The following is a 230,686-nucleotide window of genomic DNA, read 5'->3' as shown; positions in this document are numbered from 1 at the left end:
CTGGTGACTGCCGACATGTGTGAGTGTGTGCCGTCGGTGGACGTCGTATCGATCAGTGGTGTGGGCGCGGGGGACAGCATGGTTGCGGGCATGGTGTACTCGCTCATCCATCAGCGTTCGCTGATGGATGCGGTTCGGTTCGGTGTTGCAGCCGGGGCCGCGATGTTGAAGACCCCAGGGACGGCACCGTGTTTACCAGCCGACGTGGAGGTCTTCTATGAACGGATTCGTGCAGGAGCAGATCGGGGAGTGATCCGACCCGACTAGGTTCCGATGCTCAGTCAAGCCAGCGACTCGGATTTCGGCGTCCACCCGAACGAGCTCGGGCGAGGAGGATGCGTCGTTCAGCGACCGCGATTGCATGGCGAGCGGTGTCAACTGCGTCTGGGGTCACGGAAACCGACGTGATGCCTTGCCTCACGAGGTGTTCGGCCAGAGCAGGATTGGTTGACACTGCCTGTCCGCACAGTGAGGTCGTCATGCCCGCGAGGGTGGCACGCTCGATGATGGTGTCGATGGTTTCGAGAACGGCAGGATCCATGGTGTCGAAGAGTTCTTGGCAAATCTCCGAATCCCGGTCGACTCCCAGCACCAGTTGAGTGAGATCGTTGGTGCCGATCGACACTCCGTCGATGCCCATTGCCGCGTACCTGGGAATCCAATAGGCAACCGAGGGTATCTCAGCCATCACCCATCGAAGCATCCGGTGATCCGCCCCGAGAGGGTGGGCATCCAATTGTGCCAAACAGCGCGCGAGCTCCCATTCGGTCCGAACGAACGGAATCATCAAATGCACGTTCGGATAGTTCTTTCGCGTTTCGGCGATGACATCGAGATCGAGCGCGAACAATTCCGGTTCCCGCACGTAGCGAAAACAGCCCCGGTAGCCGATCATGGGATTGTCTTCGTGGGGTTCGATGTCACCACCTTCAAGATGTGCAAACTCGTTGGTGCGGAGGTCTATTGCGCGATAGATGACCGGTCGGGCTCCGAAAGCGGCGGCAATACGTGACAGGGCAGAAGACATTTTGGCCACGTACTCTCCGTGGAGACTTCGGGCGATCATCGTGTGGGGATGCAGCCCTTCGAGAGCGTCCATGATCAGGAATTCAGCTCGCAAGAGCCCTACTCCGTCGACGTCTGTGTCGGCTGTCCGTTCTGCAGCTTCAGGAGTCGCCAGGTTCACGTAGACGGATGTCGCGGTTGTCGGACGGGGTGTCGACATTGTCCTCGGCATGGTGGTGGTCGCATTTTTCGAGGAGTCGGCAGTTGCGGAATCTGCAGCAATGACCGTTCCTGCAGTTCCGTCGACTGTGATCAAAGTCCCGTCTGCAAGATCCTTTGTTGCCGTGCGTGTTCCGACGATAACCGGTCGGCCGAGTTCGCGGCCCACGATAGCTGCGTGGCAGGTAATGCCGCCGCCGTCGGTGACGATGGCTGCGGCTCGTCGGAGAACCGGTAACCAATCCGGTCGCGTCATCGGGGCCACCAGTATTTCGCCGTCGACCAAATCACGACCGTCGGCCACTGAACGCAGGACTCGGACGCGTCCGGTAGCAGTTCCCGGCCCGGCGCCCAATCCCTGGGCGAGGACACGTGCTTTTTCGCCGGCGTCGTGTTGGGCTTCGGCCAGTGCTTCCGGTTGCTCGGAAAGGGTGGTGATCGGGCGTGTCTGGACCAGCCACAGTTGTCCTCCGCTGTAGGCGAATTCGAGGTCTTGTGGTCGCCGGTAGTGTTCTTCCACGGCTGCGGCCAATGCTGCGAGCTGGTGGATCTGGTCGTCGGTAAGGATCTGGTGTTCGCGTTGTGAGAGAGGTATTTCCGACGCCTTTTCAGTCCCTTCGGACAGCGAGATCGCGAATGCCTGTGAACCGATATGTACATCGATGATGTCGAAGTCAGGTTTCGACACTACGTAAGTGTCTGGTTCCACCTGTCCACCCACTACGACTTCCCCCAAGCCAGTGGCAGCTTCGATGACCATGCGGTCCCGCGCACCGGTGCGCGGGTCGGCAGTGAATACGACTCCCGATTGGTCCGAGTCGACCATCAGTTGGACGACGACTGCCAGCGACGGCTCGTCCGCAACGCCTTGGAGGTTGCGGTACGACAATGCTCGATCCGACCATAACGATGCCCAACACTGCCGTACGGCATCGATCAAGCCTTCGTCACCGGCGACATTTGTGAAACTTTCGTGAATGCCTGCGTACGAGGTATCGGACGCGTCTTCTGCGGGAGCGGACGAACGGACCGCTACTCGCGTACCTGAAGGCCCCAGCGCGCGATAGGCGTCGATGATCTGCTCTTGCAGTGCTTTGGGCACGAGTGATGCTGTGACTGCCTCCTCGGCGCTGCGGGTAGACGGTAGTTCCCCTGATTTCAGGTCGTCTCTCAACCCGGAAGCTTCCATGGCGTCGAGATAGCCGCAGGTGGTGATTACGAACCCCGGCGGAACCGGAAAGTTCGATCGCCTCAGTTCGCCGAGATTCGCGGCTTTGCCGCCGACGGTCGGTGCGTCTTCGGGTCCGACGGCGTCGATCGGTACTACCCACCGACGTCTGGCATCTATGGAACTCGCTTTCATGAGCTCTCCCGTCCGAGTGCTATGCGCGTGGGTTAGCTAGCGACAGTGTTCAGCAAACCCTTTCCCGCAGCAGGTCTACAGAGGCGGAAGTCACTCCGCTCGGGGCCGATTTCCGGTGCGCAGGATGCCGAAGACACTTCCGGTTCACGGTCGATGTTTGTCACGCTGGGGACATCGGTTCGTCGCATTCCTGCGTTCGCGAGATCGGACGTCCAGCGGGATAACCAGAGGAGAATTGTCATGCGTGCACGAGACATCATGAGTAGCCCTGTGACGACAATCGATCAGGCGCGAAGTGTAGGTGACTGTCTACGAGAGATTGCGCGGTCAGGTTTTTCGGCACTCCCAGTAGTCGACGAGCAGAAGCGACTGGTCGGGATCGTGTCCGAAGGCGATCTTCTCAGAAGTGGGTTCGAACGACTGTCACAGGAACACGCGACCGAGTCGACCGAACAATCCGTCGCTGACGTGATGACGCAACCCGTGGTGGCAATGACCGAAGATGTCGTGGTCAATGACATCGCATCCGAGATGCTGCGTTCTGGGCTGCGCGCGGTTCCGATCGTTCGTGAGAGGGACGTGATCGGAGTGGTGACCCGCCAGGATTTGATCGGACTGCTGGCCCTGGACCCCGATCGGATCGCTGACGAAGTGCGCCATCGACTTGACGTCTATGGCGGGCCCGACCGATGGGCAGTGGGTTATGTCGACGGAATACTGACAGTCAGTGGGATTTCCGACGATGATCCCGAGCGAGGTGTCGTGACTGCACTTGCTTCGACCGTTCCAGGCGTTGACGAGGTTCGATTGAGGCCTTGAGAATCGCCAATCCTTGAAGGATTACGCCGACGAGTGAATCGAGTGGCCATGAGCGGCGCAAACGAGCGATCGATGACGCAGACCGACCTGATGTCTTGGCGGATGGAGGCCGATCCGGTCCTCCGCTCGACAATCGTCTCGATCATCGTGCTGGACAGGCTCCCGGATCACGAACGATTGACCGCCGCGATGAACCACGCCATCGACGTAGTTCCGATCTTCAGGTGTAAAGCGGTTGCGCGACAATTTCCGTGGAGTCCACCACGTTGGGTGGATGACGCGGACTTCGACCTGAGTTGGCACCTTCGAAGGTCTTCCGTGCCACCACCAGGTGGGTGGAAAGGCGTCCTGGATTTTGCCCGCATGAGCGGGATGGCAGCCTTCGACAAGGATCGTCCGTTATGGGAGCTCACCGTGCTCGATGGGCTAGGCGGCGGTGCAACAGCGCTGGTAGTCAAAGTTCATCATTCCTTGACCGACGGGGTCGGGGGTATGCAACTGACACGCGAAATTACCGATGACACGCGGACTGGCGGATCAAGTCAGGACGGCCACGAATTCAGGCCACCTGTTGTTCGTTCCACACCAGGAGACTCACGTGCGGCGATGACCGAAGCGGTGGCCCGAAGTGCCGCGCACGCAGTGCGCCATCCCGCCGCTACGATGCACGACGTCGTACGAATCTTCGGATCGACGGCGCGTATGACGCGACCGGCGACCAGAACGATGTCGCCAGTGATGACTGCTCGGAGTACGCGCCGTGGTTTCGGTGTGATCGAATTTCCGGTGGCGTCACTGACCACTGCCGCGGCGGGCACACAATGCTCAGTAAACGACGCGTTCTTGTCTGCACTTCTACTGGGCATGGCCGGCTACCACAGAGGCCACGGTGACGTACCGAATCAACTGATGGTGACGTTGCCGATCAGTCTGCGTGACAGTCGTGATCCGCTGGGAGGCAACCGAATCACGCTTGCAAGGTTTGCTCTTCCGGTCGATATTGCAGATCCGGAGAAATTGATCCGTCGTGTTCACGTCATCGTAGAAAGTTGGCGGAACGAGCCGGCGATTCCGCTATCTCCTCACTTGGCCAGAATGCTGAACTTGCTGCCGGTCGCGGTCACAGGCGACATGCTCAAGCACATGGATTTTGTTGCATCCAACGTCGTTGGTTCTTCGACACCGTTGTACCTCGCCGGTGCGCGGATAATTCGCCAATTCGCATTCAGTCCTACCCTCGGATCGGCTTTCAACGCGACTTTGATGTCTTACGACTCGCACATGTGTGTCGGGATCAACGTCGACGTGAGAGCAGTTCCGGACCAACCCGCGCTGATGACAGCTATCGCGGAAGGGTTTCGCGCCGTGCTGGCGCTTGGGCCTCGGCACGCAAACGCCACCGTGACAACGACGTGCTGACAACGCAACGCAGGTCCCGACGGCCGAACGCGAGCAGGCCCGCCGCTGTCAATGCTGCCGCGATTCAGGGCCAACCACAGGAGCGGCGCAGGTTCGAAGTGCGCACCGGGAAGCTTGGGGGCGTGTGTAGATGGTTCTAGATCCAGTACGAGATTTCGTTCCTTTGCTCGTCGAACGTATGGCGAAAGAGAGTCTTTCTGCCTGGTTCGTGTCATAACGAGCGTGCAGGCCGCCGACAGGATAGGTGTAGCCGCTCGATCACATCTACGTTTCGGACGGGTGGACTCATCTCGTTCGTTTGGCCCGATCCGCTCCAGCCTATTGCGTCAAGCGATCCGCGTCCTCGCAGAGCGAGTGTGCTTTGACCCGCCGTGCTCGCAGTGCGAAGGCTGAGAGCCGTGTCAGGTGGCGCTTCTACGTCGGCTTGCTGGTCATAGTCCGGTCAGATCGTCGAATGTGGGGTTTCGAATCAGTGTCGCATCGGCAATCGCGGAGGCGGATGTTCATCTCCGATTTGTTGCGCGTTGATTCGAAAACTGTCAATATCGAAGTATGTCGAATCAAGTTGTGGTGGAGACCGGCGCTTGCTGCTCCCCGCTGGTGCGTGAGCCGTTGACCGAGGATTGGGCCGGTGACCTGTCTCGGATGTTCAAGGCCCTCGGCGATCCGGTTCGCCTCCGTCTGTTGAGCTTGGTGGCCAGCCATGAGGGTGGGGAGGCCTGCGTCTGCGACATCTCGGATACGTTCGACCTGTCCCAGCCGACGATTTCGCATCATCTCAAGGTGTTGCGTCAGGCCGGTTTGCTCGACTGTGAACGTCGCGGCACCTGGGTGTACTACTGGGTGATTCCTGCTGCACTGCAGCAGCTCTCGGCTGTGCTCCTGGTTGAAGGCTCGATCGTGACCGCAGTGGACGCGTGCGCGGAGGTCACCGCATGAGCAACACCGCTGCGACCACCGAACACCGCGCAGTGGTCGGAAAACTCTCCACCCTCGATCGCTATCTGGCGGTCTGGATCGGGGTGGCCATGGTCGTCGGCCTGCTGGTCGGGCGCTGGATTCCCGGTGTGAACACTGCCCTGGAGAAGGTGCAGATCGACGGCATCTCACTGCCGATCGCCCTCGGTCTGCTGATCATGATGTACCCGGTGTTGGCGAAGGTCCGCTACGACCGCCTCGACACGGTCACCGGGGACAAGAAACTCCTCGCGGGCTCGCTGTTCCTGAACTGGGTTCTGGGCCCGGCGTTGATGTTCGCCCTCGCCTGGTTGTTTCTGTCTGACCTGCCGGAATACCGAACCGGTTTGATCATCGTCGGTCTCGCTCGCTGCATCGCGATGGTGATCATCTGGAACGACCTGGCCTGCGGAGATCGCGAAGCCGCCGCGGTGCTGGTCGCCATCAACTCGGTGTTCCAGGTGATCATGTTCGCGGTGCTCGGTTGGTTCTACCTCTCGGTCCTGCCCGGGTGGCTCGGCCTCGAACAGACCACTATCGACACTTCGCCTTGGCAGATCGCGAAATCGGTCCTGATCTTCCTCGGTATCCCGTTGCTGGCAGGTTTTTTGTCCCGTTTCTTCGGTGAACGCGTCAAAGGCCGCGACTGGTACGACACCACGTTCATCCCCACGATCAGTCCCTGGGCGCTCTACGGTCTGCTGTTCACCATCGTCGTGCTCTTCTCGATGCAGGGCGAACAGATCACCTCGCAGCCTTGGGATGTCGTCCGGATCGCGTTGCCGCTGCTGGTGTACTTCGCACTGATGTGGGGCGGTGGCTACATCCTCGGTGCCGCAATCGGATTGGGCTACGAACGCACCACCACGCTCGCGTTCACCGCTGCGGGTAACAACTTCGAACTCGCGATCGCCGTAGCCATCGCTACTTACGGCGCCACCTCGGGGCAAGCCTTGGCTGGTGTTGTCGGCCCGTTGATCGAGGTGCCGGTGCTGATCGGTCTGGTGTATGTCTCCCTTGCTCTGCGTAAACGCTTTGCCGTCAAAGACGTTTCATCCAGTCGAGAAAGAGCGGGTTCATGAGCAAATCATCGGTGTTGTTCGTCTGCGTCCACAATGCCGGCCGATCTCAGATGGCTGCCGGTTTCCTGAGTCATCTCGCGGGTGACGCCATCGAGGTCCGTTCCGCTGGGTCTGCACCCGCCGAGATCGTCAATTCCGCTGCAGTTGAAGCGATGGCAGAGCTCGGAATCGACATCTCGGCTCAGTCTCCGAAGATTCTCACCGTCGACGTTGTCCAGGATTCGGATGTCGTGATCACGATGGGCTGCGGTGACACGTGCCCGATTTTTCCCGGCAAGAGCTACCGAGACTGGGTTCTCGACGATCCCGCTGGCCAGGGCATCGATGCGGTCCGCCCGATCCGCGACGAAATCGAGCGACGAGTCCAAGCCTTGATCGCTGAACTCGCTACTGCCGCGAAGTCTCCCTGACCGATCGCCCTGCCCGTATTCGATCCTGCGAAAGAGGCACTATGACCACCCAGCTGGAAAACACGCCCGCGGTCCATGACGTCATCATTGTCGGTTCCGGACCGGCCGGTTACACCGCTGGTGTCTACACCGCGCGCGCTGAGCTTCAGCCCGTGCTCTTCGAGGGAACCCAGTTCGGTGGCGCCCTCATGACCACCACCGAGGTCGAGAACTTCCCCGGTTTCCGTGAGGGCATCATGGGCCCCGATCTGATGGAACAGATGCGTGAGCAGGCACTGCGCTTCGACACCGACATCCGCACCGAGGACGTCGAGGAAATCGATCTGAGCGGCCCGATCAAGACGGTCGTCGCGAACGGCGAAACCTACGCCGCGCACGCGATCATCCTCGCGATGGGCGCGGCAGCGCGTTACCTGGGGATCCCCGGTGAAGAGCGTCTCCTCGGCCGCGGCGTCAGCGCCTGCGCCACCTGCGACGGGTTCTTCTTCCGCGACCAGGACATCGTCGTGGTCGGCGGCGGCGACTCCGCGATGGAAGAGGCAACCTTCCTGACCCGTTTCGCTCGCTCGGTCACCCTGGTGCACCGCCGCGAGGAGTTCCGCGCCTCACGGATCATGCTCGAGCGCGCCAAGGCGAACGAGAAGATCCGCTTTCTGACCAATGCGGAGCCCGTCGAGGTGCTCGGTGAGAACAGTGTCACCGGGCTCGTCGTGCGCGACACCGTCACCGGTGAAACCTCCACCCTCGAGATCACCGGCATGTTCGTCGCCATCGGCCACGACCCGCGCAGTGAGCTCGTCAAGGGCCAGGTAGACCTCGACGACGCCGGCTACGTCCGCGTCGCACCCGGTTCTACCGCGACCTCCGTCGACGGCGTCTTCGCTGCCGGTGACCTGGTCGATCACACGTACCGTCAGGCGATCACCGCTGCCGGCACCGGATGCTCCGCAGCAATCGACGCCGAACGCTGGCTGGCCGACCGCGGCGACATCACCGCCAACACGCTCGACGCAGCCGGCCATATCGTCGACGCCGTCTGACTCCCATACCCAGCGAAAGGAACTTCGATGAGCAAGCCTTCAGTGCTGTTCGTGTGCGTCAAGAACGGCGGCAAATCCCAGATGGCCGCCGGCCTCATGCGCAAAGCCGCCGGTGACCAGGTGGACGTGTACTCGGCCGGCACCAAACCAGGATCGGCGGTCAACGCCCTGTCCGCCGAAACCCTCCTCGAAGTCGGTGTGGACATCTCGGGACAGGCTCCGACGCTGATCGATCCGCAACTGGTGCGCGAGGTCGAAATCGTCGTCACCCTGGGCAGCGAAGCGAAGGTCGAACCGGTCGACGGCACCGACTTCGAGAACTGGGACACCGACGAGCCGTCCGAACGAGGCATCGACGGAATCGAACGAATGCGCCTGGTCCGCGACGACATCGCCGCCCGCGTCGACGCTCTAGCCGCCCGTCTGGCGACCCGCTGACACCGGATCGGTAGAACCCGCACCATCGAAGACCCGAGAAGCAAGAAAGAGAACATCACCATGAGCACCATCGAAGTATTCGAACCCGCACTGTGCTGCAACACCGGCGTCTGCGGCGACGACGTCGACCAAGCGCTGATCACCTTCACCGCCGACCTCGACTGGGTCGCAAGCAACGGCGGCACCATCGCCCGCCACAACCTCGCCAACGACCCACTGGCCTTCGCCGGTAACGACACCGTCGCAGCATTCCTCGAGATATCCGGCTCCGAAGGACTCCCGCTGGCGCTCGTCGACGGAGTCACCGCCCTGACCGGTACATATCCGACCCGCAGCCAACTCGCGAAATGGGCAGGCATCACCGAACCTGGAACGGCTGAGGCGCCGGCCGGGATCGCCATGCTCGGACTCTCCGACGCCTCGGCATGCTGCTCCACCGACGACGCCGATTCCACCACCTGCTGCTGAAAGCGCCGACACCGCAATGAAGTTCCTGAACAACGCGCCCCGATTCCTGTTCTTCACCGGCAAAGGCGGTGTCGGTAAAACCTCCATCGCCTGCGCGAGCGCGATGACCCTCGCTCGCGCCGGCAAGAAAGTGCTGCTCGTGAGCACCGATCCAGCCTCCAACGTCGGGCAGGTCTTCGGTGTGAGCATCGGCAACACCATCACCCCGATCCCCGCCGCTCCCGGATTGTCTGCGCTCGAGATCGATCCAGAACAAGCCGCCACCGACTATCGCGAGCGGATCATCGGTCCCGTCCGCGGGCTGCTCCCCGAGAAGGAGATCGTGGCGATCGCCGAACAACTCTCCGGGTCCTGCACCACCGAAATAGCGTCGTTCAACGAATTCACCGGACTGCTCTCCGGGCACGACGACATCACCGCGGACTTCGACCACGTCCTCTTCGACACCGCCCCGACCGGGCACACCATCCGGCTGCTCCAACTCCCCGGATCGTGGACCGAGTTCCTCGACGGCGGCAAGGGCGACGCATCGTGCCTCGGGCCGCTGTCCGGACTCGACAAGCAGCGCACCATCTACGCCGACGCCGTTGCCGCCCTCGCAGATCCGCACCGGACCCGCCTCGTCCTGGTCTCGCGCGCCCAGCGTTCGACGCTCACCGAAATCACCCGCACCCACCGCGAACTCGCCGACATCGGACTGGCCCACCAACACGTCGTCATCAACGGCGTCCTCCCTGAACCGGCCGACGACACGGATCCACTCGAATCCGCGATCCGCCGACGAGAGCAAGCCGCGATCGCCGCTCTGCCAACCGAATTGGCGCAGCTGCCCACCGATCAGGTCCCGCTCAAAGCGACGAACATCGTCGGTATCGACGCACTCGAAAGCCTCTTCACCACCGACCCCCGTCCGGTATCTGCCGCCTCAGCGGACCCGGCCCAGCAGCTGCCCAGTGCTCCGCTCGTATCCCTGATCGACGAACTCGATACAGACGATCACGGCCTGATCATGTGCATGGGAAAAGGCGGAGTCGGCAAGACCACCATCGCCGCCGCGATCGCTGTCGCCCTCGCCGAACGCGGCCACCAGGTGCACCTGACAACCACGGACCCGGCCGCACACCTGACCGAGACCTTGAACGGGGAACTCGACAACCTCCAGGTCTCCCGCATCGATCCCGCCGAAGCCACCGAGCAGTACCGAACCCGCGTCTTGACCACCAAAGGCAAGAACCTCGACGAACGCGGCCGCGCCAACCTCGCCGAAGACCTTCGATCACCCTGCACCGAGGAAGTGGCCGTCTTCCAAGCATTTTCGCGGGTCATCCACGAATCGAGCCGCAAATTCGTCGTCGTCGACACCGCCCCAACCGGTCACACCTTGTTGCTCCTCGACGCCACCGGCTCCTACCACCGGGAAATCGCCCGCCAAATGGGCGGCAACACGAACTTCACCACCCCACTCATGCGACTCCAGGACCCAAACGCCACGAAAGTCCTACTCGTGACCCTCGCCGAAACCACACCCGTCCTCGAAGCCGCCGGTCTGCAAGCTGATCTACAACGCGCAGGAATTCGCCCTTGGGCGTGGGTGGTCAACAACTCCCTCGCCGCAGCCGAACCTACCTCGCCGCTCCTGCAGCAGCGCGCAGCCGGAGAAATCGCCGAAATCGACAGCATCACAAACAAATACAGCCAGCGAACCGCCATCGTCCCGATGCTCGCCGAAGAACCCATCGGCGAAGCCGCCCTGGCAACCCTGAGCAAGGCATAGCGACTCCGCACCCACATTTTCGCAAACAACGGCAACAATGATGCATCCTTCCTGGCCTACCGGCACGCGAAGAGACGCCTTCGCTCCGTTTGGCGCCCCGGCGATGGGAATGTCATCGGACGGGTCTAACGGGTTCGTGCTGGTCACCGCATCCCGCTCACGGGCCGGCTTGCGGGAAGAATCGGGCGTTGATACTGCTCAGCCAGCCCTCTGCGGAGTAAAATTTGATTCACGGTGGTGGTGGGCTCACCACCGAATGCGGCAGCCGTGTCGCCAACGGTTCCTGACTTCGAATCGAGCAGAAAGGCGCTGGATAGTCTGCTGACCGATCTCGTCACAGAGGTGTGAATCAGAGATCCCTCGGTGGCGGCGGTAGCGCGAGGACTTCGTGTCTGAATTCATGGGCGAGATTCGCAGGTACAAAGTCAGAGGTGGTGGCCGACCGTGAATACACATCAGCGCATAGGTGTGGATCGCTTTCTGGAGGTTCCTTCGCGGATCGCCCTTGCCGGAGATTGGCACGCGGACACTCGTCATGGTGTCGCCGCGATCGAGCACGCAGCCAGACGGAACGCGACTGTGCTCATTCATCTCGGGGACTTCGGTTACCGCTTCACCGACATGTATCTCGATACCCTCGACGACACCCTGCGCCGGTGTGGCCTCGTTCTCGGGTTCGTCGACGGTAATCACGAAGACTTCGACCGACTCCTGGCGTACCCGCTCGCTGATAGCGGTTTGCGGTACCTGCGCGAGCGGATCGTCCACCTTCCCCGTGGATGGAGGTGGTCGTGGGGGTCGACGCAGTGTTTGGCGCTGGGCGGCGCATATTCGATCGATCGGATCCTGCGGGTCGAGGGAACCTCGTGGTGGCCGCAGGAAGCCATCACCGTCGAGGAGGCGGAAACGGCGGTCGCCGGGGGCACTGCGGATGCGATGTTCTGCCATGACTGCCCGGCCGGTGTCGTCGTGCCGGGCAGGCCGCGTGAGCGTTACGGGTTCCCGCCTTCGGAAGTGGCGGCCTCGCAGGCGAATCGGGATCGGCTCCGCCGCGTCGTCGATCAGGTGCGCCCGGCGAGGTTGTGGCACGGGCATTTCCATCAGCGTCATCAAGCGCTGCTCGAAGGTGCCGGGTATCGGACAGTAGTCGATGGTCTCGGGAAGAACAACGATCCCCTCGACAACAATCTGGTGGTCGTCAACCTCCCCGATCTCGGACATCATCGGTGGAGTTCACGTGCAGAGCACACTGTGGCCGAGACGGGCAGCGCCGCGGCGGCCCCTCCTGTTACCGCCTGAGTGATCGACGAGCGAGACCGTACGGCAGGCGTGTGGTGGTGCTTGCGGCGATCTCCACTAATTCGTTGTATTTCGCGACCTGCTCTCCTGCACCGGCACCCGGATTCGACTGCCTACATCCGGGCGACGACTATTCGCCGAACTCCGGCACGCCGTAGGTACGAAACCATGCATCGGAGCGAAGGTCACCGATACCGCCCAGACGCTATATTCAGGCAGAACAGGCGATCAATTCGTTATCGAGAGCATCGTAGAGACACCGAACTGCGCTCTCCGCCACAAGACGCTCTCCCGTCTGTGCGTGTTACCGGGCGGGTGTCTGCGCTCGGTTGTCCCTCACGTCATCGTGTGTGCTGAACGAGTGGGAGGGCGTAGGCGGATCCGTTCTACGGTGCCTTGGAGTTCGAGTCGACGGGTGAGGACCGGGTTGTCGCGGGCTTGGCTTTCGTGACACTTGATTGCGGCTCGCTGTACGGCGCGGTCGACGGCAATGTCGACGGTTCCGTCGCCTTCGAGCGCAACGAAAGCTGTGCCGTACTCGGTGTTGAGTTGCGCGGCGACGGTGGGGGTGACGCCCCATTCGAGCACTGCCAATTGGTGACGGTCAGCGACGCGATGCGCTGCGGCGGTCGCGGCCTGGTGATCGGGGTGGCCGGTGACACCGCTTGGTTCGAACACGACGAGCGTGGCCGCATCACCAAGGTCGTTTTGCACGACTTCGTCGACAGCGGCGGGGGCGATCTCGCCCAGATGGCCGTCGGGAAAGTTGTGGAGCACGATGGCGCTGACGCCCAGGCGTTCGGCGGCGGTGGTCAGCTCGTCACGGCGCACGGTCGCAAGGTCCGCGACGGAACCGAGGGTGCTCGCCTCACCATAGGTCAGGCACACCACCCGCACGTCGGTCCCCGCTGTGGTCAGCGCGGCGAGTACGGCGCCCAACCCGAAGCTCTCGTCATCGGGATGGGCCAGCACCGCCAACGCCGGACCGCGGCCGGCGACAACATCGAGCACCGACGCACCCCCGCCGCCAGACACCTCGCCCGCTTCGGTGGTGACGTCGGCGCCCAGATGTTCGGCGGTCGCCTTACGGTGTTCGGCCATCGTGGTCCTCTCGTGGGGGAGAGATCGCGGGGACGTCTCCACGGCATCGACCGCGGAGTGGGGCAGTTACGGTCCGGGTGCGTCGTTCTCACTGTTGGAGGGCTGTGCAGCGTGGAATTCATTGAACGCGGCGAAAGCCCGGGGCCCGTACACGGTGCCCGGCCCACCGGCCATCATGAGCGCGACGCCGATGGCCTCGGCCGCTTCCTGCGGTGTGCTGCCCTGTGCGGCCGCGCCGCGCGCATGTGTGGCGGTGCAGCCATCGCATTGGGTGGTCACGGCTATCGCCAAGCCGATCAGTTCCTTGGTCTTGGCATCGAGCGCTCCGGGAGCCAGGGACGCTGAGTAGAGCTGTCCGAAGCTCTCGTAGACCTGCGGGATCGCCTGGCGCAACGCCCGGGCGGGCGCGCGAAGTTCCTGTTGGACGTCCTTGCCGTAGCCCATGTTGTGCCTCCCACTGTTCGTTGTAGTGGCCTGGTGGTGGTCAATGCGGGGTGCCGTCGGTGCCGGGGTTCTCCTGGGTGGAGGTCAAGCACTGTGGGGGCAGGGGGAACCAGCGCAGCACTTCGAAGTGCGCGGGGAGGCGGGTCGGGCCGTCGGGGACCTTCTCGGGGCGGGCCTCGAGAAGCGTGCGGGCCTCGCGCAGGTGGTCGGCCAGCGCGGCCTCGTCGAGGGTTTCGCGTTCCGTCGGGTAGTGCAGGATGCCGGCTGTGTCGTAGAACAGGTCGGTCAGGCGCAAGGGGGGCTGGCGGGTTTTTCCACGATGGTGCCACAGGCCGGTATCCGGACTGAAGGTGTAGTCAGTGAGGAGACGGTGGCCGTACCGGGCCAGCAATTCCACGGCCTCGATCAGGTAGTCCCGCACAGCGTCGGAAATGAAGTAGTTGAAGTTGATGCGGGTCCAGCCGGGTTTGATTCCCTCGCAACCCAACGCGATCTCGTCTCGGAAGGCACGCGAATGTTGCGGGTCGATACCCAGGAGCCGATGCCCGTAGGGACCGGCACAGGAACAGCCACCGCGGGCCTGGACCCCGAACAAATCGTTGAGCAGGGCCACAACGAAGTTGTGGTGCAGGTAGCGATCCGCGCCTGATCTGAGACGGAAAGACACGATGGACAGCCGTCGAGCATCCGGGTGGCCGAGAATCTCGATACTCGGGTGGCGGTGCCACCGGTCCAAGGCATGGCACCACAGATGTCGTTCTCGCTGTTCGATGAGGTCGGTCCCCACTGCATCTTTGAGTGCGAAGACCAGGCCGGCACGGATCGACTCGATGATCGCGGGGGTGCCTCCCTCTTCCCGGGCCACGGGATCATCGAGGTAGCGGTGGCCGGTCGGATCCACGAACGCCACCGTGCCACCACCCGGCACGGTGGGTACGGCGTTGCGGACCAGCTCACGACGGACCATCAGCACCCCAGGGGTTTGGGGCCCGCCGACGAACTTGTGTGGCGAGAGGAAGATCGCATCCTTGTAGTCACCGCCCCCGGGAGCGCTCTCCCGCACCCGGATCGGGACATAGGGTCCGGCGGCCGCATAGTCCCAGAAGGACAACGCGCCGTGCTCGTGGAGCAAGGTGGCAATCCGGTCGGTGTCCGACAAGACGCCGGTGACGTTGGAGGCGGCCGAGAAGCTACCGATGCGCAGTGGCCGGTCCGAGTACTCGATCAGTCGCCGCTCGAGTTGCTCCACGTCGATGTGACCGTCAGCGTCTTCGTCGATCACCACCAGGTCGGCGATCGACTCACGCCACGGTAGCTCGTTGGAATGGTGTTCGTAGGGGCCTACGAACACCACGGGTCGGTCCGACTCTGCGATCTGTTCGTCCCAGCCGTAGCGTGTGGCCAGCCCGGACGGGACACGGAGTTCGAGGATTCCGACCAGCTTGTTCACCGCCGCCGTTGCCCCGGACCCGCAGAAAATCACCAGATCGTTGTCTGTGCCGCCGACGGCGTCGTGGATGAGTTGGCGTGCGTCCTGCCGCAGCAGTGAGGTCTGCAGTCCGGTGCCGGAGCTTTCGGTGTGAGTGTTGGCGTAGCGCGGGAGCACTTGTTGGCGGATGAAGTCTTCGAGGAAATCCAGTGACCGTCCCGAGGCGGTGTAGTCGGCATAGGTGATCCGTCGCCGACCGTAGGGTCCGTCCAAGATCTCTCCCTCGCCGATGACTCCCCGTCGGATCCGTTCGATCAGTGGTGAGGTGGGGGCTGATTCTGCTGAGGTATCGGTGCTTCCGGTCACTGCCGTCATGCGGTCTCTTCCTCCTACGGCAAGGCGCTCGTACCTTCTCTTTTGCCAGGGTGCGCTTGGAGTCGTGGGCCGCACTAGGGCCGTTAGACCTGGGCGTGTGAGTTGGAAGGGCGGCCGGGTTTCCACCGTATCGCCGATCCGGAGCGCCAGTCGGCGGCGATCAGTTGTTCCGATCTCTCCTCTCGATGTTCCTGGCCTGCACCCGCGTATACCCCCTGGGGTACTTGACATACCCCAGGGGGTATATGGCACCCTGTGTGCATACCATCCTCCAGATTCAGGAAAGGTTGTTCGATGATCCTCGAGCAGTACTACATCGAGTGCCTCTCGCATGCGTCGTACCTGATCGGTGACGAAAGCACCGGCCGTGCCATCGTGGTCGACCCGCGCCGCGACATCACCGAATACCTCGAGGACGCAGCCCGCTACGGTCTGACCATCGAGGGTGTCGTCAACACGCACTTTCATGCGGACTTCGTCTCCGGCCACCTCGAGTTGCTCGAGGCGACCGGTGCGTGGATCGGCTTCGGTGAAACCGCGGACACCGACTACCCGATCCGCCGACTGCGCCATGGCGAACACCTGACGCTGGGGGAGGTGGACATCGAGATCCTCTCCACCCCAGGTCACACATGGGAGTCGATCAGTCTGCTGGTGCGGGAGAATTCAAATGCCGCGCCTTCCGCTGTGCTGACCGGGGATTCGCTGTTCATCGGCGATGTCGGTCGCCCCGACCTTGCAAACCTCGGCGACGGCACCAACACCGACCTGGCTCGGGCGATGTACCGCACAGTCCACGAGACGCTGCTGACCTTGCCCGATGAGGTGACCGTGATGCCGGCCCACGGCGCAGGGTCGTCCTGCGGCAAGAACCTCTCCTCCGAGCTGACCTCCACCATCGGCGAGCAGCGCCGCACGAACCCGTCGGTGCAGCCGATGAGCGAAGATACGTTCGTTGCTCTGATCACCGACGGTCAGCCTGCGGTGCCGCGGTATTTTTCTACCGATGTGACCCTGAACAGGTCGAATCGCGCTCTCCTCGAACAAGATCGGCGCATACCCGAGCTGACACCCGAGGAGCTCCGGACGGAAATGGCCATCGGAACTCGCATTCTCGACGCCCGCACTCCGGACGACTTCGCCGGCGGGCATCTGCGCGGCTCGATCAACGTCGGATTCGACGGCAGGTTCGCTGAAACCGGTGGCATGGTCGCCGATATCGGCGAGCGCATCGTACTCATCACCTATCCGGGTGAGGAACAAGATGCGGCGATGCGTTTGGCGCGCATCGGATCCGACAACGCAGCCGGGTACCTCACTGTCGACGTCGACGGGATCTTTCCGAACTCGCTCACCGACCTTGTCCGTACCGCGCCGCGTACTGCTGTGGTCGAACTGGAGGGGCTCCTGGATTCGGATGCAGTGACCTTGATCGACATCCGAAATCCCGGCGAGCGCGACTTCGGGGTCATCGACGGTGCGCAATCGATTCCGCTCGCCCAGCTCCGCTCCCAGATCGAGGACCTGCCACGAAGCCGGCCCATCGTCGTGCACTGCGCCGGCGGTTGGCGCTCGTCCGTCGCTGCATCACTGTTGCGGGCCGACGGCATCGAGAACGTCAGCGACCTGGTCGGCGGATACACGGCCTGGGTCGAGCGTTCGTCCGAATAGTGCCTGATCACTGAAACTCTCGTGCCCCATAGGCGGCACGGCGTCTGACAAGGAGAAACCAGATGTGTTACCCCACGGCATGTTCTTCCTGCTCCAAGACCACCTGGGCAGGGTGCGGCCAGCATTCCGAGCAGGTCATGGCAGGTGTCCCGAAAGCGCGGCGCTGCACCTGCACTCCTGCTCCTGATCCGGGTTCCGGGTTCTTCCGGTCCCTTTTCGGCCGCTGACCGGTGCGCCGGACACTGCTGCGCACGTCACTCCCATTCACCCCATCTTCAGGAGTCAATCAATGACTGGCAAATCTACTGTCGAGGAACGCGTTACGTCGGCGTCTCGATCCTCCGGCGGAGTGCTCGGGCGTATGGGCGCGGCCATGGCAGGCAATGCGAAATGGGTGATCGGTGTCTGGCTGATCGTCCTCGTCGCCCTCGGTGCGGCCGCACCATCGGTGTTCAGTTCCCTCGCGGGCGCCGGGTGGCAAGCCAACGGGTCCGAATCGGTCCAGGTTCGCGAACTGGCACAGGAACACTTCGGCGGTAACTCCTCGGCCGCGGTCCAGGTCGTGGTCCATTCCGACGACCGCACCGTCGACAGTCCCGAAGTGCAGCGCACCCTCACCGCGGTCGCGGATGTCTTCGCCGGGGACACCCGTTTCGGTGCGATCATCGCACCGCAACCGGGAATGTCCATCAGCCCGGACGGGCACACCGGAATTCTCATCGCGGGCGCGAACGCGTCCACCGACGAGATGGTCAAGGCCGTCGACGATCTCAAGGGGCAGTTGACCGCTCTGTCCGGTGACGGCATCGAGGTCTACCCGACCGGTGCTTCGGCACTGTGGAGTGATTTCAACAAAGCGAACCACGACGCGATGATTCAGGCCGAACTGTTCTCCTGGCCGGTCACCCTCGCGATCATGGTGCTCGCGTTCGGGTCCCTCGTCGCCGCAGGGCTGCCGTTGCTGTTGACTCTGGCCGGCCTCGTCGCCTCCGCAGGTGGCCTGGTCCTGCTCAACCAGGTCACTCCGATCTCGGTGTGGGCGATGAACTTCGCGATGATGTTCGCTCTCGCCCTCGGTATCGACTACGCCTTGTTCATCGTCGCCCGCTTTCGCGACGCGATCGCGCACGCCACCTCCAAGCAGGCAGCTGTGGCGGAAACCATGGACACCGCAGGCAAAGCCGTTGTCCTGTCCGGAATCACAGTGCTGGTCAGTTTGTCTGCCGTCCTTCTCGTTCCGGCCCCCGCGGTGCGGACGATGGCGATCGGCATCATGCTCGCCGTCTTCTTCGTCCTTCTCGCCTCGATGACTCTGTTGCCAGCAGTGCTCGGGAAACTCGGCACCAAGGTCAATGGTGGATCCCTGCCCTACGCCAAGCGGCAAGAACACCGCTCGCCGAAGTTCGCCGCATGGGGTGAACTGCTGCACAAGCACCCGTGGCCGTTCGCTATCGGTTCTGTCCTGGTACTGATCGCGCTGTCGATCCCGGTGCTCGGTCTCAAGGTAGCGATGCCTTCCATCGAAGTCGTCCCCGCCGACGCCCCGGTCCGCCAAGGATACGAACTCGTCCAGGCTCAGATGGGTGAGGGTGCACCGGGCATGTTGCAGATCATCGCTCCCGCCGCCGAAGCCTCGCAGACGGCGCAGACCGCTTCCTCGGTCGACGGCATCGCCATGGTCACTCCGCCGCAGCCCGCCCCAGACGGCAGTGACTATGTGATGCTGCAGGCCATGCCGACCGTCGACCCATCGGATGCACAGATGGGCACTATCCTCGACACCTTGCGTGCAGACCTCCCCTCGGGTGCACTCGTGGGCGGCGCACCAGCGGAGAACCTCGATCTGCAGCAAGCGCTGAACGACTACTTCCCACTCATCGTCGGCATCATCCTGGTACTCGGGTTCGTGTTGCTTCTGGTGGCGCTGCAGGCGCCGTTGATCGCCATCCTGGGCACCGTGGTCAGCCTGCTCTCCACCGCAGCCGCATTCGGGGTCGCGAAGTTGATCTTCCAGGACGGGCACGGTGCATCCCTGCTCGGCTTCACTCCGCAAGGCTTCCTCGACGGCTGGGGGCCGGTGTTCTTCTTCGCAATGATCTTCGCGATCGCCATGGACTACACCGTGTTCCTCCTCGCCACGGCAAAAGAACACTACGAACGATCCGGGGACCCGAAGGTCGCCCACATCGCAGGTCTGGCTCATTCCGGACGAGTGATCTTCGCCGCCGCCGCGGTGATGGTGGCAGTGTTCTTCACCTTCGCGCTCGCTGACCCGCTACCGCCGAAGGAAATGGGCATCATTCTCGGTGTTGCTGTCCTACTCGACGCAGTCCTGATCCGGCTCATCCTGTTGCCGGTGCTCCTGCGGTTGACCGGACATGCCGCGTGGTGGTCCCCGGCGTGGCTGCGAAAGGTATTGCCCAACATAAGTTTTTCGCACTGACAGGGTCCGGGGGTGGTTCGGCAGCTGTGACGCACAGATCTCCCGAACCACCCACCTGGATATACCCATAGGGGTATATTTGAGGTTGCTGATTCACCTTCGGAAGGAAATCCCATGGTCGGCGACGACGACAGCATCGCATTGGTACTCAACCGGCTCCGCCGTGCTCACGGCCAGCTTGCCGGGGTGATCTCGATGATCGAACAGGGCCGCGACTGCAAGGACGTGGTCACCCAACTCGCTGCGGTGTCGAGTGCATTGGATCGCGCAGGCTTCAAGATTGTCGCTACCGGTCTGCGTGAATGTATGACCGGTGATACTGCGAACGGCAAGGAACCGATGACCGAAGCCGAACTCGAAAAGCTCTTCCTCGCGCTCGCCTGAGGCCGAGGCGACGATCGGGGACAACGAACGGAAAGGACGACACAGATCATGACAGCTCTCCCTCGGCACCACGGCTGGACCATCGAACGGATCGTTCCCCTGCTGGGCGGGGTGGTCGTCCTGCTCAGTGTGGCGCTTACCCTCATCTTCTCCATCTGGTGGCTGCTTCTCACCGCGTTCGTCGCCGCGAATCTCCTGCTCTACAGCGCAGTGGGGTGGTGCCCGATGAGCCTGATACTTCAACGCCTCGGCATCCCACGTCTCGGCACCCGGTGACCGATCCCAGACCCCCAATCCCGGAAAAAGGACGTAGATCATGCAACTCGCTCTCACGACCACCCTGAACACCACCTTCGACGACGCCGTCGAACGCACCCGCAAAGCCCTGGCCGATCAGGGCTTCGGGATACTCACCGAGATCGACATGAAAGCGACCCTCAAAGCCAAACTCGACGAAGACATCGAGGATTACCTCATCCTCGGCGCCTGCAACCCGCCATTGGCGCATCGCGCCGTCGACGTCATGCGTCAGATCGGACTACTGCTGCCGTGCAACGTCGTCGTGCGCGCCGACCGCACCGCAACGAACAGCGTCATCGTCGACGCGATGAACCCCGCCCTCATGGCCGAGGTCACCGGCGAGCCGGCGCTGCAGGCAGTCGCCGACCAAGCGAGCACCAGACTGCAAGCTGCGCTCGATTCACTTACCACGCATCCACACTGACTCGTGACAACGTAGAAAATCCCCGACCGCCGATGAACGGAAACGGATTCCGATGACCCTCGCAATCGCGCTCGCGGCCGGCGCTGTCATCGGCATCCTTCTCGGACTCCTCGGCGGCGGCGGATCCATCCTCGCCGTACCGGTGCTGGTGTTCGGCCTCGGCCTCGACATCGACCAGGCGATCCCGATCTCACTGATCGTGGTCGGCGTCGCTTCTGCCGTCGGAGCCATCCCGAAAGTGCGTGCCCACCTGGTGCAGTGGCGGCTGGCCGCCGTGTTCGCCGCTGCAGGTATCCCCGCAACCTTCCTTGGTAGTGCCCTCGGGCGACTGCTCCCGCAGTCCGTTGTGATGATCGGGTTCGCCGCGGTCATGATCGTCGCCGGTGCTCGTATGCTTGCCGACCGCGGCGATATTGGGACCGCCTGCCGCATAGGTGATTCCGGTATCAATTGGCGTCGCTGCGCACCTCGTGCGATCCCAGCCGGATTCGCCGTCGGCGTTCTGACCGGACTCTTCGGCGTCGGCGGTGGATTCCTCATCATCCCCGCCCTTGTCCTGATGTTGGGAATAGACATGCAGATCGCGATCGGAACCTCGCTTCTGATCATCGTCGCGAACTCCGCCGCCGGGTTGATCTCACATCTCGGAAGTGGCGTCGCCATCGATCCGGCCATCACGATCAGTTTCACCGGAGCTGCGATCGTTGCCTCCTTGGTCGCCGGACGATTCGGCAACCGCGTCAACACCGGCACACTCCAGCGCTGGTTCGCATACCTGGTCTTCGCCGTTGCCGCCTACATTCTGCTCGACACACTCGCACTGAGCCGCTGAGGTGCTGGATTCGAAACCGGCGGGGCCGCCCCCCGTTCCGGGTGTGCAGCCAGTCGTGGGTGAGTGTCATGACCAGTTCGCCGAGGATGACCTGGTGTTTGGGGTGACGACGCTCGATGAGCAGGGTGCCGGCTGCGCGGTCGATGTCGTCGAGTCGGAGGTCACGTATCCCGGTGATACCAAGTGCATGGACTGCGACGATAGGCCGTTCACGTGGCGCGTGTGGTCGAGCAAACCGTGGAGACGGTCGGGAAGTGGGCGGGGACCTTTCACTCTGCTTGCACCGGTGAAGGGCTAGGCTTCCACCGAGAACTCTCCAAGAATCGGTCGATACGTTGAATCAGAACCGTGTGACACACGGTTGATTGCCTCGTCGGTGCATGAAATCGGAGATCATCTATGGGGTTGACCACGATCGGCGGCCTACCCGCACACCCACTTCTCGTCCACCTCGTCGTTGTCCTCGTGCCGATCTCGGCGCTCCTGCTCGTTCTCGCGGTGTGTTGGCCTGCTGCAAGAATCCGATTGGGACTGGCACCAGCAGTGATTGCGTTAATCACGCTCATAGCGGTGCCGGTCACCACCGATGCCGGTGAATGGCTCGAAAAACAAATCCCCGAAGATCCCTTGGTGCAGGCACACGCCGAATTGGGTGATCAGATGCTGTTCTGGTCGATCGGAGTGTTCGTCCTCGCGGCCACATGGTGGATCCTTCATTCGACACGATTCGCGGCGTGGCGAGCCGACCCTCCCGATACCTCGACCTCGCCGAAGGTGTGGCGGGTTGTCGTCATCGCGGTCGCTGCCCTATCCGTTCTCGTCGCTGCCGGCTCGGTTGTGCAGGTATATCGGATCGGCGAGAGCGGAGCCAAGGCCGTGTGGAGTGACCAACTCGGATAGACCCGCCGAGAACAAACAACGAAAAGAGCTCTGCCCGTGACAACCTCGGCATCACAGACGTCAACCAACCGCGGAGGGTCGCGGTTCGATCCGCTCGCACCCTACCCTTCGAAGGGTGCAGTCTTCAGTAACTCGTGGCCTGTTCGTACCGGAGACATCCATCCGGACCGAACCCTACGACTCGACGCCGTAGCCCGCTACCTGCAAGATCTGGGTTTCGACAACCTCGAAGCAAACGGCGCAGCCCAGACTCACCCCCTGTGGGTGGTGCGGCGAACGGTCATCGACGTCATCAGACCAATCACGTGGCCCGATACCGTGCGATTACATCGATGGTGTTCCGCACTGTCGAGCCGCTGGTGCACCATGCGAGTGCGCATCGAGTCAGATGGCGGCGGGCTGATCGAAACCGAAGGATTTTGGATCAACATCAATCCCCGAAACGGGATGCCGTCTCGAATCAGCGATGACTTCCTGGTGCCGCTCGCGACGACAACCGACGAGCATCGGCTGACCTGGCGTCGGTGGATCACCGACGTAGCGCCGGACACTGCAGGTCGCGAATTCTGTTTACGGTCCAGTGATATCGATCCATTCGATCACGTCAATAACGCCGTCTACTGGCAGCCGGCCGAGACGTCGTGGATGACGCATCCGTCCCTGCCGCAGGCGCCGTATCGAGCTGTTCTCGAATACATGAAACCCATCACCATCGACGAGACAGTCGAGATCCGAACCACCCATCACGCAGAAACGAGTACCGCCTGGTTCGTGTGCGACGGTGATGCCCGTGCCGCTGCGCAGTTCATGAAACTCGCACGCTCATGACAGATTCGCTTGACTCCTCGAACCCCGACGGAGCCGACAACACCGGTGAGAACCGTCAACCGTCTCACGACGAACCACATACCGGTGACGTCTCCTCGCGGCTGAACTGGCTGCGCGCCGGCGTACTCGGGGCCAACGACGGCATCGTCTCCGTCGCCGGCCTCGTCGTCGGAGTCGCAGCTCTCTCGCCCGACCGCGGCCCGATCCTGACCGCCGGAGTCGCGGGACTCGTCGCCGGTGCTGTTTCGATGGCCCTCGGCGAATACGTCTCGGTGAGCACTCAGCGTGACACCGAACGCGCCCTGTTGGAGAAAGAACGCCGCGAACTCGAGCAGACACCCGGAGCGGAACTCGACGAATTGACCGCCATGTATCAGGCCAGGGGATTGAGCGAAGAAACAGCCCACAAGGTCGCGGAGGAATTGACCGCGCACGACGCCTTCGCTGCACACGTCGACATCGAACTCGGGATCGACCCCGACGCGTTGACGAATCCGATTTCGGCAGCCCTCTCATCTGCACTGTCGTTCACGGTGGGTGCGCTGCTTCCTCTGATCGCGATACTCGCTCCACCAGCGGGGGCCCGAATTCCTGTCACGTTCGTCGCGGTCCTGCTTGCGTTGGCTCTGACCGGGGCGGTGAGTGCGCGTCTGGGCGGAGCGAATTCCCGTCGCGCGGTGGTTCGTGTGGTTCTGGGCGGGGCCCTGGCGATGATCATCACGTATGCCGTAGGGCAACTGCTCGGTGTCGCGGGGATCTGACGGGGGCGACTTGTTCGGGATGGCGCATCTGCGCAGTCCGTGGCGCAGATGCATCTAGACCCGGCGAGTCAGCTGGTGTTCGAGCGGACGCCGGGCCGATCAAAGCGTGTCTTTCTGTGTCACGTCGGCATATTCATCCGTGGCATCATGCCCATGAGATGTAGACACATCATCATCATGCGCAACCTGTCCATCGGGTTCATTCCCATTGATCTCACCTCCTCGGGTGATCGAGATCCGGCGCAGACGGGCTGAAGGTAGGGGCACACGTCAGCGACTGCATGTGGCGTCGCCCCGGCCGGTCAGCTGACGTAGTCCAGACGTGTCATCATTCCGGATCTTGGTGATAGCCGTTGTGGCAGTGAAACATCCAACTTCCCGGGTTATCTGCCACCAGATCGACGGCGACTGATTCCATCGGCTTGACGATGGCAGTGTCCTTCCGCGGTCCGGGTGTGCCGCCGGCGTTGTTATAGGCCGGGCGCCGTTGATGGTGAAACTCGCCCTCGAACCCACCATCGGAAGCGGCCAGGCATCGGCGACCCGGCGAGAAAACGTCGACCTCTTGACCTGTATCGAAGACACAGTCACAGCACACCTGAATTCCATCGCCGCATAAGACAGCGAGAGCGCCTGAAAGTGATCCGGCCGACGTCGGGCGACAGATATTCGCTGGCGATGTCATCGAAACTTCTTGTCAATCAATGTCTATGCAGCGTCTTGGCAGAGTCAGACGAGCAGACTGACGGAGAACAACACGAGGGTGAGTGCCGCAGTTGCCTCGGCGGCGCGGAAGAATAGTCGGTTCTCGTCGTGGCCGTGGAATGTCAGCGAGGTGATCTGTAGTGACAGGGATAGCATTCCGCTGCCGACAGCGCTGAGTGCGAGAATCTGAGAAAGCGATATCAATGACATCCAACTTTGTTGACATTCAACGTAACTGAGAATCATTCGTGTTGTCCGCGAGGAGATTTCGCACCTGCGCTACTGAAACTGCCTACATCGGCGTCTCTCCAAGGAAGTGATTCTTGCCTTCGGAACTCACTCGTTGAGTAAGGGCGTTTCTCCGGCGCCTCCTGTTCGTCACGACCTCCCTATTTGATGTGGCACATATGGAGAGAGGCGGTGCGATGGCGCCGGAAATGGTGGTCAGTGCTGCGTATTCAGTGTGGGGGTGTTGGGGTCGGCAAGTAGGGGAAGCGAGATGACGATTCATCAATGTTGCGGCGTGGCCGTAGTAGTCGAATGCGATGAGTAGATCGGCGTGTCGGTCAATTTTGTGACAGTTGCGCACTGCGGCAACGCTTTCGGAAAATCGTGGACCGTTGAACAGTGTCGCCCGGGCCTCCGTGCTGGTGTGGGTCCGGTGCAGGTCGTACACGATTTCCTGCTTTCGTTCCAAAGTCGGACTCCCGGCCGTCCTGCGAGTGAAATGGATTCGCCTGCAACCGCGGTGTTCACGCAGACGCGGTCTGGTGGCGCGTTGCCGGCACGGCGCCAACGCGGGTGAGGTCTTCGTCCAAAGCTCGGAAGCAACTCCCGTCATGGTCGGGGATGCCGAGTGGTCGTGGTCACTGATCGTCACTACGAACCCTTCCTTGATGCTCGGAGGCGCAGATAGCTGAAGACTAACTACAATTTAGGTGAAATGCGCTGAAAATCCAAAATATCACTTCCGGCAACAGGGCGTTGACGCCCTTACGTGTTCTGATATCTATGCATTCCCAGATGGTGGGTAGTTTTTCAAGGACAGGACCTTTAGCACTGTTCGATGTCTGCGAAATGTGCAACTTGAACAAGAGTTCGCTGAGGTATAACTTGCACGTCATGTGGCTGCGCTGCTGTCGGAGAATGAGAGTGTGCGTCGCATCTGCGGATCAAAGGCGGGGTTGAGTGGTAGGGCATACGTTGTGTGCTTGTCGTCAACTGCTACTCCGTCGAGGCTGGCGAAGCAGTCGCACTCACCTTCCGCTGACATCAGCTCCTGTCAGCGGAACGCTGACTGGCCTAACGCACAATATGATCTGCGGTACAACATATTTCGGCTTTATCCCCTAATGTCTTCCGGAACAGTAGGGGCGGCGATGTTCGTGTGAGAGTTGCACGGGGGAGAAGCCGGCACGTGATTGGCCAGCTGTCGTGAATGAATCGCAACCAATTGAGTGTTTCGCGGAGATCGCCACATTCTGCTCTGCGTACGTTTTGATGTACCTCGAAAGGATGTGTACCGGCATGTATTCGTCGCGTAACGCGGTCGTTCCGGGATCTTGTTCGGCGATCGGGGTTCCGGGTCCGTGTGCGAAGGCGGCCGAGCGATGAGTGAGGTGCGGGTGAGATTCGACGGCGCCCACGCCGATATGGGTGACCTTGCTCGTAGAGCTCTGCATCCATTCCTCGACAGCGTGTATCGCAGTCACTGCTGGAAACCGCTACCGGAAGTGGAGGAAATCCTCAGACGGGCGTGCCGCGGTGCGTTCGTGAGGGACAATATCGACATGTTCGCCCGATACATCGCCGCAGGAGACCGCCCCGTGCTCACAGGTTAAGGGAATAGTGAAGTTCAGTATCGTCAGACGATATTCGTCATGGCGGTGAATTTTGCGGTGATGACCATCCTTCATGTTTCGTGCGGACAAACGAGATCTCGCGGGTGTTGTCAAGTTGACGACGCCACGGGATCATTCCAGACCAGTGGATTTCAACTACTTGACAGCGCCGTCAGCGGGGTCGCCGCCTGCGTTCTTCATCATTTCGCGGTCCATTCTGGCGAGCGCTTCTCGATGAAAGCGGTGATGCCCTCTACTGCGTCCGCTGTCGCAGCGAGGAGATCGAGCTCTCTCTTGTTTCTCTCCCAGGATTCGTACTCGTGAGTCATGACCCCGTCTGTAATGCCGCGAGCCATTCGCTTCGATGCTCGTACCGCCAGGGGAGCGCCGGATGCACACAGTTCCGCGAGTTCCATTGCGGTACTCAGTACCTCGGCGGGTTGCACCACTCGATTGACCAGACCCCATCGTGCTGCATCCTGTGCAGTCAGCATCTGCCCAGTGAGGAGGAGCTCGAGGGCGATATGTTCGGGTAACGCGGAAGCAAGCCGGAATGCCCCACCCGCGCCGGCGATGAGTCCCCGGTGAATTTCCGGCAGGCCGAATGCCGCCTTGCTTGATGCCACGATGAGATCTGAGGCAAGGGCCAGCTCGGTGCCACCGCCGAAAGCCGAACCGTTCACTGCTGAGATGATCGGCACCGAGATCGGGTGCCGCACAATTCCAGCGAATCCCCAGTCTGCTGTCTCCGGCGGTGTGACGGCGTCCGGCCCACCGGTGGCGAGCGCTTTCAGGTCGGCACCGCCGCAGAACGTGGATTCGCCTGCTCCGGTCAGAACGATGGCACGTATTTCCCGATCCAATTCGGCGAGGTCCCAGGACTCGCCCGCGTTCGAGCGGGTATCCTGAGTCGCCTTCTACTCCCGTAAGGGGGGCGCGCGGGGTCGGAAAATTTTGCTGCGGGTATCAGGCAAGCGATTGCACAGCCGTGACGGCCAATTCGGAGACCTGCGTTCCAAATATCTGTTCCAGCTGCTACCGGCACAGCCAGGATCGCGCCCCCGAGTAGTGCGCGCAGACTCTGTTTGTTTGACTGCGGATGGGCGGACTCAACCCGTAGGTTCGCGATGATGTCCTCAACCTCATCGGCATTGGCGAGGCTTTCCGTGATGTACTTTTCGAGCGCGTCGGTCACTGCAAAGATGTCGTCGGCCTGCTCTCCAGCCGAGATAGTCTGAGAGAAATCGGCACTGTCCACAGCATTGTTCGAAGGCCCGTGGTTATTGAACGTGTAGGTGTTCGTACTCCGGTGGTGTTCGCTTCCTTCTGCGTCCGGAGGCGAAGCGGGAGGATGATTCGCCCGTCGACCATCACGTTTCGTCCGGCGGGCTGGTGTTCGTGTGTGAAAGTTGTTGACTTTGCGGTCAGCTGGTCGATGCCTGCGCGCTATCGTGTTCGATGGTCGATGAAGTTCCTGCGCCGATTTTGGCCGGGACGGCGCGATAGACGACGCTGATCGCACGAACGTGATGTGCCCTTCGCGGCGCGCAAGCGGTGGGTGGTCCCCGAGCCTGGAGTGTGCAAAACGATCTTCAATCGATGGAGCACGAGACGATGCTGAAAGCCGGCGTGTACACGGTGGTTGTCGTCGGACGCCCGGTGGAGCGGAGGGCAATCATGCCGACCTCGCATCCCTGGATACAGCGGATTGTATTCGGGTTGTTCCGGTGCACATCGGTGTCGGCGGGGAGGAAGTAAAGCAGTACTCGCTTTTGCGGAGCTATTCACGAACGCAAGCGTTGGCAGATCTTGTTCTGCGCGTGTGTAGTGGACGGGTAGGTCTTGTCGGGCACCTGCTCGGTTTGCGAAAGAGATGTACTCGACGAATTCCACCGCACCGCCACCCGGTGCGGACGGGCGATGAGGGGCCCCACGGGAACTCGATGATGGTGTGTGTCTTGAGTGCCACTTCGGCATTTGTCCTGTATGGACCTCTGATGCATCGTTCGGTTCGTAGCGCGGGTCGGCTTGGACTTGGGTTCGGGGTTGCCCGTCGCGTGATCCAGTGCAACGCGCGAATCACCGACAGTGCGACCGGGCGTTCCGTTTTTGGTCGGTGCGCCGGGCGGGGTGCTACCGATGCCTCCGCACGAGCCCGAAGACCGACATTGTTCGATACCTTCTGACGAATCAGGGAATGTGATGTTCAAGAGGATTGCAGTAGTCAACAGGGGTGAGGCGGCAGTACGCCTGATCAGGGCAGTCAACGAACTTAACGCCGAGCACGGCTACGGCATTCGGACGGTCGCCCTGCATACCGAGGTGGAGCGACGCGCAATGTTCGTCAGGAAGGCCGACGAGGCAGTGACCCTGCGCGAACCCCAGGTGGGGTCCGCTTACCTCGACCACAGTGAACTCGAGCGTGCGCTCGTCGAGTCCAGCGCGGACGCGGTGTGGGTCGGCTGGGGATTCGTTGCGGAGGACCCCGCGTTCGCGGATATCTGCGCGCGTCTGAACATCACCTTCATCGGGCCGTCGGGCGACGCCATGCGCCTGCTCGGCGACAAGGTCGCGGCCAAACTCCTCGCCGAACGTGTCGGGGTTCCGGTGGCACCGTGGAGCGGTGGACCGGTCGAGACCCGTGCGGATGCGCGTCGGCACGCACAGGCCATCGGTTATCCCCTCATCATCAAGGCTCGTAGCGGCGGCGGCGGCCGCGGCATCCGCAAGGTCTTCGAAGAGAGCGAACTCGAACTCGCACTCGAACGCACCCAAGGTGAGGCCAAACGGTCGTTCGGCGACCCGGTCGTGTTTATCGAGCGCCTGGTGACCGATGCCCGCCACGTCGAGGTCCAGATCATCGCCGACAACCACGGCAACGTGTGGGCCCCCGGCGTACGCGACTGCTCGATCCAGCGCCGCAACCAGAAGGTCATCGAGGAATCCAGCTCGCCGCTACTGACCCAGGAACAGGCCGATCATCTGCGCGCCGTGTCGAGTGCACTCATCCGAGCTGCGGGCTATGCGGGCGCCGGTACCGTCGAATACCTGTACCAGCCCGAACAGAAGAACTTCACCTTCCTCGAAGTCAACACTCGGCTACAGGTCGAGCACCCCATCACCGAGTTCACCACCGGCATCGACCTGGTCAAGCTGCAGATCCTCGTTGCAGACGGGGACCAGCTCGAGGGCCCGTGTCCGGCCGAGTTCGGTCACGCCGTCGAGGCCCGACTCAACGCCGAAGATGCCGACAACGGCTTCGCGCCCGCACCGGGCAGCGTCGAACTCCTCGAGTTCCCTCTCGGCAGTGGCTTGCGCGTCGATACCGGTATCGCGCAGGGCGACGTCATCCCTCCCGACTACGACTCGATGGTTGCCAAGGTCATCGCCTGGGGACGCGATCGCAACGAGGCCCTCGCCCGACTGCGCAACGCACTACGTGAGACGACAGTCGTCATCGAAGGCGGCACCACCACCAAATCCTTTCTGCTGAACCTGCTCGACCGCGAAGAAGTCATCTCCGCCTCCGCCGATACCGGCTGGCTCGACCGCATCGACGCCGGCACCCCGACGGGCCCCACCGCCCTTGCTGACATCGCACTGATTGCAGCAACGATCGACGCGTACGATGCGGAGGAGGCTCGCGAACGCGCCGGCTTCCTGTCTTCCGCGCGTGGCGGACGACCTCGCGCGAGCCACACCATCGGCCGGACCGTCGAACTGAACTACCAGGGCCATGCCTACAAGTTCGGTGTCGGCCAGATTGCGCCACACCGGTACTGCGTCGACGGTGACAGCGGCGAGTTACAAGTCGATGTCGAGCGCCTCGGCGATTTCAAGAGTCGTCTGGTTCTGGGCAACCGTCGATATCAGATCGTCACCGTCGCCGGAGCCGCCCACTTCATTGTCGAGGTCGACGGCATCAGTCATCAGATCAGCCAGGACGAAGCCGGCCTCGTGCGTGCACCTGCACCCGCCGTCGTCGTTGCAGTGCAGGTCGCTGTCGGTGACGACGTCGAAGCCGGTCAGACGCTGGTCGTCCTCGAATCCATGAAGATGGAAACTGCCGTGCGGTCGCCGTACGCGGGACGTGTCCGCGAAGTACTCGCCTCGGTCAACGGTCAGGTCGACTCGGGAGCTGCACTACTTCGCGTCGACCAGGCGGGTGAGCAGAAAGCGTCGCACCTGACTGCTCGTGTTCAGTTTCGCGCGGTGGACGGACCCGAGGGTGAGACACCCCGGTGCAAGGCCCTCGCACAGCTCGACGAGCTGGCTGCACTGATCACCGGCTTCGACGTCAGCGCCTCGCGCGCACAGACATTGCTTTCCGAGTACGAGACTCTGCGCAGTGAGGTTCCCCGCAACGACACCCAGGTCGTCGAGGCAGAGTTGGCCCTGCTCAACACCTTCGCCGACATCTGTGAACTGTCTCGCAATCGCCCGACGATGGACGAGGAGCGTACCGATGAGCGGGTGCACAGCCCACGCGAGCACTTTCACTCGTTCCTGCACTCGCTCGACGTGGACATTCAGGGCTTGCCGGATTCGTTTCGGACCAGGCTCTCCCGGGTCCTCGAGCACTACGACGCCGATGCTGTCGACGGCCGGACATCGGAGCTCGAGGAAGCGGTGTACCGCGTCTTCCTCGCACTCCAGCGCATGGAGAACCATGTCCCGGTCATCGCCGCACTGCTCGACCACCGGCTCACTGATCCTTCGACGCCACCCGAGGCCACCGCTGCCTTGGCCGAGGTACTCGAACGCCTCATCATCGCCACCCAGGCCCGCTACCCTGTCATCGGCGACTTCGCGCGTAACCTACGTTTCCGCGTCTTCGACGAGCCGCAGATCCGCACTGCCAGGGAAAAGACCTACGACCACGTCCGCGGCAGCCTGAAATATCTTGCCGACAACCCCGACGCCATGGACTACTCGTCCCGAATCGACGCACTCGTCGCAACCCCGCAGCCGCTGATCGGCCTACTCGCACAACGCATTTTCGATCCCGGTGCGCTGCTCGAGGTCATCACTCGCCAATACTACGAGATCCGGACGCTCGAAGATATCAAGTCCTTCGACCGCGATGGCAAGTTCTTTGTCACCGGCAACTTCGACCTTGCTGGCGAACGTATTCAATTAATCACAGCTGCAACCCATTTCGGTAATCTGTCGTCAACCTTGGATGTCGTCGACGATATTGCCGGACCGGACCCTGCGCATCTCGCGGTTGATCTGTACCTGGCATGGCCGGATGCGCCGGCCGATGGGGACGACATCTCGTCAACCATTCATGCCGTGCTGAGTGAGCACCCACGAACGCGAGGCTGGCGTCGTATCACCGTCATTGTCTGCGGAGGCAAAATTCGGTATGTGACACTCCGCCGCACGGGAACCGACGGATCGGAGCCGCTGTCCGAGGACCTGATCATCCGCGACATGCACCCGCTCACCGGGCAGCGCCTGGACCTGTGGCGACTGAAGAACTTCGACGGGGAGCGGCTCCCCACCGCCGCCGGCACCTACCTGTTCCGGCTCACGGCGAAAGCGAACCCGTCGGACGAGCGACTAATGGCACTCGCCGAGGTACGCAGCGTCACAACGCAACTCGACGAACATGGCAACGTGGTCGCGGTACCGGAGATCGAGCGCACCGTTGCCGCCTGCCTCGACGGCATCCGCCGCACCCAGGCTCAACGCGGTAAGAAGCGGCTCGACGCCAACCGCGTCACTCTCTACGTCTGGCCGGTGCTCGACGTTCCGGAGGACCGCCTGGCGTCGATCGCGCGTCACATCGCCCCGTCGACGGTCGGTGCGGGGCTAGAGGAGATCACCCTGATCGCCCGACTCGAGGACGGGGCACGGTCGACACCTCGCGACGTGGCCATCCGGTTCTCGTACCGTTCCGGCGCAGGAATCGTCGCCAAGGTGACGGCCAAGCCGACCGAACCGATGCGTCCGCTCGACGAGTACACGCAGAAGGTTCTGCGTTCGCAAGCACGCGGAACGGTGTACCCCTACGAACTCATTCCGCTGCTCACCGGATCGGGTGGCACGTTCACCGAATACGACTTCGACGTCGCGGGCACCCTCAACCCTGTCGACCGTCCGTACGGCCACAACCCGGCCGGCATCATCACCGGCGTCGTGACCACTCCGAGCGCGCGGTACCCCGAAGGAGTCACCCGCGTCGCGCTCTTCGGTGACCCCACCAAGGCGCTGGGCACCGTCGCGGAGGCCGAATGCTCACGCATCGTCGCCGCGGTCGACCTGGCCGAGAAGATCGGCGCTCCGGTCGAGTGGTTCGCACTGTCTTCCGGTGCCACCATCTCGATGTCGACCGGAACCGAGAACATGGACTGGGTGGCCCGCGGGCTGCGCCGCATCATCACCTTCACCCAGGGCGGCGGCGAGATCAACATCGTCGTCGCCGGAATCAACGTCGGCGCTCAGCCCTACTGGAACGCCGAAGCCACCATGTTGATGCACACCAAGGGCATTCTGGTGATGACTCCGGACAGCGCAATGGTGCTGACCGGCAAGCAGTCTCTCGACTACTCCGGCGGTGTGTCGGCCGAAGACAACTTCGGTATCGGTGGTTACGACCGCGTCATGGGCCCCAACGGCCAGGCTCAGTACTGGGCCCCCGACCTCACCGCGGCGTGCGAGATCCTGTTCCGCCACTACGCACACTCGTACCTCGCTCCCGGCGAACGGTTCCCGAGGCGCGCGGCGACCACGGACCCCGTCGATCGCGACGTGCGTAGCTTCCCGCACACCCACCCGTCAAGCGACTTCACCACCGTCGGCGAAGTCTTCTCGTCGGTCACCAATCCGGATCGCAAGAAGCCTTTCGATATTCGCACCGTGATGCGGGCCGTCGTCGATCAGGATCACTGCGTTCTCGAGCGCTGGGCCGACATGGCCGACGCCGACACCTCCGTCGTGTTCGACGCCCACCTGGCGGGAATCCCGGTCAGCGTGATCGGCATCGAGTCCAGGGCCATCCCCCGTAAGGGCTTGCTCCCCGCCGATGGACCCGACCAATGGACATCAGGAACTTTGTTTCCCAGTTCGTCGAAGAAGACGGCCCGCGCGATCAACGCGGCCAGCGGAAGTCGGCCGCTGGTGGTCCTCGCCAACCTGTCCGGGTTCGACGGCTCGCCCGAGTCGTTACGTACTTTGCAGCTGGAGTACGGCGCTGAAATCGGCCGCGCGATAGTCAACTTCGACGGACCGATCGTCTTCTGCGTCGTCTCGCGGTACCACGGCGGTGCATTCGTCGTGTTCTCCGGAGCTCTCAACGACAACATGGAAGTGCTGGCAGTCGAAGGGTCGTTCGCCTCCGTCTTGGGTGGCGCACCCGCTGCGGCGGTGGTGTTCACTCGCGACGTCAATGCCCGAACCGCAGCGGACCCAGCAGTGAAGGATCTCGAAGCCGAGCTGACCGCGGCGGAGACCGACGCTGACCGTGCTCACCTGCGCGTGGAGCTCGCGTCGACCAGAGTCGATGTGCGCAATGCCAAGCTGGGTGAAGTGGCGGCGGAATTCGAGGCCATCCACAACATCGAGCGTGCGCAGCAGGTCGGCTCGGTGGACCGCATCGTCCCCGCAGCCGAACTGCGACCGCAGATCATAGCGGCCGTCGAACGAGGAATGGCGCGCATTTCATATGTACCTGAGAAGGCGAATGACGTTCTGAAACAATACCTTCCGAATCGGACACCTTCGGGAACTACTCCCGACGCGATGCCGCGGTAATATATCCTGATGGCAAAGCCATTTTCTATCAACTGATTTCGATTGTCGGGTGCTTGAAATTTTCGAGACGTCGGTGGCGTCCGTACAGCGGAGGGGGGCCGTTCGGTGCGGGTTGCTTTTAGACCATCGGAGCTGTCGAGGTTGGACGAAGGGAGCCGCACTGAAATGAGACGGCTTGGAGTGGGGCCGGTATCCGATCTTCGTGGCGAGCCTGAAATGTTGAGAGCGGGGCCGATCGACATCCCGAATGCGATCGGCGTCAGCGATTCCGATCTGGCCGACGTGAGGGGTACGTTGCTGACTGACGGGCCGAATGACTGCGTGTGATCCTCACCTGGGCCGAACAAACTCTTCGGCAGTAGTCTCGTGCAATCGGTGTCCCCAGCCGCGGTCCGCCAACGCTGAACGCGATCGCGAAACCTTCAGCTGACACCGCGGCGGCACCGCACGGTTTCGCTCTGTTTACGTGCAGTTATTTCCCCTCGATAGTGTCATTCCCACGAACTAACTGGGGGAGCACCATGGAGTTCAGGCACCTGATGGCTTTCATCACCATCGCTGAGGAGTTGCATTTCGGGCGAGCTGCGGCTCGGCTTCATATGACGCAACCGTCTCTGAGTGCCCAACTGCAGAAATTGGAGAAGTCTCTGGACGTGATGTTGGTCGCCCGGAACTCGCATGAGGTCAAGTTGACCTCGGCGGGCAAAGAGTTCGTGACCCAAGCACGATTGATCGTTCAACAGGTGGACAAGGCTGCGAGTATCGCGAAGTCGACGGCAGCTGGGCGATCGGGATCGCTCAATGTGGGCTACAACTTCCCGGCCAGCAGGCACATCCTGCCGTACGCATTGGCGAAGATGAGCAAGGAACACCCCGACTTGGTGGTCTCTTTGTGGGAAAAGCGAACCGGCCCGCAGCTCTCGGCGTTGGCGGACGGAGTTCTCGACGTCGCTCTTGTCTACGGTCATCCGCACACTGCCGAGTTTCGTCATCGTCGGGTCCTGCATCGGGTTCCCCTTGTCGCGGTGGTGGGCAAAGGGCATGCGTGGGCGGGTCGGCCTGGCGTTCCGTTTGCCGAATTGGCCAACCAGTCGTGCGTGTTGTTCGAACGCGAGCAGTGCCCGGCGATGTACGACTCGATCCTGTCCGCGGCTGCGGACAACAAGATCGCGCTGAAGATCGCCCAGACCGCCGACGATCCGGGTGCAACGGCACACGTCGTGTCGGTCAAACCGCTCGTCGGGTTCGCATCCCTTCCGCGGGCCACCTCGGTGGGAATGGGAGCGGTCGGGGCGAACTCGGTTGCCGTGAAGCTGTTCGACCCAGTTCCGGTCATCGACCTGTACGCCGTCTGGCGCGCCGGTGAAGTGAATCCAGCTGTCGATTCCTTCCTGGATTGCATCGAGCCTCCGGAGAGCGTGAAATGTCCGTCGGAAGTGGGGCTCGCAGTCTGACGTCGTGGATAGGAATATCCATTGGCGCGCAAGTCTTTTGGTCATTGCCGCCCAAGAATTGCACGTGTTGAATCGGTATTCATGAATCCTCAGTCGTTCTCCGGGCCCGGCGTCGAGTTGGCCGAGAAGTCGGGCCTCTCCTCCATCATTTTCGACGCCGCAGACCGGACACCGGGTCGACCGTCCCTACGAGAGCGCGGGCAATCCGAATCGCTGACGTGCCTCGAGGTCGCGGACCGCGTCCGGAGTCTTGCTTCGGCCCTCGTGGAGGCCGGAGTGGGCGCGGGCGAACGCGTCGCCGTGCTCGGCCGCACGAGCCTGGACTGGGTCGTCCTCGACCTGGCGGTGCTGGCTGTCGGTGGTGTCGTGGTGCCCGTGTATCCGACATCCTCCCCAGATCAGATCCGCCACATCGTGGCAGACTCCGGATCCACCCACTTCGCCGCCGAGAGCGAGTTCGATGCCGAACGGCTGAGCGACGCCGGTGCGGCAACGGTGTGGTCGTTCGAGACGGTGTCACAGTGGTCGCGTTCGACCAGTCGGACCGCCCCCGATGATCGCATCGCCGCAGTCCATCGTGACGATCTCGCGATGATCGTGTACACCAGCGGTACCACCGGGCCGGCCAAGGGCTGCATGCTCAGTCACCGCAACATGTTTGCGGCCGCGGCCAACACAGTTGTTCGGGCCGGTGACATGTTCGGCGGCACCGCGGACGACCAGGCGGTGACCGCGCTGGGACTGCCGCTGGCCCACGTGTTCGGACAGACCATTCTGTTCGCAACGCTGTACGGCGGCACGGACACGCACCTCTTGCCAGGTATTCCCGATACGGTTGCGGCGCTGCCGCAGATCAAGCCGACTTTCCTTGCTCTCGTTCCGTACGCCCTCGAGAAGATCCGCAAGGCCGCCCGTCCACACCTCGAAGGCGGTGCGGAGGAAGCTGCGGTGTCGGACGGATTGACAGTGCTCGGGTCCGGAAAACAGGCATCGGCCGCTTTTCCCTCGCGGCCAGTGCTCGGCATGCTGGGCGGGCGCCTGCGCTCCGTGATCTCCGGGGGCGCATCGTTGGACGACTCCACCGCCGGGTTCTATGCAGGATTCGGTGTCGATATCCTCAATTGCTACGGAATGACCGAATCCGCAACGGCGGTCACCGTGAACGAGCCGAAGACCAATCGCATCGGAACGGTCGGACGGCCGATACCGGGGACGACCGTGGCCATAGCTCCCGACGGCGAAGTCCTGGTCCGCGGCGCCAACGTCACACGGGGCTACTGGGGTGCCGCAGCGGATCGGTCTCCGGTCGACGCCGACGGCTGGTTGCATACCGGGGACATCGGCGAGCTCGACGATGGCTATCTTCGAATCACGGGGCGTAAGAAAGAGATTCTGGTCACCTCGGGTGGGAAGAACGTGGCGCCCACCCCGCTGGAAGACCGAATTCGGTTGCATCCGTTCGTGAGCAATGCAGTCGTGATCGGAGATGGGCGTTCGTACGTGGTCGCGTTGATCACCCTCGACCCGGCAGCGGTCGGTCTCGACGACGCCCTGGTACGCGCCGAGCTGCAAGCGGCCGTCGACGACGCGAACTCATTGATCTCGCGTGCCGAGTCGATTCGTCAATTCCGTGTGTTATCAGTCGATTTTACGGTCGATTCCGGATTGCTGACGGCGTCACTGAAATTGAAGCGGGCTGCTATCGAAGCGACGTTCGCCGCCGAGATCGCCGACATCTACGACATGGCCACCCCGCAAACACTTCGATAACACACCTACTGATCCCAGGTCGGCTATAGGGCAGACCGATCGCCCGATGCCGAACCATTCTTCGGACACGCATCGGGTCCCTACGACAGAAACACTGAGATTCGAGAGCACGAGACTCAAAACCGATCGAACAGGAGCGGATTCACTATGTACGACGTCATCGTTGTCGGCGCCAGGGTGTCAGGATCTTCGGTAGCAATGTTGCTCGCACGGAAAGGATATCGAGTACTCGCGGTCGATCGGACGACGTTCCCGAGCGACACGGTCTCGACTCACTACATTCACCAGGCAGGGCTCTCGCGGCTGCAGGACTGGGGACTGTTGGACAAGGTGATCGAGTCCGGCTGCCCGCCGATTCGACACCTGAACTTCTCCTACACCGACATCTCCCTCGACGGGTTCGCAGACCCGATCGACGGCCTCGACGCCGTCTACTGCCCGAGACGCACCGTCCTGGACTCGATTTTGGTCGACGGCGCCCGCGAAGCGGGAGTCGAGGTGATCGAGAACTTCACCGTCGACGAACTCGTGATCAGTGACGGTGTCGTGCGGGGAATTCGTGGACACGAGGGTGATGGTCCGGAGCAGGAGTTCCGCAGCTCGATCGTGATCGGCGCGGATGGTGCCAACTCGACCGTCGCGAGCAAAGTCGGCGCGGACATCTACAAGACGTCGCCCGGTGGCTGCTTCATCTACTACTCGTACTATTCCGGGATCGACTGGGGGATGCAGCACCGCACCGGTTTCGGCGAGCAGCAGTTCGCGTCGTGGCCCACCAACGACGGTCTCAGCCTCGTGGCCGTCATGCGCAAGCGCGACCGGTTCCGCGACTTCCGTGCGGACCCCGATGGCGGCATGCAGGAGATCGTCGACGCAGTCGACCCGAAGTACGGTGAAGAATTGCGCGACAGCGCCGTTCGTGAAGAGCCGTTCCGTCCGATGCTCTACCCGGACAACTTCTACCGACGCTCCTTCGGTCCCGGCTGGGCATTGGTCGGCGACGCGGGCTACCACAAGGATCCGTTCACCGGCTGGGGGATTACCGACTCGTTCAAGTACGCAGAGCTGCTCTCCGAGCGCGTACACGAAGGTCTGGCTGGTTCGCGGCCGATGAGCGATGCGCTCGAGGACTACCAGAATACTCGTGACGAACAGAGCGCAGGCACGTACGAATTGACCACCAGTATCTCCGACCTGAAGTTGACGCCGTACTACGACTCGGTCTTCCGTGCAGCGAGCAAGAGTCCGGAGTACACGAAGAAGTTCTTCGGGCTCATCGCCGGAGGTATCCCGGGTGAGGAGTTCTTCTCTCCCGCCAATCTCGCCGATCTGTACGCGGAAGTTGACCTTCCGCACGGCGACCGACATCTGACGTCGGCGTGAGCACCGCGACTCTGACCGTCGTCGGCGACAGCTTCGTCGAAGGCCGGGGCGACCCGGTCGAGGGCGGCGGCTTCCGCGGCTGGGTCCCGCGGTTCGCAGGACAATTAGGGCTGCGCGGCAACAAGGTTCGCAACTTCGGCACACACGGCGCCACGACGACACATGTCCTCGATGTGCAGCTTCCCGGTGCGCTTGCGACCCGTTCCTCGCTCTACGGTGTCGTCGTGGGAGTCAACGATCTGGTGAGTGACTACGAACGGCCCCGGTTCGAGGACAACCTGCACGCGATCTTCGACAAGCTGCGTACCGGCGGCGCAACAGTATTCACCGCCACGTACCCGGACATCCCAGCGAGGCTGCCGGTGCCGGACCGGTTCCGGGAACTGCTGCGCGAGCGCTTCACCGAAGCGAACTCCGCACTCGTCGAGGTCACCCGCACCACGGGAACGCTTCTTCTCGACATCGCCGCGTCCCCCCAGTGGGCGGAGGGCGAGATGTGGACCTCCGACGGCCTTCACCCGAGCTCGACCGGCCATCGTGAGTTCGCCGCCTCCGCAGTGGAACTCGTCTACCAGACGACTGCCACCACCCTCGCAGCCTGATATTCGCTCGCCGCACGTCACTTCGCATGAAACCCGAGAGGACCATCGTGACCGCCGAATCCACTACCGGATCCGACATCTTCGAAGACCGTCGACTCGCTCGCAACCCTATTGCGATCGTCGGAATGTCCGGATTGTTCCCGAAAGCCACGAGCCACCGGGAGTACTGGCAGAACATCGTCGACGGTGTCGATTGCACCGAGGAGGTTCCGGCGTCTCGGTGGAGCCTCGACGACTATTTCGACGCCGACAGGACTGCCCCCGACAAGACCTACTCCCGCCGCGGAGCGTTTCTCCCCGATGTCGATTTCGATCCCCTCGAATTCGGATTGCCGCCCAACCAGCTCGAAGTGACGTCGACGATGCAGACGCTCAGTTTGGGCGTTGCTCGTGATCTCCTGATCGACGCCGGCGCGACGGGATCGTCCTGGTACGACCCTGTTCGCACCGGTGTCGTCCTCGGCACGACCGGACCGGTTCCACTGATGCATCCGCTCGCCGCTCGGTTGTCCACGCCAATCCTGAAAGAAGCGGCGCGCAGCTGTGGTCTGTCGACCGAGGACGTCAACGCGATCGCAGACAAGTTCACTGCAGCGTTTGCGCCGTGGGAAGAGAATTCGTTCCCCGGTCTGCTCGCCAACGTGGTCGCGGGTCGCGTCGCCAACCGGTTCGGACTGGGCGGTATCAACTGCACGGTGGATGCGGCGTGTGCCGCCTCGCTCGCAGCGTTGCGGACCGCTGTCGCAGAACTGCTGGACGGTCGAGCCGACACGATGATCACCGGTGGTGTGGACACCGAGAACTCAATTTTCATCTACCTGTGCTTCAGCAAGGTCGGCGCGCTGTCTCCGACCGGGCAGATCAGCCCTTTCTCTGCACAAGCGGACGGCACGCTGCTCGGCGAGGGCATCAGCATGGTTGCGCTCCGCCGTCTGTCGGACGCTCAGCGCGACGGCAACCGTATCTACGCAGTGATCCGTGGCCTCGGCTCATCGAGCGACGGGCGGTCCAAGAGCATCTACGCCCCCCGTGCGGAAGGCCAGCGGATCGCGCTCGACCGCGCCTACGCCGACGCCGAGTGCTCACCTGCCTCGGTCGAATTGTTCGAAGCGCACGCGACCGGTACCGCTGTCGGCGACCGAACGGAAATCGAAGCGCTCGGTGGTTTGTTGCGCGACGCCGGTGACGAGACGTCGTATGCCGCTGTCGGAAGTGTGAAGTCGCAGATCGGCCATACCAAGGGCGCTGCGGGAACCGCGAGTCTCATGAAGCTCGCACTCGGCCTGTACCACAAAGTTCTGCCCGGCACTATCAACGTCGATGCGCCGAACGCCGGAATCGATTCGGACGCAGCGCTGTACGTGAACACCGCGACGCGTCCGTGGATTCGTGACCCGCAGCGACCGGTGCGCCGCGCTGCGGTGTCGGCGATGGGATTCGGTGGCACCAACTTCCATGTCGTACTCGAGGAGAGCAACGCGCCCCGCGCGGACGTACGCCCGCTGCACTGCGTGCCCCGTGTTCACGTGTGGCATGCCGCCGATGTCGACTCGCTGATCGAGGCTGTCCGCTCCGGTGAGTCGGTCGACGGCGGCGAGATTCCGAGCGATCATGCGCGACTCGGCTTCGTCGCAGTCGATGACGAGGACGAGGCGCAGCTGCGCGAGCTGGGCGTTGCACAACTGATCCGCAATCGAGAGTCCGAGCAGTGGAGTCATCCGGAGGGTCTGTTCTTCCGCGCGGCTGCACTGCCCCGGATCAAGGTTGGTGCGCTGTTCTCCGGCCAGGGTAGCCAGTACGTCGACATGGGGACCGACGCTCTTCTCAACACGCCGCCGGTTGCCGAGGCGTTCGACCTCGCGAACGTAGCGTTCGCGGACGCTACCGAACGGCTGGGCCGAATCGTGTTCCCACCGCCGGTCTTCGACAACGAGACTCGCGAGCGACACGACGCCACTTTGCGTCGAACGGAATTCGCGCAGCCGGCGATCGGCGCGCTATCGGTTGGGCAGTACCAGTTCTTCCGGGAACTCGGTTTCGAAGCAGATGCTCTGGCCGGCCACAGCTTCGGCGAGCTGACCGCGCTGTGGGCGTCGGGCGCACTCGAGACCGGCGACTACTTCACTCTGGCGCGTGCCCGCGGTGCTGCGATGGCACCGACGTCCGACGAAGACAACGGAACGATGCTCGCAGTCGCTGCCGACCGCGATGTCGTGGACTCGATCGTCCAGGACATCGACGACGTCTGGATCTGCAACCACAATGCGCCCGATCAGGTGGTTGTCGGCGGTGGGCGCGTTGCGATCGACGCGGTGATCGCGTCCGCGGCCGAGCGTGCGGTCGCCACTCGTGAGCTCCCGGTGTCGGCCGCGTTCCACACCCCGTACGTCGCGCACGCGGTCGATGCGTTTGCACCTGCAGTCGACGCTGTCGGTGTCGGAGCACCGTCCATTCCCGTCTACGCGAATTCGCCGGATCGCCAGTACGGATCCGACGCGGCCGAGAACGCCGCGATGCTTGTCGAGCAATTGCTGAAGCCAGTCGAATTCGTCGCGTCGCTCGAAGCGATGCACGCCGACGGGTGCACCGTGTTCGTCGAGTTCGGCCCGAAGAAGGTCCTGACTTCGTTGGTTCATCGCACTCTGGGCGACGACGTGGTTGCCATCGCTACGGATATCGGTCCGCTCGGAAACAGTGACCTCTCGCTCAAGCGTGCGGCCGCTCAATTGATCGTGCTGGGTGTCACGTTGAACCAGGTCAACCGCTACGCCTCTACACCGCCGCCGCCGCGCACCGGGAGCGGTATGACGGTCGCGCTGTCCGCTCCCGAGTACGTGCCGCCGACCCGCCGTGCGGCCTACGCCGATGCACTCGCCGATGGATACCGAGTGTCCGCGCTCACCCCGGCGCACACTCCAGCCGCTGCGTCGACGCCGTCGACTGCTCCCGCTCCGGCTCCTGTCCAGCCCACGCCCGCCCCTCAGGCAACTCGACCCTCGGAGACGACCGTGCCTTCCAACGATCCACGTCCAGCGACAAACGAGTCCTCTCCCCTTGCCGCGCACCTCGACACCCATGACCGATACCTCGACGGCCAGCTCGAACTCGCGCGCCACCTCGCCGAGGCTCTGAGTACCGACCGGATCGACGACGGATTGATCCGAGCGATCGAAGCGGTCAAAGACCACGGTGTGGCGATCAGTCATAGCCACACCCGTGCGACCGAGGTCCTGGGGCGGATCGCCGAACTGGAGATCGCGGGCGGAATCTCCGACCCCGCTCCGTTCCGGCCTGCGACTTCGACCGCATCGATACCGGTTGCGGCGCAGCAGAACACACAGGAAGCTGCACCCGCTGCGATCGCGCCTGCTTCGCCTGCAGTCCCGGTACCGACCGTATCGATCGCTGCGGCCCGGGAGCCGGCTGCCCAGATCCCGACCGTCGTGTCGGTGTCCGAGGAGGCCGCGGGTGTCAGCGCCGACCAACTGCGCAGTGCCCTGCTCGAAGTGGTCGCCGACAAGACCGGTTACCCGGTCGAGATGGTGGATCCGTCGATGGATCTCGAAGCCGATCTCGGTGTCGATTCGATCAAGCGAGTACAGGTGCTGGGCGCTGTGCAGGAGAGGTTCCCGTCGCTGCCCAGTCTTGGGCCCGAGCAGCTCGGAACGTTGCGCACTCTCGATCAGATCGTCGACTTGCTGGCGCAGTCGGCACCGAATCCCCCCACACCGGAACCTTCCGCGCCCGAATCCGCTGCGCTACCTAGTCCACCGGAACCTTCGCCGTCGGGCATATCCGCCGACGCTGTGCGCAGTGCCCTGCTCGAAGTAGTTGCCGACAAGACCGGTTACCCGGTCGAGATGGTGGATCCGTCGATGGATCTCGAAGCCGATCTCGGTGTCGATTCGATCAAGCGGGTGCAGGTGTTGGGCGCTGTGCAGGAGAGGTTCCCGTCGCTGCCCAGTCTCGGGCCCGAGCAGCTCGGAACGTTGCGCACTCTCGATCAGATCGTCGAGCTCCTTGCCGCGGGGAGTGATGTCCACCCAAAAGCTGAAGCCGCGGCGACCTCGCCGCGGCACACCGTCGAACTCGCTGCGCTTCCACCAGTGGACAGAATCGAAGGATTGTTCGTAACCGGCGCTACCGCAGTGGTTCTGGACCTCACAGACGATGGCGCCGATTCTGCCAGCCTCACGAGCGGGCTCAGCGAACGCGGCTGGTCCGTCGAGCATGTGCCCTTGACCGGCACCGCGAACGACATCGAGAGAACCGTTGCGGGAGTGTTCGACGCCGACGTGACGCTCGCTCTCGTCGTGGTAGGCACGTCGACTGAGTGGTCTGTCGCAAGCCATCGGCTCTCGGCGGCTCTGCTCGCCGCCAAGTACGCCTACGCTTCCCTCGAACGTTCCGGCGGGCTCCGGTCGGCATTGGTGACCTTGACTCGTCTCGACGGTGCGCTCGGTTTCGCCGGCACAGTCGACCCGGTGCGCGCGTTGATCGGTGGTGTCGGTGGTGTCGTGAAAACGGTTGCTGCCGAGCGGCTTGGCCTGTTCTGCCGGAACATAGACGTTCATCCAGCCGTCGGTGCCGACACTCTCGTAGAAACACTGCTGATCGAAATATCGGACGCAGCGGCAGACACGCTGGAAGTGGCGATCGACGACAACGGTGACCGGTGGACGATCGTGCCCAGCCTGCACGGCGCGTCGTCGTCGCAAACGGTTGTCGACCGCACCGCGACCATGAGCGTCACCGAATTGACCGAGTCCGACGTGGTTCTCGTGACCGGAGGCGCGCGGGGTGTGACGGCGCTGTGCGCACGCGAACTCGGCCGACACACGGCCGCACGGTTCGTTCTCCTCGGGCGCACCGACCCGGACCCCGAACCCGACTGGGCACACGGTGTGAACGACGCCGGTCTGCAGTCGGCAGCACTCACGGCGATGGCCGGATCGGGGGCGACACCCCGCGACGTCGGGCGGGCCTGCGCAGCGGTCCGGGCCGGCCGCGAAATCGCCGAGAACCTCGGCGACCTCGGCGATCGCGCACAGTACATCGCGGTCGACGTCACCGACGCCGCTGCGGTGCGAGCCGTCCTGAGCCCGCTGGCATCCAAGATCACCGTCGTGGTGCACGGTGCGGGTGTGCTCGCCGATTCGGCGATCGGCGCCAAGACGGTCGCCGAAATCTCCCGAGTTCTCGACCCCAAGATCACCGGACTCGGTGCCGTGTTGGTTGCGCTCGAGACGAACGACGAGCCATCACCGCTACGTAGGATCGTGCTGTTCACGTCGGTCGCTGGGCTGTACGGAAATTCCGGGCAATCGGACTACGCGGCTGCGAACGAGGCGCTCACTCGGTTCGCTGCAGCTCATGTGTCCTCCCGGCCCGATCTTCACGTGACGGCGATCGATTGGGGCGCCTGGGACGGCGGGATGGTCACGGCCGAGTTGCGCGAGCACTTCATCGCACGCGGTGTTACCTTGCTCGATCCCGTTGTCGGCGCTCGCGCCTTCGCCGAGCAGTTCACACCTGACCGCCGCGACGACGTCGTGGTGTTGGTGGGAGAAGCCGCGTCGCTGACCGAAGGATCACCGACGCTGGGAGAACCGTTCGTCGCTACCCGGCGGCTCGTGCAGCTGGAGACGAATCCGCTGGTTCAGGCGCACCGAATCGGCGCGCATCCGGTGCTTCCCGCGACCTTCGGTCTCGGCGCAATGATCAACGTCGTCGAGCGGGCATACCCGGGCCGGACCGTCACAGGAGTCCGAGATTTCCACGTGCACAAGGGAATAGTCTTCGACCACCCGATCGAATCCATCGATATCCGGGTCGCCCCCGACGATGACCGTACCGTTCGGGTGTTCGTCACCGGCGGCGACAAAGCCAAGACGGTCTCTCACTACGTTGCGACGATGGATCTCGATGGGCATCCTGCGCAGGCTCCTCGGCACCATGCACCTCGTTTCGGTGCCGGAGTGCCCGCCGGCGAGTTGTATCGCGACGCCAGGCAATTCCACGCGCCGTTGCTGCACGGGATGCGCCGAGTTCTGACGGACTCGGACACCGAACTGGTGCTCGAATGCGAACTCGGAGGTGAGCCGCTCGAACTCGGAGCGTATGCCGGAGTCCTGCACAATCCCGTACTCGCGGACGTCATTCTGCAGGGGCCTCCGGTACTCGGTCATCGCCTGCTGAACTCGGCGTGCCTACCCCTCGGCATCGGCCGAATCGACTACTACGCAGCGCTTCCGTTGGGCGAGCCCTGGGCGGTGGTGGTCGACAACCCGCGCGCGGGCTCTACCGACGTAACAATCGACGCCACCGCAATCGGGGCTGACGGCGTGGTTCTTCAGAAGTTTTCCGACGTGACAGTGGTCACGACACCTGATCTGTCCGACATGTTCCGCGAATCAGTAAGGCAGTGGTCCCAATCATGAACGACGGCTCTACACGAGACCTCGGCGAGGGCGTGCTCGCCTTCGACGGCGAGGCGTTCGACCCGGTCGGCGCCACATCTATCCCCACTTCATCCACTCCCGCGTCATCCGCACCGGCGGCCTTCGTCCCGAAGGCGTTTCTACCGGCTGCCGGACGGCCGAACCCGCTACGCGAGATCAGGGCTGCGGTCACAGGTGCGCACCGCGCGCACCTCGATGCCTACACGCGCGTCCAGCACGCGATCCTCCGGTCCGCTCGTACCGCGCCCGCACCGCTGCGAGCGCTCACGGTCGCACCCGTCGCGGTGGCGCCTGAGGGAGCATTCAAACCACTTGCCCGTACCGATCGCTGCACACTCGACCGAGCTGCGCTGGAGTCGCTCTCGCGCGGCGACATCGATGCCGTGTTCGGAACGGACTACAACCAAGCCGAAGCCAACCCCGATGTCCGCATCGCTGCGGCGGAGCCTCTGGCGCTGACCGCGATCACCGACATCGATCTGCGTGGCGGTGCGCTCGGTCGGGGTCGCCTGCGCGCCCGATTCGACGGTGACGCCACGACAGCGGCCGTGCAGGCAGTCGAGACCTTTGCGGTGTTCGCCGGGCTGCATCTATGCCTGGCCGACGCATTGTTGACCGCCACCCCACCGACACAGCTCGAGACCCGTTCGACCGAACTCGACGTCGTCGTCACTCAGATAGACCTCGTTCCTCGGCCGCATGTCATCGCTGAAGTGATCGCGGGCGACGGCCGGAGCGTCAGTGTCACGATGACCGTCACCGACAAGCCGGGTTCCGCGATCGGACCCGGCACCGGGGGCACGCTCGATCACTGGACCGGCAGGATCGGCCACGGTGGAGAGAGGTTCTTGCTCAACGAGTTCCACATGGCGCATCTCGCACGCGGGGACCAGGGGACCGCACTCGGACCCGAATTCGCGCACTACACCGGACACCGGGCGACACGGCTGCCGACCGGTGGTTTGCTGCTGGTCGATCGCGTCAGTCGATTCGACGGCACGCGGGGGGTCCTCGACCGGTTGGCGTCGTACGACAGTGAATACGACTCGCCCGCCGACTCGTGGTACTACGCCGACAGCGCGAACTACTCGGTGCCGCACTTCGTGTACATGGAGACGTCCCTGCAGGCGGCGCTGTTGATGGGGTTGTACGTCGGCCCCACGCTCACCGCCCCGAACCAAACCCTCAGTCTGCGTAACCTCGGGGGCACGGCGACCGTGCTTCGTCAAGTGGACCTGCGCGACAAGACCATTGCGCAGTCGTCGCGGTTGCTGTCGACGACCATGTTGCCTGGTTCGTCGCTTCAGACATTCGACTACACCCTGTCGGTCGACGGCGAGGCGTTCTACCGTGGTGAGACGATGTTCGGCTATTTCAGCGACGAGGCACTGGGCAACCAGACCGGTCTCGACGCTGGACGGAACAAGCCGACATGGCGAGAAACGAACGTGCCGAGCAGTGTTCGCACGATCGACATCGCTGCGCGTCGCAACACTTCGGGTGCGCGCCTGTGTTCGCAGGGTACGTTGGCGCTGCTCGATCAGGTCGACGTCGTCGACGGTGGCGGTGATCACGGCGAGGGCTACCTGCACGCAGTGCGCCGAATCGATCCGAATGACTGGTTCTTCGCACGACACTTCTACCTCGACCCGGTGATCCCCGGATCGCTCGGTGTGGAGACGGCGATCCAGGCCGTTCAGGAATGGATGCTCGACTCCGGGTTCGATTCGGGCATGGCAGATCCGCAGTTCCTGATCCCCGCCGACATCGACTTCACGTGGAAATACCGCGGCCAGTTCCTGCCCACAGATCGGCAGTGCGAACTCGAGGTGCACATCAAGGCTGTCGAGCGCAGGAACGGCTCGGTGATCGTGACCGTCGACGCGTCGTTGTGGAAGCCAGGTCTGCGCATCTACGAGCTCATCGACCTTGCTGTCGAGCTTTCGGACATCTCGATTCGCCGCGGAGCCCTCGGATGACCGCCGCGGTGGCACGGGCCGTCAGCGACGTGCGTTCGGTTCTGCTCGACCTCGACTCGCCGTGCTGGATCGTCGCCGATGCAGACGGAGTCGGCGCAACGTCGGATCCGGCGATGACGGCGAACGCCCGGGTGCTCAGCGCCGTCGGCCCCCTCTCGCCACAATCTCTGGGAGACAGCACGTTCCGCAGGTTCCATGGTGTGCGATACTCGTACGCCGCCGGAGCGATGGCCAACGGTATCGCGTCACCGGACATGGTGATCGCGCTCGCGCGGGCAGGCTACCTCGCGTCCTACGGCGCCGCAGGGGTGATTCCCGCCCGCATCGATGCGGCGCTGAACACTATTCGGCAGGCACTCGGCAACACCCCGTTCGCATGCAATCTCATCCATAGTCCCACCGAACCCGCGCTCGAGAAGGCCATCGTCGACGCGTGCCTCAGGAATGCGGTGACGTGTATCGAAGCGTCGGCTTTCATGGATCTGACGCCGCAACTCGTGCGCTACCGAGTCAGCGGCTTGGCGCTCGGCCGTGATGGCCGCGTCGAGCCGCGGCATCGGGTGATCGCGAAGGTGTCCAGAGCGGAAGTAGCCGAGCATTTCCTCCGGCCGGCGCCCTCGAAGCTGCTTCGGGCATTGCTCGACTCCGGCGAGATCACCGCCGAACAGGCACAGTGGGCGGAACACATTCCGATGGCCGATGACATTACCGCCGAGGCCGATTCGGGCGGTCACACCGACCGGCGTCCACTGACAGTTCTGCTTCCGGACCTGATCATGCTGCGAGACCGACTCGCTCGCGAACGACCCGGTCGATCGGAGGTCCGGATCGGCGCAGCGGGTGGCATCGGCACTCCTCAGGCGGTGGCCGCAGCGTTCGCGATGGGCGCCGCGTACGTCGTGACCGGCTCGATTAACCAGTCGTCGGTGGAAGCCGATCAGTCGGACACGACGAAGGCGCTCCTGGCCTCGTCCGGGGTCGCGGACTGCACGATGGCACCGTCGTCGGACATGTTCGAGCTCGGTGTGCAGGTGCAGGTGCTGCGCCGCGGAACGATGTTCGCGGCGCGCGCACACCGGCTGTACGAGACCTACCGCGAATACGACGGCATCGAGTCGATCCCAGCCGTCCGCCGAGCCGATCTCGAGAAGTCGATCTTCGCGCGACCGCTCGACGACGTGTGGGCGGGTTGCGTGGACTACTTCACCGAACGCGACCCTGGTCAACTCGCCGGCGCCGAACGCGACCCGAAGCGCAAGATGGCGCTGATCTTTCGGTGGTACCTAGGGTTGTCGTCGGGGTGGAGCATCCGCGGAGAATCCGATCGCACGGCCGACTATCAGATTTGGTGCGGGCCTGCGATGGGCGCGTTCAACAGTTGGGTCGCCGGTACGCATCTCGCTGCGCCGACGAATCGTCGGGTCGCGGACATCGCGCACCACATGATGTTCGGAGGTGCGCACGCCACTCGCGTGGCGTCTCTGCGGAGCGCGGGGGTTCGCTTGCCTGCCGCTGCGGCACACTACGTGCCGGAGCCGCAGCGATGACTGCGCCGGACCGGACGGCGAGTCTGCTGACGACCGTCGCGCGCTACAGCGAACGGTACGTCCGGGAGGGCCGTGCCGACAGTACTCGGGTCGAGGCAGACCGGGACCGATTGCGAGCGGACTTCGTTCGGCCCTTGCCGAGGCGCGGTGAGGAACCGCACGACGTGGTGTCCGAACTCGTCTCGCGCGGCGAACCGGGACTGCTGCACTCGGGAGCGCCTACCTTCCTCGGGTTCGTCATGGGCGGTGCGTATCCCGTTGCGGTCGCCACCGAGTGGCTGACGTCGATATGGGATCAATGCGGCGCGCTGTACGCGACAAGTCCCGTTGCGTCGGTGGTCGAAGAGACGGTTGCGCGGTGGTTGATCGACCTGTTCGGGCTGCCGTCGGGCGTGTCGGTCGGTGTCACTACCGGCTGTGCGACGGCGAACCTGACGGGGCTCGCCGCGGCCCGTCACTCCGTGCTCGCCGACGCGGGCTGGAACGTCGACGACGACGGTCTGATCGGTGCGCCGGCACCGCGCATTCTGGTCAGCAAAGGCTGCCACGTCACGGTGTCGCGAGCGATTCGTCTGCTGGGCATGGCAGGACAGGTGTACCCCGTCGATGTCGACGAACAGGGCCGGATGTCGTTGCCCGCGTTCATCGATCGTCTGGACTCGACGACGGGTCCGCTGATCGTGTGCGCTCAGGTCGGCAATGTCGACTCCGGTTCCGTCGACCCACTGACCGAGATCTGCCGGCTCACGCATGAGCGTGGGGGATGGGTGCACGTCGATGCAGCATTCGGTATGTGGGCCGCCGCAGGACCCACCGTGCGCCGTCACGTTTCTGGACTCGCCGCCGCGGATTCGTGGGCGACCGACGCGCACAAGTGGCTGAACGTTCCCTATGACTGCGGTATCGCTCTGTGCGCTCACCCCGACGCGCACCGCGCGGCGCTACGGACCAGCGCAGAGTATCTGACCGTCGCCACCGGCGGGGACCGAGATCCCGTCGACTATTCACCGGACATGTCCCGACGCGCGCGCAGCCTTGTTCTGTGGGCGACCCTGCGACATCTGGGCCGGGACGGTGTCGCCGACCTGATCGACCGATGCTGTCGCCTCGCACGAGAACTCGCGTCGAGCCTCGACGACGAGCCGGGCATCACAGTCGTCAACGACGTCGTGCTCAATCAGGTGCTGGTTCGATTCGACGCTCCGGACGGTGACGCCGCGGGCCACCTCGGCCGCATCGTCGACACCGTGCAGCGGTGCGGGACAGGCTGGGCCAGCCCCACCACGTGGTTCGGTCACCCCACGCTGCGGCTGTCGGTCTGCAACTGGCAGACCGACAGCGCGGACATCGAACGGTGCATAGACGCGCTGGTCGGCGCCCATCGACAGGCCACTTCAGTGCACAGCTCCGCCGTCGCTCCCTTGGAGGAATTCGTATGACCACCGCCCACATGAGACCCGAACCGATCGTAACCGGTGAACCCGACCTCGACGCCGTCGTTGCGACGCTCACGGCGTCCTTCGCACAGGACCCGATCATCGAATGGGCAATACCCACCGACACGCCTGAACGTAGCCGCTACCTGGACTCATTTTTCGCGATCGTCACCGAAGACATTCTCGATCGCGGCGGAATGGTTGCTACTTCGAGCGACTACGACGCGGTCGTCGTCTGGTCGACGCCCACCGACGCGGTGCCGACCGTCGACGAGAGTGCAGTTCTGCTGGACCGACTCGAGTCCGCGACCGGGCCGACCGGCCACCGCGTCCGCGTCCTGATGGAACTGCTCGACGAGCATCACCCGACCGACCTTCCGCCGCACTGCCATGTCATGTTCGCCGCTGTCCGCGAACACTCGCGGGGGACCGGCGCGCGGGCTGCTGTGACCGGCGCGCTGCGCGAACTGCGGCTCGCCGACGGTGTCGGTGTCTATGCAGAAGCGTCGAGCGAGCGCAGCTCGAGGCTCTGGGAGCGTCTGGGACTGTCTCGAGTCGGTTCGGAGATCGTACTCCCCGACGGCGGACCGAAGCTGTTCCCGCTCTTCGCTGCACCGTAGGTTCGCGCTGGACATCGAACGTGCGACGAATCCGCCCCCCGCCGGCGCCCCCCCCCCCCCCCGCCCCTGATTCGGTTCCTACTTGAGACCGGAGCGGACGAACGCGTTGACGATATGACGTTGCAGCACGATATAGAGGAGGAAGACCGGTAGGCACGCCATCCCTGCCACCGCCATCATCGGGCCCCAGTCGTTGCCCTCGGTGCCCATGAAGCTACGCAAACCGAGCTGCAGGACGGAATTGCTGCGCTGCAATACCACTGCCGGCCAGAAGTACTCGTTCCACGAGTTGATGAACAACAGGATGGACAGCGCGGCGAGGGCCGGACGCAGATTGGGTACCACGACGGTCCACAGGATCGACCACGACGACCGGCCGTCCATTCGCGCAGCCGCTACCAGTTCCTTCGGGAAGCTGGTCATGTGTTGACGCAGCATCAACACGCCGAGAGCTGAACACAGCGTCGGCACCACCACTCCGGCGAGCGTGTTGATCAGACCCATTTGGTACAGCAGAACGTAGTTGGGCAGCATGGTGACCTGGAACGGTACCAACCACGTCCCGATGAATGCCAGGTAGAGGAAGTTCTGGAAACGGAACGTGTACATCGCGAACGCGTAGGACGCGAGCAATGCGATCAACAGCTGCGACGCGGCGGACACGAATGCGACACCGAACGTGTTCAACAGGAGGCCGACTATGTCGACCTTCGATGCGGCGTCCGTGTAGTTCTCGATCGACAGTGGCCACGGAAACGGTGAGAGGGACCCGACGTCGTCCGGCCGACGCAACGATGTCGCGAACAGCCAATAAATCGGGAACGCACACACCACCGCGATGACGATCAGGATGGCGTGCCCGCGAACTCGGCGCAGAAGATCGCCGCTACCCTCGACGCTGTCGGGCGCGCCGGTGTTGCGCATGTCAGTTGTCATGAAACGTTATCCGTTCGGAGAGCCAGACAAGGATACCTGCGACAGCACCGAATCCCACGAAGAGCACGATGCCCGCGGCCGCGCTGAGTCCGGCGTCGAAGCTGTGGAAACCGTAGTCCCACAACAGGTAGTAGATATTAGTCGTCGATTGCGACGGCCCGCCCTGCGTCAGGGTGTCGATCAGCGGGAATGTCCACTGTGCACTGAGCAGGACGGTCATGAGCGTGAGGAACACCAGGGTGGGGGAGAGCAGCGGCAGTGTGATCCAGCGATCGATCTGCCACCGCGACGCCCCATCCATCTGTGCGGCCTCGGAGTAGTCGCTGTTCACACTCGCCATGCCGGCGGACACCACCAGCACCGCGAACCCGAGAAAGTGCCACCCCGTGATGATGATGATCACCCACTGAGCGGTAGCTGTGTCCTGGATCCAATTGCGGTCCGAACCGAGAATCCGATTGACGATTCCGGCGCTCGGATCGAGCAGCCATTGCCATACCGCCGCGCCCGCTACCGGTGCGATCAGGAACGGAGCGAAGATGATGCTCTGGTACATCACCCGTGCTCGCCCGTGTACGCCCCGTGTTGCGAACGAGATCACCACGGGCAGAACGATCGAGAAGGGGAGCAGGGCGAGAATCAGAACGACCGTGCGCCAGATGGAGTCACCGACGGCCGGCAACTCGAGCAGACGACGGTAGTTGTCCGCCCCCACCGCTTGCATCGGTGTCGTGGGCAACAAATTCCACGAATACGTCGACAACTGAGCAGCTTGGACGAGTGGGCGATAGGTCCACACGACGAGCAGTGCGATGGCCGGTGTCAGATACAGATACGGCTGCGCGACGCGCAGTACACGCGCGATCGATGAATCCCGGATGGTTCGAGCGGGTTCGGAGGCCGTCTCCTTGGCGGGTACAGGGCGGTCGAGAACGCTGACGAACACGTCTCACCCAGCCTGGAGCGAAAGCGCCGCGAGCTTGTCGAGAATGTCCTGCATCGACTCGTCGTACACCGTCGCAGACGGCGTGGCCTCCACCGCGGTAGCGACGAAGGACGATCCGAACACATCGATGCGGGAGAAGCCGAACCCGACGACACCGCGATGTCGGCCGACGGGCGGTATCGGGTCGACGCGGTACGACATCGCGGGGCCCACCCACACCGGAATCCCAGCGATCGAACCCGAACTCGTGTGGTGGGCGTGACCGCACAGGATCATGCCTACATCAGATCCAGCGAGAACGGCCTCGAGATGCTCTGAGTGCTGCAGCCGAAGAGAATTGACCGAAGTGACCGGTGACGGGATCGGTGGGTGATGCAGCACCAGGATCGTGCCGCCGGGTGCCGGCTCGGCAAGAACGTCGGTCAGCCACGACAGCTGGCTCGGCTCGAGCCGGCCGTCGTGTCTCCCGGCCGTCGTGCTGTCCAGAACGACGATTCGGACTCCACCGATGTCGAAGACGGAATCCACGGAATCCACGGAATTGACGGGGCCGTCGGGCGACGGCGGCGCGATCAATTCGTGTACGAACGCTTCGCGATCGTCGTGATTGCCCATTGCATAGATCACGACGGCACCGAGAGCGTCGGCGGCGGGAACGACCGCCTCGCGCAACCGGCGGTATGCCTCCGGGTCACCATCGTCGGTGAGATCTCCCGAGAGAACCAGGGCGTCGATGCGCTGCCCCGAGTTCACCAGTCGGTCGAGGACCGTGTGCAGGTTGGCGAGCGTGTCGACGACACCGTGCACCGTCTCACCCTCTCTGCGAATGTGTGTGTCCGTCAACTGAATGACGGTGAAATCAGGTCCAGCCATCTCGTGTCCTTTTCTTGGGCGGCTTCGGCAGGTGGGCGACGGTCTACTGAGCAGGGAGAAGAGCTGTGCCCTGATCGCGGGCGGCCTCCAGCGTCGGACCCGGATCCGCACCCTGATAGACGATCGACTCGACGGCGTCCATCATTCCGTCACGGATCTGCAGATAGTTGTTGCCGGGCATGGAGACCCACGGCTCCATCGACTCCAGCTGCTTCAGGTTCGGCCCGATCAGCGGGCTCTTCGATGCCCAATCCTGAAGTCCCTCGGGATCGTCGACGAGCCCGGTGCGCAGCGGAAGGTAGCCGATGCCCTGCGAAATTGTGGTGTAGGACTCCTCGCTGGTCAAGAACTTCATGAGTTCCCAGGACGCACGCTGCTTAGCGGGGTCGGATGCGAACGTGAACAGCGACGCACCCGAGTTGGTGGGAACGACAGGCTTGTCACCGAAGGACGGCATCGTGGTCGCACGCAGATCCCATTTGTCCTTGGCGCCCTTGGTGAACGTCCCTTGTATAGCGCTGGTTTCGAGAATCATCCCCATGTCGCCGCGAGCGAAGGCCTCGTATCCCTGCTGCTGACTCAATACCGGCGTCGCTCCGTCGGCGACCAGTTTCCGCGCCATCGTCGTAGCTTCGACGGCCGCCTCGTCGGCGAATTCGAGAGACGTCCGATCCTCCGAGATGACGCGTCCGCCGTTCGATCGGATCAAACTCTGGTAGCACCAGTCCTTCGCGGACTTGGTGAGGCAGTCGAGGTACACCCCGCCCTTGCCGGTCCGGTCGGCAATGGTCTTCGCCGCCTCGCCAACCTCGTCCCAGGTCGAGGGCGGATCGGCAGGATCGAGACCGGCCTGCTCGAAGAGTGTTGCGTTGTAGTAGAAGACGGGCGTGGAGAACACGAACGGGATGCCGTACGTGGTCCCGTCCCAGTCTGCGAGCGTGCGTGCGGTGGGTGCGTAGGCGTGCTTCGTTCCGTCGAAGTTCTTCTGAACCTCGTCCTTGCCGAAGAGTTCGTCGAGGGATCGCGCTCCCAGCTGGTTGATGGTGAAGTCCAGGTCGCTGAACCCGAGCTGTGCAATGTCCGGGGGTGCGCCCGCGACGGTCTGGTTCTGAATGCTCGACACAGTGTCCGTTGCGGGGTTGGGGCTGTTGCCTTGCGGCTTCTGCGCTGTGACGGTGATGTTCGGATGCTGCTTTTCGAATTCGCCGATCAGGGTGTTGAACGTGTCGGTCCACGCACCTGCCAGACCGTAGTTGTAGCTCTCGAAGACAATCGAGACCTGTTGGTCGTCGGTCAGTTCGGGCACCGGTTGGGAAGCAGATGTGGTCTCCGTCGTCGTCGTGCTGCCGAGACCGCCACACGCAGTCAGTACGAGTGCGCTCGTCATGAGCGCACCCATGCCGAGAAGGGTTCTTTTCATTGTTGCTCCTGGTGAGAGTGGGTACGGAAGGAATCGGGATCTAGGAAGTGAAGACTGGGATACCCGTCTGCCGGGCGGTGACATCGGTGTCTGCAACTGCGGTGTCGGCAACCGCGTCCTCGGGCTGCCAGACCAACCGGCGCCCGGTGTCGCGGTCGAACAGATGAAGGTCGAACTTGTCCAGGCCGAGGTGGACCGTATCGCCGGGTCGTACGCCGGCAGGCCGGGACACTCTGGCGCACAGGGCATTAGGCCCCACACGTACATGAACGAGTTCTTCGCTCCCGAGGTTCTCCACGGTAGCGACCGTGGCCGGGGTGCCGACGCCGTCGTGGCGGAGAACGATACGTTCTGGGCGAACGCCGATGGTCACGCTGCGAGCAGCGACTTCGTCGGCCGAGATGCCCAGTGGCACCGAAAGATCGGCTGCCTCCGCGTATAGTTCGCCGCCTCGGCTCACCACGTCGGCCGCCAGGAGATTCATCGGCGGCGCTCCGAGGAAGCCTGCCACGAACGTGGACCGAGGGGTGTCGTAGAACTCGGTCGGAGTGCCCACTTGCTCGACGCGCCCGTCGTTCATCAACGCGATCCGAGACGCCATCGTCATGGCTTCGACCTGGTCGTGGGTGACATACAGGAAGGTGGTGCCGATCCTTCTGTGCAGTTCGATGAGTTCGGTACGCGTCGCGCTCCGCAGTTGTGCGTCCAGATTGGACAGGGGTTCGTCCATCAGGAATGCGCCCGGTTCGCGAACCATCGCTCGCGCCAATGCAACTCGCTGCCGTTGCCCGCCGGACAATTCGGCCGGACGCCGCGCGAGTAGTGGGGTCAGATCGAGGATCGACGCCACCTTCGCCACGCTGTCAGCGATGGATTGTCGCGATAGCTTGCGGGTGCGCAACGGAAATCCGATGTTCTTGGCGACGGTCAGATGGGGGTACAGCGCGTAACTCTGGAAGACCATCGCAAGATCTCGTCCACGTGGGGGTGCCGAGGTGATGTCGTTGTCGTCGAGCAAAATCTGCCCCGACGTCGGTTGGGTCAGGCCGGCCACCATTCGCAGGAGGGTGGACTTGCCGCACCCGCTCGGCCCTAGAAGGACCATGAATTCGCCGTCCGCGATGTCGAGACTGACGTCGTGAATCGCATGGGTGGTACCGAACTTCTTCGATATCGATTGGAGTTGGATTCGACTCACTGTGTGTCTCCTTGCTGTGCACGTGATCCGTGGGAACATGCCAACACGCCGTTGTGTACTCGAGGTGAACACCGGCCGCCGCGGTCCTGTGCCGGGAGCAATGACGATGCGTGGACCTGGGCCGATAGAATCTTCGGGTGCGTGCGATCGCCGTCACCCAATCGCCGAGAAGTTGATTCCGGCGGTGGCCAGCCAGGATAGGCGTATTTTATCGCCGGCGACCGAAAGTGTCTTCGCTCGACAGCAATTCGTATTCTGAGCATACGATCTTCGAGTGACTTCGGATAGTGACATCTCCCGAACCGATATTCCCGCCAACCGGCCCGAACTCCGCCGGCGGGCCCTCCTGCGGGGCATCTGCGCGGTGACGTTCATCGTCTACCTCGACACCAGCATCGCTCCGGTAGCGATTCCGACCATCGCAGACCGCCTGGATGGCGGAGACACTGCGGCGCAATGGATTCTGGACGCGTACACATTGGCATTCGCGTGCCTGCTGTTGTCGGGCGGGCTGCTCGGCGACCGATTCGGCACTCGGCGCATGTTGCTCGGTGGCACCGGCGCGTTCGGGCTCGCATCGATCGTCTGCGCCCTCGCGCCGACCATGAGCGTGCTGATCACGGGTCGCGCCTTGCAGGGCGTGTGCGCGGCGGTCATCGTTCCCTTGTCCGTCGCGGCGTTGACCACGCACTTTCCCCGCCCTACGGCCCGGGCGAAGGCCATCGGTCTGTGGGGTGGCACCGCGGGGGTTGCGCTTGCACTGGGACCGCTGGTCGGTGGGGTGCTGGTGTCGTCGGCGGGATGGCAGTCGTTGTTCTGGATCAATGTTCCCATCGCGGTGTTCGCGTGGGGTGCCTTGCGGATTTCTCTGCGCCACAAGGAAAAGCCGCGTAGCGGTGGTATCGACGTCCTCGGCCAGGCCTTCTTCGTAGCGGCAGGTGTCGGCGCCACACTCGCGCTGGTCGAGGGCCCGCATCGCGGCTGGGCGGATCCGTTCGTGCTGGTGACCTTCGGGGTTGCGGCGCTCTCTGCGGCGGCGTTCGTGGTGTGGGAGCGCCGCACCGAGTTGCCGATGTTGCCGCCGGGACTGCTCCGCATCCCCGAAGTTCTCGCTGCATGTGCAGTCAATTTCCTCGGATTGTTCGGCCTCTACGGCGTGCTGTTCATCCTGACGCTGTACTTGCAGGGGGAGCGAGGCCTCAGTCCGATCGCGACGGGCCTGCAATTCCTCCCGCTCTTCGGCGCAATGGGAATCGGATCGCTGAGTGCGTCGTACATTGTCGGTCGGCTCGGTACCCGTCCGACGATGTTGCTCGGGCTCGGCTCGATCTGCGCCGGGATGCTGGGTCTGTTGTCGATCCCGGCGGGCGCACCGTTCGCCGTCTACGGAGTCGCTCTCGCCTTGCTCGGGATCGGCATACCGCTCTCCGGCGGTGTCGTCGCGATTGCCGCGATGATGAACGCGGTTCCGGCGGAGTCGGTGGGTGCCGCATCAGGCGCAATGAATACGTTCCGGCAGTTCGGCGCCGTGTTCGGCGTTGCCGCTGCGGCCATCGCGTCGCCGCGCGTGGGGGACGAGGTCACGTCGATGTCGACGACGTTCGTCATCGCTGCGGTGGGAGCCCTGGCGGGTGCGGTCCTGACGGCCGTCGTGCTGCGGCTGTCAGGACCGCGCGAATGAAAGATCAGGAAGCGGTTGTCGCGACACCCGCCCGAATCCACTCGGACGCGACCCGAGCGATCACCGGTGAATCCTTGATCCACTCGAAGTGATCGCGGTGGGTGACCGGGGAATCACCGTCGATGTGCCACCGGGACACCGCGGCCGCCTTCATCTTCGATTCCAGGAAGTCGACATTCGATTTGGGACCCAGATGGTCGTCGGCGAGCGAGATGGCCAGGACCCGGGTAGTCATCTCCGCAAGCAAGCGGTCGTAGTCACGGGACGTTCCGGTGGGTCGGTAGTGACTGGTCAGGGAGTGCCGCGACCAATCGACCATGACGCGCCCGGCCATGGCCCCCGGAATCAGGACGCCGCCCGGCCAGTGTCCTTTGACCCGTGCGACCAAGCCGATCCACTGGATGTCGCGCAGCGCCTCGAACCACCGTCGGATACCGAATGCGCGCCAGTAGACCGTCCCGGTGCCGATGACCGTGACACTGTCGACCACTCCCGGTTCGGCCGCCGCGTAGAGCAACGACAACTGACCGCCGAGACTGTGTCCGAACAGGTGCAGCTCACTGTCCGGAAACTGTTCTTTCACCGCCGCGGTCACGGCGGGAAGATCGGTTTCGAGCATCTCGCGGTAGCCGAAGTTCGGCTGATCGAGCAGTGCCGGTGTGCTTTCACCCTGTCCACGAAGATCGCACAGGGCGACCGACACTCCCTGTGCATTCAGGGCTTTGGCGAGATGCATGTAGTGCTTGGCCTTCATGACCATGGCCGGGAGGATGAGAACCACCGGAGCCGACGGGTCTGCTGCCGGCACCAATCGAACCGTGAACGTGATTCCGCCCGCGACCTCGACGGGCAGAGATTCGAGCAATGAGTATTCGGAGGGGCGCCGGGCCGGCGTCTCCTTCTCGGCACCCTGGGGGCCGCTCGGTGTTCCCGAGGTTGTGGACATCGGTTAGACCTGCCCGTCGGAGACGACGACGTCGCACACGTAGTCGAAGGTGAACTTGGCGACGGTGACGTCGTCGTCGTTCACCATCAGCGCTTTGCCGGTGAGCTCGAAGCGTGCGTCGGACTGGGCGGCGAGGATGGCTCGCATCTCCCGCTCGTCGACGGTTGCGATCGCACGGATATTTCCCGAGGCGGGCTTGCGATACGTCGAGCTCGCCGAGCGCACGACGAGACTCTCGACGACGTACAGCCTCGTTGCGGCGGCACCGACGAACGCTACAGCTCCAGCGATATCTGCTGCGGTGAACAGCGCGCCCGCGTGGACGGTGTTCATGTGGTTGACCACGTGGGGTTCGCGCGGAATCTCGACGACGGCTCGATCGGGGCCGATCTCGGTGACAATGGTCCCTACGTGTTTTCCGAACGGCACGAGGGAGTTGGACACCGATCGAAGGTGCTCGAAATCGGGTGCACAGCCGTCGATGTCACCGAACGCTGCTGCGAAAAGTCCGACCCGATGGCCTGTGGTGGACGTGGAAGTCGAAGTGTACACGATGAGCTCCGTTCTGTTGTGTGTGAAGAAGTGGGTCAGCGGAAGGGGCGCAGCACTCGGCGGGCTATGGACCACCGCAGGACCTCCGACGGGCCCTCGTAGATGCGAAACGCGCGTGCCTCGACGAGGAACCGGGCGACAAGGTGGTCCTCGCAGACGCCGAGGCCTCCGTGGAGCTGGACCGACCGATCGAGAATTCGCCACACGGCCTCCGAAACGAAAGTCTTTGCGATGGAGGCGCTGTGGCGGGCGCTGGAGGAATCGGCACCCTCGGTGTCGATGATCTCCGCAGCTCGGCGAATCAGACCGCGTGACGCTTCGATGTCGATCTCGCTGTCGGCGACATGGGCCTGTGCCATTCCATGGTCGGCGATGGGGACGCCGAACGATGAGCGACCGACGATGTGGCGGGCGGCCATTTCGTGGGCACGCACGGCCAGGCCGAGCCAGTTCATGCAGAAGACCAAGCGGGACGGTGCGAGCCGGACCCCGGCGTAGAGCATGCCTTTCCCTTCTTCGCCGAGTACGGCGTCGGCGGGGACCTCGCATTCGGTGAACTGCATCTCGCAGTGCCCACCCGGAATGCTGTGGTCGAGCGTCGGCATGCGCCGTCCGACGTGCAGACCCGGGTTGTTCTGGTCGACCATGAACATCGTGGGACCGTTCGGGGTGACTGCCATGACGATGGTGAAGGCCGCGCCGTCGGCTCCCGTGGTGAAGTGTTTGGCACCGTCGATCACCCAGCCCGAATCGGAGCGGCGCGCCGTGGTCCGCAACATCGATGGATCAGAGCCGGTCCCGGGGGCGGGTTCGGTCATCGCGATGGACGAGCGGACGTCTCCGGACGCCAGAGGGGCCAAATAGCGTGCGTGCTGTTCTGGCGTGCCGGCGTGCTTCAACAAGTGGATATTGCCGTCGTCGGGCGCCGACGCATTGACCGACAACGGCCCCAGTAGGCTCGCGCCCGACGCCTCGAGGACGCGGGCCTGAGCACGCGTGGACAGCTGCAGGCCGCCGTACTCGGTATCCGACAGGGGGCCGAAGACACCGGCGTCCTTCGCCTTACGCTGTAATTCAAGACGCATCTCGTCGTCGACTACGCGGCCCTCGACGATGACCTCTCGCTCGACGGGCAGAACGTGTTCCTGCACGAAGGCCGCGGTCCTGGCGACCAGCAGGTCGACTGTCTCGGGGGTATCGAATCTTTGGATGCGATCGATGTCTCGTTCGACGGTTGTCATGGCGTCAAGTGTCGGGCGGCGGGTCGTGCGAGCGGGGCCGCGATAGGCGACGCCGATCGCACGACATCAATGGGGCCCACGGCGTGCGAGGGTCACGATGTTCGCCCAGCCTGGGGTGTGCGAGACGTCCACGACCGAAGGAGCAAGAGTGTTGGAAGCCGGTATGTTCACAGTGGTCGTCGTCGGACGTTCGGATGTCGCTGCGGACGTGATCGCACTCGAACTCGCGTTACCCGACGACGGTGACCTGCCCGGGTGGAATGCAGGCGCGCACGTGGATATCGGTGTCGGCGGTGATGACGTCCGGCAGTACTCCCTGTGTGGCTCGACAACGGAGAGGACTCGGTGGCGCATCGGGGTGCTGCGCGAGCCGAACGGGCGTGGTGGGTCGGCCTACCTCCACGACCGTGCACAGATCGGATGCACCCTCCAAGTCTCGTTGCCGCGCAACAATTTTCCCCTCGTCGACGCTTCAGCGTACGTGTTCGTAGCGGGAGGGATCGGAATCACCCCGATACTCCCGATGATCGCCGCCGCCGAGTGTGCAGGTGCGCAGTGGCAGCTGTACTACGGGGGGCGCACCCGCGCCTCCATGGCGTTCGTCGACGAACTCGCCGCGCATGGAGACAAAGTTGCGATACTCCCGCAGGACGAAGCAGGGCTGCTGCCGCTCGCCGACATCGCTCGGACCGCCGGTGCCGAGACCTGCGTCTACTGCTGCGGACCGGAGCCGTTGCTCGCGGCGGCAGAACAACACGGTAAGGGTGCCCTGCACGTGGAACGGTTCGCACCGCGTCCCATTGTCGTCGAGGAGCCGGACTCAGCATTCGATGTACGTATCGTCAGCACGGGCGACGTCATCCGAGTCGGCCCGGACCAGGCGCTGGTGGACGCACTCGAACGCGCAGGCGTCTCGGTCGTTACCTCCTGCCGAGAAGGGACCTGCTCGAGTTGCGAGACAAAGGTGCTGGGCGGGAGCCCGATTCACCGCGACTCCGTTCTGAGCGACGACGAACGTGAGCGGAGCGAATCGATGATGGTGTGCGTCTCGAGGGCCGCTGTGTCACCGGTCCTCGAGCTGGATCTCTAGACGAACTCGCCCCGCAGGTAGCGGGCCTTGGCGTTGGCTCGCATTAACTTGCCGTTGCTGGTCTTCTGCAGTCGCTTGTCCGTCATCACCAGCTCACCCACCGTGAGTCCTTGCTCGCGAGTCACTGCCTCCCTCACCGCAGACGGACTCACGTCGTGATCAGCGGTGGTCTCCGCAGCAATCACTAACTTTTCGATCCCGTGGGAGTCGGCAATCGCGAATGCCGCGCATGTCAGGGACTTCGGCCCCTCGACGTGGATCCGCACGGTGTTCTCGATGTCATGCGGGTAATAGTTCTTCCCTCGAACGATGATGTCGTCCCTGATGCGTCCGACCACCTACAGTTCACCATCGACGACCGCGCCGAGGTCACTTGTACACAGTTCCTTCCCGATCTCGCTGCGGCCCCAGTAACCGGGGCTCAGTCGTGGACCGGAAACACGTATCTCGCCGATCATGTTGTCCGCAAGCGACTCGGCTGAGTTGGGATCCGCTATTCGGACGTATCCGTCGGTGGCTTGCGCGGACAGCAAGGCTCGCGGGAAGAAACGCTCCCACGGTCGTGGGCGGATACGAAATATGGTCTCGATCGATCTTCGAGGAGCTGCGGCAAACGATCGTAGTGAGCCCGGGCACCTGGAGGGTGACCTCGTGTTCGGAATCCGCCCGTCAGCGGTCGCGAGGCTGGTGGATCGGCAATCACGCGTCACTCATGTGGTGGCATTGCCGGGCGGGTACCGGGCCGAGACGGTAGAGGACGCTTTGATCACTTACCTGAGCAGGTTGGCTGCGCACCTACGTCGTTCGCTGACCTGGGATCGGGGACGAGAAATGGCCGAACACGAGCGCATCACCGCAACCCTCGACATGCCCGTCTACTTCTGCGCCCCGCACCTTCCGTGGCAACGCGGGACGAACGAAAACGCGAACGGATTGCTGCGGCAGTACCTGCGCAAGAACGCTGACCTGCGCAGTTTCAGCCAAGATGACCTGAATATGATCGCGGCCAAACTCAACGATCGACCTCGGCGAGTGCTCGACTGGGACAGCCCACGCCGGCGAGAGGAACGGGTACTCGGTTCCTGCGCAACCGGATAGCGAAGCCGGCCGCCGATGACGGTTGGCATGATGGGGCATGGCTGCCACCGGACTTCCCGAACTCGATGTCGCGCGGGTCGTGAAGTATTGCGCGAGTAGGGTTCCCGATCGTCTGCGTCATGAGATTCGGGTCGAATGCGACATCGCACCCCGTCATCTGACGATCTGCGAATGCCGGCCGCCGTGGCGGGAGGACCTCGGCCCTGAGTGGACGCGTTTCCCGATCGCCCGGCTGCATTTCAGCGGGGCCGAGTGGTGCGGACTGCCGAAAGACCCTGTCACTGCGAGTAGGTGCCCACGGTCTGGGCGAAGGTCATCATCAGTTCGTGAGCCCAGAGCTCACGAGTGCTGTGTGGGCGCTCGACATCCGCATCCGTAAAAGAACTGCCCCGCAGGTACAAAGACTCTACGCACTGGATCGGCCGTCCCCGACACTGATGACGGGTAGTCGATCGGCTACCCGGCGCCCCGATATCGCACCGCGTCCACATCGTGCGTTTGTACAGAACGGAATGTCGACTATGCAGGAACAGGGAAATTCAGTAAACGGATCCATGGGCGCCGCTCCTCCTACGAACAGTTTCCAGGTTCAGGGAGCTGAGGTAACTGATGCGGTGAAAAAGCTGCTACATGATGGCAACGTCCGACGAATTGTGGTGAAAAACGACCATGACCAAACCATTTTCGAGATTCCGGTCACGGTTGGCGTCGTGGTAGCCATAGCGGCACCTGTTCTGGTCGCAGTTGCTGCCGTCGCCGCTGTGGTGAAGGACTGTCGAATCGAGGTTCATCGCGAGACCGAAGAGATACCGGTCTCCTGACAGTGTTGCCGATTACCACAGACCCTGTCCGCTCCCTCAGTTCATTCCGCCGACGAAGGAACCCATATGCGTAGGCTTGCAGCAACTGCGGGAGCCGAGGGGATGCGCGATCGCAGTCCGCAATTTCACGTGAGTGCCGGAGATGGGGAACGCGAGGCCGTGGCCTGTGTGATCGATACATGGCCCGGAGCGATCTGCGCCGCTCCGACAGCGCCTGCGCAACCGAATTCTGGTAGGTCATGATGAGCCACACGATCGAAGTTCGAGAGCTCAGCAAGAGTTACGGCGACAAGCTTGTGATCGACAACCTGTCTTTCGACGTCGAATCCGGTTCAGTGACAGGGTTTCTCGGGCCGAACGGGTCGGGCAAGTCCACCACGATGCGATTGATCGTCGGGCTCGACCACCCAAGTCATGGACATGCCCACATCAACGGCGTGAACTATACCCAGCTCCGTCAGCCCTTACGTGAAGTTGGCGCACTCCTGGATTCCGAGGCTGTTCACCCAGGTCGATCGGCGTACAATCATCTGCTCTATCTCGCTCAAACACAGTCCATTTCGAGGCACCGTATCGATGAGGTCCTCGATCTCGTCGGCCTCCGTGACGTCAAGGGAGAACGTGCGGGTTCCTTTTCGCTCGGTATGCGCAAGCGTTTGGGAATCGCAGCAGCACTCTTGGGGGATCCGACGACCTTCATCATGGATGAACCGATCAACGGATTGGATCCAGACGGCATCTTCTGGATGCGATCCATGATGAGGCACCTCGCAAGCGAGGGAAGAACTGTGTTCGTCTCCAGCCATCTCATGGGCGAAATGGCGCAAACCGCTGACAACCTCGTCGTGATCGATCACGGAAAACTGATAGCACAGTGCACCACCAAGGAATTGGTCGCTCGAAGCCGCCACACCTCCGTGCTGGTGAGGTCATCCGATTCGCCGGCACTCGCCGAACGTATCGCCTCGGCCGGGGGGCATACCGGCGCGCGTGATGACGGCGCACTCACCGTGCGTGATATTTCCGCTCAGCGTGTCGGCGAACTCGCCAATCAGCATCACATCGCGATCTACGAGCTGACACCGGAAGTGGCTACGTTGGAGGAAGCGTTCATGAACCTCACCCACCCTGCAATGACGCCCAACGAGCGGTCGCTGGTGCCTCTCGCCACAGGAAGCGCCGCGAGATGAGTATCTCCGCGTTTCATGACGAACCCGCTGCGCCTGCGCAGCACCTCAGCGGCCTGAATCTTGTGGGATTGCTGAAATCGGAGTGGACCAAACTCGTATCGCTCCGGTCGGCGATCTGGTCCCTGTCGCTGCTGGTTGTCGTCACTGTCGGTTTCACTGCGCTGTTCACGTGGTTTACCGTGTCGTACTGGGACAGAGTCGATCCGCTTGCCCAAATGCAGATTGTGGCCGACCCTACTCGCCAGATTCTCGGCGCCGGTTTTCAGCTCGGACAGCTGGCGGTGTGTGTTCTCGGCGTTCTGGTCATGACCAGCGAGTATGCCAGCGGAACGATCAGAGCGAGCCTGCTGGCGGTTCCTGCGCGGATACCTGTATTGGCCGCCAAGTCCGGACTGTTCATGGTTGTGGTCTTCGTGGTCGGCGAGCTCGCGGCCTTTCCGGCGTTCTTTGTCGGATCGGCGGTGATGGGGTCGCGCGTATCGGTGTCGTTGGGTGATCCGGGTGTCCTGCGAGCCGTAGTCGGTGCGGGTCTGTACCTTTCGGTGCTGGGAGTAATGGCGATCGCGATCGGTGCACTCGTCCGCCACACTGCGGGAGCCGTCACCGGCATCATCGGTTTCGTTCTCGTTTTGGCGCCCCTGGCTCAGCTGCTGCCCGGCAGTATCGGGCAGCACATCCACGCCTATTTACCCTCTCAGGCCGGGAGCTTGATCGCCTCACCGAAGCAAGCCCCGGGGGACCTGCTCTCGCCATGGCAAGGTTTCGGCGTCGCGGTGATCTGGACAGTACTCTTGATCGGCTTCGCCGGTTACATGCTCAGACGTCGAGACGCGTAGGCCGCACCTAAAACGGGTGTCGAACCGATTCGAAGACAAAACAATTGAGGCTTCCGTGACGACCATCGACCACAGTCCTGCACATATGCTGCCAATCGTTGTGACTACTGTATTCGCCGCCGACCCAGAAGTGCTCCACCCGCTGGTCTGGTCGAGTGCTGCTTTCGCGGTAATCGGTGCAGTCGCGGATCCGACTACCACCTATGCAGAGGCGCGGCCGAAAGTCGCGTCGACGACAGCGGGGTGCACAGGCGAGTTAAGTGCCCGAGGGGCCTGTAGCGAAACCAGCCGCGTCTCGGCTGGGCAGCACGAGGATGTGGGCGCGGAATGAACGAGGCTGTGGAATCGATCGGCGGTGCTGGTCTCATTGCTTTTCACATACTTGCATCGAGGCCGTTGCGTCGGTGGAGAACTGGCTGGGGTGCGACGGCATCGGAGATCGCAGAGACGCTTCCCGGCGATGAGTTCGTCCCGAACGCGGCATGGTCGTACACACACGCGATCACTGTCGATTCCGCGGCAGATCAGTTGTGGCCGTGGATGATTCAAATAGGCCAACAACGTGCGGGTTTCTACAGCTATCGCGGACTGGAGAACATGGTGGGATGTAACATCACGAGTGCGGCAGGTATCAATCCCGACTTCCAACTCCTCGAAGTGGGTGACAAGGTAGTTCTGCACCCGAAATCACCCCCTCTGACCGTGACGATGATCAAGCGCGGCACGACAATGGTTCTTCTCGGCGAAGGCCCAGACATATCCGACCATGCTCTGTGGTCGTTCCATCTACGTCCCATAACCTCGGACAGAACACGACTGATCGAGCGGGGGAGATACTCACATGGACAGTCATTGACCAGCCGCCTTGCTTTCGGATGCTCGATCATCGAACCGGTAGGTTTCGTGATGAGCAGGAAAATGTTGCACACACTCCGCGCGAACGCCGAAGCGATGGCACGCTAGATCGAGCCCGCTGCTCAGCTGGCGCGGCCCTCGAACCTGTCGACGAGACGACATAGCAGGCAGGGCGCCGTCAGAGAGAGTGCCCTGCAGACTTGTCGCTGGCCTGACACCATCTATGGCAAGTGACCGGCCAGTGGCGGTGTCGACGGCTTTCCGGTTGCGAATCATGCGACGGTGGTTACCCGCGGAAGCGGGCAGCGATCACCTCGCGTGGGAACTGCGTCGGGCTCGGATACGCGATGACGATTCTGATTCCGTCCGGGTCGCGTCCGTCGAGGAGCGTCAGTCCGTCGGACGTCGAGACCGATGCCGACGGGTCGTGCACGCGCATTCGTTCCGCTATCTGTGTGAACTCGTCTTCGGTGTCGGTGGACCACATGATGTAGAGGACTCCGGTGACGCCGGCATCGACTGGACGAAATGCAGACTTCGCGTGCATGTAGATCTGAAATCCGTCAGGGGTCAGGAGCAACGCCGAGTCCGGCGTGCGCAGGCCCGTAGTGCAGGAGAACACATCACGATAGAACTGCACAGAACGATCCAAGTCGCGTACATGCATCATCGACGACGACACCTTCATCTCGGTCCCCTTCCTCGGACGTGATTCACCAGCGGCAACTGTGGGCCACTGTCCTGTGTGAACCTTCCCTCGCTCTCGCGCCCGAGGATGTGAACACAGATTCTTTGCTCCGCCAACGGTGACCTAAAAAATTGTGGCTCAATGTTTTTCGGAACGGCACCAAATGGACTGTCGCGCTTCCGCTCCGCGACGGCTCTCACCGCAACCCAGCGATAGCGCGATCGTAGACACCGGTGGACGCCTTCGTGAGGTGGGTCAGTGCGTGGGTAAACGGATTGTGTTGCATGGCAAGGACGCTCGCACGCCAACGTGAGTGTGAAAGATGCCCATCCGGGATTCCTCATCGCCGTTCTGTCGTTCATCGCGTGACCGCCGTGTTCTTTCAGTGTGCTCGGTTGCTGCCCGAGCCGAGTAGGGCCGAAAGACCGCCATGGACACATAGGCCCGGAATTGCACTGCGGCCCGGCGAAACACCGGTGACGGCACCGCCACACCAGTGGCAACATGCATGGCCGCACCGCCGAAGCGGTAGCGGACCTCATCGCTCTTACGGTGATGCCAGTGCTCTCCTGCGGTGATTCCAGTGAGAGATTCGATGATAGGCGGTGCGGAAATGGGAATCATCGGTAAATGGGCGGCCATGAGTGCAGGAAATCAGGGGCCCGAACCTTTCGGGGTGTTTAGCATTCGGGGTCCTTCGACCTGCCGGGGTGACCTCTGACCCTACTTGAGCTGTGCTTGGTCGCGGGAGCATCAGTAGGTGCGGCGCCGAGATCGGCTGTCGGCTTTTCGAGTCCACCCCAATCCGAGGATGATCGCGATGAAGGCAGCAGTAGTGACAGAGTTCGGAGCACCCCTGGTCGTCCAGGATATTGCGATCCCAACGCCTGGACCGGACCAAGTTCTGATCAAGATCCAAGCCTGCGGACTGTGCCACACCGATATTCACGCGGCGAAGGGCGACTGGCCCGCCAAACCCACTGTCCCATTCGTGCCCGGTCACGAAGGTATCGGAGTGATCGAAGCGGCAGGAGTGAATGTTTCCCACGATCGTGTCGGTCAACGTGTCGCAATCGCATGGCTCGGTTCCGCGTGCGGTGAGTGCGACCACTGTGTCTCCGGATGGGAGACACTGTGCGAGAAGCAGCAGAACAGCGGATACTCCATCGACGGGGCTTACGCCGAATATGCTGTGGCACAAGCACAGTACGCGGTTCGTGTTCCCGATTCGATCTCGTCGTTCGATGCTGCCCCGCTCACCTGCGCGGGTGTGACCACGTACAAGGCGGTCAAGGTCGGTGGGGTGAGGCCGGCGCAACGTGTCGCGATCTTCGGTGTCGGCGGGTTGGGGCATATGGCAGTTCAATACGCCAGGATCGCCGGAGGTTTTGTCACCGCGATCGACATCGAGGACGACAAGCTCGAGCTCGCCGCGACATTGGGGGCGGACCACACTGTCAACTCACTGACCGAAGACCCTGTCGAAGCGATCCAGAAGCTTGGCGGTGCGGATGTCGCGATCGTGTTGGCGGTCGTTCCGAGCGTCTTCGACCAAGCGTTCCGCTCACTTCGGCGCGGGGGCCGACTGGTCTGTGTTTCGATGCCTGCGCATGGTGTGTTTCCGATCCCGATCTTCGACACCGTAGTCGGGGGTATCTCCGTTCTGGGATCGATAGTCGGCACACGTGAGGATCTGCGTGAGGTGTTCGAGCTTCATGCCGCCGGAAAAACCACCGTATCTGCAGTTTCGCGCAAACTCGACGATGTTAACGAATGCTTCGACGACATTCTTGCTGGCCGTGTCACTGCGCGCTTGGTGTTCGAATTCTAGTGACGGTGAAACGATTCGGACGATTCACCTTGCTGACTAGCAGCAGGGAGCTATGAATGAGCGCCGTACCGGGAGCGATTGCCAGGTTGGCACGAGTAGCAACATGATTCCGGTAGAAGGGCACTGTCACGGTGCTGAACGCGACAAACTGGGAGGATGTAGAATGACCACTGCGGTTTTGTCGTACAAGAAGGTCACCGCTTCGCGGTCGAGGTCATCAACGACTGTGTGTGGCTGTACTTCCGGTTCCCACTCAGTTTCCGTGAGGTCGAGGAACTGCTGCTCGAAGGCGGTGTGGTGGTCAGCTACGAGACGATTCGGCGGTGGTGCGCCAAGTTCGGGCAGGCCTACGCCGACCAGCTGCGCCGACGGCGTGCCCGGACCGGTGACAAGTGGTATCTCGACGAGGTCTTCATCCGGATCAATGGCCGGCAACACTATCTCTGGCGCGCGGTCGACCAGCACGGCAACGTACTCGACGTGTTGATCCAGTCGCGGCGAAACGGGAACGCCGCCAAGCGATTCTTCCGCCGACTACTCAAAAGTTTGGAGTATGTGCCGCGTGTGATCGTCACCGACAATCTCGCCGGCTACCAGGTGGCGCACCCGAGATGCTGGCCTCGATCGAGCATCGCCGGTCGAAGTACTTGAACAATCGAGCCCAGAACTCGCGTCAACCCGCCAGGCAGCGAGAACATGCGATGGAACGCTTCACATCGCCCGGGCACGCGCAACGATTCCTGTCTGCCTTCGACGGCATCTCACCTCATCTCCGACCCCACCGGCACAGAATCCCGGCACCCGAGTGGCGTACCGAGATGGCCGGCCGCTTCGCGGTCCGGCGGGAAGTCACCACGACCGATATTGCTGCATGAAAGGAGAACTACCCGAGGGTGTTCCGTAGCAACATCTCAACAATCAACTGTGCCGCTAAACTTTTCAATCAACGTGACACTGCCGGTCGGGCATGGAGGGGGGTCGTCAGGCAAGAACTGCTTGACCGCGATCCATGCGTAGAGGCACGCGTCGAAGCCGGGGACGGATCGTGGCTGCATCTCGTGTCGGGCCGTTCGGCTCTAGCGGCACCGGCCGGCCAGCTCGACACTGGAGATCGCCAGGACGAACCAGCAGAGGAGTCCCCCATGCACGTCGATGATCCCGTCGTTGTCGGAGTCGACGGTTCGAAATCGGGCCTCGATGCGGTTCGATGGGCGGCACGCGAGGCTGCACTCCGTGCCGTCCCGCTGTTGGTGGCAACGTCGGTCATCGCGCGCTCGGGCACTTTCGGTGATGCGATCAATCTGTCTGCGGGGGCTTTCACAGATCTTGAAGCGATGGGTAAGCAGCGGCTCGAGCTCGCGGCTGAGATCGCCTCGAAAGTCGCCGACGGCGCTCCTCTGATGGTCCGTACGACGCTACTCACAGGGACACCGGCCGCGGTATTGCTCGAGTTGGCGAAGACAGCTCGCATGCTCGTCGTCGGGTCTCGCGGACTCGGCGAGTTCACCGGTGGCCTCATCGGCTCGGTGAGCACGGCCGTGGCTGCCCATGCACAGTGTCCGGTCGTGGTGGTCCGGGGAATGCCGGATTCGTTCGACGCCGATCTCGGCGGACCTGTCGTTGTGGGAGTCGATGGTTCCCCGCGAAGCGAAGCGGCGCTCGGCACAGCGTTCGAAGAAGCTCGGATCCGGCACACGGATCTCGTTGCGGTGCATGCATGGAGCGATTCCGACCTCACCACGGTCTTCGCAACCGATGTGAGCGACCGCGATCTCGGTTGGGCCGAAATCGCTACCGCGGAAGAAGCGGTGCTGTCCGAGTGTTTGGCCGGCTGGCACGAAACATATCCCGACGTGCCGGTGAGGAAAGTCGTTGTTCGTGATCGTCCGGTGCACCACCTCGCTGAGCTGTCACATCATGCGCAGCTGGTGGTCACCGGCAGCCGAGGCCGAGGAGGATTCACTGCGCTCCTGCTCGGGTCGACAAGCCGTGCTCTGCTCCACGCGTCGCACTGTCCACTGATGATTGTCCGCAGTTGATACGCCCTCCCCGAACGACGACAGCGACCGTGCTCATCGTGCGCTGGGGGTGCGCCACCCGGTGCCTTGAACCCGCAAGCGGGGATGGGACGGAACGAATATTCGAATGTCTGTCGTCCACATGCAGCATCAAGCTATGAAGGAGGGATTGCCATGTCGGTGAGCGCGATTGTGGGATATGACGGTTCGCTGAGGGCGAGCGCAGCGATCGATGCCGGGGCGGCGCTGTTTCCCGCAGCGCACGGGTGGATCACACATCTGTGGACCCCACCGTTCGCGAACGCCACGATTCGGCGGCGGCTCCTCGCCCGCGCCCGTAACACCGACGAGTTGACCGCGATGGTGGAGCGAGAGGGCCGACGCGAAGCCGAACGGCTCGTGGCGATGGGGGTCACGCTCGCTCGCGCGGCCGGTTGGGACGCCGAACCGCTGCTGAAACAGACCTGGGGTACGGAAGGCATGTCGATCGCCAAGAGCGCCGAGGAACTCCATGCGGACCTCGTCCTCGTCGGATCTCGCGGGCTCGGTGGCACCCACGCCGTCCTCGGCAGCGTCTCCGACATGGTGGTGCACTACTCCGCCCGGCCTGTCGTTGTTGTCCCTTACCCGGTGCTGGCCTTCGAGCATGATGCGTTAAAGGGTGGGCCCGTAGTTGTGGGTTGGGACGGGTCTGCCGGCGCCGAAACAGCCATCGCAGCAACCACACATCTGTTCCCAGACCGTGAAGTGCTGCCGGTCTGTATCGATGAGGGTGCCACGACGCCGGCAACCCCGATGAGCGTGGATGGCCGAAAAGTCTTACGCGGCGATAGCGAACGTGGTCCTGCGCTCCACGGGCGGGGCGTCGCCGATGCCCTTGTTGCTGTAGCGAATGCCCATGACGCTGCCGTCGTTGTCGTCGGGTCCCGCGGACGCTCCGCCATCCGAGAAATTCTGCTCGGCAGTGTCGCTATGGCTACCTTGCACCGTTGCCATCGGCCGGTCATGGTGGTTCCGAGCACATGGGAGACCCCCATCGGCCGATGAGCGTGCGGGATCGGCATGCCAAACGGGAAACACTCGCGAGGGCGATGCCGCGGCAGGGTTCGAGCTATTCGCTGCATATGCGTGGCGGGCGCACTCACATAGAAATATGAGCGACTGGTGTCTCCGCCTACCTCCTGGCTCCCGAGCCAGGAGGCGATGGTCGGCGTGGTTGTTTGGGGCTTGCCACGGTCGATGTTGACCACGTCGAATCCTCGGGTCAGGCATACGGTTCCTACGAAACGGTGGCCGGTTTCCTGCTGTCATGGCGATATATGAGTTCATTGCGGATCCTGGTCCGGGCGCTCAGACTCTCCTAGGGTCGCGAAGTGGCGAAGCACGCGTAAGGCGCGCAGGGTAACCCCGCGGTTCGGCGTCCCAGCGCGTGGATAGGTGATGTGTGTCTTGCCTGGGTACTGGGCAGAACCTACCCAGCGGCCATCGGCCCGACGTCGCTTCCGAACGATATCGAGTGCGTCGGTGAGTCGTGGGTCGTGAGTGACACCCGCACTGTGGAGCACGTCAAGACCGCGGAGCACGTCGAAGTGCCATCGAGGAGGTACGTGGAAACGCGTGAACTCCGCACGAATTGGCTCACCATCCGTGCGCCGCTGGTACAGGCGTCTGTCAAGCATCACTTCTGCCGCCATGTCAATCGCAGCACGGACATCTTCGTTTCGATACGAGAAACCACGGAGAAGGTACTCGGCGAATCCGTCGATGACGCTTGTCGTGCTGTGGACGGATGCCGTTTTCGCACCCGATCGGTTGAATCGGCAGTTGAAGCCGCCGGGGCTCAGTTGCTGGTTCAGCAAGAAATCCACCACGCTGTGCAACGCGAGGGCGTCGGCTCCTAAGTAGCTTGCGTATGCGAGAAACATCCCGTTCATACAGACGTCGGATTCCTTGACCGAGTCCGCGGGGTTGAACCCACCATCCTCACCTATGTGCGCCCTCAGCGCAGTTGCCACAGCGTCGGTGCACATCGGCTCACCCTGGCAAATGGCGAGGTCGCGCAGCTCCAACAACGAGTAGTGAGTGCAGGTCCACTTCGGCTCGTAGAAACCACGCCCCCAACCTCCACGATCTCCGGCCAGGAGAATCATTGCACCGGCGCCCTCCGTTGCGATTCGGGACTGCAAGTCGGGACGAGCTTCGTCCAGTAGATCGCGATAGGTCTGAAACTGTACTGAGACGTCTCCGTCCAGAAGCCACCGCACGACGTCGGCGCTCTGATTTTCCGCGTCTGTGCCCACGCAACCAGCCTAGGGGTTGCATGCAAGGGCGATCGGCCGCGAGGAAGGACACTCCAGGCAGTGGGTACCGGGGACCAGAAGTACTCGTCATCGGTGAGACCGTCGAGCCGAGCCTTGACCTGATGGTTTCAGTGGAATTCCCACTGCTGGCACAGGGTGCGATTCCAATCGAAATCACTTGTGTCCATGTACTCACTCTGCCCAGCATTCGCTCCTTGTGTCAGGACCTTGGGACAGGGTCGAGTGAGTTGTTGTGCCTGAATTGGGTCGTCGCCGACGCGTCCTGTCGGCCCCAATCTCGCGAAAACCCGTAGTAGTTAGAGGCGAAAGACCTCGAAAAGTCGGCGCTAGGGGGCTGATTTCGGTGAAAGATCCGTAGGCTGATGAGAGGCGGGGAAGAGGAGAACAGTTGTGATCTCAGTGTTTCTCGTCGACGACCACGAAGTGGTCAGGCGTGGCCTTGTCGATTTGCTCGACAACGATCCGGATCTGACCGTGATCGGTGAGGCAGGGACGTGTTCACACGCTCTCGCTCGTATCCCGGCGTTGAGGCCGAACGTGGCGGTGCTGGATGTGCGGTTACCAGACGGTGACGGTATCGAGTTGTGCAAGAAGCTGAATGCGACGCTGCCGGAAGTCAAGTGTCTGATTCTCACCTCGTTCACCGAAGACAAAGCGATGCTGGATGCGATTCATGCCGGCGCGCACGGCTACATCGTCAAAGACATCACGGGCATGGCGCTGGCGAAGGCTGTCAAGGACGTCGGCAACGGTAAGTCGTTGTTGGACAATCGCGCTGCCGCTGCTCTGATGAGCAAACTCCGGGCCGCCGATGAAGTGGGTGGTGAGTTGAATGCACTGACTGATCAGGAATGCACACTCCTCGCGCTGTTGGGCGAAGGTCTGACCAATCGTCAGATCGCGGGGCGGATGTTTCTGGCCGAAAAGACGGTCAAGAATTACGTGTCGCGGTTGCTGGCCAAGTTGGGTTTGGAGCGTCGAACCCAAGCAGCGGTGTTCGCATCGAAACACGAACTCGAGTTGGAGCGCCGATGATCGCGCCCGACGCGTCAGCGGATGCGGAAGACCCCGCGTCTCGACCGTGCTCTGAGCCTGTCGATGACCGGATCGAACGTAGAAGCGCCGAGACGAGAGGGGGGACCAGCGGGCTCCTGAAGGCGATGCTGGTCGTCGGCTCCGGTCTGGATCTGGAACAGACGCTGCGCTCGATCGTGCATGCCGCCATCGACCTTGTCGGTGCCAGCTACGGCGCGTTGGGGGTCCGCGGGCATGACGGGCAGCTCACCCAGTTCGTCTACGAGGGCATCGACGAACTCACTCGGGCCCGCATCGGCCCGCTGCCGACCGGTCGTGGGCTTCTCGGATCCATCGTGACCGGTTCGCAGCCCTTGCGACTGACGACGCTGTCTTCGCATCCTTCCTCCGTGGGGTTCCCGCCGCATCATCCGCCGATGAACTCCTTTCTCGGCGTGGCTGTCCGGGTGGGGGAGACCGTGTTCGGGAACCTCTACCTCACCGAAAAACATGGGGGAGGCTCTTTCTCGGAGGATGATCAGGCTGTGGTCGAAGTGCTGGCCTCGGCTGCCGGAGTCGCGATCGAGAACGCGCGACTGTTCGAGGAATCTCGTTCGCGGCAACTCTGGCTCGAGGCTATCCGTGAAATAGGTGAAGCCCTGCTCTCGGGAGTTGCCGTCGAGGACGTGCTACACCTGATCGCGTGGCAAACTCGTCAACTCACCGGTGCTGACCGCACGTTCATTGCCGAACCGGTCGATGCGCTGCGGCCTGACTCCGACTTGGTCGTCACCGTCGCGGACGGCAATTCGCCGGAGGAAATCGTCGGGCTCCTGATACCGGTGGTCGGCTCGGCGATCGGCACATCCTTCCGTACGCGTACGTCCACCCGCGGTGAGCACCTCGAGTTCGACGTCAATCGAGGCTCTCGTGTGCGTTACGGGCCGGCGCTGGTGTCTCCGCTGCGGACACCGGACTCCGTCTCGGGTGTGCTGGTGGCGCTGCGTGAGCACGACACCGAACCGTTCAGCGAACATCAACTTGCTTTCCTGACCACTTTCGCCGATCAGGCAGCTGTCGCGCTTCAGTTGGCACACGCGGCACGGAAGCTACGTGAACTCGATGTGCTCAAAGACCGTGACCGGATCGCACGAGACCTGCACGACAGTGTGATTCAACGTATCTTCGCCGCCGGTCTCTCACTGCAGGTGACAGCGCAGCAGCAAACTTCAGTGGTCACGAAGGCCCGTCTGGCGGCCACAATCGACGATCTTCAAGATGTTGTCCAAGATGTTCGCAACGCCATCTTCGATCTGCAGGGCGGTACTCTCTCGGAGTCGGCGTTGCGAGCGAGAATCCACGATGCCGTCGACGAAATCTCCGCCGATTCGTCCGTACGTACCACCATTCGTGTGCACGGTCCGCTGTCGGTCATCGACCAAAGTCTGGCCGATCATGCTGTGGCCGTCATCCGGGAAGGCGTGAGCAACGCCGTTCGCCATGCATACGCACAGACCGTGCAAATCGCACTCTCTATCGCCGATGACATTCGTATCGACATCAGCGACGACGGCATCGGCATCGCCGACTCGGTCGCCTCGAGCGGACTCGACAACCTCCGTAGTCGCGCCCTCGAATGCGGAGGTTCCCTGACTGTGGGAAAGGCCCCCACAGGCGGCACTTCGTTGGTGTGGACTGTTCCTCTGCCGTAACAACGACAGCGAAAACGACGCTCACCCAAAATCGGCCCCGTTCCGATACCGCGAACTGTGCGTGGGTGGCCTCGGCCCGCGTGCAGTGAGTTGTGCGGCTATGTGGGCATGTTCCCCTGTGCGTCAGGGGCAGGTGTCGGGTGGGGGTGTTCAGAGGCGGATGGTGATCTGGTTGTTGACCTCGGTCACGTGCGGTGATCCCCATGCTGCCAGCTCGGCTTGATGCTTTTCCGCCCACGAGCGCACGGTGCCGGTGAGTGTGACCGTGTTTCCGGAGACGGTGGCCTCGATGGCTGTCGCGTCCAGTTGTGCGTTGCGGACCAGTGCCTGCGTGATGCGATGTTCGGCATCGGGGGCGGACGGTCGTGCGGTGATGGTGATGGTGTTGGCGACGGAGTTGACGCCGCGCAGATGTTCGACGGCCCGCTTGGCGGCTTGGCGTTGAAAGTCCCAGATCACTTCACCTTGCAGGGTGACATTGTGGTTGTCGATCTTCGCTTTGACGGTGTTGGGGATGTTGGAGGCCCATGTCAGGGCGTGTTCGACGGCTTTGGCGATGTCGGTTTCGGAGACGGACTGTGTGGCGTTCGGATGTATCGAGAGGTCGTCGACCACTGCGGTGACTCCGCGAACTCGTAGTGCGGCGCGTGTGGCGGCCAGGCGTGTGGAGTATTTGTCGACTTCACCGGAGAGGGAAACGGTGCCGTCGTCGACTGCCACGCCGATGCCGGCGGAGTCCACCTCTGGGGTCCAGGAGAGCTCGTCTTGGACGGCGGCCTGGATGTTGTGGTCGCTGCTGATCGATGGTGCGGGGCTCATCGCGATTTGTCCTTCCATCGAAGTGATCGGATTCGTGCTTCCTTCACAGTGACGACGTCGGGAGATATCGCGTAGAGGCATTCGGCCTCTATCGCGAAACCTTCAGGGGCTCAGGCGTGCGAGAAGACCCCGGTAGATGTGGGTGCGATAACAGTTACCCGCAAAACAGGTTTCCAGCTTTCCATTTGATCGTATCGGTGAGGAACCGCGTCGCTGCACGCGCTGCGAGCTCTTGGAGCTGTTCGCGTGCTCGGCGTTCGACAAGCACGGGTATGTAGTCTCTGATCGGTGCGTCGTCGAAACGTGCGTATGCGTATGCCACCGAACTGTCGATTGCTTCAGTGGGCGCATGCGGGAACCTCATGCGCAGTCGCTCAGTGATCCGAACCAGGTGACGTTCTTCGTCGGCGGGGGTCATCTCTTTGACTCTCCACCGAATACCGTTAAATATCTATCGATTTCGCCAGAGGCGGCTATGCGGGAATCAGTACGCAATCTCGGCGTGGTTCCCTCTGTTCAACCACCCTTCGCTTGCGGTCATCTCGAGGAGTCGACTCCGCACGGCTATCGGGGCCCTCGTCTTGTGTGCTCAACGGGAACGGCGTTCGACTACCGGTAGTCGAATTAGTGAATTTGACTGTCCGACAGTGCTTTCGTTTACAAGTATGGGAGCTGGGTGCACGCTAGACAAAGTTCGTGCCGGTGTGTGTTGTGTGTCAGGTGGTGGGAATCGGGAGTGGTGTTCCGTTGTTCGCGAGGGACGCTGGTGCGGGCGGCGTGGGGTGGGGAGCGGGTGTTTGCGTGGTGCGGCCGAGGTCGGTGGTGGCTCGGGTTTCCTGGGCGAGGAAGTTGCCGAGTTCTCCGATTGCGCTCATCAGGGGTGCAGGGAAGACGATGGTGGTGTTTTTCTCGACTCCGAGTTCGACGAGGGTTTGCAGATTGCGGAGCTGTAGCGCCAGGGGGTGCGCCATCATCGTGTCGGATGCGTCTCCGAGGGCTGCTGCTGCCAGGGATTCACCTTCTGCGGCAATAATTTTCGCTCTCTTTTCGCGTTCAGATTCCGCTTCGCGGGCCATGGCGCGTTTCATGCTGTCGGGTAGTTGGATGTCTTTGAGCTCGACGAGTGTTACTTCGACGCCCCATTCGAGTGTTGCGACGTCGAGGATCTTGCGGATGTCGGCGTTGATGGTGTCGGTTTCGGAGAGCGCTTGGTCGAGGCTGTGTTGGCCGACGATGTTGCGAAGGGTGGTTTGTGCGATCTGGTTGATCGCTGTATCGACATTTTCGATGGCGACAACGGATTTCACGGCGTCGACAACTCGGAAGTAGGCGACGGCGGCGATGTCGACGCTGACGTTGTCACGGGTGATGATTCCCTGGGATTGGATCCATTGTCACGATGCGCAGTGATACGCGAGTGAGGCGGTCGACGAGGGGGATGATCACGGTCAGGCCGGGCGTCCGAACATTTTGGACTTTGCCGAACCGCAGCAGCACCCCGCGTTCGTATTGGGTGACGACGCGAATGGACATTGCGAGAGCGCCGAGGACCACGACGACGATCGACGCGATGATGACCACGGCGGTCATGACCGCACCGTCGCCGATACTTTCGACGGTACTCCTCACTGTGCTCACAACGGTGGCGACAGATGTGAACGTAGCAGTCTTTCGGCCCTACTCGACACCGGCAGCAGCCGAGCACACTGGAACGATCACACCCGTTCATCGCCCGGATAGCCATCGCCGTGGTGTCCATGCGTGAAGAACGACGATATGCCAGCGATGAGGAAAACCCATGACCACCACCCATACTCCGAGTCATCGCGCGAGCGGTCATGGCATGCAGCCGGATCCGTACGCAGAGACGTTAGCGCGCTTGACGGTGGAGTTCGCGGGAAGGTTCTCGGAGCGTGGGACTGAAATCGTCCTCGACGGCTGTATTGCCGACTTGTCGGGGGGTGTCGTTCGCGTCGATGCCGGAGATGAGTGAACGCCTCGCGCAGGAGCGGATTGCCAGCTACTGCCGCAGCAGAGATCGGGATTTCACCGGATTGTGGTGAATCAATTGAGGCTCGGAACCGGGAAACACAGAGGGCCCGAAATGCGCGCGAGTCCGCGACGTCTCGGTGACGAATAGGGGTGCCTGTTGCACGGGAGTGCTTCTCTTTTCCTGTGTCGCAGTGTTATTCGGTGTAGTGCGATTCCTCTCGGTATTCGTGCGGCGTTCAGTGTGCGGGGGTTGGTGGTGTCGCCAGGGAGTGCGGCCGGCTGGTGGTTCCGGCGGCGTCGGTAGCGGGCGATGGGTGTGGTGAATCAGGTGGGTAGCGACGGAGTTTCGGGAGAGGCGTTCGAAGATCGAAGTGAGTCCTCGGTGCGGTGTTCCGATGACGATCATCATGGCGTCGCAGGCGTTGGCGATAGTGGCCAGTAGTTGTGTGTGGGGTCTTCGCCGGTGAGGTCGTAGGACCAGGACCAGGACCCGGTGAATGGTGCGAGTGCGGCGCGGGTTCGGTGCACTCGGATTCGAGTGTGTCGGCGAATTCCTGTTCGTGGTGCGGGGAGTCCGGTTCGATCGGGTAGTCGGCGGGGTCGATGCTGTGGACGACGTGCAGTCCGGCGTCGAGTTGTCGGGCGAACGCGATCGCGTACGGCAGTGCGGGATGTATCCCGGGGTGTGCGTCGAGTCCGACGACCAGTTCGCAGCGCGGCGGGTGTGGACTTGCCGGTCCGTCGATGTGGATCGGCTCGAATGTTCTCCATGCGCTGCGACAGCGACCGTTCTCGTGGTCGGTCATGTCATCGGTCGCTGTTGACGATCATGACGGGGCAGTGAGCGGTGTGCAGGACTTCGCAGCAGGTGTTCCCGAGGAGCATGCCGCTGAAGCCGCCGCGGCCTCGACGGCCGAGCACCACCAACTGTGCGCGTCGGGAGTACTCGGTGAGATGTTTTCCAGGTTGATCCTTCGCCAGGACGGGATGCACTGTGACGTCGGGGTATCGGTCGTGGAAGTCCCGGAGACTGTCGGCCAGATGATCACGTTGATCGTCTTGCCGTTCGTTCCAGTCGGAGTTGCGGAAGGCGGAGAAGACGACGGCGAGGGCGATGTCCTACCAAGCGTGCACCGCGACGAGGTCGACCCCGCGCAGGGATGCTTCCTCGAACGCTGCTTCGGTGGCGAGGCGGCTGTGCTCGGTTCCGTCGACTCCGACCAGGATCGGGCGGTGGGTGTGGGTTTGAGAGTTCTCGCCCGACTCCCCGGCGACGATCACCGGGCACTGTGAGTGGACTGCGAGAGCGGAACTCACCGAGCCTTCGATGCTGCCGGTGAATTCTCCGTGCCCGCGGGATCCGAGAACGAGGATCCCCGCCGTCTGTGATGCGCGGCGTAGCACGGGTATCGGGAGGTCGGTGCGTAATTCGTTGTGTTTCTCGAGTGGGCGCCCGTCGACGGCGTCCTCCGCGATCCTTGTCGCCTGCGTCAGTCTTTGATCCGCGATGGCTTCTTGGTCGTCGAAGAAGACGGCTGGCATTCCGAAGGGAATTCCGTAGGTGGTGGGTGTGAAGAATGCAGTGACCAGAAGCAGTGGCGCATCACGTAGGTCGGCTTCGCGTGCAGCCCACCACACGGCGTGATCGGATTGTGGGGTTCCGTCGACGCCGACGGCAACGGGTGGGTTGATCCTCACGATTTTCTCCGATCGTCCACAGGGCGCGGCACGTAGCGGACTTTCAACACCCAGCCTCCCTTCTATCCTGCGGGGAGGGCTGTGCCGGGTGTCAGAGGCGAAAGTCAGCTTCGGAGAATCTGATTCGAGCGTGTACTTGGGTGTCGGTGGTGTGGGTTCGGTGTTTGCCGCGGCTGTTGGTCGCGATTCCCCCAGGTGATGAGTGCGGCGTAGCCCAGTAGTAGACCGGCGCCGAAGGTCCAGATCAGCAGTATCGAGAGCGTTCCGAGCATCAGTGCGCGGTCGCCGTACCGGCGGCCCGCCTCAGAATCTTCCGGCTCCCGGGAATTCCAGGCACGCGTATCGGGAGTCGTCGGTGTGAGATGTGAGTATCGTGAACGCGTACCTCGCCCCACCTCCGCCTGCGCGCCACCTGCGGTGCGCTGCCAATCTGCGACGTGTGGAATAGCGTCGTCCTGACAGGGGCAGTTGGTGAGAGAACCGGTAACGGTGGGGATGGTGTGGTCGATTCAGATCAAGGTGCACGTTGTTATGACGGGTGTGGTGTGACGATGTCACGCCATTCCTTTTCCCAGGTGTTCAGATTCCGGTGCGTAATCCACGCCTGCGCAATTCTCACCGTAAGGAAGAGTCCGAATATCGTTGCGCAGCAGAGTAAGACGGCAGCAGCGATGCCGTCGACGGCGGCGAGGGATGTCTCCATCGGCGCTCTGACTTGTTCACCGTCGCTGTTGGTCCATACCGTGATCGTCTCTCCGGGACGGGCGCTGAAGTGATCGATCAGCGGTTCGGTGCGCTCGGTCCCGTTCATGGCCCAGGTGACAACCTTCTGACCAGTCTGGATGTCCTTGGTGGCAGGATTTGCCGGTGATGAGGTCGTGACCGTTGCGTTCCAGCGGTCGTAGGTGTTGTGTTGCTGTTCGCTTCGTTCTCGATCCGAGGCGTAGACCGATGTTCCTACGGTCGCCGCGAGAGGTATCGCCATGAGCGCGGCGACGACGGCCGAGATCGCCAGCGCGGCTAAGAATCGGTCCGAGGTGCGCATCAACGAATTGGTGGACCACGGTGCGCACCGCCATATACGTCTGGGTCGAGATGTCCCGTGAATTCCGCGATCGCGCATGCTGGCGGCCCTCTCCGGCGTTGTGGTTCAGAGCATTTCGGGGGGCGGCCGATGAGAGAACATCCGCGGGGCCGTGTTCGGTGTATGTCGCCTTCTCGATTGCCTACCCGTTCGAGGGCGGTTTATTCACCCCAGGAGTGGGGGCATGTGCGTTCGGCAGCGTCCCATCCATCACCCAGTGCGGGTGCTATGTGACGGGCGACCGTGCTGGAACGTGGTGCCCTCCGCTGGGGTTGGTCCCGACGATTGCGATCACGATGCAGAGGATGGCAGCGAGGAAAGGACGGCAGCGAAGGCAGGCAGGGGCACGACCCGCTGAGTCTGCGTACGTCGCCGGACGCGGATGGTGCGACAGGTGCGTCGGCCGGGCCGCGGTGTAGTGCTGCGCCGATCCTGAAGTGGGCGGAACGAGAACGACAGGTGAGTATCGGTAGATGCACAGTGGCCGCGTTCGACTCCCGCGGTTCGATTCGGACAGACAGCGAATATTGTTCGACAGGATTTCTTGAACTTGATGAGTGGTAGATCTTTACTGACGGAAGGGCTCCGCATAAAATTCGATCAGCTTTGGTCGTTCAACAGCGAAGCCGCCGGAGCCCCGACCCTGCATGATCGAGCCGGGGCGGTCGAACGTCATCGGCGTTGAGCACACAACATCGATGACCCACGGTCCGTGCGAAGCCAATCTTCATGCCTGCCTGCACATCTTCAACCGTAACAGCATGAATGGTATGAATCGGGGGTTGGCGCCGTTCGATACCAAGAAGTAACACCTGCCAGGATGTCCGGCCTTTGGTGGTTATTCTTCGGTGGCATCAATTTCTCGTGAATGCGGTGTCGACCGGCCAGCACACGTCTCGACTGCGATTCACCGACACCGGTGGTGGGTCGGGGTATGACGTTCGACTCTATCCAGCGCGTGCATGTGCGATGAATGTTGCATCATGACGACCATTCGTATTGTCGAGAACTCAGTTCAGCCGACCGCCGGCATCAGAGAACAGGTACCGCTTTCCGAGCTGTCCGAATTCTTTTCGCGAGCATTCGCAGGTACGTTGGCCGCCCTTCATGCTCGGGGTGTGCACCCAAGCGGCCCGCCGTTCGGAAAGTATTTCGGTCGACCGACCGACGTGGTCGACGTGGAGGCTGGCTTCCCCGTTTCAGTCGCAATCACACCAGTCGGCAATGTTGTTCCAGGGGCGTTGCCTGGTGGCAAGGCCGTCGAGGCAGTCCACGTCGGACCGTACGACGCTATGGCGCGAACCTACGCCGAACTGGAGCGCTATTGTGCGGATGCCCGACTCATTCCGAGTGCGGTGATGTGGGAAAGCTACCTGAGTGATCCCGAAGCTGAGCCGGATCCTGAGAAGTGGCGTACCCGGATCTGTTGGCCGATCGACGAGTCCTGACCCACTGCTACCGCAAAGGTGGGCGGCGGGCGCGCCGTATGGGTGGACCATCGAACTCCGGCCTGCGCAGCGTTGCATTCGACCATTCGACTGCAACGCCGGGCGGGATGACACCGCGATCGTCGACTACATCGAAAGTGTTCGCTGCGTTCGACTCCCGCGTACGCGGCTCGCACAGAGGGGCAGACACTGTTTGGACAGATTTCTTGAATTGATGAGCGCTAGATCTCGCAGTGGAAGTCCGTACCCGGTGGTGCCCCCGGGTACGGAGGCTCTGGCCCAGCCCAGCCAGCACGACGACCACGACAGTGCCCACGATCCACGGGCCCACATTGGCCCGGGGAAGCCGGCGTAGTCCAGGGGTCCGGACGAGACAGAGAGCGACGCTCTCGACGATTCCTCTGGTCACCACTACGGTGAGCACCGGCGCGGCATCGTGTCCTTGCGGGGCGTCGTCCGATATCCGTTGTCTGAGCTTCGTGGCGAGATCGGCGGAGGTTATGCCGGTAGGCCTCCTCTGCGGCACACAGATCGGTCCACCGGGTCGACGACAGACCGGGGACGTTGAGGCCGCTATTGAAGGGCGCTGCCTCGCATGCGGTCAGTCGCCGCGTACCTGGGCGCCCCGCTGGTGGATAGTCTTTGCCCACTGGTCGATGTCCGTCCAGTCGCGGGCGTCGCCGTAGTGTCCGCCCATCAGCCGGAAGAGCACCCGGGCCAAGCCTGACCAGTCTCCGGGCCCGATGGCGCCGGCGAAGGAGCGGTGGCCGCGAAAATCCGCAGTCACCCGCAGTAACTGCACGACGCGCGGTTCCGGGGTAACCCGGCGAAGACACGGCGCCACCCGGTCCGACAGGATCGTGCTGGTTACCCCCACCGACGACACGGAGTATGCCCACACGGACCGGCCGGTGAGTTGGGGGCGCAGCCGCGCGATGGCGTCCACAGCTTCGGGAAGCCACTGACCACTGTGGATAGCACTTCCGACAACCAGGGTGTCGTATTCCTGGACCGAGGCGACGGCGTGCAAGGACTGTGCGTCCACGGTCTCACCCAGGGATTCGAGCTGCGCGGCGATGCGCTCGGCTACCCCTCGAGTTGAGCCCTTCGCCGTCGCGTAGCTCACCAAGGTGGTCATCAGGTCGATCCCCGTGGGTGGCCGGCGGCCGGTAGATCGAGATCGTCAGGCGCCCGGTCCCGTGGATCGGTGTGGTCGTAGGGTTCGAGGGGTCCCTGATCAAATCGGAAAGGTGGATACTCGTCGCGCATGAGCGCGGCGTAGGCGATGACGCGGTAGACCCAGCGGTTGATACCCATGACGAAGTCGAAGAGTGGGCGCGGGTAGCGGCCGGTGAACAGGATGACGATCGCCGCGATCAGGATGAGAACGCCGAGCAGTGAGCCGAACAGCCAGGGCACTCCGGAGACTCCGTCGTCGTCACCGGTGACTCCGAATCGCCATCCGCCGAACCATCCGCCAGCGAGAACGGCCAGTATCAAGTAGTGCGGTATGGCCAGCAGCCACCACTTCACCAGAACGAGCCAACGGGAGAGTGTCTCGGGATACTCGACATCGAAGTCAGCTGGGTAATCGGTGCGCGCCAGTGTGAACGGCGGATACCGGTCGGTGCCCAGTGCGGAGTAGGTGTAGAACTGCACACGCCAGAGCCAGCGCAGAACTCCTACATTGAAATCGAATAGCCCCCGCGGATACCGGCCCGTGAACACAATCGCGAATCCTGCCACCACTGTTGTCACCACGAACCCCAGACCGAGGAAGAACAACACAAAGTAGTGCGGAATCGCGAGCAACCATTTGACCAGCCACAACCAACGCGACAGCGGTTGATCAAGGTCGCCTCGTAGGTGCGCGGCATAGGGCGCGGACGGGGCGGGTGCGCGGGCAGTCGACGGTGCGTCGGGGACATAGCCCGCATCGAGTCCACTCGCCGCTGCCGGCCAGTGCGGTTGAGGTGGCCCGTGCCGGCCGAGCCCCAGCGCTCCGACCACCACCAGTGGTATGCCTACTGCGAGCGTCACCACTGCAGCGAGGAGCACTCCGAGTGCTAGTGGTCCGAGGACCTCGAGCCGCACCCCGGCCTGAATATCGACAGCGACGTTGGGGCTACCGTCCGCGTTCATCACGACGGCGGTCCACGATCCGCGCTGAAGGCCCCATTGCACCTCCTGGGTACCGTTTCCGGTGGCCGAGGTGGACCAGAACGTCTGTGCCGAAGGGGATTCCGGCTGCCGGTCACCGGTGATCTGACGGTAGCTAGGCTGGAAAGGATCGAATTCGATTTCCGTCACTTCGGTATGCGCGACCCCGGAGAGATAGCCGTCTACCGCCTCGCGCGGGCCGATTCCGACGAAGATCTCCTTGCTCGGTCGGTCCGAGGTGACGCGCAGCATCACTCGGCCGAGGTCGTCGGTGCTGAAGCCCTCGGGAAGGTCTGCTTCTTGGAAGAGATCGATTCGCTCCGAGACCAGGGCATTCGCCGAGGACTGATACTTCTGGGCGGGCGAGGTGACATGACCCTCGTCGTTCTGTGTGAAGTACGCCCATCCGAGGAACACCGAAGCACTCAGAAGGGCGAACCCGAGCAGCGCGCACAGGCACCCGATGACGAGCGCAACGATTCTTCCCGGTTTCACAGTCAGCCTCCGAATCACGTGCTTCACACCACTGTGGTGGCCCGCGACCCCCGGCGTGAGAGCCATTGGTCACCACAAGTTCGACGAAAACGCAGAGTGGCGCCCCGAATATGTCCTGCGCCCCTACTCTGGACGTCACCGGACAAGCACCCGGACGGCTCCACACTCCGCGAAATGTGCACTTCCATGACCGGCCGCAATGTCGCTCGAAGCGCAACCGGACGGCCTAGCCGCAGAGCATCTGCGTGCCGAGCGCCTTCCCGTCGGCGGACCGGAGCAACGGGCGGGTGCCCGACAGAAACGACCGCTACCTGGACAGGGAGCGGTCACGAGGAGACCATCCACCTTGAGGCCGCCGACAGCGGCAACCTGCACGGATTGCATATGCAACGGTGGGGCAACCTGGACGGCTACGGTTTCGGCCGTCACCGTCGATACCTAGCGCATTGTCGCGGGCATGACCATTCCCCGAAGCTACGGGCAGGATAGGCAACCGGCGAGACACCCGGACGGCGAGTCCTTCCGCGCGGATCGCTGATGCCTTGTTTCGCTGACTAGGTGATCCTCGCAGCGATGGCCTGTGATTCGTCTCAGTGAAGCCGGTAGGTCAGAGACCACGGGTGGTGTCCACGACCACTCTGGCGCCAACCATCGTTCTCGATTCCGTGCCGAAGCGCGGCCAGGCTCGCTGTCATTCCCGGCGCCCACTCTTCTTGCGGCGCAATGGTTCCCCACCCACGCGGGGTCGGAAAGGTGGGGCTGACATAACGCGGCTTCCCATCCACGACACCGACGAACCGCATGTATGCATTCCCTGATTGCGAGGAAAGGGTCGCCAACATCGAAGCCCACCAGTGCCGCGCCCCGACCTCTTCCAGTTCCACCCGCAATGTCTTCGGTTCTTCCGGCATGGGGCCAATTGTGCCGCCCCCGCGAACTGGTCGTGGTCGGAAGAGGGTGGACCGGGGTTCGTTAATGACCTTTGGCCCTCACTGGAATGCCGAGCGTCGGCAGAGACTGGTGTCGAACCAACTCGGGCGAGGACAGCACACCAGTCTGATCGCCGCGCATGCGTGGAGCGACGTCGATCTCACGGCGGTCTTCGCCCCCGATTCGGATGATGATCCAGGTTGGGCCGAGATGGCCACTGTGGAAGAGTCGGTGCTCGCCGAAAGACTGGCTCGATGGCGCGAGACGTACCGTGACGTGGATGTGAACATGGTCGTCGTTCGTGACCGTCCGGTGCACCAACTCGTCGAGTTGTCCCGTCATGCGCGGGTTGTTGTCACCGGCAGCCGCGGGCGCGGAGGATTCACGGCGCTCCTTCTCGGATCGACCATCCGAACTCTGCTTCACGCCTCCCACTGCCCACTGATGATTGTCCGCGGATGATCTGCCCAGGCTGGAGACGCGGAGGCGAGGTGCGGTCGACAAACCGTTTCGCTCGCGCAGTGCAGCGCCGGACATGAAGCATGACCACGAAGTTCACCATCAGTCCACCCCGGGGCGGAGCTGTTCTGCTCTTTCAGGCGGGCACCGCGTGGTGAAGGCGGTGAACGCGAAGTCACTGCTCACGGTAGCGACCAGAACTGAGTAGTCACCAGATAGAAGACGACAACCCAGAACAAGGTCACCGCTGCAACGATTGCCGCCCCTTGCGCGTTGGTTTTTGCGACAGGAATCCCCGGAGGTGGACGCAGCCAACGGTGCAGAAGCCGATTCACGTAGTACGGCATCGTGAAGAAACTCATGATGAAGCTCGACAACAGGTTGCCGATCAACAATCCCAGCCAGAGTGGCAGCTTGAGCGGTGACAGCGCCAAAGTAAGCAAGACGACAGTCGGGTACAGGCCGACCCAGACCGCGATCGAGGTTTTTGTCTCCGAGGGTGGAGGGGCCTCGTTTCCGTTCTCGTCGAAGGCAAACCAACTGCCGAACGAATTGTCCACGGTTCGCAGTTCGAAGTCGTGGAACTTGCGGCCCTCGGCGAGGAGTTGTTGTCGCTCAGGGGAAGTCAGCCATGTATCGAGATGGGCAGCATTGTCGAAGCGATACAGCAGGGTCCACTCGTCCTGCACACCGTCGACTGGGCGAAACAGTTCGGTGCCGCGGAATCCGTCGAAAGCACTCTCCACCTCGCGAAGGCGGTCCTGCCAGGCAAGGAACTCGTCGATGCTGTCGTCACCTACTCGGTGCGTCACTACGACAGTCAGCAGTGGGTCCGGAGGCTTGATCCCGCCGCTCACTACCTGCTGCGTGGCCGGGCCGTCGAAGTACTGACGACCGCTGTCGAGGTAGCCCTGCCTCGTCGCGCTGTTGATCCACGCTTGAACATGAGCGATGGAGTCGAAGCGGTACACGATCACCCAATCGGGTTGGGTGGGTGTCGGAGCCGCGATTTCTGCCCCGAGGAAGCCTGCGTAATCTGCGGCGGCTCGGTTGAGGTCTTTCTGCCAGACCTCGAATTCTTTCTCCAGTCCGGCATGTACTCGCTGGCCGATGATGACCGTCGCGGCGCTGTCCGCCGACGTGTTCGCGGTCATCTGTTCAGGCCTGTGTAGATGCGTTCCGGGGTGAGCGGTAGTGACCGGAATCGTGACCCGGTGGCATCCTGCAGTGCGTTCGCCAATGCAGGGGCAACCGGATTGATGCAGCACTCTGCCATGCCCTTGGAGCGGAGCGGGCCGACGGAGTCTGATGACTCGACGAGGATCACCTCGGTGCGTGGGATATCTGCATATGTCGGGATCCGGTAGTTACGTAGATTCGGATTCATCATCGCGCCGTTCGCATCCACGTAGAAGTTTTCGGTGAGTGCGAACCCGATGCCCTGGGCGACGCCACCTTCGATCTGTCCCCGCACCTGCGCCGGGTTGATGATCACCCCAGCATCGGTAGCTTGGACGCTGTAGAGAATGCGGATCTCGCCGGTGATGCGATGGACGGCAATCCGGAAGCCATGAGTGTTGGACACCACGCTGCGCGGAGACCCATAAGCTTTCCGTGCTTCGGTGAATCGGATCCCGCGCGGGCGTGCGGCCTCGAGTATCTCCTGAAGAGTCACACGGATACTCCCGCAGACGATCTTGTCGTCGTCCATCGAGCACTGGTCAATCGACACGCCGGTGTGGTGCGCGGCGAAGGCCAGTAATCGATCACGGAGCGCGTTCGACGCGCGAAGTACCGCGTTCCCCGCGACAAACAGGCCGGCGCTGGCGAAAGCGCCTGTGTCGAAACCGGTTCGGTCGGTGTCCGACTGAATGATTCGTACGCGTGACGGTGTTGTGCCCAGCTGATTCGAGGCGATCTGCACGTGGGCGGTAGAAGTTCCCTCACCGAATTCGACTGTGCCGATGGCAAGTTCGTATACACAGTCTTCACCGAGGGTGAGCCAGGCCTCGGAAATGTGCTCGGTGGGTGGTGCGGTTTCATGTAGTGAACTGGCGGTACCGGTGCCGATCCGCCAATCGTCTCCGAGCGAGGGAATCGGATGGTGCTTCAACGCCGCGTCGATCAGATCGATGCATTGCCCCAGTCCGTCTTCGGTGAAGATCACGTCGTCTGGGCCGTCTTCGAGTGCGACGAGCGAATCGCCCGGTCGGACGATATTGCGTCGACGCAGTTCGAGCGGATCCATGTTCAGCGCGATGGCCAATTCGGTCATGGCCGATTCCACGGCAAAGGCCGGTTGCGTCATCCCGTACCCACGTAGAGCGCCGCTCGGAACATTATTGGTGTACACGGAATACGCATCGAACTTCTTGTTCTCACAGCGATAGAGAGAGACTGCCGCGCCGCCGGCAAAGAGTGTCTCTCCGCCGTGATTTCCGTATGCACCGGTGTTCGAGACGTTTCGGTAGTGAAGGGCGGTGAGAGTCCCGTCCGACTTTGCTCCGAGCTTGATCGTCAGTTTCATCGGATGACGTGGCGACGCGGTGGTGAATTCTTCTTCTCGGGTGAACTCGAGACAGACGGGACGGCCGGTGTCCAGGGTGGCGAGCGCCACCAGATCTTCGCTGATCACTTCCTGCTTTCCTCCGAACCCGCCACCCACGCGTTTGCAGAACACACGTAGCTGATCCGGGCGGAGGTCGAAGAGATGGGCGAGTTTGACCTTTGCAATGGAGGGGGACTGCGAACTTGTGCGAACGTGAAGGCGTCCGTCTTCCATCCACGAGATCGAACCGTGCGTCTCGAGGTGCGCGTGCTGAACCCGCGGCGAGAAGTAGGTGCCTTCGTGGATGACGTCGGCCTCGGCGAACCCGGCCTCTACGTCGCCCACATGACCGTGAAGTTCGAGCAGGATGTTGTGCTCGGGATCTCGCACAAAGGGATCGTCGGATCCGTGCAGGGCTGGAGCGCCGTCGGCCATGGCCTCTTCCGGATCGAACACGGAAGGCAGGATCTCGTAATCGACCTTCACCTTCCGGCGGCCTTCTTCCGCGGCGACGACGGACTCGGCGAGGACGGCCACCACACGCTGACCCACGAACCGCACGACGTTGTCGAGGATGTACGTGTCGTCCGGATCAACAAGGTGGTCGGTATGAATTGCCGTTGTAAAGAGCTTGCGCGGCACGTCTTTCCAGGTGTAAACGCGATGCACGCCAGGGACAGCGAGAGCGTCGGTGGCGTCGATTGAGGTGATGCGTGCATGGGCGTGAGGCGAGTGCAGCACTTTCAGGTGCAGCATTCCGTCGATCTCGGTGTCCATAGTGTATTCGGCTCGGCCGGTCACGACGTCGGTGGCCGCCGGCGCCCCGACGCTGGTCCCGACCGCCTGTCCGGGGAGGGCAACTTCGACAGCGCCGACACCGTTGACCGCGTCTTCGATGGATCGGTAACCGGTGCAGCGGCACAGGTTTCCCTTGAGCGCTCGCGGCAAGTCTTCTTTCTGCGCGTCGGTGAGCGCCGCGGAGGTCATGATCATTCCGGCGGTGCAGAACCCGCACTGAAAGCCGGGTGCATCCCGGAACTGTTGCTGAATCGGATGGAGATCTTCGGGCGTACCGAGTCCCTCGATCGTGGTCACCGCGCGACCGTCGGCGCGAAAGGCGGGCGTGATGCAGCTGTGTATCGGCGCTCCGTCGAGCCACACCGTGCAGGCCCCGCAGTCCCCGCCGTCGCACCCCTTCTTCGCTCCGTGGTGTCCGAGGTGCCGAAGAAACGTCCGAAGACACTGTCCTGGGAACGGTTCCTCGTCGAACTTCCGGTCGTTCACCGTGTAGCTCATGACTGGCTCCTCGTGAGTTCGATTCGGAGCTCGTCGGCGTAGTGACGGGCGAGGTGGAGGCGGTGGTCGGGGGTTCCGTTGGGATCGTCGAACCAACTGTCGGCCGAAATGGAGTCGACAGCTCGTCGCAGAGAGTCTTCGTCCGGCATCGCGTCGAATGTAAGCCGGATCGGATGCGTAGTACCGGCGGTGATGGTGAGGTGAAAGTCGTCGGCTCCAGGAGTCTGCGTCGCGACCATGAAGATCGTCGAACGGCCGAGGTGCGTGAGACTGAAGCGGCGGTGGGCGTGCCGTTTGGTGAGCGCGTGCACCGGGAACTCGATGCTCCGAAGAACTTCGCCCGGCTCCAGGACATTCTGGTGGTCACCGGTCACGAAGTCGCACGCGTCGACGGTCCTCTCTGTTCCGGCGGTTGCCCACAGTGTGAAAGTAGCCTCGAGTGCAACTGCCAGGGTGATCATCGGTCCGGCGGGAAGCGACATACAGATGTTGCCGCCTACGGTGGCCGAATTCCACACCTTGAAAGACGAGAGGAAGTACTCGCAGCTGACGCGAATAAGTGGACTCGCACGCCAATTGTCCGGCGGGACAAACGCATACAGTTCGGCAACGGTGCACGTAGCTCCGACACCGAAATGAGTCGCACTGACCTCCAGTGATGTCCAGTCGAGCCCGGTGAGGTCGACGAGTCGACGTGTGTCGGGTTGTTCCGCTGAGAACAGCCACGTTCCCCCCGCGAGCCAGGCGTCGCCGGGACGCCACACGTCCCCTGGGCGATCCGGTGGTCGGCGTATCACGTCGGTAATGGTGGTGATGTCCATGCGCCTGCTCCCCTCGGGGGATGTGTCGTCTCGGAGTGGGACATTACCGAGGTGACGGGGCACATTCACACTTTTAGTGCATATCGGGCAGGTGAAACATGAGCGATACGTACGTGACATCGACTGGTGGGGCGGTGCATGTGCTGGCTGATTCTGGGTACGACTGCTTGAGAGGCGCGATCAGCCTCTTGCTTTCGCGCTGTTGATTCGGACGCGGCTACGCACCCGGCGGCCGCGGAGATAATGCGGGGCGGGGCGCTGTGAAACCTTTCGAGGTAAGACGGACCGACCCTTCCGATGAGACCCTCTTTCCGCTCTCGGCCGCCCAACGGGCAACCTGGTTCGCTCAGCAATTCGATCCCGAAGTCCCGATTCTGATAGCGCACTACGTGGAGTTGCGCGGCGAACTCGACGTCGAACTGCTGGATCGCGAAACGCGAGCGGTTGCATACGAGTTTCAATCTCCCATGCTCAAAGTGATCGAGGTCGATGGTCAGCCGATGCAGTACGTGGACGAGACATCTGAGATCACCGTCCCTGTTGTCGACCTCCGTGGGTCCCCCGATCCGATCGAGGATGCCCTCGAGTGGATGCGCCGAGATTGCCGGACCCAGCCCGACCTGGCAGTCGACGGAATCGTCGAGACCGCAGTGCTGCACGTGGGCGACGCGCACTATCTGTGGTATAGCCGCATTCATCATGTCGCGCTCGACGGTTTCGGTGCCATGACCATGATGAACCGCATTGCGCATCGGTACTCGGCCTCGGCGGCGAGAAAGGATCCGCAGCCGAGTCGTGCCGCGACACTGCGCACGTTGTACGACATCGACGAGCGGTACAGAATGTCGGATCGATTCGCGGCCGACCGGGAGTACTGGGCAGGGCGCAAAACCGCCGTCGCCGGATCCAGCTTGGCGGAGGCTTCTGGGCCCGCGCAAATCGAGAGCCGACTCGAAAGCACACTGATGTCGGACCGGAGCTGTGCCCTTCTCCACGAATCCGAGAACCACGCTGCAACGGTCCTCGCTGCGCTTGCGTTGTACCTCTCGAGGATGACGGCGAAAGAGACTGTCCAGATTCATGTTCCGATGTCCGGACGGACTACGGCGGTGTTGCGGGACTCGGGCGGCATGATGGTGAACGTCGCGCCGCTGCTCATCCGTGTCGCAGCCGTCGACACTGTCGGTGAACTCTTCGCCCAGGTCCAGCATGAGCTCATGGGTGCATTGCGGCACCAGCGCTGCAGCCTCGACGACATCCGTCGGGACGCAGGCGTGACGAGCGGTCTGCAAGGCGAAGACTCATATGCCGGGCCCATGGTCAACGTCATGCTGTTTCGCCAGGAGGTGCAGTTGGGCGAGGTGGTTGGGGAGTATCACATCGTGACCTCCGGGCCGGTGGAAGACCTTCTGGTCAACGTGTATCCGAGCGGCGACAGGCTGCGTGTCGACTTCCGGGCAAACCCGATCCGCTACGAGGAGGCGGGTTTACGCGAGCACCACCGAAATTTTGTCGGCGTGCTGGAAGGGTTGATCGCGTCTGATCCCGGTGCCGAACTCGCAGAAATTCACGGCCCGACGGCCAGGGAGGGCGAGCGACGACAACGCGAAGTGCGGCACCTCGAATATTGGAGACATGAGCTCACCGGGGCGCCCGAACTGTTGCAACTTCCGTTCGATCGGCCCAGGCCTGCAACGCAATCGCTGGAAAATGGACAGGTTGAGGTCCTGATCTCCGCCGACACCCACGCGCGGCTCAGAGAAATGGCGAGTGATGTCGGGACGGACACACGCGCGGTCCTACACACAGGCTTCGCGCTCGTGGTAAGCCGATTGTCCGGTGCTTCGGACGTGGTGATCGGTACGCCGGCGGGATCCGACGCGAACATCGTTGCCGTCCGGAGTCGCATCGATCTGGAGACGCCGTTCACGGCGCTCTTGGGCAGTGTCGTCGAGGTCCGGCGTAATGCGCTGCTGCACAGTGAGATACGGCTCGAGCAGGTGGTGCAGTCGCTCGCTGTGGAGGTTGCGCCTGCGTATGCGCCGGTTCTACAGGTGACGTTCGAGCCCCTCGCCAGCGCTGACGAGCACCCTCGCGACATCGGCCGCTTCGATCTCGGAGTGTCTGCAGTCGAAATGTTCGACGAGGTGGGTACGCCGTCCGGAATCACGGTGACGCTCGCGTTTGCCACCGATCTGTTCGACGCCGAGACGGTACGCGGCCTCGGTTTGCGGTTAGCGCGCGTCCTGGAATCAGTCACCACAGATCCGGCAATGATGGTCGGCGACATCGACATCTTGTCCGACGACGAGCGATCCGCGATACGGCCTGTCCGCAGTGACTCTCGCGCTTCGCACCGCACCCTGGCCGAGTTGTTCGACGGTGCGGTGCGCACACACCCCGACGGCGTGGCCCTCTCGTATCTCGATGACGAGTTGACGTATCGAGAACTCGACGAGCGTTCGTCGAAGTTGGCCGGAGTATTGATCGACCGCGGCATCGGTCCGGAAAACAGCGTGGCGCTGGGATTGACGCGTTCGATCGAATCGGTTGTCGCGATGTTGGCGGTGACCAAAGCCGGCGCGGCATTCGTGCCGGTGGATCCGACCTATCCGAACGACCGTGTTCGCTTCATGCTGACCGATTCCGGCGCCGTACTGGGGCTCACGGTCGTTGCCGAACTTCATCGTTTGCCGGATTCGATTACCTGGATAGCGATCGACGACGCCGAGTTCCGTGGCCGACTTGCACGGTTGTCCGTGCGCACCATCTCCGATGTCGATCGGGTGCACCCGATCCGGCCCGACAATCCCGCGTACGTGATCTACACTTCGGGTTCCACCGGACTCCCCAAGGGGGTGACTGTCGCGCATCGTGGGCTGGAAGCGCTTGCTGCCGAACAGCGTTCGAGGCTCGGTGCGACCCAGGATGCGCGAACGCTGCATTTCTCGACCCCGAGTTTCGACGCCTCGATTTTCGAGTACCTTCTGGCTTTCGGTGCCGGAGCGACCATGGTGATTGCACCGAGCACGATCTACGGCGGTGACGAGCTGTCTCGCTTCCTCGAATCCCAGCGTGTCACGCATGGTTTTGTCACTACTGCGGCGCTCGGAACAGTTTCGCCCGAGGGCCTTTCGGGCTTCGGCGATGTGGTTGTCGGTGGTGAGGCCTGTCCGCCGGATCTTGTGCAGCGGTGGGCTCCCGGCCGACGGCTGTGCAATGCCTACGGGCCGACCGAGACCACCGTCATGTCGAACATCGGCGAGCCTATGGTGTCGTCGGAGAACATCACTGTGGGCGGTCCGCTCCGCGGATTCGACGAGATCGTGCTCGATCAGCGGCTGCACCCCGTCCCCGACGGTGTTGTGGGAGAGCTGTACATCTCGGGAGACGCGCTCGCACGCGGCTATCACCGGAAGTATGCGTTGACGGCAGGACGATTCGTGGCTGACCCGTTCGGTCTCCCGGGCCGGCGGATGTATCGAACGGGGGACTTGGTGCGCCGGCGCCGCGGACGTGCACTCGAGTACGTCGGTCGTAGCGACTTCCAGGTGAAAGTTCGCGGATTCCGTATCGAGCTCGGGGAAATCGACAGCGTCGTTCAGTCGTGTCCGCAGGTCGAGAATGCAGTCACCGTGGCGCGTGCGGCTTCCTCCGGTACAACGATGATCACCACGTATGTCGTGACTGCCGGCGGAAGTGCTCTCTCGACGGCCGATCTGACGCAGTACGCCGCGAGCCGTGTGCCGTCGTACATGGTTCCTGCGGCCTTTGTTCTTCTCGACGATTTGCCGGTAACTCCATCGGGAAAGGTCGATCGCGCTGCCTTACCGGCACCTCGGTTCGATGCTCGGTCGGACAACTTTCGGCCGCCCGAGGGCGCCGAGGAACTATTGCTGGCCGAGATTTTTGCCGACGTTCTAGGTGCCGAGACGGTGGGTGCGAGTGACGACTTCTTCGAGCTGGGTGGGAACTCACTGATTGCCACGAAGCTGATCGCACGAGTCAATGCCGCTGAAGCAATCGATTTCGGGGTGCGGACTTTGTTCGAAGCACCGACTATCGAATCACTGGCCCATCACGTGCGTGACGCGAAGTCCTCCCGAGTTGATCGCTCGCGTTCGAAGCGTCCAATCCTGCAGGCACATTCGTACAGGGACACGATTCCGGTGTCTCTGGCGCAACAACGCCTGTGGTTTGTCAATCAGTTCGACACGTCGTCCCCGGCCTACAACATCCCGATGGTGGTCCGACTGTCAGGGGTGTTGGATGTGGCTGCGCTGCAGCTCGCGATGGGAGATGTTGTCGATCGACATGAATCGCTTCGCACCGTCTACCCGTCGTCGGTCGACGGTCCACATCAGGTCGTGGTTCCTTCCGAACGTGTGACGTCGAAGATGGCGTGGGAAGTATCCGTTGACGAGGAAGCCTTGGACAGGCGCATCGCAGATCTGGCTCGCGAGGGGTTCGACGTGAGCGCGAACGTGCCCGTGCGCGGCTCCCTTTTTCGAATCACTCCGGACGTTCATGTCCTCGCGTTGGTGGTTCACCATATTTCGGCGGATGGAGCTTCTCTCGAGCCGCTGGCCCGCGACCTGACCCGCGCCTACGCGGCGCGGGCTGCGAATCGGGCACCGGACTGGCCGCCTTTGCCTGTGCAGTACGCCGACTACAGCCAATGGCAGATCGAACTGCTCGGCAGTGACGCCGATCCGGACACGCTCCAGGCGAAGCAGTTGGACTACTGGACGTCCACCCTGTCTGGTCTACCTGACGTGATCGACCTTCCGCTGGATCGACCGAGGCCGGCGGAACGATCCATGCGCGGTGAATCGGTCCGATTCTCGGTGCCCGAAGACGTGCACGGTGACCTCCTCGAACTCGCTCGGAATCACAACGCGACACCGTTCATGGTGGTGCACGCAGTGCTGGCGATTCTGTTGGCACGGCTGAGCGCCTCGCCGGACATAGCGATCGGCACTCCGGTAGAAGGGCGCGCCGAGCAAGTCCTCGACGATCTGGTCGGGATGTTCGTCAACACTGTCGTCCTGCGAACCGCCGTTGATACCGCCGCGACTTTCGAGGAAATCCTTGCACGAACTCGCGACGTTGATCTGGCAGCGTTCGGGCAAACCGAGGTGCCGTTCGAGAGCGTCGTCGACGCGATTGCGCCGGAACGTTCGACGTCTCATTCACCGCTCTTCCAAGTTCTGTTGGAGTTTCAGAACATCGCCCACCCCCATCTCGAACTGCCAGGACTCGTTGTCGATGTGATCCCGGTGGATATCGGTGTCGCAAAATTCGACTTGCAGTTGGCTCTCTCCGAACGGCGCGGCAAGGATGGCATCCCCACCGGCCTCGATGCAGCCTTCACCTATGCCTCGGACATCTTCGAGCGCGGCACGGTTACGGAGTTCGCCGAGCGGTTCGTCCGCCTGCTCACGTCGTTGGTGGCGAATCCTACTGCCCCGGTATGCGATACGGAAATTCTGGGCGCGGGTGAGCGTGGGTTGGTGGTGGGTGGTTGGGATGGTGTGGGGGTTGCGGTGGGGGGTTTGACGTTGGTGGATGTGTTGGATGGGCGGTTTGCTGGTGTGGGGGGTGGGGGGTTGGTGTGTGGTGGGGTGGTGTTGTCGTGGGGTGAGTTCGATGTTCGGGTGAATCGTTTTGCGCGGTTGTTGATTTCGTTGGGTGTGGGTCCGGAGTCGCGGGTGTGTGTGGCGTTGTCGCGGTCGGTGGAGTTGTTGGTGGCGGTGTTTGCGGTGGTGCGGGCTGGTGGGGTGTTTGTTCCGGTGGATGTGGGTGCGCCGGTGGAGCGGGTGGGGTTTGTGGTGGGGGTGGTGGATCCGGTTGTGGTGTTGTCGCGGGTTGGTGATGGTGGGTGTTTGCCGGTGGGGGTGGGGTTTGTCGATGTGGGTTGTGTTGATGTTTCGGGGTTTTCGGGTGATCCGGTGGGGGTGGGGGAGCGGTTGGGGGTGTTGTTGCCTGAGCATGCGGTGTATGTGATGTTCACGTCGGGGTCGACGGGTCGTCCGAAGGGGGTGGTGGTTTCGCATGCGGGGGTGGTGAATCGGTTGTTGTGGATGCAGGGGGAGTTTCCGTTGGGTGTGGGGGATGTGGTGTTGCAGAAGACGCCGGTGTCGTTCGATGTGTCGGTGTGGGAGTTGTTTTGGCCGTTGATGGTGGGTGCGCGGTTGGTGGTGGCGGATCCGGGTGGGCATCGTGATCCGGTGTATTTGGTGGGTGTGATCGAGCGGTGGGGGGTGTCGGTGGTGCATTTTGTGCCGTCGATGTTGGAGGTGTTCGTGGGGGAGCCTTCGGTGGTGGTGGGGTGTTCGAGTGTGCGTCGGGTGTTTGTCTCTGGTGAGGGGTTGTCGTCGGTGTTGGCGGGGCGGTTTGCGGGGGTGTGTGGTGCGGAGTTGGTGAATTTGTACGGGCCGACGGAGGCGTCGGTGGATGTGACGTTTCATGTGGTGGAGGGTGTTGTGGGGGTGGGTGTTCCGATTGGTCGGGCGGTGTGGAATACGCGGGTGTTGGTGTTGGATTCGCGGTTGCGGCCGGTTCCGGTGGGGGTTGTGGGGGAGTTGTATGTGGGTGGGGTGCAGGTGGCGCGGGGGTATGAGGGTCGTGTGGATTTGACGGCGGGTCGGTTTGTGGCGGATCCGGTGTCTGGGGTGGTGGGTGCTCGGGTGTATCGGACGGGTGATGTGGTGCGGTGGGGGTGTGGTGGTGAGTTGGAGTTTGTGGGGCGCACGGATTTTCAGGTGAAGGTGCGGGGGCAGCGGGTGGAGTTGGGTGAGGTGGAGGCGGTGTTGGTTGCTCAGGCGGGGGTGGCTGGTGCGGTGGTGGTGTTGCGGTCGGGTGTGGGTGGGGATTTTTTGGTGGGGTTTGTGGTGGGTGAGGTGGGGGTGGTGGTTGACGAGGTGGTGGTGTTGGAGGGGGTGCGGAGGTCTCTTCCGGGGTTCATGGTGCCGTCGGTGGTGGTGGTGTTGGATGGGTTGCCGGTGACGGTGCATGGGAAGTTGGACCGTAAAGCTCTACCGGACATCAACTTCGAACCTCAACCGCTGCAGTACGTTGCGCCGCGCACGCCGGTCGAGGAGACGGTTGCCGCAATCTTCGATGATCTGCTGGGAACGTCGACGGTGGGCGTGTACGACGACTTCTTTGCTCTGGGCGGGAACTCTCTCAGTGCGGTCAGGTTGGTTGCGCGAGTGAATTCTGTTCTCGGCGAACGGATCAACATCCGCGACGTCTTCGATGCTTCTACCGTTGCAGCGCTGGCCGAGTTGGCGCAGTTTCGCGGAAGCGATGGCGAAGGGGATATCGGTGGAGGAGCAGGGGCCAAGCCAGCGTTGAAGCCGCGGGGTACGACGACCGATCTCCCACTTTCGCCGGCGCAGGAGCGAATGTGGTTTGCGAATCAGTTCGCCCCCGATTCCGCCGCATACAACGTCGCGTGCGCATTGAGGCTCGACGGTGCAGTGAATGTGGGCGCGCTTCACGCTGCATTTGTCGACGTCGTCGAGCGGCACGAGTCTTTGCGCACTGTTTTTCCTCTCACTGACGACGGCCCGCGTCAGGTGATCATGTCCACCTCACAGGTGGTAGCGGATCTTGCACCGATAGTTGTGCAGGGAGAGCAAGAGCTGCGCGAGCGTTGCCGGCAGATCGCTTCGGTTGGTTTCGACGTCATGCATCAGGTCCCGATGCGCGTCACCTTGTTGCGGCGAGATGACCAAGTCCACTCGCATGTCCTGGTGATCGTGATTCACCACATCGCCGCCGACGGATTCTCGACGGTACCGCTGGCCCGAGATCTCATGAGCGCATACTCCTCCCGCGTTAACGGTGAGGCACCTCGGTGGGCGCCGCTCGAGATCCAGTACGCCGACTACGCGTTGTGGCAACGTGGTTGGTTGGGTTCGGAATCCGACTCTCGGTCTTTGATCTCGAAACAGCTCGCGTATTGGGCCGAGAATCTTGCGGGCACACCGGAGGTTCTCGACATTCCGACCGATCGACCGCGCGGTGATGTGCGTTCGCTTCGACGCGGACGGATTCGGTTCGAGTTCAATCCGGATGTTCATGCCGGTGTGGTTGCCCTGTCGCGCACACACAACGCCACGGTCTTCATGGTTGTGCACGCAGCCTTGGCGGTCCTGCTGGCGAGGCTCAGTGATGAGGACGACGTAGCAGTCGGAACTCCCATCGCCGGGCGTGGGGAGCGCGAACTCGACGACCTGGTGGGCATGTTCGTCAACACGTTGGTCTTGCGCACTGCCGTGGACCGTGGCGCGACTTTCGGGGACTTCCTCGACCAGGTCCGAAACGTAGATCTGAGCGCCTTCATCCATGCGGACGTGCCGTTCGAACGAGTCGTCGAGATAGTGAATCCTTCACGTTCGACGGCATACTCGCCCCTGTTTCAAGTCATGTTGGAGTTCCAAGACATCGAGCGACCTACACTGGAACTCCCCGGCCTGCAGGTGACGGACGTGGGTGTCGAGATCGACACGATCAACTTCGATCTGCAGTTGACGGTGACGCAGAAGGTCGTCGCCACCGGCGAACCGGACGGTATTCGCGCCGAATTCGGTTATGCGACGGATATTTTCGACGAGGAAACGGTAAGGTGCTTCGTCGACCGCCTGCAACGGATTCTCGAGCGCGCTATCACGGATCCGCAATCGCGGATCGGAGATATCGAGATTCTCTCAACCCGTGAGTCAGTCGAACTGGTACCCGTGCGAGGTGTGATCTCCGCCGCTGTTCAGACTCTTCCGGATTTGCTTACTGCAGCAAAAGATATGGCGACCGCCCAGGATCCCGGCGCCGTCGCGCTGGTGTTCGAGGAACGTGAAGTGACCTATCTCGGACTCGACGCACAGTCGAACCGATTGGCCCGCATGCTGATCGAATCCGGAGTGGGTCCCGAATCGGTGGTGGCGTTGTGTCTCCCACGCTCCGTCGAGTCCGTTCTGGCGGTGTGGTCCGTTGCCAAAACAGGTGCGGCATTCCTCCCCGTGGACCCAGGACATCCTGCTGCACGTATCGAGTACATGCTGGGCGACTCCGGTGCAGCGTTGGGGATAACGTCTCGAGCTCACCACGCAGCATTGTCCGGCCTCGTGCCGTGCCTGGTCCTCGACGATGCCGGTTTCGAGGAACGGCTGTGGGCGTACTCGCCGTCGAAAGTCACCGACGCTGATCGGAAGGCACGGATTCGAATCGACAATCCGGTCTATCTGATCTACACCTCGGGGTCAACAGGAACGCCCAAGGGCGTGACGGTCACACATCGCGGGTTGAGCGATTTTGCTCTCCAGGAGCGCGAGACATTCGCCGCCACGACCCGATCCAGAACTCTGCACTTCGCTTCGCCGAGTTTCGACGCGTCGGTTCTCGAACTCATGTTGGCCGTTGGTGCTGGAGCCACGATGGTGATCGTGCCACCGACCGTCTACGGCGGGCCGGAGTTGGCGGCGCTGCTGGAGCGCGAACGCGTCACGCATTGTTTTGTGACTCCGGCAGCGTTGGCGTCCGTCGACCCAGACGGTCTCACCACTGTCGGTTGTGTCGTGACAGGTGGGGAGGCGTGCCCGCCGGAATTGGTGGCCCGCTGGGCGCTGGGCAGAAAGATGTTCAACGCCTACGGCCCTACCGAGGCAACTGTCGTGTCGAGTATCAGCGCGGCACTGGCTCCGAACGACGCGGTCACCATCGGCGGACCGACTCGCGGATTCAGCGAGGTAGTGCTGGACTCGCGTCTGCGCGCAGTACCGGTAGGTGTCGCGGGTGAGCTATATCTTGCCGGGCCGGCTCTCGCTCGCGGCTATCACCGGCGATCCCCGTTGACCGCCGCGCAGTTTGTCGCAGATCCCTTCGGTGCGCCGGGAACGCGGATCTATCGCACGGGCGATCGCGTGCGGTGGACGCCCGATCGACAGCTCGAGTATCTCGGGCGCACCGATGCCCAAGTGAAGGTCCGTGGGTTCCGCATCGAACTCGGGGAAGTCGAGGTGGCGCTGCAGTCGCACCCGTGCGTGGCCCAGGCGGTGACGGGCGTCTGGAACGGAGACGGTAGCGATCGGTTGATCGGCTACGTTGTTCCTGATCGGGGAGCGAGTATCCATACGCGTGACGTCCTCGCGCATGCAGGCAGGCGTCTGCCGTCGTACATGATGCCTGCGGCGGTGGTGATGCTCGACGCCCTTCCTCTGACGGTTCACGGAAAACTGGACCGCGCAGCGCTTCCCGCACCCGATTTCTCGTCCGCCTCCTCACCCGACCGGCCACCACGAACGGAAACCGAGAATCTTCTTGCCGGCCTGTTCGCGCAGGTTCTCGGCCTCGACACCGTAGGAGTGCATGATTCGTTCTTCGAGGTCGGCGGCGACAGCATCATGTCCATCCAATTGGTGGCCCGGGCTCGCGATGCAGGTGTGATCTTCTCGCCTCGAGATGTGTTCGTCCATAAATCTGTTGCCGCGCTTGCCGAGTCGGCGAAATTCGAGCACGACGGAACGGAAGTTCTCGCGGAGCTGCCAGGATCGGGCATCGGTACTGTTCCTTTGACGCCGGTGGCAGAGTGGATGCTCGACCGCAGCGGCGGCTTATTTGGCAGCGAATTGAGCCGGTTCTCCCAGGCACTCTTGCTGACCGCTCCCGGTGATCTCACCCAGGACGTCCTTGTCCGTAGCGTCCAGCTGCTGCTGGACCGGCACGACATGCTCCGAGCGCGCCTGGTCGAGCGTGAGCGGGTCATGGAAGTCTTACCGCCCGGCTCGATCTCGGCCGAAGGACTGATCCGTCGTGTGAGAGTCGACGCGGTGGACGACGACGACTTCACCGCCTTGGCGTCGAGGGAACTCGAGGCTGCGGCCGACAGCTTGGATCCTGCTTCCGCCGACGTGGTTCGCGTTGTCTGGTTCGACGCTGTTGACAATCCCGATTTTTCGAACAAGCGGGGCCGACTACTTGTGCTGATTCATCACCTGGTTGTCGACGGCGTCTCGTGGCGCATTCTGGTCACCGACCTGGCGTCGGTGACAGCACAACTCCAGGCCGGTGTCACGCCCGAATTGCCACAGATCGGAACTTCGTTCCGGCGATGGGCGCACGGGCTTGTCGAGCACGTGGGCGACCGGAGCGTCGAACGGGACATGTGGAAAACGATTCTGAACGGTGATGACCCGCTGATCGGTTCGCGCCCAATAGATCCCACGATCGACGTCGACGACACGGTCGACACCGTCACAGTGGACATCTCGCCCCCGGTGACCAGGAACCTACTCACCACGGTTCCTGCGGCATTCCACGCCGGGGTGAACGACGGACTCCTCACCGCTGTCGCGTTGGCTTCTATCGGGTGGCGACGACGCCGAGGTATGGATACCGCCACCGCCCTGATCACTCTCGAAGGACACGGCCGCGAGGAAGGAGCGGTTCCGGGCGCAGACCTCGCTCGCACCGTTGGTTGGTTCACCACGCTCTACCCGGTGCGCGTGGATCTCGGCGGAATCGACGTCGACGACGCACTGGCAGGTGGTGCCGCCGCCGGTCGGGCCCTCAAAGCTGTCAAAGAGTACTTGCGTGCGATCCCCGATCATGGAATCGGATTCGGGATGTTGCAGTACCTGTCTGGCGAGAGCGGCACACCCGGCCGATTCCGTTCTCCTCAGATCAGTTTCAACTATCTGGGCCGGATCAGCTCCTCTGACGGAACACAGGACTGGCTGCCGGTGGAGGGTAATCGAAAGCTCGGCGGAACCCAGGATAGGTCCATGCCTGTGGCGTCCGTGATCGACATCAACGCGGCCGTCGAGGAGGGCCCCGACGGGCCATGCCTGACAGCGTCGTTTGCATTTCCACACGGGGTGCTCGACGAGTCGGAGGTCGCGGAGTTCGCGGATCTCTGGCGGCGTGCGCTCGATGGTCTGGCCGCTCACGCATCGTTACCCGGTGCGGGTGGTCTGACACCGTCCGACATCCCGCTGGTCTCGGTCGACCAGCAACAGATCGAACGCTGGGAGGGGGATTACCCGGCATTGAACGATGTCTGGTCGGTGTCGCCCCTTCAGGCTGGGTTGATGTTCCATGCTTCACTAGCGGCAACATCCACGGATGTCTACACAGCTCAACTGTGCGTCGAACTCGAAGGAGTGGTTGATTCCGAGCGTGTGCGCGGCGCTGCTGCCGGATTGTTGGTCGACCACCCGAATCTGCGTGCGGCGTTCGTCTACGACAGTAACGGTGTGCCAGCGCAGTTGATTGTCGACGATGCGGAGATTCCATGGAGCGAAGTAGATCTCACGGAACAAGGATCGGTTTCCGAATCAGAGCTACGGCGGCGTCTCGATGAGGATCGCAGAGCTCCCTTCGATCTAGCCTCGCCGCCACTGTTACGGCTGGCGTTGCTGCGAACCACCCCGACGCAGTGCGTGCTGGCGGTGACAAATCATCACATTGTTCTCGACGGTTGGTCGATGCCACTGTTGGTACGAGAACTGCTGATGCGATACGCCGCCGACAGTCTCCCGGTCGACAGAGTCCCGCCCGATCTTCCCGAGTCCCCCTCGTACCGCACCTATCTGGAATGGTTGGCGGACCGCGATCCCGACACCTCGCTCGCGGTATGGGCAGACGCCATGCAGGGCGTCGAGGAGCCGACCCTGTTGGCAGATCCGGCACTGAACGTGGAGCAGGGTGTGCCCGAGGAAGTAATCGTCGATCTGCCTCAACCGGTACTCGACGGACTCGGTGCACTGGTCCAGCGCAGCGGGATCACGATGAACACGGTGGTCCAAGCCGCGTGGGGTGTTCTGTTGTCCCGATTGCTTTCCCGCGAAGACGTAGTCTTCGGCGCCACGGTCTCGGGGCGCTCACCTGAACTACGTGGTGTGGAAAACATGATGGGACTGCTGATCAACACGTTGCCCGTACGTGTGCAACTGGATCCGGACGAGACGTGGGCCCAGTTGCTCGCTCGACTACAGGACGAGCAGGTATCACTCCTCGATCATCACTATGTCGGGCTCGGCTCGATTCAGGCACGGGTAGGGATGGGCAACCTGTTCGACACGCTCTCGGTCTTCGAGTCTTATCCCGTTGACACCTCGGGGATGGATGAGAACGCCGACATCGCCGGGATGCGAGTCACCAATGTGGACGCCCGCGATGCGACGCATTACCCGCTCACCGTGCTCTCGATCGCCGAGCAGGCTTTGCACCTGAGCCTGCGATACCAGCCTGCAGCCTTCGATCGCGCAGCGGTCGACACCATCGCACAGCGTTTGGCGCGGATTCTCACCACCATCGCAGAGGACGCGGACACAACGGTCGGTGAGGTCGACGTGTTTGTTGCGGGTGAGCGTGGGTTGGTGGTGGGTGGTTGGGATGGTGTGGGGGTTGCGGTGGGGGGTTTGACGTTGGTGGATGTGTTGGATGGGCGGTTTGCTGGTGTGGGGGGTGGGGGGTTGGTGTGTGGTGGGGTGGTGTTGTCGTGGGGTGAGTTCGATGTTCGGGTGAATCGTTTTGCGCGGTTGTTGATTTCGTTGGGTGTGGGTCCGGAGTCGCGGGTGTGTGTGGCGTTGTCGCGGTCGGTGGAGTTGTTGGTGGCGGTGTTTGCGGTGGTGCGGGCTGGTGGGGTGTTTGTTCCGGTGGATGTGGGTGCGCCGGTGGAGCGGGTGGGGTTTGTGGTGGGGGTGGTGGATCCGGTTGTGGTGTTGTCGCGGGTTGGTGATGGTGGGTGTTTGCCGGTGGGGGTGGGGTTTGTCGATGTGGGTTGTGTTGATGTTTCGGGGTTTTCGGGTGATCCGGTGGGGGTGGGGGAGCGGTTGGGGGTGTTGTTGCCTGAGCATGCGGTGTATGTGATGTTCACGTCGGGGTCGACGGGTCGTCCGAAGGGGGTGGTGGTTTCGCATGCGGGGGTGGTGAATCGGTTGTTGTGGATGCAGGGGGAGTTTCCGTTGGGTGTGGGGGATGTGGTGTTGCAGAAGACGCCGGTGTCGTTCGATGTGTCGGTGTGGGAGTTGTTTTGGCCGTTGATGGTGGGTGCGCGGTTGGTGGTGGCGGATCCGGGTGGGCATCGTGATCCGGTGTATTTGGTGGGTGTGATCGAGCGGTGGGGGGTGTCGGTGGTGCATTTTGTGCCGTCGATGTTGGAGGTGTTCGTGGGGGAGCCTTCGGTGGTGGTGGGGTGTTCGAGTGTGCGTCGGGTGTTTGTCTCTGGTGAGGGGTTGTCGTCGGTGTTGGCGGGGCGGTTTGCGGGGGTGTGTGGTGCGGAGTTGGTGAATTTGTACGGGCCGACGGAGGCGTCGGTGGATGTGACGTTTCATGTGGTGGAGGGTGTTGTGGGGGTGGGTGTTCCGATTGGTCGGGCGGTGTGGAATACGCGGGTGTTGGTGTTGGATTCGCGGTTGCGGCCGGTTCCGGTGGGGGTTGTGGGGGAGTTGTATGTGGGTGGGGTGCAGGTGGCGCGGGGGTATGAGGGTCGTGTGGATTTGACGGCGGGTCGGTTTGTGGCGGATCCGGTGTCTGGGGTGGTGGGTGCTCGGGTGTATCGGACGGGTGATGTGGTGCGGTGGGGGTGTGGTGGTGAGTTGGAGTTTGTGGGGCGCACGGATTTTCAGGTGAAGGTGCGGGGGCAGCGGGTGGAGTTGGGTGAGGTGGAGGCGGTGTTGGTTGCTCAGGCGGGGGTGGCTGGTGCGGTGGTGGTGTTGCGGTCGGGTGTGGGTGGGGATTTTTTGGTGGGGTTTGTGGTGGGTGAGGTGGGGGTGGTGGTTGACGAGGTGGTGGTGTTGGAGGGGGTGCGGAGGTCTCTTCCGGGGTTCATGGTGCCGTCGGTGGTGGTGGTGTTGGATGGGTTGCCGGTGACGGTGCATGGGAAGTTGGACCGTAAAGCCCTACCGGACATTACTTTCAACGCAGCAGAATATCGCGCGCCGATCACGCGAACCGAAGGTGTGGTCGCTCGAGCGATCTCGGACGTGCTCGATCTCGACCGGGTGGGGGCCGATGACAATTTCTTCGAGCTCGGCGGGGACTCCCTCAGCGCTACCCGCGTCATATCGCGCATCAACACCGCGTCGAACATAAAACTGGGGGTCAAAGCGCTGTTCGACACTCCGGTGGTAGCTGATCTGGCGGCCTCGATCGATCCGGTCGAACCAGTACTTGGTGAATCGGGGCCTGGAGGTTCGGGGCTGGTTGAATTCACGGATAGAAAACGGCCAGAACACATTCCACTGTCCCTGTCGCAGTCGCGTATGTGGTTCCTCAACCAGTTCGACACTTCATCTCCGCTCTACAACATTCCCGTTGCCCTGCAACTCGACGGATTCCTGGATCTCGAAGCGCTCGAAGCTGCGCTCGGCGACGTAGTGGAACGGCATGAATCCCTTCGGACGATCTTCCCGACTTCCGCGGACGGGCCACACCAGGTGATTGTCGAACCAACGCTCGCTGCTCCTCGAATCCACCCCGTACCGATTCCCGGCGAGCAGATATTTACGGCGTTGCATGGGTTCTTCGACGTGGGATTCGATGTGACCGAGGAGTTCCCGCTGCACGTGAGGTTGCTCCGAACCGGACCGGAGCAGCATGTTCTTGCGATCGTTGTCCACCACATCGCGGCCGACGGCTTCTCGATGACGCCACTGGCACGTGACCTGATGCGCGCCTATACATCCCGTGCGCAGGATCAGAGACCGATGTGGGCGCCATTGCCCCTCCACTACGCTGATTACAGCGTGTGGCAGAGGGAGACCATCGACGCAGAAGATGGTCCAGGTACTTCGATCGCGGAACAATTCATCTACTGGACCGAGGCGCTGTCGGGAATCCCTGACGTCTCACCCCTCGCTCTTGATCGACCTCGAACGCCGAAGCGCTCTTCCGAAGGCGCCGTGGTCTCGGTGAGCATCTCACCTGAAGTTCATCGAGCTTTGACCGACCTTGCACACCAGCATGATTCGACTCTCTTCATGGTTCTGCATGCGGCGCTCGCGGTGCTGCTGGCACGGCTCTCGGGGTCAGGTGACGTTGTGATCGGGACGCCGGTCGCGGGACGCGGCGAATCAGTGTTGGACGACGTGGTAGGGATGTTTGTCAATACTCTGGTTCTTCGTACACCGGTCGAATCCGGAGCAACCTTTACCGACACCCTTGCAGCAGTGCGGTCGACAGATCTCGGCGCACTGGACCATGCGGACATTCCCTTCGAAAAGCTGGTGGATTACCTTGCGCCCGATCGCTCCACTGCACATTCACCCCTATTTCAGGTACTACTCGAATTCCAGACCGCCGCGAGCCTGCGCCTCGAACTACCGGAGTTGACGATCCGTTCGCTCGACATCGATCTCGAGGTGGCAAAATTCGATCTGCAACTGAGTGTGATGGAGCAAGTCGACGAGCGCGGCGTTCCGGATGGGATCAGCGCCGGCTTCCGCTATGCCACGGATGTTTTCGATGAAGGATCCGTGGAGCGAATTGCACAGCGCTTCGGGAGGGTGATCGACGCCGTGATCGACGATCCGTCCGCGATCGTCGGTGACATCGACATTCTTCTGACCGGCGAACGTAGCGAGGTGCTGGTTGCGCCGCCTCCCTCGGTTATCGACACGAATGATGATTCGCTGTCGGACCTCTTCGATCGAGCGGTGCGCACTTCGGGTGATGCCGTGGCGGTGCGTTGTGACGGCCAGTCGGTGACCTACCGCGAACTGGACGAACGAGCTAACCGCCTCGCGCGACTGCTGTTGGCGCAGGGGGTCGTGCCAGAGACACTCGTGGCAGTTGCGATGACCCCGTCGTTCGAACTTCTTGTGGCTCTGCTGGCGGTGGTGAAATCGGGCGGTGGATACCTACCGGTGGACCTGACGTCTCCGCCCGAACGGGTGAGCTTCGTGCTGCGTGACGCTGCGCCGGTGTGCGTTCTGACGACCACAGCTGGCAGTGATGACGTCGGCGGCAACGGGGTGCCCGCGATCGTCGTGGACAGTACCGACACTCGTGATGCGCTGCAGAGGTTTTCACCGCTGCCGGTAACCGATGAAGACCGGTCGCTACCGCTGCACCCTGATTCGGTGGCCTACGTGATTTACACCTCGGGATCCACCGGGAGACCGAAGGGGGTGGAGGTACCTCATCGCAGTGTCGTGACGTTGCTGGCAAACACCAGAGCACTCTTCGGATTTGACCGCGGCGATGTGTGGACGATGTTTCATTCGGCGGCATTCGACTTCTCGGTGTGGGAAATGTGGGGTGCACTCGCACATGGTGGCCGACTGGTGCTGATCGACTATTTCACGGCCCGGTCACCCGAGGCATTCCTCGAATTGCTGCGACACGAACGTGTCACGGTGCTCAATCAAACTCCGACTGCTTTCTATCAATTGGCGGAAGCCGACCGGCGTGCCGGGGGTGCGGACCTGTCATTCTTGCGTTACGTGATCTTCGGCGGTGAGGCGCTCGACTTCGGACAGCTGACGCGCTGGTACGCCCGACGCGGGACCTCGCCACCTGATCTGGTCAACATGTACGGCATCACGGAGACAACCGTGCACGTCAGCTACCTACCGCTGGATCGTGGACCGGCACGTGAAGGATCTGCTTCGGTGATCGGGCGGGCACTGCCCGGGTTGCGTGTGTACGTGCTGGATCGGCGGCTGCACCCCGTGCCGCCCGGCGTCGTGGGTGAACTGTACGTCTCCGGCGACCAGGTCTCACGCGGATACCTCGGCCGGTTCGGCCTCACCGCTACACGTTTCGTTCCCGACTTCACAGTCAGCGGTGCGCGCATGTACCGGTCCGGTGACGTGGGGCGCGTGAATGACAACGGACAACTGGAGTACCTCGGTCGTAATGACCTTCAGGTGCAGGTGAAGGGCTATCGAATCGAACTCGGCGAAGTGGAGTCTGCTCTGCTCGCCGGAGTGGGAGTGGCGCAGTCGGCGGTGGCGGTACGCGGAGACCGATTGGTGGGCTACGTGGTGCCGGAGACCGGTGCGACCATCTCTCCGAAGGCGTTGCTCGAGGACCTCTCGGCGAAGTTGGCAGCACACATGGTCCCCGCTGTCGTGACGGTTCTCGAGACCCTGCCACTGACGGTGAACGGGAAACTCGACCGGAAAGCGTTGCCTGAACCTGACTTCGGGCAACAGATAACCGAGAGTCGTTCTCCCGTTTCGGAAACGGAAAGGACCCTTTCGAGCCTTTTTGCCGAGGTTCTGGGACTCGACGAGGTAGGGGTGGACGACTCGTTCTTCACCCTCGGTGGCGATTCGATCATGTCCATCCAGTTGGTGGCCCGCGCCAAGTCTGCCGGAGTTCTGATCACACCGCGCGAGGTGTTCGAGCGCAAAACCGTTGCAGCGCTGTCCGAGACGGCCGGAACGGCTGGCGACCGCGTCATCCTCGAGGAGCTACCTGGCGGCGGCGTCGGTGAGATCGAATTGACGCCGATCGTCAAATGGATGCTTGATCGTGGTGGAGATTTTCGCCGGTACTCCCAATCTGTTCTGCTCTCGGTTCCTGCCACGGTCGACGAGGACACGTTGACACGGGCCGTGCAGGCTGTGGTGGACCATCACGACATCCTCCGAGCAGGTCTTCGGGTCGCACCCGATCCCGAATCCGTTGGGCGGATGAACGTCGAGCCTGCGGGTGCGGTCAGGTCTCAGACAATCGTGCATCGCGTGCACCTCGACGGCGCTGTTGCCGAGACGGTCTCGACGGCACTTGGCGCCGCTCTGGATCGGCTCGATCCGGGGACCGGCGTGATGGTGCAAGCAGTGTTGTTCGAACCTGACGGACGCGGGCGAAAGCGGTTGCTTCTCGTGGCGCACCACCTCGTGACGGACGGGGTCTCCTGGCGAATTCTGATCCCCGATCTTGCGCTCGCGTGTGCGCAGGTGCAGTCAGGCATCGACCCTTCACTGGCGCCGGTCGGGACGTCGATGCGTCGATGGGCGCGTGGCCTCGTCGACGCCGCGCACGAGCCGGATCGGGTGGCTGAACTCGACTACTGGCTGGACACACTGCGAGGTCCGGACCCGATGCTTGGTGCGCGCTCCTTGGCGACGACGGATACCGGCGTGAGTGCAGCAGACGTCGAAATCTGGGTACCCCCGGCCTTGACCGAAACCGCGTTGACCGATGTGCCGCAGGCGATTCACGGGAGCGTCGAGGACGGATTGTTGACGGCGCTGGCTTTGGCTTTGGTTCGCTGGCGGAGCGATCGGGGGATGGACGCTCCGGAGGCGTTGATCAGCCTCGAGGGCCACGGACGCGAGGAACCGGTGGTCCCGGGGGCTGACCTTGCTCGTACCGTCGGATGGTTCACGTCGATCTTCCCGGTGCGCCTCGATTTGAGCGGTGTGGATCCGAGTGATGCCTGCGCCGGCGGTCCGGCTGCAGGCTTCGCTGTCAAGGCTGTCAAGGAACAACTTCGGGCGGTGCCGGAACGCGGCATCGGATACGGCCTACTTCGATACCTGAATGCTGATACAGCACAGTATCTGTCGCAGTTTGCTGCGCCTCAGATCAGTTTCAACTACCTCGGGCGCGTCGGTGGATCCGAGGCCGATGCTTCAGCGGAATGGGTACCGATCCGTGACGAGGGTCTGCGGGCAGTTGCGGTCACCGAGCTACCGCTGGCGGCTGTCCTCGAGGTCAACATCATGGTCGTCGAGGGCAGCGACACTGCAGACCGCGCGGAGCTCGTTGCCGGCTGGACCTATTCGCCGGACATTCTGCGCGAGGACGACGTTCGCCACCTTGCGCAGTTGTGGGTCGACGCACTCGTCGGGCTCGGCGAGTACGCAGCGGACGGTGGCGGATTCACACCCTCGGATTTCGATCTGGTCGAGATTCGACAGGATGCGATCGACGACCTCGAGAGTCGGTGCGACGACCTTCGCGACGTCTGGTCACTCTCACCACTGCAAGCAGGCCTGCTGTTCCATGCCGAACTGGCCGAAGAGTCCGTCGACGCCTACCTCGTGCAGGTGACCCTCGACCTCGTCGGCGACCTCGATGCGGAACGCCTTCGCCGCGCGGCCGACCGGCTGCTCGACAGGCATGACAACTTGCGCAGCGCCTTCCTTCACGACGCGGACGGCCGCGCCGTCCAGGTGGTCCGAAGCAACGTGGCTGCGTCATGGCAGGCGGTCGACCTCGCTGCCAAGTCAGCTCGGGATCTCGAGCAAGTACTGGCACAGGACCGAGCGCTCCCGTTCGACATCTCGCGTGCGCCGCTGATCAGGTTCACGCTCATCGCGATTGCCCCGGAAACGTTCAAGCTTGTGCTGACTAACCACCACATCCTTCTGGACGGCTGGTCGATGCCACTTCTGATCAGGGAGTTGGCGACTCTGTACGTTGCAGACGCCGAGGCGTCGGGGTTGCCGCGTGCACGCCCCTACCTCGACTACCTGACCTGGATGAACCGTCGCGACTGGAAAGCCTCCCGCGGGGTGTGGGCGGGGGCGCTGCGCGGAATTGACGGACCGACGCTGCTTGCCCCGCACGATCGGTCGCGTCGACTCTCCACCATGGCGGCCGAGTGGGTGTTCGATCTGGACGAGGATTTCACGACGACACTCCGCGGCGTAGCGCGGAGCCGCGGGCTGACGTTCAATTCGATTGTCCAGGTGTCGTGGGGGATCGTCCTCTCGGCTCTGACCGGGCGAGATGATGTGGTGTTCGGAGCGACTGTGTCGGGTCGACCACCCGAGCTGACCGGGATCGAAACCATGATCGGGCTGTTCATCAACACAATTCCGGTCCGAATCACGGTGCGCCCGGGTGAGAGTGTCGGCGCTCTCCTGCAGCGGATTCAGTCTGAGCAGGCAGAGTTGTCGGATCACCACTATCTTGGACTTTCCGAGATTCAAGACGCCTCCGGGCCGGAGATCGGCTTCGACACGTTGACAGTCTTCGAGTCGTACCCCGTTGACCGTCAAGGACTGTCGACCGACACGGACAACGCGGGGATCCGAATCGCAGGCGTCGAGGCGAAGGATGCTGCCCACTATCCGCTCAGTTTGGTGGCGTCGGTCGATGCCAGGCTTCGGCTGAAGTTCGAGTATCTACCCGAGGTTTTCGACTCAGTCGATATCGGGTCCATCGCCAGCCGACTGCGGCGCGTGCTCGAAGCGTGTGTCCATCCGGATCAATCGTTGGCGGCGGTGTCGGTGCTGACGGAGATCGAACGCGACCAACTGGTGCCCGTCCGTGGTGCGGTCGGTGAGTCGACCCGCATTTTCTCAGAGATTTTCGACGCGGCAGTTCAGCAGGATCCGGATGCACTCGCTGTTGTGTCGTCGAGCGGCAGCATGACCTATGGCGAGCTGGATTTCCTGTCGAATCGTATTGCTCGCGTGCTCGTCTCGCGAGGACTGGGAACCGAGGACTACGTCGCAGTCGGTGTTCCACGTTCTCTCACCTCGGTGTTGTCGATACTCGCCGTGGCCAAAACAGGCGCTGCATTCGTGCCGATCGATCCGAACTACCCCGACGAGCGGATCACCCACATGCTGAGCGATTCCAACGTCGGCGTCGGTTTGACCACCACCGCATGTCGAGATCGACTGCCCGAAGTCGCAGAGTGGCTGATTCTCGACGACCCGGACTTCACCAAGAAGTGCGAAGGATTCTCGGGCCGTCCTCTGACCGACAAAGATCGACTCCGTCCGATCGGCTTGGATTCCGCGGCCTACGTGGTCTACACCTCGGGGTCGACCGGCGTGCCCAAGGGAGTGGTGGTCACCCATCGCGGCATCGACAATTTCGCGCGGGACCAGGTCGAACGCTACGGTGCAACACCACAATCGCGCACACTGCACTTCTCCACTCCGAGTTTCGACGGGTCGCTCTTCGAGTATCTGCAGGCTTTCGGAGCCGGCGCGGCCATGGTGATCGCTCCACCCGAGATGTACGGGGGCGAGGAGCTTGCGGAGCTTCTGGCCGAGCACGTAGTCACGCACGCGTTCATCACCACGGCGGCACTGGCTTCGGTGGATCCGGCTGGACTCGAGCAACTGTCGGAGGTCGTGTTCGGTGGTGAAGCCTGCCCGCCCGACCTCGTCGCTCGCTGGGCGCCCGGCCGCAGGCTGTACAACGCTTACGGACCGACCGAGGCGACGATCATGTCCAACGTCAGCCCGCCGATGGCGGCTGGTGAACGCATAACGATCGGGGGACCCATCAGGGGTGTGAGCGAACTGGTGCTCGATTCGCGGCTGCAAGCCGTTCCCGTCGGGGCGCCTGGCGAACTGTACCTTGCCGGGCCGGGAGTGGCGCGGGGATACCACCGTAGGCCGGGATTGACGGCAGAACGCTTTGTCGCCAACCCGAGTGACCCGGGAACGCGGATGTACCGCACCGGAGACATCGTGCGGTGGACGGCCGAATCGCGAATCGAATACTTGGGCCGCAGCGACTTCCAAGTCAAGATTCGGGGCTTCCGTGTCGAACTGGGTGAGATCGACAGCGCGCTCATGGCGGAGCCGAACGTCGGGTTTGCCGTCACGATTGCTCACCGTGGTCCCACGGGAGACGCCCGGCTCGTGTCGTACGTTGTGCCAGCAGAGGGCCAATTGGACACCGGGGTCCTGGTATACGCCCTGGCCGAGCGATTGCCTTCGCACATGGTGCCCGGCGCAATCGTCGTGCTGGAGAGCATTCCGCTGACAGCCGTCGGCAAACTCGACCGCTCGTCGTTACCCAGCCCCGAGATCCACACGACCGCAAAGGATTTTTGTTCACCTGTCGGTCCGGTCGAGCAGGCGGTGTCGAACGTGTTTGCAGAGGTGCTCGGCCTCGAGCGCGTTGGTGCCGACGGTAATTTCTTCGACCTCGGGGGAAATTCTCTCAGTGCTACATCGGTCGCGGCCAGGCTGAGGACAGTGCTGGAAGCCACTGTCGGCGTGCGGGATCTGTTCGAGGCGCCGACGGTTGCCGCCCTGGCTGCGGTGATCGAACAGTCGGTTGCCGGACAGTCGGGGCGCCCGGTGTCGGAGCCGCGGCCTCGGCCCGAAAACATCCCGTTGTCGTTTGCTCAGCAGCGAATGTGGTTCGTCAATCAACTGGACACCAGTTCGCCCGCGTACAACATCCCGCTCGTGGTGCGACTGACCGGTGAACTCGACAAGCCGGCGTTGAGAGCAGCGGTGTCCGACGTCATCGCCCGCCACGAATCGCTACGAACGATGTTTCCGGTTCGCGGCGACGGGCCGATCCAGCACATAGTGCCCACGGACAGCACGGCGCTGCCGCAGTTGGCCGAATCACTTGTTGCCGACGAACATCACCTTCGCGACGAGCTTGCCAGAATGGTCGCGGCAGGTTTTGACGTCGCAGCGCGAATCCCATTGCGGGCGGCGTTGTTCACCATGGGCGAGCGCGAACACGTACTTGCGGTTGTGGTGCACCACATCTCCGCCGACGGTTTCTCGATGTCCCCGTTGGTGCGGGATGTGATGACGGCGTACGAGGCCCGCGTGCACGGCGAAGAACCGCAATGGGCGCCTCTGGCGATCCAGTACGCCGACTTCACCCTTTGGCAGCGAGAGCTTCTGGGTTCTGGCGAAACCCCGGCATCGGTGATCTCCGAACAGCTGGATTACTGGCGACGCACACTCTCGGGCGCACCCGACCTCCTGGAACTTCCACGCGATCGGGACCGGCCCGCACAGCAGACTTTTCACGGCGCGCGCATCCACTTCTCGATCGGCAGTGACCTCCATCGCCGTATCCGGGAGCGCTCGAGGCAGCATCGGTCCACTGCATTCATGACAGTGCACGCGGCGCTCGCGGTACTGCTGGCACGTCTCGGCAGCACCGACGACGTCGTGATCGGGACACCGATCGCCGGTCGAGGGGACCGCGTCCTCGATGACCTGATCGGGATGTTCGTCGGAACACTTGCCCTGCGTACACAGGTGGACTCGGCGCAGTCGTTCCGGGACTTCGCGGCGCATTGTCGCGAGGTCGACCTCGCGGCGTTCGCGCATTCCGAGGTTCCGTTCGAGCGGGTTGTCGACGCGGTCGGGCCGAAACGGTCGACGGCCTACGCTCCCATCGCCTCGGTGTCGTTGGAATTCCAGAACAACGAACGGCTGAATCTGCAACTGCCAAAGTTGGAAGTCCGCGGCATCGACCCCCAACTCGACGTAGTGAAGGTGGACCTGGAATTCCTCCTGGCCGAGGAATTCGACGAAAGTGGAGCGCCCCGAGGGATGAGCGGCGCGGTCGACTTCGCCACTGATCTCTTCGATCCAGGTACGGTCAGTAGCTTTGCCGACATGTTCGTACGTGTTCTCGAATCCGTGACCGTGCATCCCGAAGCGGCGATCGGTGACATTGCGCTGTTCGGTGATCTCGAAACTCGCGAGTTGGTGCCTGCGCGTGGACAGACGGGAGTACCGCCGAAACTGTGGCCCGACTTGTTGACGACCGCTGCTGCGGTTGACCCGGACTCGGTGGCTCTGTCACTGGAGAACCGGCAGATCAGCTACCGCGAACTGGACGAGTGGTCGAACCGTGTGGCCCGGGAACTGTGCGGTCGGGGTGTGGGTCCGGAGACCTTCGTGGCGTTGGGAATGCCCCGATCGATCGAGTCGGTGGTGGCAATCTGGTCGGTGGCCAAAGCCGGAGCTGCTTTTGTGCCCGTCGATCCCGACTACCCGCGTGGGCGCGTCGAATACATGCTCGCCGATTGCCGAGCCTCACTCGGATTGACGGTTCGCGGAAGCCGAAGCCATCTACCCGACGTGGTTCCTTGGCTCGAACTCGACGATCCTGACTTCGAGCGGCGGGTGGCGGCGTTGTCGCCGGAACCGATCACCGACGACGACCGAACCGGTGAATTGCGCCTCGACCATCCCGCCTATCTGATCTACACCTCGGGGTCTACCGGAAAGCCCAAGGGAGTGAACATCACTCATCGCGGTCTGGCCAACTTCACGGCAGAGACTCGAGAGAGGTTCGAGGTCACTCACGATGCGCATGTCTCGCAGTTGGCCTCGCCGAGTTTCGACGCGTCCATCTTCGAGCTGACCATGGCGTTCAGCGCGTCCGCACGGGTCGTGATCGTTCCACCGGCGGTGTACGGTGGCGCCGAACTGGCAGACGTTTTCCGGCGCGAGCAGGTCACTCATGCCACCATCACGCCGACTGCGCTAGCGGCGCTCGGTGACAACGGATTCGAGGCGCTTCGTGTCCTCGATCTGGTGGGCGAGGCCTGTCCGCCGGAGGTCGTCGCGCAATGGGCGCCGGGTCGGAGGCTGCACAACGGCTACGGCCCGACTGAAACCACCGTGCAGGCGAGTGTCAGCGATTCGATGAAACCCGGTGCGGGAGTGAACATCGGCTCGCCGGCAGTGGGCTTCGGTTTCCTGGTGCTGGACGAGCGTTTGCAGCCCGTCCCGGTGGGTGTGCCGGGGGAGCTGTACATCATCGGCCCAGGTATGGCACGTGGGTACCATAATCGGGCGTCGCTCACGTCGGAACGATTTGTCGCGTGCTCGTACGGGTCGCCGGGGCGCCGGATGTACCGCACCGGAGATGTCGTGCGCTGGCGTGAGTCCAGCGGCGACAGTGCACGTGATGACGGCAGTGCACGTGATGACGACAGTGCAAGTACTGGGTCACATCACACGCTGGAGTACATCGGGCGCAGCGACTTCCAGGTCAAGATCCGTGGTTTCCGGATCGAACTCGGCGAAATCGATGCAGTTCTCACGCGTCACCCGTCCGTGGACTTCGCTGCCACGATCGGCCAGGTCGGACCGTCGGGTGAAACGGTCCTGGTGTCGTATGTGCGCGCGTCGGATGCCGAAGCCGCGGACAGCGAAGCCGCGGACAGCGACGAGATACGGGTGTACGCGGCCGACCGGCTACCCGCGCACATGGTTCCGTCGGCGGTGGTACTTCTCGAGCGAATACCTATGACGCCGGTGGGCAAACTCGACCGGAAGGCTCTACCGGCACCCGAATTCAGTTCGGCCGCAGCAAAGTTCCGCGAACCGGTCACCGAGACCGAACACGCAGTGGTCGACGCATTCGCCGAGGTTCTGGGCGTCGACCGGGTGAGCACCGCGGACAGCTTCTTCGATCTGGGCGGGTCGTCGCTGGTTGCCACCCGAATCGTCAGCGCACTGCACTCCCGATTCCAACGCAGGATTCCACTTCAATGGATGTTCCTCGACCCGACACCGGCCGGAATTGCTCGTCGCCTCGACCTGCCGACTGTGAGCGCCGGCATGGAAGAGTTGCTCGCCGTGGTTGTTCCGCTGCGCGCAGAAGGAAGTGGGCGACCACTGTTCTGTGTGCACCCTGGTATGGGCCTGTCCTGGGGATACGCCGGCCTGGTGCGGTACCTGCCCGAGGACCGGCCGGTATACGGCCTTCAACTACCCGCACTCAGCGACGACGGTGACTATCAGTCGATCGAACAGTTGGCGCATCGATACGTCGAAGAGATGGAGGCCGTGTCGTCGGAAGGGCCCTACGACTTGCTCGGGTGGTCGCTCGGTGGCGTCATCGCGCACGCCATGGCCGTCGAATTGCAATCGTCCGGTAGCGAAGTCGCAACACTGACGATGATGGACAGTTACCCCGACAACGGCGATGCCGCGTCGTCAGCCGTCCTCGATGTCCGGGACCTGCTGAGAGGACTCGGCCTCGAGGTCGAGACCGACGAAGATCTGACATTCGACGACGCGGCTGCCGTGTTGACCCAGTCGGTCGGGACCGAGACCGGGGTCGACGGTCGGGACCTCGAGCGGATTGCCCGTGCGTACGAGGCTTCGCAGCGAATCACGCACCAGTTCGTTCCACAGGTCTACGAAGGAGACCTGGTGATTTTCCCGGCAACTGGAGGAGACGACACGATTCCGCGCGAAAGGTCGACCCAGGAATGGGGTCCGCTCGTGACCGGCCGGATCCTGGAGATACCGGTGGGCTGCGGACACAACGAGATGATCGAGCCTGCGGCCATGACGGTCATCGGACCGGAGATGGCTCGGCTCCTCACGATGTTTTCGGGTTACTCCGAACGGGCATGACAACTTCAAGCCACCAAGCCGCAAGCCCGCGACGCGAGCGCCACCGAACTGTTGCCGGGCACCGCAATCGAGCACGAGGAGCGGCAATGAGAAGGATCGGACGCACTCGGGCGATACTGGTCGTCGCCCTCGTCGCATGGACAGGATTGTTCGGTGAAGCAGCGCTGGCCTCGGCAGATCAGGCGCGGACATTGCCTTCAGACGGATCAGCTCTCGATCACGTCGAGCAGATCAATGCACGTCAACTAACGATGTACGTCTACTCGGCTGCAATGGACAAAGTGATCCCACTCGAGGTGATTCGGCCGGCAGACACCAGTGCGCCGAGACCGACTCTCTATCTGCTCAACGGCGCCGGCGGCGGCGAGGACACGGCTACGTGGCAGACACGGACAGACGTCGTCGACTTCTTCGGCGACAAGAACGTCAACGTCGTGAATCCCATCGGCGGTGCATACAGCTATTACACGGACTGGGAGAAGCCTGATCCTGTTCTGGGACTGAATAAGTGGACCACGTTCCTTACCCAGGAGTTGCCGCCGATCGTCGACGCCACACTCGGTACGACGGGTGCGAACGCCGTCGCCGGATTGTCGATGGCCGGTACGTCGGTTCTGAGCCTGGCCGAGGCTGCGCCGACGGTTTACCGTGCGGTCGGTGCCTTCAGCGGTTGCGCCGAGACGAGTACTCAACCAGGTCAGGACTACGTGAGATTTGTGGTCGGATTCCGCGGCGGCAACGTCGACAACATGTGGGGTCCCCTCGGTGGTCCGGCGTGGGTGGCCAACGATCCGGTGGTCAACGCCGAGAGATTGCGCGGCATCGATCTCTACATCAGCAACGGAACGGGGCTGCCAGGTCCACACGAGAATCTGGGTGGACCGATGGTTAACGGTGATCCGGGCGTTTTGGCCAACCAGGTGATCGTGGGCGGAGTCATCGAGGCCGGGACGAACCAGTGCACCCATCGTCTGGCCGAGCGACTCGACTCCCTGGGCATCCCCGCCACCTATGATTTCCGGGCAACGGGCACACACTCCTGGGGTTATTGGCAGGACGATCTTCACAACTCGTGGCCGGTGATTGCCGAGTCGATCGGTGCACGTTAGCCGGCGTACCAGTGGGTTGTTGGCTGAGTTGTTTCTCACTTCGGTGCCCAGTCTCCGAACCTGGCCGCCCGAACTGCAGGTCAGCGGCGTTATAGTCGGCAGATGAGTTCAGATACACTCGCGCCTCTCGACACCGATGTACTTGCGCGCAGGTTTGCGTGCCTGGGTGATCCGACGCGGTTGCGAGTGCTTCGACTTGCAGCTGCCGGCCCGGTAGAGGTCGACGAGATTGCACGCGCTGCATCACTCGACCCGTCCGCCCTGAGTGTTCACCTCGAAGCGTTGAGCGAGGTCGGCTTCGTCGAGGTGACGGTGCACGTAGGCATCTCGGTTGTCAGTGTCGCCGGAACCGCGTACTCAGATCTGATGGCAGCGGCCGCCGTCGTGGCTGCGCGCGGTCCGGTCAGAGACACCTTGGGGCTGCTTCCCTCCGATGTAGTTCTGCGCCGCATGGATTCGGGTGACTGGGACGCCGTGCGGTCGATCTACCGCGAGGGAATCGACACCGGAACCGCGACCTTCACCACGTCGGTGCCATCCGCCGAGAAGCTCGACGATCAATGGTTGCCTGATCATCGATGGGTCGCAGAGATCGACGGACGCGTCGAAGGCTGGGCGAGCCTGAGCCCGGTGTCCTCACGTGACTGCTACCGCGGGGTCGCCGAGAACTCCATCTACGTCGGCAGTGGTGCTCGCGGTCGGGGTGTCGGCAAGCTGCTGCTTCGCCAACAGGTGCAGGCCGCCGACGCCAGCGAGATCTGGACCGTGCAGTCGTCGATCTTTCCGGAGAACCGCGCGAGTGTCGCGCTGCATCAGGCCGTCGGGTTCCGAATCGTCGGGACTCGGTCGCGTATCGCTCAACTGGGTGGGCGGTGGCGTGACACGTTGTTCCTCGAACGTCGCAGCGAGGATGCTGTCGCTGGCCTTTGAGAACAGGCGCTCAGCCCTTGGCAGCGCTGATTCCGGCGCGTCGACCGTAGAAGCTGCCGTCACCGAGGGACGTGCCTGAGGCATAACCGCCGGCGCAGACTCCGGCAGTGCAGCGGCCGGCGGCAAAAAGCCCGGGTATCGGCTCGCCCGAGACGTGCAGGACCTCCGAGTTGATCGATGTGCGCAGACCGCCGAGTGTGAATCCGGCGGTGAAGTTGCGAAGGTCGAGCGCCGCGACGGGCGAGCCGATCGGCTTGACCCACTCCTTCTTCTTGCCGAGTACCGGGTCTTCACCACGGGCTGCGTGGCGGTTGTAGACCTCCACGGTCGACTGCAGCGTCCCCGCTGGCAGACTCATGTCGGATTCGAGTTCCTCGACGGTTTCGGCCACCCACTTAGGCTGGAACCTGAAGAACGGTGTGGAACTGTCTGCGGCGCAACCCTCTTCGTAGGAAGCCTCGTCGATGATCAAGTAGGCCTGATTCTCGTTGCGTAGCAATGTTTCCTGCCCGATCCTACCTGGGTACGTGTCCTCGTTGACGTAGCGCTGGCCGCGTCCGTTGACGAGTATGCCGCGAATCATCAACTGGGGGTCGCCGAAGAATGCGACCTCGGTTGCGTCCATGTGCGCGAGGTCGGCGCCCAGAGCCTGCGCCATCTGGATCGCCTTGCCGTCATGCTCCTCGATCGCTGCGCCGGGTCGACCGATCAGTCTCGGCGCGTACGACTGGATCATCGATTTGTTGTAGGCGAAGCTTCCCGTCGCCAGTACGACGCCCGTGCGTGCTCGGACCGCCACTTCTTTGCCGTACTGCTTGGCGATGATGCCGACGACTCGATCGCCGTCGACGACCAGGCGTTGTACCCGCATGTCGTATTCAGCTCGTACGCCCAGGCTTTCCGCTGTCTCGATCAACGGCTTCATCAACATGAAGCCGCCGCCCTTCTCTCCGGTGCGTTTGCCGCTCATCTGCGGAACGTGACCGCGAGGGGCCGGTGTCGCGATCGTGTTGAACGGTGCCGAGTTCTCGCCGCCGGAGTACATGAGCCCGTCGTCGAACGGCGTTTCCCAACCCGGTTGGCCGTAGAAGCTTTCCTTGAACGGCACACCGTTGTCGACGAGCCAGTTGTAGTGTTCGACGCTGCCTTCGCAGTAGTCGGTGATCTTCTCCTCGTCCGCGCCGGGACCGAGCGCGGCCATCATGAACGACTTCATGTTTGCGGGGGAGTCCTCGAACCCGAGCGCCTGCTGCAACGGGGTTCCTCCGCCCAGATAGATGAATCCGCCGGCCAACGCCGCGGCGCCGCCCCATCCACTCGTGCGTTCGAGCACCAGCACTTCGGCGCCCGCGCGGGCCGCTTCGATCGACGCGCTTACTCCGGCGATGCCGTAGCCGGCGACGACAACGTCAGCCTCGAAGTGCCACTGCTCGATGCTTGCTGCGGACTGCGGACGGATTGGGCTGGCCTCGGCCATGGATTCGGATCCTTCGTTCTTCTGGTTGGTTGGTGGGGAATCGGTGGGTGTGATTGATGCCCTGATGGCAGTATCTCGACCGAAAGTCAGTCGGTGTCCGTTTTCGCGGAATCGGCTGCGGCCTTCTCCTCGGCGCGCGCGGCTTTGCGTCGGTCGGCTTTCACGGCGATCAGCGCGTTGTTGAGGCCGGTTGCAAGCGGCCAGCCGACGTAGTGGCACAGGAAGATCGCGGCCTCTTCGAACTGCCGCTCGGTCAACTCTTCGTTGTGGAGAGCAGCGTTGATCTGGATCTTTGCGACGTCGCTCTGCCCCTGGGCGGTGATGGCGCCGATCAGCAGCAGCCGCCGATCACGCACCGACAGCCCCGGTCGTGTCCAGATGTCGGCGAAGAGATGGTCGGCGGTCACCGCGAAGAAATCGCCGGGAACATCAGCGGGGAGTTCCCAGCCGTACACCTCGTTCATCTTCGCGACGCCGCGAGCGCGGGTCTCGGAGATGCGGTTTCCGTCGGTTCCGCTGGTGTCGGTCATGTGGGTGGTGTCGGTCATGCGTGCTCCCGTGTCGTAGATGCCGGTGAAGGTTCGCCGTCCCCGTTTCCATCCCCGTGATCGACGCCGAGTCCGACGCCGAGTCCGGAGAGTGCAAGGTGCGCGAGCGGCAGTTCGAGTTCCAGCCGGTCACCGAGGTCGATGGCCAAGGCCAAGTCCTTCTCCCCGAGATTGCGAACGTGCTGCAGTATCGAGAACCACGGATCATCCTCCGAGACCGGTGCGGTGGTGTCGCGAAGCATGATCGCGCCGGCGCCACCGGTGATGGCATCGGTATGCCTGACGACCTTTCCGAGCGTGCGGAGATTCAGTCCTGCAGCCTCGGCGAGTCGCGCAGCTTCGGTCGTGGCGGTGAACGAGACGAAATGAAGAAGGTTACGTGCGAGCTTCATTCGAGTTCCTGCGCCGACATCACCGGCACGAACCACCAGTTCGGCCCAGTATCCGAATGGCTCACGGACGGCCTCGAACGCCTCCTCCGATCCTCCGATCATCACCGCCAACCTGCCCTGGGTGGCACCGCCCGCACCGCCGCTGATCGGCGCGTCGATCAGCAGAACACCACGAACCTCGCAGATACGAGCGAGTTCCACCGCCGTGGTGTCCGAGATGGTCGAGTGAATCGCGACGACGGTTCCCGGCTGTGCAGTCGTCAGGATCCCGTGCGGCCCGTCGACGACGTCGCGGACCTGCGCGTCGTCGAGCACCGTGACGGAGATGATGCTCGCGCGCGCAGCTACCTCGGCGGGCGTCGATGCTGCGCCTGCACCCGCGGTGGTGAACGGTTCGAGCGCTTCGGGGCGTGCATCACACACCACGAGCCCTCCCGGCCAGTCCAGGAGGCGCGTCGCCATGGGCGCACCCATGTTGCCCAGACCGATGTACCCCAGACGGGGTTTCGAAGAGCTGGATTTCGACGAGCGGGGCTCAGAAGCGGATTCCGTCACGACCGGTACACCTGCCCGCCGTCGACGTTGAAGATCTGCCCGGTGACCCAGCCTGCGTCGTCCGAGAGGAGGAACAGGCACATTCCGACAAGATCATCCGGCGTTCCCATGCGCTGCAACGGTATTCGCTTGATCATGTCCTTGACGATGTTGCCGGGGGTGACGGTTCGAGTCGCCTCAGTGTCGATGGGACCGGGAGCTATGGCGTTGATGCGGATGTTCGACCAGCCGAGTTCGGTCGCGAGCTGTTGCGTCAGGCTGTTGACCCCGGCTTTCGCTAGTCCGTAGTAGTTCGAGTACAGCCAGGCTGCCGTGGAGGACTGGTTGACGATCGAGCCACCCTTCTCCCGCATGTGAGGTACGACGGCGCGGCACACCTGCAATGCACCGTCCATGTTGACGCTCATGAACTTTCGGTAGTACTCCCAGTCGACGGTCAACAGGGAATCGATCTTCATTCCGCCGTAGATGGCAGCGTTGTTCACCAAATGCTCGATGCTGCCGAACTGCTCGATCGTGAACTCGGCAAGTGCCGCAGTCGATTCCCCGTCGGCAACGTCGACGTCCTTGAACACCGCGCGCCCTCCGTCCGCGGTGATCTGTTTTGCGACAGCTTCGCCGAGTTCGCGATTGAGGTCGGCGATCACCACGTTGGCGCCCTCCGTGGCCAACGCGCGAGCGTACGCCTCCCCGATGCCCTGCGCCGCGCCGGTGACTATCGCAGTGCGACCGTCGAAACGTCCCATGTCGACCTACTTTCGTGGTGATGATCTGCGGTGATGGTGGGGGTGTGAATGTCAGGAAGGTGAAGCGACGAGCTTGGTTTCTAAGTATTCCTCGAAACCTGCGAGACCCATTTCGCGGCCGATGCCGGATTGTTTGTATCCACCGAACGGTGCATCGGCCGAGTACCAGACGCCGCCGTTGACGCTCAGCGTTCCGGTTCTGACACCCGCTACGACGTGCGCGATGCGATCGGGATCGGTGCCCCACACCGACCCGGACAGTCCGTAGGGTGAATCGTTGGCGATCCGGATGGCGTCGTCGTCGTTGTCGTAGGGAATGATCACGAGGACGGGTCCGAAGATTTCCTCTTGCGCTACCCGCGACGAGTTGTCCAGCCCGGCAATGAGAGTGGGCTCGACGAAGAAACCGCTTTTGTGACCGGCAGGACGCCCACCACCCGTGACGAACGTACCGCCCTCTTCGGCCGCGAGCGCGAGATAGCTCTCCACCCTCTCGCGCTGGCGCGCCGAGATAACTGGGCCGCACACCGTTCCGCGGGCACTGGGGTCACCTGCCCGAATGCCGGACATCGCTGTGGACGCTGCAGCCAGAGCATCGTCGTACCGACTGCGCGGCACCAGAAGCCTGGTACTGAGCGCGCAGCCCTGACCGGCATGAACACAGACGGAGAACGCTGCAACCGAGCATGCACCCTTGATGTCCGCATCGTCGAGGACGATGAATGCCGACTTGCCCCCGAGCTCGAGGAAGACTTTCTTGAGTGTCTGGGCGGCAGAGCCCATGACCGCGCGTCCGGTGGCGGTGGAACCGGTGAACGACACCAGATCGACCCGCGGGTCGCTGCACAATTGTGCGCCGAGTGAATGATCCGTGGACGTCACTACGTTGACGACTCCGGCGGGGATCTCGGTTTCTTCGGCGATCACCTTGGCGACCAACGCAGCGCACCAGGGCGTGTCTGGCGCGGGCTTGAGAACGATGGTGTTGCCGGCTGCGAGGGCGGGACCGAGTTTGGCGAAATTGATCTGATGCGGGAAGTTCCACGGTGTGATCGCACCTACGACACCGACTGCTTCTTTGAGCAATCGGCGATGGGTGGGTATGCCCATGGGTGACGCGTGGCCGAGATCTTGTTCCCACGCATAGGATTCGATCAGGTCGGCCCAGTAGCGAAGATCTTCGATCGGGCCCTCGAGTTGTGGGCCGGTCGTCAGCATGACGGGCGCGCCCACCTCGGCCACAGTGATCTCACGTAGTTCTTCGATGTGGGACTGGAGTGCGTCGCACAGTTGGCGCAGGCAGCGAGCGCGAAATTCGTGATCGCGTGCCCACTCGGTGCCGTCGAATGCACGGCGTGCAGCGGCGATGGCCGCATCCATGTCCGCGGCGGTGCCTTCGGCAGCGCGGCCGATCAGTTCCTCTGTTGCCGGATTGAAAACTTCGAAGGTTCCGCCGGATCCGGGAATCAGCTTTCCGTCGACGAGAAGTGCAGAACTGTCTGCGGGTCGAAGCGTCATAGCGCGAGCCCTCTCTTTCTGGACATGTGTCTGGACTCTAGTTCACACTTAGGGTTGAGGCAATGGTTTTTGGGGCATAAGAGATTTCGAGCCAAGCTGTTTCGAGTGTCGGCGGATCGGCCTCGACGAAAAGCGCCTCATGTCCGGTGAGGCGCCGCTACGGTTCACCGCACATTCACAACCACGTCTTCACATCCACAGGAGAGAGGTCGAAATGAACAGAGTTGACGGAAAAGTGGTGTTGGTGACCGGCGCTGCTCGAGGTCAGGGGCGCAGTCACGCCGTCCGTCTCGCGCAGGAGGGCGCGCACATCATCGCCTTCGATCTGTGCGCAGACATCGCCAGCAACGAATACCCGCTCGCCAGTCAAGCCGATCTGGAGGAAACGGCTCGCCTGGTGAAAGAGGCCGGGCAGCAGGTGGTGACGGCGCGTGTCGACGTCCGTGATCGCGCCGGACTCGAAACAGCACTTGCCGAGGCGGTAGGGCAGTTGGGCGGATTGCATGTCGTCGTGGCGAACGCCGGTATCTGTCCGCTCGGCAAACACGTGTCGACCGCCGGTTTTGTCGACGCGTTCGATGTGAACTTTCTCGGTGTCGTCAATACAGTGCACGCGTCGATGGAATACCTCGGCGAAGGGGGTTCGATCATCGCGATCGGCTCTGTTGCCGGTCTGGTGCCGCAGACCGGATTCAACGGGCAACAGGCGCTCCAGGGTCCGGGTGGCGACGGATACGGCCTGGCCAAGAAGCTGATTCAGGCCTACACCAGTTCGTTGGCGCTGACCCTCGGGCCGAGTTCCATTCGCGTCAACGCGATTCATCCGACCAATGTGAACACCGACATGTTGCAGAGCATGCCGATGTACCGGACGTTCCGTCCCGACCTCGAGAATCCGACCGCCGAGGATGCGGCTGTGACGTTCCCGTTCATGCAGGCGATGCCGACCCCGTGGGTCGAACCCGCGGACATCTCGCATGCAGTCGTGTACCTGTCCTCGGACGAGTCGCGATTCGTGACTGGTCAGCAACTGCGTGTGGACGCTGGTGCCGGGATGAAGATCGGTCTGTAGTAGAACTTTTCGCGTCGCTGCTGCCTGTTCGTGGTGAATTTCTAAGTTTCCCCATTTCGTTGCCCTGGACAGGACGCTGTAGTAACGTCCAGACACGTGTCCAGCAAACGGGGCGATTCAAGTGGCGGGGGATCGATTGTCTACGAATCCACTCGCAGGCGCCTCACGGGCAAACAGGCGGAAACTGTGGCCAGGCTTGCCGAAGCAACAGTGAAAGTTCTACGCAAACAAGAGTTTTCCGGACTGACTGTCCGTTCGGTTGCGGCCGAAGCGGGCGTAGGAACTGCGACCGCCTACACGTATTTCGCGTCCAAGGAGCATCTGGTCGCCGAGGTTTTCTGGCGAAGGCTTCGGAACTCGTCGGCGCCTGATGGCTCAGGGTTGGATCGCACCGCGCACGTGCTGTCTGTACTTCGAAATATCGCGCTGCTTCTCGCGGACGAACCGGAGGTATCGGCGGCCGTGACCAATGCACTGCTCGGATCCGATCCTGAAGTGGAACATCTTCGCGGCCGGATCGGGTTCGAGATCCATCAACGACTCGCCTCGGCGTTGGATCCGAATGGCGAACCCGAAGTGTTGGAAGCGCTCGAAATGCTTTATGCCGGGGCGCTTCTGCGCGCAGGAATCGGCTACGGAACCTACGCGCAAATCGCTGGCCGCCTCGAGGCCTCAGCTCTACTGATCCTGGAGAAATCATGACAGAAGCTTTGATCGATCCGGTGGTCTTCAATCCGTACGACTACCACTTTCACGACGATCCGTATCCGACGTACAAGCGTCTGCGCGAAGAATCACCCCTGTATCACAATCCGGACGTGGGCTTTTGGGCATTGTCGCGATATGCGGACGTGGTCGACGGATTCAAGGACAACAAGCGTCTGTCGAGCGCAAACGGAGTATCACTCGACCCCGCTGCATACGGTCCACACGCGCATTATGTGATGTCGTTTCTCGCTATGGATGATCCCCGCCATATGCGGTTGCGCCAGTTGGTTTCTCGCGGATTCACACCGCGGCGTGTTGCGGAGTTCGACGGCCGGATACTCGAACTGACGAAGCAACATCTGATACCCGCGCTGGGCGCGGGGGAGTTCGACTGGATTACGGAGGTGGCGGGAAAGCTGCCGATGGACGTCATCTCCGAACTCATGGGTGTCCCCGAACCCGACCGAGCCGAACTGCGGCGCAAGGCGGATCTGGTGGTGCATCGAGAGGCGGGTGTTCTCGACGTGCCGCAACCTGCGGTGGAGGCTTCGATCAGTTTGATGGGCTACTACAAGGAGATGATCGCGCAGCGTCGCCGATCGCGGACGGACGATCTGACCTCGGCCTTGCTCGACGCCGAGATCGACGGAGACAAGCTTTCGGACCAGGAGATCCTCGGATTCATGTTTCTGATGGTCGTGGCCGGAAACGAGACCACGACCAAGCTTCTCGGAAACGCTCTGTACTGGGGTTCGCACCACCGGGAGCAGATCACACCGGTCCTCGACGATCCCGAACGAGCCTCGGAATGGGTGGAAGAGACTCTTCGCTACGACACGTCGAGTCAGATCGTGGCTCGGACTTCGGTTGTCGACCTCGAATACCACGGGCGCACGATTCCGGCGGGGGAGAAGGTCCTGCTCCTGATCGGATCGGCCAACCGAGACGCCGACGTCTTCGACGATGCCGACAGCTTCCAGATCGGCCGGAGTTCGTCGGGCAAACTCGCGAGTTTCGGTGGTGGCGTGCACTTCTGTCTCGGTGCCCACCTTGCCAAGCTCGAAGCCAAGATCGCCCTGGCGGAGTTCGGGCGTCGGGTCAGCGACTACGAAGTCGTCGAGTCCGGAATCGAGCGTGTTCATTCGACAAATGTCCGGGGCTTTGCGGCCCTGCCGGTGAAAGTGCAGGTGCGCTGATGCCTCGTTTCGAACCCAATCCTGTTCGCCGGCCGGCACTGATCAGTGGTGCGTCGTCGGGAATCGGCACAGCCACCGCGTATGCCCTGGCCGAACTCGGGCATCCGGTTGCACTCGGTGCGCGTCGAGTCGCCGAATGCGAAGCCATCGCCGAGAAGATCCGCAGCAACGGTGGTGAAGCGTTCGCCCACTTCCTCGACGTCACGGAGGGTGATTCGGTCGACGGGTTCGTCTCGGCCGCAGAGGCAGTCCACGGTCCCGCGGAAATCGTCGTCTCCGGTGCCGGAGACCTCGAATTCGGGGCTGCGGACGAGATGAATCCTGAGGCGTTTCTACGGCAGATCCAAGTTCACCTCGTCGGTGCGCAGCGATTGGCGCATCGCGTACTCCCCGGTATGAGGCAACGACAGCGCGGTGACTTCGTACTGATCGGCTCGGATTGTGCCGAGCGCCAGCGTCCACTCATGGGTGCGTACGACGCAGCGAAGGCCGGGCTCGAGGCAATGGGGCGTCAGATGCGAATGGAGCTCGAGGGAACAGGCATTCGCGCGTCGATCGTGCGACCCGGGCCGACACTGACCGGCATGGGGATGGACACGACGCCGGAGATCATCGGACCGGTTGGGGAATCGTGGAGCAAGTGGGGGTTCGCCCGCCATGGTTACTTTCTGCGCGCCTCGGACATCGCCAATGCCATCGTCGCCGTTGTGTCGGCGCCGCGAGGAGCACACATCGTGCTCGTCGAAGTTCAGCCCGAGGCGCCACTGGACAAACTTCCCACTGCGAACTCACAGGAGACGACATGACGCACGGAGTGCAAGAGACGTCGCGAACACTGCCAGAGCCGCCGCGGGTGTCCGGCGGGGATCTCCCGCACGGGCATCTCGAGGAACTGCGAACCGACCCGATAGCGCTCATGCGCCGGGTGCGTGAGGAATGTGGTGACGTCGGCGCCTTTCAACTTGCCGACCGCACAGTGATCTTGCTGTCCGGAGCCGAGGCAAACGAGTTCTTCTTCCGCTCCGCCGACGAGGATCTCGACCAACAAGCGGCTTACCCCTTCATGAAGCCGATATTCGGTGAAGGCGTCGTCTTCGACGCCAGCCCGGAGCGGCGTAAAGAGATGCTGCACAACTCGGCTCTGCGCGGCGAACAGATGCGCGGGCACGCCGCCACGATCGGCCGCGAGGTCGAGGCGATGGTCGCGCAGTGGGGAGACGAAGGCGAGATCGATCTGCTCGACTTCTTCGCCGAGCTGACCATCTATACCTCGTCGGCGTGCCTGATCGGCAAGAAGTTCCGCGACGAACTGGATGATAGCTTCGCCAAGCTGTATCACGAGCTCGAACAGGGAACGGATGCATTGGCTTTCGTGGATCCGTACGCGCCGATCGAGAGTTTCCGCCGCCGCGACGAGGCCCGGTTGGCGTTGGTCGCTCTGGTACAGGACATCATGAACAGGCGCATCGCGAATCCTCCGCAGGGCAAGGATGACCGCGACATGTTGGACGTGTTGGTCTCGGTCAAGGACGAGAACGGCGACCTCCGGTTCAGTGCCGACGAGATCACCGGCATCTTCATCTCGATGATGTTCGCCGGCCACCACACGACTTCCGGCACGGCAGCGTGGTCGCTGATCGAGATGCTGCGGCATCCCGACACCATGACGGACGTCGTCGACGAACTCGACAATCTGTACTCCGACGGCGCCGACATCAGTTTTCATGCCCTGCGCCAGATTCCGGTTCTCGAGGCTGTGGTCAAGGAAACCCTTCGACTGCATCCGCCGTTGATCATCCTGTTGCGGGTGGCACGTGGAGATTTCGAAGTGGGCGGCTTCGAGATCCGAGAGGGCCATCTTGTCGCCGCGACACCCGCGATCTCCAATCGAATCGCCGAGGACTTTCCCCGGCCGGACACCTTCGATCCCGGGAGGTACATCGACCCGAATCAAGAGGACATCGTCAACCGCTGGACGTGGATTCCGTTCGGAGCCGGCCGGCATCGCTGCGTCGGCGCTGCGTTCGCCCAGATGCAGCTCAAAGCGATCTTCTCGATCCTGCTGCGGGACTTCGAGTTCGAGATGGCGCAGCCGTCGGAATCCTACCGAAACGACCACAGCAAGATGGTCGTCCAGTTGCAGCAGCCGTGCGCGGTGAGGTACCGGCGCAGAACACGTCCCGGGCGTGAGGGGTGATCATGCACGTCGAAGTCGACCTCGACCTGTGCCAAGGCCATGCGGCATGCGAGCTGGAGGCACCGGAGATCTTTGTCGTCCCGAAGCGGGGGAAGGTCAGTCTTCTGGACTCGGACCCACCCGAGTCGCTCCGCGGTGAAGCCGAGATGGCGGTCAGGTACTGCCCGACCGGCGCCCTGAGAATTGTCGACTGATTACAGCGGATTGTCGATTGATTGCAGCGAATTCAAGTACTCGAGGGAGGAAGTTCAGATGACGGGTTTCGACCGCGCAGAGCTCGACGAGATGGTCCAACGCTGGATCGAGGCGAACAAAAAGGCCGAAGCCGCCGGCGATTGGAAACCGTTGGCGGACATGTATACCGAGGACGCCACGTACGGGTGGAACTACGGCCCCAAGCAGGATTTCATGGCGGTGGGGCGCGAGGAGATTCGCGAAGTCGCGCTCGGTCTCGAGATGAAGGGCCTCGAAGGCTGGGAGTATCCGTATCAAGACTTTGTGATCGACGACCGTAGCGGAAACGTGATCGGCTTGTGGAAGCAGATTTCCGATGCCAAGCGTGAGGACGGTAGCAACTACTCCGTCTACGGTATCGGTGGTAGTTGGTTCCGCTACGGCGGGGATTTCCAATGGTCCTGGCAGCGTGACTTCTTCGACTTCGGGAACGTGTCGGCATTGTTCATGGAGATGATCGGCAACAATGCTCTCTCGAAGGGGATGCAGGGGCGGATCCAGCGATCGATCTCGGGCGACCCGCTGCCGGGCTGGTATCCGGTGGGCACCGCGCCGGTTTCGCTGTGGTGAGTCCGATGTCGGTGCGCGATTCCTTCGAGGCACTCTCGCAGCGCGACCTTGCCGTGCTGGTGCCCGAGTTGCTCCTGTGCGGGCAACTCATCGACCGCTCGGGCATGGCGCATCTGATCGTCGAATTCGGACGCGAGGGTATGGCACAGGTGGCCGTCGAGGAGTGGGAGTCGGCCAGCCCCTGGTACACCCGCCGCATGCAGAAGGCTCTCGGATACGAGGGCGACGACGTCGTGACGATTTTCAAAGGGCTACAACTCGACATCGGCGCGCCGCCACAGTTCATGGATTTTCGATACCGGGTCGACGATCCGCTGCATGGTGAATTCTGGCTCGATCATTGCGGAGCGCTCATGGACGTCGAGCCGTTGGGTGACGAGTTCGTCACTTCGATGTGCCACGACATCGAGGACCCGACTTTTGATGCGACTGCCATCGCGACCAACCCGCACGCCCAGATCCGCCCGATTCACCGACCACCGCGCAGACCCGCGGACCGACATCCGCACTGCGCCTGGACCGTTGCCATCGACCCGTCGCACACTCCTCCCGTGATGACTGCACACACCGAGCAGATCGGACGCACTGAAGCGGTGACGGTCGAGCTGAGCCCGATCGATCACGGAGGGGACGGTAGTTCGGACTATTCGGGGCCGTTGTTGTCTGACCTGAGGTTCTCCGACTTCTCACGTTCGGCCCTGGTTCGTATCGCAGAGGAGATCTGCGTGCAGCATCACTTGTTGGCGTTGGGTTTTCTGGCCGCGGTTCGCCGTCGTGCCAGTGAGGACAAGGCGCGCGACATCACTCGGAAGCAACTCACGGGAATCGCAGGAGTGGCCGCACAGCGCATCAGAGATGCGCTCGGCCTTCCTTCGACACTGGAATCGCTGTCGTTGGTCCTGTCCGTGCACCCCTTGCTGAGTCCGAAGCAGTACGTGGAGAGTGAGATTCGGCGCGACGGCGATGCTCTGGAGCTGTGGATCTCGAGAGAAGGTCTTGTCGACCGCGACGGCGGTTGGCCGACCTTGTTGGACAGTGGGCATCTCGATGCCCTCCAGGCGTTGGTTCGCGGAGTGAATCCGCACTTCACCGTGAGAGTGGTGGCCGAAGATGCCGCGGGGCTTCTTCTGGCCGTCGACATCACCGAAGCTCCCGCTCCGGAATGCGTCGAAGTCGCCATCACGAAGGTCAGTACCGGCGCGGCATTCGTATTCGAAGATCGCGGAATCCCCTTGCCTCTCTTCGTCGTCTGACCGGCCGAACCCGAAGGACTCAACCTATGGCGTACACGTTTGCAGACCTGTTCGAGCATTCCGTCGATGTGATGCCCGATCGCCTCGCGCTGATCGTTTCCGGCGAGGAGGTGACATACCGTGAGCTCGACGAGCGGGCCAACCGATTGGCGCATTACTTCCAGTCAGTCGGGTTGGGTGTCGGTTCGCACATCGGTATTCAGCTGCACAACTCGATCGAGGCGATGGTTGCTGTCCTCGCGGCCTTCAAGATCCGCGGCGTTCCGATCACGGTGAACTACCGCTACACGAGCGACGAATTGGTCTACCTGTACGAGAACGCGGATCTCACGGCGTTGGTTTTCCATCGTGGTTTCGCTGAGCGGGTCGCCGAGGCGTTGGTGGCCACGCCGCGGGTCAAGTACCTGATCGAGGCGGCGGACGAACTCGCTCTCGGGAACGAACCGTCGATTCCTGGGGCAGTGGCATACGCCGACGCGCTCGGCAACCAATCTCCGCTTCGCGCAGGTGAACATGCATTTCCCGAGCGTTCCGGCGACGACGTCTATGTTCTCTACACCGGCGGAACAACTGGACGACCGAAAGGCGTCGTCTGGCGGCAGGAAGACATCTGGCGCGTGTTGGCCGGCGGTTACGACTTCTATTCGGGTGAGCCGATCGCCGACGAGTACCAGCAGTCGCGCGGTGGCGCCGCGGCAGCCGAACCCATGCGGTGGTGCATGCTTCCACCGCTGATCCATACGTCCGCGTTGATGCCGACGTTCAATGCGCTGTTCTCGGGCAACACCGTCATCTTCGAACCCAAATTCGATGCCGCACACGTCTGGCAGGTCGTCGCCGAATATCGGCCGCAGGTCATGGTCATCACCGGTGACGCCATGGGTCGTCCCCTGGTCGAAACCCATCGCGAATTGCAACCTGATGCGTCGAGCCTGGCTGTACTCGCATCCGGCGCTGCACTCTTCTCCGGTTCGGTCAAAGACGCGTTCTTCGACGTATTTCCGAATTTGATGATCTCCGATTCGGTTGGTTCCTCCGAAACAGGCTTCGGCGGAATCGGATTCGCAACCAAAGGTCTCGAGCAGCGCGGTGGCCCCAAAGTGGGAGCCAACAGATTCACTGTCGTCGTCGACGACGACAACCGAGTGTTGGAGCCGGGCTCGGGCGCCGAAGGATGGCTGGCGAAACTCGGCAACGTCCCACTCGGCTACTACAAGGATCCCGTGAAGTCGGCCGAGATATTCCGCGAGGTGAACGGCGCACGGGCAGTGGTGACCGGAGACCGGGCTCGGATCGAGGACGACGGCTCGGTCACCCTCCTCGGACGGGGAAACATGGTGGTCAACACCGGCGGCGAGAAAGTCTTCGTGGAAGAAGTCGAAGCAGTGGTGAAAGCCCATCCCGACATCTACGACGCGACAGTGATCGGTGTTTCGGACGAGCGGTGGGGCAATCGGGTGGCGGCTGTGCTTCGCATCCGCGACGGTGTGGAACCGGATTTCGAATCCATCGAGAAGCACGCCCGCAGTCACCTCGCCGGCTACAAGATTCCGCGTTCCTTCTGGATCGCCGACGACGTTGTTCGAGCGCCGAGCGGTAAACCGGACTACCGCTGGGCAAAGGAGTACTCGCACAGCCGAGACCCTGCCCATCGGATCGACTAGCGCTCGCACGCCGCACCCGGCACCCGGCACCCATCCGTAAAGGAGCATCTGCAATGCCTGAGATCGACCTTCCCGACGGGTTCGACGTGACCGACCCCCAGCTGTACGGCGAGCGCGTCCCGCTTGCCGAATTCGCCGAACTACGACGGTGCGCTCCGGTCTGGTGGAACGCGCAGGAACCGGGCACCGGCGGATTCCACGACGGTGGTTGTTGGGTGGTCTCTCGTCACGCAGACGTTCGTGATGTCTCGTTGCGCAGCGAGGAGTTCTCCAGCAATGTCAACGGCTGTATTCCGCGCCACGAGGACAACATCTCCGCTGAGGAGTTGGAGGCAACCAAACACGTCCTGATCAACAAGGACGCCCCCGAGCACACGCAGTTGCGCAAGTTGGTGGCGCGCTTGTTCACTCCGCGGTCGGTGGAAGCGATGCGGGCCGGGCTGAAAGCGCGGGCAGAAGACATAGCGTCGGCTGCCGTGGCGGAAGGTAGCGGTGATTTTGTCAGCCAGGTCGCCAGCGAGTTACCGATGCAGGCGATCTCGGAGCTGATCGGTGTACCGCAGGACGGGCGCCGTCAGCTGTACGAATGGTCGAATCAGATGACGGGATACGACGACGAGTCGCTCGCCGGCGAGTCTCGGATGGCGTCGGCGCAGATCCTGGGCTACGCCTATCAACTGGCCGAAGCGAGACGGGAGGAACCGCTCGACGACATCATCTCGCGCTTGGTGCATGCCGATATCGACGGGCAGAAACTCACCCCGGAACAGTTCGGTTTCTTCGTCATCATGTTGGCTGTCGCGGGCAACGAAACGACGCGCAACGCAACGACACTCGGCATGATGGCGTTTCTCGAGCATCCGGATCAGTGGGAACTGTACAAGCGTGAGCGTCCGCGCACCGCCGCGGACGAGATCATCCGCTGGGCTTCTCCGCTCACGTCGATGCAGCGGACAGCAGTGGTGGACACACAGATTGCCGGCACTGCGATTGCGAAGGGGCAGCGTGTCGTACTGCTCTACGGCTCGGCGAACTTCGACGAAACCGTCTTCGAGAACCCCGACGTCTTCGACATCACCCGAGACCCGAACCCGCACCTCGCGTTCGGAGGAACCGGACCGCACTACTGCGTCGGCGCCAACCTGGCCAGAATGGAGGTCGATCTGATCTTCGGCAAGATCGCCGATCACATGCCCGACATCAGCAAGCTCGGCGATCCGAGCAGGCTCTCGTCCGGTTGGCTCAACGGGATCAAGGAATTCAAGGTCGACTACGGCAACTCCACGTCATGTCCTTCGGGGCATTGACGTGTACAGCGGAAGAGTTGCACTTGCGGGCCCGATGCGCGAACTCGGGCAGTTCTACCGGATGGGCGCCGATGTCGCAGTGGGCTTGTTCCGCACCCGCTTTCAGGTGCAGGAGTTTCTCGCGCAGAGTTGGATGATCGCCCGGGTGTCGATCGTGCCGACAGTGTTGGTAGCCGTGCCGTTCACGGTCCTGGTGAGTTTCACACTCAACATCCTTCTCCGCGAAATCGGTGCCGCCGACCTCAGCGGCGCCGGGGCCGCGCTCGGCGCCGTGACTCAGGTCGGTCCGGTGGTGACGGTGCTGATCGTGGCAGGTGCGGGCGCGACAGCCATCGCCGCCGATCTGGGATCGAGAACGATTCGTGAAGAGATCGACGCCATGGAGGTGCTCGGGATCGATCCGATCAATCGGCTGGTGATTCCGCGGGTGGTCGCGTCGACTGTGGTGGCTTTGCTGCTCAACGGACTCGTCTGCGTCATCGGCATCGCCGGCGGTTACGCCTTCTCGGTGTTTCTCCAGGGCGTGAACCCTGGCGCCTTCGTCGAGGGAATCACGTTGCTGACCGGCCTGCCCGAGGTGGCGTTGTCGATGGTCAAAGCTGCACTGTTCGGGATGCTGGCGGGATTGGTGGCCTGCTATCGCGGACTGTCGGTACGGGGTGGGCCGAAAGGCGTGGGAGAGGCCGTCAACGAAACGGTGGTGTACGCATTCATGGCGTTGTTCGTCGTCAACACCATCGTCACCGCGATCGGCATCCGATTGACGGCGGGGTGATCGAGGTGACGCTGTCGGATTCGCTCGCACAAATCGGCAAGTTCGGACGCACGCGGGCGCGGGTGGCTCGAACGTCACGCTCGATCGACGACGTCGGGCGACAAGCTGTCTTCTTCGCGCGCGCCATCGCTCACATCCCGTGGGCAATTCGCAAACACCCGAAAGAAGTGTTGAGACTGGTAGCCGAGATCAGCATGGGCACCGGAGCTTTGGCAGTGATCGGCGGCACTGTTGCGGTCGTAGGATTTTTGACTCTCGCCTCGGGCAGCACCATTGCGATCCAAGGTTTCAGCTCACTGGGAAATATCGGAGTCGAAGCGCTCACCGGATTCTTCTCCGCCTTCATCAATGTTCGTATCGCTGCGCCGGTCATCGCGGGAATCGGCCTGTCGGCCACGATCGGAGCAGGTTCGACCGCGCAGATCGGTGCCATGCGCATCAGTGAGGAAATCGACGCCCTCGAATCGATGGCGATCAGTTCGGTCCCGTACGTCGTCAGCACCCGCGTCACCGCAGGGATGATCGCGATCTTGCCGCTGTACTCACTGGCGCTCGTAGGATCATTTCTGGCCGGACGATTCACCACGGTCGTGCTGTTCGGTCAGTCCTCCGGTCTTTACGACCACTACTTCACGACGTTCCTCGATCCGGTCGACGTCGCATGGTCCTTCGTTCAAGTGCTCGTGATGGCACTACTGGTGATGCTGATCCACACGTACTACGGATACAACGCGTCCGGGGGACCGTCGGGCGTGGGAACCGCAGTGGGCCGCGGGGTTCGGCTCTCGCTTATCTGCGTCGTTGCGGTGACCCTGCTCGTCTCACTCGCACTCTACGGCGGTTCCGGCAACTTCAATCTGTCCGGTTAGGGGGACTGCGTGCACAGATACGGCTACAAGTTGGCTGCGCTCGGCCTGGCCGCGGCGATCCTCGGGGTCATCGCCCTGGCGGTCGCGTCTTTCAACCAGACGTTTGTCCCCCGCGTGCCGATCACGGTGATTGCGGAGCGCGCGGGACTCGTGATGGATCCCGGCGCACGGGTGAAGATGGCCGGGGTGACGGTCGGCTCGGTGGAGTCCATCGCGCCGAACGACGACGCCACTGCACGACTGTCGTTGTCGATCGATCCCGGAGCGCTCGAGTCGATTCCGGCCAACGTAGAGGTGGCGATCACGTCGAATACAGCCTTCGGCGCGAAGTTCGTGAGTCTGTCCTCGCCGGAGCGGCCCGCGAGCACGCGCCTTGCCTCCGGGGCGACGATCGACGCTTCCCGGGTGACCGTCGAGTTGAACACCGTGTTCGAGAAACTGACCACCGTGCTCAGGACGGTGGATCCGGGCAAGCTCGATTCGACATTGGGCGCACTTTCGACCGCCCTGCAAGGACGCGGCGAGCGCCTCGGTGTCGCACTCGAACAAGCTGATACGTCATTGGCCGAATTCAACACTGCACGTGAGGCGCTCGATCACGTGCTGACCGACCTGCCGACCGTCACGCAGACCTACCGCGACGCTGTTCTCGACTTGATGGGCACCCTCGACTCGCTCACGACGACGGGAACCACTGTTCTCGACGAGCAGCAGAATCTTGATCTCCTCTTGCTCAACGTGATCGGGGTCGCCCGCACCGGAGAAGATGTACTGGGAGCCAACGCCGACGGTATCGACACCGTTCTGTCGTTACTGCGGCCGACCACCGCACTGCTCGAGGAATACTCCCCGGTGATTCCCTGCATGTTCCACGGACTGCAGGAGAGCAAGAAGATCGGCGACGGCGCCTACAACGGACAACCAGGAATCAAGATGTCGATCGGTCTGATCGCCGGAACCGAACCGTACCGATATCCCGACGACCTTCCGAAGGTCGCGGCAACAGGTGGCCCGCAGTGTATGGGCCTTCCACTGCGCGACCCGAACATCAATGCGCCTTACCTGGTGACGGATACCGGGGTGAATCCGTTTGCGCCCGAGCGTCAGCCGAATGGTGGGCAACCGATGAACACGGTCCCGGATCTGATGAGCTACCTGTTCGGGACGGAGATCCGATGAAAGTTCGTGGGTACACCGTCAAGTTCGGAATTTTTGTTCTGTTGATGATCCTCGTCAACGCCGGGCTGATCCTCGTGTTCGGCCAGATGCGAGGTGGCGACGCGAGGTCGTACTCGGCGGAGTTCGTCAACGCCTCCGGGCTCAGAGCCGGCGACAAGGTGCGCATCGCGGGTGTGCCGGTCGGTTCTGTCGGCTCCGTCGAATTCGGTGGGAATCACCGTGCCCACGTGAGTTTCAGTGTGGATACGGGTGACACCGTGACTGTATCGACCAGAGCCGCTGTTCGATATCAGGATCTGGTGGGTAATCGATACCTCGAACTGCTCGACGATCCGGGGATCGCGGGACCGCAGCCACAGGGCGAGAGCATTCCCGTCGATCGCACCGCACCGGCACTCGACCTCGATGCGCTACTCGGTGGTTTCAAGCCGCTGTTTCAAGCCCTGGACCCGGAGCAGGTCAACGCGTTGTCGATGTCCTTGCTCGAGGTGTTTCAAGGACAGTCCGGAACTGTGGCATCGGTGCTGGCGCACACCGGATCGATTACGAACACTCTCGCGGACCACGACCAACTGATCGGTCGAGTGATCGGCAACCTCGACGGTGTGCTCAGTGAATTGCGCAGCCGCGGTGGTCAGTTCAGTGACACTCTCGATCACCTACAACAGCTGGTCAGCGGGCTCGCGGCGGACCGGGAGATGATCGGGACTGCCGTCGAGAGTGTGAACACCGCATCAGGCACCTTCGCCGATCTCCTCGCCGGAGTTCGCCCGGACATCGCTGGAAACCTGTCGAATCTGGACGCAAGCCTGAATCCGCTGATCGAGCAACAAAGTGAGCTCGATCGGATTCTCGCGTCCATGCCCTCGAACTACAAGCAGCTGATCCGAGTCGGCTCGTACGGGTCGTTCTTCAACTTCTATCTGTGCGGAATCGCACTGAAGGTCGACGGTGCCGACGGTACGCCGCTCACTGTCGACCTGGTGGATCAGACGACCGGAAGGTGCGCACCACGATGAGAGAGATGGCACAGAGCCAGGCCGTACGCGTGGGGGTCGTGGGATTGGTCGTCACGGCCGCCGTCGTATTGGCATCGCTCCAGTATCAGAATCTGCAGTTCCTGAAATCGGGTGTCGGGTACAGCGCGGTGTTCGCCGACGCCAGCGGTCTCGCGCCGGGAGACGAAGTCAACGCCGCCGGAGTGAAGATCGGAACGGTGGATCGGATCGAGGTCGAGCACGGACTCGCGCGCGTGGATTTCACACTGGAAGGCTCGATCGGTTTGGGAGAAAGCACATCGGCGGCCGTCACCACGATGTCGTTGCTCGGCAAGCGAGCGGTATCGCTCGATCTGGACGGTCCGGGAAGGATCGCGGTCGGCGGCGAGATCCCGGTCGAGCGAACAAGATCGGCGTACTCGCTGCCCGACGTGCTCGGTGACCTCACCACGACGGTCGAGGACATCGATCTCGACCAACTCTCCGAATCACTCGACGCAGTGGGGCAGGTGATGTCCGACAGTGCGCCGAACCTGAGGCCGGCGCTGGACGGTGTCGCACGGATCTCCGACAGCGTCAATAGACGCGACGACATGTTGCGCACCTTGCTGTCCGATGCAAACGACGTCGCCGGGACGCTGGCCGAGCGTGGACCACAGGTCAACGCGCTACTCGTCGACGGCAATGCCTTGTTGGGAGAACTGGATCGGCGACAGGCGGCGCTGGGGGAAGTGATCACGAACATCTCGGCGTTGTCGACCCAGCTGAGCGGACTCGTCCACGACAACGAGGCGCAATTGCAACCGGTCCTCGGCAAACTCGACACGGTTGTCGGCATTCTGCAGAACAACAAGGACAACCTTTCTCAGGGAATCGACGGTCTCGGTACGTACGTGGGCACGCTCGGCGACACCGTGGCCAGCGGTCCCTTCTATTACGCCTACGTCCAGAACCTGGTACCGGCGCAATACACCCAACCGTTGATCAACGCGATGTTCGGGCTACCACCTGCGCCGCTACCGATTCCGGAGGTTCGATGATGGGTGCCTTACGAGTTCGCAAACCGGTGAACTGGCGTCGAATCGGCGTCGTCGGTGGAAGCGTCGTCGGCGCGGCGATCGTCGTCGTGTCGGGATACCTTGCGGTGCAACATCTGCGCTACTACAACGTGACGGCCTACTTCACCTCGACGACCGGTCTGTATGTCGGTGACGACGTTCGTGTCGTGGGAGTCGACGTCGGCCGCGTCACCGAGATCGCCCCACAGGGAGATCGAATGCGCGTCGAACTGAAATTGGCGCGCGAGGTTCCCGTCGCCGAGGACGCGAAAGCGGTGATCGTTGCCCAGTCACTGGTCTCGGCCCGCTTCGTGCAGTTGACGCCGGCGGTGACGGACGGCGCCGACGCACTGAATGACGGTGCGGAGATCGGGCTCGACCGAACAGCCGTCCCGGTCGAGTGGGACCAGATCAAGGAACAGTTGGGCCGGGCTGCCGATGCTTTGGGTCCCGACGGGGACGATCGCGGTCCCGCCGCCAACTTCCTCGACGGTGCCGGATCCGCACTGGCCGGCAACGGGGAAGCGCTGGGGCGCTCGGTGACCGAACTCTCGGAGGCTATGAGCACACTCGACGAAGGCGGAGCCGATCTGTTCGGCACCATCCACGGCCTGCAGACCTTCACGACCGCACTCGCCGCAAGCGACGAACAGATCGTTCAGTTCCAAGGACGACTGGCAAATGTCTCGAGTGTGCTCGCCGAGAGCCGGACGCAATTGGCTCCGGCTCTCGCCGATCTGGACGCCGCCGTCGTCGACGTACAGCGGTTTGTCGAACAGAACCGAACCGGCTTGACGGAGCAGATCGCGAAGTTGGCCGACGTGTCCCAGGTATTGGTCGACAAGCGCGCAGGCCTCGAGAAGGTACTGCATCTGGCTCCGACAGCGTTGTCGAACTACTACAACGTCTATCGGCCGGCCCAAGGAGCGATGGTGGGTGTGCCCGCATTCCAGAACGTCGGCAACCCGATCGACTTGATCTGCGGCGGAATCGCCGGCCTGGCCAACGACACCTCGAAGAAGGGCGCGGATTTGTGCATCGAATACCTCGGCCCGTTGCTCAACACGATCAAGGCGAACTACCCGGACCTGAGCATCAATCCGACCCGGGCGCTCGGGGCTCTTCCGGACCAACTGGTGTACAGCGAGCCTGATCTGGAACCGACTGGCGCCTTGAGCTTTCCGACGGTACCGGTGGCGTCTGATCTGACCGGCTTGCTCATGCCGTCGACAGGATCACGATGACTGGCCGCCGGTGGGGAACAGTGTGTCTGGGGGCGAGCACCGTGCTGGTTCTGACGGGTTGCCAATGGAGCGGGCTGAATTCGGTTTCGCTGCCAGGCGCGGCTGGGCGCGGTGAGGGGAGTTTCGCAGTCGTGATCGAGATGCCGGACGTCACGTCGATAAGTCCCAACTCTCCGGTCATGGTCAACGACGTGACGGTCGGAAGTATCAGTGCGATAGAGACCGACAACTGGCACGCACGGGTGACGGTTGCGCTCGACGGTTCGGTCTCCCTGCCCGCCAATGCGACGGCCAAGATCGGCCAAACCAGCCTGCTCGGGTCCAAACACGTTGCGCTTGCGCCGCCTACCGACGTTGCGCCGGAAGGGCGGTTGTCGGAGGGATCGGTGATCCCCCTCGCGTCGGCCGGCGTCTATCCCACCACCGAGGAAGCTTTGACAGCACTGTCATTGGTCCTGAACGGCGGTGGGCTCGCTCAGATTCACAGCATCACCACGGAGCTGAATACGGCGCTCGGCGGACGGACCGATGCGGCTCGCGACCTGCTGAGTCAGATGGATACCGTGACCGGAACACTCGACCGCCAACGTGATGCGATGGTCACGACCATGGAGAATCTCGACGTCTTCGCCGGTGAAATCACGGCCCAGAGAGTTGTTCTCGGTCAGGCATTGGAGACGCTCGATCCGGCCTTGGCGGAACTGAGCGCCCAGCGCGTGAGCCTGACCACCGCGCTCGATGCGGTCGGTAGGTTCGGGGACGTCGGGACCGATCTGGTCGATCGGACCCGCGACGATCTGAAAGCCAATTTGAGCTCCTTGGAATCGACGCTGCAGAAGGTGGCCGAAACGGGGCCGGACCTGATCAACAATTTGGGCAACCTGAGTACCTTCCCCTTCCCCCAGACGACCATCGACGACGGAATGCGCGGCGACTACACCAATCTGTGGGCGCTGATCGACCTCACGAGTAATCGTCTCCGGTCGGGGCTCGGCTTCGGCACTCCGTTCGGGGCGCCGCAAACTCCGGTGGAGAACGGAATACTGGTCGATCCCTTGACCGCTCCACTTGGAACAGGGCAGGCCGGCCCACTTGAAACAGGGCGGACCGCCCAGGGCGGTGGGCGATGATTCTCACGAAGTTGGTGCGCAGGCAATTGACGATCTTCGCGATCCTCGCAGTGATAGGCATGGGCGCGGCGGCGATCTCGTATCTGAGAGTTCCGACGATGCTCGGAATCGGGCGTTATACGGTGACTGTCGAGCTGCCCGACGCCGGTGGCCTCTATCGGAACGCGAACGTGACGTATCGCGGCGACACCATCGGTCAGGTCAGGTCGGTGCGTCTCTTTCCGGGAGTTGTGCGAGCCGAATTATCCTTGGAGAGTGCGGTTCCCGTTCCCTCCCGCGAGCTGACGGTAGCGGTGCGAAGTGTGTCGGCCATCGGCGAGCAATACGTCGACATGCAACCGAGTACCGCTGACGGACCCTTTCTGGCCGACGGAGACGTGATCGGCCCTGGGGCTGTCACGATCCCGACCGAGATCGGACCGGTCCTCGATCAGGCTCAGGCGATGCTCGCATCCGTACCGCAGGACAAGTTGCGATCGGTGATCGACGAGTCCGCGGCAGCGTTCGGTGGCAGGGGAGAGGACCTGGCACGTTTGCTGGATTCGACCACCTCGTTCGTCGATCAGATGTCTGCCGCCACAACCCCGGCCACGACGCTCGTACAGCAGTTGGATCCGCTCCTTCAGACCCAGGTGGTGACGGGCGACCAGATCCGCCAGTGGGCGTCCAGTGTCGCTCAGCTCAGTGGGCAGTTGGAGGTCGCCGACGGCTCCGTGCGCAATATCCTCGAGACCGGACCGGGCTTCGCGACCGAAGCCGACCTGCTGTTTCAAGGCCTCAAACCCACTTTGCCTGTGCTGCTTGCCAATTTCACCAGCACCGCTCAGGTGGCTTTGACGTACAACGCCGGGTTGGAGCAGGTGCTCGTCATCTTGCCGCCACTGGTCGCGGCACAGGAAACCGTCGTACAACGCGGGCAGGTGGACGGCGCCGCGAACGTCAACTTCCATCTCCAAGCGCAGGACCCTGCGGCCTGCTCGACCGGCTACCTTCCGGCCGATCAGCGACGAGACCCGACCCAGATGAGCGTCCCGGACATCCCGGCCGACTTGTACTGCAAAGTTCCGCAGAACTCGGTCTTCGCAGTTCGTGGATCCCGGAACATTCCCTGTATGGAGGTACCGGGCAAACGAGCACCGAGCCCGGAGATCTGCCGGAGTCCCGAAGCGTACGTGCCGTCGGGGACCAATGCGCCCGGCGAGTTGTACACCGGGCCTGACGGAGTCGACTATCAACACACGGAGTTGGCTCCGGCTGACTCCGGTCCGGGGGAGGGTGAGCCGTGGCAACAGTTGCTGACGCCGACGAATCGCTGAGAGGTGAGGTGCTGGATCCGGTCGGAGGGAAGCGCGGTGTACTCACTGCCCTGGTCTGGATTTCACTCGCGGCTCTGAGCGTCGTTGTGGTCTTCGGTTGTCTGGCTGTTCGATCGGACCGCGCGCGAGAGTCCCAGCGTCAAGAGTTCGTCGACGGTGCTGTCGCAGGAACCCTTGCTCTGATCGACGTTCACTCTGCCACGCTCGACGAGGATCTCGCGGCGCTGAAGTCGCTGACTACGGGGACTTTTGCAGACGAACTGAAGTCCGGTGAATCTGCGTTCGTCGCATCGATCCGTGATTTCGCCGTCGATTCCGACGGTCGTGTTGACACCGCAGCCCTGGCATCGGAATCCGGAACCTCGGGGGTGGTACTGATCGCGGCATCGGCTCAGGTCGGCAATTCGGCGGGAGAGTCTTCGGCGCGAACCTACCGTCTTCGCGTCGGTGTCGAAGAGGTCGACGATCGGGTACTGATGTCGAGTGTGGAGTTCGTCCCGTGAAGCGCGCGGTCTTGGCGTTTGCAGCGCTGATCTTGGTGGGAGTCGGCGGGACTCTGCTCTGGAGTCACCACCGTTCGGCAGCCGCTGAAACCGCACGTGTCGAGGTGATCGGTGTGGCGCCGATGCTCGTCGAGAATCTCTTGAGCTACAACAGCGACACGGTGGACGAGGATCTTGCACATGCTGCCGAGGGCGCAAGTGGAACATTTCAGGACCGTTTCGCTGAATTCGGATCGAAAACCGTTGCACCCCAGTCGAAGGAGCAAGGAATCAGCACGAAGGCGCGAGTAGTCGATGTCGGAGTGCTCTCCGCTGCTGCAGACCGAGCGGAATTGCTCCTGTTCGTCGATCAGATCACGACGAGTATCGCGCGGCCGGCACCAGCGTCGACGTCGAGCCGAGTCGAGGTGACACTCGATCGAGTCGACGGCACATGGCTGGTGAGTGCCATGACCCCCATCTAGTGAAGGTTGTCGCGGCCCGCCATGATCAGCCTGGCAGTGACTTCGAGCCGGTCTGCGATCTGCGAATAGGACTCGTAACCCATGCCGGCTCGGACAAGCGCTCCGGACCAGGAGATTTCGAGTGCTTCGAGTACGTCGGGATCGTATGACGGCCCCAGCGCCTCGATGAGCCGCTCGCGGATGTTCTTGCCGATACGTCCCCGAAGGTGTTCGACGTCGGGATCGTTGCCCATCATCGCCGTGGTCACGGCCGCGGCCAGCTCCGGTTCGTCGGAAACGAGGAGTGCGACGCTTCGAAGGACCGAGCAGACCTGCGCTTCTCGTTCCGCCTCGGGGGAGGGCTCGTGCGGTACCGCGTCGAGTCGGCGCCAGAACAGTTCTGCCACAAGGTGACTCTTGGACGAAAAATAGGTGTACGCCGTAGCCGCGGCTACACCGGCTTCCGCTGCCACCATTCGCACAGTCAGATCGGCAAACCCTTTGTCGCGCAGGACCGTGATCGCTGCCGCGGTCAATCGATCGACGGTTTCGGCTTGCTGCTGGGTCAGTCGGCGGCGAGTGGACTCGAACTTGGTCTTACCAGACATGTGTCCAGACACTACGGGATCGGACCCGTGCGAGCAAAGTGTGCGCTATCGCCGCTCGTTTCTCGCTCCCCGCTCGGTGTCATGTCTCGCTCCCGCTCGGTGGGAGAGAATTTCGAACCCCCGCGATCGCTAAGTCCATGTGTTAGAACGATTTCTAGAACATGTTCGGAAATTGTGCCCAGAATCGGAGAGGCTGACGATGACGAAGTGGGACGAGACGTGCGACGTACTCGCTGTGGGATCAGGCGGTGGACTCACCGGCGCGTACACGGCGGCCCGCGAAGGCCTCGACGTCATTGCGATCGAAGCAACCGACAAGTACGGCGGAACAACGGCGTACTCCGGCGGCGGCGGAATGTGGTTCCCGTGCAACGCTGTTCTCCGCCGCGGTGGCGACGACGACACCATCGAGGATGCACTGGAGTACTACCGATCAGTGGTGGGTGATCGTACGCCCGCCGACGTTCAGGAAGCCTACGTTCGAGGTGGCGCCGGGTTGATCGACTACCTCGAAGAGGACTCGAACTTCGAATTTCAGATACTGCCGTGGCCTGACTACTTCGGTGAAGAGCCCAAGGCTCGAGCGAGCGGACGGCACATTGTTCCCAAGCCGATGAACGCGAACAAGCTAAGTGCGCTTCGTGATTCGCTTCGTCCGCCGTTGGCGACGGAACGGCTGGGGGAGGAGTTGCCGAAGTACCTCGTCGGTGGACAGTCGTTGATCGGACGATTCCTGTTGGCGCTTGCGGAACTCCCGAACGCCACCATGCACCTGAAGACCACACTCGAGGAGTTGGTTGTCGAGGAAGGAGTGGTGGTCGGAGCCGTCGTCGACCGAAATGGAAGGCGTCGAACCATCCAGGCACGCAGAGGAGTGATCCTCGCCGCCGGCGGATTCGAGCAGAACGAGACCATGCGTGCCGAATTCGGTGTTCCCGGATCCGCTCTCGACACGATGGGCTGCCCCGGCAACCTCGGGAAGGCGCACCAGGCGGCGGTCGCCGCGGGTGCCGACACCGACCTGATGGGCGAAGCTTGGTGGTCGCCTGGACTCACCCATCCAGATGGGCGCTCCGCGTTTGCGCTGTGGTTCACGGGCGGAATTTTCGTGGACGACAACGGTTGTCGGTTCGTCAACGAATCTGCGCCGTACGACCGCTTGGGCCGCGCCGTCATCGAACACATGCGGGCTGGGAAAGTGACCACTCCGTATTGGATGATTTACGATAGCCGGGAAGGTTCAGTGCCACCGGTGAAGGCACCCAACGTCCCGTTGGCTCCGTCGGAGCAGTACGTGGATGCCGGATTGTGGAAGAGTGCCGAGACACTCGAAGACCTTGCCTCCCAGATCAATGTTCCCGCGGAGAATCTGGTGGAAGCCGTGAAGCGGTTCAACGCATTGGCGGCAACTGGCGTCGACACGGACTTCGGTCGAGGAGATACTGCGTACGACCGAGCCTTCTCGGATGGCGCGTCGCCACTCGTCCCGATAGATCAGGGACCGTTCCACGCCGCTGCTTTCGGTATCTCCGATCTCGGGACGAAAGGTGGTCTACGTACCGACGCGACCGGGCGCGTGCTGAAGGCTGACGGGACGGCTATCGCGGGGTTGTATGCGGCCGGAAACACGATGGCAGCGGCCAGCGGGACGGTGTATCCGGGCGGTGGAAACCCGATCGGTGCGAGCATGCTGTTCAGTCACCTGGCTGCGCTGGACCTGACGAAGCCGCCGTCGTAGGCAACAGTCGCTCGTTTCGGGGCTGGCTGGTCAGGCCTTGCCGAGTCCGGCGGCGATTCCCTTGTCCAGTTGGGTGAGCATTGCCGTACCCAGGGACGAAAGCTGGGCAACTTGGCGATCGTCGAGGCCCTCGAAGAGCAGGCCTTGGACAGACGCGACGTGAGGTGGCGCGGCCGCGACAACCTTTGCCATGCCTTCGTCGGTGAGTACCGCGTTGGATCCACGGCTTCCCCGGATGACTTCCCGTTTCACCCAGCCGGCCTTCTCCATTTTCGTGATGACGTGAGAGAGACGGGACAGGGACGCGTTCGCGCGCTGCGCCAGTACCGACAACTGGAGTTTGTGGTCGGGGGCGTCCGAGAGTGCGGCCAGCACGAAGTACTCGAAGTGTGTGAGTGCCGAATCTCGTTGCAGTTGAGTGTCGAGTGCGGCCGGCAACCGAGTCACGAGAGCGATCAGTGTCAGCCAGGCTTCCTGCTGCTCGGCTGTGAGCCACTTCGTCTGAGACTGCGCGTCGGTCTGCGCGGTCGGTTCACTCATCGGTGACTTCTCCTTCGGGTCGAGCATTCTTCTTGCACAGAGCGTGCTGGTGTACAGCGTCTCAGACGCATGTCCAGAAGAATCTTGCGGGGAATAGTTGCGGGACGAAAGTGTTGAGTTCTATATTAGGTTGAACCTTCAACTTGACGACGAATGTCTATCCCGAGGAGTCCGTATGTCCACCACGACAATGCCTGCGCTGTATCTCAGCCACGGTGCTCCACCCCTGGTGGACAGTGCGTTGTGGGTCGAGCAGTTGGGAGCGTGGGCCGGCGATCTTCCGAGACCGACGGCAATTCTCGTCGTCTCGGCGCACTGGGAATCAGCACCGCTGACGATAGGATCGACGACAACGGGGACCCCGCTCATCTACGACTTCGGCGGTTTTCCCGAGAGGTTCTACCGCGCGAAGTACAACTCTCCCGGCGCTCCGGACCTCGCCGCACAGGTTGCCGCATTGATGCCGGACAACGAACGGGTGGTTCAGCAGCCGAATCGGGGCCTCGATCACGGTGCCTATGTGCCGTTGACGGTGATGTACCCGGATGCAGACATCCCGGTTCTGCAGATTTCGCTGCCCACTCTCGACCCCGAGCGTTTGCTCCATCTCGGTGAGCGCCTACGGCCCCTCCGCGAGCAAGGTGTGCTGATCGTGGGATCCGGATTCACCACGCACGGCCTACCGTTCCTGCGCGATCCGTCGCCGGTAGCGCAGGCCCCGGGATGGTCGGCGGAATTCGATGCGTGGGCAGGGGAGAGGTTCGCTGCCGGCGACGTCGATTCGTTGATCGACTTCCGCGCCCAAGCTCCCGGGATGCCGTACGCGCATCCGACCATCGAGCACTTCGCCCCGTTGTTCGTCACGCTCGGTGCGTCGTCCGATCCGGAACAGGTGCCCACCCAGGTGATCGACGGATTTTGGATGGGACTTGCGAAGCGCTCGATTCAGGTCGCCTAGAAATTCAGGTAGCCCAGAGAATCAGGTTGCCCAGGGAAGTCAGTTCCGATTGCGAAGGAACTCGAGTGCCTGGTCGCCGTGTGTGTTGGCGCGCAGCTCGCTCGAGATGACTTTGAGAACGGTGCGGTCGGTGTCGATCACGAAGGTCGAGCGTTTGACGGGAGCCAGCTTGCCCAGAAGCCCGCGCTTGACGCCGAACTGTTCGGCTACGGCGCCGTCGGTGTCGGCAAGCAAGGGGTAGTCGAACGACTGTGCGGTTGCAAAGGTGGACTGCGCTTCGACCGTGTCGGTACTGATGCCGGCCCGCGAAGCGCCCACTGCGGCGAATTCGCCGCCGAGGTCTCGGAAGTGGCACGCCTCGGCGGTGCACACCGGCGTCGAGGCTGCCGGGTAGAAGAAGAGGACCAGGGGTCCGTTCTCGAGCAGGCTCGTCAGCGAGCGCGGAGTTCCGTCCTGGTCGGGCAGCGAGAATTCGGGAGCGAGTTGGCCTGGTTTCATTCGGCCGAGGTTACCCGCGCACGACGCCCGCGTGGGGGAGCCTGGGATGATGGAGCCATGCACGGCGAGCCCACCTCCATGTCCGCACGGTCGTCCGACACCGCGATCGTCGGTGACGCGTCCGATTCCACCACCACTCGGGAGCAGTTCCGTGCTCTCGCAGCCGAGCACCGGGTCGTTCCGGTCACTCGGAAAGTGTTGGCGGACTCCGAAACTCCGCTCTCGGCGTATGAGAAGTTGGCCGGCAATCGTCCCGGCACCTTCCTGCTCGAGTCGGCCGAGAACGGTCGTTCGTGGTCGCGGTGGTCGTTCATCGGCGTCGGAAGCCCGGCAGCACTGACTGTCGTGGACGGAGAAGCCGCTTGGTACGGCAATGTTCCCGCCGGCGCTCCTGCCGGCGGCGACCCGATCGATGCGCTCGGTGCCACCCTTGAACTACTTCGTTCGGAACGGCTGCCCGACCTGCCGCCTCTGACGGGTGGGATGGTCGGATTCCTCGGCTACGACGCGGTTCGGCGACTCGAGAAATTGGGTGACTCGGCGGTCGACGACCTGCAGATACCCGAGATGGTCATGCTGCTGGCTGCCGACATCGCTGCCGTCGATCACCACGAAGGGGCGATCACCCTCATCGCCAATGCCGTCAACTGGGACGGTACCGACGAGCGTGTCGACACGGCGTACGACGACGCGGTCGCCAGGTTGGACGCGATGACTCGCGCTCTCGCGGCGCCGGCGAAATCGACCGTCTCGACCTTCTCGAAAGCGACTCCGAACTACCGCCGTCAGCGCACCACCGAAAGTTTCGGTGTCGACGTCAAGAAGCTGATCGGCGACATCGAAGCGGGCGAGGCATTCCAGGTAGTCCTCTCGCAGCGATTCGAGATCGATTGCACTGCAGCGCCGATCGATGTGTACCGGATGCTGCGTGCGTCGAACCCCAGCCCGTACATGTATCTGCTCAACGTGCCGAACGGTGATGGTGAGACCGCGTTTTCGATCGTCGGTTCGAGCCCCGAGGCACTGGTCACGGTCGCCGAGGGTGTCGCGACCACGCACCCGATCGCAGGAACCAGATGGCGCGGTGCCACCGAGGAGGACGACATTCTGCTCGAGAAGGATCTCCTCGCCGACGAGAAGGAGAACTCCGAGCACCTCATGCTCGTCGATCTCGGGCGAAACGATCTGGGTCGTGTCTGCCGCCCGGGCACGGTGAAGGTTCACGACTATCGGCACATCGAGCGTTACAGCCATGTCATGCATCTCGTCTCGACCGTCACCGGTCATCTGGCCGAGGGAAAGCACGCTCTTGACGCGGTCACCGCATGCTTTCCCGCTGGAACCCTGTCGGGGGCGCCCAAAGTGCGGGCAATGCAGTTGATCGAAGAACTCGAGCCCACCAGGCGGGGTATCTACGGCGGCATCGTCGGCTACCTCGACTTCGCCGGCGACGCCGACACCGCGATCGCTATCCGAACGGCATTGATCAAGGACGGGGTCGGATACGTCCAAGCGGGCGCCGGCGTCGTGGCCGACTCGGATCCCGTGTACGAGGACACCGAGGCCCGCAACAAGGCGATGGCAGTACTGAGCGCCATCGCGTCGGCGCACACCCTGCGCACCATCGGAGGTGACGATCAGTGAGTGAAAACGAGTCGACCGCAGCGCAGCAACCTTCAACCGGACGGCCCACAGGTACTTCGCGTGGAACGGCAGTGCCGAGAACGCTTCTACTCGCATTGGCGGCGGCTGCTCTGTGGGGCAGTTCGCGAATGACGTGGGTTCATCTGACTTCGAGTGACGGCAAGACGCTGGAGCGGACGACGGACCTCGACGGCAGCACGTGGGCGGCGGCGATGACTCCACTCGCGCTTGCGCTGCTGGCGGCGATCGCGGCTTCGTTTGCGGTGCGAGGTTGGGCCCTGCGGGTAGTCGGACTGTTGGTGGCACTCGTCGCAATAGCGGTTGCGGTTCCGGCGGTGCAGTTGTTGGTTTCCGGAGCTTCTGCGGATCGAGCGGTGGAGTTGGCCGAGTTGTCCGGTCACCCGGAAGACCTCTCGACGACTGTTTCGGTACTGCCTGCCCTGCTGGCCTTGGTCGGAGCGGTGGCGGCGCTCGGTGCGGCAGTGCTCCTGATGCGCAAACCTCCAGTGCGAGGCGGGTTGTCGTCGAAGTACGACAACCCCGCTGCGCGTCGGGAGGCGGCCGCAAAACTGGGCAAGGCTGACACCGCCGCATCGGACGAGCCTGTGACGCAACGGATGTTGTGGGACGCGCTCGACGCCGGAGAGGACCCGACTGTCGCCGACGGGGACGACGGAGCCGGGGGCGACAGCGGTGCGAAACCGCGTTCGTCGCACTGAATAAGACTGAAGCCTCACCTGCGTGGGTACCCCGACGGAGTAGCAAAATTTCGTCCCACTAGGCTGAGAGCACCCTGATGACGTATCTCACATCGGGCTCTTGCCCAGAAAGGATTCGGGCCACGATGACCGTACTCGACTCGATTCTCGACGGGGTGCGCGCTGATGTCGCCGCCCGCGAAGCCGTACTCGACTTCGCTGCAGTCAAGGCTGCTGCCGCCGCTGCACCGCCTGCACTCGATGCTGCAGCAGCACTTCTGGAATCGAGCATCGGCGTCATCGCCGAGGTCAAGCGAGCGAGCCCGTCAAAGGGTGCGTTGGCCGACATCGCCGATCCCGCAGAGCTTGCCGCGGCCTACCAAGCCGGTGGCGCACGCATCATCAGTGTTCTCACCGAAGAGCGCCGTTTTCACGGCTCGCTCGCCGATCTCGACGCGGTCCGCAAAGCTGTCACCATTCCGGTGCTGCGCAAGGACTTCATCGTGGGGCCGTACCAGATTCACGAGGCTCGCGCTCATGGTGCCGACGTCATCTTGCTGATCGTTGCCGCGCTCGAACAGCAGGCGCTCGCCTCGCTGATCGATCGCACCGAATCCCTCGGAATGACTGCCCTCGTCGAGGTGCACACGGAAGAAGAAGCCAACCGCGCGCTCGAAGCCGGCGCCAAGGTGATCGGTGTGAACGCCCGCAATCTCAAGACTCTCGAGGTGGACAAGAACACCTTCGGTCGCATTGCTCCCGGTCTACCGACCGAGACGATCAAGATCGCCGAGTCGGGTGTTCGCGGAACTGCCGATCTGTTGGCGTACGCCGGTGCGGGTGCCGACGCGGTGCTCGTCGGTGAAGGCCTCGTGACCAGCGGTGACCCTCGCAAGGCAGTCGCAGATCTGGTCAACGCCGGCGCGCACCCGTCCTGCCCGAAACCGTCTCGATAAAGCGCATCACCGGCCCGGCGTGCTTTGACGCACCCGGGCGGTGACCAGCGGCACCCTTGGGGCAGACTGGTGGGGTGACTTCACGTACTCAGGAACCAGGCTCCGATGCAGTATCAGGTGCAGCATTCAAGGGCGGCAATCTGCCGCCCGCCAGCGCGGGACTCACCGAGCGCTCACATGATCCCGATGCCGGAGGCCATTTCGGCGTCTACGGCGGACGGCATGTGCCGGAAGCTCTCATGGCGGTCATCGAAGAGGTCACCGCGGAGTACGAAAAGGCTCGCGCGGACGACACGTTCTTGAACGAACTCGATCGCTTGCAGCGCGATTACACCGGACGTCCGTCGCCGATTTTCGAGGCAACGCGAATGAGCGAGTTCGCCGGTGGTGCGCGCATCATTCTCAAGCGTGAAGATCTGAACCACACAGGTTCTCACAAGATCAACAACGTTCTCGGTCAGGTTCTGCTGGCAAAGCGCATGGGTAAGACCCGCATCATCGCCGAGACCGGAGCAGGCCAGCACGGTGTGGCATCGGCCACCGCCTGTGCACTTCTCGGTCTCGAGTGCGTCATCTATATGGGTGCTGTCGACACCGAACGTCAAGCACTGAACGTCGCCCGCATGCGCCTACTCGGCGCGGAGGTCGTCTCGGTCGAGACCGGTTCGCGCACGCTCAAGGACGCGATCAACGAAGCCTTGCGCGACTGGGTTTCCCACGCGGACAACACCTATTACTGCTTCGGTACCGCGGCAGGTCCGCACCCGTTCCCCACCATCGTTCGCGACTTCCAGCGAGTGGTCGGCCTCGAAACACGTGTCCAGGTTCAGGCACTGACCGGCCGCCTGCCCGACGCAGTCACAGCCTGCGTCGGAGGTGGTTCGAATGCGATCGGAATCTTCCACCCGTTCATCGACGATCTGTCGGTACGGCTGGTGGGCTACGAAGCGGCCGGTGACGGTGTCGAAACTGGTAGGCATGCAGCAACATTCGCCGGTGGTACACCGGGTGCATTCCAGGGCGCCTACTCCTACCTGCTCCAGGACGAAGACGGTCAGACCATCGAATCGCACTCGATTTCTGCCGGTTTGGACTACCCGGGTGTCGGGCCCGAGCACGCCTATCTCAGCGACATCGGGCGCGCTACCTACGAACCCGTCACGGACAGCGAAGCCATGGATGCGCTTCTGCTGCTCTCGCGCCGCGAAGGCATCATCCCGGCCATCGAATCCGCCCACGCCGTCGCCGGCGCACTCCGACTGGGCAAGGAACTCGGCGAGGGCGCGATCATCGTCGTCAATCTCTCCGGACGCGGTGACAAGGACATGGATACCGCCGCAAGCTGGTTCGGACTTTTCGACGGACCTTCGGATCAGGCAACCGCTCCGGATAACGGAGCAGACCAGAACGACAACACGGAAGGCTCGGACAAGTGAGCGAACGACCATCACGCCTCGCACCCACTTTTGCAGCGTGCAAGGCTGACAAGCGCGCCGCCCTCGTCGGATACCTTCCTGCCGGTTACCCGACGGTTCCCGAGTCGATCGACGTGTTCAAGGCGATGGTTGACGGTGGCTGCGACATCATCGAAGTCGGTGTCGCGTACTCCGATCCGGTCATGGACGGTCCGACCATCCAGCGCGCAGCCGAAACCGCACTCACCAACGGCGTTCGCCTTCGCGACATCTTCACCGTGATCGAGCAGATCAGCTCGGTCGGCGGCAAGGCCGTTGTGATGACGTACTGGAACCCGGTGCTCCAGTACGGCGTCGACAAGTTTGCACGAGACCTCGCTTCCGCCGGTGGGCTCGGACTCATCACTCCTAACCTCATTCCGGAAGAAGCAGGCGCCTGGATGGAAGCATCCGAGGAGCACCACCTCGACCGGATCTTCCTTGTCGCTCCATCCTCGACCGAGGAACGGCTCGCGATGACGCTCGACGCGAGCAGCGGATTCATCTACGCGGCCTCGACGATGGGTGTCACCGGCGCGCGAGACGCCGTCTCGTCCATGGCTCCGGAACTGACCGCACGAATCCGCGCGCACTCCGACATCCCCGTCGGCGTCGGATTGGGAGTTCGCTCTGGCGCACAAGCTGCCGAAATCGCGGCATACGCCGATGCCGTCATCGTGGGTTCGGCCCTGGTCTCCGCGGTCGAGAACGGGTTGGGTGCAGTTCGCTCGCTCACCGAAGAACTCGCTGAGGGCGTCCGCTCGGCTACCGTGGCGTCGTGACCTCAACTGTGGAACTGCTGGCCTATATCCCCAGCCCGCCCCAAGGCGTCTGGTACGTCGGACCGGTGGCGCTGCGCGCCTACGCGCTCTTCATCATCCTCGGCATCATCGTCGCGATCGTGTGGGGAGATCGTCGTTGGGTCGCCCGCGGTGGCGAGAAGGGGACCGTTCTCGACATCGCGATCTGGGCTGTTCCTTTCGGTCTGATCGGTGGCAGGCTTTACCACGTATTGACCGACTGGCCCGCCTATTTCGGCGAGAACGGTCAGCCTCTCGACGCACTCAAGGTGTGGCAGGGTGGCCTCGGAATATGGGGAGCTGTCTTCCTCGGCGGCATCGGTGCGTGGATCGGCTGCCGGCGACGCGGCATTCCCGTATCTGCCCTCGGTGACGCGATTGCGCCCGGCATCCTGCTCGCGCAGGCCATCGGCCGTATCGGCAACTACTTCAACCAGGAGTTGTACGGTCGCGAGACCACCGTGCCGTGGGGCCTCGAGATCTTCGAGCGTGTGAACTCGTCCGGCCAACTCGATCAACTGGCAGGTGTCTCCAACGGGGAAGTCATCCGGGTCGTTCACCCGACGTTCCTCTACGAAGCTGTGTGGAACGTCCTGATCGTGATCCTGCTGGTCTTCGTCGACCGCCGATTCAAGATCGGCCATGGACGCCTGTTTGCTTTGTATGTCGCGGGCTACTGCCTGGGCCGGTTCGTCGTCGAGCTGATGCGCGACGATTTTGCCTACGAGATCGCCGGCATTCGAGTCAACACCTTCACTTCGGGGATCGTGTTCTTCGCCGCACTTGCCTACTTCTTCCTGGCGAAGAAGGGTCGTGAGGATCCGGCTGATTTGAAGTCGAAGAACTACGTTGCTGCGGTATCTGCCGGTGAAGCAGGAGCCGCGACGCCCGGTACCGAGAGTGATTCAGCAATAGCCGATACAAAGGCTGGTGCAAAGGCTGGTACAAAGGCTACTGAATTTGATTCCCCTCAATCCGACTCCACGGAATCCGATTCCAGTGAGGCAAGCGCCTCCACAGCAGCGACGGATGAGTCGTCGGACGCGGTGAAGCTGTCGAAGAAAGACAAGCCGTGACAGTTCCCTCTTCTCCCCCTTCGCAGGGGGGATTCCCCGAGGATCAGGGGCCGGTGTACGGCGTGCCCAATCCGTACGGCTATCAGCAGTCACCGTCGGCTCCGTCGATGTACGGGTTCGGTGATCCCTACGCGCCGTACGGTCGGCACCCGGTAACCGGGGAACCGTATTCCGACAAGTCTAAGGCCACCGCTGGCCTGTTGCAGATCTTGCTGGGCTTCTTCGGAATCTGTGGAGTCGGGCGCCTCTACATCGGAAGTGTCGGCATCGGACTGTGCCAACTGCTCGGCATGTTCTTCGCGCTGTTCATGTCGGCATTCCTCATCGGAATTCCATTTGCCATCGGAATTTGGATCTGGGCGTTCATCGACGGCATCGTGATACTTTCGGGCAATGCGCGGGACGGTGCTCGCCGGCCATTGCGAGGATGAGTCGCGAGCACGAACTGAGGACAGATGTGTGGGGGACTGGCCACGCGAAGGTCGAACCCTTCTCGCGGCCCGATAACAAAAGCTATTACGTACCGTCGTCGAATCGAAGGAAAGTACGTTGCCTAACTTGAACAAGAATCCGGAACCTTCCGAGTCGGGGGACTCGTCTGGATCGCAGCCGCCAGTTCCACCGCAGTTCGGGTCGCCCTTCGACTACGACGCCACTGCGGATGCGTCGTTGACGGAGACCTCGGCGCCCACGGAAAAGACGCCGTCGACGGAGACCACCGGCACCGGTCCAGGCTGGGATACGTATTCGGGAGTCGGAAACGGTCCGGGTTGGGGAAACCACCCCATCTACCCGCCGCCGACCGGAACCGAATCGACTACAGCGTTTCCCAGTGCTGATTCCACACCGAATCAGCCCACAGCGCCGTACACGCCGCAGGAAAGCTACGCCGCTCAAAACTATCCGGCGCCTGACTACTCGAGTCCGACCCAAACCCCGACGGACGGTCCCGTCTACGGTGCGCCGGCAGATCAGACTCCGAATCCCTACGCGGCTCCGCCGCAGGGAAGCCAGAGTTACGGTCAGCCGCAGAGCTACCCCCAGCCCGGATATTCACAGCCGGGTTACGGTCAGCCGCAGGGATACCCTCAAGCCCCGGGGTACGTCCAACCCGGTTACGGTTTGGTTGATGCATCCGCGCCTTACGGCCGTGATCCGCTGACGGGTGAACCGTTCTCGGACAAGTCGAAGACCACCGCCGGCCTGTTGCAGATTCTTCTGGGATTCATCGGTATCTGCGGCATCGGTCGGTTGTACATCGGAAGCACGACCATTGGAGTGCTCCAGTTACTCGGGATTTTCCTCGGCTACATTCTTCTGTTCCTGGTCGTGGGAATTGTGGTAGTCCCAGCGATCTGGATCTGGGCCTTCATCGACGGAATCATGATGTTGACGGGTAGCGTGCGCGACGGCCAGGGTCGGCCACTGCGTAGCTGATCGAGGCGACGTTCGGAACTGTGACCCCCTGATGCCTCGGTATCAGGGGGTCACAGTTTTACTCTCGCGACCTGCGGTTATGGGCTGATAAACTAGCGCTCGTCGGCTGCATGTCCGTGTGGAGGTCGCCGAGTGCCGTTTTCTCGAATACCTGATCCTCGAGGCCTGTACGACCCCGATCAGGAAACCGATTCATGTGGTGTAGCCGTGGTAGCAGACACCTCTGGACGCCACATGCATTCCATTGTCGACGAGGCGCTCGCAGTCTTGGGCAATCTCTCCCATCGCGGCGCAGTCGGGCGCGAATCCAACAGCGGAGACGGAGCGGGCATTCTGATTCAGCTGCCGACGGAGTTCTTCGACGCGGTGACCGAGTTCGAGCTTCCACCGCCCAATTCGATGGGTGAGAACACCTACGCGGCCGGAAATTGCTTTCTTCCGGTGGACGAGGAAGCACGTCGCCAAGCGGTTGTTCGGATCGATCAGTGCGCAGCGGCAGAAGGACTGCGGGTTATCGGGTGGCGAGAGGTACCGGTCGACAGTGACTGCGTCGGAGCCGTTGCCGCGCAGTGTGCTCCGTACATCAGCCAGTGTTTTGTGATGTGCTCCAAGCCAAGAGATCACAGTGTGGGCGGAATTGCCTTGGACCGACGAGTGTTTACGCTCAGGAGGCGAGTCGAGCGGATTCATTCGGACGGCACTGCAGTGTATTTCCCTTCGCTGTCCGCGCGAACCATCGTGTACAAGGGCATGCTCACCCCGGCGCAGTTACCCGGTTACTTCACCGACCTATGCGATGGCAGAATGCGATCCGCCTTGGCAGTCGTGCACAGTCGATACTCCACGAACACTTTTCCGTCGTGGCCACTCGCTCAGCCGTATCGCTGCATCGCTCACAACGGCGAGATCAATACGATTGTGGGAAACAGAAATTGGATGCGTGCTCGCGAGCCGATGTTGCGGAGCGAATTTTTCGACGGGGACATCGATCGCCTGTTTCCGATCTGCACCCCGGGCGGATCCGACTCGTCGTCCTTCGACGAAGTACTCGAGCTTTTGACGCTCGGGGGACGCAGTGTGCAGCACGCCATCGCGATGATGGTTCCCGGTGCCTGGGAAAACGATTCTTCGATGCCCGACGAGATAAGGGCCCTTTATCAATTTCACGGTTGCCTGATGGAACCGTGGGACGGTCCGGCGTCGGTGACATTCAGCGACGGCACCGTTGTGGGGGCGGTGTTGGATCGCAACGGACTTCGACCAGGGCGATGGTGGCGGATGAAGAACGGCCGTATCGTGTTGGCCAGTGAGAGCGGTGTGTTCGACGCCCCCACGTCCGAGGTGCTGGAAAAGGGGCGCCTCGAACCGGGGCGCATGTTCCTCGTCGACACTGCTCGCCGTCGCATCGTTCCCGATGCGGAGATCAAGTCGGAACTTGCGAGCACAGCTCCCTACCGGGACTGGCTCGCCGGGGGGTTGGTCGATCTCGCGGACATCCCCGAGTCTGCGCCTGCCCGAGGCGATCCGGCTCCGCTGTTGCAACGTCAGCTGCTCTACGGATACCAGGCCGAGGACCTGCAGGACATTCTTGTCCCGATGGCAAGCTCAGGATCGGAGCCGTTGGGATCGATGGGCGTCGACACGCCGCTTGCTGTTCTCTCTGATCGACCGAAGCTCTTGTACGACTACTTCGTTCAGCTCTTTGCCCAGGTGACCAACCCGCCGTTGGACGCGATTCGCGAGGAAGTCGTCACGACACTCGCAACCACGCTCGGTGCCGAGCAGAACTTGTTCGAAGCATCTGCCCGATCGTGCCGGAGGATCGTTTTGCAGAAACCGGTGATCGGTCCGCTGGAATTGCAGAAGATCGCCGAACTCCGCGGCCCTCGAACTCCGGCAAGCACTGTCCTGCAGGGAATATTCGATGCGCGGGGCGGTCTCGCCGAGGGTCTCGAGAGGCTTCGTGAGACCGCCCGAACTGCCGCCACCGCCGGTGTCGAAATCCTTGTGATCTCCGACCGTGGATCGGACTGCGAGCAGGCTCCCATTCCGTCGTTGCTCGCAGTGTCAAGCGTGCACCACGATCTTGTTCGTCATGGCCTGCGAACCAAGGTCTCACTCGTTGTCGAGTCGGGTGACGCCCGCGAAGTTCATCACATCGCCCTGCTGATCGGCTACGGTGCGGCGGCTGTCCACCCGTATCTTGCTCTCGAATCGGTAGAAGCACTCAGCGAGCGAGACGAACTTCCCGGGATAGATCCGAAGACGGCAACGGACAACTATCTGAGAGCAACAAATTCCGGCGTGCTCAAGGTGATGTCGAAGATGGGAATCGCTACGGTTCACTCCTACACGGGCGCTCAGGTTTTCGAGGCCGTGGGCTTGGGCCGAGAGTTGGTTGACGAGTATTTCTGCGAGACACGAAGCCGGATCGGCGGCATCGGTATAACCGAAGTCGCCCGCGAAGTTCTGATGCGTCATGCGGCCGCGTTCTCGCCGTCAGCGGAGCGGCATCGTCAGTTGAGCAGCAGTGGAGAGTTCCGGTATCGCCGCGGTGGTGAATTGCATCTGTTCACGCCAGAGTCCGTGTTCTTCCTTCAACATGCGACACGGTCGGGACGTAGTGACATGTTTCGTCGCTACCGCGACGAAGTCGATCGACTGAGCGCGCAGGGCGGAACACTGCGGGGATTATTTCGATTCCGACGCGGGATTCGTCCGCCGGTTCCGCTCCGTCATGTCGAACCCGTCGAGATGATTCTCGCTCGATTCAACACCGGTGCGATGAGCTACGGCTCCCTCTCTGCTGAGGCGCACGAGACGATGGCGGTTGCGATGAACGCTCTCGGCGGACGTTCCAACACCGGTGAAGGCGGGGAGGCACCGGAGCGGTTACGTGACAACAAGCGTCGAAGCGCCGTCAAGCAGGTCGCGAGTGGTCGCTTCGGGGTGACCAGCGATTACCTCGTCAATGCCACCGACATTCAGATCAAGATGGCCCAAGGTGCCAAACCAGGTGAAGGAGGGCAGCTTCCGGGGTCCAAGGTGTACCCGTGGATCGCGGAAACCCGGTACTCGACGCCAGGGGTCGGTCTCATATCTCCGCCCCCTCACCACGACATCTATTCGATCGAGGATCTCGCCCAGCTGATCTACGACCTCAGATGCGCAAACGATCGTGCGCGGATACACGTGAAGCTGGTCAGCGCGGCCGGAGTCGGGACAGTTGCGGCAGGTGTGGCCAAAGCGCACGCCGACGTTGTACTGATTTCCGGTCACGACGGCGGGACGGGCGCGGCGGCACTCTCGTCCATCCATCACGCGGGTACGCCGTGGGAGATCGGGCTGGCCGAAACTCAGCAGACTTTAGTGCTCAACGGGTTACGCGATCGGATCGTCGTCCAGTGTGACGGGGGTTTGCGCACGGCGCGGGACGTCGTCGTCGCCGCGTTGCTGGGGGCGCAGGAGTACGGGTTTTCCACGGCGCCACTCATCGCGGCCGGCTGCGTCATGATGCGGGTATGTCACCTCGACACCTGCCCCGTCGGAGTAGCGACGCAGAATCCCGAACTGCGCGAGCGATTCACCGGCCGGCCGGAGTACGTCGAGAACTTCTTCCGCTTCATCGCCGACGACGTACGACGGTTGTTGGCAGAACTGGGGTTTCGAAGTATCGACGATGCTTTGGGGCACGCAGACGTATTGGAAATGTCTCCGGCGGTGGCGCATTGGAAGAGTCGGACGTTGGACCTCTCACCACTCTTCGACGTTCCGGCCGCGGCGGCCGGCGCGACCTACCGGCCGTGTGTACCTGTTTCGAGCGAACTCGAACGCACCCTGATCAAGTTCGCCGCGAACTCACTCGCGGACGCTCGACCCGTGCATATCGAAGTGCCTGTACACAATACGGATCGAGCGGTGGGAACGAGGTTGGGCGCTGAGGTGACCAGACGCTACGGCGCTGTCGGGCTACCCGAAGGCACCATCGACGTCGTGCTCAGTGGAACGGCAGGCCAGTCACTCGGTGCGTTCCTGCCGTCCGGCATCTCGCTGGTCGTAGTCGGCGATGCAAACGACTACGGGGGGAAGGGTCTCTCCGGTGGACGAATTGTGCTTCGGCCGAGTGAGGATGCGCCCTTCGTGGCCGAGGAGCAGGTGATTGCCGGCAATACGCTGCTGTACGGCGCTACGAGCGGTGCACTCTATGCAAGGGGGCGTGTGGGGGAGCGATTCGCTGTGCGTAACTCGGGCGCGGTCGCTGTGGTGGAAGGCGTCGGAGATCACGCGTGTGAGTACATGACCGGTGGGTGCGTCGTGATACTCGGCCCAACTGGTAGGAACCTTGCTGCAGGCATGTCCGGCGGAATTGCCTTCGTACTCGACTTGAACGCTGAGAAGGTCAACTGCGACATGGTCGTTCTCGAGCGGCCTTCGGCGGAAGACTGTAGTCGGCTGGTCGAGATTCTCGGTGATCATCTGGACGCGACCGGCTCGTCGGTCGCTGCAAAACTTCTCGACGACTGGGTCGGCCAGAGCCCGAGATTCACCAAGGTTTTGCCTGTCGACTATCAGAAGGCCGTGGAAGAGAACCAATTTGTGGAGCCGGCTCATGCCTGACCCGCGTGGGTTCCTCAGCGTGAAACGATCCGGCGCACCGACCAGGCCGACCGATGTGCGTGTCGGGGACTGGGAATCGGTATACGAGCCGATGGATCCCGTCGTGCGCAATCGAGACGTTTCTGCACAGGCATCGCGATGCATGGACTGTGCTGTGCCGTACTGCCATTCGGCAGGGGTGGGGTGTCCGCTCGGCAATCTCATCCCGGAATGGAACGATCTGGTTCGGCGTGGACGGTGGTCCGAAGCCTCGGAGAATCTGCATTCCACCAACAATTTCCCCGAGTTCACCGGACATCTGTGCCCCGCTCCGTGCGAAACAGCGTGCGTTCTCGCACTCGACGACGAGCGCACGTCGGGAGGTGTCACGATCAAGCGCATTGAACAGACGATCGTCGACAACGCCTGGGAGTCTGGTTCGTTAGGGCCACAGGCGCCCGTAGTTCACAGCGGTAACCGCGTTGCGGTAGTCGGTTCGGGACCGGCGGGACTGGCTGCGGCTCAACAACTGACACGTGCCGGACATCGTGTCACGGTGTTCGAGCGGAGTGATCGAATCGGGGGACTGCTTCGCTACGGAATCCCGGAATTCAAGTTACCCAAGGCCTTGATCAACCGACGCCTGGCCCAGTTGACCGCCGAGGGGACCCGATTCGTCACGGACTGCGCCGTCGGAGTCGACGTGAGCGCACAAGACCTCAGGACGAATTTCGAGGCAATAGTCCTGGCGGTCGGGGCGGATCGTGCCCGAGACACCGACGTACCGGGTCGTGGCCTTCGCGGAATCCATTTTGCGATGAAGTACCTGCGTGCCGCCAACCGTGAATGCGAGGGTGACGGTGCGTCGAGTATCTCGGCGCGAGGTGAGAACGTCGTGATCATCGGTGGCGGTGACACGGCGGCTGACTGCCTCGGCACGGTGCATCGCCAGGGTGCGCGCTCGGTGACGGAACTGGATTACCACGTCCCACCCCCGGGGCATCGCGATCGAGACCGCGACCCGTGGCCGTTGTGGCCGCGGGTCCTGCGCAGCTCCCCGGCAGACGAGGAGGGCAGTGACAAACGGTTCCGATGGGCGGCGCAGGAATTTCTCGACGACGGTGACGGTGCGGTTTGTGCAATCCGGATGGTTCCGGTCGCCGTGTCGCGGGGAGAGAACGGACAACGGACCCTGGTGCAGACCGGCGACACGACGGATCTCGTGTGCGAGATGGTCCTGCTCGCTCTCGGTTTCGACGGCGTCGAAACCGCCCCACTGCTTACCGAACTCGATGTCGGCACCGATCCACTCGGCAGAATCGAGTGTGATGTCGGGTGGCAGACACGGACACCCGGCGTGTTCGTCTGTGGTGACGCGCATCGCGGGGCGTCGCTCGTCGTATGGGCGATTGCAGAGGGGCGGTCGGCCGCACGTGCCGTCGACGTGTATCTCACCGGCGGGTCCGACCTTCCGTCGCCGGTTCATCCGAAGGAATTTCCGCTGTTCGTGAGGTGAACAACTGAATCGAGTAAGAACAGAAAGTGCACGTCGCAAATGCCGGATAGAAGTGCGGTGGGGTAGCGACTAGGCTCGAGCCGTGAACCGACGGACAAAAATTGTATGCACACTTGGACCTGCGACAGCTTCTGGCGACCGCATCCGTGAGCTCGTGGAGAGCGGCATGGACGTGGCTCGCCTCAACTTCAGCCACGGCGAGCATGCCGATCACGAAGAAAACTACATTCGCGTCCGCGCCGCGTCGGACGCCACCGGAAAGGCCGTCGGTGTTCTCGCCGACCTCCAGGGGCCCAAGATTCGCCTCGGCCGATTCAAGGACGAGCGGACCACCTGGGCCAACGGTGAAGAGGTTCGTATCACCGTCGACGACGTCGAGGGAACACATGATCGCGTCGGGACCACGTACAAGGAATTGGCGCGCGACGCCAAGGCCGGCGACCGACTGCTGGTCGACGACGGAAAGGTCGGCCTGGTCGTCACTTCCATCGACGGTAACGACGTCGTCTGTCGGGTCACCGAAGGCGGTCCGGTCAGCAACAACAAGGGCCTCTCGCTGCCTGGCATGAACGTCTCCGTTCCTGCCCTGTCGGGCAAGGACATCGCCGACCTCGAGTTCGCCCTCAAGCTGGGCGTCGACTTCATTGCACTCTCCTTCGTTCGCTCACCCGCGGACGTCGAATTGGTTCACGCCATCATGGATCGAGTCGGGCGCCGTGTTCCCGTCATCGCGAAGCTCGAGAAGCCCGAGGCGATCGACAATCTCGAAGCCATCGTGCTTGCATTCGACGCCGTCATGGTCGCCCGCGGTGACCTCGGTGTCGAGTTGCCGCTCGAGCAAGTCCCGCTCGTCCAGAAGCGCGCAATCCAGATTGCTCGTGAGAACGCGAAGCCGGTCATCGTCGCCACACAGATGCTCGAGTCGATGATCGAGAACTCGCGTCCCACCCGTGCAGAGGCGTCCGACGTTGCCAACGCCGTTCTCGACGGCGCGGATGCAGTCATGCTCTCGGGCGAGACATCAGTGGGCAAGTACGTAATGGAAACCGTTCGCACCATGGCCCGCATCGTCGAGGCCGTCGAGAATGAATCGACCCGAGTCCCACCCCTGACTCACGTCCCGCGCACCAAGCGCGGTGTCATCTCGTACGCAGCACGTGACATCGGCGAACGTCTGGACGCCAAGGCATTGGTTGCGTTCACACAGTCCGGTGACACGGTGCGACGACTGGCTCGCCTGCACACCCCGCTGCCGCTGCTCGCCTTCACACCGCTGCCCGCAGTGCGCAGTCAGCTGACGCTGACGTGGGGAACCGAGACGTTCCTGGTCGATGCGGTGGCCACCACCGACGAGATGGTGCGTCAGGTCGACAATGCTTTGCTCTCCCTCGGGCGATACGTCAAGGGCGACCTTGTGGTCATCGTTGCCGGGTCCCCTCCGGGAACCGTCGGCTCCACTAACCTCATTCACGTCCACCGTATCGGCGAAGAGGACCACTGAGTGACCCACGCGAATGCGTCCACCGACCTCGGCACTCTCCTCGGTCTGTTGGATCTGGAGCAGATCGGTGACGACGCGTTCCGTGGACAGCACCCCGAGCAAGTAGGTTCGCGCACGTTCGGCGGTCAGTTGGTGTCTCAGGCACTGATGGCCGCCGGACGGACCGTCGACGGTGAGCGCCCCATCCATGCCGTCAACGCCCATTTCATTCGGGGTGGAGATGTCAAGGCGCCCATCGAGTATCGGGTGGAGCGTCATCGTGACGGGCGTGCTTTCGCCAACCGTCAGGTGACGGCCTATCAGGGTGAAAACGAATTGTTCGTGATGCTCGCGGCGTTCCAGGACTCCGGCAAGGGGCTAGACCATGCCGTCGAGATCCCGGATGTTCCACTTCCGGAGTCACTGCCGCCGATCGGCGATCATCTGGTGGGGTACGAGGAAAAACTGCCGCATTTCAGTGCGGCGCTCAAGCCGATCGACATGAGGTACGCCAACGATCCGGCGTGGATACTCAAAGGCACCGGTGAGAAACTCAACCACAATCGGGTGTGGATGCGCCCCGACGGTGATCTCCCGGATGATTCACTCGTACACGCTGCGACGCTTGCATATTCGTCGGACACCACTGTGCTCGATTCGATTCTGACCACTCATGGATTGTCCTGGGGTCATGATCGTATCGTCGCGGCGACGGTCAACCACTCGATCTGGTTCCACCGTCCGTTCCGATTCAGCGATTGGGTTCTGTACGCGACCGAATCGCCCGTCGCTGCAGGTTCGCGTGGTCTGGCGACCGGACGGTATTTCTCGGTGGAAGGACTGCTGTTGGCAACGGTGGTTCAAGAAGGAATGATCAGGCACTTCCCGCGCAAGGGGGAGTGAGAAGCGGGCCCGAGACTGTGCTCGGGCCCAGGTTCAGGCCGACTTGCGATACTGCGGTGAGAGTTCGTCGGCGCGGTCCCACGGAGACCAGTCGACTTCGCGTCCGTCGAGTTGGGCCGCAACAACTTCCAAGCCCGCGTGCCAGCCGGCGGCGTGGGCGTACGCGGACTCTTCGTCTTCCATCGTGTGGGTGAGGGTCAGCCAACAGCCGCCGGTGCCGTCCGGAGCCAGCTCCCAATGCAGAGTGTCTGCGTCCCAGAGGAATTCGAGAATTCGGTGCGGGTGGACGCTGATGACCGTCCCACGCGTCACGTGATCTGCGGGTAGTCCGAAACGCTCGACTTGTTCCGGTGTCACCTTGAACAGCAGATCCGCGCCAGGAGTGAGATCGAAATCGACGTCCGCCGGGAACCAGGCATCGAGGTACTCGCGTTCCGTTATCACTTTCCAGACCTTGTCCGGTGCGTGCGGAATCGCCAGTTGGAAGCTCAGTGACACCCGACCGTCATAGGTCAGGTTTATCTTGCCGTTGTCCATCGGTGCCTCCAATGCTTGGTGCCCGTGCGGTTGCCCCCATCGTGCCATCTAATTGCACAGGATGGAATAACTGCAGGTCAGATCGTTACCTATTGATAGGTTATGTCGATTTGTCTCGTTTTGAGAGCGGCGTTCTCGATGCGTTTCGTGGCGGTGAAACAACCGCGCTGTACGCTGACCACGCACGACTGGCGCGGGTGGGACCTACCACCGGGGAGTGCACATCGCGAGGCATCGACCGCCTGGGTGCTTCACACATCTTGTGTGAAGGGAGAACCATGGCCGCCAAGAATCTGTCCGCCGAGAATGTGTCCAGCCAGAGCGAGCCCGCTCGAATTATCGACGGTCGCGCCATTGCCGATGCTGCGCTCGCAGACCTGTCAGTGCGCACCAGGCACTTTCGTGAACAGACGGGGCATGTTCCCTGCCTGGCAGCCGTCATCGTGGGATCGGACCCGGCCTCGAAGGCCTATGTGCACATGAAGGCCAAACGGTCCGCCGCTGTCGGAATGACGTCGCGAACAATAGACCTACCGGTGAGTGCGACCACGGGAGAACTCGTCGACGTGCTGAAGGCGTTGTCGGCGGACCCTTTGATCGACGGCATACTGCTTCAACACCCGGTACCAGACCACATCGACGAACGGGCCGCGTTCGATGCCATCTCGGCCGACAAGGACGTCGACGGCGTCACTTCGGCATCATTTGCGGCAATGGCGTTGACCGGAGTGGGATTCGAATCGTGTACGCCGAGTGGCATCTTGCGCCTCCTCGACGCCACAGGCGTCGAACTCGCCGGAAAGCATGCCGTTGTAGTCGGCAGAAGCCCCATCCTCGGACTGCCGATGGGAATGCTCCTCCTGCGTCGAGGCGCAACGGTGACGTACTGCCATTCGCGAACCGTCGACCTGGCCGCTCATGTCGGTACGGCGGACGTCGTCATCGCTGCTGTCGGTGTTCCGGAACTGATCAAAGGGGCGTGGATCAAGCCTGGGGCAGTGGTGATCGATGCGGGGTACAACGCGGGTAACGTCGGCGATGTGGTGTTCGGCGCCGCGCTCACTCGCGCCGGTGCAATCACACCGGTGCCGGGTGGTGTCGGCCCCATGACGGTTGCGGTACTGCTGGAACAAACACTGGCAGCAGCAGTTCGGGCAGCGGAAGTTCGGGCAGCAGCAGTTCGGGCATGAGGATCGTGACAGTCGTGTTGGACCGGACCCCACAATCGCCCCGGACCGATTGTGAGACCTCGGTTTCGAGATGGAGATTCAGCCGACCCTCGACAACTGGATTACGGCAGTTGACGACTGCTGCGCCGGGATGCCTGCGCTGGAAGCACAATTGGGTAATCAATGTCAGTTGTCGACTGCGGGGATGTCGATCGTCAACTGGGACGGTGAATCGGATGTCGACACCGTGTACGTCGGACGGATGTCGACCGTCCCGACAAACGACTGCAGGATCGTATTGTTCACGGCTGCACTGTCCATACGCGTGATGCTCGCGCCCTCGTGCGATACAGAGTCGTGCACGGAAGCCGACTGGACTCCCATCAGATCGACCTGAAGTATCGAGCGACTACCGACATCTACGACTGTGCTGTCTCCCGCTCGGATTGCTTCACTGACGTATTCGGTCTTCCAGAACACCGGTCCGTTGCCGTCGAAGCGGTAGGTGATGCGGGTGAAACCCTCGTGATCGGTCACGTCGATCTCGCTCACGTCGACGGGTGGATTCGGTGAAGGGATCTCTGTGTCGTTGGGCAATGGGGGACGCATGGAGATCTCGGTGGACGGGGCATTGAGCGGGCGAGAGCCGACCTGAAGGGTGCCGGTGCGTGTTGCAGCGTCGAGGACGACCTGGGTGGAAGATCCGCCGGCAGTGTCGGATTCGTCGTCTGTCTGACACCCGGCGAGCAGCGAGAGAAAAGACATGGCTCCGAGCAGAGTAATTACCCGGCGAACGTTCATGGATCGAACCTAGCGGCGGTTGATCCGGGGTACAGCCGAATGCCGAAACCTTGCGGTACGGCCGACTGCGGCAGGTGGTGCCCTCGGTGAGACTCGAACTCACACTGGACGGGTTTTGAATCCGTTTCCTCTGCCAATTGGGATACGAGGGCTTGTTGCGATGACTACATTAGAAGATGCGATTTCAATGTCAAACACCGGTACCCTCTAATCGTTCGCGTCTCGTGTCGGGGCGGTTCGATGGAGGAGGATGGTGGCCATGAATTCGCCGCAGCCGCAAGGCAATCAGCTCGCACCCCGTCGTGTTGTCGTCGCTGAAGACGAGGCGTTGATCCGCATGGATCTGGTCGAGATGCTCCGCGAAGAGGGCTACGACGTCGTCGGCGAGGCCGGTGACGGACAGGTGGCGGTCGAGTTGGCCGAGTCGCTCAGGCCCGATCTGGTCATCATGGACGTGAAGATGCCCAGGAGGGACGGCATCGACGCGGCGTCGGAGATTGCCGCCAAGCGCATCGCTCCTGTTGTCATTCTCACAGCGTTCAGTCAGCGCGAGTTGGTCGAGCGCGCACGCGATGCCGGCGCCATGGCCTACCTGGTCAAGCCGTTCTCCATCAGTGACTTGGTGCCTGCCGTCGAATTGGCGGTCAGTCGCTTCCGAGAGGTGACCGCGCTCGAGCGTGAGGTCGCCGATCTGTCCGACCGACTGGAAGCACGCAAGCTGATCGAGCGTGCCAAGAGTGTTCTGATGGTTCGCCAAGCGCTCACCGAACCCGAGGCGTTCAAGTGGATTCAGCGCGCCGCGATGGACCGGCGCTCCACGATGAAGGCCGTCGCACAGGTCGTACTGGAAACTCTGGGCGGCGAACCGGACGCTTGAGCAAAGTGTCCGGGTCATCCGGGTGCTGCGTCGACCGTCGAAACGTCGCGCAGCGCTACAGCCGTGTAAACACTGTGCGCCTTCAGATAACAGTCAGGTCACAGGGCTTTCTTGAAGGATCGCGAAACGGTTCCAAGGTCTAGCGTCTGATCCCACAGCGAGCGCCAGTTCGGGCGGCGCGAGCACCGGCTGATCTTAGGAGCGTGGGATGGCTAGACGAACACTTGTGCGTACTGCTGCAGTTCTCGGCGCGGCATCACTGGCACTTGCAGGCTGTAGCTCGGACAAGTCGGATGACTCGTCTTCGAGTGGCTCTACGTCCGGCGCTTCCGCCGCGACGACATCCGTCACGACCGATTGCACCCCGGAGCAGGCCAAGGCCGGCGCCACCCCGTCCACGGAAGCGCTGCGCATCGGCACGCTTCTTCCCGACACCGGCAGCTTGTCGTTCCTCGGGCCGCCGATGGTTGCGGGCACCCAGCTGGGAGTCAACGACGTCAATGCAGCCGGAGGCGTTCTCGGCCAACCGGTCCAGCTGATTCCCGGCGATTCGGGAGACACCACGACGGACACCGCCAACTCCACCGTCGACCGCGAATTGGCGGCCGGCACTCAGGTGATCGTCGGCGCCGCGTCGTCGTCGGTCTCGCTCAAGGTGATCGACAAGATTGCCAGCGCCGGCGTCGTGATGTTCTCTCCTGCCAACACGTCGGACCAGTTCGTCTGCTACCCCGACAAGGGCATGTACTTCCGCACCGCTCCGACGGACGTACTGCAGGCTCAGGCCGTCGCACAGCTCATTTCGGACGATGGTGGTCAGCGCGTAGCCATCATGGCTCTCAACGACCCGTACGGGACGGGTCTGGCCGACAACATCGAAAAGAATCTGATCGATTCGGGTGTCCCCTCCGATCAGATCGAGAAGATCATCTACGACCCGAACGCGCAGTCGTTCAACTCCGAAGTCGATCAGGTCAAGAACTTCAATCCGGATGCTGTTGCATTGGTGGGCTTCGAGGAGTCGGCGAAGATCATCACGCGAATGCACGAGGTGGGCATCGGCCCGTCGGACGGAATGGCGATGTACGGCGTAGACGGCAACATGGGTAATGCGCTCGGCGAATCCGTGGCAAAGCCGTTGCTCGACACCATGCAGGGAACGACGCCACTGACGGATGTCGGAGCCGCCTTCCAAGATCGCCTAAAGGCAGTCAACCCGTCACTGATCGACTTCAACTACGCCGGAGAGTCGTACGACGCGGTGGTGATCTCGGCACTTGCTGCCGAGCAGGCGAAGTCGACAGCGGGCACGGACATCGCGGCGAACATCAACAGCGTCACCGAAGGCGGCACCAAGTGCACGTCCTACGTGGAGTGCCTGCCGTTGGTGAAGGCGGGAACCGACATCGACTACGACGGCATCACCGGTGAGTTGGACTTCAACGATTCGGGAGAGCCGTCCATCGGTTCGTACGGAAAGCTCAAGTTCGGCCCTGAGAACACGCTGACCACAGAAGGATTCGTGGTGGTGGGCAAGTAAGCCGTCGACGAGAATGGGCCAGGGTCGAGAGACCCTGGCCCGTTCTCATGTCGTGCCTACTTCTCTTTGCTCCCGGCGAGCGTTCCAAGATACAGCTCGATCACCTTGGGGTCGTTCATCAGATTGGCGCCGGTATCGGTGTACGCGTTCTTGCCCTGATCGAGTACGTAGCCGCGATCGCAGATCTGAAGGCAGCGGCGCGCGTTCTGCTCGACCATGATGACCGAGACACCCGCAGCATTGATCTTCTTGCAACGGATGAACACCTCGTCCTGGAACATCGGGGAAAGGCCCGCGGACGGTTCGTCGAGGAGCAGGACCGACGGGTCCATCATCAAAGCCCGGCCCATCGCGACCATCTGACGTTCGCCGCCCGAGAGTGCCCCGGCCTTTACCTTTCGTCGTTCACTCAGGAGTGGAAACAATTCACTCACGAAGGCAAATCGCTCCGCGAATGCCTTGGGACGCAAATAAATTCCCATCTCGAGGTTTTCTTCGATAGTCAGAGTCTGAAAAACGTTCTGTGTCTGAGGGACGTACCCGACTCCCTTCTGCACGAGGACGTGAGCGGGCGCAGACGTGATGTTGTCCTCGCGGAGAGTGACCGATCCTTCGCGAACCGGTATCAAACCGAACAGTGACTTCAGGAGTGTCGACTTGCCTGCGCCGTTCGGTCCGATGATTCCGACGATCTCGCCTTCCTTCAGGAAGAAGTTGCACTCACGCAGGATGTTGACGCCGGGAATGTAGCCGGCGACGAGGCTGTCGGCGCGGAGCAGGGCACCGGCCGACAGTCGCTGATGCTCTTCGGCTGTCGCGGCGAACTCTGCGGGTGTGAGTGAACGTGCTTGGTTGTCGCTCATGGCTTCTCGTGCCTTCCGCGCGGTTCCTCGGGACTCGATTCCAGCGTCGCGGCGAGATCGGCTGGGAGGTTGTCGATGTCGGGTTCCGAGAGATCGCCGCCCGCCTCGAGCGTTTCGACCTCGGCTTCTGCCAGGGCGGCGGCCAGAACGGCCGTCTCGCCCACCGGATTTCCGTTGTCGTCGAACTCGAGGGCCTGGTCGTGGTGGCTGCCCAGATATGCGTCGACGACAGCTGTGTTGGACGAGAGTTCATCCGGAGTGGACTCGGCGATGACGCTGCCCTGTGCCATGACCACCACCCAGTCGCTGATGTCTCGGATCACGTCCATGTCGTGCTCGACGAAGACGACCGTCATTCCGTCGTCGCGCAATGATTTGATGTGTCCGAGCAGGCTTTGCGTCAGAGCGGGATTGACGCCTGCCATGGGTTCGTCGAGCATCACCACCGAGGGCGAGGTCATGAGTGCGCGAGCCATTTCGAGCAGTTTGCGCTGTCCGCCTGACAGGGAACCGGCGAGGTCGTCGGCTTTCGTGTCGAGTTTGAAACGGGCGAGGAGTTCGTTGGCGCGCTCGGTGATCTCGCGTTCCTGACCCTTCCAGATCCACGGGACAAGCGAGGCGAAGATGCGTTCACCTCGTTGACCGGTGGCGCCCAGGCGTACGTTGTCCAGCACCGTGAGTTTGGACAGCGCCTTGGTCAACTGGAACGTGCGTACCACTCCTTTCCTGGCTACCTGGTGGGGATACATGCGACCCAGCGATTGACCGTCCATCGACCACGTACCGGTGTCCGGCCGGTCGAAACCGGTGAGGAGGTTGAAGAGGGTGGTTTTCCCGGCGCCGTTGGGGCCGATCAGACCCGTGATGCACCCGCGTTGAATTTCGAGGTGGTCGACATCGACGGCTTTGAGGCCGCCGAACGTGCGCGAGACGTTGTCCGCGATCAGTACCGGGTCGGGTTTTGCCGATCCCGGAAGATGAGGAACGTCGGCAAAGATCTGTGCTCTGGTATCGGCGTCAAGCATTGAGTTGCACCTCCCGCTTGTTACCCAGTATTCCCTGCGGTCTGAAGACCATCAGAAGAGCGATCATCAATCCGAGCAAGACGTACCGGGTGGCTCCGACCTGTTGTTCGGTCAGCGAGAGCAGCGGATTTTCGCCGGAGATCGCCTGACGCAACAAAGCGTCTGGAATGGCGAGGAGGAACCAGAACAGCATTGCTCCTACCACCGGGCCGAAAACCGTTGCAGCCCCGCCCAGAATCAGTGCGCCGAACGCAAAGAACGTCTGAGCGGTCGAGTAGAAGTCCGGGTTGATGGACTTGGTCTGGAGGGCGTTGAAAACACCGGCCAGACCACCGATCACGCCGCCGAGAACCAGAGCCTGCATCTTGTACACGAAGACGTTCTTGCCCAACGATCGCGCTGCATCCTCGTCTTCACGAACCGCCTTGAGGACGCGCCCCCACGGGCTGTGCGTCAACAGGTAGACAAATCCGCACAAGATCAGGACCAGGGTCCAGCCGACGACCATCGACCAGAGGTCGTCTCCGTAGAACTTCACACCGAGAAACGAGTACTGCTTGGCCGAGTCGAATGGGCTCAGTGCGGTGAACGGATCTGCGAAACCGAACAGGCCGTTGGTGGAACCGGTCACCGAATCCGACGCGGTCGAGCGGAAGATCAGACGCAAGATCTCCGAAGCCGCGATGGTGACGATGGCGAGATAGTCGGCGCGCAGACGCAGTGTCGGGATACCGAGCACGAGCGCGAGGAGGCCGGCTGCGGTAAGTCCGACGAGGATGCCGAGCCACAACGGTTGGTCGTAGGTCACCGTCATGATGCCGACGCCGTAGCCGCCGAGAAGAGCAAAACCGATCTGACCGAAGTTGAGCAGTCCGGCGTAGCCGAAGTGCAGGTTCAGCCCGATCGCGAGCAGTGCGTAGAAGATTGCCGACGGCCCGATCAACTGGGCGAAGGAAACCTGGAAAGCTCCCATGATGTCCATGTTCGTCACCCGATCCTTTGTCTGGATCCGAGGATGCCCTGGGGGCGAACCACGAGGATCACGATCAAGACGAGAAGTCCGCCGATGTATTTGAGGTCGGGGTTGATGATGAGCGTCGAGAGTTGAACCAGAAGTCCGACGATGACGCAGCCGAGTAGCGCCCCGTACGCCGTTCCCAGACCACCGAGGGTGATTCCGGCGAACATCAGCAGCAACAGTTTGAAGCCCATCTCCCACTGGACGCGTCCGCCGAGCTCGGAGATACCGAAGAGCACACCGCCGAGTGCGGCCAATCCGCCGCCGAGGCCCCAGACGAACATGATCACGCGCTCGACGTTGATTCCCGACGAAGCGGCGAGGTCACGATTGTCGGAGACGGCGCGCATGGCCTTTCCGATGCGAGTCCTCTGCAGAAGAAGTGCGACGCCGACCAGGACGACCAGACTGACGATCATGACCATCGCGTTGGCGTCGGTCAGTGCGATCGGGCCCCAGTTCTTCTCGACCTGCCCCTGGTAGTCGTCGAAGGGTTCTGCTCGATCGGAGAAGAAGATGAGGATCAGGTAGCGCAGGGAAATCGCGAGACCGATCGAGACAACCAATTGCGCGATCAACCCGGTCTTGCGCTTACGCAGTGGTTTCCAGACGATCCCGTTGGTCAGCAGGCCGATGCCGATGCCGACGAAGATCGCGAGGATCGTGGCGGGAATCAGCGGAACGCCGAAGGACGTGTTGATCACCCAGGCAGCAACGGCTCCCAACGTCACCATCTCGCCGTGAGCGAAGTTGGTCAGGCCGGTCGTGCCGTAGATCAAACTCAGACCCACACCGGCGATCGCGATCACGAGACCGAACCGCAGACCGTCGACAGTCGTGCGGATGAGCTTCTCGCCGAAGCTGACATTCGAGGCGGTGCGAACCTCGCCGAACGAGAAGATCACGGTGTTCGCGCGGCCGGCCACCACCTCGCGTTCGACAGCGGCTTGCACACTGACCCCGTCGGGGAGTGTGTCGGCAACGATCTCGAAGGTGTAGGTGCCCGGTGCCACGGCCAGTTCCCAACGGCCGTTCGATGCCGACTCGCCGGTGGCGACCTCGGTGCCGGAGGAATCGAGCGCGCGCACCGTGACGCCCTCGAGCCGGGTGCCACCGTTGTTGAGATTGCCGCTGACGGGGACGGCATTGTCGGGAACCGGTTTTGTCGGTTCTGTCGGTCCTGACGAGGTCGGCGGTGCAGAGGAGTTGGTGGGTGCCGGGGAGTTGGTCGGTTCCTGGGCCCCGGCAGTTCCGGCCAGGCTGAGTAATGCGAAGAACGTGAGTAATGCAAAGGCCAGTAGTCGGCTGAGTGTTGCGAGGGTATGCCGTTTCACTACGGGTGGGGCCACGTACGTCCTCCGAGCGGGTCGGGACTAGCGCGTCTGGACAAAGGTGCCACGCAGCGGAGAGCTTGATCCGTTCCTGCGATTTCCGGACTCTAACGGCTCTGTTCGCTTCAGATGGGGTTCTGGGATTTCCGGGATGTTTCGGTTCCGTATCGAAGACCGATGGCTGCATCACTTGTCCGATTCTTGTGCCTGTTCCTGCGTAAACAACGGCGAAGGCGTCGATGTCGGTCGCGATCCCTAGACTGATGAACCGTGAGCCCCGCAACCACAACTCGGTCCAGCACGTCCACCGCTTCAGCCGGCACCACCGGCAAGGCGGACGATCGCCCTCTCTTGATGCTTCTCGACGGGCATTCGTTGGCGTTTCGCGCCTTCTACGCGCTGCCTGCAGAGAACTTCAAGACACACAGTGGGCAGGCCACCAACGCGGTGTACGGCTTCACGTCGATGTTGATCAATCTTCTTCGCGACGAACAGCCGACCCACTTGGCTGCGGCCTTCGACGTGTCGCGTCAGACGTTTCGCGCCGACCTGTTCCCTGAATACAAGGCGCAGCGTGCGAAGGCTCCGGACGAATTCAAGGGCCAGATCGACATCACCAAAGACGTTCTCGGCGCGCTGGGCATCCCGGTCATGGCCGAGGAAGGTTTCGAAGCCGACGACGTGATTGCCACGTTGACCACGCAGGCGGAGGCCCTCGGATACCGAGTTCTCGTCGTGACCGGCGACCGCGACTCGCTGCAGCTGGTGACCGACAACGTCACTGTGCTCTACCCGAAGAAGGGCGTCTCGGAGCTCACCCGATTCACGCCGACGGCCGTCGAGGAGAAGTACAGCCTCACTCCGTCGCAGTATCCGGATTTTGCTGCCCTGCGCGGCGACCCGAGTGACAACCTCCCCGGTATCCCAGGCGTCGGCGAGAAGACCGCCACCAAGTGGATCCGTGAGTACGGTGACCTGCAGGGACTGGTGGACAACGTGGACAAGGTCCGTGGCAAGGTGGGTGACTCACTACGCGAGAACCTTGCAAACGTCCTGCTCAATCGCCAGCTGACCGAAATGGTTCGCGACGTTCCTTTGCCGTACACGCCCGAGCAGTTGGTGTTGGCTCCGTGGGACCGCGAGAAGATTCATGCGTTGTTCGACGATCTCGAGTTCAAGGTTCTCCGCGATCGACTGTTCGCGACCCTGTCGTCGTCCGAACCCGAAGCCGAAGAGGGCTTCGAGGTCAGCGGCGACGCACTCGCCCCAGGTTCGGTTGCGGCATGGCTCGACGCTCACGCGCGAACCGGTGAGCGTCACGGCGTGACTGTGCTCGGAACCAGAACTCCGTTTGCCGGTGACGTCACTGCACTCGCGATCGCGGCCTCCGACGGCGAATGCGCATACATCGCGACATCGACGGCGACGCCGGAAGATGAAGCGGCTCTCGGTGATTGGCTTGCGGACGCATCGCAGCCGAAGGCGCTGCACGAAGCCAAGTGGGCGATCCACGCTCTGCGTGGGCGTGGTTGGACGCTCGGCGGACTGACCAGCGACACCGCTCTGGCCGCGTACCTCGTCCGGCCAGGCCAGCGCACCTTCAATCTCGATGATCTGTCCCTGCGCTACCTCAAGCGTGAACTTCGTGCCGAAACCTCCGGCCAGGAACAGCTTTCACTTCTCGACGACACCGAACAGCTTGATGCCGAAGCGGCCGAGACCGCGATGCTCAGCGCTCAGGCCGTCCTCGACTTGGCAGCTGCGTTGGATACCGAGTTGGAGTCGATCGAGTCCAAGTCGCTCCTCTCCGACATGGAACTGCCGTTGACGATCGAGCTCGCGCAGATCGAGGCCACCGGCATCGCCGTCGACAGCGCGCATCTGCACGATCTGCAGAGTCGTTTCGCGTCCCAGGTCGCCGACGCCGCAAACTCCGCGTACGAGGTGATCGACAAGCAGATCAACCTGGGTTCGCCGAAGCAGCTGCAGGTGGTCTTGTTCGAAGAACTCGACATGCCCAAGACCAAGAAGACGAAAACTGGCTACACCACCGACGCCGAGGCGCTGCAGGGTCTGTTCGACAAGACGGGACACCCGTTCCTCGAACACCTTCTCGCGCACCGTGATGCGACGCGTATGAAGGTGACCGTCGACGGTCTTCTCAAGGCCGTGGCCGAAGACGGTCGCATCCACACGACGTTCAACCAGACGGTTGCCGCGACCGGACGGCTGTCGTCGACCGATCCGAACCTGCAGAACATCCCGGTCCGCAATGATGCGGGGCGCGAGATTCGCGACGGATTTGTGGTCGGGCAGGGGTTCGACGTTCTGCTCACTGCCGATTACAGCCAGATCGAAATGCGCATCATGGCGCACGTCTCAGGCGACGAGGGACTGATCGAGGCATTCAACACCGGTGAGGACCTGCACAGCTTTGTCGGCTCACGTGCATTCGGTGTTCCGATCGAAGAGGTCACTCCTGAACTGCGTCGCCGGGTCAAAGCGATGTCCTACGGTCTGGCCTACGGATTGAGCGCTTACGGATTGGCGTCGCAGCTGAAGATTTCGACCGAAGAAGCGAAGCAGCAGATGGATGCGTACTTCGCTCGTTTCGGCGGTGTGCGGGATTACCTCCACGCAGTGGTCGAGCAAGCGCGTAAGGACGGTTACACCTCGACTCTCTACGGGCGACGTCGGTATCTGCCCGATCTCAACAGTGACAACCGTCAGCGTCGTGAGGTGGCCGAACGTGCTGCCTTGAACGCGCCGATCCAGGGCACGGCGGCCGACATCATCAAGGTCGCGATGATCAACGTGCAGAAGGCTCTCGCCGACGCCGGATTGAAGTCGCGCATGCTGTTGCAGGTTCACGACGAATTGGTGCTCGAAGTGGTTGCCTCCGAGTTGGAGGAGGTCACTGCGTTGGTCAGGGACAAGATGGCCACAGCCATCGAGTTGTCGGTACCGCTGGATGTTTCGGTGGGAACTGGTCGAAGCTGGGACAGCGCGGCCCACTGAGTCGGCAACAAATAGGGCTGGCTACGAAAAAGGCTGGGCCGGAATCGCATTCGATTCCGGCCCAGCCTTCTTTCGCTACTCAGCAGAGGCGGTCTGCTCTGCGATCTGCTTGCGGACCTCGTCCATGTCGAGTGCCTTGACCTGAGTCACCAGCTCTTCGAGCTGAGCGGCAGGAAGTGCGCCGGCCTGGTTGAACACGAGAACGCCTTCGCGGAAGGCCATGATCGTGGGGATGGAGCGGATGTTGGCGGCCGCTGCGATTCCCTGCTCGGCTTCGGTGTCCACCTTGGCGTGAACGACGTCGCTGTGCTTCTCGGAGGAGGCTTCGAACGTCGGCGCGAACTGGCGGCACGGGCCGCACCATGAAGCCCAGAAGTCCACGAGGACGACGTCGCTGCCGTTGATCGTTTCGTCGAAGTTCTGCTGGGTGAGTGTCTGGGTGGCCACGGGGGTCCTTTCCATTGTGCGGGCTGTTGGTGTGTGCAACGCCCCGGAACCGCTGATTCTTCCCTGAGTGGATTTCAGCTTGCGTTCTCGGCCGCCCGAAACGTCCGGCGGTACGCCTGGGGCGTGGTGCAACGCAGGCGAATGAAGTGCTGGCGGAGCACGGCACCGCCGCCGAATCCGACGCGTTCTGCGATGACGTCGACGGAGAGGTCCGAATTCTCGAGTAGTTGCTGGGCGGCCAGTACTCGCTGATCGCTGAGCCAACGCGCGGGGGTTGTCCCTGTTTCCGCTTGGAAACGGCGCGCAAAGGTGCGAGCGGACATGTTCGCTCGCGCTGCAACCATGCCGACAGTGAGGTCGACGGCGAGATTCTCCGTCATCCAGTCGAGGAGTGGGGCAAGAGTTGCGCTCGGCGTCGAGGTGAGGGGAGTGGCGACGTACTGAGCCTGACCGCCGTCACGATGCGGCGGTACCACCATCCTTCTCGCGATGCCGTTGGCCACGCGAGAGCCCTGTTCCTTGCGGACGATGTGCAAGCAAAGATCGATTCCTGCTGCGGTGCCGGCGCTGGTGAACACCGGATCTTCGTCCATGTACAGCACGTCCGGATCGACCTTGGCTTCCGGATACGTCTGGGCCAGCCTTTCGGCGTGACGCCAATGCGTCGTGCATCGCTTCCCATCCAGCAGTCCCGCCGCCCCGAGGACAAACGCGCCGGTGCACAGGCTTGCCACCTTGGCGCCCCGGGCCACCGCCTCACGGAGTTTGACCAGCAGGGGATCGACACTCGAGTCGGGACTCGGCGAGCACATATACGCGTCGCCTGCGTCGTAGGTGCCGCCGGCAGAAACGACGATGAGATCGGCGTCATCGAGAGAGTCGAGGTTGTACGGAACATCGATGTTGTAGCCGAAGCGTGTTCGGATCGGGCCCGGAACTGCGGCGATCAGAGAGAAGTCGTACGTCGGGAGGCCGTCGTCGGATCGGTCGAAGCCGAATACTTCACATGCCACGCCGAGTTCGAACGCCTCGGTCATCGGCATCAGTGGGACCACCACTTTCGCGAGCATCTTTCGAGTGTGACAGAAAAACGACAAAGTGGCAGAAAATCGACCATGTCTGGCTTTTCTGCCACTGTTGAAGGGCGCGGCCTTGCGTCAGGCTGGACACATGGCAATCATCGTCATCAGTCTTCTGGTCCTCCTGGTCCTGAACGTACTAGCTCTTGTCGGCCGTACGCCCGACACCCGTCACGACGTCAGTCCTCATGGAGACTTCACTCTGTGAGGGTGAGTCTGGCTTTCCAATACACCGCAGCTGCGGTGGTGTGGGGAGCCAGTTTCCTCTTCATGAAGATCGGGCTCGAGGGTCTGTCCTTCACTCAGGTAGTTTTGTGGCGCTTGGTCTTCGGCGCTTTCGCGCTTGTTCTCGTGTCAGCGGTGAGTCGGATCGGCATACCGAGGGACTTTCGCGTCTGGAAACACTTGGCGTTTCTCGCAGCGACGCAATGCATCGTGCCGTGGCTGCTGTTCAGTTGGGCCGAGCAGAGCATGTCTTCCGGACTCGCGAGTATCTACAATGCCACCACACCATTGATGACTATGGCTGTCTCGCTTGCCTTTCTGCCGGGTGTGACGCTGACGCGATACAAATCGCTGGGGTTGCTGCTCGGATTCGCTGGAGTGCTGATCGTATTGGCGCCGTGGAATCTCGGCGTCGGCGGAAGTCTCGGCGCTCAGATGGCCTGCCTGGGAGCGACTGCGTCGTACGGGATTTCGTTTGTCTACCTCAGGCGCTTCGTGCTTCCGCTCGGGATCGACACCCGTACGGTCGCGCTATTGCAGATCAGTATCGGTGCACTAGTGATGGTTCTTGCCTCTCCGGTCGTCGCGAACACGCCGATGCACCTGACGCCGGCAGTTGTCCTGTCGATGATCGCGCTGGGCGCGCTGGGGACTGGGCTCGCGTTCATCTGGAACACCAATGTCGTTCAAGGGTGGGGGCCGACTGCAGCGTCGACTGTCACCTACCTCAGCCCAGTAGTGGGCGTCGCGCTCGGGGCAATAGTGTTGGACGAGAGGATCGGCTGGAATCAACCGGTTGGGGCACTCGCAGTGATCGCGGGAATCCTGATGACCCGACGAGCAACCCGATCTGTCACAGCCGCGGCGTCAGCAACCATTCCGTCTTCTGTTCGCCGTCCCAGCGCCTGATCGCTCCGCTGCGCCCGTGAATCACGTCGGTGCCGACCAGAGCGATGGCCTCACCCAGACGTGCAGGTTCGACGCGGCGGGCGAGCGTCACATGCGGCGTCCACCCGCCAGGCTCGACATGGGCGGGTAGCGCAGTTGATCCGACTGTTGCTTCGGCTATTTCTCGGTGCAGGTGAAGGAGCGCGCGCGAAGGAATGACTGAGCGAGCCAAGACCATCTGCTTGCCGCCGAATACGACGTAGCCACCCAGTCGGACTTCGAAGTCCGGGGCCGAGAAGCGTCGCTTCAACAGTTCGTCGATCTCGACGGGGATCTCGCGGGCGACGAACAGCGTGATGTGCGGGCGGTTGGACGGGCTGTGATGGGAGGCCTGACTTGGGAATCCGGCGTCGGCGAGAAGCTGCCATTGCGCGCGGACTGCCGACTCACTCACCGGATCGAGGAGCAATTCCACCGACTGGACCATGGTGAGCAATGATTGCCTGATGACAGGTGCGAGCGCAATCGGTACGCCGGCCATGCGGCTGGGACTCATGCACGGCGACGGAATCGGCCACGAAATCGTCCCGGCGACACGGCAGATCGTGGATGCGGCGTTGTCAGCGGTTCATGCGCCGCCCGTGGAGTGGGTCGAGCTTCCGCTCGGGAGCTCGGCCATCGACAGCCACGGCACACCGATTCCCGACGAGACCATCGATGCGTTGGGACAGCTGCAGGGTTGGATACTCGGACCGCACGACAGTGTGTCCTATCCAGAGAGGTTTAGCGGACAACTCACCCCCGGCGGCGTCATCCGGAAAAAGTTCGAGTTGTTCGCGAACATCCGACCGGCGGCAGCGTTCCCCGGCGTGAAGGCGATGGTCCCCGACATGGATCTGGTGATCGTCCGCGAGAACACCGAGGGGTTGTACGCGGACCGGAACATGGCAGTCGGCAGCGGCGAATTCATGCCGACGCCCGACATCGCGTTGGCAGTCGGTGTGTTCACCCGCGCCGCGTGTGAACGAATCGCACGCACTGCCTTCGCGTTGGCGTCGCGTCGGCGCAATCACGTCACGATCGTCCACAAGGCCAACGTCCTCACGCTGACCACCGGCCTCTTCCGCGACGCCTGCCGAACCGTCGGCGCAGAGTTCCCACACGTCGTCGTCGACGACGAGCACGTCGACGCGATGGCGGCGCACCTGGTTCGACGCGGCGGCGACTTCGACGTCGTAGTGACCGAAAACATGTTCGGCGACATATTGTCCGATCTGGCGGGTGAGCTGTCTGGTTCACTCGGAACTGCCCCGTCGATCAACGCTTCCGAGAAGCAGGTCATGGCTCAGGCCGCGCACGGTGCAGCACCCGACATCGCCGGCAAGAATCGGGCGAACCCAACGGCACTGTTCCTCTCGAGCGCGATGATGCTCGACTGGCTCGGTGACGCGCGGAGCGATCGGTTGTTGTCTGTGGCGGCAGGCCGGATTTCGGACGCCGTTCGCACGACCATCGCTTCGGGCATCGCCACCGCAGACCTCGGCGGTTTGGCATCGACCAGCGAATTTTCCGAAGTCGTGTACGCACACACTCTGCGTCGCTGATTCTTGTACGACAGGCCGGAATCTTGCGAAGTCGGCGACGGTGGAACTCCTGCCGTAACCTACCGTTCGACTGAATTTCGGATGGACGTTGCAAGTGCGGCGATCGACGAGTGGAGAGCAGAGTCGTGGTCGGTGAAAACGCACGGGCACCAAGGCCACGTGGCTGGGGTAGTGCCGCTGGTAGTGGCGGGGGTATACGCGCCAACGTGGTGCGAGTCCTGTTGGTGGGCTTGATCGTCGCTCTGTGCGGTGGGTGCGTCACCAACAACGAGGGTCTCGTTCCAGAAGGACCTCCCCTGAATGTCCAGAAGGTTCCAGAGATCGCTGCTCTCCTGCCGCCCAAGGTAACGGAGTCGGGCAAGCTACAGGTCGGCGTCAACATTCCGTACGCACCAAACGAATTCAAAGATGAGAATGGCAAAATCGTCGGCTTCGACGTCGACGTCATGAACGCAGTGGCGACTGTGCTCGGGGTCGAAGCTGTCTTCAACCAGGCCGACTTCGACAAGATCATCCCCGCTATCCAGTCGGGAAGCTACGACCTCGGCATGTCTTCGTTCACCGACTCCAAGGAGCGGGAGAAGTCGGTCGACTTCGTCACGTACTACAGCGCGGGTATCCAGTGGGCGCAACGTCCGGACAATCCCGTTGACCCGAACAATGCGTGTGGGTTGCGGGTGGCGGTGCAGACCACAACCACCGAGGACATCGACGAAGTACCCGCCAAGAGCGAGGCATGCGTTGCTGCGGGCAAACCGCCCATCGAGAAGATCAAGTACGACAGTCAGGACGATGCGGCCAATGCTCTCATCCTGGGTCGAGTCGACGCGTTGTCTGCGGATTCACCGGTGACCGGCTATGCGATCAAACGGAGTAAGGGGCGGATGGAAGCTGCGGGTGAGCCCTTTGATTCCGCGCCGTACGGTTGGCCGATCGTGAAGGGTTCCGCCCTTGGTCCCGCCCTGCAGCAGGCAATGCAGTACCTGATCGACAACGGCGTCTATCAACAGATCGCGCAGACCTGGAGTGTTGAAGCCGGCGTCATCGAAGTATCCAAGATCAACGGCGCGGAAAGCTGATGAACATGACAACAACTGAGACTGGCGATCCGGCGCCGATCAAGGCGATCCCACTGCGCAGACCGGGCCGATGGGTCGCAGCAGTCGTGGTGGTGGTCCTGGTGGGGCTCTTTATCTACGGTTCGGCGACCAATGAACAGTTCGGCTGGGCGACTTACCGCCAGTACCTCTTCGACGCTCGAATTTCGAAGGCCGCCTGGGTCACCATTCAACTGACAATTCTGTCGATGGCAGCCGCGATCGTTCTGGGCATCGTCCTCGCGGTAATGCGGCTGTCGCCGAACCCGGTGCTGAAGTCCGCTGCCTGGGTGTATTTGTGGGTCTTCCGCGGCACGCCCGTTTACGTCCAGCTCGTCTTCTGGGGTCTCTTCCCCTCCATATACAAGAGCATCGATCTCGGCGTTCCGTTCGTCCATCAGTTCGTGCATTTCGACATGCAAGACCTCCAGGCGGCGTTTCTCTTCGCAGTCATCGGACTCGCATTGAACGAGGCGGCGTACATGGCCGAAATCGTCCGTGCAGGTATCGCCTCGGTCAACGAAGGTCAGACCGAAGCGTCAGTGGCTTTGGGAATGACGTGGGGTCAGACGATGCGGCGAACGGTCCTTCCCCAGGCGATGCGGGTGATCATTCCACCAACCGGCAACGAATTGATCAGCTTGCTCAAGACGACTTCGCTGGTGACCGCAGTGCCGCTGAGTACCGAACTCTACGGACGAGCGAGAGACATATCCGGTGCAAATTTCGAGCCGATCCCACTCTTGATGGTCGCGGTTACGTGGTACCTCGCAATGACCAGTGTTCTCATGGTCGGCCAGTACTACGTCGAACGCCACTATTCGAAAGGGTCGACGAGGACGCTCACTACGCGCCAGCTTCAGGCACTCGCCGACGCACAGGGCAAAGAAACGGTAGTGGAGACACTCCCGGATATTCCAGGAGGAGAACGCAGATGACACCGATGGTGAAGGCAGACCGGGTCTGTAAGAACTTCGGCGCGCTCGAGGTTCTCAAAGGGGTCTCACTCGAAATCGATCCCGGCCAAGTTCTGTGCCTCGTCGGACCGTCCGGGTCGGGCAAGTCGACGTTCTTGCGCTGTATCAATCACCTCGAGCAGGTCAACGCCGGCCGTCTGTACGTCGACGGCGACCTGGTGGGCTACTCGGAGAAGAACGGCAAGCTGTACGAACTCCACCCGCGAGCAGCGGCCAAACAACGCCGCGACATCGGAATGGTGTTTCAGCACTTCAACCTGTTCCCGCACCGCACCGCTCTCGAGAACATCATCGAAGCACCGACGCAGGTCAAGCGCGTCAGCAAGAAGAAGGCTGTCGAACGCGCGAAGGACCTCCTCGATCAGGTCGGGTTGAGCGCCAAAGCCAACGCCTACCCGGCCCAGTTGTCTGGCGGTCAGCAGCAAAGAGTTGCCATCGCCCGCGCTCTCGCGATGGACCCGAAGCTCATGCTGTTCGACGAGCCGACGTCCGCGCTCGACCCCGAACTTGTCGGTGAAGTTCTCACCGTGATGAAGCAATTGGCCAAAGAAGGCATGACGATGGTGGTCGTCACCCACGAGATGGGTTTCGCCCGCGAGGTCGCAGACCAGTTGGTGTTCATGGACGGGGGAGTTGTGGTCGAGGCAGGCGAGCCGCGGGAACTCCTGGCCAATCCGCAGCACGATCGGACCAAGGCGTTCCTGTCGAAGCTGCTGTAGCCGTCAGGGTTTGACGGCGCTGAAAATTGCAGTGCCCGGAAAGAGTTGGCCGCGGAGGGGACTCCACTGTCCCCATTCGCGGTCCAACCACTCCGGCCATTCGGGCTCGATGATGTCGCGGATCTGAAGTCCGGCCGCGACGATCTCACGAACCCGGTCTCCGATGGTTCGGTGATGCTCGACGTAGGTGGGGACTCCGTTGTCGTCGACCTCGACATACGGGGTGCGGTCGAAGTAGGGGAGGGTCGCGGTCAAGCCCTTCGGCCCGGGATCGTCGGGGAAGATCCATCGGATCGGATGGTTGACGGCAAAGACCCACGATCCGCCGGGACGCAGAACCCGGGCGACCTCGTTCATCACTCGCTGCGAATCGGCAACGAACGGGACGGCGCCGAACGCGGAACAGACGATGTCGAAACTCTCGTCGGCAAACGGCAGGAGTTCCGCACTTGCCTGAATCAACGGGACTGCCGGTCCGCCGACATTCATCGCGTCCTGCCCGCGGGCGAGCATCCCCATAGAGATGTCGAGACCGACGGCCCGAGCACCGTGTCCGGCGAGCCATCGGGCACACGGCGCCGAGCCGCAACCCACTTCCAATATGTCTTTGTCGACTATGTCGCCGAGCAAGTGGTGATCGCCCTCGTGCAGCCCTTCGGGGCACCAGACGAATTCACCTTCCGCGCTGTTCACGCCCAGAAACTCGCCGTGGGTTCGGTGGTAATCGTCGGCGTCGGCGTCCCACCACGCACGGCTGGCGCGGTCGCTGGCACTCGAATCGACACGGACCCGGCCGACACCGCTGGTACCGAGAATGGAATTGGCGGCGGCATGGCGCTCGTCAGACATGAACAACACAGTAGAACGGGTGACTCGGCCGCAGGGTACCCGGGTTTGCCCGGCAAGATAGCCGACGCGTAGTCTTACCCACGCGAGTGTCTGTCATCCGACCGATTGTCTATACGAGATCTTTACCAAGATCATCTTGGCCAGGATCTCGGAGTCAGCCGGAACGAGAGAGCTCGCGGTGCGGTTCTGCGGTGTGGAATGTGATCCGGTATTCGGTTGTTCGTTATTGATGCAGCTGGGTACTTCGATCTAGTACTTCACAAAAGTACTTCCAACATTTGTACGCCACAGTTGCGCATCTCGTCCGACAAAATCCATCAACCGACCACAACTCGTCCGGAGCAATTCAACATATGCCCTCCACAACCGTCACCTCGCCGCAGGTTGCCATTAACGACATTGGCTCCGCCGAGGACTTCCTCGCCGCCATCGATGCCACGATCAAGTACTTCAACGATGGTGACATCGTCGAAGGAACCATCGTCAAGGTCGACCGCGACGAGGTTCTGCTCGACATCGGTTACAAGACCGAAGGCGTCATCCCTTCTCGTGAGCTCTCCATCAAGCACGACGTCGACCCCAACGAGGTCGTCTCCGTGGGAGATGCGGTCGAGGCTCTCGTCCTCACCAAGGAGGACAAAGAAGGTCGACTGATCCTGTCGAAGAAGCGCGCTCAGTACGAGCGTGCCTGGGGCACCATCGAGGAGCTCAAGGAGAAGGACGAGGCCGTCAAGGGCACCGTCATCGAGGTCGTCAAGGGCGGCCTCATCCTTGACATCGGTCTTCGTGGCTTCCTCCCCGCTTCGCTCGTCGAAATGCGTCGCGTCCGCGACCTCCAGCCGTACGTCGGCAAGGAGATCGAGGCCAAGATCATCGAGCTCGACAAGAACCGCAACAACGTGGTCCTGTCGCGCCGCGCATGGCTCGAGCAGACTCAGTCCGAGGTTCGCAGCGAATTCCTGCACCAGCTCCAGAAGGGCCAGGTCCGCAAGGGCGTCGTGTCCTCCATCGTCAACTTCGGTGCATTCGTGGACCTGGGCGGCGTAGACGGTCTGGTTCACGTTTCCGAGCTGTCTTGGAAGCACATCGATCACCCGTCCGAGGTTGTCGAGGTCGGCACCGAGGTCACCGTCGAGGTTCTCGACGTCGACCTGGACCGCGAGCGCGTCTCCCTGTCGCTCAAGGCAACGCAGGAAGATCCGTGGCGTCAGTTCGCCCGCACGCACGCCATCGGCCAGATCGTGCCCGGCAAGGTCACGAAGCTGGTTCCGTTCGGTGCATTCGTGCGCGTCGAAGAGGGAATCGAAGGCCTCGTTCACATCTCGGAGCTCGCTGAGCGCCACGTCGAGGTTCCGGACCAGGTTGTCGGCGTCGGCGACGATGCACTCGTCAAGGTCATCGACATCGACCTCGAGCGTCGTCGTATCTCGCTGTCGCTGAAGCAGGCCAACGAGGATTACAACGCCGAGTTCGATCCGTCCAAGTACGGCATGGCCGACTCGTACGACGACCAGGGCAACTACATCTTCCCCGAGGGCTTCGATCCCGAGACCAACGAATGGCTCGAGGGCTTCGACAAGCAGCGTGAAGAGTGGGAGAACCGCTACGCCGAGGCTGAGCGTCGCCACAAGATGCACACCACTCAGATGGAGAAGACCGCTGCAGACGAGGCCGCTGAGGCTGCCACTGCTGCTGCCGGCTACTCCTCGGAGACGGCTGCTGCAGACGACACCGAGGCTCCGGCTGCTGCCGGCTCCGCTCCGGCCGAGTCTGCCGGCGGATCGCTTGCCAGCGATGCACAGCTCGCCGCACTTCGTGAGAAGCTGTCGGGCAACGCATAAGGATTACCGCTTGATCTGATCAAGCGAGATCTGTGAAGAACCCCGCCCCTGCACTTGCAGGGGCGGGGTTCTTTCTCTGTCAGGTACCACTTGCCGGCGCAATATTCAGTGAGCGAACATAAAAATGACCGGCACCGAATGGTTGCCGGTCATTTTGTATTTGGTGCAGAGAACTCAGTTTGCGGGAGCAGGCACCCAATAGGTGGCGGTCGCTTCGGCTGTGCGCTTACGCATCGACGCGAAGCTGTGTCGGCCTTGGCTCACGAGCATCGTGAACCACGTACGACGGTGCTCTGCCAGGGCAAAAGCAACTTCGGGAAACTCTATGCAGTGCACGCCGTTCGGCATTCCGAGGCGGTGCTGACCGTGATGGTCGCGATCTGCTCGCATGGCGTCCACTTTCTCGAGAAGGTGCAGGTACAGGTGCGTTCGCTAGAACATAACCGCACGGTCACCGAAATTGTGGTATTTGAGCCTCGAAGGTCTCGGCGTGTTCGATCTGTAGGCGTGTCTGAATCTCTCGGACGCGGAGATGAGAGACTGTCGAGTGTGTTGAGAGTAGGCCTCACTGGAGGCATCGGAGCCGGTAAGTCGACAGTGTCGAAAATCCTCAGCGAACTGGGAGCCGTCATCGTCGATGCCGACCTGATCGCCCGAGAAGTGGTCGAGCCCGGTGCTCCTGGACTTGCCGCTCTGGCCGACGCATTCGGCGACGGGATTCTGTCCGAGGACGGCAGCCTCAACCGCCCCGCGTTGGCGTCGTTGGCGTTTGCCGACGACACGTCACGTGGAACTCTGAACGGCATCCTCCACCCACTGATCGGTGCGCGGACGATGGAGCAGATCTCGTCCGCGCCGTCGGATGCAGTGCTCGTTCAAGACATTCCGCTCTTGGTCGAGGGTTCCATGGCGCCGGCATTCAACCTGGTCGTCATCGTCTACGTCGACGAGGAGGAGCGAGTTCGACGCCTGGTGGGCTCACGCGGTATGCCGGAATCCGACGCGCGTGCGCGCATCGCAGCGCAGGCAAGTGACGATCAGCGTCGTGCTGTTGCCGACGTGTGGCTCGACAACAGCGGCGAGCCGGGTTCACTTGACGGCGTGGTCCACGACCTGTGGGCGAATCGACTTGTTCCCTTCGAGAAGAACCTCCGCGAGGGCACGGTGGTGCGCGCGCTTCCCGAGCTGACTCCAGCTGACCCGTCGTGGCCGGCGCAGGCGGAACGAATCATCGGCCGGTTGTCACTGGTGGCCGGTGACCGCGCGCGCCGTATCGATCACATCGGATCGACCGCAGTGCCTGGTCTCGATGCCAAGGACGTGATCGACATTCAGATCACTGTCGAGCACCTCGGCGTTGCAGACGACCTCGCGCAGGATCTGGCCGCTGCTGGGTTCCCCCGGATCGAGCACATCGTCGCTGACGACCCGAAGCCGTCGTACCTCGGTGGCGAGACCGATCCGGCGGTGTGGGCGAAGCGAATTCACGGCAGCGCCGATCCAGGGCGCCGCGCGAACATACACATTCGGGTGGACGGTTGGCCGGGTCAGCAGTTTGCGATCCTCTTTCGTGACTGGCTTCGTGCCGACGCCTCGGCGCGTGCCGAGTACGCCGAACTCAAGGTCAAGGCGGCTGCGAGGGCTGCCGGCATCGACGACTACGCCTCGGCGATCGACGCCTATCTGGGGGTCAAGACCCCGTGGTTCGACGCCGCATTCCACCGGGCGTGGGAATGGGCCGAGAAATCAGGCTGGTCCCTCTAACGGCTCAGCGCCACGTGACCGGCATGCCCAACGAGCCCAGCCATGCGTCGAGGTTGTGACCGTGGGTGGCGATACCGTCGATGGCTCGGGCAGCGTTCAGCATTGCGCGCTCGGACGTCTTCGGGTCCAGGATTCCGGCGGTGTTTGCCTCGAGCAACTCGTCGACGTCGAGCAATTCGATGCTGTGCCCGGTGTGCACGATCAGGTCAAGGTAGTGGTCCTCAGATGTCCAGACCTGCTCGCTGCGAGTGAAGTCACCGATGTCGACATAGTAATCCCAGTCTCGAACGTGTTCCGGGGTGAAGTGCAGGATCGACGCCCGAATTCCGAGTTCGGGAATGATCCACGACTCCAGGTAGTGAAACCGGGGATGGTCGGCGTGGCGCGCCATGTACAGCCCCCATGGTTCCTCGCGGTACTGCTCGACCGGGCGAATGAAACCCTTGGGATCGACGTTGGTGCGAGCTGCGATGTCGAAGGTTTCGACCTTCGGTCGGTGAATGTGGGGACGTTCCTCGCTCATGGTCGATGAACCTACCGCCGAACTGCATTTTCGGCTGAACGCGGACGAGCAGGCATTGTGTCGGTGGGTGCGCTTACCCTGGTTTCATGGCGTTTGCTTCCGAACATCCCGTGGTCGCGCATTCCGAGTTTCGGCCGGTTGGTGACATCGAGCGCTCAGACGCGCGCTTCGAGGTCGTCAGCCCGTACGAACCGGCTGGCGATCAGCCGGCGGCCATCGCCGAACTGGAAAAACGGATCAACGAGGGGGAGAAGGACGTTGTCCTCCTTGGTGCGACCGGTACCGGCAAGTCGGCCACGACTGCGTGGTTGATCGAAAAGCTGCAACGCCCGGCTCTGGTGATGGCCCCGAACAAGACCTTGGCGGCTCAGCTCGCGAACGAGTTGCGGGAAATGCTCCCCAACAATGCGGTCGAGTACTTCGTCTCGTACTACGACTACTACCAACCCGAGGCGTACATCGCCCAGACCGACACCTACATCGAGAAGGATTCGTCGGTCAACGACGACGTGGAGCGGCTGCGCCACTCAGCGACGTCCAGCCTTCTCTCACGACGGGACGTGGTCGTGGTGGCCTCGGTGTCGTGCATCTACGGCCTCGGTACACCGCAGTCGTACCTCGATCGCTCGATTCAGCTCGACGTCGGTGTCGAGGTGCCGCGCGATGCGTTCCTGCGTCTACTCGTCGACGTTCAGTACAACCGCAACGACATGGCGTTCACACGAGGTTCGTTCCGCGTGCGCGGCGACACGGTCGAGATCATTCCGTCCTACGAAGAGTTGGCGGTACGCATCGAATTCTTCGGTGACGAGATCGAAGCGCTGTACTACCTGCATCCACTGACCGGAGACATCGTTCGTCAGGTCGACACGGTCCGTATCTTTCCGGCGACGCACTACGTCGCCGGCCCTGAACGCATGGAGCGTGCGGCCAAGGACATCGAGGCAGAACTCGAAGAGCGGCTCGCCGAACTCGAGGGCAAGGGCAAGCTTCTCGAAGCTCAGCGTCTGCGCATGCGAACGCAGTACGACCTCGAGATGATCAAGCAGGTCGGGTTCTGCTCCGGCATCGAGAACTACTCGCGCCACATCGACGGCCGAGGTCCAGGAACTGCCCCCGCAACCCTGATCGACTATTTCCCCGAAGATTTCCTTCTGGTCATCGACGAGTCGCACGTGACCGTTCCGCAGATCGGCGCCATGTACGAAGGCGATATGTCGCGCAAGCGCAACCTGGTCGAATTCGGATTCCGGCTACCGTCGGCAACCGACAACCGCCCTCTGACTTGGGAAGAATTCAGTAAGCGGATCGGTCAGACCGTCTACCTGTCGGCAACCCCCGGCAAGTACGAGTTGGGTCAGTCCGGCGGTGAGTTCGTCGAGCAGGTGATTCGCCCGACCGGATTGATCGATCCCGAGGTCATCGTCAAACCCACCAAGGGGCAGATCGACGATCTCGTTCACGAGATCCGTGAGCGCGCCGAACGCGACGAGCGTGTGCTGGTCACGACTCTGACCAAGAAGATGTCGGAAGACTTGACCGACTACCTTCTCGAACTCGGTATTCGCGTCCGGTATCTGCACTCGGATATCGATACGCTCCGGCGAGTCGAGCTGCTCCGACAGCTTCGCCTGGGGGAGTACGACGTGCTGGTCGGCATCAACCTGCTGCGTGAGGGACTCGACCTTCCCGAAGTGTCGCTGGTCGCGATCCTCGATGCCGACAAGGAAGGCTTCCTCCGTAGCTCCACCAGCCTCATTCAGACGATTGGTCGAGCGGCTCGAAATGTGTCCGGCCAAGTACACATGTATGCGGACAAGATCACCGCATCCATGGCGCAGGCGATCGAGGAAACCGAGCGGCGGCGCGAGAAGCAGGTCGCCTACAACGAGAAGATGGGCGTCGACCCACAACCGCTACGCAAAAAGATCGCGGACATTCTCGATCAGGTGTACGAGGAGGCAGAGGACACTGCTGCGTCCGTGGACGTCGGTGGTTCTGGTCGCAACGCGACGCGTGGTCGGCGTGCGCAGGGTGAGGCCGGTCGTGCGGTCAGTGCCGGTGTGTACGAGGGGCGCGACACCAAATCGATGCCTCGCGCCGAATTGGCAGATCTGGTCAAGGAACTCACCGATCAGATGATGAACGCTGCACGCGACCTTCAGTTCGAGTTGGCTGGGCGATTGCGAGACGAAATCTCGGATTTGAAGAAGGAGCTTCGAGGGATGGACGCCGCGGGTCTCAAGTAGGTCGCCTCGCGTGCGTTCGTGCTCTCGCCCGCTACGGTTTCAGGTATGGATGCACAGAATGCAGGCAAGACCGCGCGGACTCTCGAACTTCTCCATTCCTTGGCGTACTTCGTCCCGGAAACGGAAAAGGAACTTGTCGGCGTCGGGTTGGAGCCCGGCCGGATGGTGTACCTCGCAGGGCGATCAGCGCCGCTCGGCGCTCCGCCCGCGACTGTAGTCACGGCTACTTTTTTCAACTTCAATCCTGAATTGATTGCCAGTGTCATCCCACGTGCCTGGGAATTGGCAAGGCCCACAGAGGTTGTCGCCGCGCGGTATCGGGCAATCGACGCGGCGTACGTCCGCCTGTTCGGTGCAGACGTGACAGGATCGGCGGACATGGCCGAGGCCGCCGAACTCGTGTCGATCGCTGCCCAGAACATTCCCGGAGTGGACGGCCGCTCCCTGTATGCGGGTTGGGCGTCGCTCGACTGGCCGGCTGAACCGCACCTGCGTTTCTGGCATGCGCTCACACTGCTGCGTGAGTATCGCGGCGACGGCCACATTGCGGCCCTTCAGACCGCGGGATTGAACGGACTGGACGCGTTGATCACGCACACAGCCACGGGAATCGGGTTTCAGCGTAAGTTCGCACAGACTCGCCGCGGGTGGTCGCAGGAACAGTGGGACGAGGCAGTGGAGAGCCTGAAGGATCGCGAACTGCTCGACCGTTCGTCCGGTGCGCTGACCGAGGACGGGCAGGAACTGCGCGACGTCGTCGAAGACCTGACGGACGACCTTGCCCTGGCCCCGTGGGATGCGCTCGGAGAAGAAGGTGCCAAGCGATTGCTGGAATTGGCGTCGCCATGGCGTGCTGCCCTGGTCGAGCAGGAACTTTTCCCGGCGGCGCTGTTCGGGCCTCGCTTCGGCAAACTTCGCTGATCGGTCACTGTAGGACAAATTTTCCTGTAACTGATGATCACATTCACTGTGAGCTTGTGGCGTGTACTGCAAATAACACTATCCGCGGCACAATCCCGCTAATGTCAGCGCAGCGGTTGTCGAGCGGGCGCAACAGCGTTGCGCCCGGTGCCGGCCGTACCGTCCGTCCCGTAACCATGGAGGAATGAATGAGTGCCTACCGGACCGTTGTCGTAGGAACCGATGGCTCCGAGTCGTCACTGAAGGCAGTCGACAGAGCTGCCGCCATTGCCAGTGGCTCGGACGCTCAGCTTGTCATCGCGTGTGCGTACTACCCGGCCGACCCCAAGGACGTGAGCGCTGCTGCTGACGCGCTGGGTAACGAGGCCTACCAGGTCACCGGTTCCGCTCCGACGTACGAGATCCTTCGGACGGCCCGCGAGCGCGCACATGCCCAGGGGGCAAAGGATGTTGTCGAGCGCGCCGTCGTCGGCGCTCCCGTCGAATCGCTTCTCGCTTTGCTCGACGAGGTGAAGGGCGACTTGCTGGTCGTCGGAAATCGCGGATTGAACACGTTGACCGGGCGTCTACTCGGATCGGTGCCTTCCGATGCCGCTCGCAAGGCGACGTCCGATGTCCTGATCGTGCACACCGTTCGCTGACCTCACCGGCAGTAGTCGGCCTCGGCCGCATCGACGAATACTTCAGCCAGCTGATCGGCGCTGGGGGGTGTTGTCGATGCGGCCGAGCCGTTTCCGGTGGTGACCATCGGTTCGCTTGCTCCGTTCAGCGATACCGTCCGCAGATTCGCGATAATCATCTCGCGATCCGTGCCGGCCGCGAGCTGCTGGCAGACGCCGTCACCGAGCGCCTGCAACATGTCGTCGGAAAAGGCCGGCTCAACCCCGGTAGACGCGAGCGCCGCCCGCAGCCGTTCTGCATCGTCCACCGGTTTTTCGGTCGGTGCGGCAGCAACAGCAGCGATGTCGTCGCTGCCTGCAGCAGCCGTCGAACTCGAATCATCCTCTGAACAACCGGCTGTCACCGCCGCAAGCATCCCGACGCCGATCACCACGCGAGCGATCTTGCGGATGGGTGCGGCGGAACTTGCGGGCAGGCCAAGCACGAGGGGTAATTCCTTCGGTCGTCGACACAAATTGGGGTGACACCACCATTCGTGGTGTCACGCACGAACCTACTCCGTGAGGCTCATGAATCGAAGGCCAACTCTGCTGCCTCGACGCCGTCGAGAACCGCGGGGAGCGACTCGATGTGAATGATGCCGAGCCTCTGGGTAGCTCGGGTCAACGCGACGTAGAGGTCGTTCATTCCACGGGGTGAGTCGTCGAGAATGTCGGCGGGTTCGACTATCAACACCGTGTCGAACTCCAGCCCCTTGACGTCCTTGACCGACAGGACGCTCACGGTCTCGCTCGCAAGGCCCCCCAGATCGGCAACAACCTCGGAGCCGGCGATCACTGCAGTGATCCCGGGATGTGACTCGGACTCGATGCAGCGGCGCACGGTCGATTCCAATTCTTCGGCCGTGGTCTTGAGTGCCCACGGCGCGAATCCGCTGTCGCGCACCGACCGGGGCACCGACTGCTCCGGGTCGATCTCTTCGAGCACGCGGTGAGCGACATCCATGATCTCGGACGGAGTTCGGTAGTTCACGGTCAGTTCGGTGAGCTTCCAGCGCTTGGCGACGTAAGGCTCGAGGATCGTCTGCCAGGACGAGGTTCCCGCAGGATCACCGGTCTGGGCGGTATCACCGACCAACGTCATCCACCGATTCGGTATGCGCCGCATCAGCATTCGCCACGCCATCTCGGAGAGCTCTTGGGCTTCGTCGACGATCACGTGACCGTATGTCCAGGTTCGGTCACCGGCAGCGCGCTCAGCCGTTGTCTGGCGCTGGCCCTGATCGTGGCGCTGAGCGAGTTGGCTGGCGTCGATCAAGTCGTACGCCATCAAGATCTCAGGATCCATCTCGTCCTCGAGGTCCTGTGGCGCGGAGCCGGTGAGAATGTCGAGAGCACCCTGGGCGTCGGCGATCTGTGCGCGCCATTCGCGTTGTGCGCGTTCGCGTTCGGCGGCATCGTCGACGCCGAGGATCTCGGCGAGTTCGTCGAGAAGGGGAGCGTCGGCCGCACTGAATCCTGGTCCGACGCTCTGCAGAAGCTCGTCGCGTTGTCCGTCGTCGAGTTGCGGCGCTGCCTTGGCCAACCTCGCCGGAGACGTCCACAGTTCCGCGAGGATTTGCTGCGGCGACAATTCTGGCCACAGCTTTCCGATGGCGGACATGATGTCGGAGTCCTCGCGCATCTCGTCGCGAATGTCGGCGATGTCGTCCCGGCTGAGGAGTGAGCCGCCGTCGACGAGGTTTCCGCCGATGAGTTCGGCCATCTGCAGCGCCAACGCCTCGATGACTGCTGCCACGAAGATCGGGCGCGCCAGGTTGTGTGGGCGACGCGACGATCGAGCCCGACCGCGCGCCTTCGTGACGGTCTTGCGATCCAGCTTCAGGTCGTACGTGTCGAATCGCAGGGTGATCGGCTTGGACGGAACTTCCTGTCGATCCCGGACGGCGTTCTTGAGCACGTCGAGAATCGCGAGCGAACCCTTGATCTCACCGGCGGCGAGGGAATCGGTACGTGTTGCGCGCACTCCGGGGTACAGGTCGCCGATCGTCGAGAGCAGGACGCCGGTCTCACCGAGTGAAGGAAGGACCTGGCTGATGTAGTCGAGGAAGGTCGCGTTCGGACCGATGATGAGAACGCCGGCCTTGGCCAGCTGCTGACGGTAGGTGTAGAGCAAGAAGGCGGCACGGTGAAGTGCGACAGCTGTTTTGCCGGTACCCGGACCGCCCTGGACCACCAACACGCTCTTGTGTTCGGAGCGGATGATGGCATCCTGCTCGCTCTGGATGGTCTCGACGATGTCGTTCATTTGGCCTGTACGCGCGGCGTTCAGTGCATCCAGGAGTGCGCTCTCACCGGCGACGCCGCCGGCTTCGGTGACTACTCCGGCGGCGCGGGCTGCATCGAGGTCCAGGTATTCGTCGTTGATGCCGGTGACCGTGCGGCTACGGCTGCGAATATGGCGTCGCCGTTTCACACCTTCAGGTGCCGCGGGCGTCGCCAGATAGAACGGTCGTGCCATCGGGGCACGCCAGTCGAGGAGCAATGTTTCGTAGTCGTTGTCGGTGTCCAAAATTCCGAGTCGGCCGACATAGCGTCGCTCGTCGTCGAAGTCGATGCGTCCGAAACACATTCCGTTCTCGGCTGCGTCGTACTTGGCGAGATCCTCGGTGTACATGGCGTTGAAGGATTCGCGTTCACTGCGTGCCTGCGGGGTACCGCCGGTCTCGAGGAGGACCGTGCTCAAGCGTGTTTGGGCATACTTTCGAAGATCGTCGAGACGGGAGTACAGCATCGTCACGTACTGCTGCTCGAGCTCTTGCTCGTTCAGTGACGGGTCCGCGTCGGGCAAAGGATCTCCTAGGCTTGATGAGAAATTCATGCGCTGCAAAAGCGCCAAGACAGTCTAGTTCCCCCAGATGAACTGCCGCATAGATACAGGTCAGGCCACCCGAAGGTGGCCTGACCGTGTTTTTCGGTGCACTCAGTGCGTCAATTCGTCCTTCTTGGCGCGAGCCTTTTCCAGCGCCTTCTCGGCGCGCTTGCGGGCCCGCTTACCCAGCACCTCGGTCTGTTCCGACGCTGTCTCTGCCCACTCGTTGCTCTTCTCGAGTGCAAGTTCGGCGAACTCGGAGCTGCGCTTGCTCGCCAGCTCGGCCAGTTCGGCACTGCGCTCGCGTGCGGTCTCGGCCAGTTCGGAGCTGCGCTTCTGCGCGACTTCGAGGATATCCGGGCCGCGCTCCTTGGCGACCTCGCTGAATTCAGCGGCACGCTTGCTCGCGATCTCCGCGAACTCGGAACCACGCCCCTTGGCGAGTTCGAGCCAATCCGTTCCGTGTGCCTTCGCGGTTTCGGCAAGTTCGGAACCGCGCTCGGACGCCACCGACAAAGCATGTTCGACGCGATCGCTCGTGTGATCGGTCTGCGATGCGACCAATGGAAGCGCCGCGGCGATAGACGCCTGTGCCTTCTTCGCGGCGCGGCGGCCACGCCAGCCGAGCGACGGCTTGCCCTCGGTGTCGACGGACGCGATCATCAGTCCGCCGAGCAAGCTGACGTTCTTGATGAAGTTGGTGCGCTGCATCGCTCGCAATGACGGATCGGTTTCGTTCCAGAAGTCGTGGCCGGCCAGTGTGGTGGGCACCAGGCTTCCGGCGAGGACCAACGACGCGAGCCGCGGAGCCTTGCCTGTAGCGAGCAGGGCACCGCCACCGATCTGGACGACGGCGTTGATCTTGACGAGTGTTTCCGGATCAGCAGGCACCTTCTGAGTCACTGCTCCTGGCAGCGTCTCGACCGATTTGTCGATCAGGGGTGACGCTTTGGCTGCTCGCTGAGCGGGGTTGCGCAAAGCATCGATTCCCCCGGCGATGAAGATCGTGGAAAGCAATGGACGAGCAATTCGACGTACCAGCATGTTTCAAGCCTCCCGATGTAGGTTCGTTTTCCACCCTAGCGATCGCAGAAGGAATTGGTCCGGTGCAAGGACGTCGCGGCGCCTTTCCCTGAGGACGGATTCCTGGTCGCCGAAGTGCGCTGTCCTGCATCGATGACTTCGTCGTGGGTTCGGACAACTCGCTCGGAAGTATCCGTTACCGCGTATCCGCCCACGGCGTGTTCGAAGGTGCCACACAATGCAGACCGATCGGCCACCATGGTTCGGTGACCACGAAGATGACACAGAACTTCGGCTCGACCCTTCCTGCCGGTTGGGGACAACTCTCAGCCGAGGAGAACGAGCGACATTGGGCTATGTTTCGCGCCCGCTTCGAATTCACTCCCGGCATCGACGCGCGATCTTGGCCCGCCATCGCTGAGCCGACGCCGTCCGTGGTCTTCGATTTGGGTGAGGCGTCATGTGCGACGCCAGGAGCGTGGGCCGCTCGCGTCGATGCGATCAACGCCGAAGCGTTGCGCTGTTTTGTCACCGACTGGAACGACGATCCCAACTTCGTCGTACTGGATTGGCAGCATCCGGGCTACACCTTCGACGCGGAGTCACATGCCGCTGCGCAGGAGTTGGCGGAGTGGCGTGTCCCGGTCTATCCGAACGGCGATTACAACATATTCGGGCATGACGACTTCAGAGAAGGAACCTTCGGCCATCCGTGGGAACGCACGTTGTGTGTGTTCGGTGCACGGATGGTCGAAGGCCTGGGCGGGACTCTGACGACCTGGCTCCCACGACTTCGAGTCAATGGCGAACAGGTCAGAAATGAACGGGCCGACTAGCGGGATTCAGTTCAGACGGGTGAGACGTCACCAACCGCGTTCGCGCCACTCCGCCAAGTGCGGACGCTCGGCGCCCAGTGTCGTGTCCTTGCCGTGCCCCGGGTAGACGACGGTTGCGTCGTCGAACCTTCCGAACAGCTTGTTTTCCACGTCGTCGAGCAGGGAAGTGAACTTCTCGGGGTCGGCGGTCTTTCCGACGCCTCCGGGGAAGAGTGAATCACCGGTGAAGAGGTGAACCTGCCCGCTCGGTTCGGTGAGAGCCAGCGCGATGGACCCGGGAGTGTGTCCGGACAGGTGAATGACGTCGAGGCTCAGATTGCCAACCGTCACCTTGTCGCCGTCTTCGAGGAGAACGTCCGGGGTGACGGGAAGAACATCCGCGTCGAGGGGGTGAGCGGCGGACGGCACCTTCGTTGCGGCGTGGACGTCCTGCAAGGCCAGCCAGTGATCGCCGTGCTGATGGGTGGTGACGATGGAATCGAAAACAGGTGCTTCCTGTTCGATGAGCGCGATGATCTTCTCGGCTTCGTTGGCCGCATCGATCAGGAGAGATTTCCCGGTCGTGGAACAGACGACGAGGTAGGTGTTGTTGTCCATGGGGCCGACCGACATTTTCGTGATTACGGCGCCTTCGATTGTGCGCCGCTGAGGGGCAGAATCGGGGGAGACCTGACCGGTGTAGGAGTCGTCGATCACGATGGGCTGATTCGTCATGAAACGCAGGCTACCTTCGAATAGGGGCAGGTAGAGCGATGGGCTCGCTCGGTGAGAAAAACGTGTCGGTGGCTCGGCCTACGATGACGATCGCTCGAGGACTCGCGTTTGCGAGGCCGCTCGAGACTTCTCCGGGGGGACGGCCCCAGATGATTGACAATGAAGGGAATTGGTGTGGCGGATCGCCTGATCGTGCGGGGTGCACGTGAGCACAATCTGCGAGGAGTCGATCTCGACCTCCCGCGAGACAGCCTGATCGTCTTCACCGGGTTGTCCGGCTCCGGCAAGTCCAGCCTCGCGTTCGACACGATCTTCGCCGAAGGTCAGCGCCGTTACGTCGAGTCGCTCTCGGCATACGCGCGTCAGTTCCTCGGTCAGATGGACAAACCGGATGTCGATTTCATCGAAGGATTGTCTCCTGCGGTGTCGATCGACCAGAAGTCGACCAACCGCAACCCACGTTCGACGGTGGGCACCATCACCGAGGTCTACGACTACCTCCGACTCCTCTATGCCCGCGCAGGTTCAGCGCACTGCCCGGTGTGTGGCGAGAAGATCGCACGTCAGACGCCCCAGCAGATCGTCGACCAGGTGCTCGAGATGGAAGAGGGCATCAAGTTCCAGGTCCTCGCACCGGTGGTCCGTACTCGTAAGGGCGAGTTCGTCGATCTCTTCGATCAGCTCAACACCCAGGGCTATTCGCGAGTGCGCGTCGACGGTGTCGTTCACTCGCTTGCGGATCCGCCGAAGCTCAAGAAGCAGGAAAAGCACGACATCGAAGTTGTGGTCGACCGCTTGCAGGTCAAGGCGAGTTCGAAACAGCGCCTTACCGATTCGGTCGAGACAGCCCTCCGATTGGCCGAAGGCATCGTCGTCCTCGATTTTGTCGACCGCGAGGAAAATGCACCCGATCGGGAGCGCCGTTTCTCCGAAAAGCTGGCCTGCCCGAATGGTCACGCACTCGCCATCGACGATCTGGAACCGCGCTCGTTTTCCTTCAACTCGCCCTACGGCGCTTGCCCGGAATGCACCGGCCTCGGTATCCGCAAGGAGGTCGACCCGGATCTGGTGGTTCCCGATCCTGACCTGAGTCTCGAAGACGGAGCAATTGCGCCGTGGTCGATGGGCCAGAGTTCTGAGTACTTCGGAAGGTTGCTGTCCGGCCTCGGCGACATCCTCGGTTTCGACATGACAACGTCGTGGAACAAGTTGCCGGCGAAGGCCCGCAAAGCAATCCTCGAAGGTAGTGAGGAGCAGGTTCACGTCCGGTACAAGAATCGGTACGGCCGTACCCGTTCTTATTACGCCGAGTTCGAAGGTGTGATGCCGTTCCTGCACCGCCGTCTCGAGCAGACTGAGTCCGATCAGATGAAGGAACGCTACGACGGGTACATGCGCGACACCCCGTGCCCGGCGTGTGGTGGAGCTCGCCTGCGTCCGGAAATCCTGTCGGTAACTATCGCGGCTGGAGACTTCGGCAGTAAGTCCATCGCCGAGGTCTGTGAACTCTCGATCTCCGATTGCGCGGACTTCCTCAACAGCCTCACCCTCGGTTCGCGCGAAGAGGCCATTGCGGGTCAGGTCCTCAAGGAAGTTCAGGCGCGTCTCGGGTTCCTGCTCGACGTCGGCCTGGAATACCTTTCTCTCTCGCGTGCCGCTGGCACGTTGTCCGGTGGCGAAGCCCAGCGAATCCGCTTGGCAACGCAGATCGGATCCGGACTCGTCGGCGTGCTGTACGTACTCGACGAGCCGTCCATCGGTCTCCACCAACGCGACAACCGGCGACTGATCGAAACTCTGACGCGCTTGCGCGACCTAGGCAACACGCTGATCGTCGTCGAGCATGACGAAGACACAATCCGTACATCTGACTGGGTGGTCGACATCGGACCGTATGCCGGCGAGCATGGTGGCAAGGTCGTTCACAGCGGACCGTACGAAGAACTGCTGACGTGTGAAGAGTCCCTGACCGGCGCCTATCTATCGGGTCGCAGCTTCATCGAGGTTCCGGCCATCCGTCGGCCGGTGGACCGCAAGCGTCAGGTCACGGTCGTCGGAGCTCGCGAGCACAATCTCGACGGCATCGACGTGAGCTTCCCGCTGGGTGTTCTCACCGCTGTCACCGGTGTCTCCGGTTCGGGCAAGTCGACGTTGGTCAACGACATTCTGGCGACCGTCATGGCGAACAAGCTCAACGGTGCACGCCAGGTGCCTGGCCGTCACACACGAATCAACGGTCTCGATCAGCTGGACAAGCTCGTACAGGTCGATCAGTCTCCGATCGGCCGGACTCCACGATCGAATGCTGCGACGTACACCGGCGTGTTCGACAAGATCCGAACCCTGTTCGCTGCAACTACAGAAGCGAAGGTCCGCGGCTACCAGCCAGGCCGGTTCTCGTTCAACGTCAAGGGCGGACGCTGCGAGGCGTGCTCCGGCGACGGAACCTTGAAGATCGAGATGAACTTCTTGCCGGACGTGTACGTGCCTTGCGAGGTGTGCCACGGCGCTCGGTACAACCGCGAAACGCTCGAGGTCCACTACAAGGGCAAGTCGATCGCCGAGGTTCTCGACATGCCGATCGAGGAAGCGGCCGAGTTCTTCCAACCGGTCACCTCCATCCACCGGTACCTCAAGACTCTGGTCGACGTCGGTCTGGGCTACGTCCGACTGGGTCAGCCGGCTCCCACTCTGTCCGGTGGTGAGGCACAACGCGTCAAGCTCGCCGCCGAATTGCAGAAGCGCTCGACCGGCCGCACCGTGTACATCCTCGACGAGCCCACCACGGGTCTGCATTTCGAGGACATCCGCAAGCTCTTGATCGTGATCAACGGTCTGGTCGACAAGGGCAACAGCGTGATCGTGATCGAGCACAACCTCGACGTGATCAAGACGTCGGACTGGGTCGTCGACATGGGACCCGAAGGTGGATCCGGTGGCGGAACCGTTGTGGCGCAAGGTACTCCGGAGGACGTTGCCGCGGTCCCCGAGAGCTACACGGGCAAGTTCCTCAGTGAAGTTCTCACCGCGCAACACGCACCGGCCAAGGCCAAGCCGATCACCAAGAAGCGCGCGACGAAGGCAGTTGCAGCAAAGAAGGCTGCGCCACGGAAGAAAGCTGCTTCCGTGAGCTAGCAGAAGTCGGTCAGTGATGCCGGGTCGGAATCCGACCCGGCATCACTGCACTGACGGTTAGGAAGCGGTGGCCTCGAGGATCACTTGGGCAACGTCTTCGGGGCGCGACCACATCGGCCAATGGCCGGTCGGGAGGTCGACATACGTCACTGGGAGTTTCGCCAGTTCCGCTGCCATCGGGTGACCCCCGTCGGCCATCTGGGCGATCACCGCGGACGGGAACGTGCTGCAAACGACGGTAGACGGCACCTGGTAGCGCTTCTCGTTCGTCAGGACAATCGGCTCACGCGCCGGTCCAGCCGGTTCGGGGACGGCGTTGGCGCGAAACGCCTCGAGAGCTTTCTCGTCGAGTCCTTCGAGGCTGCTGCCGTCTGCTTCGAGTTCTGCCCACGTCGGCAGAGGTATCTCGACGACATCTGCGGCTAAATCCGGTCGCAGCGCCGCGCCGTCGGGCATCGGGCCCGAGTCGACGTAGACGATCCGAGCGACGCGATCCGGGATGCGATCGGTGACCGCGTACCCCACCGGGCCGGCGCCGCTGTGAACGACCAGGACCGTGCGTTCGTCGGAATCCGTTACAGCGTCGATGACTGCGCGGACGTGGGCGTCGAAGGTGACCGCTGATCGATCTGCATCGACGGCGTCGAGTCCGGGCAGCGTCAGGCTGGTCACGCGGGTGTCGGAACGCTCGAGGTGCGGGAGGACTGCATCCCAAGCCCATGAACCGAGCCAGAATCCGGGAACAAGAACGATGTGAGTTTTCATGTACTCACTGTGCAGCCGGGATGGTGACAACAGACTGTCACTAATTATGTCACTGTTTGGTATCGAAATCTGAGATACTCGTGGGTGTGAATCGAGCTGCGAGATTGCATGCTCTAGTCGAGGAACTTCGGCGACAGGGCGATCGAGGGACTACGTGTTCCCGATTGTCCGAGGAATTCGGTGTCACCACCCGAACTATCAAACGCGATATCGAGACGCTGATGATGTCGGGTGCGGCGATCGAGGCGCGCTCAGGTCCTGGGGGTGGATACCGACTCGTAGGTCGCGCCACGCTTCCGCCGGTGAATTTCACTGTCCCGCAAGCAGTGTCAATCGCGTTGGCGTTGACCGCGATGGGCGATGCTCCGTTTGCGCCGGATGGACGTGCGGCGCTGGCAAAACTGCTCGACGTGATGGACGAGGAGGGCCGTCGTAAGGTTGCCGAACTCGGTGGCCGCGTGTGGATACGCGGAGACGTTGGGGTTGTGACGGATTCGCGCGCGAACCGGCAGGCCGTCGAGCAGGGTCTCGAACAGAGTCGCGTCGTGTCGTTGCACTATGTGGATGGGGACGGTTCGGAGACGGTGCGGGCAGTTGAGCCGCACATTCTGGCGCAGGACCGTGGACTGTGGTTTCTCATCGGCTGGTGTCGCCAGCGCGACGCCGTGCGGTGGTTTCGACTCGATCGAATGCGTCGGGCCACGCTGACGAACAATCACTTCACTCCACGGGATTCGAGCGTCTTCGGCCAACCGCCCGAAGACGCTCGGCCTGTTGCGCCCCGAAGGTGAGTGACTCAGTCGATCATGTTGCGGGCTGCGGCAACGGAATCCGTGATCAGCTCGGTCAAGACGGCCGGGTCGACATCGCTCAGCCGTTTGACGTACAGGCAGCCTTTTCCGATCTTGTGCTTGCCGAGGCGCGCGAGTGTGTCCGTGTAGTCGTCGAGGTCCAGAGACAAGTACAACGTGAGTGCGGTGGCCCTGGGGGAGAATCCGATCAGCGGAGTGTCTCCCTCGTGGCCACTCGCGTACCGGTAGTGCCGTGCCCCGAATCCGATGATGCTCGAGCCCCACATGACAGCAGGCTCGCCCGTGGCGGCCGACAGCAAGGAGATCAACTCCGCACTGTCGGGGCGCTTACGATCGTCGACGCGGGAAATGAACGCGTCGACGTCCTCGGGCGTCGGTTGAGTCTTGTTGGCGGTTGCCAACTCAGTAGACCGGGCCGGTGAACTTCTCGCCCGGTCCCTTTCCCGGCTCGTCCGGGTGCGAGGAGGCCTCGCGGAATGCGCGCTGCAAGGCTTGGAGGCCTTCGCGGATGGGGCCGGCGTGGGGGCCGAGGTACTCGACCGACGCAGTCACCAGTCCGGCAAGCGCGGTGATGACTCGACGCGCTTCGTCGAGGTCGAGGTAGGGGCTGGAAGACGGGTCGGCGTCCGAGAGGCCGAGTTTTTCGGCCGCCGAGCTCATCAGCATCACTGCGGCGCGGCTGATGACCTCGACCGCGGGGACTTCGGAGAGTTCGCGGACGTCGGGATACGTGCCGTCGGTGTTCTGATCTGCCTCGAAGTTTTCACTCATGGATGCAAGGATTCCATCAGGCCGTGATGGTGTTGAATCGGGCCTCTCCCCGCTGTGGGGGACCTGCACCGATTTCTTTCATCTGTGGCGACCTGTTACTCTTGTTGCAACGACCGCCTCCGACTTGTTCGGGGGCAGCAAGTGGAGCCCGACTCCCACCTCTGCGCGGCAGGTAAAACTGCAGTTCAGCGGTTCCGGTCACCTGACTATCGAAGTCTAAATGCTTCGTCAGGTTCCTCACCCAGTTGAGGAGACGATATTCGGCGTGAGCTGGATCTTGTGTGATCGGTCGACATCGGGCCCCGCAGATGAGAAATCATCGGAGCGGGGCTTTTTGTTGGGGTACGGGCGGTACGGGCTGCGTGCGGTCACGAAGACCGCACCGTTCAACCTAGGAGGCCCCATCAGCACTGAGACCCGCATCAACGATCGTATCCGCGTCCCCGAGGTCCGTTTGGTCGGACCTGGCGGCGAGCAGGTAGGCATCGTGCGTGTTGAAGATGCACTCCGCTTGGCCCTCGAGGCCGACCTCGACCTGGTCGAGGTAGCTCCCGACGCCCGTCCACCGGTCTGCAAGATCATGGACTACGGCAAGTTCAAGTACGAGGCTGCACAGAAAGCCCGTGAGTCTCGCAAGAACCAGACTCTGACGGTCATCAAGGAGCAAAAGCTCCGACCCAAGATCGACGCTCACGACTACGAGACCAAGAAGCGCAATGTTGTTCGCTTCCTCGAAGCCGGTTCCAAGGTCAAGGTCACGATCATGTTCCGCGGACGTGAACAGTCACGTCCCGAGCTCGGTTACCGCCTCCTGCAGCGTCTGGGAGCAGACGTCGCAGATCTCGGCTTCGTCGAGACCTCGGCAAAGCAGGACGGCCGAAACATGACGATGGTGTTGGCACCGCACAAGGGTGCCAAGACTCGCGTCAAGGCGCAGGAGAGTGCCCAGGCACCAGTGGCGCAGGCCGCTCCGCGTCCGGCTCCGGCGTCGAGTGAAGCAGCTCCTGCCGCGACTGAAGCAACTCCGGCCGCGACTGAAGCCGCACCGACGACCGGCGACGCAGCTCCCGAGGCTCCGACCAGCTAGTCGATTTCCCACGATCCACCACGTAACAAGAACTGAGGACTCCATGCCCAAGATGAAGAGCCACAGCGGCGCCTCGAAGCGATTCAAGGTGTCCGGCACCGGCAAGCTCATGCGCCAGAAGGCCGGCCGTCGCCACCTTCTCGAGCACAAGTCGAGCCGGGTTACCCGTCGCCTCGACGGTGTCGCCGTTGTCAGCCCTGACGACGCTCCGCGCATCAAGCGCATGCTCGGCATCTGAGTCGCCCCCTTACTGACCACCCGGGGCGTCTGAGTTTCACAGCCCCAAGATTGACAGGATTTTCACGTGGCACGCGTAAAGAGGGCGGTCAACGCCCAGAAGAAGCGTCGTTCAATTCTTGCTGCATCCAGCGGCTACCGTGGACAGCGTTCGCGTCTGTACACCAAGGCCAAGGAGCAGCAGCTCCACTCGCTGGTCTACGCATACCGCGACCGTCGTGCACGCAAGGGTGAGTTCCGCAAGCTGTGGATCACGCGTATCAACGCTGCAGCTCGCGCCAACGACATCACGTACAACCGCCTCATCCAGGGCCTGCGTCTGGCCGAGGTCGAGGTCGACCGCAAGATCCTGGCCGAGCTCGCCGTCTCCGACGCCGAGGCATTTGCCGGTCTGGTCGCGCTCGCGAAGGCCGCTTTGCCGGCTGACGTGAACGCTCCTGCCGGAGAAGCAGCCTGATTCACGCATCACAGCAACGGCCCGTGGACCCGCTCACAGAGCGGACTCCGCGGGTCGTTTCTGCTGTCAAGCTCCTGCGCACAGCAGAACGACGTAAAGCAGGACGTTTCCTCGTCGAGGGTGAGAACTCGGTCACCGAACTGTTGAACGGTGCGCTCTCGAGCGGCGAGAACCGCCCGGTGCACGACCTCTTCTACACAGAGGACGCAGCCGAGCGGTATCAGCACGTCATCGATCGGGCGCTGACCGCTGGAGTTCGCGCTTCTCTTGTCACCGATCGGGCAATCAAAGCTCTGAGCGATACCGTCACGCCGCCCGGTCTTGTTGCTGTCAGTGATCTCCTCGATGTACCGCTGAGCGCAGCCGTCAACCGAGGCACCCGCCTGCTCGCAGTGCCGGTCGAGGTCAACGAACCAGGCAATGCCGGCACCGTCATTCGCATCGCCGACGCGGTGGGCGCCGATGCGGCAATCCTCGCCGGTGACAGCGTCGATCCGCACAACGGCAAGGTGGTTCGTTCGTCGGCGGGCAGCCTCTTTCACCTGCCGGTTGTCCGCGAACGAGACACGGTGTCGGTGATCGAACAGATTCGCGCCGCCGGCATTCAAATTCTCGCGACCGCGGCGGACGGCGAGGTCGACCTCGACGAGGCCGACGAGTTGCTGAGCAAGCCAACGGCCTGGCTGTTCGGCAATGAAGCTCACGGTCTCGATCCGGCGATCGCCGCGCAGGCTGATCATCGGGTGCGGATTCCGATCCACGGCCGCGCCGAAAGTCTGAACCTTGCAACAGCGGCGGCTATTTGCCTGTACGCAAGCGCGCGGGTGCAGAATCGCACGACCTATCGCAGCTGAAAACGCGCGCGAAGACCTCACGGAATCTCATTTGCGGGAGCCTGAGACAATACAAGAGCAGAGACAATGCTCGAACGGGCTCGAAAGCTCGCATGCAGTACGAGAAGCAAGCAGTACGAGAAGTAAACCGAGAAGCGACAGGAGTGTCACAGCCGTGGCCAAAAATGAGGGCGCGACACCGCCGGAGGTCGACGCGAGTGTGCTCACCGAAGAGGCGTTGACCGCTGCGGCTGAGAATGCCGAGAAGGCGCTCGCGGACGCCGCTGACCTGGATGCGCTGGCGCACGTAAAGGTGGAGCATCTGGGGGACAAGTCCCCGATCGCCCTCGCTCGTCGGGGACTCGGCAGCCTTCCGGGTAAGGAAAAGGCGGACGCAGGCAAGCGCGTCAACATCTTCCGCACCCGGATCAACAACGCGTACGACGCTCGTCGTGAGGTCCTTCTCGCCGAGCGCGACGCCGCGGTGTTGGTCGCCGAGGCAATCGACGTCACTCTGCCCTCCGATCGCCACCCCGCCGGTGCGCGTCATCCCATCAGCCTGATTTCCGAGCAGGTCGCCGACGTATTCGTCGCGATGGGTTGGGAAGTTGCCGAGGGCCCAGAGGTGGAGACCGAGCACTTCAACTTCGACGCGCTCAACTTCTTGCCGGATCACCCCGCACGCACGATGCAGGACACCTTCCACCTGGCACCCGAGAATTCGCGCCAGGTGCTGCGAACCCACACCTCACCCGTGCAGGTCCGCACCATGCTCTCGCGTGAGGTGCCGATCTACGTGGTGTGCCCGGGTCGCACGTTCCGCACCGACGAACTCGATGCGACGCACACGCCTGTCTTCTCGCAGGTCGAAGGCCTGGCCGTCGACAAGGGCCTGACGATGGCCAACCTGCGAGGAACTCTCGACGCGTTCGCTCGCGCCCTTTTCGGCCCCGAGACACGTACCCGTATGCGCCCCAACTACTTCCCGTTCACGGAACCGTCGGCAGAGGTCGACGTCTGGTTCGCGAACAAGAAGGGCGGCGCCGGCTGGGTCGAGTGGGGTGGCTGCGGCATGGTCAACCCGAACGTTCTGCGCGCCAGCGGTATCGATCCCGACGAATACTCGGGTTTCGCATTCGGAATGGGCCTCGAGCGGACCCTGCAGTTCCGTAACGGCATCCCGGACATGCGTGACATCGTCGAAGGCGACGTGCGTTTCACGCTGCCCTTCGGTGTCGCAGGCTGATCTGCCCGGTACTCGAAATCCCCGGTACTCGAAATCCCCGGTACTCGAAATCCCCGGTACGCGGAACCTTCACAAGACTTATCGACAAACGAGAGAGCTGAGCAGACGTGCGAGTAGCGCAATCCTGGCTGACCGAGATCCTGCAGCGGGCAACTCCGGACTGGGAGGTGACCCCGGAAGAGCTGGACGCCGGGTTCGTCCGGGTGGGACTCGAAGTCGAGGAACTCGACACACTCGAGGCGATTGACGGCCCCTTGGTCGTCGGCAAGGTCGTCTCCATCACCGAACTGACCGAGTTCAAGAAGCCGATCCGCTTCTGTCAGGTCGAGGTCGGGGAGCCCGAGCCTCGCGGCATCGTCTGCGGCGCGCGCAATTTCAACGAGGGTGACCTCGTCGTCGTTGCACTGCCCGGCGCGGTGCTGCCCGGTGGATTCGAAATCGCCACTCGCAAGACGTACGGCCAGGTGTCCGACGGCATGATCTGCTCCGTATCGGAACTCGGTATCGGCAAAGACCATTCGGGCATCTTGGTGCTCGAGCCCGGCACCGCCGAACCCGGCGCCGACGGCAACGAGTTGCTCGGTCTCGGTGACACGATCATCGAACTGAACATCACCCCAGACCGTGGATACTGCTTCTCGGTCCGCGGCCTCACGCGAGAACTCGCCTGCGGTTTCGATCTCGAATACGCCGATCCCGCTTCGGTGCCCGCGCATCCGGCCGAGGGTGAAGCCTGGCCGGTGCATCTCGAACCGGAGTCCAAGGCGTCGCGTTTCGTGATGCGAAAGATCACGGGAATCGATCCCGAGGCGGTGAGCCCGTGGTGGCTGCAGCGTCGACTGCTGCTCTCCGGTGTTCGCCCGATCTCGCCGGCTGTCGACGTCACCAATTACGTGATGCTCGAACTCGGTCAGCCTCTGCACGCGTTCGATGCGACCGCGGTGCACGGCGACCTGGTAGTCCGCCGCGCCAAGGCGGGGGAGAAGCTGACGACGCTCGACGACGTCGAACGCACGCTCGATCCCGAAGACGTTGTCATCGCCGACGATTCCGGGGTCATCTCTCTGGCGGCCGTCATGGGCGGCGCCACCACCGAGGTGGGAACGGCAACGACGGACATCCTGCTCGAAGGAGCTACCTGGGATCCGCTCGCAGTCTTCAAGACAGCGCGCCGGCATAAGCTGCCGAGCGAGGCAAGCAAGCGTTTCGAGCGCGTCGTCGATCCGGCGATTCCGCTCGCGGCTGTCGATCGCGCAGCCGCTCTGCTGGTCGAGATCGCCGGCGGACGGATCGAGCCGGTCCTGACCGACGTGGGTGACGTCGCCCCTCGCGCTGCCATTCGTATGGATATCGACCTGCCCGACCGTGTCGCTGGAGTCACGTACCCCAACGGCACCGCTGCTCGCCGCCTCACCCAGGTCGGGTGCAACGTCGAGGTCGGCGTCAGCGAAGAGGGACACGGCCAGTTGGTCGCGACGCCGCCGTCGTGGCGTCCGGACCTGGTGCAGCCTGCAGACCTCGTCGAGGAAGTACTTCGTCTCGAAGGTCTCGAGCAGATCCCGTCGGTCCTTCCCGCCGCCCCGGCCGGACGCGGTTTGACTGCGTCGCAGCGGCGCAAGCGCACGGTCTCGAGGGCCGTCGCTCACGCCGGCTACGTCGAGGTCCTTCCTCCGGTGTTCCTGCCCACTAACGTCTTCGACGTCTGGGGCCTCGACGCGGACGATCCGCGCCGCAACACCAGCAAGGTTCTCAACCCGCTCGAAGCCGATCGTCCGGAGTTGGCGACAACTCTGCTTCCGGGTCTGCTGGAGATCTTGGCTCGCAACGCTTCTCGCGGCCAGCGCGATCTGTCGCTGTACGGCATCGCGCAGGTTGTCCTGCCGGGTCCCGACACCAAGCCCGTGGACGCATTGCCGGTCGATCGCCGTCCGACGGACGAACAGATCGCGAACCTGATCGCGTCGTTGCCGGCGCAGCCCGTTCACATCGCTGCTGTGCTGAGTGGATTGCGGGAGCCGAGCGGCCCCTGGGGTCCGGGTCGTCAGGCCGAGGCTTCGGACACGTTTGCGGCAGTGCGGGTCATCGCAGCTGCAGCAGGCGTCGAGGTGGAACTGCGTGCGGCGCAGTACCTGCCGTGGCATCCGGGCCGCTGCGCCGAGGTACTGGTCGACGGCAATGTTGTCGGTCATGCCGGCGAATTGCACCCGGCTGTTCTCGAGCGTGCCGGACTGCCTGCGCGTACCTGCGCATTGGAAATCGACCTCGACGCTTTGCCGTTGGTCGAGAACCTGCCAGCGCCGCGCATTTCGCCGTTCCCCGCAGTGCTCCAGGATGTGGCGGTTGTTGTCGATCGCGACATTCCGGCGGCCAGGGTGCAGGAAGCTCTGCGTTCCGGCGGTGGCGAGCTTCTCGAAGACATTCGTCTGTTCGACGTCTTCGAGGGTGAGCAGGTCGGTGAAGGGCGCAAGTCGCTCGCGTTCGCGTTGCGCTTCCGCGGCGTCGACCGCACGCTGACCGAGGACGAGGCCAGTGCCGCTCGTGATTCGGCAGTGGAGGCAGCTTCCAAGGCTGTCGGTGCGCAGATGCGGGGCTGATTTCCCAGCTGATCACAGAGCCCACGACCATCCCTGGTGGTCGTGGGCTCGTTTGTCCTATCGGTTTCCCACCCTGTGGTGCCGCATCGAGCAAGTTGTCTTCCGGATCGGCACGATCTTGGGCGAGAGCGTCGACAACCAGATCGCCGCGTTGTTCGATCGCCGCAAGATGCTCGAGGTTGCCGGGAGTGACAGCCCTTTCGTGTTCGTCTGGCACACCGACGTGGCGAGCGCCTTTGCCGAGGATGTGACCGGGTACCGGGTGGACATCTTCAACCTCGCGGGCGGACGGTGCGCTGACAGTCGACGAGTTGGCTTCCCGGATGAGCAAGAGCATGGTGACGCTACCCGCTTGGCTGCTCCGGGCCGTCCTACGCGTCGGGCGGCGATTGGGTTTGACGGCACACGGTCCGGATTTCTCCAGTACCGGCCGGTCCTCGACAATCGGCGGCTCGAGGAACAGTTCGGATACGTCCCCGAGTATTCGAGCGAGGATGCGTTCGCGGCTTACCTCGCCTCACACCGACCCCTTCGGCAGACGGTCGTGGAAGGATCGGAGTTGTCCGTCGACGTTTCGAGAAGGGGCTGCCAGTGTCACAAAATGATCGGCTCGAAAATGATGGGCCCGAAAATGATGGCTCCGCACCCCGTAATTCTGTACACCAAGTAGTCGAGGCTGCTGATGCGCTCGACGACAAGGACTTTCTCGCGGTCGTTCGCGCAGTGGTCGAGCGTCGTCCGAGCTTGTCGGTGGTTCTTTCCGTGGTGGACACCGCTGCCGCGAGCCTCGAGCCGAACCGTGTCGAGGATGCGGACACGATCACCGACGCCGAAGAAGTCGAACTGCCCGACACGGTTGTGGAGGTCGACGAGATCATCGATGTCCCGGTGGTCCTTGCGACAGATCCGAGAATCCCCGAACCCGACTACACCGAAGGGGGAGTCCCCACTTTCGACCGTGTTCGGGAGAAGATAGAGGGGCGCTTCGGAACGTCTGTCGGTTCGGCCGAGCTGGCACACGAGAGCCCTGCCGGAAAGTCCGTCGACGAGCAGTGGGACGAGCGCCAGAAGGCTGCAAAAGCCAAGCTCGAGGAGATCCGGCGATCCATGGGTAAGTAATTATGCATTCCGATGCACAATGATGCATACTGTGTGACATGACTGAAGGTGGCACGCCCGAGAACGCACGCAAGCCGATCAGAGTCGCCGTTGCCGGCGCCAGTGGGTACGCCGGTGGTGAGGTTCTGCGTCTGCTTCTCGGGCACCCCTCCTATGCCGACGGCACTCTGGTGATCGGTTCGCTGACCGCCGGTGGTAACGCCGGTTCGACGCTCGGCGAGCATCACCCCCACTTGCTCCCACTCTCTTCGCGGGTACTCGAAGAGACCACTGTCGAAATTCTCTCGGGCCACGACGTCGTCTTCCTCGGTCTCCCACACGGCAATTCAGCTCAGTACGCCAAGCTGCTGCCCGAATCGACGGTCATCATCGACTGCGGCGCGGACTTCCGGCTGCAGGATCCCGCAGCTTGGGAGAAGTACTACAAGAGCACCCATGCCGGTACCTGGCCCTACGGTCTTCCTGAACTGCCCGGCGCCCGCGACAAATTGGTAGGCGCAACCCGCATCGCCGTTCCGGGCTGCTACCCGACGGCAGCGAGTCTCGCGCTGGCCCCCGCCGTTGCTGCGGGGATCGTGGACTCACACGTCAATGTAGTTGCGGTCAGTGGCACTTCGGGCGCCGGCCGGGCGCCGAAGGCTGATCTGCTGGGTTCGGAGGTCATGGGCTCGGTCCGCGCGTACGGCGTCGGTGGCGTCCATCGCCACACCCCCGAGATCATTCAGAATCTCTCGGCCGCAGGCGGCAAGGACATCAGTGTGTCTTTCACTCCGGTCCTCGCGCCCATGCCGCGCGGCATCCTCGCGACCTGCACGGCGGCCACCACCGTGACCGAAGAGCAAGCACTCGAAATCTACGAAAAGGCATACAACGACGAGCCGTTCATCCACGTGCTGCCTGCCGGAGTCTTCCCGCAGACCGGCGCAGTGATCGGATCCAACGCCGTGCAGATCGGGGTGACCGTGGACGCCGACGCCGGTCAGCTCGTTGTCATTTCGGCAATCGACAATCTCACCAAGGGCACCGCCGGTGGCGCGGTGCAATCGATGAATCTCGCCCTTGGCCTACCCGAGACCGCAGGTCTCTCTACCGTGGGAGTAGCTCCGTGAGCACCGACAATCCGCAGCAGATCGACAACCCAACCGAATCCGACGTGGTTCACGTCGCCGGGGGACGTCTGCTCCGTACACAGGGCGTCACCGCACCTGCCGGATTCCGTGGTGCCGGAATTTCTGCCGGTATCAAGAAGAGTGGCAAGTCGGACCTCGCGCTGGTGCTCAACGAGGGCCCTGATCTGGCCGCTGCCGGCGTCTTCACCCTGAACAAGGTCAAGGCAGCTCCGGTGTTGTGGTCTCAGCAGGTCCTGACGACGGGCAAGCTGCGCGCCGTGGTGCTCAACTCGGGCGGCGCGAACGCCTGCACGGGCGCGGGTGGATTCCAGGATGCACACAAGACTGCCGAGGAAGTTGCTTCGGCACTGAGCAATTGGGGAACCGAGACGGGCGCGATCGAGGTTGCCGTCTGTTCCACCGGACTCATCGGTGACCGGTTGCCCATGGACAAGCTGATCCCCGGAGTCACGGAGGTCGTGCACGAACTCGCCGGCGGAATCTCCGGCGGCACCGACGCGGCATACGCGATCATGACGACGGACACTGTGCCGAAGCAGGCGTCGCTGCACCACGCGAACAAGTGGAACGTCGGCGGAATGGCCAAGGGCGCAGGCATGCTCGCGCCTGCGCTGGCCACCATGCTGTGCGTCGTCACGACCGATGCTGTCGCAACGGCCGAGCAGCTCGACGCCGCGTTGCGCGCCGCCACCCACCTGAGCTTCGATCGCCTCGACGTCGACGGCGCGACGTCCACCAACGACACGGTGCTGCTGTTGGCCTCCGGTGCCAGCGGTGTGACGCCGACCCAGGACGAGCTCAACGCCGCAGTGTTCGCAGTGTGTGACGACCTCGCCGATCAGTTGATGGCAGACGCGGAGGGCGTCACCAAGCGGGTCAAGGTGACGGTTCGCGGCGCAGCGTCCGAATCCGACGCGCTGATCGGCGCCCGGACCGTTGCTCGGGACAGCCTGGTCAAGACGGCGCTTTTCGGATCCGATCCCAACTGGGGTCGCGTCCTCGCAGCAGTGGGTATCGCTCCCATCGAGCTCGATCCAGATCGAATCAGTGTGTCCTTCAACGGGAATCCGGTCTGCATTGACGGCGTCGGTGCTCCGGGAGCGCGTGAGGTGGACCTGAGCGGGATCGACATCGAACTCGACATCGATCTGGGGATCGGCAGCGAGTCCGTGAGCATTCGCACCACGGACCTCTCGCACGCCTACGTCGAAGAGAACTCGGCGTACTCGTCATGACCGAGACGTATCCCGCGATCAGCGAGCATCAGAAGGCACATGTCCTTGCCGACGCGCTACCGTGGCTGCAGCGATTCCGCGACAAGGTGGTCGTGGTCAAGTACGGCGGAAACGCCATGATCGACGAGACGCTCAAGACGGCATTTGCCGCCGACATGGCGTTCCTGCGGACGGTCGGCATCCATCCCGTCGTCGTGCACGGCGGTGGCCCGCAGATCAATGCGATGCTGGCACGCCTAGGCATGAAGGGTGAGTTCCGCGGTGGCTTCCGTGTGACGACGCCCGAAGTGATGGACGTCGTTCGGATGGTGCTCTTCGGTCAGGTCGGCCGTGAACTCGTCGGCCTGATCAACGCGCACGGTCCCTACGCGGTCGGGATCTCCGGCGAAGATGCGCACCTGTTCACCGCTACTCGACGCACTGTTGCGGTCGAGGGGGAGCAGACCGACATCGGCCTGGTCGGAGACGTCACCACCGTGAACCCGGACGCGGTACTCGATCTCATTGCGGCAGGACGTATTCCGGTGGTCTCGACCATCGCACCCGACGCCGACGGCGTCGTCCACAACATCAACGCCGATACCGCTGCTGCCGCACTCGCCGAGGCGATCGGTGCCGAGAAGCTCGTTGTCCTCACCGACGTCGAAGGCCTGTACACCGATTGGCCGGACCGATCCTCGCTGGCCACCGAAATCGACACCGACGCCCTGGCTCAATTGTTGCCGAGTCTAGATGCCGGCATGGTGCCCAAGATGGAGGCCTGCCTTCGCGCGGTGCGCGGAGGTGTGCCGTCGGCGCACGTGATCGACGGTCGGCTCGAACATTCAGTCCTACTCGAACTCTTCACCGGCGAAGGAATCGGCACGATGGTCGTGCCGGGTTCCTCGGTCGCCGGTCCCCAGCAGGGAGCTACCTCATGAGCACGATCGATCTGCAGCAGCGGTGGTCCGCTTCGCTGATGAACAATTACGGCGTACCCCGGGTTGCTCTCGTTCGCGGTGACGGTGCCGTACTCACCGATGCCGACGGCAAGCAGTACGTCGACTTCCTGGCCGGAATCGCCGTCAACATCCTCGGACACGGACATCCTGCCGTCGTCGAAGCCGTCACCACTCAGTTGTCGACACTGGGCCACGTGTCCAACCTGTACGCCAGCGAGCCGGTCGTCGAGTTGGCGGAGCAGCTGCTCGCGCATCTCGGCAACGTGACCGGGCGCGCGTTCTTCTGCAACTCCGGTACCGAGGCGAACGAGGCTGCCTTCAAGCTCGCTCGTGCCACCGGCCGGAAGAAGATCATCGCAGCCGAAGGCTCCTTCCACGGTCGCACGATGGGCGCACTCGCACTGACGGGTCAGCCGGCCAAGCGTGCGCCGTTCGAACCGATGCCCGCCGGTGTCGAGTTCGTGCCGTATGGCGACGTCGAGGCACTCGAGCAGGCCGTCGATTCCGACACCGCCGCTGTGTTCCTCGAACCGATCATGGGTGAGGGCGGCGTCGTGGTGCCACCCGAGGGATACCTCGTCGAGGCTCGGCGGATCACCGCCGAGCGCGGCGCACTTCTCGTGCTCGACGAAGTGCAGACCGGCATTGGCCGGACCGGCTGGTTCTACGCCCATCAGGCAGTCGGCATCGTCCCGGACGTCATCACCCTCGCGAAGGGGCTCGGCGGCGGAATGCCGATCGGCGCCTGCATCGCGACCGGGGCCACGGCAGAGTTGTTCGGACCGGGCAAGCACGGTACGACGTTCGGTGGCAATCCGGTGTGCGCTGCGGCGGCACTTGCCGTGCTGAAAACCATTGCAGTGGAAGACCTGATCTCGCGCGCGGACAGTTTGGGTAAGTCGATCTCGACTGGCATCGAAGACCTGGGCCATCCGTTGGTCGACTACGTACGGGGATCAGGACTGTTGCTGGGTGTCGTGCTGACCGAGGATGTCGCGCCGGCGGTGGAAAATGCCGCCCGTGAAGCCGGGTACCTTGTGAATGCAGCGCAACCCGGAGTGATCCGGTTGGCGCCGCCGCTGATCCTCACGGATGAGCAGGCCGAAACCTTCGTGGCAGCACTACCTGCCATCTTCGACAGTGCACTATCGGCTGACCAGCCGGGGGAGAAGTGACTACCGTGGTGAAACACTTTCTCAGGGACGACGATCTGACTCCGGCGCAACAGGCCGAAGTTCTGGAACTCGCTGCGATTCTCAAGAAGGACCCGTTCGCTCGGCGTCCGCTCGAGGGTCCACGCGGAGTCGGCGTCATCTTCGAGAAGAACTCGACGCGTACACGTTTCTCGTTCGAGATGGGCATCGCGCAGATGGGCGGCCACGCCGTCGTCGTCGACGGGCGCAGCACCCAACTCGGGCGTGAAGAGACGTTGGCGGACACCGGACGCGTTCTCTCTCGCTACGTCGACGCCGTCGTGTGGCGCACGTTCGGTCAGAAGCGCTTGGAGCAGATGGCAACGGGCGCAACCATTCCCATCGTCAATGCGTTGTCGGACGAGTTTCACCCCTGTCAGGTTCTGGCAGATCTGCAAACGCTGATCGAGCAGAAGGGTGAGCTCAAGGGACTGAAGCTGACCTACCTGGGTGACGGCGCCAACAACATGGCTCACTCACTGATGCTCGGCGGAGTCACCGCAGGCATCGACGTCACCATTGCCAGCCCCGCGGGCTTCGAACCGGCGGACTGGGTAGTGGCAGCAGCACGCAAACGCGCCGAGGAAACCGGTGCGACCATCACGCTGACGCAGGACCCGCAGGCCGGCGTCGTCGGCGCCGACGCGTTGGTCACCGACACCTGGACCTCGATGGGTCAGGAGAACGACGGACTCGATCGGGTCGGACCTTTCCGTCCGTTCCAGATCAACAAAGAGCTGCTCGCAAAGGCAGATCCGAAGGCTGTCGTCCTGCACTGCCTGCCCGCACATCGCGGCGAAGAGGTCACCGACGAGGTTCTCGACGGGCCGCAGAGTGTTGTCTGGGACGAGGCGGAGAACCGCCTGCACGCCCAGAAGGCATTGCTCGTGTGGCTGCTGGAACAGCGAACCCAACTGGATCCGGCGTGAGCGTCGCTCCCACTCGGGCTGGTCGCCAGTCGCGCATCATCGCGCTTCTGGCGGCTCACCCTGTCCGAAGTCAGACGGAGTTGGCGGCGTTGCTCGGTGCCGAGGGCATCGAAGCGACGCAGGCCACCCTTTCGCGTGACCTCGAAGAGTTGGGAGCGGTGAAACTGCGCGCCGCCGACGGCGGCGCCGGTGTTTACGTGGTGCCGGAGGACGGGAACCCGGTACGCGGTGTGTCCGGCGGTACCGACCGCCTGTCACGGCTGTTGGGTGAGCTGTTGGTCTCCACCGATTTCAGCGGCAACATGGCGATCCTCCGGACACCGCCGGGAGCCGCGCATTACCTCGCGAGCGCACTGGATCGGTCCTCGATGCCGGACATCGTGGGCACGATCGCCGGAGATGACACCATCTTCGTAGTGGCCCGGGAACCTCTTTCCGGAGCGGAACTCGCGGCCATGATCGAATCGCTCGCCTGACCCTTTATTCTTTGATAGAGATTTTCAACCGAAGGAGCACAAAAACCATGGCCGATCGCGTCGTACTCGCCTACTCGGGCGGGCTGGACACTTCTGTTGCCATCAGTTGGATCGGTAAGGAGACGGGCGCTGAAGTTGTCGCCGTCGCCATCGATCTGGGGCAGGGTGGCGAGGACATGGAGGTCGTGCGTCAGCGCGCGATCGACTGCGGCGCAGTCGAATCCGTTGTCGTCGACGCCCGCGACGAGTTCGCGGACGAATACTGCCTGCCGACCATCGCGGCCAACGCCCTGTACATGGACCGTTACCCGCTGGTCTCGGCCATCAGCCGTCCGCTGATCGTCAAGCACATCGTCGAAGCTGCACGCTCGCACGGCGGCACCATCGTCTCGCACGGTTGCACCGGTAAGGGCAACGACCAGGTTCGCTTCGAGGTCGGATTCGGCGCCCTCGCCCCCGACCTGCAGGTCATCGCACCGGTCCGCGACTACGCCTGGACCCGCGAGAAGGCCATCGCCTTCGCCGAAGAGAACAACATCCCGATCAACGTCTCCAAGAAGTCGCCGTTCTCGATCGACCAGAACGTCTGGGGCCGCGCCGTCGAGACCGGATTCCTCGAGGATCTGTGGAACGCGCCGACGAAGGACGTCTACGACTACACCCAGGACCCGACGGTCAACTGGAACGCACCCGACGAGCTCATCATCAGCTTCGACAAGGGCCGCCCGGTCGCCATCGACGGTCGCCCCGTCTCCGTGCTCGAAGCGATCCAGGAACTGAACAAGCGCGCAGGCGCTCAGGGCGTCGGCCGCCTCGACGTCGTCGAGGACCGTCTCGTGGGCATCAAGAGCCGTGAGATCTACGAAGCTCCCGGCGCCATGGTTCTCATCACCGCGCACCAGGAACTCGAGCACGTCACCCTCGAACGCGAACTCGGTCGCTACAAGCGTCAGATGGAGCAGCGTTGGTCCGAGCTGGTCTACGACGGCCTCTGGTTCTCGCCCCTCAAGGACGCACTGGACACGTTCGTCACCAAGACGCAGGAGCGCGTCACCGGCGACATTCGTCTCTTCCTGCACGGTGGAGCCATCACGGTCAACGGTCGTCGTAGCCCCGAGTCGCTCTACGACTTCAACCTCGCGACGTACGACGAGGGCGACAGCTTCGACCAGTCCGCATCGAAGGGCTTCGTCGAGATCCACGGTCTGTCGTCGAAGGTCGCCGCGAAGCGCGATCTGGGACTCTGAGCCATGACGGCTCACGGTGACGGAGACGCCCAAAAACACGGCACCAACGAAGGTGCGCTCTGGGGCGGGCGGTTCGAATCCGGGCCGGCCGCTGCCATGGCAGCGCTGAGCAAGTCGACTCACTTCGACTGGGTCCTCGCTCCGTACGATGTGCGGGCGTCGCAGGCGCATGCACGTGTGCTGAACAAGGCTGGCCTGCTCAGCGAAGCCGACCTCGCGACAATGCTCGACGGTCTCGACCGTCTTGCGGCAGATGTCGCCAGCGGCGCCTTCGGGCCCAGTGATTCGGACGAGGACGTGCACGGCGCACTCGAGCGTGGTCTGATCGAGCGCGTCGGGCCTGAGGTCGGTGGTCGCCTGCGTGCTGGTCGTTCACGTAACGACCAGGTGGCCACGCTGTTCCGCATGTGGCTTCGGGATGCGGTCCGCCGCATCTCCACCGGCGTTCTCGACGTGGTCGACGCATTGGCGACTCAGGCCGGGGCGCATCCGGATGCCGTGATGCCGGGCAAGACGCACCTGCAGGCGGCTCAGCCAGTCCTGTTGGCGCATCACCTGCTCGCTCACGCACATCCGTTGTTGCGCGACGTGCAACGCCTTCGCGACTTCGACGTGCGAGCTGCAGTGTCCCCGTACGGTTCCGGTGCACTCGCCGGTTCCTCACTCGGACTCGATCCCGAAGCGATTGCGGCGGAACTGAAGTTCGACAGCTCGGCCGAGAACTCGATCGACGCAACGGCTTCGCGTGATTTCGCAGCAGAGGCAGCGTTCGTGCTTGCAATGATCGGTGTCGATCTCTCCCGTATGGCGGAAGAGATCATCATCTGGAGCACACCGGAGTTCGGCTACATCACGCTTGCCGACGCGTGGTCCACGGGATCGTCGATCATGCCGCAGAAGAAGAATCCAGATGTCTCGGAACTCACGCGCGGTAAGTCGGGTCGTTTGATCGGTAACCTCACCGGATTGTTGGCGACGCTCAAGGCTCAGCCGCTGGCGTACAACCGCGATCTGCAAGAGGATAAGGAACCGGTTTTCGACTCGGTTGCGCAGCTCGAGATGTTGCTCCCGGCCATCACCGGTCTGGTGCAGACTCTCGAGTTCCACACCGAGCGCATGGCGGAACTTGCTCCGGCAGGGTTCACGTTGGCCACCGACATCGCGGAGTGGATGGTGCGTCAGGGCGTGCCGTTCCGGGTTGCACACGAGGCCGCCGGAGCGTGTGTGCGTGTTGCGGAAGCGCGAGGTGTCGGACTCGAAGATCTCACCGACGAGGAGTTGGCCGGCGTCGACAGTGCGCTGACGCCCGCTGTTCGTGAGGTGCTGACAGTCGAGGGTTCCATTGCTTCGCGCAACGCGCGAGGCGGAACCGCGGGGGTGCGGGTTGCCGAGCAGCTGGACGGAGTCAAAGCAGTGGCGCAGTCACTGCGGGAATGGACCCTCTGACCTCGCGGTCACGAGTGTTGTCGCTCTCTTTTCGGCAGTAGTCCTTCGGTCGTACGCGGTCAGGGAGCAGAATTTGCTCCCTGACCGCGTACGCGTATTCGTCGTCAGTAGGCTTATCGCGCGCGGGAAAAATGAGACTGACGTCACATGGTGAGTAACTTGGGAGTGAAATGGTGGGATTGAATTCCAAGTCTGTGCTGGGCCCGATTCGTCGGGTGGTTGCGACAGCACAAAACGGCCTCGAAGTCGTTCGGTTGGGTGGGTTGGAAACGGATGCGACCACGTCGCCGTTCGAGATCGTCGAACGCGCCGCGATGTATCGGCTACGGCGTTACTTCCCGGACAGTGACCCCGAAACTGTCGGCGCACCGATCTTGCTGATCCCGCCGATGATGATGTCGGCGAACGTGTACGACGTGACCCGTGACCAGGGTGCTGTGGGAATTCTGCACGAGATGGGCCTGGACCCCTGGGTAGTCGATTTCGGCTCGCCCGACTCCGAAGAGGGCGGTTGGGATCGTAATCTTGCCGATCACATCATCGCTCTCAGCGACATCGTCGATCACATCCACCGTCACACCGGTAAAGATGTTCACATCTCCGGTTACTCGCAGGGTGGGATGTTCGCCTATCAGGCTGCTGCCTACCGACGCAGCCGAAACATCGCCAGTGTCATCACCTTCGGCAGTCCGGTCGACACACTCGCCGCGCTGCCTTTCGGTATCCCGGCCGGATTGGCTACCAAGGGTGCGGATTTCCTCGCCGATCACGTCTTCAATCGCCTGGCAGTCACCGGATGGATGGCTCGCACCGGGTTCCAGTTGCTCGATCCCGTGAAAACGCTGAAGATGCGCGTCGACTTTCTGCTTCAACTGCACGACCGTGAGGCGTTGCTTCCGCGGGAGCAGCAGCGACGCTTCCTCGCGACCGAGGGTTGGGTCGCGTGGTCGGGGCCCGCGGTAGCCGAACTGCTCAAGCAGTTCATCGTGCACAACCGAATGATGACCGGTGGTTTTGTCATCAAGGATCAATTGGTCTCGCTCGCCGAGATCACCTGCCCCATCCTGGCATTCGTCGGCGAGGTCGACGACATCGGTCAGCCGCAAGCGGTTCGAGGCATCAGTCAGGCAGCGCCGCGTGCCAAGGTCTACGAATCTACCTTGCGCGCAGGCCATTTCGGATTGGTCGTCGGGTCCACCGCGGCCAATCACACCTGGCCGACCACCGGTGAATTCGTACAGTGGACCGAGACTGGGGGACCCCTCCCGGACCGCATCGCGAACATGGTCTACGGCGCCGACCTCGAAGATCAGACCGGCGTGTCGATCAGCAATCGGATCATCCACACCGTCGCCTCGGTCGCCGAAGTAGGGGCAGGAGTCACCAAGGGAATCAGTGACCTTGCCGCAGGTGCGTTGCGCGGCACTTTCGAATTGTCGGGCGAAGCGGCACGAGCGTTGCCGCGTCTGGCGCGCCTCAACCAAATTCAGCCGCACACCAAGATCTCGCTGAGCCAGTTGCTCGCGGAGCAGCGTCGAAAGGCGCCGAACGGCGAGTGCTTCCTCTTCGACAATCGCGTGCACACCTACGAAGCGGTCAACGCCCGCATCGACAATGTCGTACGCGGATTGATCTCCGTGGGAGTGCGTCCGGCAGCACACGTCGGTGTCCTGATGGAGACCCGTCCCAGCGCACTCGCGGCCATCGCAGCACTCTCGCGCCTCGGTGCCGTCGCGGTCATGCTTCCGCCAGGGTCCGACATCACGGCGGCGGTCAAGCTGGGATCGGTCGATCGGATCATCACCGATCCGGAGAACGTCGATGCTGCAGTGGTTACCGGTAGGCCGGTTTTGGTGCTCGGCGGCGGCGATGCGCGCGGCCTCGAGGTGGATCCGTCACACGACGTGATCGATCTCGAACAAATCGATCCGACGAAGGTCAATCTGCCCGGGTGGTACCGACCGGATCCCGGTGTCGCCCGTGAACTCGCCTTTATCATCTTTGCGGAATCCGGCGGTGTGCTCGAAGCCAAGCAGATCACCAACTACCGGTGGGCATTGTCGGCCTTCGGCACGGCCACGGCGGCAGATCTCGATCGCGGTGACACCGTGTACTGCCTTGCGCCGCTCCACCATTCGTCGAGTCTGCTCGCGACCATCGGTGGCGCAATGGCCGGTGGTTCCCGGATTGCTCTCTCACGCGGACTGAATCCGGCGAGGTTTGTCGAAGAAATCCACCGCTACGGCGTGACGGTCGTGAGTTACACGTGGTCGATGATGCGCGAGATCCTCGACGAGGATCTTCTTCTCATCGACGGTAGCCATCCGGTCCGCCTGTTCATCGGTTCGGGAATGCCCCATGGTTTGTGGAAGCGGACCACGGAGGCGTTCGACCCCGCGCAGGTGCTCGAGTTCTATGCGTCGACCGAAGGCGACGTGATTCTCGCCAACGTTGCAGGTTCCAAAGTTGGTTCCAAGGGTCGCCCGCTGCCGGGTAGCGCGCAGGTTCGGTTGGCGGCCTACGACCCGCTGAGTGGTCGGCTCCTCGAAAACGGCAACGGATTTGTCCGTGAGTGCGCCGAAGACGAGGTCGGCTTGCTGCTCGGGCGCGCGGGATTCACTGCCGATCTCTCGGGCGGCGCCATGCGAGGTCTCTTTCAAGCCGGCGATTCGTGGATTCCCACCGAGAATCTCTTCCGCCGGGACTCCGACGGCGACTACTGGCTGATCGACCACAAGAACACGGTCATTTCCACGCTCCGCGGCCCCGTGTTCACCCAGCCGATCGTCGACGCGTTGTCGAGTGTGGCGCGGGTGGATCTTGCCGTCGCATACGGAGTCGGTGACGCGCCGCATCAGCTGGCGGTCGCTGCCGTGACCTGGCGTCCGGGGCGGCAGTTCCGTTCTGCCGAGCTTGCAGAGGCTCTCTCGCGCATCGCTTTCGACGCTCGTCCGGATATCGTGCACGTGGTTGACGAGATTCCGGTGGGTTCGTCGTATCGTCCGAGTTCCACTGCGTTGGCTGCGGCCGGATTGCCGGCGCCGGGGCCACGGACCTGGTTCCTCGATTCCGAGACGCAGTCGTACAGGCGGCTGACCAAGGCAATTGCCGCGCAGTTGATGCCGACGAGGGTGAGCACCGGAGCACGGTAGCCTGAGGACATTCTGTTTGATCGGTTCGAGAGGACTCACGTGGCTATTGATTCGACGTTGCTCAGCATTTTGGCCTGCCCCCAGGATAAAGGCCCGCTGCTGCTGGTCGGGGACGAGTTGCTCTACAACCCGCGCCTTCGGCGTGCATACCCGATCGAGAACGGCATTCCCGTTCTGTTGATCGACGAGGCACGCGATGTTGCGGACGACGAGCACGAGAAGTTGCTCGCACGGGCTGAAGGCTAGATCGGTAGTTCACCGGTCAGGTACCGCTGGAGGTTCGGCGCCACCAGCGGTACCAACGCGTCAACGCTCAATGATGCGAGTGGTTCGAGTCCGAGCACATATCGCGTGACAAGCAGTCCGGCCATCTGAGAGGCCACCAATTCCGCTCTGATCAAGCCGGTACCAGGTGGTGTGTCCACGCGCGGAATGATGTCGCGCAAAACGACATCGAGCAGAAAGCTCTGGATCAACTGCGATCCGTCGCCGGAAACCGCCGATCGAAAAGCCGCCAGAATCGCCGGCTGATGTTCCGATTCCCACAGCCCGATTACTGCTCTGAGTAGGTTCTCGCCGAGATTTTCGGTCGGAAAGGCGTGAACCGGTCCCAATACCTGCGCTGGATCGATCGGTAGCGCGATCGCAGCGGTGAACAACTGCTCCTTGCTGCCGAAATGGTGATGAATCATGGCCGGATCGACGTCAGCGGCCGCGGCTATCGATCGCACGGTTGTTCGTCGAAAACCGTTTTGGGAGAACGCTCGTCGCGCCGAATCGAGGATCTGCGCGCGAGTCTCCGATTTGCCCGGTCGTCGCCCCGAACGAATCGGTGCCGGAGTCGTGTCGTTGTCGGTCATGGAGTGCGGCGATCGAGTGTTGCCGCGGCGAGCGAGAGCGCTGCGGCGGCGAAGCCCGCCATGACGGCGAGATCACGCCACATCTGTCCCGTCGCATCGGCATGCATTGACACTTGTTGAAGTGCGTCGACGGCGTAGCTCAAGGGGAGGACGTTGCTGATCCATTCGAGCCAGGTCGGCAATTGGTCGCGGGGCACCAGGAGTCCGCAGAGGAAGAGTTGGGGGACCACAACTACCGGCATGAACTGCACCGCTTGGAACTCGGTCTTCGCGAATGCGCTGGCCAACAGGCCGAGCGCAACGCCGAGTATTGCGCCGAGAACTGCAATGACGATGACCCAGGCAAGACTGCCGGCGATGGTGAGTCCGAGAAATCCGAAAGCAACCGCGCACGCGAGAGCTGCCTGGGCGGCGGCCGAGAGCGAAAATGCCGCGCCGTATCCCGCCAGAAGATCGAGTTTGCCCATTGGGGTGGTGAGCAGGCGTTCGAGTGTTCCTGAACTGCGTTCGCGCTGCATTGCGATGGACGTGACCAGGAACATCACCACAAACGGCAAGATTCCCAACATGGTGATCGCCACCCGTTGGAACAGTGAAACCTGGCCGGGCGGCGTCGGGACGTCTTGGTAGAGGAAATACAGCAGAATCATCAGCAAGGACGGGACCAACAAGATCATGGCCACCGTGCGATGGTCCTGGCGGAGCTGAAGCAGAATGCGGACGGTCGTAGCGCCGAAGATCCTGATGCTCATGATATTTCGCCTCCCACGGGTGAAGTCCGGATCAGCTCGAGAAAGGCGTCCTCGAGCCGTTCGCATCTGGTTTTGGCGCGCAATTCATCAGGTGTGAGTTGTGCGAGAAGGTGCCCGTCGCGCATCAGGATCAGTTCAGCGCAGTGATCGGCCTCGTCCATGACGTGGCTGGAGACCAACAGGGTGGTTCCTCTGCGAGCGAGGTCGGCAAATCGTTCCCACAATTCGACGCGAAGCACCGGATCGAGGCCGACGGTCGGTTCGTCGAGGATCAACACATCAGGTGACGCCACTAACGCGCATGCCAGCGAGACTCGCCCGCGTTGACCACCAGACAGATCGGCGGCGGTCTGGTCGGCGTATCGGCTCAATCCGACGGCGTCGACCGCCGCCGCGACGTCTGCGCCGGACTTGCCGTACAGGGCGCCGAAGTACTGGACGTTTCGAGTGACCGTCAGGTCGCCGTACACGCTGGGGGATTGGGTGACGTATCCGACCCGGCGGCGAAGAGCAACGGAACCGGCGAGGTCGCCCAGAACTCTGACCTCACCACTTTCGACGATCTGTGTTCCGACAATCGCGCGCATGAGGGTTGTCTTGCCGCAGCCGGAGGGACCGAGCAGTCCGGTGATCGATCCTGCTGATACCTGCAGGTCAAGCGAGTGAAGAACTTCGTGGTTACCACGGATGACTCGTAGTCCGCGGACATCTATTGCCGGCGTTGTGGTCACGGTTCGCCTCGTTTCAATAATTCATCACTTGTTGAATTATGCGACTCGGCCGACCGATGAGTCAACGGCGTGGGCACAATCGAAGGGTGAGTATCGAGACCTTGGAAAATGTGGAGAACCCGTTGGAAGCGGGCCTGACAATTCTCGGCTCGACCCTGATCGTCGACGACATCTCGCTGAGGATCGTCGAGGTCGAGGCGTACGGCGGGGAGAAGGACGGGCCTTGGCCCGATCCGGCAGCGCATTCGTATCGGGGGAGAACGCCGCGGAACAGCGTGATGTTCGGGCGGGCGGGGCGTCTCTACGTCTACCGCAGCTATGGAATGCACTTTTGTATGAACATCTCGTACGGCCCGGATGGTGTCGCGGGTGGTGTTCTGCTCCGAGCGGCCGAAATCGAGGCCGGTCACGATGTGGTGTCTGCTCGGAGATCGCCGGATCGACCATCTCACCAATGGGCCAGAGGGCCAGGTAATCTCGGCGCTTCTGTCGCAATCACGTTGGCGGACAACGGAACAGACGTGTTCAACCCTGCCTCGCGGATTCGGCTCGAATTGGGGGAGTCGAAGGAATGGGTCAGTGGACCGCGGGTGGGGGTCAGTAACGCGGAGGAGGTCCCGTGGCGCCTGTGGATTCCGGACTCGCGAGCGGTGTCCGCGTATCGCCGAAGCCCGCGAGCGCCGGTCATTTCGTGAAGATGGGATGATCGAGTCCGTGACTGAGAATATTCTCGACGAACTGACCTGGCGCGGGCTGATCGCCCAATCAACCGATCTTGACGCTTTGCGTAAAGATCTCGAGGCCGGACCGGTCACGTTGTATGCGGGCTTCGACCCGACCGGACCGAGCCTGCACGCAGGTCACCTGGTTCCGCTCCTCGCGCTCAAGCGGTTTCAGCGTGCCGGCAACCGTCCGATCGTTCTTGCCGGCGGTGCAACGGGCCTGATCGGAGACCCCCGTGACGTCGGGGAACGGACGATGAACTCCGCCGACACCGTCGCGGACTGGGCAGGTCGTATCCGTGGTCAGCTCGAACGATTCGTGGATTTCGACGATTCGCCGACGAGCGCGGTCATCGAGAACAACATGAACTGGACCGGCAAGATGTCGGCCATCGATTTCCTGCGTGATGTCGGCAAACACTTCTCCGTGAACGTCATGCTTGCGCGTGACACCGTGAAGCGTCGTCTCGAGTCGGACGGGATGTCGTACACCGAGTTCAGCTACATGCTGCTCCAGGCCAACGACTACCTGCACTTGCGACGCGATCTGGGTTGCACTCTGCAGGTCGGCGGGTCCGATCAGTGGGGCAACATCATTGCCGGCGTCGAACTCAACCGTCGTGTCGACGGTGAGAGCGTTCATGCAATGACGGTTCCGCTGGTGACCTCGGCCGATGGCAAAAAGTTCGGAAAGTCGACCGGTGGCGGCAGTTTGTGGCTCGACCCCGAGATGACCAGCCCGTACGCCTGGTACCAGTACTTCGTGAACACTGGCGACGCCGACGTGATCAAGTACCTGCGCTGGTTCACCTTCCTGACTGCGGACGAACTCGCGGAGTTGGAGACTGCAACAGCGGAGCGGCCGCATGCGCGAGAAGCGCAGAAGCGACTCGCCGCGGAGATGACGACCTTGGTTCACGGGGAACACAACACCTGTGCTGTCGAGCTCGCCAGCCAGGCGTTGTTCGGCAAGGCGGAGCTGGCGGAACTCGACGAGTCGACGCTCGCTGCGGCGCTGAAGGAAGCATCGGTCAGCGAATTGACGCCGGGGGAGCCGCGCACGATCATCGATCTGCTCGTGACGAGCGGCTTGTGTGAGAGCAAGGGAGCCGCTCGACGCGCAGTGAAAGAGGGCGGCGCTTCGGTGAACAACCAGAAGGTGTCGGCCGATGACTGGGAGCCCGCCGCATCCGATCTGCTTCACGGCAGCTGGTTGGTCGTCCGGCGCGGAAAGCGCAACTTCGCCGGCGTGAAAATCCTTCCGAACTGACGTGTGTGGGGTCACAGTTGTCTCGAGGGGCTCCTGTGGCCGCTGGTGGCCCGCCTCCGGGCGGGCTACCAGCGGATTTAACCTGGGGAACATCTGCGACCTGCACGTTTGACGCTCAGTTTTCATTCGCGTAACTTTGTCCAAGTCAGAGCGACACGGACACCAACCCCGACCGAGAGGCCGGGGAAACGCGGTTGGACGAAGTCGGAGACAATCACGCTCAACGGGAACTTGCTTCCCTGGAGCGAACAAGCTAAGATTGTAACCCTTGCCCCGGAGCTTTCAACCTGGTTGAAGTGATGGTGTGTGCGTGTTCTTTGAGAACTCAACAGTGTGTCGATGAATGTCAGTGCCAAATTTTTTTTGGTACTTCACATCCGCGAATGATCAACCGCCT

At 62.5% G+C, this 230,686-nt stretch carries 179 protein-coding genes, 1 tRNA gene, 6 pseudogenes and 1 riboswitch (1 of these 187 cut by a window edge); of the genes and pseudogenes, 124 read left to right on the top strand and 62 right to left on the bottom strand.

Annotation, left to right across the window (positions count from 1 at the left end; genetic code table 11):
* On the top strand, positions 1-267 hold the final stretch of the coding sequence (locus tag ACSW29_RS25905) for a 1-phosphofructokinase family hexose kinase (protein WP_283569313.1). Its footprint begins 702 nt before the window's first position; the window shows 267 of its 969 coding nt (coding positions 703-969); the start codon falls outside the window, past its left edge; the stop codon is at positions 265-267.
* Positions 268-277: 10 nt separating this feature from the next.
* Here ACSW29_RS25905 and ppsA read toward each other — a convergent pair whose 3' ends face one another.
* Entirely contained in the window at positions 278-2,587 is a 2,310-nt protein-coding gene (gene ppsA / locus ACSW29_RS25900; protein WP_448278641.1) for a phosphoenolpyruvate synthase, read from the bottom strand.
* Between the two features lie 240 nt (positions 2,588-2,827).
* Here ppsA and ACSW29_RS25895 point away from each other — a divergent pair, with 240 nt between their 5' ends.
* The 11 genes from ACSW29_RS25895 (at position 2,828) to ACSW29_RS25845 (ending at position 12,293) form a co-directional block, all read left to right on the top strand.
* Positions 2,828-3,406 carry a CBS domain-containing protein gene (locus ACSW29_RS25895; protein ID WP_020907957.1) on the top strand — a complete coding sequence of 193 codons (579 nt, stop codon included), beginning with the start codon at positions 2,828-2,830 and terminating at the stop codon, positions 3,404-3,406.
* A gap of 72 nt (positions 3,407-3,478) precedes the next feature.
* Positions 3,479-4,825 (top strand): wax ester/triacylglycerol synthase domain-containing protein, encoded by a 1,347-nt coding sequence (locus ACSW29_RS25890; RefSeq protein WP_347872932.1) that lies wholly within the window; start codon positions 3,479-3,481, stop codon positions 4,823-4,825.
* A 130-nt stretch (positions 4,826-4,955) separates the two neighbouring features.
* On the top strand, positions 4,956-5,042 hold the full coding sequence (locus tag ACSW29_RS25885) for a three-helix bundle dimerization domain-containing protein (RefSeq protein WP_411742536.1): 87 nt from the start codon (positions 4,956-4,958) through the stop codon (positions 5,040-5,042).
* 335 nt (positions 5,043-5,377) lie between these two features.
* Positions 5,378-5,764: an ArsR/SmtB family transcription factor gene (locus ACSW29_RS25880; RefSeq protein ID WP_230813486.1), complete on the top strand. Its 387-nt coding sequence runs from the start codon at positions 5,378-5,380 to the stop codon at positions 5,762-5,764.
* The gene (gene arsB / locus ACSW29_RS25875) at positions 5,761-6,864 is read left to right on the top strand and encodes an ACR3 family arsenite efflux transporter (protein WP_448278640.1); all 1,104 of its coding nucleotides are present in this window, start codon (positions 5,761-5,763) and stop codon (positions 6,862-6,864) included. The genes ACSW29_RS25880 and arsB overlap by 4 nt, the downstream gene beginning before the upstream one ends.
* Complete coding sequence (locus ACSW29_RS25870) at positions 6,861-7,274, top strand: arsenate reductase ArsC (protein ID WP_448278639.1); 414 nt, start codon at positions 6,861-6,863, stop codon at positions 7,272-7,274. The genes arsB and ACSW29_RS25870 overlap by 4 nt, the downstream gene beginning before the upstream one ends.
* A gap of 41 nt (positions 7,275-7,315) precedes the next feature.
* On the top strand, positions 7,316-8,314 hold the full coding sequence (trxB, locus tag ACSW29_RS25865) for a thioredoxin-disulfide reductase (protein WP_448278638.1): 999 nt from the start codon (positions 7,316-7,318) through the stop codon (positions 8,312-8,314).
* 27 nt (positions 8,315-8,341) lie between these two features.
* Positions 8,342-8,752, top strand: coding sequence for an arsenate-mycothiol transferase ArsC (locus ACSW29_RS25860; RefSeq protein ID WP_448278637.1), 411 nt, complete (start codon positions 8,342-8,344; stop codon positions 8,750-8,752).
* Positions 8,753-8,812: 60 nt separating this feature from the next.
* Positions 8,813-9,220 (top strand): arsenite efflux transporter metallochaperone ArsD, encoded by a 408-nt coding sequence (gene arsD, locus ACSW29_RS25855; protein ID WP_448278636.1) that lies wholly within the window; start codon positions 8,813-8,815, stop codon positions 9,218-9,220.
* A gap of 16 nt (positions 9,221-9,236) precedes the next feature.
* Positions 9,237-10,994, top strand: coding sequence for an arsenical pump-driving ATPase (gene arsA, locus ACSW29_RS25850; protein WP_448278635.1), 1,758 nt, complete (start codon positions 9,237-9,239; stop codon positions 10,992-10,994).
* A gap of 444 nt (positions 10,995-11,438) precedes the next feature.
* Positions 11,439-12,293 carry a metallophosphoesterase family protein gene (locus tag ACSW29_RS25845; protein WP_317829671.1) on the top strand — a complete coding sequence of 285 codons (855 nt, stop codon included), beginning with the start codon at positions 11,439-11,441 and terminating at the stop codon, positions 12,291-12,293.
* A gap of 336 nt (positions 12,294-12,629) precedes the next feature.
* Here the strand turns inward: ACSW29_RS25845 and ACSW29_RS25840 are convergent, their stop codons facing one another.
* The 3 genes from ACSW29_RS25840 to ACSW29_RS25830 all read right to left on the bottom strand — a co-directional run bounded on the left by ACSW29_RS25840 (position 12,630) and on the right by ACSW29_RS25830 (position 15,642).
* Positions 12,630-13,394: a PIG-L deacetylase family protein gene (locus ACSW29_RS25840; RefSeq protein ID WP_448278634.1), complete on the bottom strand. Its 765-nt coding sequence runs from the start codon at positions 13,392-13,394 to the stop codon at positions 12,630-12,632.
* Between the two features lie 66 nt (positions 13,395-13,460).
* A complete protein-coding gene (locus ACSW29_RS25835; protein ID WP_448278633.1) occupies positions 13,461-13,838 on the bottom strand; it encodes a carboxymuconolactone decarboxylase family protein in 378 nt (125 codons plus the stop codon).
* 40 nt (positions 13,839-13,878) lie between these two features.
* A complete protein-coding gene (locus ACSW29_RS25830; protein WP_448278632.1) occupies positions 13,879-15,642 on the bottom strand; it encodes an aminotransferase class V-fold PLP-dependent enzyme in 1,764 nt (587 codons plus the stop codon).
* A 294-nt stretch (positions 15,643-15,936) separates the two neighbouring features.
* Between ACSW29_RS25830 and ACSW29_RS25825 the strand changes: the two genes are divergently transcribed.
* The 9 genes from ACSW29_RS25825 (at position 15,937) to ACSW29_RS25785 (ending at position 24,185) form a co-directional block, all read left to right on the top strand.
* Positions 15,937-17,313 carry an MBL fold metallo-hydrolase gene (locus tag ACSW29_RS25825; protein WP_197941120.1) on the top strand — a complete coding sequence of 459 codons (1,377 nt, stop codon included), beginning with the start codon at positions 15,937-15,939 and terminating at the stop codon, positions 17,311-17,313.
* Between the two features lie 289 nt (positions 17,314-17,602).
* Positions 17,603-19,756 carry an MMPL family transporter gene (locus tag ACSW29_RS25820; protein WP_197941119.1) on the top strand — a complete coding sequence of 718 codons (2,154 nt, stop codon included), beginning with the start codon at positions 17,603-17,605 and terminating at the stop codon, positions 19,754-19,756.
* A 114-nt stretch (positions 19,757-19,870) separates the two neighbouring features.
* Positions 19,871-20,140, top strand: a complete 270-nt coding sequence (locus ACSW29_RS25815) for a metal-sensitive transcriptional regulator (protein ID WP_064074840.1) — start codon at positions 19,871-19,873, stop codon at positions 20,138-20,140.
* A gap of 48 nt (positions 20,141-20,188) precedes the next feature.
* Positions 20,189-20,416 (top strand): YgaP family membrane protein, encoded by a 228-nt coding sequence (locus tag ACSW29_RS25810; RefSeq protein WP_197941118.1) that lies wholly within the window; start codon positions 20,189-20,191, stop codon positions 20,414-20,416.
* A gap of 40 nt (positions 20,417-20,456) precedes the next feature.
* On the top strand, positions 20,457-20,864 hold the full coding sequence (locus ACSW29_RS25805) for a DUF302 domain-containing protein (protein ID WP_136472288.1): 408 nt from the start codon (positions 20,457-20,459) through the stop codon (positions 20,862-20,864).
* Positions 20,865-20,916: 52 nt separating this feature from the next.
* Complete coding sequence (locus ACSW29_RS25800) at positions 20,917-21,696, top strand: sulfite exporter TauE/SafE family protein (RefSeq protein WP_317829255.1); 780 nt, start codon at positions 20,917-20,919, stop codon at positions 21,694-21,696.
* Positions 21,697-22,095: 399 nt separating this feature from the next.
* A complete protein-coding gene (locus ACSW29_RS25795) occupies positions 22,096-22,596 on the top strand; it encodes a DUF2231 domain-containing protein (RefSeq protein ID WP_230813366.1) in 501 nt (166 codons plus the stop codon).
* 36 nt (positions 22,597-22,632) lie between these two features.
* A complete protein-coding gene (locus ACSW29_RS25790) occupies positions 22,633-23,424 on the top strand; it encodes an acyl-[acyl-carrier-protein] thioesterase (RefSeq protein WP_317829253.1) in 792 nt (263 codons plus the stop codon).
* The gene (locus ACSW29_RS25785; RefSeq protein WP_448278631.1) at positions 23,421-24,185 is read left to right on the top strand and encodes a VIT1/CCC1 transporter family protein; all 765 of its coding nucleotides are present in this window, start codon (positions 23,421-23,423) and stop codon (positions 24,183-24,185) included. Before ACSW29_RS25790 ends, ACSW29_RS25785 begins: the two co-directional genes overlap by 4 nt.
* Positions 24,186-24,487: 302 nt before the next feature.
* Here the strand turns inward: ACSW29_RS25785 and ACSW29_RS25780 are convergent.
* A pseudogene (locus ACSW29_RS25780) lies at positions 24,488-24,645 on the bottom strand (multicopper oxidase domain-containing protein); the annotation flags it as partial.
* A 269-nt stretch (positions 24,646-24,914) separates the two neighbouring features.
* Positions 24,915-25,100, bottom strand: a complete 186-nt coding sequence (locus ACSW29_RS25775; RefSeq protein ID WP_230813359.1) for a hypothetical protein — start codon at positions 25,098-25,100, stop codon at positions 24,915-24,917.
* Between the two features lie 1,400 nt (positions 25,101-26,500).
* Between ACSW29_RS25775 and ACSW29_RS25770 the strand changes: the two genes are divergently transcribed.
* Complete coding sequence (locus ACSW29_RS25770; RefSeq protein ID WP_448278630.1) at positions 26,501-26,731, top strand: hypothetical protein; 231 nt, start codon at positions 26,501-26,503, stop codon at positions 26,729-26,731.
* Positions 26,732-26,931: 200 nt separating this feature from the next.
* On the opposite strand, the pseudogene ACSW29_RS25765 reads toward ACSW29_RS25770, so the two are convergent.
* Positions 26,932-27,606: pseudogene (locus ACSW29_RS25765) on the bottom strand (enoyl-CoA hydratase-related protein); the annotation flags it as partial.
* 1,327 nt (positions 27,607-28,933) lie between these two features.
* Here ACSW29_RS25765 and ACSW29_RS25760 point away from each other — a divergent pair.
* From ACSW29_RS25760 to ACSW29_RS25710, 11 genes and pseudogenes are all read left to right on the top strand, one after another.
* Positions 28,934-34,489, top strand: coding sequence for an ATP-binding protein (locus tag ACSW29_RS25760; protein WP_448278629.1), 5,556 nt, complete (start codon positions 28,934-28,936; stop codon positions 34,487-34,489).
* 69 nt (positions 34,490-34,558) lie between these two features.
* Positions 34,559-34,816, top strand: a pseudogene (locus ACSW29_RS25755) (tyrosine-protein phosphatase); the annotation flags it as partial.
* A gap of 194 nt (positions 34,817-35,010) precedes the next feature.
* Positions 35,011-35,943 (top strand): LysR family transcriptional regulator, encoded by a 933-nt coding sequence (locus ACSW29_RS25750; RefSeq protein ID WP_347872916.1) that lies wholly within the window; start codon positions 35,011-35,013, stop codon positions 35,941-35,943.
* Positions 35,944-36,024: 81 nt separating this feature from the next.
* Positions 36,025-37,713 carry an AMP-dependent synthetase/ligase gene (locus ACSW29_RS25745; protein WP_448278628.1) on the top strand — a complete coding sequence of 563 codons (1,689 nt, stop codon included), beginning with the start codon at positions 36,025-36,027 and terminating at the stop codon, positions 37,711-37,713.
* A gap of 147 nt (positions 37,714-37,860) precedes the next feature.
* A complete protein-coding gene (locus ACSW29_RS25740; RefSeq protein WP_347872914.1) occupies positions 37,861-39,096 on the top strand; it encodes an NAD(P)/FAD-dependent oxidoreductase in 1,236 nt (411 codons plus the stop codon).
* Positions 39,093-39,698, top strand: coding sequence for an SGNH/GDSL hydrolase family protein (locus tag ACSW29_RS25735; RefSeq protein WP_448278627.1), 606 nt, complete (start codon positions 39,093-39,095; stop codon positions 39,696-39,698). Before ACSW29_RS25740 ends, ACSW29_RS25735 begins: the two co-directional genes overlap by 4 nt.
* 47 nt (positions 39,699-39,745) lie before the next feature.
* Positions 39,746-46,138, top strand: a complete 6,393-nt coding sequence (locus ACSW29_RS25730) for an SDR family NAD(P)-dependent oxidoreductase (protein WP_448278626.1) — start codon at positions 39,746-39,748, stop codon at positions 46,136-46,138.
* Positions 46,135-48,138 (top strand): beta-ketoacyl synthase, encoded by a 2,004-nt coding sequence (locus tag ACSW29_RS25725; protein WP_448278625.1) that lies wholly within the window; start codon positions 46,135-46,137, stop codon positions 48,136-48,138. The genes ACSW29_RS25730 and ACSW29_RS25725 overlap by 4 nt, the downstream gene beginning before the upstream one ends.
* Complete coding sequence (locus ACSW29_RS25720) at positions 48,135-49,685, top strand: PfaD family polyunsaturated fatty acid/polyketide biosynthesis protein (RefSeq protein WP_448278624.1); 1,551 nt, start codon at positions 48,135-48,137, stop codon at positions 49,683-49,685. The genes ACSW29_RS25725 and ACSW29_RS25720 overlap by 4 nt, the downstream gene beginning before the upstream one ends.
* Entirely contained in the window at positions 49,682-51,124 is a 1,443-nt protein-coding gene (locus tag ACSW29_RS25715) for a pyridoxal phosphate-dependent decarboxylase family protein (protein ID WP_347872909.1), read from the top strand. Before ACSW29_RS25720 ends, ACSW29_RS25715 begins: the two co-directional genes overlap by 4 nt.
* A complete protein-coding gene (locus ACSW29_RS25710; RefSeq protein ID WP_448278623.1) occupies positions 51,121-51,741 on the top strand; it encodes a hypothetical protein in 621 nt (206 codons plus the stop codon). The genes ACSW29_RS25715 and ACSW29_RS25710 overlap by 4 nt, the downstream gene beginning before the upstream one ends.
* 78 nt (positions 51,742-51,819) lie before the next feature.
* Here the strand turns inward: ACSW29_RS25710 and ACSW29_RS25705 are convergent, their stop codons facing one another.
* The 5 genes from ACSW29_RS25705 to ACSW29_RS25685 are packed head-to-tail and all read right to left on the bottom strand — an operon-like array spanning position 51,820 to position 57,114.
* The gene (locus ACSW29_RS25705) at positions 51,820-52,677 is read right to left on the bottom strand and encodes a carbohydrate ABC transporter permease (RefSeq protein WP_230813340.1); all 858 of its coding nucleotides are present in this window, start codon (positions 52,675-52,677) and stop codon (positions 51,820-51,822) included.
* On the bottom strand, positions 52,667-53,623 hold the full coding sequence (locus ACSW29_RS25700; RefSeq protein ID WP_374227989.1) for a carbohydrate ABC transporter permease: 957 nt from the start codon (positions 53,621-53,623) through the stop codon (positions 52,667-52,669). The genes ACSW29_RS25705 and ACSW29_RS25700 overlap by 11 nt, the downstream gene beginning before the upstream one ends.
* A 3-nt stretch (positions 53,624-53,626) precedes the next feature.
* Entirely contained in the window at positions 53,627-54,496 is an 870-nt protein-coding gene (locus ACSW29_RS25695) for a metallophosphoesterase (RefSeq protein WP_317829236.1), read from the bottom strand.
* Positions 54,497-54,539: 43 nt separating this feature from the next.
* Positions 54,540-55,916 carry an ABC transporter substrate-binding protein gene (locus ACSW29_RS25690; RefSeq protein WP_448278622.1) on the bottom strand — a complete coding sequence of 459 codons (1,377 nt, stop codon included), beginning with the start codon at positions 55,914-55,916 and terminating at the stop codon, positions 54,540-54,542.
* Between the two features lie 40 nt (positions 55,917-55,956).
* The gene (locus ACSW29_RS25685; RefSeq protein WP_448278621.1) at positions 55,957-57,114 is read right to left on the bottom strand and encodes an ABC transporter ATP-binding protein; all 1,158 of its coding nucleotides are present in this window, start codon (positions 57,112-57,114) and stop codon (positions 55,957-55,959) included.
* Positions 57,115-57,388: 274 nt separating this feature from the next.
* Between ACSW29_RS25685 and ACSW29_RS25680 the strand changes: the two genes are divergently transcribed.
* A complete protein-coding gene (locus ACSW29_RS25680; RefSeq protein ID WP_230813336.1) occupies positions 57,389-58,795 on the top strand; it encodes an MFS transporter in 1,407 nt (468 codons plus the stop codon).
* A gap of 4 nt (positions 58,796-58,799) precedes the next feature.
* On the opposite strand, the gene ACSW29_RS25675 is transcribed toward ACSW29_RS25680, so the two are convergent.
* Genes ACSW29_RS25675 through ACSW29_RS25665 form a run of 3 tightly spaced genes read right to left on the bottom strand, consistent with a single transcriptional unit; the run spans position 58,800 to position 61,534 of the window.
* Positions 58,800-59,741 carry an alpha/beta hydrolase family protein gene (locus ACSW29_RS25675; protein WP_317829233.1) on the bottom strand — a complete coding sequence of 314 codons (942 nt, stop codon included), beginning with the start codon at positions 59,739-59,741 and terminating at the stop codon, positions 58,800-58,802.
* Between the two features lie 3 nt (positions 59,742-59,744).
* Positions 59,745-60,293: a PaaI family thioesterase gene (locus ACSW29_RS25670; RefSeq protein ID WP_448278620.1), complete on the bottom strand. Its 549-nt coding sequence runs from the start codon at positions 60,291-60,293 to the stop codon at positions 59,745-59,747.
* Positions 60,294-60,328: 35 nt separating this feature from the next.
* Positions 60,329-61,534 carry an acyl-CoA dehydrogenase family protein gene (locus ACSW29_RS25665; protein WP_448278619.1) on the bottom strand — a complete coding sequence of 402 codons (1,206 nt, stop codon included), beginning with the start codon at positions 61,532-61,534 and terminating at the stop codon, positions 60,329-60,331.
* A 148-nt stretch (positions 61,535-61,682) separates the two neighbouring features.
* Here ACSW29_RS25665 and ACSW29_RS25660 point away from each other — a divergent pair, with 148 nt between their 5' ends.
* On the top strand, positions 61,683-62,624 hold the full coding sequence (locus ACSW29_RS25660; protein WP_448278618.1) for a PDR/VanB family oxidoreductase: 942 nt from the start codon (positions 61,683-61,685) through the stop codon (positions 62,622-62,624).
* Here the strand turns inward: ACSW29_RS25660 and ACSW29_RS25655 are convergent.
* On the bottom strand, positions 62,621-62,962 hold the full coding sequence (locus ACSW29_RS25655; RefSeq protein ID WP_448278617.1) for a hypothetical protein: 342 nt from the start codon (positions 62,960-62,962) through the stop codon (positions 62,621-62,623). The two genes, ACSW29_RS25660 and ACSW29_RS25655, sit on opposite strands and share 4 nt — an antisense overlap.
* A gap of 118 nt (positions 62,963-63,080) precedes the next feature.
* Here ACSW29_RS25655 and ACSW29_RS25650 point away from each other — a divergent pair, with 118 nt between their 5' ends.
* The 6 genes from ACSW29_RS25650 to ACSW29_RS25625 all read left to right on the top strand — a co-directional run bounded on the left by ACSW29_RS25650 (position 63,081) and on the right by ACSW29_RS25625 (position 67,532).
* Complete coding sequence (locus tag ACSW29_RS25650; RefSeq protein WP_448278616.1) at positions 63,081-63,722, top strand: IS30 family transposase; 642 nt, start codon at positions 63,081-63,083, stop codon at positions 63,720-63,722.
* A gap of 37 nt (positions 63,723-63,759) precedes the next feature.
* Complete coding sequence (locus ACSW29_RS25645; protein ID WP_448278615.1) at positions 63,760-64,101, top strand: DUF3024 domain-containing protein; 342 nt, start codon at positions 63,760-63,762, stop codon at positions 64,099-64,101.
* A 142-nt stretch (positions 64,102-64,243) separates the two neighbouring features.
* Positions 64,244-64,543 (top strand): DUF4342 domain-containing protein, encoded by a 300-nt coding sequence (locus ACSW29_RS25640; protein WP_283569274.1) that lies wholly within the window; start codon positions 64,244-64,246, stop codon positions 64,541-64,543.
* A gap of 239 nt (positions 64,544-64,782) precedes the next feature.
* Positions 64,783-65,733 carry an ABC transporter ATP-binding protein gene (locus ACSW29_RS25635; protein ID WP_448278614.1) on the top strand — a complete coding sequence of 317 codons (951 nt, stop codon included), beginning with the start codon at positions 64,783-64,785 and terminating at the stop codon, positions 65,731-65,733.
* Complete coding sequence (locus ACSW29_RS25630) at positions 65,730-66,569, top strand: hypothetical protein (protein WP_448278613.1); 840 nt, start codon at positions 65,730-65,732, stop codon at positions 66,567-66,569. Before ACSW29_RS25635 ends, ACSW29_RS25630 begins: the two co-directional genes overlap by 4 nt.
* 327 nt (positions 66,570-66,896) lie before the next feature.
* On the top strand, positions 66,897-67,532 hold the full coding sequence (locus ACSW29_RS25625; protein ID WP_317829225.1) for a hypothetical protein: 636 nt from the start codon (positions 66,897-66,899) through the stop codon (positions 67,530-67,532).
* Between the two features lie 178 nt (positions 67,533-67,710).
* Here ACSW29_RS25625 and ACSW29_RS25620 read toward each other — a convergent pair whose 3' ends face one another.
* Positions 67,711-68,112 (bottom strand): VOC family protein, encoded by a 402-nt coding sequence (locus ACSW29_RS25620; RefSeq protein ID WP_136472369.1) that lies wholly within the window; start codon positions 68,110-68,112, stop codon positions 67,711-67,713.
* A gap of 820 nt (positions 68,113-68,932) precedes the next feature.
* On the opposite strand from ACSW29_RS25620, the gene adhP reads away from it, so the two are divergent.
* The 4 genes and pseudogenes from adhP to ACSW29_RS25600 all read left to right on the top strand — a co-directional run bounded on the left by adhP (position 68,933) and on the right by ACSW29_RS25600 (position 73,008).
* A complete protein-coding gene (gene adhP / locus ACSW29_RS25615; protein WP_448278612.1) occupies positions 68,933-69,943 on the top strand; it encodes an alcohol dehydrogenase AdhP in 1,011 nt (336 codons plus the stop codon).
* Between the two features lie 163 nt (positions 69,944-70,106).
* Positions 70,107-70,818: pseudogene (locus ACSW29_RS25610) on the top strand (IS6 family transposase).
* Between the two features lie 267 nt (positions 70,819-71,085).
* Positions 71,086-71,982, top strand: coding sequence for a universal stress protein (locus tag ACSW29_RS25605; protein ID WP_317829224.1), 897 nt, complete (start codon positions 71,086-71,088; stop codon positions 71,980-71,982).
* Positions 71,983-72,135: 153 nt separating this feature from the next.
* Entirely contained in the window at positions 72,136-73,008 is an 873-nt protein-coding gene (locus tag ACSW29_RS25600; RefSeq protein WP_448278611.1) for a universal stress protein, read from the top strand.
* A 278-nt stretch (positions 73,009-73,286) separates the two neighbouring features.
* Here ACSW29_RS25600 and ACSW29_RS25595 read toward each other — a convergent pair whose 3' ends face one another.
* Positions 73,287-74,261: a hypothetical protein gene (locus ACSW29_RS25595; protein WP_448278610.1), complete on the bottom strand. Its 975-nt coding sequence runs from the start codon at positions 74,259-74,261 to the stop codon at positions 73,287-73,289.
* A gap of 411 nt (positions 74,262-74,672) precedes the next feature.
* Between ACSW29_RS25595 and ACSW29_RS25590 the strand changes: the two genes are divergently transcribed.
* Together ACSW29_RS25590 and ACSW29_RS25585 are read left to right on the top strand one after the other, a co-directional pair.
* On the top strand, positions 74,673-75,317 hold the full coding sequence (locus ACSW29_RS25590; protein WP_317829221.1) for a response regulator transcription factor: 645 nt from the start codon (positions 74,673-74,675) through the stop codon (positions 75,315-75,317).
* Positions 75,314-77,008, top strand: a complete 1,695-nt coding sequence (locus ACSW29_RS25585) for a GAF domain-containing protein (protein WP_448278609.1) — start codon at positions 75,314-75,316, stop codon at positions 77,006-77,008. The genes ACSW29_RS25590 and ACSW29_RS25585 overlap by 4 nt, the downstream gene beginning before the upstream one ends.
* 150 nt (positions 77,009-77,158) lie before the next feature.
* On the opposite strand, the gene ACSW29_RS25580 is transcribed toward ACSW29_RS25585, so the two are convergent.
* The 3 genes and pseudogenes from ACSW29_RS25580 to ACSW29_RS25570 all read right to left on the bottom strand — a co-directional run bounded on the left by ACSW29_RS25580 (position 77,159) and on the right by ACSW29_RS25570 (position 79,417).
* Positions 77,159-77,827, bottom strand: coding sequence for a BON domain-containing protein (locus ACSW29_RS25580; protein WP_448278608.1), 669 nt, complete (start codon positions 77,825-77,827; stop codon positions 77,159-77,161).
* A 154-nt stretch (positions 77,828-77,981) separates the two neighbouring features.
* On the bottom strand, positions 77,982-78,245 hold the full coding sequence (locus ACSW29_RS25575) for a three-helix bundle dimerization domain-containing protein (protein WP_448278607.1): 264 nt from the start codon (positions 78,243-78,245) through the stop codon (positions 77,982-77,984).
* Between the two features lie 298 nt (positions 78,246-78,543).
* A pseudogene (locus tag ACSW29_RS25570) lies at positions 78,544-79,417 on the bottom strand (SPFH domain-containing protein).
* A gap of 208 nt (positions 79,418-79,625) precedes the next feature.
* Here ACSW29_RS25570 and ACSW29_RS25565 point away from each other — a divergent pair.
* Positions 79,626-79,820: a hypothetical protein gene (locus ACSW29_RS25565; protein WP_448278606.1), complete on the top strand. Its 195-nt coding sequence runs from the start codon at positions 79,626-79,628 to the stop codon at positions 79,818-79,820.
* A 235-nt stretch (positions 79,821-80,055) separates the two neighbouring features.
* On the opposite strand, the gene ACSW29_RS25560 is transcribed toward ACSW29_RS25565, so the two are convergent.
* The 4 genes from ACSW29_RS25560 to ACSW29_RS25545 form a co-directional block, all read right to left on the bottom strand.
* Positions 80,056-80,625, bottom strand: a complete 570-nt coding sequence (locus tag ACSW29_RS25560) for a hypothetical protein (RefSeq protein ID WP_448278605.1) — start codon at positions 80,623-80,625, stop codon at positions 80,056-80,058.
* A 1-nt stretch (position 80,626) separates the two neighbouring features.
* Positions 80,627-80,935 (bottom strand): universal stress protein, encoded by a 309-nt coding sequence (locus tag ACSW29_RS25555; RefSeq protein WP_317828988.1) that lies wholly within the window; start codon positions 80,933-80,935, stop codon positions 80,627-80,629.
* Between the two features lie 3 nt (positions 80,936-80,938).
* A complete protein-coding gene (locus ACSW29_RS25550) occupies positions 80,939-81,517 on the bottom strand; it encodes a universal stress protein (RefSeq protein WP_317828915.1) in 579 nt (192 codons plus the stop codon).
* Positions 81,518-82,046: 529 nt separating this feature from the next.
* On the bottom strand, positions 82,047-82,640 hold the full coding sequence (locus ACSW29_RS25545) for an Rv1733c family protein (RefSeq protein WP_448278604.1): 594 nt from the start codon (positions 82,638-82,640) through the stop codon (positions 82,047-82,049).
* A 944-nt stretch (positions 82,641-83,584) separates the two neighbouring features.
* Between ACSW29_RS25545 and ACSW29_RS25540 the strand changes: the two genes are divergently transcribed.
* On the top strand, positions 83,585-84,049 hold the full coding sequence (locus ACSW29_RS25540; protein WP_317828918.1) for a GyrI-like domain-containing protein: 465 nt from the start codon (positions 83,585-83,587) through the stop codon (positions 84,047-84,049).
* A gap of 601 nt (positions 84,050-84,650) precedes the next feature.
* Here the strand turns inward: ACSW29_RS25540 and ACSW29_RS25535 are convergent.
* The 3 genes from ACSW29_RS25535 to ACSW29_RS25525 form a co-directional block, all read right to left on the bottom strand.
* Positions 84,651-85,187 carry a flavodoxin domain-containing protein gene (locus tag ACSW29_RS25535; protein ID WP_317828919.1) on the bottom strand — a complete coding sequence of 179 codons (537 nt, stop codon included), beginning with the start codon at positions 85,185-85,187 and terminating at the stop codon, positions 84,651-84,653.
* Complete coding sequence (locus ACSW29_RS25530) at positions 85,187-86,704, bottom strand: DUF4389 domain-containing protein (RefSeq protein WP_317828920.1); 1,518 nt, start codon at positions 86,702-86,704, stop codon at positions 85,187-85,189. The genes ACSW29_RS25535 and ACSW29_RS25530 overlap by 1 nt, the downstream gene beginning before the upstream one ends.
* A 590-nt stretch (positions 86,705-87,294) precedes the next feature.
* Complete coding sequence (locus tag ACSW29_RS25525; protein ID WP_317828921.1) at positions 87,295-87,615, bottom strand: hypothetical protein; 321 nt, start codon at positions 87,613-87,615, stop codon at positions 87,295-87,297.
* A 64-nt stretch (positions 87,616-87,679) separates the two neighbouring features.
* On the opposite strand from ACSW29_RS25525, the gene ACSW29_RS25520 reads away from it, so the two are divergent.
* The gene (locus ACSW29_RS25520) at positions 87,680-88,096 is read left to right on the top strand and encodes a universal stress protein (protein ID WP_317828922.1); all 417 of its coding nucleotides are present in this window, start codon (positions 87,680-87,682) and stop codon (positions 88,094-88,096) included.
* A gap of 179 nt (positions 88,097-88,275) precedes the next feature.
* On the opposite strand, the gene ACSW29_RS25515 is transcribed toward ACSW29_RS25520, so the two are convergent.
* The 3 genes from ACSW29_RS25515 to ACSW29_RS25505 are packed head-to-tail and all read right to left on the bottom strand — an operon-like array spanning position 88,276 to position 92,758.
* Positions 88,276-89,247: an antibiotic biosynthesis monooxygenase gene (locus ACSW29_RS25515; RefSeq protein ID WP_317828923.1), complete on the bottom strand. Its 972-nt coding sequence runs from the start codon at positions 89,245-89,247 to the stop codon at positions 88,276-88,278.
* Positions 89,244-91,937: a molybdopterin-dependent oxidoreductase gene (locus ACSW29_RS25510; protein WP_448278603.1), complete on the bottom strand. Its 2,694-nt coding sequence runs from the start codon at positions 91,935-91,937 to the stop codon at positions 89,244-89,246. Before ACSW29_RS25510 ends, ACSW29_RS25515 begins: the two co-directional genes overlap by 4 nt.
* Positions 91,934-92,758 (bottom strand): FAD binding domain-containing protein, encoded by an 825-nt coding sequence (locus ACSW29_RS25505; protein WP_448278602.1) that lies wholly within the window; start codon positions 92,756-92,758, stop codon positions 91,934-91,936. Before ACSW29_RS25505 ends, ACSW29_RS25510 begins: the two co-directional genes overlap by 4 nt.
* 260 nt (positions 92,759-93,018) lie before the next feature.
* Between ACSW29_RS25505 and ACSW29_RS25500 the strand changes: the two genes are divergently transcribed.
* The 3 genes from ACSW29_RS25500 (at position 93,019) to ACSW29_RS25490 (ending at position 121,868) form a co-directional block, all read left to right on the top strand.
* The gene (locus ACSW29_RS25500) at positions 93,019-119,829 is read left to right on the top strand and encodes a non-ribosomal peptide synthase/polyketide synthase (RefSeq protein WP_448278601.1); all 26,811 of its coding nucleotides are present in this window, start codon (positions 93,019-93,021) and stop codon (positions 119,827-119,829) included.
* An 86-nt stretch (positions 119,830-119,915) separates the two neighbouring features.
* On the top strand, positions 119,916-120,938 hold the full coding sequence (locus ACSW29_RS25495) for an alpha/beta hydrolase (protein WP_448278600.1): 1,023 nt from the start codon (positions 119,916-119,918) through the stop codon (positions 120,936-120,938).
* A gap of 102 nt (positions 120,939-121,040) precedes the next feature.
* A complete protein-coding gene (locus ACSW29_RS25490) occupies positions 121,041-121,868 on the top strand; it encodes a helix-turn-helix domain-containing GNAT family N-acetyltransferase (protein ID WP_448278599.1) in 828 nt (275 codons plus the stop codon).
* 10 nt (positions 121,869-121,878) lie between these two features.
* On the opposite strand, the gene ACSW29_RS25485 is transcribed toward ACSW29_RS25490, so the two are convergent.
* The 5 genes from ACSW29_RS25485 to ACSW29_RS25465 form a co-directional block, all read right to left on the bottom strand.
* The gene (locus ACSW29_RS25485) at positions 121,879-123,345 is read right to left on the bottom strand and encodes an FAD-dependent oxidoreductase (RefSeq protein ID WP_317828928.1); all 1,467 of its coding nucleotides are present in this window, start codon (positions 123,343-123,345) and stop codon (positions 121,879-121,881) included.
* 86 nt (positions 123,346-123,431) lie between these two features.
* Complete coding sequence (locus tag ACSW29_RS25480; RefSeq protein WP_317828929.1) at positions 123,432-123,893, bottom strand: carboxymuconolactone decarboxylase family protein; 462 nt, start codon at positions 123,891-123,893, stop codon at positions 123,432-123,434.
* Positions 123,890-124,840: an NAD(P)-dependent oxidoreductase gene (locus ACSW29_RS25475; RefSeq protein ID WP_317828930.1), complete on the bottom strand. Its 951-nt coding sequence runs from the start codon at positions 124,838-124,840 to the stop codon at positions 123,890-123,892. Before ACSW29_RS25475 ends, ACSW29_RS25480 begins: the two co-directional genes overlap by 4 nt.
* Complete coding sequence (locus ACSW29_RS25470) at positions 124,837-125,586, bottom strand: SDR family oxidoreductase (RefSeq protein WP_317828931.1); 750 nt, start codon at positions 125,584-125,586, stop codon at positions 124,837-124,839. Before ACSW29_RS25470 ends, ACSW29_RS25475 begins: the two co-directional genes overlap by 4 nt.
* A 51-nt stretch (positions 125,587-125,637) precedes the next feature.
* A complete protein-coding gene (locus ACSW29_RS25465; protein ID WP_317828932.1) occupies positions 125,638-127,104 on the bottom strand; it encodes an aldehyde dehydrogenase in 1,467 nt (488 codons plus the stop codon).
* A gap of 214 nt (positions 127,105-127,318) precedes the next feature.
* Between ACSW29_RS25465 and ACSW29_RS25460 the strand changes: the two genes are divergently transcribed.
* The 20 genes from ACSW29_RS25460 (at position 127,319) to ACSW29_RS25365 (ending at position 146,841) form a co-directional block, all read left to right on the top strand.
* Positions 127,319-128,176 (top strand): mycofactocin-coupled SDR family oxidoreductase, encoded by an 858-nt coding sequence (locus ACSW29_RS25460; protein ID WP_317828933.1) that lies wholly within the window; start codon positions 127,319-127,321, stop codon positions 128,174-128,176.
* 135 nt (positions 128,177-128,311) lie between these two features.
* Positions 128,312-128,878, top strand: coding sequence for a TetR/AcrR family transcriptional regulator (locus ACSW29_RS25455; RefSeq protein ID WP_448278941.1), 567 nt, complete (start codon positions 128,312-128,314; stop codon positions 128,876-128,878).
* Entirely contained in the window at positions 128,875-130,080 is a 1,206-nt protein-coding gene (locus tag ACSW29_RS25450; protein WP_448278598.1) for a cytochrome P450, read from the top strand. The genes ACSW29_RS25455 and ACSW29_RS25450 overlap by 4 nt, the downstream gene beginning before the upstream one ends.
* Positions 130,080-130,886: an SDR family oxidoreductase gene (locus ACSW29_RS25445; protein WP_317828934.1), complete on the top strand. Its 807-nt coding sequence runs from the start codon at positions 130,080-130,082 to the stop codon at positions 130,884-130,886. The genes ACSW29_RS25450 and ACSW29_RS25445 overlap by 1 nt, the downstream gene beginning before the upstream one ends.
* Positions 130,883-132,277 carry a cytochrome P450 gene (locus ACSW29_RS25440; RefSeq protein WP_448278597.1) on the top strand — a complete coding sequence of 465 codons (1,395 nt, stop codon included), beginning with the start codon at positions 130,883-130,885 and terminating at the stop codon, positions 132,275-132,277. The genes ACSW29_RS25445 and ACSW29_RS25440 overlap by 4 nt, the downstream gene beginning before the upstream one ends.
* A gap of 2 nt (positions 132,278-132,279) precedes the next feature.
* Positions 132,280-132,471 carry a ferredoxin gene (locus ACSW29_RS25435; protein WP_020907945.1) on the top strand — a complete coding sequence of 64 codons (192 nt, stop codon included), beginning with the start codon at positions 132,280-132,282 and terminating at the stop codon, positions 132,469-132,471.
* A 58-nt stretch (positions 132,472-132,529) separates the two neighbouring features.
* Positions 132,530-133,081, top strand: coding sequence for a hypothetical protein (locus tag ACSW29_RS25430; protein WP_007728648.1), 552 nt, complete (start codon positions 132,530-132,532; stop codon positions 133,079-133,081).
* A 5-nt stretch (positions 133,082-133,086) separates the two neighbouring features.
* Positions 133,087-134,334, top strand: a complete 1,248-nt coding sequence (locus ACSW29_RS25425) for a hypothetical protein (RefSeq protein WP_448278596.1) — start codon at positions 133,087-133,089, stop codon at positions 134,332-134,334.
* A 26-nt stretch (positions 134,335-134,360) separates the two neighbouring features.
* On the top strand, positions 134,361-135,998 hold the full coding sequence (locus ACSW29_RS25420) for an acyl-CoA synthetase (protein ID WP_317828936.1): 1,638 nt from the start codon (positions 134,361-134,363) through the stop codon (positions 135,996-135,998).
* Between the two features lie 53 nt (positions 135,999-136,051).
* Entirely contained in the window at positions 136,052-137,305 is a 1,254-nt protein-coding gene (locus ACSW29_RS25415; RefSeq protein WP_448278595.1) for a cytochrome P450, read from the top strand.
* Positions 137,306-137,339: 34 nt separating this feature from the next.
* Positions 137,340-138,080, top strand: a complete 741-nt coding sequence (locus ACSW29_RS25410) for an MlaE family ABC transporter permease (RefSeq protein ID WP_448278940.1) — start codon at positions 137,340-137,342, stop codon at positions 138,078-138,080.
* A complete protein-coding gene (locus ACSW29_RS25405) occupies positions 138,077-138,949 on the top strand; it encodes an MlaE family ABC transporter permease (protein WP_448278594.1) in 873 nt (290 codons plus the stop codon). The genes ACSW29_RS25410 and ACSW29_RS25405 overlap by 4 nt, the downstream gene beginning before the upstream one ends.
* Before the next feature lie 9 nt (positions 138,950-138,958).
* Positions 138,959-140,128: an MCE family protein gene (locus ACSW29_RS25400; protein WP_317828938.1), complete on the top strand. Its 1,170-nt coding sequence runs from the start codon at positions 138,959-138,961 to the stop codon at positions 140,126-140,128.
* Complete coding sequence (locus ACSW29_RS25395) at positions 140,125-141,147, top strand: MCE family protein (protein ID WP_448278593.1); 1,023 nt, start codon at positions 140,125-140,127, stop codon at positions 141,145-141,147. Before ACSW29_RS25400 ends, ACSW29_RS25395 begins: the two co-directional genes overlap by 4 nt.
* A gap of 5 nt (positions 141,148-141,152) precedes the next feature.
* Positions 141,153-142,166: an MCE family protein gene (locus tag ACSW29_RS25390; protein WP_050794052.1), complete on the top strand. Its 1,014-nt coding sequence runs from the start codon at positions 141,153-141,155 to the stop codon at positions 142,164-142,166.
* Positions 142,166-143,428 carry an MCE family protein gene (locus ACSW29_RS25385; RefSeq protein WP_448278939.1) on the top strand — a complete coding sequence of 421 codons (1,263 nt, stop codon included), beginning with the start codon at positions 142,166-142,168 and terminating at the stop codon, positions 143,426-143,428. The genes ACSW29_RS25390 and ACSW29_RS25385 overlap by 1 nt, the downstream gene beginning before the upstream one ends.
* Entirely contained in the window at positions 143,425-144,558 is a 1,134-nt protein-coding gene (locus ACSW29_RS25380; protein ID WP_448278592.1) for an MCE family protein, read from the top strand. Before ACSW29_RS25385 ends, ACSW29_RS25380 begins: the two co-directional genes overlap by 4 nt.
* Positions 144,555-145,874, top strand: coding sequence for an MCE family protein (locus tag ACSW29_RS25375; RefSeq protein ID WP_448278591.1), 1,320 nt, complete (start codon positions 144,555-144,557; stop codon positions 145,872-145,874). Before ACSW29_RS25380 ends, ACSW29_RS25375 begins: the two co-directional genes overlap by 4 nt.
* Positions 145,841-146,377 carry a hypothetical protein gene (locus ACSW29_RS25370; RefSeq protein WP_448278590.1) on the top strand — a complete coding sequence of 179 codons (537 nt, stop codon included), beginning with the start codon at positions 145,841-145,843 and terminating at the stop codon, positions 146,375-146,377. Before ACSW29_RS25375 ends, ACSW29_RS25370 begins: the two co-directional genes overlap by 34 nt.
* Positions 146,374-146,841, top strand: a complete 468-nt coding sequence (locus tag ACSW29_RS25365; RefSeq protein WP_347872872.1) for a hypothetical protein — start codon at positions 146,374-146,376, stop codon at positions 146,839-146,841. Before ACSW29_RS25370 ends, ACSW29_RS25365 begins: the two co-directional genes overlap by 4 nt.
* On the opposite strand, the gene ACSW29_RS25360 is transcribed toward ACSW29_RS25365, so the two are convergent.
* Complete coding sequence (locus ACSW29_RS25360; RefSeq protein WP_003943994.1) at positions 146,838-147,428, bottom strand: TetR/AcrR family transcriptional regulator; 591 nt, start codon at positions 147,426-147,428, stop codon at positions 146,838-146,840. The two genes, ACSW29_RS25365 and ACSW29_RS25360, sit on opposite strands and share 4 nt — an antisense overlap.
* 199 nt (positions 147,429-147,627) lie before the next feature.
* On the opposite strand from ACSW29_RS25360, the gene ACSW29_RS25355 reads away from it, so the two are divergent.
* Complete coding sequence (locus tag ACSW29_RS25355) at positions 147,628-149,166, top strand: FAD-binding protein (RefSeq protein WP_448278589.1); 1,539 nt, start codon at positions 147,628-147,630, stop codon at positions 149,164-149,166.
* A 30-nt stretch (positions 149,167-149,196) separates the two neighbouring features.
* On the opposite strand, the gene ACSW29_RS25350 is transcribed toward ACSW29_RS25355, so the two are convergent.
* Positions 149,197-149,706 (bottom strand): MarR family winged helix-turn-helix transcriptional regulator, encoded by a 510-nt coding sequence (locus ACSW29_RS25350; protein ID WP_347872870.1) that lies wholly within the window; start codon positions 149,704-149,706, stop codon positions 149,197-149,199.
* Positions 149,707-149,881: 175 nt separating this feature from the next.
* Here ACSW29_RS25350 and ACSW29_RS25345 point away from each other — a divergent pair, with 175 nt between their 5' ends.
* Positions 149,882-150,664 (top strand): dioxygenase family protein, encoded by a 783-nt coding sequence (locus ACSW29_RS25345; protein WP_317828947.1) that lies wholly within the window; start codon positions 149,882-149,884, stop codon positions 150,662-150,664.
* Between the two features lie 39 nt (positions 150,665-150,703).
* On the opposite strand, the gene ACSW29_RS25340 is transcribed toward ACSW29_RS25345, so the two are convergent.
* Positions 150,704-151,162, bottom strand: coding sequence for a peroxiredoxin (locus ACSW29_RS25340; RefSeq protein WP_230813286.1), 459 nt, complete (start codon positions 151,160-151,162; stop codon positions 150,704-150,706).
* 57 nt (positions 151,163-151,219) lie between these two features.
* Between ACSW29_RS25340 and ACSW29_RS25335 the strand changes: the two genes are divergently transcribed.
* The 12 genes from ACSW29_RS25335 to ACSW29_RS25280 all read left to right on the top strand — a co-directional run bounded on the left by ACSW29_RS25335 (position 151,220) and on the right by ACSW29_RS25280 (position 167,722).
* A complete protein-coding gene (locus ACSW29_RS25335) occupies positions 151,220-152,806 on the top strand; it encodes an anthranilate synthase component I (RefSeq protein WP_230813285.1) in 1,587 nt (528 codons plus the stop codon).
* Between the two features lie 71 nt (positions 152,807-152,877).
* The gene (locus ACSW29_RS25330; protein WP_347873123.1) at positions 152,878-153,525 is read left to right on the top strand and encodes a TIGR02234 family membrane protein; all 648 of its coding nucleotides are present in this window, start codon (positions 152,878-152,880) and stop codon (positions 153,523-153,525) included.
* Between the two features lie 125 nt (positions 153,526-153,650).
* Positions 153,651-154,460, top strand: a complete 810-nt coding sequence (trpC, locus tag ACSW29_RS25325; RefSeq protein WP_003944016.1) for an indole-3-glycerol phosphate synthase TrpC — start codon at positions 153,651-153,653, stop codon at positions 154,458-154,460.
* A gap of 74 nt (positions 154,461-154,534) precedes the next feature.
* The gene (gene trpB / locus ACSW29_RS25320) at positions 154,535-155,896 is read left to right on the top strand and encodes a tryptophan synthase subunit beta (protein ID WP_317828948.1); all 1,362 of its coding nucleotides are present in this window, start codon (positions 154,535-154,537) and stop codon (positions 155,894-155,896) included.
* Complete coding sequence (gene trpA, locus ACSW29_RS25315; RefSeq protein ID WP_003944010.1) at positions 155,893-156,696, top strand: tryptophan synthase subunit alpha; 804 nt, start codon at positions 155,893-155,895, stop codon at positions 156,694-156,696. Before trpB ends, trpA begins: the two co-directional genes overlap by 4 nt.
* Positions 156,693-157,790: a prolipoprotein diacylglyceryl transferase gene (gene lgt / locus ACSW29_RS25310; protein ID WP_448278588.1), complete on the top strand. Its 1,098-nt coding sequence runs from the start codon at positions 156,693-156,695 to the stop codon at positions 157,788-157,790. The genes trpA and lgt overlap by 4 nt, the downstream gene beginning before the upstream one ends.
* A complete protein-coding gene (locus ACSW29_RS25305) occupies positions 157,787-158,221 on the top strand; it encodes a TM2 domain-containing protein (RefSeq protein ID WP_448278587.1) in 435 nt (144 codons plus the stop codon). The genes lgt and ACSW29_RS25305 overlap by 4 nt, the downstream gene beginning before the upstream one ends.
* Positions 158,222-158,348: 127 nt before the next feature.
* The gene (locus ACSW29_RS25300; RefSeq protein ID WP_448278938.1) at positions 158,349-159,227 is read left to right on the top strand and encodes a hypothetical protein; all 879 of its coding nucleotides are present in this window, start codon (positions 158,349-158,351) and stop codon (positions 159,225-159,227) included.
* A 132-nt stretch (positions 159,228-159,359) separates the two neighbouring features.
* The gene (gene gltB / locus ACSW29_RS25295) at positions 159,360-163,844 is read left to right on the top strand and encodes a glutamate synthase large subunit (protein WP_448278586.1); all 4,485 of its coding nucleotides are present in this window, start codon (positions 159,360-159,362) and stop codon (positions 163,842-163,844) included.
* The gene (locus tag ACSW29_RS25290) at positions 163,837-165,339 is read left to right on the top strand and encodes a glutamate synthase subunit beta (protein WP_448278585.1); all 1,503 of its coding nucleotides are present in this window, start codon (positions 163,837-163,839) and stop codon (positions 165,337-165,339) included. The genes gltB and ACSW29_RS25290 overlap by 8 nt, the downstream gene beginning before the upstream one ends.
* An 82-nt stretch (positions 165,340-165,421) precedes the next feature.
* Positions 165,422-166,840, top strand: a complete 1,419-nt coding sequence (gene pyk, locus ACSW29_RS25285; RefSeq protein WP_214890328.1) for a pyruvate kinase — start codon at positions 165,422-165,424, stop codon at positions 166,838-166,840.
* Positions 166,841-167,722, top strand: coding sequence for an acyl-CoA thioesterase (locus tag ACSW29_RS25280; RefSeq protein ID WP_448278584.1), 882 nt, complete (start codon positions 166,841-166,843; stop codon positions 167,720-167,722).
* 33 nt (positions 167,723-167,755) lie between these two features.
* Here ACSW29_RS25280 and ACSW29_RS25275 read toward each other — a convergent pair whose 3' ends face one another.
* Positions 167,756-168,259: an SRPBCC domain-containing protein gene (locus tag ACSW29_RS25275; RefSeq protein ID WP_042923025.1), complete on the bottom strand. Its 504-nt coding sequence runs from the start codon at positions 168,257-168,259 to the stop codon at positions 167,756-167,758.
* A gap of 174 nt (positions 168,260-168,433) precedes the next feature.
* A riboswitch (ZMP/ZTP riboswitch) is annotated at positions 168,434-168,514 on the top strand.
* Positions 168,515-168,537: 23 nt separating this feature from the next.
* On the opposite strand from ACSW29_RS25275, the pseudogene ACSW29_RS25270 reads away from it, so the two are divergent.
* Positions 168,538-169,504 (top strand): annotated as a pseudogene (locus ACSW29_RS25270) (bifunctional 5,10-methylenetetrahydrofolate dehydrogenase/5,10-methenyltetrahydrofolate cyclohydrolase).
* A 110-nt stretch (positions 169,505-169,614) separates the two neighbouring features.
* Here the strand turns inward: ACSW29_RS25270 and ACSW29_RS25265 are convergent.
* Together ACSW29_RS25265 and ACSW29_RS25260 are read right to left on the bottom strand one after the other, a co-directional pair.
* A complete protein-coding gene (locus tag ACSW29_RS25265) occupies positions 169,615-170,229 on the bottom strand; it encodes an AMIN-like domain-containing (lipo)protein (RefSeq protein WP_448278583.1) in 615 nt (204 codons plus the stop codon).
* Between the two features lie 75 nt (positions 170,230-170,304).
* Positions 170,305-170,381 (bottom strand) — tRNA-Leu (locus ACSW29_RS25260).
* A 98-nt stretch (positions 170,382-170,479) separates the two neighbouring features.
* On the opposite strand from ACSW29_RS25260, the gene ACSW29_RS25255 reads away from it, so the two are divergent.
* Together ACSW29_RS25255 and ACSW29_RS25250 are read left to right on the top strand one after the other, a co-directional pair.
* Positions 170,480-171,106 carry an ANTAR domain-containing response regulator gene (locus ACSW29_RS25255; RefSeq protein WP_095973349.1) on the top strand — a complete coding sequence of 209 codons (627 nt, stop codon included), beginning with the start codon at positions 170,480-170,482 and terminating at the stop codon, positions 171,104-171,106.
* A gap of 208 nt (positions 171,107-171,314) precedes the next feature.
* On the top strand, positions 171,315-172,646 hold the full coding sequence (locus tag ACSW29_RS25250) for an ABC transporter substrate-binding protein (protein WP_317828956.1): 1,332 nt from the start codon (positions 171,315-171,317) through the stop codon (positions 172,644-172,646).
* 56 nt (positions 172,647-172,702) lie between these two features.
* Here ACSW29_RS25250 and ACSW29_RS25245 read toward each other — a convergent pair whose 3' ends face one another.
* From ACSW29_RS25245 to ACSW29_RS25230, 4 genes are read right to left on the bottom strand one after another with little or no spacing between them, the layout of a single operon-like run.
* The gene (locus ACSW29_RS25245; RefSeq protein WP_317828957.1) at positions 172,703-173,509 is read right to left on the bottom strand and encodes an ABC transporter ATP-binding protein; all 807 of its coding nucleotides are present in this window, start codon (positions 173,507-173,509) and stop codon (positions 172,703-172,705) included.
* Positions 173,506-174,534 (bottom strand): ABC transporter ATP-binding protein, encoded by a 1,029-nt coding sequence (locus ACSW29_RS25240; protein ID WP_230813273.1) that lies wholly within the window; start codon positions 174,532-174,534, stop codon positions 173,506-173,508. The genes ACSW29_RS25245 and ACSW29_RS25240 overlap by 4 nt, the downstream gene beginning before the upstream one ends.
* Complete coding sequence (locus ACSW29_RS25235; protein WP_003944088.1) at positions 174,527-175,516, bottom strand: branched-chain amino acid ABC transporter permease; 990 nt, start codon at positions 175,514-175,516, stop codon at positions 174,527-174,529. The genes ACSW29_RS25240 and ACSW29_RS25235 overlap by 8 nt, the downstream gene beginning before the upstream one ends.
* Before the next feature lie 5 nt (positions 175,517-175,521).
* Positions 175,522-176,850: an ABC transporter permease subunit gene (locus tag ACSW29_RS25230; RefSeq protein ID WP_448278937.1), complete on the bottom strand. Its 1,329-nt coding sequence runs from the start codon at positions 176,848-176,850 to the stop codon at positions 175,522-175,524.
* A gap of 303 nt (positions 176,851-177,153) precedes the next feature.
* On the opposite strand from ACSW29_RS25230, the gene polA reads away from it, so the two are divergent.
* Positions 177,154-179,901: a DNA polymerase I gene (gene polA / locus ACSW29_RS25225; protein ID WP_448278582.1), complete on the top strand. Its 2,748-nt coding sequence runs from the start codon at positions 177,154-177,156 to the stop codon at positions 179,899-179,901.
* A gap of 75 nt (positions 179,902-179,976) precedes the next feature.
* Here the strand turns inward: polA and trxA are convergent, their stop codons facing one another.
* The gene (gene trxA, locus ACSW29_RS25220; RefSeq protein WP_214890358.1) at positions 179,977-180,348 is read right to left on the bottom strand and encodes a thioredoxin; all 372 of its coding nucleotides are present in this window, start codon (positions 180,346-180,348) and stop codon (positions 179,977-179,979) included.
* Positions 180,349-180,422: 74 nt separating this feature from the next.
* Positions 180,423-181,418, bottom strand: a complete 996-nt coding sequence (locus ACSW29_RS25215; protein WP_448278581.1) for a helix-turn-helix domain-containing protein — start codon at positions 181,416-181,418, stop codon at positions 180,423-180,425.
* Positions 181,419-181,631: 213 nt separating this feature from the next.
* Between ACSW29_RS25215 and ACSW29_RS25210 the strand changes: the two genes are divergently transcribed.
* Complete coding sequence (locus ACSW29_RS25210; protein WP_448278580.1) at positions 181,632-182,561, top strand: DMT family transporter; 930 nt, start codon at positions 181,632-181,634, stop codon at positions 182,559-182,561.
* On the opposite strand, the gene ACSW29_RS25205 is transcribed toward ACSW29_RS25210, so the two are convergent.
* Entirely contained in the window at positions 182,506-183,081 is a 576-nt protein-coding gene (locus tag ACSW29_RS25205; protein WP_448278579.1) for a 2'-5' RNA ligase family protein, read from the bottom strand. The two genes, ACSW29_RS25210 and ACSW29_RS25205, sit on opposite strands and share 56 nt — an antisense overlap.
* Here ACSW29_RS25205 and ACSW29_RS25200 point away from each other — a divergent pair.
* The 4 genes from ACSW29_RS25200 to ACSW29_RS25185 all read left to right on the top strand — a co-directional run bounded on the left by ACSW29_RS25200 (position 183,047) and on the right by ACSW29_RS25185 (position 186,937).
* Entirely contained in the window at positions 183,047-184,144 is a 1,098-nt protein-coding gene (locus tag ACSW29_RS25200) for an isocitrate/isopropylmalate dehydrogenase family protein (protein WP_448278578.1), read from the top strand. The genes ACSW29_RS25205 and ACSW29_RS25200 overlap by 35 nt on opposite strands.
* Before the next feature lie 206 nt (positions 184,145-184,350).
* Entirely contained in the window at positions 184,351-185,223 is an 873-nt protein-coding gene (locus ACSW29_RS25195; protein ID WP_448278577.1) for an ABC transporter substrate-binding protein, read from the top strand.
* On the top strand, positions 185,223-186,179 hold the full coding sequence (locus tag ACSW29_RS25190; protein WP_003944035.1) for an amino acid ABC transporter permease: 957 nt from the start codon (positions 185,223-185,225) through the stop codon (positions 186,177-186,179). The genes ACSW29_RS25195 and ACSW29_RS25190 overlap by 1 nt, the downstream gene beginning before the upstream one ends.
* The gene (locus ACSW29_RS25185; protein WP_003944053.1) at positions 186,176-186,937 is read left to right on the top strand and encodes an amino acid ABC transporter ATP-binding protein; all 762 of its coding nucleotides are present in this window, start codon (positions 186,176-186,178) and stop codon (positions 186,935-186,937) included. The genes ACSW29_RS25190 and ACSW29_RS25185 overlap by 4 nt, the downstream gene beginning before the upstream one ends.
* A gap of 3 nt (positions 186,938-186,940) precedes the next feature.
* Here the strand turns inward: ACSW29_RS25185 and ACSW29_RS25180 are convergent, their stop codons facing one another.
* The gene (locus ACSW29_RS25180; RefSeq protein ID WP_317828964.1) at positions 186,941-187,786 is read right to left on the bottom strand and encodes a class I SAM-dependent methyltransferase; all 846 of its coding nucleotides are present in this window, start codon (positions 187,784-187,786) and stop codon (positions 186,941-186,943) included.
* A gap of 353 nt (positions 187,787-188,139) precedes the next feature.
* Here ACSW29_RS25180 and rpsA point away from each other — a divergent pair, with 353 nt between their 5' ends.
* The gene (rpsA, locus tag ACSW29_RS25175; protein ID WP_230813265.1) at positions 188,140-189,627 is read left to right on the top strand and encodes a 30S ribosomal protein S1; all 1,488 of its coding nucleotides are present in this window, start codon (positions 188,140-188,142) and stop codon (positions 189,625-189,627) included.
* Between the two features lie 174 nt (positions 189,628-189,801).
* Here the strand turns inward: rpsA and ACSW29_RS25170 are convergent, their stop codons facing one another.
* The gene (locus ACSW29_RS25170; protein ID WP_003944056.1) at positions 189,802-190,017 is read right to left on the bottom strand and encodes a hypothetical protein; all 216 of its coding nucleotides are present in this window, start codon (positions 190,015-190,017) and stop codon (positions 189,802-189,804) included.
* Positions 190,018-190,176: 159 nt separating this feature from the next.
* Here ACSW29_RS25170 and coaE point away from each other — a divergent pair, with 159 nt between their 5' ends.
* Positions 190,177-191,391 (top strand): dephospho-CoA kinase, encoded by a 1,215-nt coding sequence (gene coaE, locus ACSW29_RS25165; protein WP_448278576.1) that lies wholly within the window; start codon positions 190,177-190,179, stop codon positions 191,389-191,391.
* A gap of 4 nt (positions 191,392-191,395) precedes the next feature.
* Here the strand turns inward: coaE and ACSW29_RS25160 are convergent, their stop codons facing one another.
* Positions 191,396-191,914, bottom strand: coding sequence for a DUF402 domain-containing protein (locus ACSW29_RS25160; protein ID WP_448278575.1), 519 nt, complete (start codon positions 191,912-191,914; stop codon positions 191,396-191,398).
* Between the two features lie 86 nt (positions 191,915-192,000).
* Between ACSW29_RS25160 and uvrB the strand changes: the two genes are divergently transcribed.
* The 3 genes from uvrB to ACSW29_RS25145 all read left to right on the top strand — a co-directional run bounded on the left by uvrB (position 192,001) and on the right by ACSW29_RS25145 (position 195,725).
* Positions 192,001-194,163, top strand: coding sequence for an excinuclease ABC subunit UvrB (uvrB, locus tag ACSW29_RS25155; protein ID WP_019748629.1), 2,163 nt, complete (start codon positions 192,001-192,003; stop codon positions 194,161-194,163).
* A gap of 45 nt (positions 194,164-194,208) precedes the next feature.
* Complete coding sequence (locus ACSW29_RS25150; protein WP_448278574.1) at positions 194,209-195,084, top strand: SCO6745 family protein; 876 nt, start codon at positions 194,209-194,211, stop codon at positions 195,082-195,084.
* A gap of 188 nt (positions 195,085-195,272) precedes the next feature.
* Positions 195,273-195,725, top strand: a complete 453-nt coding sequence (locus tag ACSW29_RS25145) for a universal stress protein (protein WP_003944055.1) — start codon at positions 195,273-195,275, stop codon at positions 195,723-195,725.
* Positions 195,726-195,727: 2 nt separating this feature from the next.
* Here ACSW29_RS25145 and ACSW29_RS25140 read toward each other — a convergent pair whose 3' ends face one another.
* The 3 genes from ACSW29_RS25140 to ACSW29_RS25130 form a co-directional block, all read right to left on the bottom strand.
* Positions 195,728-196,138: a DUF732 domain-containing protein gene (locus tag ACSW29_RS25140; protein ID WP_230813261.1), complete on the bottom strand. Its 411-nt coding sequence runs from the start codon at positions 196,136-196,138 to the stop codon at positions 195,728-195,730.
* A gap of 134 nt (positions 196,139-196,272) precedes the next feature.
* A complete protein-coding gene (locus ACSW29_RS25135) occupies positions 196,273-198,555 on the bottom strand; it encodes a HelD family protein (protein ID WP_448278573.1) in 2,283 nt (760 codons plus the stop codon).
* Between the two features lie 132 nt (positions 198,556-198,687).
* Positions 198,688-199,620, bottom strand: a complete 933-nt coding sequence (locus tag ACSW29_RS25130; RefSeq protein WP_230813259.1) for a DoxX family protein — start codon at positions 199,618-199,620, stop codon at positions 198,688-198,690.
* A gap of 245 nt (positions 199,621-199,865) precedes the next feature.
* Here ACSW29_RS25130 and ACSW29_RS25125 point away from each other — a divergent pair, with 245 nt between their 5' ends.
* Positions 199,866-200,435 carry a DUF2716 domain-containing protein gene (locus ACSW29_RS25125; RefSeq protein WP_448278572.1) on the top strand — a complete coding sequence of 190 codons (570 nt, stop codon included), beginning with the start codon at positions 199,866-199,868 and terminating at the stop codon, positions 200,433-200,435.
* A 27-nt stretch (positions 200,436-200,462) separates the two neighbouring features.
* On the opposite strand, the gene ACSW29_RS25120 is transcribed toward ACSW29_RS25125, so the two are convergent.
* Positions 200,463-201,149 (bottom strand): MBL fold metallo-hydrolase, encoded by a 687-nt coding sequence (locus tag ACSW29_RS25120; RefSeq protein ID WP_448278571.1) that lies wholly within the window; start codon positions 201,147-201,149, stop codon positions 200,463-200,465.
* A 174-nt stretch (positions 201,150-201,323) separates the two neighbouring features.
* Here ACSW29_RS25120 and uvrA point away from each other — a divergent pair, with 174 nt between their 5' ends.
* Positions 201,324-204,284, top strand: coding sequence for an excinuclease ABC subunit UvrA (gene uvrA / locus ACSW29_RS25115; RefSeq protein ID WP_448278936.1), 2,961 nt, complete (start codon positions 201,324-201,326; stop codon positions 204,282-204,284).
* Positions 204,285-204,341: 57 nt separating this feature from the next.
* Here the strand turns inward: uvrA and ACSW29_RS25110 are convergent, their stop codons facing one another.
* Positions 204,342-205,049, bottom strand: a complete 708-nt coding sequence (locus ACSW29_RS25110; protein ID WP_448278570.1) for an alpha/beta fold hydrolase — start codon at positions 205,047-205,049, stop codon at positions 204,342-204,344.
* A gap of 80 nt (positions 205,050-205,129) precedes the next feature.
* Here ACSW29_RS25110 and ACSW29_RS25105 point away from each other — a divergent pair, with 80 nt between their 5' ends.
* Positions 205,130-205,840, top strand: coding sequence for a helix-turn-helix transcriptional regulator (locus ACSW29_RS25105; RefSeq protein WP_317828973.1), 711 nt, complete (start codon positions 205,130-205,132; stop codon positions 205,838-205,840).
* A gap of 5 nt (positions 205,841-205,845) precedes the next feature.
* On the opposite strand, the gene ACSW29_RS25100 is transcribed toward ACSW29_RS25105, so the two are convergent.
* Entirely contained in the window at positions 205,846-206,262 is a 417-nt protein-coding gene (locus ACSW29_RS25100; protein ID WP_448278569.1) for a DUF1801 domain-containing protein, read from the bottom strand.
* Position 206,263: 1 nt separating this feature from the next.
* Positions 206,264-206,632 (bottom strand): DUF1844 domain-containing protein, encoded by a 369-nt coding sequence (locus ACSW29_RS25095; protein WP_448278568.1) that lies wholly within the window; start codon positions 206,630-206,632, stop codon positions 206,264-206,266.
* Between the two features lie 358 nt (positions 206,633-206,990).
* On the opposite strand from ACSW29_RS25095, the gene infC reads away from it, so the two are divergent.
* The 18 genes from infC to ACSW29_RS25005 all read left to right on the top strand — a co-directional run bounded on the left by infC (position 206,991) and on the right by ACSW29_RS25005 (position 226,200).
* Complete coding sequence (gene infC / locus ACSW29_RS25090) at positions 206,991-207,719, top strand: translation initiation factor IF-3 (protein ID WP_230814092.1); 729 nt, start codon at positions 206,991-206,993, stop codon at positions 207,717-207,719.
* A gap of 43 nt (positions 207,720-207,762) precedes the next feature.
* The gene (rpmI, locus tag ACSW29_RS25085) at positions 207,763-207,957 is read left to right on the top strand and encodes a 50S ribosomal protein L35 (protein WP_230813252.1); all 195 of its coding nucleotides are present in this window, start codon (positions 207,763-207,765) and stop codon (positions 207,955-207,957) included.
* Positions 207,958-208,023: 66 nt separating this feature from the next.
* The gene (gene rplT / locus ACSW29_RS25080; protein WP_230813251.1) at positions 208,024-208,413 is read left to right on the top strand and encodes a 50S ribosomal protein L20; all 390 of its coding nucleotides are present in this window, start codon (positions 208,024-208,026) and stop codon (positions 208,411-208,413) included.
* Positions 208,414-208,436: 23 nt separating this feature from the next.
* Positions 208,437-209,267, top strand: a complete 831-nt coding sequence (locus ACSW29_RS25075) for a TrmH family RNA methyltransferase (RefSeq protein ID WP_347872837.1) — start codon at positions 208,437-208,439, stop codon at positions 209,265-209,267.
* A 154-nt stretch (positions 209,268-209,421) separates the two neighbouring features.
* Entirely contained in the window at positions 209,422-210,492 is a 1,071-nt protein-coding gene (pheS, locus tag ACSW29_RS25070; protein WP_042450484.1) for a phenylalanine--tRNA ligase subunit alpha, read from the top strand.
* Positions 210,493-210,599: 107 nt separating this feature from the next.
* On the top strand, positions 210,600-213,086 hold the full coding sequence (gene pheT, locus ACSW29_RS25065; RefSeq protein WP_347872835.1) for a phenylalanine--tRNA ligase subunit beta: 2,487 nt from the start codon (positions 210,600-210,602) through the stop codon (positions 213,084-213,086).
* A gap of 52 nt (positions 213,087-213,138) precedes the next feature.
* Positions 213,139-213,756 carry a hypothetical protein gene (locus ACSW29_RS25060; RefSeq protein ID WP_448278567.1) on the top strand — a complete coding sequence of 206 codons (618 nt, stop codon included), beginning with the start codon at positions 213,139-213,141 and terminating at the stop codon, positions 213,754-213,756.
* 92 nt (positions 213,757-213,848) lie between these two features.
* Entirely contained in the window at positions 213,849-214,205 is a 357-nt protein-coding gene (locus ACSW29_RS25055) for a hypothetical protein (RefSeq protein WP_448278566.1), read from the top strand.
* Positions 214,206-214,243: 38 nt separating this feature from the next.
* Positions 214,244-215,314, top strand: a complete 1,071-nt coding sequence (gene argC / locus ACSW29_RS25050; protein WP_448278565.1) for an N-acetyl-gamma-glutamyl-phosphate reductase — start codon at positions 214,244-214,246, stop codon at positions 215,312-215,314.
* A 44-nt stretch (positions 215,315-215,358) separates the two neighbouring features.
* Positions 215,359-216,570, top strand: coding sequence for a bifunctional glutamate N-acetyltransferase/amino-acid acetyltransferase ArgJ (argJ, locus tag ACSW29_RS25045; protein ID WP_448278935.1), 1,212 nt, complete (start codon positions 215,359-215,361; stop codon positions 216,568-216,570).
* Positions 216,567-217,490 (top strand): acetylglutamate kinase, encoded by a 924-nt coding sequence (argB, locus tag ACSW29_RS25040; RefSeq protein ID WP_448278564.1) that lies wholly within the window; start codon positions 216,567-216,569, stop codon positions 217,488-217,490. The genes argJ and argB overlap by 4 nt, the downstream gene beginning before the upstream one ends.
* On the top strand, positions 217,487-218,686 hold the full coding sequence (locus ACSW29_RS25035; protein WP_230813244.1) for an acetylornithine transaminase: 1,200 nt from the start codon (positions 217,487-217,489) through the stop codon (positions 218,684-218,686). Before argB ends, ACSW29_RS25035 begins: the two co-directional genes overlap by 4 nt.
* Positions 218,683-219,633, top strand: a complete 951-nt coding sequence (gene argF / locus ACSW29_RS25030) for an ornithine carbamoyltransferase (protein WP_021334039.1) — start codon at positions 218,683-218,685, stop codon at positions 219,631-219,633. Before ACSW29_RS25035 ends, argF begins: the two co-directional genes overlap by 4 nt.
* Positions 219,630-220,109: an arginine repressor gene (locus ACSW29_RS25025; RefSeq protein WP_020907875.1), complete on the top strand. Its 480-nt coding sequence runs from the start codon at positions 219,630-219,632 to the stop codon at positions 220,107-220,109. The genes argF and ACSW29_RS25025 overlap by 4 nt, the downstream gene beginning before the upstream one ends.
* 47 nt (positions 220,110-220,156) lie before the next feature.
* Positions 220,157-221,356 (top strand): argininosuccinate synthase, encoded by a 1,200-nt coding sequence (locus tag ACSW29_RS25020; protein ID WP_317828982.1) that lies wholly within the window; start codon positions 220,157-220,159, stop codon positions 221,354-221,356.
* A 3-nt stretch (positions 221,357-221,359) separates the two neighbouring features.
* Entirely contained in the window at positions 221,360-222,802 is a 1,443-nt protein-coding gene (argH, locus tag ACSW29_RS25015) for an argininosuccinate lyase (RefSeq protein ID WP_047270474.1), read from the top strand.
* Positions 222,803-222,972: 170 nt separating this feature from the next.
* Entirely contained in the window at positions 222,973-225,954 is a 2,982-nt protein-coding gene (locus tag ACSW29_RS25010) for an acyl-CoA synthetase (protein WP_448278563.1), read from the top strand.
* Between the two features lie 39 nt (positions 225,955-225,993).
* Positions 225,994-226,200 carry a Trm112 family protein gene (locus ACSW29_RS25005; protein WP_003944045.1) on the top strand — a complete coding sequence of 69 codons (207 nt, stop codon included), beginning with the start codon at positions 225,994-225,996 and terminating at the stop codon, positions 226,198-226,200.
* Here ACSW29_RS25005 and ACSW29_RS25000 read toward each other — a convergent pair.
* The 3 genes from ACSW29_RS25000 to ACSW29_RS24990 are packed head-to-tail and all read right to left on the bottom strand — an operon-like array spanning position 226,197 to position 228,297.
* Complete coding sequence (locus ACSW29_RS25000) at positions 226,197-226,814, bottom strand: TetR/AcrR family transcriptional regulator (RefSeq protein WP_448278562.1); 618 nt, start codon at positions 226,812-226,814, stop codon at positions 226,197-226,199. The genes ACSW29_RS25005 and ACSW29_RS25000 overlap by 4 nt on opposite strands.
* Complete coding sequence (locus ACSW29_RS24995) at positions 226,811-227,566, bottom strand: ABC transporter permease (RefSeq protein WP_003944033.1); 756 nt, start codon at positions 227,564-227,566, stop codon at positions 226,811-226,813. The genes ACSW29_RS25000 and ACSW29_RS24995 overlap by 4 nt, the downstream gene beginning before the upstream one ends.
* Positions 227,563-228,297, bottom strand: coding sequence for an ABC transporter ATP-binding protein (locus ACSW29_RS24990; protein WP_448278561.1), 735 nt, complete (start codon positions 228,295-228,297; stop codon positions 227,563-227,565). The genes ACSW29_RS24995 and ACSW29_RS24990 overlap by 4 nt, the downstream gene beginning before the upstream one ends.
* Before the next feature lie 86 nt (positions 228,298-228,383).
* On the opposite strand from ACSW29_RS24990, the gene ACSW29_RS24985 reads away from it, so the two are divergent.
* Together ACSW29_RS24985 and tyrS are read left to right on the top strand one after the other, a co-directional pair.
* The gene (locus ACSW29_RS24985; RefSeq protein ID WP_448278560.1) at positions 228,384-228,992 is read left to right on the top strand and encodes a DNA-3-methyladenine glycosylase; all 609 of its coding nucleotides are present in this window, start codon (positions 228,384-228,386) and stop codon (positions 228,990-228,992) included.
* 19 nt (positions 228,993-229,011) lie between these two features.
* Positions 229,012-230,289 carry a tyrosine--tRNA ligase gene (tyrS, locus tag ACSW29_RS24980; protein ID WP_448278559.1) on the top strand — a complete coding sequence of 426 codons (1,278 nt, stop codon included), beginning with the start codon at positions 229,012-229,014 and terminating at the stop codon, positions 230,287-230,289.
* Positions 230,290-230,686 lie beyond the last annotated feature (397 nt).

This window comes from Rhodococcus sp. GB-02, assembly GCF_053470465.1.
This window is presented reverse-complemented; position numbering and strand designations above follow the sequence as displayed.

Excerpts from the sequence above, each read along its gene's own strand:
- ACSW29_RS25420 (WP_317828936.1), top strand. The coding sequence starts at position 134,361 with ATGGCGTACACGTTTGCAGACCTGTTCGAGCATTCCGTCGATGTGATG.
- ACSW29_RS25185 (WP_003944053.1), top strand. The coding sequence starts at position 186,176 with ATGACACCGATGGTGAAGGCAGACCGGGTCTGTAAGAACTTCGGCGCG.
- ACSW29_RS25565 (WP_448278606.1), top strand. The coding sequence starts at position 79,626 with ATGACCACCACCCATACTCCGAGTCATCGCGCGAGCGGTCATGGCATG.
- ACSW29_RS25470 (WP_317828931.1), bottom strand. The coding sequence starts at position 125,586 with ATGGGACGTTTCGACGGTCGCACTGCGATAGTCACCGGCGCGGCGCAG.
- ACSW29_RS25150 (WP_448278574.1), top strand. The coding sequence starts at position 194,209 with ATGGATGCACAGAATGCAGGCAAGACCGCGCGGACTCTCGAACTTCTC.
- ACSW29_RS25160 (WP_448278575.1), bottom strand. The coding sequence starts at position 191,914 with ATGAGCGAGGAACGTCCCCACATTCACCGACCGAAGGTCGAAACCTTC.
- ACSW29_RS25815 (WP_064074840.1), top strand. The coding sequence starts at position 19,871 with ATGGTCGGCGACGACGACAGCATCGCATTGGTACTCAACCGGCTCCGC.
- ACSW29_RS25460 (WP_317828933.1), top strand. The coding sequence starts at position 127,319 with ATGAACAGAGTTGACGGAAAAGTGGTGTTGGTGACCGGCGCTGCTCGA.
- ACSW29_RS25890 (WP_347872932.1), top strand. The coding sequence starts at position 3,479 with ATGACGCAGACCGACCTGATGTCTTGGCGGATGGAGGCCGATCCGGTC.
- ACSW29_RS25860 (WP_448278637.1), top strand. The coding sequence starts at position 8,342 with ATGAGCAAGCCTTCAGTGCTGTTCGTGTGCGTCAAGAACGGCGGCAAA.
- ACSW29_RS25265 (WP_448278583.1), bottom strand. The coding sequence starts at position 170,229 with ATGAACGTTCGCCGGGTAATTACTCTGCTCGGAGCCATGTCTTTTCTC.
- arsA (WP_448278635.1), top strand. The coding sequence starts at position 9,237 with ATGAAGTTCCTGAACAACGCGCCCCGATTCCTGTTCTTCACCGGCAAA.
- ACSW29_RS25430 (WP_007728648.1), top strand. The coding sequence starts at position 132,530 with ATGACGGGTTTCGACCGCGCAGAGCTCGACGAGATGGTCCAACGCTGG.
- ACSW29_RS25435 (WP_020907945.1), top strand. The coding sequence starts at position 132,280 with ATGCACGTCGAAGTCGACCTCGACCTGTGCCAAGGCCATGCGGCATGC.
- ACSW29_RS25750 (WP_347872916.1), top strand. The coding sequence starts at position 35,011 with ATGGAGTTCAGGCACCTGATGGCTTTCATCACCATCGCTGAGGAGTTG.
- ACSW29_RS25520 (WP_317828922.1), top strand. The coding sequence starts at position 87,680 with ATGACCTTTGGCCCTCACTGGAATGCCGAGCGTCGGCAGAGACTGGTG.
- ACSW29_RS25725 (WP_448278625.1), top strand. The coding sequence starts at position 46,135 with ATGAACGACGGCTCTACACGAGACCTCGGCGAGGGCGTGCTCGCCTTC.
- ACSW29_RS25240 (WP_230813273.1), bottom strand. The coding sequence starts at position 174,534 with ATGCTTGACGCCGATACCAGAGCACAGATCTTTGCCGACGTTCCTCAT.
- ACSW29_RS25630 (WP_448278613.1), top strand. The coding sequence starts at position 65,730 with ATGAGTATCTCCGCGTTTCATGACGAACCCGCTGCGCCTGCGCAGCAC.
- ACSW29_RS25425 (WP_448278596.1), top strand. The coding sequence starts at position 133,087 with ATGTCGGTGCGCGATTCCTTCGAGGCACTCTCGCAGCGCGACCTTGCC.
- ACSW29_RS25760 (WP_448278629.1), top strand. The coding sequence starts at position 28,934 with ATGTTCAAGAGGATTGCAGTAGTCAACAGGGGTGAGGCGGCAGTACGC.
- ACSW29_RS24995 (WP_003944033.1), bottom strand. The coding sequence starts at position 227,566 with ATGAGCATCAGGATCTTCGGCGCTACGACCGTCCGCATTCTGCTTCAG.
- ACSW29_RS25465 (WP_317828932.1), bottom strand. The coding sequence starts at position 127,104 with ATGACGCTTCGACCCGCAGACAGTTCTGCACTTCTCGTCGACGGAAAG.
- ACSW29_RS25130 (WP_230813259.1), bottom strand. The coding sequence starts at position 199,620 with ATGCTGGTACGTCGAATTGCTCGTCCATTGCTTTCCACGATCTTCATC.
- ACSW29_RS25345 (WP_317828947.1), top strand. The coding sequence starts at position 149,882 with ATGTCCACCACGACAATGCCTGCGCTGTATCTCAGCCACGGTGCTCCA.
- ACSW29_RS25635 (WP_448278614.1), top strand. The coding sequence starts at position 64,783 with ATGATGAGCCACACGATCGAAGTTCGAGAGCTCAGCAAGAGTTACGGC.
- ACSW29_RS25350 (WP_347872870.1), bottom strand. The coding sequence starts at position 149,706 with ATGAGTGAACCGACCGCGCAGACCGACGCGCAGTCTCAGACGAAGTGG.
- ACSW29_RS25010 (WP_448278563.1), top strand. The coding sequence starts at position 222,973 with ATGGTGGGATTGAATTCCAAGTCTGTGCTGGGCCCGATTCGTCGGGTG.
- ACSW29_RS25390 (WP_050794052.1), top strand. The coding sequence starts at position 141,153 with ATGGCACAGAGCCAGGCCGTACGCGTGGGGGTCGTGGGATTGGTCGTC.
- ACSW29_RS25705 (WP_230813340.1), bottom strand. The coding sequence starts at position 52,677 with ATGACAACTGACATGCGCAACACCGGCGCGCCCGACAGCGTCGAGGGT.
- ACSW29_RS25180 (WP_317828964.1), bottom strand. The coding sequence starts at position 187,786 with ATGTCTGACGAGCGCCATGCCGCCGCCAATTCCATTCTCGGTACCAGC.
- ACSW29_RS25785 (WP_448278631.1), top strand. The coding sequence starts at position 23,421 with ATGACAGATTCGCTTGACTCCTCGAACCCCGACGGAGCCGACAACACC.
- ACSW29_RS25640 (WP_283569274.1), top strand. The coding sequence starts at position 64,244 with ATGCAGGAACAGGGAAATTCAGTAAACGGATCCATGGGCGCCGCTCCT.
- ACSW29_RS25820 (WP_197941119.1), top strand. The coding sequence starts at position 17,603 with ATGACTGGCAAATCTACTGTCGAGGAACGCGTTACGTCGGCGTCTCGA.
- ACSW29_RS25545 (WP_448278604.1), bottom strand. The coding sequence starts at position 82,640 with ATGCGCGATCGCGGAATTCACGGGACATCTCGACCCAGACGTATATGG.
- ACSW29_RS25480 (WP_317828929.1), bottom strand. The coding sequence starts at position 123,893 with ATGACCGACACCACCCACATGACCGACACCAGCGGAACCGACGGAAAC.
- ACSW29_RS25145 (WP_003944055.1), top strand. The coding sequence starts at position 195,273 with ATGAGTGCCTACCGGACCGTTGTCGTAGGAACCGATGGCTCCGAGTCG.
- ACSW29_RS25825 (WP_197941120.1), top strand. The coding sequence starts at position 15,937 with ATGATCCTCGAGCAGTACTACATCGAGTGCCTCTCGCATGCGTCGTAC.
- ACSW29_RS25830 (WP_448278632.1), bottom strand. The coding sequence starts at position 15,642 with ATGACGGCAGTGACCGGAAGCACCGATACCTCAGCAGAATCAGCCCCC.
- uvrB (WP_019748629.1), top strand. The coding sequence starts at position 192,001 with ATGGCGTTTGCTTCCGAACATCCCGTGGTCGCGCATTCCGAGTTTCGG.
- ACSW29_RS25445 (WP_317828934.1), top strand. The coding sequence starts at position 130,080 with ATGCCTCGTTTCGAACCCAATCCTGTTCGCCGGCCGGCACTGATCAGT.
- ACSW29_RS25625 (WP_317829225.1), top strand. The coding sequence starts at position 66,897 with ATGAACGAGGCTGTGGAATCGATCGGCGGTGCTGGTCTCATTGCTTTT.
- ACSW29_RS25560 (WP_448278605.1), bottom strand. The coding sequence starts at position 80,625 with ATGACCGACCACGAGAACGGTCGCTGTCGCAGCGCATGGAGAACATTC.
- ACSW29_RS25200 (WP_448278578.1), top strand. The coding sequence starts at position 183,047 with ATGACAGGTGCGAGCGCAATCGGTACGCCGGCCATGCGGCTGGGACTC.
- ACSW29_RS25505 (WP_448278602.1), bottom strand. The coding sequence starts at position 92,758 with ATGGACATCACCACCATTACCGACGTGATACGCCGACCACCGGATCGC.
- ACSW29_RS25620 (WP_136472369.1), bottom strand. The coding sequence starts at position 68,112 with ATGAAGGTGTCGTCGTCGATGATGCATGTACGCGACTTGGATCGTTCT.
- ppsA (WP_448278641.1), bottom strand. The coding sequence starts at position 2,587 with ATGAAAGCGAGTTCCATAGATGCCAGACGTCGGTGGGTAGTACCGATC.
- ACSW29_RS25770 (WP_448278630.1), top strand. The coding sequence starts at position 26,501 with ATGAGTGAGGTGCGGGTGAGATTCGACGGCGCCCACGCCGATATGGGT.
- ACSW29_RS25585 (WP_448278609.1), top strand. The coding sequence starts at position 75,314 with ATGATCGCGCCCGACGCGTCAGCGGATGCGGAAGACCCCGCGTCTCGA.
- ACSW29_RS25645 (WP_448278615.1), top strand. The coding sequence starts at position 63,760 with ATGGCTGCCACCGGACTTCCCGAACTCGATGTCGCGCGGGTCGTGAAG.
- ACSW29_RS25650 (WP_448278616.1), top strand. The coding sequence starts at position 63,081 with ATGTTGTCCGCAAGCGACTCGGCTGAGTTGGGATCCGCTATTCGGACG.
- ACSW29_RS25095 (WP_448278568.1), bottom strand. The coding sequence starts at position 206,632 with ATGAGTGAAAACTTCGAGGCAGATCAGAACACCGACGGCACGTATCCC.
- ACSW29_RS25690 (WP_448278622.1), bottom strand. The coding sequence starts at position 55,916 with ATGAAAAGAACCCTTCTCGGCATGGGTGCGCTCATGACGAGCGCACTC.
- ACSW29_RS25525 (WP_317828921.1), bottom strand. The coding sequence starts at position 87,615 with ATGCCGGAAGAACCGAAGACATTGCGGGTGGAACTGGAAGAGGTCGGG.
- ACSW29_RS25575 (WP_448278607.1), bottom strand. The coding sequence starts at position 78,245 with ATGACCCCCGCCGACGAAGAACGTCACCTGGTTCGGATCACTGAGCGA.
- ACSW29_RS25515 (WP_317828923.1), bottom strand. The coding sequence starts at position 89,247 with ATGACCGCGAACACGTCGGCGGACAGCGCCGCGACGGTCATCATCGGC.
- ACSW29_RS25375 (WP_448278591.1), top strand. The coding sequence starts at position 144,555 with ATGATTCTCACGAAGTTGGTGCGCAGGCAATTGACGATCTTCGCGATC.
- ACSW29_RS25695 (WP_317829236.1), bottom strand. The coding sequence starts at position 54,496 with ATGGCTGGACCTGATTTCACCGTCATTCAGTTGACGGACACACACATT.
- ACSW29_RS25020 (WP_317828982.1), top strand. The coding sequence starts at position 220,157 with ATGGCCGATCGCGTCGTACTCGCCTACTCGGGCGGGCTGGACACTTCT.
- ACSW29_RS25535 (WP_317828919.1), bottom strand. The coding sequence starts at position 85,187 with ATGACCACCTTGGTGAGCTACGCGACGGCGAAGGGCTCAACTCGAGGG.
- ACSW29_RS25805 (WP_136472288.1), top strand. The coding sequence starts at position 20,457 with ATGCAACTCGCTCTCACGACCACCCTGAACACCACCTTCGACGACGCC.
- ACSW29_RS25440 (WP_448278597.1), top strand. The coding sequence starts at position 130,883 with ATGACGCACGGAGTGCAAGAGACGTCGCGAACACTGCCAGAGCCGCCG.
- ACSW29_RS25485 (WP_317828928.1), bottom strand. The coding sequence starts at position 123,345 with ATGGCCGAGGCCAGCCCAATCCGTCCGCAGTCCGCAGCAAGCATCGAG.
- ACSW29_RS25675 (WP_317829233.1), bottom strand. The coding sequence starts at position 59,741 with ATGTCCACAACCTCGGGAACACCGAGCGGCCCCCAGGGTGCCGAGAAG.
- argC (WP_448278565.1), top strand. The coding sequence starts at position 214,244 with ATGACTGAAGGTGGCACGCCCGAGAACGCACGCAAGCCGATCAGAGTC.
- trpC (WP_003944016.1), top strand. The coding sequence starts at position 153,651 with ATGACCGTACTCGACTCGATTCTCGACGGGGTGCGCGCTGATGTCGCC.
- ACSW29_RS25205 (WP_448278579.1), bottom strand. The coding sequence starts at position 183,081 with ATGGCCGGCGTACCGATTGCGCTCGCACCTGTCATCAGGCAATCATTG.
- ACSW29_RS25290 (WP_448278585.1), top strand. The coding sequence starts at position 163,837 with ATGCCTGACCCGCGTGGGTTCCTCAGCGTGAAACGATCCGGCGCACCG.
- ACSW29_RS25110 (WP_448278570.1), bottom strand. The coding sequence starts at position 205,049 with ATGAAAACTCACATCGTTCTTGTTCCCGGATTCTGGCTCGGTTCATGG.
- ACSW29_RS25255 (WP_095973349.1), top strand. The coding sequence starts at position 170,480 with ATGGTGGCCATGAATTCGCCGCAGCCGCAAGGCAATCAGCTCGCACCC.
- rpmI (WP_230813252.1), top strand. The coding sequence starts at position 207,763 with ATGCCCAAGATGAAGAGCCACAGCGGCGCCTCGAAGCGATTCAAGGTG.
- ACSW29_RS25245 (WP_317828957.1), bottom strand. The coding sequence starts at position 173,509 with ATGAGCGACAACCAAGCACGTTCACTCACACCCGCAGAGTTCGCCGCG.
- ACSW29_RS25000 (WP_448278562.1), bottom strand. The coding sequence starts at position 226,814 with ATGACCGACAACGACACGACTCCGGCACCGATTCGTTCGGGGCGACGA.
- ACSW29_RS25495 (WP_448278600.1), top strand. The coding sequence starts at position 119,916 with ATGAGAAGGATCGGACGCACTCGGGCGATACTGGTCGTCGCCCTCGTC.
- ACSW29_RS25275 (WP_042923025.1), bottom strand. The coding sequence starts at position 168,259 with ATGGACAACGGCAAGATAAACCTGACCTATGACGGTCGGGTGTCACTG.
- ACSW29_RS25880 (WP_230813486.1), top strand. The coding sequence starts at position 5,378 with ATGTCGAATCAAGTTGTGGTGGAGACCGGCGCTTGCTGCTCCCCGCTG.
- trxB (WP_448278638.1), top strand. The coding sequence starts at position 7,316 with ATGACCACCCAGCTGGAAAACACGCCCGCGGTCCATGACGTCATCATT.
- ACSW29_RS25720 (WP_448278624.1), top strand. The coding sequence starts at position 48,135 with ATGACCGCCGCGGTGGCACGGGCCGTCAGCGACGTGCGTTCGGTTCTG.
- ACSW29_RS25360 (WP_003943994.1), bottom strand. The coding sequence starts at position 147,428 with ATGTCTGGTAAGACCAAGTTCGAGTCCACTCGCCGCCGACTGACCCAG.
- ACSW29_RS25190 (WP_003944035.1), top strand. The coding sequence starts at position 185,223 with ATGAACATGACAACAACTGAGACTGGCGATCCGGCGCCGATCAAGGCG.
- ACSW29_RS25250 (WP_317828956.1), top strand. The coding sequence starts at position 171,315 with ATGGCTAGACGAACACTTGTGCGTACTGCTGCAGTTCTCGGCGCGGCA.
- ACSW29_RS25340 (WP_230813286.1), bottom strand. The coding sequence starts at position 151,162 with ATGAAACCAGGCCAACTCGCTCCCGAATTCTCGCTGCCCGACCAGGAC.
- ACSW29_RS25410 (WP_448278940.1), top strand. The coding sequence starts at position 137,340 with ATGCGCGAACTCGGGCAGTTCTACCGGATGGGCGCCGATGTCGCAGTG.
- arsD (WP_448278636.1), top strand. The coding sequence starts at position 8,813 with ATGAGCACCATCGAAGTATTCGAACCCGCACTGTGCTGCAACACCGGC.
- ACSW29_RS25740 (WP_347872914.1), top strand. The coding sequence starts at position 37,861 with ATGTACGACGTCATCGTTGTCGGCGCCAGGGTGTCAGGATCTTCGGTA.
- ACSW29_RS25355 (WP_448278589.1), top strand. The coding sequence starts at position 147,628 with ATGACGAAGTGGGACGAGACGTGCGACGTACTCGCTGTGGGATCAGGC.
- argB (WP_448278564.1), top strand. The coding sequence starts at position 216,567 with ATGACCGAGACGTATCCCGCGATCAGCGAGCATCAGAAGGCACATGTC.
- ACSW29_RS25895 (WP_020907957.1), top strand. The coding sequence starts at position 2,828 with ATGCGTGCACGAGACATCATGAGTAGCCCTGTGACGACAATCGATCAG.
- ACSW29_RS25745 (WP_448278628.1), top strand. The coding sequence starts at position 36,025 with ATGAATCCTCAGTCGTTCTCCGGGCCCGGCGTCGAGTTGGCCGAGAAG.
- ACSW29_RS25035 (WP_230813244.1), top strand. The coding sequence starts at position 217,487 with ATGAGCACGATCGATCTGCAGCAGCGGTGGTCCGCTTCGCTGATGAAC.
- ACSW29_RS25710 (WP_448278623.1), top strand. The coding sequence starts at position 51,121 with ATGACCACCGCCCACATGAGACCCGAACCGATCGTAACCGGTGAACCC.
- arsB (WP_448278640.1), top strand. The coding sequence starts at position 5,761 with ATGAGCAACACCGCTGCGACCACCGAACACCGCGCAGTGGTCGGAAAA.
- adhP (WP_448278612.1), top strand. The coding sequence starts at position 68,933 with ATGAAGGCAGCAGTAGTGACAGAGTTCGGAGCACCCCTGGTCGTCCAG.
- ACSW29_RS25415 (WP_448278595.1), top strand. The coding sequence starts at position 136,052 with ATGCCTGAGATCGACCTTCCCGACGGGTTCGACGTGACCGACCCCCAG.
- ACSW29_RS25835 (WP_448278633.1), bottom strand. The coding sequence starts at position 13,838 with ATGGGCTACGGCAAGGACGTCCAACAGGAACTTCGCGCGCCCGCCCGG.
- ACSW29_RS25810 (WP_197941118.1), top strand. The coding sequence starts at position 20,189 with ATGACAGCTCTCCCTCGGCACCACGGCTGGACCATCGAACGGATCGTT.
- ACSW29_RS25605 (WP_317829224.1), top strand. The coding sequence starts at position 71,086 with ATGCACGTCGATGATCCCGTCGTTGTCGGAGTCGACGGTTCGAAATCG.
- ACSW29_RS25600 (WP_448278611.1), top strand. The coding sequence starts at position 72,136 with ATGTCGGTGAGCGCGATTGTGGGATATGACGGTTCGCTGAGGGCGAGC.
- ACSW29_RS25580 (WP_448278608.1), bottom strand. The coding sequence starts at position 77,827 with ATGAGCCCCGCACCATCGATCAGCAGCGACCACAACATCCAGGCCGCC.
- ACSW29_RS25510 (WP_448278603.1), bottom strand. The coding sequence starts at position 91,937 with ATGAGCTACACGGTGAACGACCGGAAGTTCGACGAGGAACCGTTCCCA.
- ACSW29_RS25120 (WP_448278571.1), bottom strand. The coding sequence starts at position 201,149 with ATGACGAATCAGCCCATCGTGATCGACGACTCCTACACCGGTCAGGTC.
- rpsA (WP_230813265.1), top strand. The coding sequence starts at position 188,140 with ATGCCCTCCACAACCGTCACCTCGCCGCAGGTTGCCATTAACGACATT.
- ACSW29_RS25885 (WP_411742536.1), top strand. The coding sequence starts at position 4,956 with ATGGTTCTAGATCCAGTACGAGATTTCGTTCCTTTGCTCGTCGAACGT.
- ACSW29_RS25490 (WP_448278599.1), top strand. The coding sequence starts at position 121,041 with ATGAGTTCAGATACACTCGCGCCTCTCGACACCGATGTACTTGCGCGC.
- ACSW29_RS25215 (WP_448278581.1), bottom strand. The coding sequence starts at position 181,418 with ATGCTCGCGAAAGTGGTGGTCCCACTGATGCCGATGACCGAGGCGTTC.
- ACSW29_RS25800 (WP_317829255.1), top strand. The coding sequence starts at position 20,917 with ATGACCCTCGCAATCGCGCTCGCGGCCGGCGCTGTCATCGGCATCCTT.
- ACSW29_RS25870 (WP_448278639.1), top strand. The coding sequence starts at position 6,861 with ATGAGCAAATCATCGGTGTTGTTCGTCTGCGTCCACAATGCCGGCCGA.
- ACSW29_RS25715 (WP_347872909.1), top strand. The coding sequence starts at position 49,682 with ATGACTGCGCCGGACCGGACGGCGAGTCTGCTGACGACCGTCGCGCGC.
- ACSW29_RS25335 (WP_230813285.1), top strand. The coding sequence starts at position 151,220 with ATGCACGGCGAGCCCACCTCCATGTCCGCACGGTCGTCCGACACCGCG.
- argH (WP_047270474.1), top strand. The coding sequence starts at position 221,360 with ATGACGGCTCACGGTGACGGAGACGCCCAAAAACACGGCACCAACGAA.
- ACSW29_RS25395 (WP_448278593.1), top strand. The coding sequence starts at position 140,125 with ATGAAAGTTCGTGGGTACACCGTCAAGTTCGGAATTTTTGTTCTGTTG.
- ACSW29_RS25840 (WP_448278634.1), bottom strand. The coding sequence starts at position 13,394 with ATGGCCGAACACCGTAAGGCGACCGCCGAACATCTGGGCGCCGACGTC.
- ACSW29_RS25235 (WP_003944088.1), bottom strand. The coding sequence starts at position 175,516 with ATGGACATCATGGGAGCTTTCCAGGTTTCCTTCGCCCAGTTGATCGGG.
- ACSW29_RS25385 (WP_448278939.1), top strand. The coding sequence starts at position 142,166 with ATGGGTGCCTTACGAGTTCGCAAACCGGTGAACTGGCGTCGAATCGGC.
- ACSW29_RS25450 (WP_448278598.1), top strand. The coding sequence starts at position 128,875 with ATGACAGAAGCTTTGATCGATCCGGTGGTCTTCAATCCGTACGACTAC.
- ACSW29_RS25170 (WP_003944056.1), bottom strand. The coding sequence starts at position 190,017 with ATGCGAGCAGATCGCGACCATCACGGTCAGCACCGCCTCGGAATGCCG.
- ACSW29_RS25540 (WP_317828918.1), top strand. The coding sequence starts at position 83,585 with ATGACGACCATTCGTATTGTCGAGAACTCAGTTCAGCCGACCGCCGGC.
- ACSW29_RS25795 (WP_230813366.1), top strand. The coding sequence starts at position 22,096 with ATGGGGTTGACCACGATCGGCGGCCTACCCGCACACCCACTTCTCGTC.
- ACSW29_RS25775 (WP_230813359.1), bottom strand. The coding sequence starts at position 25,100 with ATGTCATTGATATCGCTTTCTCAGATTCTCGCACTCAGCGCTGTCGGC.
- ACSW29_RS25380 (WP_448278592.1), top strand. The coding sequence starts at position 143,425 with ATGACTGGCCGCCGGTGGGGAACAGTGTGTCTGGGGGCGAGCACCGTG.
- ACSW29_RS25665 (WP_448278619.1), bottom strand. The coding sequence starts at position 61,534 with ATGACAACCGTCGAACGAGACATCGATCGCATCCAAAGATTCGATACC.